Consider the following 176,451-nt stretch of genomic DNA (forward strand, 5'->3'; position numbering starts at 1 on the left):
CACGTCCGGGCGGGGCCGGGACTCCAAGGCACGCGCGAAGCCCGCTCGCATGTCCGTGCCCCCGCCGCCGAGCAGCTCGACGCCCTCCGTGCCGCCGCACAGGGGGCGGACCCGGTCGGCCGCCGCGTCGCACGGCAGCACACCGACCAGGTCGCGGCGGCCGCCCACGGCCCGTGAGATCGCCGCCACCTCCAGCAGCGCGCTGCCCAGCTCCGCGTCGCTGACCGAGCCCGAGGTGTCGATCACCACGACCACCCGTGTCGGCCTGCGCCGCAGACTCGGCAGGACCGCGCCGGGGACCGCCGCCGAGCGGCGTGCCGGCCTGCCGTACACGTAGTCCTCGCCCGTGCCCGGCGCGGAAGCCGCCGCCCGCACGGCAGCTCCCAGCAACTGCCGCCAGGGCTGCGGCGGGTGGAGCGCCTCCTCCGCCCACCGCCGCCATCCGGCGGGTGCGTTCCCCGGACGGCCGACGATGCCCTGTGCCACCCGGAACAGGACCGTGTCCCGCTCCTGCGTGCTGAGCCCGTGCGCCCCGTCCGGGCCGAGGTCCCACGGGCGCGGGAGGCCGTCCGCGCCGCTGCCGCACTCCAGCCACGCCAGGTGCGCGGTGTGCGGACCGAGGCGGAACCGGCGGAGGTAGTCCTCCATCAGCTCGCCGTCCTCCAGCCCCAGGGACCCCGGGCGTACGGCTCCCTCGGGTGCCACCAGACCGTCACCGAAGATGTCGTCGTTGATCTCGCAGTCCGCCGCGATGTTCATCCGCAACCGCTCGGCCGGACCGGTCAGTTCGTGCCGGTGCGCGTAGCGGTCGCCGCGCCCGTGGTGGTCCCGCAGCAGGTGCGACACCTCGTGCACCCAGACGCCTGCCAGCTCCTCCACAGGCGTACGGTCCACGAAGGCGGGCGACACGTAGCACCGCCAGTACGGATCGACCGCCATCGTCGGCACGCTGCGGGACTCCACCGGATGCAGGGCGAACAGCGCGGTCGCCAGGTACGGCCTCACGCGGGCCGCCTGGAGGCGGGCGGCGAAGAGCTTCCCGGTGTCCAGGGTGCTCTCAGGGAGGGCGCGGGGGCGTGCGGGCGCGCCGGGGGTGGATGCGCTCATCGGCCCACCCGTGTCACGTTCAGGGCCCGGGCCTTCGCCCGGTCGGCCCGCCGGGACACGGACACCACCCCGGTGAGCCCCTCGATCGACGCGGGCACCTCCCAGTCGTCCCGGCGCAGGGCTGCGAGCGTCGTCGCCGGAACGACCAGCAGGTCCGGAGCCCCGGTCTCGGCAGCCCTCACCAGGAGCGCCCAGGCCGCGTCCCACCTGGACCTCTCGGGACGGGCACGGACCGCGGCGACCACCGCGTCCAGCGCGGCCTGGCGCAGATCGCCCCGCTCGGGCAGCTCCGCGGTCCCGGGGTCCGCCAGCAGGTCCTCCGGGTCGGGCAGGTCCATCCTGTCCAGGTAGGCCAGGAACTCCAGCCCGGGGCCGTCGCCCACCGTCCCCCTCACCAGCATGGACAGGACGTCGCGCGACGCACCGGCGGCGGTCGCGAACGCGGTCAGAGACAGTGCCATGTCCCAGCTGCGCGGTGACGGCCAAGCCCCGCCCCGCATCGCCTCGCCCGAGGGCAGCCGGTGCACCAGGGTGGGCCGTGCGCCCAGCAGACCGCACACCGCGCGGCGTGCGAACGCCACGGCTTCCGGGAGCCGTTCGGCGTCGAGCGTCGGCAGCACGGCCCGGGGCCAGACACCGCCCAGGCCCCTGACCACCACGTCGGCGTCGTGCACCCACTGCAGATGGACGAACCGGTTGGCGAGCGGCGGGCTCAGCTCCCAGCCGTCGGCGGCGGAGGACCGGGGATTGGCGGCGGCCACGATCCGGACACCCGGCGGCAGGCGCAGCGCGCCGACCCGCCGCTCCAGTACGAGGCGCAGGAGCGCCGCCTGCACGGCGGGCGGGGCGGTGGACAGTTCGTCGAGGAACAGCAGTCCGCGGCCCGCCCGCACCAGCCTCACCGCCCAGTCCGGCGGCGCCATCGGGATGCCGTTGTCCGCAGGATCGTCCCCGATGACGGGGAGACCGGAGAAGTCCGACGGTTCGTGGACGCTGGCGATCACCGTGGTCAGCGGCAGGTCCAGGGTGGCTGCGAGCTGGGTGAGCGCGGCCGTCTTGCCGATGCCCGGCTCACCCCACAGCAGCACCGGCAGGTCGGCCGACACGGCCAGGGTCAGGGCCTCCAGCTGCGGGTCGGGACGTGGAGCGGTGGTCGAGTCGCGGAGCAGGGCCAGCAACGCGCCGGACACGTCGAGCCGGGACGCCCGCGCGGAGGGAGCCGGGGCACCGGACGGGGCCGACACGTCCGGGAGACCGGCGGCGGGGGTAGCGGCGAGCGGGGCGTACGTGGACAAGAGGCATCACCTGTGGATTCGTCGAAGGGGGCCGCGAGCCGGGTGACCGGCGTGCGGAGGGAACGAAGGCAGTACGGCAGGAAGGAGGGGCGGCAGGGGCGCCGGGCGTCGAGGGGCGGATCAGCACTCGGTGCGGTCAGTGGCAGGCGGCGTTCCGGGGACGGGAGCGGTGGACGCCATCGCGCAAACGCTCCCGCGCGGTCACGGGCTCCCTCGGGCCGGGATCGGCGAGACCTGCCCTGAACAGGCCATGCCGCACCCGCTGCCGGGCCGCGTCGGTGAGCAGGTCACGCAGGTCCCCGTCCCTGAGCAGCGCCCCGGCGCCGAGCATCTTCTCGACCCCGGCCAGCGCACCGGCCGAGTCCCCGTGCGCCAGCCGGTCACGGATGTCGTCGAGGCAGTCCGGCCGCCGGTGCGCCACGTCGATGACCCGCAGGCAGGGGAGGGGGGTGCCGGTCAGTGCGGCGAGCAGCTCCTCCCGCCGGATCTCGGCGGGGTCGTGGTCCAGGGGGACCAGCACCCCGCCGACCAGGCCGATCCGGTGCCGGGCGCCCCGGCAGTCCACCACGCGCGGTACGTCGTGGTGGTCAGCGCCGGGGCAGCCGGACTGCGGTGTTCCCGGAGCCAGAGCAGCCGCGACCAGGGGGTGCAGCCGTTCCGGCGCGACGAGACCGGAGCGCAGCAGCTCCAGATCGGGCAACACCCACGTCGCGGCGTCGGGGAGGACCGGTATCCCGGCGCAGGCACCCGCCCGTACGATCCGGGCGGACCGCACCTCGGATGTTCCGCCGCCTTCCCCCTGCCGGCCGGGGGAGACCCGCACGTCCAGCAGCAGCCGGTACCGGCCGCCGAGGCGCACCGTGACCTCGCCGCCGGCGGGGCGCCCCTCGGCCGCCAGGAGCAGCGCCGCCTCGTCTGCCCACCGGCCGAGCGCGAACCGCTCCGGTCCGGGAACCGGCGATGCCCAGCGAGGGAGCGGTCCTTCGGAGGGGCCGGCCCGGTCCGCCCCTGCGCGCAGGCGCAGTTCGTCGCTGCGGTCCGCGTCCCAGACATGCCGGTGCAGGTCCAGACGGAACCGCCGGTCGGGGGGCCGGTAGCCGCGGGGCCCGTACCCGGGGCCGTGCGGGGTGAGGCCGTCCCACACCGTGAGGCTGATCCGCTGCCCGGCCTCCGCCCACGCGGGCGCGGTACGCACGACGAGACGCACGGGACGGGAACGCCCCGGCTCGTCGTACCGCGCGAGCGTGACGGTCGTACCCGCACGCAGCAGGCCGTCGGGCGCGGTCCTGGGCATGTGCCACCGCAACAGGTCGGGCGCCAGCCTGCGCAGGTCGGCCCGGAGCCGGGCGGCCAGGCCGCTGCCATGGACACGTGTGACGGTACGCAGGTCGAGATCGACGTCGAATCCGGCGGCGGCGCACGCCCCAGCCCAGTCACCGGCGGTGCGCCGGGCCGTCGCGGTCTCGATCATGGATGGCGGCACGGCGATCTCACGCACGCGCGGCCAGAAGGAAGGGCGGGAATCCTCGAACGCGGTTCCGGTGAGCATCAGCACTCACCTTGCGCGGTCAGGACCCCCAATCCACGGGCATGTTGAGTAGTCATCGGCGGGAGCGTAGCCCGGACGGGCGCGGAGGGCCACACCTTTTTCGTTCCCGCCCCGCGCCCGCCGGGCTCCGTCACTCGAAGAACTTGAGGCTCCAGCCGGTGCTGGTGTTCGACCCGGGGACGTTGGCCCTGCTGTACGTGATGTCGCCCCACCAGGCGAACGTACCCGTGTACCAGTACCGGTTCGCCCACGAGTACGGAGTCCCCTTCGCGACCGCGTGGAACATGAGGGGGAACCGCGGGCCGGCCGGCGGACTCGTGTTGATGTCGCCGTCGAGCAGGACGAAGCTGTGGTGGCCGGGGCCGTCGACGTGCAGGGTGGGGTCCCAGCCGGGCATCATCGTCGCGCGGGAGGAGCCGAAGAGGCAGCCGTTCGACTTGTACCAGTCCCATACGTACGTGGGGTCGCCGCCGGCCCGGAGCCGCAGGTCGGCCAGGCAGTACTGGTTGCTCCAACTGCCGTTGGCGGAGTACACGATGTGCAGTTGCCCGTTCGGGTCCTTGATCGCCTCGGGTGCCTCGTTGATGAACGGGTTGCCGACCACCCGCTCCCAGCTCTCACGGGGCTGCGAGATGACGTACCGGGCGCCGGTCGGCGTGGTCGGACTGCTCATCCGGCTGATGTAGAGGTTCTGTTCGACGTCGGTGTCGCCCGCCCAGCCCGACCAGACGAACCAGCGCTGCCCGTTGAAGGTGAACAGCGTGCCGTCGATCGCCCACTTGTCGTCGGGCAGCGCCAGCTTCGTCTCGCCGGTGTATCCGCTGTCCGGTGCGGCCGAGCCGATGACGTACATCCGGTGGGCAGCGCCTCGTCCCGCCGAGAAGTAGATGTAGTAGCGGCCGCCGTCCCGCACGATCTCCGGAGCCCATACCTCGCCGAGGTCACGGGTGTCCGACCAGACCTGGCGGGCCGGCGCCGAGGCCAGAGCCGCCGTCGACGACGCCTGCCGAACCGCGATGCCGCCACCGGTCGACTGCACCGAGATGTACGTGCCGCCGACGCGGAGAACGCTGGGGTCCGCTGCCCGCAAGCCGGTCCGGTCCGCCCGCGCCGGTTCGGCGGAGGCGAGGCACATCGCGGCTGCGAGCAGGACGGAGAGAGCGAACGCGGCGATACCCGAAAGGTGACGAGGAAGCTTCATCATCCCGCTCCACGGTCGGCCTCCGCGCCGCGCCGCGGCAACCGGGGGAGCGGTTGCCGGCACGCGGGCGGGGGCTGGTCAGGACCATGCCGGAGAGGCACGCGGGGATGACGGGCAGCCAGGTTCCCCCGCCTCCGCACCGACATGTACATCGATGAAAAGAGCGCTCTCACAGCATCACGACTGGGTCTGCTCATGTCAATAACGCGGTGTGGTCGCCGACCACTTCGCGATTCCATGTGCTCGGCGGCTCACCTGCCACACACCATGGGCGCTGACGGGCCCGTAAATATCACCGACATCTCCGGAGGACGACATGGCCGAGAACGCAGCACCCACCGATGAACTGCCGCTGTCCGGCATCACGGTCGTGAGCATCGAACAAGCGGTGGCGGCTCCCTTCGCCACCCGGCAGCTCGCCGATCTCGGCGCGCGGGTGATCAAGGTGGAGCGTCCGGGCGGCGGCGACTTCGCCCGGGCGTACGACACCACGGTGCACGGTCAGTCCAGCTACTTCGTGTGGCTGAACCGCTCCAAGGAATCGGTGACCCTGGACCTGAAATCGGAACAGGGCCGGCAGATCCTCGAGGAACTCCTTTCGCAGGCCGACGTGTTCGTGCAGAACCTGGCGCCCGGTGCCGCCGCGCGCATGGGTCTGGGCCCCGGCGACCTGGCAGAGCGGTTCCCGACGCTCATCCCGTGTTCGGTCACCGGCTACGGATCGAGCGGCCCCTGGGCGGACCGGAAGGCCTACGACCTGCTGGTGCAGTGCCAGACCGGCCTCGTCTCGCTGACCGGCAGCGCGCGGGAGGCCGCCCGGGTCGGGGTTTCGGTCGCCGACATCGCCGCCGGCATGTACGCCTACAGCGGCATCCTCACCGCGCTGTTCACCCGGGCGACCCGCGGTTCCGTACGCGCCGTGGAGGTCTCGCTGTTCGAGGCCCTGGCCGAATGGATGAGTCAGCCCGCCTACTACACGGCGTACAGCGGCGCGCAGCCACCCAGGATCGGCACCCGGCACGCCACCATCGCCCCGTACGGCACCTACACCGCGGCCGACGGCAAGGACGTACTGCTGTCCGTGCAGAACGAACGCGAATGGGCGGCCCTGTGCGAGCGCTTCCTCAAGGCTCCCGGCCTCACCGACGACCCCCGCTTCGCGACCGGGTCCGCCCGGGTGAGCCACCGCGACGAGGTCGACGCCCTCCTGGCCGCCCGGATCGCCGCGTCCGGCAGCGGTGAGGTGATGGAACTGCTGGACGCCATCGGCATCGCCAACGCCCCGGTCAACGACGTCAAGCAGTTCCTCGCGCATCCCGTGCTCAGCGGCCGGGACCGGTGGCGGGAGGTGACCGTACCCGGCGGGGAGACGATGACGGCTCTGCTGCCGCCCGTCGACCTGGCCGGCACCACGCCGTGCATGGGCGCGGTCCCCGCCGTCGGCGAACACACCGGACCGGTCCTGGCCCAGCTGGGATACACGCCAGACCGGATCGCCGCCCTACGGGCCGACGGCGCCGTCTGACCACCCGGCACGCGAGCAGTACCCGCGGCAAGGAGGCCGCCTCGCATGAGCACCCTCGGCATCCTGTCCGAGGACGAACAGCTCATCGTCAGCACGGTGCACGACTTCGTCGACGAGGACACCAAGCCCGTCGCTCGGGAACTCGACCACACCGACACCCGTCCCGAAGCCCTCATCGAGCAGATGAGGAACTCGGCATCTTCGGCCTCGCCGTCCCGGAGGGGTGCGGCGGCACACCGGTTTCGGCGTCCTGCCACGTCCCGGCGGCGGAGCGCGCTGGTCCGCCACGCCTCTCGTCCTCCGCTCGGCGTCACCCTGCCGTATGCACTCATCGCTGAACTACGCCTGCGCGTAGAGGTGTTGCCGTCACCCGCCGCACGGCGGAGCAGGATTCCGCAAGTGTCATGAACCTTGTCAGTTCCACGACGGGCACTCTATTGTCGCGGACAGAAAGCGCTTTCCCCTCCTGTGTCCGGGCCGGTGGAAGCGTCCGCCGCGACGGCCGTCGTGACGGACGCGCATGAGCCGCCACCGGCCCGGCGCGGGGCTTCGATCTGCACAACCCGCCGACGTCAGCTGCACGGTGATGTTCCGTCAGCTCCGCCGGTTCGCCGTTGCGACCGCGGCATGGAGCAGCAACACCAGCACGTGAAGACGAATGGGGACACCAACATGAGACGACCAGTCGCGCTGCGACTCAACGCCGCTCTGGCCACGCTCGCCGTGGCGGCCGCGACCGGCGTGGTGCTGTCGATGCCCGAAGCGGCGTCGGCGGCCGCGACCGGGAGTGCCACCGGGTACGCGACCCAGAACGGCGGGACCACCGGCGGCGCCGGCGGGACGACGGTGCGGGCCACCACGGGTACCGCGATCCACACGGCCCTGTGCAACCGGGCCAGCAGCAGCACCCCGATCACCATCGAGGTCGAGGGCACGATCAACCACGGCAACACCACCAAGGTGTCGGGCGACAGCTGCAACACCGCTGCCGGTGTGATCGAGCTCAAGCAGATCAGCAACGTCACGCTCGTCGGCGTCGGCAGCGGTGCCGTCTTCGATCAGCTGGGCATCCACATCCGCCAGTCCAGCAACATCATCATCCAGAACGTCACCGTGAAGAACGTCAAGAAGTCGGGCTCTCCCACGTCCAACGGCGGTGACGCCATCGGTATGGAGAGCGACGTCCGCAACGTCTGGGTCGACCACACCACCCTCGAGGCGTCGGGCGGTGAGTCGGAGGGGTTCGACGGCCTCTTCGACATGAAGGACAACACCCAGTACGTCACGCTGTCCTACAGCACCCTGCGCAACTCCGGACGCGGCGGTCTGGTGGGGTCCAGCGAGACCGAGCTCTCGAACGGCTACATCACCTACCACCACAACCTGTACGAGAACATCGACTCGCGCGCACCCCTGCTGCGGGGCGGCATCGCCCACATCTACAACAACTACTACGTGAAGCTGAACGAGTCCGGGATCAACTCCCGGGCCGGCGCGCGTGCCAAGGTGGACAACAACTACTTCAAGGACTCCAAGGACGTCCTGGGCACGTTCTACACGGACGCGGCCGGGTACTGGCAGGTCGGCGGCAACACCTTCGACAACGTGACCTGGTCCGCCAAGGGCAGCGAGAACAACCCGGCCGGCCCCGACCCGAAGTCCAACACCACCGTCAGCATCCCCTACTCCTACACCCTGGACAACGCGAGCTGCGTCCCGGCGATCGTGGGTGCGACCGCGGGTGCCAACAAGGGCCTGAAGGTGTCGGACGGCAGCTGCTCGCCGACGACGCCCACCCCCACGCCGGACCCCACGGACCCGACGCCGGACCCCACGGACCCCACTCAGCCCGGCGGGACCAACCTCAGCATCGGCGCCGGCTCCGACGGCTCCAGCAAGGCCGCCGGTACGAGCTACGGCAACGTGCGGGACGGTGACATGAGCACCTCCTGGTCACCGGCCGGATCGACCGGTTCCATCTCGGTCAAGTGGGGAACCGCCACCTCCGTCGCGAAGATCAACATCCGTGAGGCGTCGGGCTCCACGGGCAGCATCGGCGCGTGGAGGGTCCTCAACGGCGACACCGGTGCCGTCCTGACCTCGGGCAGCGGGGCGGGCGTCATCACCGTCCCCAAGACCTCGCTGAAGAAGATCACCTTCGAGATCACCGGCTCCACCGGGACGCCGAAGATCGCCGAGTTCGAGACGTACGCCGGATAACGGCACGGTCCCGGCGTCTGCCCGGGTCCGGGCACCCGCGCTCCGAAAACCTCCGGAGCGCGGGAGACGGGGGCCGGCCACGCCGGAACCCGGTTCGCCGCTTCGCCCGTCACGGGGGCCGTCGAGTGCGACGGCCCCCGTTCGCGCGCAGTCCGCCACCCGGCCCTGCGTGCGGTTCGCTGCTCCCTCCCGTGCCTTCCCTCGCCCGGATGGTCCCCGGCGACGCCGGCCGAGGGTCTCTCGGCGGCCGTACGCCGGTACGGGATTCAGCGCCAGTCGGGTGCGCCGGACGCGGGGGGCAGGACGCTCTCGATCTTCGTCCGGATCTCTCGCATGACCGCCACGACCCGGGCCTCGTGCGCGTCGCCGAGCCGTACCACCGGCACCGAGCAGCTGATGGCGTCGACGGCCGGTGAGTCGTACCGCAGGGCGAAACCGAAGCCCGCGATGCCCGTCACCGTCTCCTCGCGGTCGATGGCGTAGCCGCGCTCGCGCACCCCGGCGAGGTCGGCGAGCAGTGTCGTGCGCTCGGTGTGCGTGTTTGCCGTGCGGGGCGTCAGGGGGCCCTCGGGGATCGGCAGTCGACCGTCCGGGCGCTCGGCGAGCAGGGCCTTGCCGAGCGCGCCGGCGTGGGCCGGGATGCGGCGGCCGACCCGGCTGATGGTGCGCAGGTACTCGTGGGACTCGCGCGTCGCGAGATAGACGACGTTGGGGCCGTCGAGCCGGGCCAGATGAATGGTCTCGCCGAGCGCCTCCGACGCCTCGTCGAGGAAGGGGCGGGCGGCGCGCACACGTGGATCGCTGTCCAGGTAGCTCGTCCCCGTGTGGAGGGCGCGGATGCCGATGCCGTAGAGGGATCCGGTCGTGTCGGTCCGCACCCAGCCGCAGTCGATGAGCGTACGCAGCAGCTGGTACATGCTGCTGCGCGGCACACCCAGCTCCTCGGCGAGCTCGTCCAGGCGGGTCGGGCGGTCGCCCCTGGCGGCGAGGAGTTCGAGCAGCGCGACGGTGCGGAACGCCGACTTCACCCCGCGTACCCCGCTGTTCTCCGGCATGTCCCCCATCGTAAATCCGCTCCGTCACCCCCATTGACCGCGTTGCGTTCACCCGCCTAACCTCCGTTCTCATACATATACGCCATCTGCATATGGAGATGAAGCTTGTGGAGCGGATCAGCGCGGACACCGAAGGCGTCGTTCAGCGGCTGCGGGACGGCATGGCGGGCGGGGTGCTGGCGTTTCCCCTCACCAGCTTCCGGGAGGACGGCGGCTTCGATCCGGAGTCGTACCGGGCGTATCTGACCGCCCAGGTGGCCGCCGCACCCGGCGCGCTGTTCCCGGCGTGCGGGACCGGGGAGTTCAGCGCACTGGACGAGGACGAGTACCGCGAGGTCGTGCGGGCCGCCGTCGAGGTCGCCGACGGCCGGCTGCCCGTGGTGGCGGGCACCGGTTACGGGTGGGCGCAGGCGCTGCGCTTCGCCCGCATCGCGGAGGAGGCCGGAGCCGACGCCCTCCTGGTCATGCCCCACTACCTCGTCGCGGCCCCGCAGGACGGTCTGGTCGAGCAGTTGCGCCGGATCGCGGCCGGCACCCGGCTGCCGCTGATCGCCTACCAGCGCGGCCAGGTCACCTTCACCGCCGGGAGCGTGCGCAGGATCGCCGAGATCCCCACGGTCATCGGCCTCAAGGACGGGCACAGCGACCTCGACCGGCTCCAGCGCCTCACCCTCGCCGCCCCCGACGGCTTCCTCTTCTTCAACGGCGCCGCCACGGCCGAGATCCAGGCGCGCGCCTACGCCACCGTGGGCGTCCCCGCCTACTCCTCGGCGGTCCACGCGTTCGCGCCCGAGATCGCGAACGCCTTCCTCACCGCGCTGAGGGGCGGTGAGGAGGCGGTGACACGGACACTGCTGCGGGACTTCTACGTCCCGCTGGTCGAGTTGCGCGACCGGGTCCCGGGCTACGCCGTGTCCCTGGTGAAGGCCGCCGCCCGGCTGCGCGGACTGCCGGTCGGCCCCGTGCGCGCCCCGCTCGTCGATCCCGACCCGGCCGACCTCGCCGACCTGGAGAAGATCCTCGACGCCGGGCTGGGCCTGGCCGGCGCCACCCGCCGCGGTACCGCCTGAGCCGCGCCCCCACCGGCCCGGTCCACCGCTCCCGCCGCGGAGCCGCCGCGGGCCGGCGGTCCGACAGACCGACAGACCGACAGACCGACAGTTCAAAGGGGAACTGACATGCCGCTCGTCGTAGTCGGGATCAGCGTTCTGGTGCTGCTGCTCCTGATGACCCGTATGAAGCTCAACGGCTTCGCCGCGCTGCTGCTCGTGGCCGTCGGCGTCGCACTCGTCCAGGGGATCCCGGCGATCGAGATCCCGGACGTCCTCTCGGCGGGCATCGGGGACCAGATCGGCGACACCATGCTCACCATCGGCCTCGGCGCCATGGTCGGCCGGGTCATGGGCGACTCCGGAGCCGCACAGCGGATCGCGGGCAAGCTGCTCGACGCCTTCGGGCCGCGCGGGGTCCAGTGGGCCATGGTGGTCACGTCCATGCTCATCGGCGTGACCATGTTCTACGAGGTCGCCTTCATCATCATCGTCCCCATCGCGTTCACGCTCGTCAGGGTCACCGGGGTGAACCTGCTGTGGGTGGGTCTGCCGATGTCGATATCCCTGTCCACGATGCACAGTTTCCTGCCGCCGCACCCCGGCCCCACCGCCGTGGCGGCGACCTTCCACGCCTCCGTCGGCCACACCCTCTTCTACGGCCTCTTCATCGCCGTGCCGGCCGGCGCGCTCGTGGCGCTCCTGTGGCCGCGGCTGCCGTTCGTCAGGGCGATGAACCCCTCCATACCCAACGGTCTGGTCAGTGAGCGGGAGTTCACCGACGAGGAGATGCCCGGCATGGGCTGGTCGCTGTTCGTGGCCCTCTTCCCGGTGGTCCTGATCGCCGGCGCCGCCGTGACCGACATGCTCACGTCCGGCGAGAGCCCCCTGCTGCACGGCGTCGCCTTCATCGGCTCGGCGCCGATCGCGCTCCTGCTGGCCCTTCTCCTGGCGGCCTGGGCGTTCGGACCGCGCATCGGCCGCAGCCTCGCCGACGTCAGTGCCTCCTGTACCTCGGCGGCCAGGGCGATGGCCATGATCCTCCTGGTCATCGGTGCGGGCGGGGCCTTCAAGAACGTCCTCGTCGAGGGCGGGATATCCGACTACATCAAGGACATCACGGAGCACTGGGCGGTCTCGCCGATCATCCTGGCCTGGCTCATCGCGGCCATCCTCCGCATCGCACTGGGTTCGGCGACCGTCGCCGTGGTCACCGCGTCCGGCGTGGTGCTGCCGCTCCTGGCGGGCAGCGGCGTCCACCCCGAGATGATGGTGCTCGCCGTCTCGTGCGGATCGATCGCCTTCTCCCACGTCAACGACCCGGGATTCTGGTTGTTCAAGGAGTACTTCAACCTCTCGGTCATCCAGGCGATCAAGGTCCGTACCGGCTATACGACGGTGCTCGCGGTCCTCGGCCTCGGCGGTGTCCTGGCGGCCGAATGGGCCCTCGACGTCATCGGCCTCTGAACCGCCCGTCCCGGCCGGGTCACCCTCTCGTACATAAGGAGCCGACCAGCATGAACCAGCCGACCATCACCCACTTCGCCGTCTATCCCGTCGCGGGCCGCGACTGCATGGAGCTGAACCTCTCCGGTGCCCACGGCCCCTTCTTCACCCGCAACATCGTCGTCCTGACGGACTCCGAGGGCCGTACGGGACTGGGTGAGGTGCCCGGGGGCGAGAAGATCACCCAGACCCTGCGGGATGCCGAGGCGCTGGTCGTCGGCGCGAAGGTGGGCGACCACAAGCGTGTCCTGCGCGAGATCGGGAGCCGGTTCGCGGACCGTGACTCGGGCGGGAGGGGCGCCCAGACCTTCGACCTGCGGACCACCGTCCACGCCGTCACGGCCGTCGAGTCGGCCCTGCTCGACCTGCTGGGCCAGCACCTCGACGTGCCGGTGGCGGCGCTCCTCGGCGACGGTCAGCAGCGGGACTCCGTACGGGTGCTGGGCTATCTCTTCTACGTCGGTGACCCCGACCGCACGGACCTGCCGTACGTCCGCGAACCCGGGTCCGACGTCGACTGGTACCGCATCCGGCACGAGGAGGCCCTCACCCCCGCGGCGATCGTGCGTCAGGCCGAGGCCGCCTACGACCTCTACGGCTTCAAGGACTTCAAGCTGAAGGGCGGAGTCCTCGCGGGCGCGGAGGAGGTCGAGGCAGTACGCGCGCTCAAGGACCGCTTCCCCTCGGCACGGATCACCCTGGACCCGAACGGCGCCTGGTCACTGCGCGAGGCCATCGAGCTCTGCTCCCCGCTGGTGGGCACACTCGCCTACGCCGAGGACCCCTGCGGGGCGGAGGACGGCTACTCGGGGCGCGAGGTCCTCGCCGAGTTCCGCCGTGCGACGGGCCTTCCCACCGCGACCAACATGATCGCCACCGACTGGCGGCAGCTGACCCACGCCCTGGCCCTGCAGTCGGTCTCCATCCCGCTCGCCGACCCGCACTTCTGGACCATGCAGGGCTCCGTGCGCGTGGCCCAGCTGTGCAACGCGATGGGCCTCACCTGGGGCTGTCACTCCAACAACCACTTCGACATCTCACTCGCCATGATCACGCACTGCGGTGCCGCCGCACCGGGTGAGTACAACGCCCTGGACACGCACTGGATCTGGCAGGAGGGCCTCGAGCGGCTGACCGTCGACCCGCCCCGCATCACCGACGGTGAGATCGCCGTTCCCGACGCCCCGGGCCTGGGCGTCGAGCTGGACATCGACCGCCTCCACGCCGCCCACGAGCTCTACCTGGAGAAGGCGTTGGGCGCGCGGGACGACGCCGACGCCATGCAGTACCTCGTACCCGGCTGGACCTTCGATGCCAAGCGGCCCTGCCTGGTGCGATAGGCGCTTCGGGTCGCGGGCGGCCAGGCTCTGTCCGGCGGAGGCAGAGCCTGGCGTGAACTGCCCAGGGCGGGTCGCGGCGTGGGACGAGCCGAGAACGGCGGCTCGTCCCGAACTCCCAGGAGCCGCAGGAGGGTTCACGCGGCCCCGCTCGTGGCAGGGACCGTACGCCCGGCACGAACGAACCGTGCACACGGTCTCATACGGCCCTCTGGTGTATGGCTGCTCCCTGCGCGGCCACGAACCAACTCGTCCCGATGCGACTCTCCTTGGGCGACGGCACGAACACGGGCCGCGCCGTCGAAGCGGTCGCGGTCCGGGTGAAGCGTATTGTCCTTTTCTGTTCACATATACCGCTATTAAATTAATACGTGTATTCGATTTTCTTGATACCGTCCGCTGGTATTCATTTCTGACCAGGGGGTTCTCTTGAAGACTCGTAAAGTAGTCACCGTGCTCGCCGCAGCCGCCGCGTTCTCGTTCCTCGGGGCCAACGCCGCCGTCGCCGCGGACTACAAGATGACCACGCTGGGACACTTCATCGTCCCGGGCGGGACGATGGAGTTCACCAAGTACGGCGACATCGTCAAGGTGTGCGACACCGATGCCGACGGCATGGCAGCCAAGGGCTGGGTCAAGGAGGCCGGTGGCGGCACGCGCTACAGCCTTCAGGCCGGCGGCAACGGTAAGTGCGTGACCAAGCGGGCGAGCATGGGCGGTGCGTACGACATCCCCGAGGGCGGGACGCACGAGTTCCTGGTGTGCCTGCACACCTCCTCGGACGACGGGTACTGCAACCGGCAGAACTGGAAGAACAACGGCTGACCGTCCGTCGGCCGACCAGGACGGCTCCCCGCGCCCCCGGGTGCGGGGAGCCGTCCTGCGTGCCAGTCCCCTCGAACCGTGTGCACCCTCCTGTGCGGTCGGTCCCGCGTTGAGGCCGGCCCGGACCGCACGTTCCCGCCGCCGCGAGCTCGCCGACGCCCCATCGCTGAAGCCCCTTTCCCCGGGGGCGAGTCCCGCTGCGGAGGCAGGCCCGTTCGTGCCCGTTCGTGCCGGCTGCCGACGACCGTAAGGGTCGGCGAAGCGGCACTACGGCATCCGGTTCGGAGGGGCTTGGTCGGCTGCGGCCCAAGTCGACGCGTGACGCGTGGCGTTGACTGCTCATCATCCGCGCTGCATCAGCTCGCGCGCGCCGTCGCGGGTCCGATCGGCCTGATCCCGGACCTCGTCGCCGACTGCCGGTCACCGGCGCCCCGACCCGTCGACGATCTGCACATCGACCTCCGGGGTCGGGGCCTCGTCGTGCCCTTCCGTCGCGGCAGCACCTGGACGACGGACAGGACGCGCGGCCGGGGTGCATCGAGGGCCGAGCGCGGGCCCGTCGGGTGAGGTCCTCGGGGTGGACGTCAGTGCCCGTGGCCTCCGTCCTCGTCCCTGTCCGACGGTCCGTCCCCATGTCCGTCCTCGGGTTCCGCCGAGGGGGCCGTCGGGTGGGGGGTCGTCGCCTCTCCGGACGGAACGGTGAAGGCCGCCGTCCGGACGGTGCCGTCGTGCTTGAAGTCCAGGAACAGCCGGTAGGTGGCGGGGCTGGGCGCGGTCGCGGTGAAGGAGACCTCCGGCCCCGGCTTCGTGGAGCCGTCGCCGGGTTCGCCGTCGGGGTGGACGTGGAGGTAGGCGAGGTCGCCTGCGCGCAGGGCGACGAGATGACCGTACGCGCCCAGATAGGGCTGCAGGTCGGTGACGGGCCGGCCGTCCTTCCGCACGCTGAAGGTGATGTGCTCCGGCGCCTCGGGGCGCAGGGTGCCGTTCAGGGAGACCGTGTACCCGTCGACCGAGGCGGTCCGGGACGGCTTCGGGGGTTCCGCCGCCTTGTAGGGCCCGGATACGGCCAGGTCCGCGCCCAGCGTCAGGTCGGCGGCGTTCTCGCCGGCCGGTGTGAAGTCGGCGAAGACCCGGTAGTCACCCGCCGCGGGCAACTTGACCGGGGTGCTCCACGTGCCGTCGTCCGCCCGGGTGGGATGCAGGTGGCGGTAGGTGGCCATATCGCGTGAGGCGAGGATCAGGTGCAGTTCCTTGTCGTGCTCGCGTTGAAACGCCGTGACCTGCCGACCCGCCCGGTCCCGGATGGTGAAGCGCAGCTCACCCGGCTGCGCTGCCTCCAGGCGAGGGGGCCTGAGGTCGAGCGTGTACCCGCCCTCGGTGATCTGGAGACCCCCGGCGGGGGAGTCGCCGGCGCCGGGGCCGGCGCTCTCCGCGTGAGCGGTGCTCTCGGCGGGCTCGGCGGAACCCGCCCCGGGGCCGACGGCAGCCCCGATGCCGTAGGCGGCTCCGAAGGAGGCCGCGAGTGCGGCGGTGAAAGCGGTGATCTTCGCGGCGGGGTTCATGACTGCTCCTGTGCTCTGTGCGCGGAGGGCCCGCGATGGCCCGACGCCTTCGATCGTATACCCGCTGGGGGTATGTGTAACCGAGTCGGGCGAGGCTTGCTGCATATACGGGTAGGGGGTATATGTTGGGCATCGCAGAGTATACCCATGAGGGGTATACTGGCCCCGTTCGGAGAGGAGTAGTCGATGACTCCCACGAAGCCCGGCGCCGCCCGGGTCGAGCTCGCCATCGGCGGGATGACCTGTGCCTCGTGCGCGGCCCGGATCGAGAAGAAGCTCAACCGCATGGAAGGGGTCGAGGCCACCGTCAACTACGCCACGGAGAAGGCCGGAGTCGCCTTCGCCGACGGCGTCTCGGTGGACGACCTCATCGCCACGGTCGAGGCCACCGGTTACACCGCCAGGCGCCCCGCCCCGCCCCGCCCCGCGAGCGCCGACGCACCCGCCGTCGGCCCGGGCGAGGAGGAGTCGGCCGGCGCCGAGCTGAGGTCCTTGCGTCAGCGGCTCCTCACCGCGGCGCTGCTCGCCGCGCCGGTCATCGCGATGGCGATGGTCCCGGCCCTCCAGTTCGAGTACTGGCAGTGGCTCTCACTCACGCTCGCCGCGCCGGTCGTCACGTACGCCGCCTGGCCCTTCCACCGTGCCGCCTGGACCAACGCCCGGCACGGCGCGGCCACCATGGACACCCTGATCTCGGTCGGTACGTCGGCCGCGTTCCTGTGGTCGTTGTGGGCGCTCTTCTTCGGAACGGCCGGCATGCCGGGCATGACGCATCCCTTCGAATTCACGATCAGCCGAAGCGACGGGGCGGGAAACATCTACCTGGAGGCCGCTGCCGGTGTCACGGCCTTCATCCTGGCCGGCCGGTACTTCGAGGCACGCTCGAAGCGCAAGGCGGGCGCGGCGCTCAGAGCGCTCATGGAGCTTGGGGCCAAGGAGGTCACCGTGCTGCGCGAGGGCCGGGAGACCACCCTGCCCACGGCGGATCTGAGTGTCGGGGACCGCTTCCTGGTCCGCCCCGGCGAGAAGATCGCCACGGACGGGACGGTGGTGGAGGGCTCCTCCGCCGTCGACGTCTCGATGCTCACCGGCGAGTCGGTACCCATCGAGGTCGCCACCGGTGACGCCGTCACGGGTGCGACCCTCAACGCCGGCGGCCGTCTGGTCGTCGAGGCCACCAGGGTCGGCGCCGACACCCAGCTGGCCCGGATGGCCGCGCTCGTGGAGGAGGCACAGAACGGCAAGGCCGCCGCACAGCGCCTCGCGGACCGGATCTCCGCCGTCTTCGTACCGGTCGTCATCGGGCTGGCCCTCGCGACGCTCGGATTCTGGCTCGGCTCGGGCGCCGGACTCACCGCCGCCTTCACCGCGGCCGTCGCCGTGCTGATCATCGCCTGCCCCTGCGCACTGGGCCTGGCCACGCCCACCGCCCTGCTCGTCGGCACCGGTCGCGGGGCCCAGCTCGGCATCCTGATCAAGGGACCGGAGGTCCTGGAGACCACCCGCAGAGCCGACACGATCCTCCTCGACAAGACGGGCACCGTCACCACAGGGCGCATGACGCTGCTGAGGGTGCACACCGCCGGGGCCACGGATGAGGCCGAAGTGCTGCGTCTCGCAGGTGCGTTGGAGCACTCCTCCGAACACCCGATCGCCCGGGCCGTCGCCGAGGGTGCCGCAGGGACGGTGGGCGCGCTGCCCGTTCCCGAGGACTTCGCCAACGTCCCCGGTCTCGGTGTCCAGGGCGTCGTCGAGGGCCGTGCCGTGCTCGTCGGCCGCGAGAAGCTGTTGGCAGAGTGGGCCGTCGAGCTTCCCCAGGAGCTCAGGAACGCCAAGGACGCGGCCGAGAAGGAGGGGAAGACCGTCGTCGCGGTCGCCTGGGACGGCGAGGCGCGTGCGGTCCTGGAGGTCGCCGACGCGGTCAAGGACACCAGCGCCGAAGCAGTCGAGCGGCTGCGCGGCCTGGGTCTGACACCAGTTCTGCTGACCGGTGACAACAAGGCGGTCGCCGAATCCGTCGCGGCCCAGGTGGGCATCGACGAGGTCATCGCCGAGGTCATGCCGCAGGACAAGGCCGAGGTCGTAAGGAAGCTCCAGGCCGAAGGCCGCAGCGTCGCCATGGTGGGCGACGGTGTCAACGACGCCGCCGCGCTCGCCCAGGCGGACCTGGGCCTGTCGATGGGGACCGGCACGGACGCCGCCATCGAGGCGGGGGACCTGACGCTCGTACGCGGGGACCTGCGGGTGGCGGCCGACGCGATCCGGCTCTCCCGCAGGACGCTGGGAACGATCCGCTCGAATCTGTTCTGGGCCTTCGCCTACAACGTGGCGGCCCTCCCGCTCGCCGCGGCCGGCCTGCTCAACCCGATGATCGCGGGAGCGGCCATGGCCTTCTCCTCGGTCTTCGTCGTCGGCAACAGCCTGCGCCTGCGGGGCTTCCGTGCCGGCGGCTGAGCCGGCACACACGGCCCGCGGCCTGCCCCTCCGCGCGCTGTCGGCGAATTCAGATGTCGAGCCCGGTGCGAGCTGAAGCACGTACCGGGCTCTCCCGTCCGAACTCCGACAGCACCGAGAGGTCCAAGCCCGGATCGGTCAGATCCGTTACGAGCGCGTACGCGAAGTCGATTCCCGCCCGCACCGCCCCCGCGGCCCACCGGTCAGCCAGGCCTTCCACGAACTGCGAACCAACACCATGGCGAGCGGGCCCGGCGACCGCTCGGGCCTACCGCGCGGGGAACAGGTCCGCGCACTCCTCATCGCGGAACGGCGTCCCCGGCCCGCCCCGGATCCGGATCGCCGGCCCCCCTTCGGGAAGGCGGCCCGAGCCAGCCGCAGAGAGCTCAGCGGGAACGTCTCCCGGCTCCGTCGGCCGCATCGGCACCGGCACCCACCCCGTACGACAGGTAGGTTCGGCACGTGGCCACTCTGCTGATCGTGCATCACACGCCCTCGCCCAACTGCCAGGCGCTGTTCGAAGCGGTGGTCGCCGGTGCGACGACGGAGGACATCGAGGGCGTACGGGTCGTGCGGCGGGCCGCGCTCTCCGCGACGGCGTCCGACGTGCTCGCCGCCGACGGCTATCTGCTCGGTACCCCCGCGAACCTCGGCTACATGTCCGGCGCCCTGAAGCACTTCTTCGACCAGGTCTACTACCCCTGCCTGGACACGACGAAGGGCCGGCCCTTCGGCTACTGGGTGCACGGCGGCAACGACGTCACCGGTGCCGTACGGGGCATCGAGACGATCACCACCGGCCTCGGCTGGCGCCGTGCGGCCGACGCGGTGACGGTCACCGGTGAGCCGGGCAGGACCGACACCGAGGCGTGCTGGGAACTGGGCGCCACAGTCGCCGCCGGACTGATGGTCTGACGGGTCCCCGGCCGGACGGCCGCCTCACGGTCGCTGCCGGACGGGTGGCTCGAGAGCCGCTGCCGGACCGGTGGCGGCCCGACGGCCCCTACCGGGGGACGAGGGTCGCCTCGGTCGCCTTCACACTGGTCCAGACCGACACCCCGTCGGCGAGGCCGAGTTCGGCGGCGGCCTGCGGGGTGATCTCCGCGACGAGGTCGGGAGCCTTCGGTGAGGAGACCAGGACACGCAGCCGGCTGCCGCTGGCGGTGATCTCGCGCACCGTACCCGGCCAGACGTTGCGCGGGCTGCCACTCGGCTTCTCGCGGTGCACGGAGACGGCTTCGGGACCGATGACGGCGAGGGCGGGGGTTCCGGCGGGCAGTGGCTCCGCGGCGACCAGGTGGCCCCCGCCGCGGAGCCCGAGGCCCTCCGCCGTGGCCGTCCCCGGCCAGGCGTTGCGCCCGAGCATCCTGGCGACCCAGGGGGAGCGCGGATGACGGGTGACCTCGCCGGGCGCCGCGTCCTGAAGGGCCCGGCCCTCGTCGAGCACGAGGACGCGGTCGGCCAGCGAGACGGCCTCGACCGGATCGTGCGTGACGATCAGGCAGACGCCTCCGAAGCCGTCGAGGTGGGTGCGCAGGGTATGGCGCACGTGGGCGCGGGTCGTCTGGTCGAGGGCGGCGAGCGGTTCGTCCAGGAGCAGCAGCCGGGGGCGCGCGGCGAGCGCGCGGGCGAGCGCGACGCGCTGTGCCTGGCCGCCGGAGAGCTGCGCGGGCCTGCGGGAGGCCAGGTGTCCTACGCCGAGGCGGTCGAGCCACTGACGGGCACTGTCCCTGGCCTCCGCGCGCGAAACCCCGTGGGCGCGGAGCCCGTAAGCGGTGTTGGCCAGTGCGGAGAGGTGCGGGAACAGGGCGCCGTCCTGCGGGACCCACGCGACGCCCCGCCGGTGCGGGGGCAGACTGCCGGTGTCGGTGTCCCCGAGGCGCAGCGCGGCGTGGGCACGCGGCGTCAGGCCGAGCAACGCGCGCAACAGGGTCGTCTTGCCCGCGCCGTTCGGGCCGACAACGGCGATCGTCGTACCCGGCTCCGCTTCGAGGGTGAGCTGGTTGAAACCGGTGACTTCGGCGCGCAGCGGCCAGCTCTCGCGGGGCCCCGGGGGAGCGGAGGGGGGAACCGGGTCGTTCGCGGACCGCCCCGGATCCGGCTCCACGGGGCGGTGCGGCGGCGCGGCGGCACGGGGTGTCCCGGCCCATCGTCCGCGCAGGGCGAAGAGCACCGCCATCGCGATGACCAGCAGGAGCAGCGAGACGGAGGTGGCCGCCTCCGGGGAGTCCTGGAGCAGCAGATACACCTGCAGCGGCAGGGTCTGCGTGGTGCCCGGCAGGTTGCCCGCGAAGGTGATGGTCGCGCCGAACTCCCCCAGCGCCCGTGCCCAGGTCAGTGCCGCCCCCGCGGCCAGGCCCGGAGCCACCATGGGCAGCGTCACCGTGAAGAACACCCGCACCGGTGAGGCGCCCAGGGACGCGGCCGTCTCCTCGTAGCGGGGATGCAGGCCGCTCAGGGCCCCTTCGAGGCTGATGACGAGGAACGGCATCGCGACGAAGGCCGCGGCGAGGACCGCCCCGGAAGTGTGGAACGGCAGCGTGAGGCCGAACGCGTCCTCCAGCCAGGGCCCGAGCAGCCCCCGTCGCCCGAACGCGAGCAGCAGGGCCACGCCGCCGACGGTCGGCGGGAGCACCATCGGCAGCAGGACGAGCGAGCGCACGAGGGCCTTGCCGGGGAAGTCGACGCGGGCCAGCAGCCAGGCCAGGGGCACGCCCAGCACGAGGGAGAGCCCGAGCGCCCAGCCCGAGACTAGGAGCGACAGTCTCAGGGCCTGGGTGGTGCCGGGACCGGTCAGATGCGTGCCGAGCTCTCCCCAGTTCGTGCGCGCCAGGATGCCGGCCAGCGGCAGCATCAGGAACACGACCGCGAGCAGTGCGGGAACCGCCAGGGCCAACGGGGTACGGGGGCCCGAGGGGCGGCTGCGGAACTGTTTCATCGCCTTGTCCCACGGGTCCGTCCTGGTCTTCACGGCTTCTGGAATCCCGCGCCCCGGAGGATCTTCTGCGCCTCGGGCGTGGACAGCCAGGACACGAACGCGGCCGCGGCCTTGCTGTTCTCGGACGACTTGAGTGTCGCGGCCGGATAGGAGGCGATTGCGTTCTGCGCGTCGGGGATGTCGATCGCGTCGACCTTGTCGGTGGCCGCGGCGGCGTCCGTCCGGTAGACGAGACCGGCGTCCGCCTCCCCGAGTTCGACCTTGCTGAGGACGGCGCGGACATTGGGTTCCTGGGAGACCGGCTTCACGTCGATCTTCTGGGCGTCGAGGATCTGCCGGCCGTAGCGGCCGACCGGTACCTCGGGTGCGGCCAGGACCACCTTCAGTGCGGGATCCGCGAGGTCCGCAAGACGCTCGACCTTGCCGGGGTTCCCTTCGGCGGTGGCGATGACCAGACGGTTCTTCGCGATGACCGTGGGTCTGCCGGTGTCCGCCGCCAGACCGTCCATCGTCCTGGTGTCGGCGGTGACCAGCGCGTCCGCGGGCGCGCCCTGCCCGACCTGGGCCGCGAGCTCCTGCGACCCCGCGAAGGAGAACGTCACCCTCGTGCCGGGGTGCTCCTTCTCGTACGCGGCGCCGGCGGTCGCGAAGACGTCGGTCAGGGACGAGGCGGCCAGCACGGTCAGCCGGGTCTTCGCCTCGCCGGAGGCGCTGTCGTCGCCGCCGCCGCACGCGGTCAGGGTGGCGAGCAGCACCGCGGGCAGGGCCACGGCGCCGCCCCGGCGGCCGGTGAGGGTGAAGGACATCGGGAGAACTCCTCGGTCAGGGGCCGCCGCGCGGCGGCTGGTGCCTCGTCAGGCGCGGTCGATGTGCACGCTGGTCGACTTCACGCGGGCCGTGGCCTGCATGCCGACCTCGAGTCCCAGCTCCTCCACGGCTTCCCGGGTCAGGAGCGAGACGAGACGGTGCGGACCGGCCTGGATCTCGACCTGGGCCGCGACGTCACCGAGCTTCACCGCGGTGACGATGCCGGGGAAGGCATTGCGCGCCGAGGTGTAGGGGACCTCTTCCTCGCCGGGGCCCGCCTGGGCGACCTCGACGGAGAACGCGGCCAGATCACGGCCGTCGACGAGACGACGCCCGCTCTCGTCCCGATGGGTCGCCACCCGGCCCGCGTCCGCCCAGCGGCGGGCGGTGTCCGGGCTCACGCCGAGAAGGCGTGCCGCCTGCCCGATGGTGTAGGACTGCATGTGCGACACAATAAGTTGAACATGCTCGCATTTACAATGTGCACGGCGTTCAGGCCTCGCAGATGCGTGGCCCTCGGGGTGGCGGAAGTCGCGTGGGTGCCCCAGTCGCTTTGCGCCAATCACGGGTCCCGCCGAGCTGTGCGCTCCCGGCCCGCGCAGACCACCGACTGCGCTCGGCTCGCCGGGTCCTGAAGCGGAACCACCCCCACCCGTACGCTCCTCGCCGCAGGCGGCGCCGGTGTCGAAGGCCGCCGCAGACCCTGCGGGGCCGGGCGCGTAACCATCTCGGCCATTCTTGAATCAGTCGCTTGACCGGTGAGGCGCTCCCGGATTGCCTGGATACCCCGAGACGCCCTCGACCGAGGAGACGGCGCATGGAACGCACGGTGCGGGCCGAGCAGGTCAGCGGGACCAGGGAGCGGATCCTGCACGCCGCGGAACGGCTGTTCGCCGAGCGCGGCGTACGCGGTGTCCGACCGCCGGGTCAGCGAAGCCGCGCAGCAGGGCAACAACGCCGCGGTCGGCTATCACTTCGGGACGAAGGCCGACCTGGTGCGGGCGATCACCCGGAAGCACAGCAGACAGATCGAGGAGGCCCGCGCCCGTCTGCTCGCCGGTATCGAGGACCCCACGGACATCGGGGGAGTGGGTGGCCTGTCCGGTGCGCCCCACCACCGAGCACCTCGCCGCGCCTGGGAGCCCCACCTGGTTCGCGCGGTTCTGCGCCCAGGCCATGGCCGATCCCGCCCGGCAGGACATCGTGACCGAGGAGTCGCTCGCCTGTCCGCCGACACTGAGAACCCTCGAAGGGCTGAACCGCTGCCTGCCGGACCTGCCGGCCGACGTCCACATCGAGCGGGCCGCCATGTCACGCATCCTGATCCTTCGCACCTGTGCCGAGCGTGAACGCGCTCTCGCCGGGAGCACCTCCACGCCCTGCGGCAACTGGCACGACACGGCCACCGGACTGATCGACGCCGTCGTCGGCCTCTGGACGGCGCCGGTCACGTAGGGCCGCTGACGGTGCCCGTCCCCCTCCGCTCCCGCGGCGCTGACGATTCGTGGCCTGCCCCCGGCGCGACCGCACAGCCATGGCCTCCGCCGGAGTGCTCCCGAACCGACGTAACCGAGCCGCCAATCGGCGGTCCGGGCACTCGAACCGTCCGCGCCGAGACAGCTGCCGACGGCAGGTCACCCGCACGACGAAGTGAGGAAGCGATGACCAGCACCGTACGTCCGGAAGAGGCGCACACGCCTCCGGTCCCTGAGTTCCCGATGGCCCGGGCGAAAGACTGCCCGTTCGACCCGCCGCCCGCGCTGAGGACCGAACAGGAGCAGGGGGCCCTGAGGAAGGTCGGCCTGTGGGACGGGAGCACCCCCTGGCTGGTGACCCGCTACGCCGAGCAGCGCGCACTCCTCGCCGACCCGAGGATCAGCGCCGACGTCACACGGGCCGGCTACCCCAGCCCCGCGCCCTTGAGGGGAACGAGCTTCAGCTTCATCCTCATGGACGACCCCGAACACGCCCGCCGGCGAAGGATGGTCACCGCCCCCTTCACGATCAAACGGGTCGAGGCGCTGCGCCCGGCCGTCCGGAGGATCGTGGACGGACTGATCGACGAGATGCTGGCCGGGCCCCCGCGGGCCGACCTCGTCCCGGCGTTCGCGCTCCCCGTCCCCTCGCTCGTGATCTGCGAACTGCTCGGAGTGCCGTACGCCGACCACGACTTCTTCCAGGAGAACAGCAAGATTCTGATCAGTCGCAGCGCGGCTCCCGAGGTACGCGCCGGGGCCCACGGCAATCTGATCGGGTATCTGGACGAGCTGATGGGCCACAAGATGGCCCGGCCCGCGGGCGACCTCCTTTCGGGGCTCGGCACCCGGGTCGAGGCGGGCGAGCTGTCCCGCCGGGAGGCCGCCGAGACCGGCGTGCTCCTGCTGCTCGCCGGGCACGAGACCACCGCGAACATGATCGCTCTGGGCACCCTCGCCCTGCTCGAACACCCCGACCAGCTCGCCCTCCTCCGCGGGACCGAGGACCCCAAGGCGGTCTCCGGCGCCGTCGAGGAGCTGTTGCGCTACCTGAACATCACCCACAGCGGGCGCCGTCGCGTCGCTCTTGAGGACATCGAGATCGCGGGCGAGGTCATCCGGGCGGGCGAGGGGATCATCGTGCCCAACGACATCGGCAACCGCGACCCAGCGGTCTTCGCCGACCCTGACCGGCTCGACCTCCGGCGCGACGCGCGGCGCCACGTCGCGTTCGGATTCGGCGTGCACCAGTGCCTCGGACAGCCGTTGGCACGTATGGAGCTGCAAGTCGTCTACAGCACCCTCTACCGCCGGATCCCGACCCTGCGGTTGGACGCGGCCCTGGAGGAGCTGTCGTTCAAGCACGACGGGGCCGTCTACGGCGTACACGGACTGCCCGTGGCCTGGTGATCGCTTCTGACGCGCCCGACCCACCGTGACACCACCGACGAAGGAGTGCATGTGAAGGTGATTCTCGACCAGGACAAGTGCGTGGCGTCCGGACAGTGTGTGGTCGCAGCCGACGATGTGTTCGACCAGGACGAAGACGGCATCGCCGTGCTGCTCGACCCGGCGCCGCCCGCGGCCCGGGCCGACGACGTCCAGCAGGCGGCGGCCGTCTGCCCGGCACTCGCCATCCGTATCCAGGACTGACGCGGAAGGGCCGCCCCGGACCGCGATACCGCTGCGGTCCGGGGCGCTCCGCACCTCGGCCCGCAGCGGTCCGCCGGACCGCTGCGGGGCGTCATGGGTTCAGGAGGAGCCGTCCCGTGGTGTTCGGGGATCGAATGCCGCGCTGCCCGGCCGGCCGCGGTCCGCTCAGTGCGGCTTCCACCTGAGTTTGCCGCCCCCGACCCATCGGACGGCGGCCGGGTCGTCGAGGTCGTGTACCGGAATGCCCGCCGTCGCGGCGGCGATCAGCACGTCCGTCATGGCGGTCGCGCTCCCGATGACCTCTCCGTCGATCTCGACGATGCGGAACGGCGGATCCCCGGGCTGGACGGGCAGGACCGTGATCCGTGGGGCCGAGGTGTGCGGACGTTCAGTCATGGGCGGATCGCTTCCACGCCGCCGCTCGAGGTATGCCCAGCGGCAACATCCATGAGCCATATGACCGATTTGCAATGTTTTTTGGAATTTAATCCCGTAATCCATAAAAGGCCATTTCGTGTGACCTGGACCCCTTCGCGTGGGAGCAAAACACCCGAATCGGACTCCGTGACCAGCGTCACTTCATGGGCTCCGGACGTGAGAGTCCGCCGGTCGGTTCCCTTGCGTGCCAAGAGGAGCGGGTGGCGTGATGTGCGGTGGATTACATGAATTCCGTTCAATGGATCTTGCGAATGAATTGTGATCACCGGATCAGGCTTGTTCCTTTCCCTATTTCTCGCCTACGGTCACCATCATTCCGGGCGGAACGCCGAATCCTGCCGCCGTCCGGTTACCCGACCACTTCTCGTACGGCAGGAGCGGGGGACCCAAGTAAGCGCCGACCCGTTTTCCGGGGCGGCTCGGGGTGAAGTCGCATTCGTGTGCGGCCGAGCATCTCCAGCTCGAACCCGACAGCTCACTTCGCAGGCGGCGGAGAGGAATTCAGCATGCCCGAAAACGGTAAGAACCGTCGTTTCAGGACCAGTTCACTCACCCGCGGCATCATCGCCGTGAGCACGGGCGGAGCCGCCCTGGCCCTCCCCGTCATCGGTGCGACCAGCGCCTTCGCCGCCCCGGCCCAGCCGGTCGCCGTCGAAAAGGCTGTGACATCGACTCCCGCTGCCGGCAAGGGAATTGCCGCGCAGAAGTCCGAGTCCGCGAGCTATTCCGTGGTCTTGGGTGACACCCTCGCCAAGATCGCACGCGAGCATTCCGTCAGCGGTGGCTGGAAGGCCCTGTACGAGGACAACCAGAAGGTCGTCGGTGGAAACCCGGACCTGATTCACCCCGGTCTGAAGCTGACGATCGGCGCCAAGGCCGAGAAGTCGGCGGACAAGGCTGAATCCAAGGCCTCCGCCTCGTCCGACCGTGCCGAGGAAGGCGCTGACCGCGCCGACCGTTCGGAGCGCACGAGCACCTCCGTCGCCTCGGAGGGTGCGCCTGCCGCCGAAGCCGCTCCGGCCGCCGAGCCGGCCGCGTACACGGACGACCTCGACGGCTGGATCAAGGAGTCGCTCGCCGTCATGGCCGAGAACGGCATCCCCGGCTCGTACGACGGCATCCACCGCAACATCATCCGCGAGTCCGGCGGTAACCCGCAGGCCATCAACAACTGGGACTCGAACGCCGCTGCGGGTATCCCGTCGAAGGGCCTGCTGCAGGTCATCGACCCGACCTTCGAGGCGTACCACGTGCCCGGTACCTCGACGGACAGCTACGACCCGGTCGCCAACATCACGGCCGCGTGCAACTACGCCGCCGACAAGTACGGCTCGATCGACAACGTCTTCAGTGCCTACTGAGTCCTTGCCGAGGCGGAACCGCTGACGCACGGACGTGTGGTGGAGGGACAGGACTGACGGGTGGTGCGGGTTCGGCGGAACCCGCACCACCCGTCGTTCGTGTTCGGGCGCACCGGTGCCCGACGGCCGGCGGCCCGCGTGTCACGTCGGCTGTCAGCCCGACGACAGGCCCGGTGGAGCCGGGGTGACTGGTCTCGTACAGGTTCGTCGTCCATACTGCCCGCCGTGGAGCAGCGCATAGATTCGAAGACCAAGCCAGAGTTCGCCGCGGGGACAGACCCGGCGTACATCCCCGGCCTGACGGCCCCTGCCCCCGCGCGGACGGGGGCGGAAGCGGAGAAGGAGGCGCCCGAGGAGCCCCCGGAGGCCGAGGTCGTGGACGCCGTCGCGGAGGAGGCGGCCGAGGAGGTCGTGGACGATCCGACCGCCGCCGGGGCGGCCCCTGACGGCGAAGCGCTGCCGGACGGCGGCGGAGCTCCTGACAGCGCGCGTGCCCGGGAGGGCCAGACGCCGGCCGAGGGCGCCGACAAGAAGGACGGCCCCGTCTTCGAGGTCAGCGACCGGCGCGGATCCATCAGCGTGGACGCCGAGGGCGTCCGCTTCCGGCTCGACGACCAGCAGGCGGACTTCGACTGGGCCGAGATCGGCGCGGTCGAGGTGAAGACCGGCCGCTTCGGACGCCGATTCACCGTGACGGTCCACCTGTCGAGCCGCCGGTGGTTCAACGCCGAGGTCGAGGCAGGCGCCCGAAGCGATCTGAAGACGTGGACGGCGGAGCTCGACGAGGCGCTGGACGCCTACTTCGAAGAGGCCTGACCCACGGTCGGAGGTGCGTACCGGGCTGCTCGCCGGCCCGGTACGCGGCATGCGCTGACGGCTTCAGGCCCCGGCCGCCGTGCCCAGCACCACCGACCGCGTCAGGTGGCGCGGCAGATCGGGGTCGAGGCCACGGACCGCCGCGCGGGCGATCGCCAGCCGCTGGACCCTGACCAGATCGGCCAGCGGGTCCAATCCGCTCTCCACCCAGCGGGCGCCGGTCTCCCGCACCTGCTCCAGCAGCCCCTCCGGAGCGGTGCCGAACATCCACGTCGCGGTGCCGGCCGTGGCGATACTGATGGGGCCGTGGCGGTACTCCATCGCCGGGTACGACTCCGTCCAGGACAGGGACGCCTCCTTCATCTTGAGCGCCGCCTCGTTGGCGACGCCCACCGTCCAGCCCCGCCCCAGGAAGCTGAACTGGGTGCATTCCAGGAGGCCTTCGGGCAGCGGCTCCGCCAGAGCGGTCTCGGCGTCCCGGACGACCTGCTCGGTGTGCAGACCGAGATGGGCGCGGAGCAGGGTCAGCGCGGTGGTCGCGAACCTCGTCTGGACCACGGACCGCTCGTCGGCGAAGTCGAGCACGACCACCTCGTCGGCGGCGGCCATCACCGGAGTCCGCGGGTCGGCGGTCACCGCGACCGTCCGGGTGGTACCCCGCAGCCGGGTCACCAGGTCGAGCACCTCGGTCGTCGTCCCCGAACGCGTCAGCGCGACGACGCGGTCGTAGGTGCGTCCGAAGGGGAACTCCGAGGCGGCGTACGCGTCCGACTCACCCTGCCCGGAGGCCTCGCGGAGCGAGGCGTACGCCTGGGCCATGTAATACGACGTCCCGCAGCCCACGACGGCGATGCGCTCACCGGTGGCGGGCAGAGCCGCCTTCCGGTCGGCGGCGACCTCCGCGGCGCGGCGCCAGCACTCCGGCTGGCTTGCTGTCTCGGTCTCGACATGGGACATGTCCGCACTCCGCTTCCGCTGCTGCTCGCACCCGGTGGGGTGGGGTGGGTGAAATCGATGCGGGCGTGGTCAATTCTGGCCCGCTTGCTCGATTCTGCATGTTACATGGGTCAAACGAGCAAGAACAAGCAATCGGCTAGCGTCTTCATGATCCGTTTAGCGGCTGTTTTCAGCCATACCCGGTGGGTAGTTGGCCCGATCCGGTTCCGTCGCCCCCGTGCGGGTATCGATGGTGCGACGCGAACTCGATGACCGGTATATCGCCCATGCCCCAAAAATCCCCCGTGCGGACGATCTACGGCAACCCCGGACGGTCACCGGCGCGCACCGTGCGCTTCGGAGCAGGGGCGATTTCACGTCATCACGCCGACACGTTGACCGAGTTCGAACGCGCGACCGGACCGTGGTCGGCATAATCACCACATGTCGATCACGGTTGGGGATGTCGTGGACCTCGGCAGGGGCCTGTACGCATGGCTCCCGCCGAAGCGGGGCTGGGGGCTGGCCAACTGCGGGCTGCTCGTCTCCTCGCGCGGCGCGCTGTGGATCGACACCCCCTACGATCCTTTCCTGGCCGGTCAGTTCCTGGCGGAGAGCCAGAAGCGGCTGCCCGACGGGGTGGACATCGACCGGGTGATCGTCACCCACGCCAACGGGGACCACTTCTGGGGTGCGGGAGTGCTTCCGGGCGCGGAGATCATCGCGACCCGGGAGGCGCGGGAGCACATCCACTACGACCCCACCCCGCAGCAGCAGCACGCCCTGGTGGCCGGAAGTGATCCGTCCACACCCCTCGGGGCCTATCTCGGCCGCCACTTCGGAGCCTTCGACTGGTCGACCACCGAGGAAGTGCGGCCGAGCACCTACTTCAGCGGTGAGCTCGAACTCACCCTGGGGGAGTACACGGTCCAGTTGTCGTCGCTGCCTCCCGCGCACACAGGGGGTGACCTGATCGTCCATCTCCCCGCTCAACGCGCGGTGTTCAGCGGGGACGTCATCTTCTCCTCCACCCCTCAGCAGCCCGGTGACCACCCGGTGCACTGGGCGGGCCCCCTGAGCAACGTCATCGAGGCATGCGAACGCGTCCTGGCCACCGGAGCCGAGGTGATCGTGCCAGGGCACGGACCGGTGCTCGACCCGGCCGGAGTGCGGGAGCACATGGGCTACCTCGCGTACGTACGCGAACGGGCCCACGCCCTGCACGCGGCGGGGGTACCCGCCGTCGAGGCGGCCCGCCGGGTGATCGGTGAGGCCCGTTACCCGGCTCTCGGCCTGCCGGAGCGGCTCGTGGTGACCATCGGAAGCGAATACCGACATCTCGACGGCTCCGGACTCCCCGGTGTCCTGGAGGTGATGGCCGACGTGGCCGCGGTCGCCCACGAGACCGACGCGTCTTGTGCCGGCGGGCCGGCGTGACAGCCCACCGAGGCGGCGGCCGGGCGTCCCGCCGGTGCCGGACATCCCGTCGCGCGGTGGGCCGACGACCGTTCCCGACAACAGAGACGCGGTGAATCGAGATGGCATGGATCGTGGCGCTGATCGCCGTCGTCGTGGCTGTGTGGTCGTCCGCCCGCACCTTTCAGGCCGAACGGGAGGCGTACGGCGCGTCCGCCCGCACCGAGCTGGCCGAACGTCAGGCCAAGGCGGCCAAGGCCCGCATGCTCGCCCTCACCGAGGAGATCCGCCAGCTCGCCCGGGTGCGGATACCCGCCGTGGCCACGGCACTCTCCCACCGGGCCGCACCGGTTCCCGGACTCAAGGAGGCCGCCGGGATCGACGGTGACGCGGCTCGCCTGCTGGCCGAGGCCGTGGAGGCCGCGCGCACGGCGGTCCTGGAGGAACGCGGACGTGTCGACGCGGCAGCGCGCTCGGCCATGCGCGGCAGCTCCGCGAAGATCCAGTCGCTGCTCAACCAGTCGCAGCACCTGCTGCACGAGCTCCAGCACGAGTACGACGACCCGCGGATCCTCCAGCTGGACTTCCGCAACGAACTCGCGATGCGCCGCACCCAGGCCACGGCCGTGCTCTGCGACGCCTGGCCGGGACTCGCCCGGCAGAACTCCTCGCTCGTCGAGGTCGTGCTCGGTGCCCAGTCCCGGGTCGCGGGCTACGAGCGGATCAAGGTGGCCAACCACCTGCGCCAGGAGCGGCTCGCGCTGGTCGCCCGGGCCGCCGAACCCCTCGCGATCGCGCTCGCCGAGCTGCTGGCCAACGCCACGGCGTACTCGCACCCGGACACCGAGGTACCCGTCACGGTCCAGCAGACCGCGGGGCGGGGGGCCATGATCCTGGTGGACGACGCCGGTATCGGCATGGACGACGACGCGCTGAAGCGGGCCCGCTCGCTGCTGTCAGGCCCCTCCGAGGTGCTGCTCACCGAGCTCGGTGACCCGCCGCAGACCGGCTTCGCCGTGGTGGGTCGGCTCATCGCGCGGTACGGCTTCAGCTGCCACATCGAGTCGTCGCCGTACGGGGGGATGCGCACGATGCTGCGCATCCCTGCCCACCTGCTGACGGTGATTCACGACGACCGCACCCTGTCCGTGCTCGCGCCGAAGCCGGTGCTCGGGCGGGGGTCCGGCGCCGCGGCCGAGGATTCCCCGCCCGGCGGGTCACCCGAGGCCGTGGGAGCCCCGCCCGGGCCGGATTCGTCCGAACCCGCTTCGTCCGAACCCGCTTCGTCCGAACCCGCTTCGTCCGAACCCGCGGCACCCGCCGTGTCCTCCGCACCCGCCGGAGCCGACGCGCCCTCGCCCGCATCCGAACCCGCGTCCGCCGACGAGGGGCCGGTGCGTCCGGCAGGACTGCCCACCCGGCGCCGCAAAGCACGCAGGTCGGGCTCCCCGACGGAGCCGACGGCAAAGCGGCAGGCGGTCGAAGAGCCCCCGCTCCGTACGCCCGAGCAGGCCGGATCGGCCTGGGCCGCCCTGCAGGCGGGCACCCTCAGCGGCAGGCAGGCGCCCGCACCCACGGCGCCGGCCCCCTCAGCATCCCCATCGGACGACCAAGGAGACGACGAGACGTGAGCACGACCCCCACCGCCGGTGATCTCGCCTGGGTGCTGACCCCCCTTCTGGAGCTGCCCGGAGTGCAGCACGCCGTGGTCGCCACCGGCGACGGGCTCGTCGAGGGCGCTTCGCCCGGGCTGGACCGTGCGTCCGCCGAACGCGTCGCCGCCATGACGGCAACCCTTCACGCGGCGTCCCGTGCCTTCACCACCGCCTTCACGGAGGCCGAGTCGCCGCGCCTGGCCCAGACGGTCGTGGAGTCCGACCTGGGCTTCGCAGTCGTCGTACCGGCCGGCCGGAACACCACTCTGGCCCTGTTCGCGGCCCCCGACGCGCACCTGGGGAACATCGCGTACCAGATGCAGGTGCAGGTCACCGCGCTGACCCGGGCCATGCACGCCCCCACCCGCCAACCGGACTCCGTCACCCGGCCATGACCTCCGGCCCAGGGCGCCGCCTGATTCCCGCCTACCTGGTCACCGGTGGCCGTTCCACTCCCACCGGCCCCGCGCTCGACCGGCTCGCCGTGCTCATCCGCACGGACTCGGCCCTGCCGCCGGAAAGCGGTTCCGAGCAGCGCAGACTGTGTGAGCTCCTGGAGCCGGGAGCCCTCACCGTCGTCGAATGCGCCGCCCATCTGGACCTGCCGGTCAGCGCCACTGTCTTCCTCACCACGGACCTCGTGGCCGCAGGACATCTGCACGCTCGACCACCGATCCCCAGCGCCGGTGAGATCGACCGGTCGCTCGTCGAGAGGCTCCTCGTTGGACTCCGCTCCCTCCACTGACCGGGGCGGCATCGGCTATCTGCCGAGTGCCGCCGAGACCCTGATGAAACTCGTCGTCACGGGTCCCTTCGGCGTGGGCAAGACGACCCTGATCCGCACCCTGTCGGAGATCCCGACCCTGCACACGGAAGAGGTGATGACGCAGTCCAGCGCCGGACTCGACGACACCGCCGGACTCCCGGAGAAGAACACGACCACGGTCGCCGTCGACTTCGGCAGGCTCACCGTCCAGGACGACCTGGTCCTCTACATGTTCGGGACCCCGGGCCAGGACCGGTTCCTCCCCCTCTGGGAGGACATAGCGCGCGGTGCGCTCGGCGCCCTCGTCATGATCGACACCCGTCGACTCGAGGACTCCTTCGCCGTCATGGACATGGTGGAGGAGCAGGGGCTCCCCTACGCCGTCGCCGTGAACCGCTTCCCCGACGCCCCCGCCCACGCGGACGAGGTCCTGCGCAAGCACCTCGACCTCGACCCCCGCACCCCGCTCGTGCAGTGCGACGCCCGCGAACGCCGTGGCGGCATCGACGCCCTGATCGCCCTCGCCGAGCACGCGCTGACCTCTCTGCCCACGTCCCAGGATTCGCCATGACCCCCTCCACGAAAGGCACTTCACCGGGCAACGCACCCTCGCCCCTGGAACCGCTCGCGCTGTACGGGGACGGCTTCGCCGCCGATCCGCACGGCCACTACCGCAGGCTGCGTGCCCAGGGCCCGCTTGCCAGGGTGCGCATCGCCCCGGACATCGACGCGATGCTGGTCACCGACTACCACGCGGCCGCCGACCTGCTGCGGGACACCGAGACCTTCACCAAGGATCCCCGCGCCTGGCAGGCGGGCGTACCGGCCGACTCACCGGTCCTGCCGGTGCTGGGCCACCGGCCCACCGCCCTCTTCACCGACGGTGCCGTCCACGCCCGCTACCGCGACGCCATCAACGACACCCTCGCCCTGATCGAACCCCATCTGCTGCGCGCGGAGGTCGTCCGGGTCTCCCAGCGGCTCATCGCCGAGTTCTCGGCCACCGGCACCGGTGACCTCATCGCCCAGTACGCCCGCAGGCTCCCCCTGCACGTCTTCACGGCCGCCTTCGGCGTGGCCACGGAGGACGTCCGGCGGGTGGTCCGAGGAACGGCCGGAATGATGGACTCCGGGGCGGACGCGACCGAGGCATACGAGGACCTCGTGGCAGTCGTCTCCGCTCTGGTCTCCGAACGGCGGCGCAGACCGGGCCGTGACCTCACCACGTATCTGCTCGCCCACCCGGCAGGTCTCGACGACAACGAGGCGGTGCGTCAGATCACGCTCATCATGAGCGTGGGCCACGACCCCACGACCAACCTGATCGGCAACGCGCTGCTGCGCATGCTCAGCGACACCGGGTACGGGGGCTCCCTGCACGGCGGCGCCACAACCGCGCGCGAAGCGGTCGACGACGTGCTCTGGCGCGACCCGCCCCTGGCCAACCTGGGGGCTCACTTCCCGCGGTACGACACCGAGTTCCACGGCGTCCCGCTGCGCGCCGGGCAGCTCGTACTGGTCTCGTTCGCCGCCGCCAACACGCAGTCGACGCCGGCCGTCCCGCGCACCGCGGTGCGGTCCGGTGACGGTGGTCACCTCGCGTGGTCGACGGGCCCGCACCGCTGCCCGGCCAAGCCGTCCGCCCTGCTGATGGCGACGACGGCGATCGAACAGATCACCAGCCAGCTCTGTGACCTGGAACTGGCGGTCGAACCCGGCGCGCTGGTCTGGCGGCCGGGCCCCTTCCACCGCGCGCTCGCCCATCTCCCCGTGCGATTCACCCCGCTCGACGCGTTCGTGGACCCGGAGGACGCGTTCGCGGGACCTGACGACGCGCTCGTCGAACGGGACGACGCTCGCGTCGAACCGGATGCTGCGGAAGCTCCGGACTCCGCCGATCACGCCCCGAACCGTGTCGGTGGTACGCCGAACGGGTGAGGGACGAGAGAATTGCCCGATGAACAGCGAGCGCAGCCGGCGCACAGCCAACCGGCACAGGGACGGGGTGGCTCTGTGAGCAGGTACGACAGGTACGACAGGTACGACGCCACCGACGAACAGTGGGAAGGGCTCGCCCAGGTCGTACCCCTGAGGGGCCGTAACGAATGGCCTTCGCGGGTCGATCACAGGACGGTCCCCGATCGGCAGGAGTCGGTCGAGCAGCGGCGTCTGGTCGTCCTGCGGGTGCAGGTGTTCGCGGACGCGCGTGAGGTGGCCGAATACCTCGTGGCACAGATCCCGGTCCTGCTGGACCTGACCGGCGCCGAGAACGACGTGGCCAAACGGATCCTCGACTTCAGCAGCGGCGTGGTCTTCGGGCTGGGCAGCGGGATGCACCGGGTGGACCGCAACGTCTTCCTGCTCGCTCCGGTCGGCATGGAGGTCGAGGGGGTCACCGCCGCGGGAGTACCTCAATCGTAGGAAGGTCGTGCGGGCGGAACGGTTCGCCGCTCACCGGCGTGCGTACGGTCCGCTCATGACTGTGATCTCCTCGGGGCGGACGGTTCCGTCGCCGTCAGGCGCGGCCCGGCCCGCACGCCCCTTCGTCGGCGAACTCCGGCTCGACGCCTTCGCCTCACACCGCCGGACCGTCATCCCGCTCGGTCCGCTCACGCTCCTCGCGGGGGCCAGCGGGAGTGGGAAGTCGACCGCCCTTCGTGCCTACGACGCCCTTGCGCGGCTGGCTGCGGGTGATCCGCTGGAGGAGGTCTTCCCCGACCCGGTGGCCTGGGTCCCGGAACGGGCCGGCGCCGACGAGCAGGGGCGGCGCGGATTCAGGCTCGGCTGCACGGTGGAGGGCCCGGCCGGCCCGGTGAGACTGGATCTCGCCGTGCAGGCCGATCCCGAGCTCCGTATCGTCGGGGAGCGGCTGGCCGACTGCGGCGAGACCCTGCTGAGCACGGCACTGCGGGATCCCCGGCGTTCCCACGTCCAGGCTGCCTGGCACACCGCCGGTTCGGTGCCGGTGACGCGCGCACCCTTCCCCGACGACCGACTCGGCACGGCGCTGCTGCCGTTGCGGGTGGCGGGGACGACCGACGGGCAGCTCCGGGTGCTGGCGGCCGCCGAACAGGTGGTGGTGGCACTGCGGTCGGCCTTCGTCTGCGATCCTCGACCGCGGCGGATGTGTGCCGCCGTGCCCGTCGGGGAGGGGAGGCTCACCTCGTCCTGCGACAACCTCGCCGATGTCCTCCACCGCACCCACAGCCGATGCGCCCAGCGGCACGCGCGGTTGGTCGCCGTTGCGGACGCCGGGTGCTCGGGCCGGGTGACGGGGCTGACCGTCGAGCGTCTGGCGGACGGGACCGTGCAGGCCCTGACCAGCCGGGGAGCGGACCGCAGCACCCCTGTCGGCCGCCTCGGGGACGGCGAACTGAGGTACCTGGCCTTCGCGCTCGTGCTGTTGACCGGGCCCCATGCCCTGGTGGTGGACCCGGCGGCTGAAGTGCCCTCGGCCATGCAGGCCCTCACCGTCCTCGCGGACGGACTCGACCGGAGCCTGGACGTGCGGCAGACCGCGCAGCTGCTGGCGCTGGCGGCGTCGGTCTGCGCGGACGGGCGCATGCGCCTGCTGGGGACGGTCGGGGAGGCTGCCGCGGCTGCGGCCCGCGGGGTCGAGGGCGCGGCGGTGGTAGACCTGACCCCGTGACGGATCTGGATGTAGCACAACTGCAGCGTCGGCTGGCCGACTTCGCGGCGTCCCGGGCATGGGAGCCTTACCACACCCCCAAGAACCTCTCGGCCGCGCTGAGCGTGGAGGCCTCCGAACTCCTGGAGATCTTCCAGTGGCTCACGCCGGAGCAGTCGGCGAGGGTGATGGAGGACACCGACACGGCGTTCCGCGTCACGGACGAGGTCGCGGACGTCCTGGCGTACCTGCTGCAGTTCTGTGAGGTCCTCGGCATCGACGTACTGGCCGCGCTGGCGGCGAAGATCGACCGGAATGAGAAGCGTTTTCCTGTGCCGAGCGGTGTTGAACCGACCGAACGTCACTCTTCGGAGTAATCGACTTATCCACAATCGGCTTCCTGTCCACAGATTTCCGATTTCCTCTGGCTTTCGTGTGCCACCACCCTCACTGTGGGTAATGAAGGGGTGAGCGGGTTTTTTCTACGGGCGGTCTCGGCGACGGGGGAATCGCATGGAAGCGGAGCGACTGATCGCGGCGGGCCGGAGCGCGCTGGCGGGCAGCCGGGGGGTGCCGGCCGTCATGGCGGAGGCGTGGCAGGCCCAGGCCCTCGCCCGGGCGGTCGGCGGACACCTGGCCAGGTATGGGCCGGCGGAGTTACGGACGGACGCGCGGGGGCTCAGCGAGACCTGCGCGCTGGGCAGCGCCGTGCTCGACCACCCGATGGTTCCGGCCGGGGGTGTGCGGGCGTCGCAGCTCACCGAAGTGACCCGGCTCTCAGGGGCGTTGGCCGCACTGGTGCTGCTGCTGGGCGAAGCGGGTATCGCTCTGGTGGGTGTCGCCTGCGGCACGGAGGAGGAAGGGCTCTACTGGCAGTGCATCGAGGCGATAGACGCCGTCGACGAGTCCGTGGACCGGGTCCACGGCATGCTGCGACGGCTCGCCGAGCAGGAGAGGGACCGGGAGAGCGGGCAGGAACCGGACCGTGAGCGCGACGGCCCGTTCGGACCCGGTCACGAACCGGTGGTTCATGGATCAGTGGTCCACGGACCGGCGGATTCGGTGGCCCACCAGCCGTGAGCGGGACGGCCGTGAGTCGGGCGGCCGGGGGCGTGCCGAGCGTGTTCGACGGGGCAGGAGGGTGTGGGGCCGAAGCGCAGGGGAGACGGGCGCGGCGGTTCGAAGGTGCAGGATGGAGACATGGATCTTCGAATCTTCACCGAGCCCCAGCAAGGGGCGAGCTACGACACCCTGCTGACCGTCGCCAAGGCCGCCGAGGACCTCGGCTTCGATGCCTTCTACCGGTCGGACCACTATCTGCGTATGGGCTCCGGGGACGGCCTGCCGGGCCCGACCGACGCCTGGATCACTCTGGCCGGGCTGGCCCGCGAGACCAAGCGGATCCGCCTCGGCACGCTGATGACGGCGGGCACCTTCCGCCTGCCAGGGGTGCTGGCCATCCAGGTAGCCCAGGTCGACCAGATGTCCGGTGGCCGCGTCGAGCTCGGTCTGGGGGCCGGCTGGTTCGAGGAGGAGCACAAGGCGTACGGGATCCCGTTCCCGAAGGAGAAGTTCGGCCGGCTCGAGGAGCAGCTGGCGATCGTCACGGGTCTGTGGGAGACGGAGACCGGCAAGACGTTCAGCTACGACGGGACGTATTACCAGCTCACCGACTCACCGGCGCTGCCGAAGCCCGCTCAGGCGAAGGTGCCGGTCCTGATCGGCGGTCACGGCGCGGTCCGCACGCCACGTCTGGCCGCGCGGTACGCGGACGAGTTCAACATCCCGTTCGCGTCGATCGAGGACAGCGAGAAGCAGTTCGGCCGGGTCAGGGAAGCGGCCGTGGCGGCCGGTCGGGCCCCGGACGACCTGGTGTATTCCAACGCCCTGGTGGTGTGCGTCGGGAAGAACGACGCGGAGGTGGCCAGGCGCGCTTCCGCCATCGGACGGGAGGTGGAGGAGATCAAGGCCAACGGGCTGGCGGGCTCGCCCGACGAGGTGGTCGACAAGATCGGCCGCTATGCCGCCATCGGCTCCTCACGTGTCTACCTCCAGGTTCTGGACCTGCACGACCTGGGGCATCTGGAGCTGATCTCGTCGCAGGTCCAGGCGCAGCTGGGCTGACGGGAAGAGACCGGCCGGCAGGTGTGGACCCCACGCGGCGCGGCTCCGGCAGGGCGGGACCGCGAGGACCGATGCGGGACCGGGTGTGACACCGGGCGGACCGTGAGGGTCCCTGCGTCCGGGCTGCGGCACCAGGTGCGACCGCGAGTCCCGCCGCGGACGGGACGTGGCACCGGGCGGGACCGCCGGGACCCGGCGGGGGCCGGGACCGGCCGGAATCGCCCGGCAACCGTATGCAGTCGACAGCAAGGAGTAATCGTGCACACCGCCCGGACCTCCGACCCATCGCCCGACCCATCGCCCGGCCGAACGCTCGGCGACGCGCTCGCCGAGGGGACCGTCCTGCTGGACGGTGGTCTCTCCAACCAGCTGGAGGCGCAGGGCTGCGATCTGTCCGACGCCCTGTGGTCGGCCCGACTGCTGAGCGATGCGCCCCAGCAGATCGAGGCCGCTCACGCCGCGTACGCGCGGGCGGGTGCGCAGGTCCTCATCACCGCGAGCTACCAGGCGACCTTCGAGGGGTTCGCGCGGCGCGGCATCGGGAAGGGCCGGGCCGCCGAGCTGATGGCCGGCAGTGTGGCGGCGGCGCGCAGGGCGGGCGCGGTGACGGGGCGCGAGAGCTGGGTCGCCGCCTCGGTCGGACCGTACGGGGCGATGCTCGCGGACGGCAGCGAGTACCGGGGCCGGTACGGGCTGACCGTCCGGGAGCTGATGCGCTTCCACCGGCCCAGGGCCGAGACACTGGCGGCGGCGGGCCCTGACGTACTGGCCCTGGAGACCGTGCCGGACATCGACGAGGCCGAGGCCCTGCTCCGGGTGGTCCAGGACCTCGGAGTGCCGGTCTGGCTCTCGTACAGCGTGGCGGGCGACCGGACCAGGGCCGGACAGCCCCTGACGGAGGCCTTCGGGCTCGTCGCCGGCATCGACCAGGTCGTGGCCGTCGGGGTCAACTGCTGTGACCCCGACGATGCGGACCGTGCGGTGGAGATGGCGTCCGCGGCCACCGGCAAGCCCGTCGTCGTGTACCCGAACAGTGGGGAGGAGTGGGACGCCGACAGCCGCGACTGGACCGGGAGAGCCACATTCGAACCGGGCAGGGTACGGGACTGGCAGCGGGCCGGCGCTCGGCTGGTCGGCGGCTGCTGCCGCGTCGGCCCGTCCGGCATCGCGGCGCTGGCAGACCGACTGCGGTCGTCCGGGGCGTGAAAATGCCTGGTGGGAGACAGATCACCGGACCATACTCGGACACGTGTTCCTGACTATCAGCACGACCGGCACCCCGGAGCGTCCCGCCACCGATCTCGGCTACCTGCTGCACAAGCATCCCGACAAGGCGCAGACGTTCTCGACCTCGCACGGCACCGCGCATGTCTTCTACCCCGAAGCGTCCGCGGAGCGCTGCACCGCAGCTCTGCTGCTGGAGGTGGATCCGGTGGCGTTGGTGAGGCGCGGCAAGGGCAAGGGCCGGGGTGGAGCCCCCGACGCGGCGCTCGCGCAGTACGTCAACGACCGGCCGTACGCGGCGTCGTCGCTGCTCTCCGTCGCGATGACGACGGTGTTCAAGTCGGCGCTGAACGGGGTGTGCCGGGCCATGCCCGAGCGGGCCCAGGAGACGATGCCGCTGCGGATCGAGGTGCCCGCGCTGCCCGCACGCGGTGGGGCGGAGCTGGTGCGTGCACTCTTCGCGCCGCTCGGCTGGACGCGGGTGGACGCCGTGGCCGTGCGGCTGGACGAGCAGTTCCCGGAGTGGGGCGACTCACGCTACGTACGGCTGGTGCTCGAGGGGGAGCTGAGGCTCGCGGACGCCTTGCGCGAGCTGTACGTGCTGCTGCCGGTGCTCGACGACGCCAAGCACTACTGGGTCGCACCCGACGAGGTGGACAAACTGCTCCGGGCGGGCGAGGGCTGGCTTGCGCGGCACCCCGAGCAGAAGCTGATCACCAGCCGCTATCTCTCCCGTCGCTGGAGTCTCACGCGACAGGCGATGGAACGGCTCGAGCTGGTGCGGCTGGCGGAGTCGGACGACCTCGAGGTGGAGAGCGTCGACAACGCGGTGGACGAGACCACCGACACGGAGGAGAAGCCGGTGCCGCTCGCGGAGCGGCGCCGCGCGGCGATCCTGGAGGCACTGGTGACGGCCGGTGCGAGCCGGGTCCTCGATCTCGGATGCGGACAGGGCCAGTTGGTACAGGCCCTGTTGAGAGACGTGCGGTTCACGGAGATCGTCGGGGTCGACGTGTCGATGCGCGCCCTGGCCGTCGCGGCTCGCCGGCTGAAGCTGGACCGGATGGGCGAGCGGCAGGCCGGGCGGGTCACCCTTCGCCAGGGCGCGCTCACCTATACCGACAAGCAGCTGAAGGGGTATGACGCCGCGGTGCTGAGCGAGGTGATCGAGCACCTCGACCTGCCGCGTCTACCGGCCCTGGAGTACGCGGTGTTCGGCTCCGCGCGACCGCGGACCGTGCTGGTGACGACGCCCAACGTCGAGTACAACGTCCGCTGGGAGACCCTCCCCGCCGGACAGGTGCGCCACGCGGACCACCGCTTCGAGTGGACCAGGGAGGAATTCCAGGACTGGGCGGGGCAGGTGGCCGAACGCCACGGCTACACGGTGCGGTTCGTGCCCGTGGGACCGGAGGACCCCGAGGTGGGGCCTCCCACACAGATGGCCGTGTTCACGATGACCACGGCCGACGGGACGACGTCCCGCGAGGCCACGAAAGGGGTGAAGGCCGCATGACCGGTACCTCTCGTACACTGCCCGTGACCGACCTGTCCCTCGTCGTGCTCATCGGAGCCAGCGGATCGGGCAAGTCCACCTTCGCCCGCAGGCACTTCAAGCCGACCGAGATCGTCTCCTCCGACTTCTGCCGGGGCCTCGTCGCCGACGACGAGAACGACCAGAGCGCCAGCCGGGACGCCTTCGACGTCCTCCACTACATCGCGGGCAAGCGCCTCGCCGCCGGCCGGCTCACCGTGGTCGACGCGACGAACGTGCAGCCGGAGAGCCGCAAGCAGCTCGTCCAGCTGGCCCGGCAGCACGACGTGCTGCCCATCGCCATCGTGCTGGACCTGCCGGAGGAGCTCTGTCAGGCGCGCAACGCCACCCGGCCCGACCGCGCCGGGATGCCCCGCCATGTCGTGGGGCGTCATCGCCGGGAGCTGCGCCGATCGCTGCGCGGGCTGGAGCGCGAGGGCTTCCGTAAGGTGCACATCCTGCGCACCGAGGAGGAGGCCGACACCGCAGAGGTCGTGCTGGAGCGCCGCTACAACGACCTCCGCCACCTCACCGGCCCCTTCGACATCATCGGCGACATCCACGGCTGCAGTGCCGAGCTGGACACCCTGCTCGGCAAGCTGGGGTACGAGGGCGGCGCCCACCCCGAAGGCCGTACCGCCGTGTTCGTGGGTGACCTCGTCGACCGCGGTCCCGACAGCCCCGGTGTGCTGCGCCGCGTCATGTCGATGGTGGCCTCGGGCGACGCGCTGTGCGTACCCGGCAACCACGAGAACAAGCTCGGCCGTTATCTCAAGGGACGCAAGGTCCAGCACAGCCACGGCCTCGCCGAGACCGTGGAGCAGCTGGAGCGGGAGGACGCGGAGCACCCCGAGTTCCGCAAGGAGGTCGCGGAGTTCATCGACGGACTGGTCAGCCACTACGTCCTGGACGAGGGCAGGCTGGTCGTCTGCCACGCGGGGCTGCCCGAGAAGTACCACGGGCGCACCTCGGGGCGGGTCCGTTCGCACGCGCTGTACGGGGACACGACCGGGGAGACCGACGAGTTCGGGCTGCCCGTCCGCTACCCGTGGGCCGAGGAGTACCGGGGCAGTGCCGCGGTGGTCTACGGCCACACGCCGGTACCCGTCGCCTCGTGGGTGAACAACACGCTCTGCCTGGACACCGGGGCCGTCTTCGGCGGGAAGATGACGGCGCTGCGCTGGCCGGAGCGCGAGATCGTCGACGTACCGGCCGAGCGTGTCTGGTACGAGCCGGTGAAGCCGCTGACCACCGAAGCCCCCGGGGGCCGGGAGGGCCGGCCGCTCGACCTCGCCGATGTCCAGGGCCGCCGCATCGTGGAGACCCGCCACATGGGCCGCATCGCGGTGCGCGAGGAGAACGCGGCGGCCGCGCTCGAAGTCATGAGCCGCTTCGCCGTCGACCCCAGGCTGCTGACCTACCTCCCGCCGACCATGGCTCCGACCGCGACCTCCCGGAGGGCGGGCTTCCTGGAGCATCCTGCCGAGGCCTTCGCGCAGTACCGCGCGGACGGCGTCGCCAGAGTCGTCTGCGAGGAGAAGCACATGGGCTCGCGCGCCGTGGCGCTGGTCTGCCGCGACGCCGGCACCGCCCGCGAGCGCTTCGGTGCCGGGGACACATTTGACGACTCCGGCCGTGGGGGAGGGCCCACCGGAGCCCTGTACACGCGCACCGGGCGGCCGTTCCTGGACGACGCGGCGCTCACCGAGCTCGTCCTCGGCCGGCTGCGCGCCGCCGTCACCGCCGCCGGGCTCTGGGAGGAGTGGAACACCGACTGGGTGGTGCTCGACGCCGAGCTGATGCCCTGGTCCCTCAAGGCCGCCGGTCTGCTGCGCTCGCAGTACGCGGCGGTGGGCGCGGCCGCCGGTGCGGTCCTGCCCGTGGCCGACGAGGCCCTGGCCGCCGCAGTGGCCCGCGGCGTCGACGTCGGCGCCCTGGCCGGCCGCCAGCGGGAACGCGCCGCCGACGCGGCCGCCTTCACGGAGGCGTACCGCCGGTACTGCTGGAGCACCGAAGGGCTCGACGGCGTCCGGATGGCACCGTTCCAGATCCTCGCGGTGCAGGGCCGCTCCCTCGTCTCCGTACCGCACGACGAGCAGCTGGCATGGCTCGACCGCCTCGTCGAGCACGACCCGACCGGGCTGCTCCAGGTCACCCGGCGCCTGGTCGTCGACACGGGTGACGAGGCCTCCGTGGGCGCCGGCACCGACTGGTGGCTGGAGATGACCGGCCGCGGTGGCGAGGGCATGGTCGTCAAGCCGCTGGACGCCCTCGTCAGGGACGGGAAGGGCGGGCTCGTCCAGCCGGGCATCAAGGTGCGCGGCCGGGAGTACCTGCGGATCATCTACGGTCCCGAGTACACGCGGCCGGACAATCTGGAGCGGCTGCGTTCCCGGTCCCTCGGCCACAAACGGTCGCTGGCCCTGAGGGAGTACGCCCTCGGCCTGGAGGCGCTGGACCGGCTGGCCGACGGGGAGCCGCTATGGCGGATCCACGAGGCGGTATTCGCGGTGCTGGCCCTGGAGTCGGAGCCGGTCGACCCCCGGCTGTAGGGGGGTTTGCGGGGCCCCGCCCGGCCCCGGCCCGAATCAGGTGGCGGTTCGCAGGGTGAACGGTGCTCCGCGTGGTGAGGATGAGGACATGGGATTCCATGTCGATTCCGAGGCCGGGCGGCTGCGCCGCGTCATCCTGCACCGCCCCGATCTGGAGCTGAAGCGGCTCACACCCAGCAACAAGGACGCGCTGCTGTTCGACGACGTCCTGTGGGTGCGCCGCGCGAGGGAGGAGCACGACGGTTTCGCCGACGTGCTCCGTGACCGCGGTGTGGAGGTGCACCTCTTCGGCGAGCTGCTCCGGGAGTCCCTCGACATCCCGGTGGCGAGGCGGCTCGTCCTCGACCGGGTCTTCGACGAGAAGGAGTACGGCCCCCTCGCCACCGAGCATCTGCGCGCCGCCTTCGAGGAGCTGCCCGCCGGGGAGCTCGCCGAGGCCCTGGTCGGCGGGATGACGAAGCGGGAGTTCCTGGAACGCCACGCCGAGCCGACCTCCGTCCGTTTCCATGTGATGGATCTGGACGACTTCCTGCTCAGCCCCCTGCCCAACCACATCTTCACCCGCGACACCTCCGCCTGGATCTACGACGGTGTGTCCATCAACGCGATGCGCTGGCCGGCCAGGCAGCGCGAGACCGTGCACTTCGAGGCGATCTACCGGCACCACCCGCTCTTCACCGGGCCCGAGGCGGGTGTCTTCCACCACTGGTCGGAGGGCCAGGACGACTATCCGTCCACCATCGAGGGGGGCGACGTCCTCGTCATCGGCCGGGGTGCCGTGCTGATCGGGATGAGTGAACGCACCACCCCTCAGGCCGTGGAGATGCTGGCCCGAGGGCTCTTCGACGCCGGGTCGGCCCGGACGATCGTGGCGCTCGACATGCCCAAGCGCCGGGCCTTCATGCACCTCGACACCGTGATGACGATGATCGACGGGGACACGTTCACCAAGTACGGCGGACTCGGAATGCTCCGCTCCTACACGATCGAGCCCGGTGCCGGCCCACGCGAGCTGAAGGTCACCGACCATCCGCCCGAGCACATGCACCGGGCCATCGCCGCCGCGCTCGGCCTCGACACGATCCGGGTGCTCACCGCCACCCAGGACGTGCACGCCGCCGAGCGGGAACAGTGGGACGACGGCTGCAACGTGCTGGCCGTGGAGCCCGGTGTGGTCGTCGCGTACGAGCGCAACGCCACGACCAACACATACCTGCGTGAAGAGGGCATCGAGGTCATCGAGATCAGGGGCAGCGAGCTGGGCCGGGGCCGGGGCGGTCCGCGCTGCATGAGCTGCCCCGTGGTGCGTGATGCGGTGTGAGGCGGGGAGGACGGCTGCCGGGAGAGACGAGACTGCGGTCTGCCGAGCCGCTCGTGCCACCTGAGAGCATGAGGGGGAAGTGATCGGAAAGGCCCTCGTATGTCCATCGAGCTGCACCGCCGCGCCCTCGTGGCCGACGCCCACAACGACCTCCTGATGGCGGTGGCCGCGCGGCCGCCCCGGCACTGGGGGGCCTTCTTCCGCGAGCGATGGCTTCCTCAGCTCCGCGAGGGCGGCGTCGGTCTCCAGGTGCTCCCGGTCTTCATCGACGACGAGTACCGTCCCGACGGCGCGCTGAGGCAGACACTCCGCATGATCGAGTGCGCCCACACACTCGCCGAACACAACAGTGATCAAGTGCGCCTCTGCCTCGACGGCACGGACATCGACGCGGCTCTGGGTGACGGGCGGATCGCGCTGGTCCTTGCCCTGGAGAGCGCGCCGGGGCTCGACGCGGACGTCGAACTCTCGCGACGGTGCACCGCCTCGGCGTGCGGATCGCGTCCATCGCCCACCTGGGCCGCACACAGCTGGCTGACGGCAGCGCCGAGGACGCCGCAGGCAGCCGGCTCACCGCGGCGGGAGTGGAGGCGCTGGCCGAGATGGAACGGCTCGGTGTCCTCTTCGACGTCTCCCACCTGGGTGCCGCGGGAGTGGCGCACGTACTGGAGATTGCCACCCGCCCGGTGCTTGCCACGCACTCCGGAGCGCGGGCCCTGTGCGACCACCACCGCAACCTCACCGACGACCAGCTCCGTGCGATCGCCGCGACCGGCGGCACGGTCTGTGTGAACTTCTATCCCGAGTTCCTGTCCGCCGACCCCGCCGAGCGCACCGTCGACCGCGTCGTCGACCACATCCTGCACATCGCCGACGTCATCGGCATCGACCGTGTGGGCCTCGGCCCCGACTTCATCAAGGAGGTCGACCAGGACCTCGTCCGTCGCTGCTGCGAGGGTCCGGCGGATGCGGACGAGCTCGCCCTGCCCGGACTCGAAGGCCCCGGCGGCCTGCCCCTGATCACCCGCTCCCTCACGGAGCGGGGCGTGCCCGAGGACGCGGTCCTCAAGATCCTGGGTCGCAACCTGCTGGACCTCCTCCGCGCGAATCTCGGCCGCTCCGGCTGAGCACAGAGCCCTCATCTGTTCTGACCTGCGCTCCCGTCCGCACATGCTCTGTATAGCAATACGGAGCCTCGTATAGACTTCCAGGATAATTGTCCGTACGCCCTCAGCTCGACCCAGGAGAAGTCACCATGGCCATAGACCTCACAGGCCGCCATTTCCTCAAGGAGCTGGACTTCACGGCCGAGGAGTTCCGCGGCCTGGTCGCCCTGTCCGCCGAGCTCAAGGCCGCCAAGAAGGCCGGTGCCGAGGTACAGCGGCTGCGCGGCAGGAACATCGCGCTGATCTTCGAGAAGACCTCGACGCGCACGCGTTGCGCCTTCGAGGTGGCCGCCGCCGACCAGGGCGCCTCCACGACGTACCTCGACCCCTCCGGCTCCCAGATCGGACACAAGGAGTCGGTGACGGACACCGCCCGGGTGCTCGGCCGCATGTTCGACGCCATCGAGTACCGGGGCGACAGTCAGCAGGCCGTCGAGGAGATGGCCGCGTGCGGTGGTGTGCCCGTCTACAACGGACTCACCGATGACTGGCACCCCACCCAGATGCTCGCCGACGTCCTCACGATGACCGAGCACAGTGCCAAGCCCCTGCCCGAGATCACCTTCGCCTACCTGGGCGACGCCCGCTTCAACATGGGCAACTCCTACCTGGTCACCGGAGCCCTGCTGGGCATGGACGTGCGGATCGTCGCGCCCACCGCCTACTGGCCGGCGCAGGAGGTCGTGGACCGGGCGCGGGAGCTCGCCGAGTCCAGCGGTGCCCGCATCACCCTCACCGAGGACGTGGCCGAAGGTGTGCGGGGCGCCGACTTCGTCGTCACCGACGTCTGGGTCTCGATGGGCGAGCCCAAGGAGGTGTGGGACGAGCGCATCGCCTCCCTCGCGCCGTACGCCGTGACCATGGACGTCCTGCGCGCCACCGGCAACGGCGACGTGAAGTTCCTTCACTGCCTCCCGGCCTTCCACGACCTCGGTACGAAGGTGGCCAGGGAGATCCACGAGCGGCACGGCCTGTCGTCGCTGGAGGTCACCGACGAGGTCTTCGAGTCCTCGCACTCCGTCGTCTTCGACGAGGCCGAGAACCGGATGCACACGATCAAGGCGGTCCTCGTCGCGACGCTGGCCGGCGACGCGTCGGCCGCATGAACATGCGCCCGATTGGGTGAACATACGACAATTCGCTACGATGGTGCGACTTGGTGGGGTTCGGGCTCGCACGCCCGAACCCCTTTTCATGTGCAGCGGTCCGCAGCGCATGACCGGATGCGAGCCCCCACAGGCTCATCCCCTCCGCACCGCCAGAGAAGAGAACCCGTCCCCCCATGAGTAGTACCGCCACCCCGCCGAGCCCCTCACGCAGGACCGGGGCGCGCATCAAGAGCCCCGACCTGCTGCTCGCCGAGTCCGGAGCCGACCTGGAGGGGCACGGCCTCAGGCGCACCATGGGGCTGTTCCAGCTCGTGTGCTTCGGAGTCGGGGCGATCGTCGGCACCGGAATCTTCGTCGGGCTGTCCGACAGCGTCGCCGAGGCGGGCCCCGCCGTGGTGGTCTCGTTCGTTCTGGCAGCCGTCACCTGCATCTTCACCGCCTTCTCCTTCGCCGAGCTCGGCGGTGCCATCCCGGTCTCCGGCAGCTCCTACTCCTTCGCCTACGCCACGCTGGGGGAGCGGGTCGCGTTCCTCGTCGGCTGGTGCCTGCTCCTCGAGTACGGCGTCTCGGTCTCCGCCGTCGCGGTCGGCTGGAGCCAGTACGTCAACGAACTCCTTGACAGCCTCGTCGGCTGGAGCCTGCCGACGGCGCTCTCCGCCGGACCTGGGGACGGCGGTGTGATCAACCTGCCCGCAGTCGTCGTGGTCATGATGGCGGCCACCCTGCTGGTGCGCGGCATCAGGGAGAGTGCGCGGGCCACCGCCGCGATGGCAGTGCTGAAGATCGGCATCCTCATCGCCTTCTGCGCGATCGCCTTCACCGCGTTCGAGGACGGGCGCCTCTCCCCGTTCGCCTCCCACGGCATGGCCGGGGTCACCGCCGGTGCGTCGGTGGCGTTCTTCTCGTACATCGGCTTCGACGCCATCACCACCGCGGGCGAGGAGGTCAAGAACCCCCGCCGGAACATCCCGATCGCCATCATGATCTGCATCGGCGTGGTCACGCTGCTCTACTGCGCGGTCGCTCTCGGCGCCATCGGCGCGCTGGGCGCGGACGCCGTGGGGGACAAGCCGGCCGCGCTCTCGCTCGTCGTCGACCAGGTCACCGGATCGAGCGTCGGCGGCGGGATCATCGCCTTCGGCGCGGTCGTCGCCATCGCGTCCGTCGTCCTCGCGGTGATGTACGGCCAGACCCGGATCCTGATGTCCATGTCCCGGGACGGGCTGATCCCCCGGGTCTTCGAGCGGGTTTCGCCGAAGACCCGGACGCCTGTCGCCAACACGTGGATCGTGGCCGTCGTCTTCGCCGTGCCCGCCGCGTTCTCGTCCCTGGACGTCGTCGTGAACCTGACGACCATCGGCACGCTCGCCATCATGGCGGTGGTCAACGTTGCGGTGATCGCACTGCGCCGCCGCAATCCGGAACTGAAGCGCTCCTTCCGGGTGCCGCTGTACCCCGTCAGCCCGCTCCTGGGCGTCGGCTTCTGCCTCTACCTGATGTACGGGACCGGGTGGACGACCTGGGTGCAGTTCCTGGTCTTCCTGGCGGTGGGAGCCCTGGTGTACGCGGGATACGGCCGCAGCCGCTCCCGGCTCGTCAGCCCGCGGGACCGGGCGTCGTCCGGTTCGACCGAAGGGTGAACCAGACCGCCTTGCCGTGAGCGGTGGGGCGGTGGCCGCAGGCGGAGCTGAGGGCGCGGATCAGGAGCAGCCCCCGGCCGTGTTCCTGCCAGGGGTCCGCCGCGCTGCCGGGGAGCAGGCGGGACAGATCGCCGGGCGGCCCCGGGTCGTGGTCGTGGACCTCCACCTGACAGCCCGACGCCAGAAGCTCGACCACCAGCTCGATGGGCCCCGCGCCGTCGGTGTGCTCCACGGCGTTGGCCACCAGTTCGGCGGTCAGCAACTCGGCGGTGTCGCTGTCCGCGGGGGCGTCGAGATCCGCCAGCGCCGTGCGGATGAGGGCGCGGGCGATCGGCACCGCGGCAGTCGAGTGCGGCAGGGCGACACGCCAGGGCGAGGGTGGGGGCGCGGGGACGTCGGACGGCAAGGCGGCGGTTTCCGTTCGGGAGCGAGACATCCTGCGGAGGGCCTTCGTCCCGGGCGGCTGCCCGGGACCGCTTCCTCCGTCACCGGAGGGTACGGGGTCCGTACCAGGACTTCCTGCGCTCAACCATACGAAGCGCGACGCCCCAGACATAGAGGCGACCGACCGGCACGAAGGGGACCTTCGCCACACGAGCCCGGCGCGCTGTAGCGTATTCATGACGGAAGTCACAGATCGGTGATAGCTTCGGAGTGCATCAGCAGCAGCCCGACGGCTGGAGGGGACCCTTCCATGAGCCCGTTCACCGGCTCCGCCCCGCGCACGGAGCGCTGGGAGCATCTGCGTCTGACCATCGACGAGGGCGTGGCGACCGTCACGCTCGCCCGCCCCGACAAGCTCAACGCACTCACCTTCGGCGCCTACGCCGACCTGCGCGACCTTCTCGCCGAGCTGTCCCGCGAACGCTCAGTGCGGGCGCTCGTGCTCGCCGGTGAGGGGCGGGGGTTCTGCTCCGGTGGCGATGTCGACGAGATCATCGGCGCCACGCTCGCGATGGACACCGCGCAGCTCCTGGACTTCAACCGGATGACCGGACAGGTCGTACGGGCCCTGCGGGAGTGCCCCTTCCCCGTGATCGCCGCCGTCCACGGAGTGGCCGCGGGCGCCGGGGCGGTCCTCGCGCTGGCCGCGGACTTCCGGGTCGCCGCCCCCTCCGCCCGCTTCGCCTTCCTCTTCACCGCGGTCGGCCTGTCCGGCGGTGACATGGGTGCCGCCTATCTCCTGCCCCGCGTCGTCGGCCTCGGCCACGCCACCCGCATCCTCATGCTCGGCGAACCCGTCCGTGCCCCCGAGGCCGAGCGCATCGGACTGATCAGCGAGCTGACCGGTGAGGGGGAGACCGGCACCCGCTCCGCCGCACTGGCCCAACGGCTCGCCGACGGACCCGCCCTCGCCCTCGCACAGACGAAGGCGCTGCTCACCGCCGAGCTCGACATGCCTCTCGCCGCGTCCGTGGAGATGGACGCCGCCACCCAGGCACTCCTGATGAACGGCGAGGACTACGCCGAGTTCCACGCCGCCTTCACCGAGAAGCGCCCGCCGAAGTGGCGGGGCAGGTAGCGCGATGCCTTCCGCGGACACGGGGCGGATCGCGGTCATCGGCGGAGGACCCGGCGGGCTGTACGCCGCCGCCCTCCTGAAGCGGCTGGGCCCCGGCCGCGAGATCACCGTGTGGGAGCGCAACGCCCCCGACGACACCTTCGGCTTCGGCGTGGTCCTCTCCGACGAGACGCTCGGCGGCATCGAGCACGCCGACCCCGTCGTGTACCGGGCCCTGAGCGACGCGTTCGTCCGATGGGACACCATCGACGTCGTGCACCGGGGGGCGACCCAGACCTCCGGCGGCCACGGCTTCGCCGCGCTGGGCCGCCGTACGCTGCTCCGGATCCTGCACGAACGCTGCGCATCCCTCGGCGTGCGGCTCAACTTCCGGGCCGAGGCGCCGCCGGCTGCGGAACTCGCCGCCCACCACGACCTGGTCATCGCCGCCGACGGAGTGCACAGCGCCACCCGCGAAGCCCACGCCCGACACTTCCGCCCCACGGTCACCGACCACCGCAACCGTTACATCTGGCTCGCCGCCGACTTCGCTTTCGACGCCTTCCGCTTCGAGATCGCCGAGACCGAGTACGGCGTGATGCAGTTGCACGCCTATCCCTACGCGGCCGGCGCCTCCACCGTCATCGTCGAGATGCGCGAAGAGGTCTGGCGGGCGGCCGGCCTCGATACCTGCGAGACCGCGGAGTCCGCCGAGCGCTGCGCCAAGGTCTTCACCGAGGCCCTGGGCGGCCGGCCGCTGCGCTCCAACAAGTCCTCCTGGCTCACCTTCGCCACCGTGAGCAACGCGCACTGGTCGCACGGCGGCACGGTCCTCATCGGCGACGCCGCCCACACCGCCCACTTCTCCATCGGCTCGGGCACCAAGCTCGCCGTCGAGGATGCCCTGGCGCTGGCGGCCTGCGTCGAGGAGCAGCCTGACCTGCACACCGCCCTCGCCGCCTACGAGGCCGAGCGCCGTCCCGTCGTCCTGTCCACCCAGCGCGCCGCCGCGGCCAGCCTGCGCTGGTTCGAGGAACTCCCGACCTACGTCGACCAGCCACCCCGGCGGTTCGCCTTCAACCTCCTCACCCGCAGCCGCCGCGTCACCCACGACAACCTGCGGATGCGCGATCCCGGCTTCACCGGGGCGGTCGAGGAGGAGTTCGGGTGCCCGCCCGGCACCCCGCCGATGTTCACCCCGCTGCGTCTGCGCGGCCTCGAACTCCGCAACCGTGTCGTCGTCTCGCCCATGGACATGTACTCCGCCGTCGACGGCGTGCCCGGCGACTTCCACCTCGTCCACCTCGGCGCCCGCGCGCTCGGCGGAGCCGGTCTCGTGATGACCGAGATGGTCTGCGTCAGCCCCGAGGGCCGCATCACCCCCGGCTGCACAGGACTGTGGACCGGTGGACAGGCCGAGGCGTGGACGAGGATCACGCGCTTCGTCCACGAGGCCGCCCCCGGCGCCGCGATCGGCGTCCAGCTCGGCCACTCCGGCCGCAAGGGCTCGACCCGGCTCATGTGGGAGGGCATCGACCAGCCGCTGGACGACGGCAACTGGCCGGTCAGCGCAGCCTCCCCCCTCCCTTACGCGCGCGGGGTCAACCAGATCCCGCAGGAGCTGGACAGAGCCGGGATGGACAGGGTCCGGGACCGGTTCACCGAGGCGGCCCGCCGGGCCGCACACTGCGGATTCGACCTCCTCGAACTGCACTGCGCCCACGGCTATCTGCTCTCCGGCTTCCTCTCCCCGCTCACCAACCTGCGCACGGACGACTACGGCGGGTCCTTGGAGAACCGGCTCCGCTTCCCCCTGGAGGTCTTCGACGCGGTCCGCGCCGCATGGCCCGAGGGCCGGCCCATGACCGTACGGATCTCCGCCACGGACTGGACACGGGGCGGCACGAGCGACGAGGACGCCGTGGCGGTCGCCCGTGCCTTCGCCGCCCACGGTGCGGACGCCATCGACGTCTCCACCGGTCAGGTCGTCGCGGAGGAACGCCCCGAGTACGGCCGCTCGTACCAGACCCCGTACGCCGACCGGATCCGCAACGCGCTGGACGTGCCCGTCATCGCCGTCGGCGCCATCTCCTCCTGGGACGACGTCAACTCGCTGCTGCTCGCAGGCCGTGCCGACCTCTGCGCACTGGCCCGCCCGCACCTCTACGACCCGCACTGGACGCTGCACGCGGCGGCCGAGCAGGGCTACGCGGGGCCCGGAGTCTCCTGGCCGCTTGCGTACCGCGCGGGCAGCCGCACTCCGCCGACGGGCCGCACCGACGGGCCGAAGCCCCGGCTCACCCTGGACTGAACGTCAGACAGTCGCGGCAGCGGGACCGGCACGGGATGGAGGAGGAGGCCGACTCAGGCGCCGGCCCGGACGAAGTCGGCCCCCACGTCCCGCAGCCGGCCGTGCAGCAGCCCGAACACCTCCGCCGAGCGCCCGCCCGGCCAGTCCTTCGGCAGCAGCTCGCCGGGCAGCCCCGGGTCGGCGTACGGCAGTTGCCGCCAGGAGTCGAGCGCGCGGAGGTAGTCCCGGTAGGCGTCCTCCGGGTCCGGCGCGCCCGCGCCCGCCCGTGCCTCCCAGGTCCGCAGGACCGGCTCCTGCTGATCCAGGAAATCGAGGTGGAGCCGGGCGATCGCGTCCAGGTCCCACCAGCGCGCCACGGCCTCCGCCGTCGCGGCGAAGCCGAGGTGCTCACCACGGAACAGGTCGACGTACGGGGCGAGTCCGAGGCGCTCCAGAGTGTGCCGCGTCTCCTCGTACAGCCCGGCGGGGGCGATCCACACACCGGGCGCCGCCGTGCCGAATCCGAGCCGGCCAAGGCGTGAGCGCAGCAGGTGACGCTTGTGGCGCTCGGCCTCGGGTACGGAGAAGACGGCGAGCACCCAGCCGTCGCCGATCCGGGGCGCCGGACGCCGGTAGATCCGCCGGTCGCCGTCGTCCAGCAGCTGACGGGCGTCGGACGACAGGGCGTACCCGGCCGCCCCGTCCGCGGTACGGGCGGGGACGAGCAGCCCACGGCGCTTGAGGCGGGAGACGGACGAGCGCACGGACGGGGCGTCGACCCCCACCGCGTGCAGCAGCCGGATCAGCTCGGAGACCGCCAGCGGGGCGTTGCCGGGCTGACGGCCGTAGGCGCCGTAGAGGCTGACGATCAGGGAACGCGGGGTGTGCTCGGCCACGTGATCACTCTAAGGCGCCGGGGTCCCGCAGCAGGAAGCGCTGGAGCTTTCCCGTCGCGGTCCTCGGGAGCGCGGGCAGGAACTCGAAGACGCGCGGGCACTTGTGCGGTGTCAGCTCCGCCTTCATGTGCGTCCGCAGGTCGTCGGCAGACGGCAGTGCGTCCTCGCGCGGCACGACGTACGCGACGACGATCTGTCCGCGCAGATCGTCCGCCCGGCCCACCACGGCGGCCTCGGCCACGTCGGGGTGGCGCAGAAGTGCCTCCTCGACCTCCGGGCCCGCGATGTTGTACCCGGCGGAGATGATCATGTCGTCGGCGCGGGCGACGTAGCGGAAGTAACCGTCGGGCTCACGGACGTAGGTGTCGCCGGTGATGTTCCAGCCGTGGCGTACGTACACCCGCTGCCGTTCGTCGGCGAGATACCGGCAGCCGACCGGGCCCCGCACGGCCAGCAGCCCGGGTTCGCCGTCGGGGAGTTCCTCGCCCTCCGCGTCCACCACACGCGCCTGCCAGCCGGGCACCGGGACGCCGGTGGTGCCGGGGCGGACGGCCTCGTCGGCGGCGGAGATGAAGATGTGCAGCAGTTCGGTGGCCCCGATGCCGTTGATGATGCGCAGCCCCGTCCGCTCGTACCAGGACCGCCAGGTCGCGGCGGGCAGGTTCTCCCCGGCCGAGACGCAGCGCCGCAGCGCGGACAGGTCGTGGCCGTCGAGCGCGTCGAGCATCACGCGGTACGCGGTCGGCGCGGTGAACAGGACGGAGACCCGGTGGGCGGCGAGTGCGGGCAGCAGTTGCTTGGGGCCGGCCTGTTCCAGCAGCAGGGCGGAGGCACCGGCCCGCAGTGGGAAGATCACCAGCCCGCCGAGCCCGAACGTGAATCCGAGCGGCGGACTGCCCGTGAACACGTCGTCGGGGCCCGGCCGCAGGACGTGCCGGGCGAAGGTGTCGGCGACGGCCAGCACATCCCGGTGGGCGTGCATGCAGCCCTTGGGCCGGCCGGTGGTGCCCGAGGTGAACGCGATCAGGGCGATGTCGTCGGCGGCGGTGTCCACCGTCGGGTAGGGACCCGGCCGGGCGGCTGCCCGTACCGTCAGGTCGTCGTCGGAGTCGCCCCCGTACGTCGTGACGCGCAGCCCGGGCACCTGGGCCCCGGCCAGGTCGTCGGCCGACCTGACGTCGCACAGGGCGTGGCCGACGCGGGCGATGGAACAGATCGTGGCGAGCTCCGACGCCCGCTGCCGGTCCAGGACCGTCACGGCGATCGCGCCGGCCTTCATGACGGCGAGCCAGCAGGCCGCGAGCCAGGGCGTGGTGGGGCCGCGCAGCAGCACGCGGTTGCCGGGGACGACGCCCAGATCGTGTGTCAGCACCTGGGCGATCCGGTCCACCCGGTCCCGGAGCTCCCCGTAGCTCCACACGCCGCCGTCGCCGCTGAGGAACGCGGGACGGTCCGGGCCGAGGCGGTCGGCGGTGCGGTCGAGCAGCTCGTATCCGCAGTTCAGCCGGTGCGGGTAGGCCAGTTCGGGGAGGTCGAAGACCAGCTCGGGCCGGTCCTCGGCGGGCGGGAGATGGTCGTGCGCGAAGGTGTCGGTGTGCGCGCTCGCGGTATCTGACGGCTTCATGAAGCATCGCCCCCTTGTCGCCCTTGGAGCGTATCGTTTGGGTGACGGTAGTCAACGGTCCGCGATAAGTCGTGACAAGAGAGGCGCCGGTATGACGGCATTCTCCCTCGATCCCGGTCGAACCGCCTGGTGCGACGAGCTGTACAACCTCGCCCGCGACGAGCTGCGCCCCCTCGCGGAGAAGGGCGAGCCCGGCCGCGTCAACCGCCCTCTCGTCGCCGCCCTCGGCGGGCTGGGGCTCCTGGACCGGCTCTTCGGATCGGGTGCGCTCGATCTCTGCCTGCTGCGCGAATCGCTGGCGCGCGGCTGCACCGAGGCGGAGACCGCACTCGCACTCCAGGGCCTCGGTGCCGGTCCGGTCCGCCGGGTCGGCACCGACGCCCAGCGCGCACGCTGGCTCCCCGAGGTGCGCGCGGGGCGGGCGGTCGCCGCCTTCGCGCTCAGCGAGCCGGGCGCCGGATCCGACGCGGCCGCGCTCGCCCTCGCCGCACGGCCCGCGCCCGACGGGGACGGCTGGCGGCTCTCGGGGGAGAAGTGCTGGATCTCCAACGCCCCGGAAGCCGACTTCTACACCGTCTTCGCCCGGACGGGCGAAGACGCCGGCGCCCGCGGCGTCACCGCGTTCCTCGTCCCCGCCGACCGTCCGGGGCTCACCGGAACGGCGCTGGAGATGCTCTCCCCGCACCCCGTCGGCGCGCTCGACTTCGACGAGGTGCCGGTGACCGCCGAGGACGTGCTCGGCGAACCCGGCCGGGGGTTCCGGGTCGCCATGGACACCCTGAACCTCTTCCGGCCCAGCGTCGGAGCGTTCGCCGTCGGCATGGCGCGCGCCGCGCTCGACGCCACCCTCGAGCACACGGCGCACCGCACCGCCTTCGGGTCCCCGCTCAAGGACCTGCAGGCCGTCTCGCACCAGGTGGCCGAGATGGCCACCCGCACCGAGGCCGCCCGGCTCCTCGTGTACGCGGCCGCCGCCGCCCACGACGCGGGTGAGCCGGGCGTGCCCCGGCGCGCCGCCATGGCCAAGCTGTACGCCACCGAGACCGCGCAGTACGTCGTCGACGCGGCCGTCCAGTTGCACGGCGCCCGGGCCCTGGAGCGGGGGCATCTGCTCGAACACCTCTACCGGGAGGTCCGCGCGCCCCGGATCTACGAGGGCGCCACCGAGGTGCAGCGCACCATCATCGCCAAGGAGCTGTACGCGACACAGGAGACGTCCGCATGAATCCGATCACCCGGATCAACCCCGCCGAACTCGCCCCGCCCACCGGCTTCTCGCACGCCGTCACGGCCGCCGGCGGCCGACTGGTCTTCCTCGCCGGCCAGACCGCGCTGGACGGCGACGGGAAAGTCGTCGGTGACACCCTGCCGGAGCAGTTCGAGACGGCCCTGGGCAACCTGCTCACGGCCCTGCGCGCGGCGGGAGGCGCCCCGACGGCCCTGGCAAGGGTCACCGTGTACGCCACCGATGTGGCCGACTACCGTGCGCACGCCTCCGAACTCGGCGCCGTCTGGCGGAGGATGGCGGGACGTGAGTACCCGGCCATGGCCGTCGTCGGGGCCGTCAGGCTCTGGGACGAACAGGCCATGGTCGAGCTCGACGGCATCGCCGTCCTGGACTGACACGGCCCCTCCGTCACACCCGGTGCGCACACCCGGCCGCCGAAGTGCCGGAGATGCCTGTCCTGCCCGGGTAGCGGCGTGCACGCTGCGGAGTGAGGCTGAAGGTGCAGGGATGTGTCCCGGCCCTGAGCATGGACCGCAGGCACGCACGCAGGGAGGCGAAAGCATGGCAGGTGGACCGCCTCCGCGCGTCGTGGACACCTCGCCCGACGGGGAGGGCTTCACGGTGCGTGATGAGGCGTGCGGTCACCCGCGCGCCGGCGAAGGCGTCCGCGGGCTGCCCGACGAACTGCCGGACGAACCGCTGCATCTGCCCCTGAACGCCGACCGGGTGCTGCGGAGGGGAGGGCGGCACGGGGCGGCCCCGCCGGAAAGCCCCCATGTCATGCCGTGTGACCGCGGGCGAACAGGGCAGGCGCCGTTCTGTGACCACAGCGGGACGAGTGCCGATCATGACCACCGCGAACCGGAACCAGCGGGCCGCCCACCGCGCGGCGCGCCGGACGGGTGAACCGAGTCAGGCGATATATCACTATTCGGTGGCCTTTGTTCCGGAACACCCGTCGTGATCGTACTCATCGTCTGCCATTTCGTGCTCGCGGCGTGCGCGGTGCCGCTGGTGCGGCGGCTCGGCAGGCACGCCTTCGTCGTCCTCGCGCTCCCTCCCGCGGCCACCACGGTGTGGGCGTTCACCGAGTGGAGCGGAACGGAGGCCGGCCGGGCGGTCACCTGGTCGTGGCAGTGGATCGCCACGTACGACGTGTCGGTCACCCTGCGCCTGGACGCGCTCGCCGAGTTGATGGTGCTGCTCGCGGCCGGTGTGGGCATGCTCGTCCTGCTGTACTGCGCCTCCTACTTCACCGACGACTCGCCTCGGCTGGCCCCCTTCGCCGGGAACCTGCTGGCCTTCGCCGGCGCCATGCTCGCCCTCGTCCTCGCCGACGACCTGATCTCCCTCTACGTGTTCTGGGAACTGACCACGGTCTTCTCCTACCTGCTGATCGGGCACGGCAGCGAACTCAAGAAGAACCGGCGCTCCGCGCTCCAGGCGCTCACGGTCACCACGCTCGGCGGCCTCGCCATGCTGGTCGGCTTCCTGATCCTCGGTGAGGCGGCGGGCACCTACCGGATCTCCGCGATCGTGGCCGACCCCCCGGAGACGACGCTCGCGGTGTCCGTGGCCGTCGTCCTCGTACTGTGCGGAGCCCTGTCCAAGTCGGCGATCTGGCCCTTCAGCCTCTGGCTGCCGAACGCCATGGCCGCGCCCACCCCCGTCAGCGCCTACCTGCACGCCGCGGCCATGGTCAAGGCCGGTGTCTACCTGGTGGCGCGGCTCGCTCCCGCCTTCGCCGACGTCCCGGTCTGGCGGCCGGTCGTCCTGGTGCTGGGGGGAGCGACCATGCTCCTCGGCGGCTGGCGCGCCCTGCGCCTGAACGACCTGAAGCTCGTCCTCGCCTACGGCACCGTCAGCCAGCTCGGCTTCCTCACCGTGCTCGCCGGAGCGGGCAACCGGAACGCCGCGCTCGCCGCCGTGGCGATGATCCTCGCGCACGCACTCTTCAAGGCCGCGCTGTTCCTCGTCACCGGCATCGTGGACCACGCGACGGGAACCCGTGACCTGCGCAAGCTGTCCGGCCTCGGCCGCTCCATGCCGTACGTCTGCACGACCGCGGTGCTCGCCGCCGCGTCCATGGCCGCCCTGCCGCCGTTCCTCGGATTCGCGGCCAAGGAGGCGGCCCTCGACGCGTTGCTCCGCGGTGACACGGCCGATCGCTGGACTCTTGCCGTCATCGTCGCGGGCTCGGCGCTGACCGTCGCCTACACCCTCCGCTTCGTGTGGGGAGCGTTCGCCCGCAAGCCGGACGTCGCCGACACTCCCGTCCACCGCGTTGGCGCCGCCCTCCTGGCCCCGCCCGCCGTGCTCGCCGTCGCCGGGCTGGTGCTCGGTCCCGGCGTCGGATGGACGGACCACCTCTTCGCCGCCTACGCCGACGTCTATCCGGCACCCGCCCACCCCTACCACCTCGCGCTGTGGCACGGCTTCGGCCTCGTCCTGCTGCTGTCCGCCCTCACGTGGGCGGGGGGCGCGGTGCTCTTCGCGGGACGGTCGAGGATCACCCGGTTCTCCAGGCGCGTCGCCTGGCCGACCGCGGACAGCGTCTTCGGGCACCTCCTGCTCGGCCTGGAACGGGTCGCCCTCCAGATCACCGGATTCGTCCAGCGCGGTTCCCTGTCCGGTTACCTGGCCATCACCCTGATGGTGATGCTGGCCGGCCAGCTGGCGGTCCTCGTCACGGACCGCCCCTGGGAGGGAGCGGTCGCCCCCCGGGTGTGGGATGCCCCGCTCCAGGGCGCGGTGGCCCTGCTGACCTGCGCTGCCGCGCTCTCCTGTCTGACCGTCAGCCGCCGGATGAAGGCCGTCGTCCTGGCCGGACTGACGGGTTACGGGGCGGCGCTGCTCTTCGTCGTGCAGGGCGCGCCCGATCTGGCGCTCACCCAGTTCTGCGTCGAGACCGTGTCGATGATCGTGTTCGTGCTCGTCCTGCGCCGGATGCCGGTGCGCTTCGAGGAGTCCATCGGCACCTGGCGGAGGGCGCTGCGGATCCCCGTGGCGCTGGGCGCCGCGGCGACGGTAGGCGTGGCCGTCTGGGTGGCGGGCGCCGCACGCGTGGCCGAGCCCGCGGGCGCCGCCATGGTCGAGGAGGTCGCCCACCACGGCCTCAAGGACGTGGTGGCCACCATCCTGGTCGACCTGCGGGCCTGGGACACGATGGGGGAGTCGGCCGTCCTCGCGGCTGCGGCGATCGGGGTGACCAGCCTCATCTACCTGCACCGCCGCGGCGAGACCTCGATGAACAGGGAGGAACTGCGGGGCGAGACCGCATGGACGCTGCAGCGCCGACAGCTGACCGGACTCCCGCGGGGCGACGACACGGCGCCCGAACGCAGTTGGCTGGCAGCCGGATCCACCCTGGCGCCCGAACACCGGTCCGTCGTCTTCGAGGTGGTGGGCCGACTGCTCTTCCACCCCATCCTGGTGCTCTCCCTGTACCTGCTGTTCTGCGCGGAGAACATGCCGGGCGGCGGCTTCGTCGCCGGACTCGTCGCGGGACTCGGACTCATCACCCGTTACCTCGCCGGCGGCAGGTTCGAGCTCGCCGAGGCCGCGCCGCTGCAGCCGGGCCTCTTCACCGGGCTCGGACTGTTCCTGTCGACGGCGGTCGCGCTGGGCGGCCTCGCGGAGGGGACCGTGCTGCACGCCTGGACCTACCACGGGCATCTGCCCGTGTTCGGGGACTACCACCTGAGCACGTCGCTCGTCTTCGACTTCGGTGTCTACCTGCTGGTGCTCGGCGTGGTCCTGGACATCGTGCGGGCTCTGGGTGCCAAGGTCGACCGGCAGATCGAGCGGGCGGCGGGCGCACTGACACCCGCGCCGGACACCGGGACGGGGGAGCCGAACCGATGACCATGAGCCTCTCGCTCCTCGCGACGGCCGTCGTCCTCTGCGCCGTCGGCGGCATCCTCATGCTCACCCGGCCGCTCACCCGCATCCTGCTCGGCGCGGTGATCGCGAGCAACGGCATCAACCTGCTGGTCCTCTCGTCGACCGGCTCGGCAGGCGCGGCTCCCCTGCTCTACGGCGTGCCGCTGCGCCGGGTCACCGACCCGCTGCCCCAGGCCGTTGCCCTCACCGCGATCGTCATCACGCTCGCCACCACGGCCTTCCTGCTCGCGATGGCCTACCGCAGCTACCAGCTGACCGGCACGGACGAGGTCCACGACGACCTGGAGGACCGGCGCATCTTCCTGCGCGCCGAGGTACTGGGGGAGCGCGCCGAACTCCGTCAGGAGTACCGGGCCGAGCCCGGACGATCGAGGAAGGACCGCACACGCTACCGCCAGGAACGCCACCGGCTGCGCGCCAGGCTGCGTGCCGACCGCGCCCTGCAGGCCCGGGGCCGGGACGCCGGTGGCGACCTGTGGCACGACGTGCTCGGAGCCGACCCGGAGGACTACGTGAACGACAAGGACGCCGACCGAGGAGCCGCCGGATGAACGCGCTCGTTCCGCTGCCGGTCCTGCTGCCGCTCTGCGCCACCGGGCTGAGCCTCGCCTTCGGCACCAGGCTCGCCCGCTTCCAGCGCTTCATCAGCGTCGCCGTGCTCAGCGCCGTGCTCTGCCTCTCGGTGACCCTGATGATCGCCGCCGACCGGCAGGGGCCGCTCTCCGTACACCTCGGCGACTTCGCCCCGCCGCTCGGCATCACGCTGGTCGCCGACCGGCTGTCCGGCCTGATGCTGACCGTCTCCTCGGCGGTCACCCTCGCCGTGCTGGTCTACTCGCTCGGCCAGGGCATGGCGGACCGGGACAAGGAGACCCCGGTCGCCGTCTTCCACCCCGCCTACCTCATCCTGGTCGCCGGGGTCTCCCTCACCTTCATCGCGGGCGACCTCGTCAACCTCTACGTCGGCTTCGAGATCATGCTGGTCGCCAGCTTCGTGCTGCTCACGCTCGGCGGAACCGGCCCCCGGATCCGGGCGGGCTCCACGTACGTGATCATTTCGCTGTTCTCCTCGATGCTGTTCCTCACGGCGATCGCCATGACCTATGCCGCCGCCGGCACGGCCAACTTCGCCCAGCTCGCCGTCCGGCTGCCCGATCTCCCCCTCGGCGTGCAGACCCTGGTCCAGGCCATGCTGCTCACCGTCTTCGCCATCAAGGCCGCCGTCTTCCCCCTCGCCGCCTGGCTCCCCGACTCCTACCCGACCGCGCCCGCGCCCGTCACCGCCGTGTTCGCGGGCCTGCTGACGAAGGTCGGCATCTACTGCATGCTGCGGGTGGAGACGCTCCTGTTCCCGGGGAACCGGCTCGGTGACCTGCTGATGGCCGTGGCCCTCGCCTCGATGATCGTGGGCATTCTCGGGGCGGTCGCCCAGACCGACCTGAAGCGGCTGTTCTCCTTCACCCTCATCAGCCACATCGGCTACATGGTCTTCGGAATCGGTCTCGCCACTCGTGAGGCGTACGGAGGCGCGATCTTCTACGTGGCCCACCACATCACCGTCCAGACGAGCCTCTTCCTCGTCGCGGGGCTCATCGAACGCCGGGGCGGCACCAACGAGCTCACCCGGCTCGGCGGAATGGCCAAGGCGGCTCCGCTGCTCGCGCTCCTCTTCTTCGTCCCCGCGATGAACTTCGCGGGGATCCCACCGCTCTCCGGCTTCATCGGGAAACTCGGACTCATGCGCGCGGGCGTCGCGGACGGCAGTGTCTGGGCCTGGGTGCTCGTCGCCGGCGCGACCGTGACGAGCCTGCTCACCCTGTACGTGATGGCCAAGATCTGGAACCTGGCCTTCTGGCGCACCGAGCCACCGGGCCAGGCCGCCTACGGCACCATCCTGGAGACCGCCGACGACAGCGACGACGACGACCCCGATGCCGGGCCCGACCGCATCCCCGGCACGGGCGACGAGGGGGTGGGGCCGGCCCCGGCCGGCCAGGTCGTGGCCGCCACCCTCCAGGGGCGGGCCGTCACCACCACGATCCGGCCGCCCCGGGCCATGACGGCCGCCACCGCGGGCACCGTCCTGCTCGGCCTCGCCTTCACCGTCCTGGCCGGTCCACTGACGGCCTTCACCGACCGCTCGGCAGCCGAACTCATCGCGCGCCGGCCCTATGTGGAGGAGGTGCTCGGCCGGTGAGGCGCCTGATCACCCTGTCGTACCGCAATCCCGACCTGCCGCCGTTCAGCGTCGAGTTCGCGGGCCGCCGACGCCGCGTCCTCGACCTCCCGCTGATCTCCTGGCTCACTCTGATCTGGGTCCTGTTGTGGTCCACCCTGACCTGGGCCAACGTCGTCACCGGAGTGGTCGTCGCGGTCGCCGTCTGCCTGGCGTTCCCACTGCCGCAGGTCGATCTGGGGCTGCGGCTGCACCCGTGGGGCATCGTGCGGCTCGCCGCCTATCTGCTCTACGACATGTACACCTCGGGTGTGAAGGTCACCCGGCAGATCTTCGCCGGCCACCCGCACCGCCCGGCCGTCATCGCCGTACCCCTGCGCTGCCGCAGCGACCTGATGCTCGCCGCGACCGCCGTCAGCGTGTCCAACATGCCGGGCGGCTCCGTTGTCGAGGTGCGCAGGGCCACGGCCACGCTCTTCCTGCACGTCCTGGACGCCGACCGGCCGGCGGAACTGGATGCGGCCCGCCGCTCCGTCTGGAAACTGGAGGAGCTGACGGTCCGGGCGTTCGGCACCCCCGACGAGATCAACCGGGTGTCCGAGCCACCATCACCCGTCCCCGGTGGCGACAGTGGAGAGGAGGAGGCATGAGTGGTCCCGAGACCGTCGACCGAGTACTGATCACCGCCGCCGTCGGATTCGTCGTCGTGGCCGGAGCACTGCTGCTCTTCCGGATCAGCCGCGGTCCCTCGATGCTGGACCGGGCCATCGCCCTCGACGTGCTCGCCGCTTTGATCATCGCGGGCCTGGGCGCCAAGTCGGCGTTCGCCCGTGACTCGTTCTACTTCCCGATCATGCTGGTGCTCGCGTTCCTCGGCTTCACCGGATCGGTGGGCATCGCCCGGTTCATCGCCGTACGCGACAAGCCGCTGCCGCGGCGCGGGCCCGCAGGGAAGAAGGGGCGGAAATGAACGTCTGGCTCCAGATCACGGACACCGCCGGCGCGGTGCTGGTCTTCCTCGGCGCGGCCATCTGCCTCCTCGGGGTGATCGGCATGGTGAAGCTGCCCGACGTCCTGTCGCGCAGTCACGCGGCGACCAAACCGCAGACACTCGGGCTGCTGCTGGTGCTGGCCGGGGTCGCGCTGCGGCTGCGCAGCGGGATGGACCTGGCGACGCTGGCCCTCATCGGCTTCTTCCAGCTCATGACGGGCCCGGTCGCGGCCCATCTGGTGGCGCGGTCGGCGTACCGGACGGGGCAGATCGAGCGCGGTGAGCTGTTGTTCGACGACCTGGACGCGCAGCTCACCGAGCCCGGGCAGGAGGCCGAGCGGCCGGACAGCGGTACGGGGCGGAGCTGACAGTCAGTCCTCGAGCAGCCGTGCGCGGAGTGCGCCGACCGCGGCGTCGGTGACACCGAGCCGCCCGGTGACGTACCCGTGCACCGAACCGTGCTCGGCCCTCAGGTCGGCGAGGAACAGCCGGATGACCTCCTCCGGTGCCCGCCCGTATCCGGGCCAGAGCGGCGTGCGGCCGCCGTGGAGCGCCGCCCAGTCGGCGATCAGCAGGTCGGTGGCCGCCTCGGTGAGGGCGAAGTCCTCGGCCACACCGTCCTCGTCGACTCCGAGCAGCGACAGGACCAGTGCGGCCAGCAGACCGGTGCGGTCCTTGCCCGACGCGCAGTGGAAGACGAGGGGCCCCGCGCTTCCGGCGACGGCCTCCAGTGCCTGCCGCAGTTCCACCGTCCCGTCCTCGGCGACCTCCGCGTAGCGGTCGGCGAGGTAGCGCCACGGATCGACCGCCGGGTCGATCGCCGCCTGGTCGTACGGGCGGTGCTCGATGCTCAGGTTGAGGTAGGTGAACTGCTCGCTGACGGGGACCCTGCCCCTGGCCGCGATCTCCCACGGGTAGCGCAGGTCGATGACGGTCCGCACACCGAGGGCGAGGAAGCGGTCCCAGTCGCGCCCTTCGAGCTTGGCGAGGGAGTCCGAGCGGTACAGCAGCCCGCGGCGGACCGGGCGGCCGTCCGCGGACCGGTGACCGCCCAGATCACGGAAGTTGTGCAGCCTGTCGAACGTGATGCGTCTGGGTATCTCCACGCCTCCCACACTATTTCTGCGATGATGCGGCGGGGAACCACCGGGCGCTGGGGGGCGTATGTCGAGCACGGGTACGGTGCTGCGTGAATTGCGCGGTGCACAGAAGTCGTCCAAGGGTGTCTCGCTCTACTCGCGGTACGTGAACAGGCCGGCCGGGCGCCTGCTCGCCGCGGGTGCGTACCGAGTGGGGCTGACGCCCAATCAAGTAACGGCGGCGAGCGCTTTTTTCACGTTCACCTCGATCGCGGCGGTCGCGCTCGTGGAGCCGTCGTGGTGGCTGGGTGCGGCCGTCTGCGCAGGTCTGGCCGTGGGCTTCGCCTTCGACTCGGCCGACGGGCAGCTCGCCCGGCTGACCGGGCGGGGCGGGCCGGACGGTGAGTGGCTCGACCACGTCGTGGACTGCGCGAAGATGATCCTGGTGCACACCGCAGTGCTGATCTCGTTCCACCGCTTCGACCAACTGCCCGGCGAGGGCTGGCTCCTGCTGCCGCTCGGCTTCCTCTTCGTCGCCGTGCTCACCTTCTGCGCGGGGCTGCTGCGGGAGCAGCTCGGCAAGGCGGCGGCCCGCACCGCACCGGCTGCCCCAGGCCCCGCCGCCACGGTTTCCCGGGTGCGGGCCGTGGCGCTGCTCCCCGCGGACTACGGGGTCTTCTGCCTGGTCTTCCTGCTGCTCGGCGCACCGTGGGCCTTCCGGGCCGGGTACGCCGCGCTCGCGGCGGTGCACGCCCTGTTCCTCGCGGCGTTCCTCGTCAAGTGGTTCAGGGAGCTGAAAGCGCTCCGTCCCGACTGACCAGCACGTCCAGCGCCCGGCGCAGCTGGGTGCTGGACGTGTGCACCGTGTACGGGAAGTAGACGACCTCCACCCCGACCGCGGCGAAGTCCCGCTCCAGGCGTTCACCCTTCTCCGTGCCCCGCCAGTCGTCGCCCTTGAAGATCACGTCGAAGCGGACCTGCTGCCAGGTCTCGACCTTGTCCGGAACGGTCTCCACGAACGCGGCGTCCACGTGACGCACACTGCGCACGATCTCCAGCCGCTCGGGCAGCGGGATGACGGGTGTGTGCCCCTTGGCCAGTGCGGCCATCTCGTCGGACACGACTCCGGCCACCAGGTAGTCGCACTGACTGCGGGCGTGCCGCAGGATGTTCAGGTGTCCGACGTGGAACAGGTCGTACACCCCCGGCGCGTAGCCGACCCTGTGCTGCACCATCCGTTCTCTCCCCCCACGGTGGAACTGGTGCAACGACCTTACTGTGAAGAACACTTGTGCATCCCGTGAACGGATAAGCTCGCAGGAGAGGCTGTTCCGGGGGGAAGGCGATCATCCGTTGTCCGCTGCTGAGCATCAGAGGCCGTTCGAAAACCGCAGACTTCTCGTGGTCTCCACCAACTACGCCCCCGAGCTGACGGGCATAGGCCCGTACGCCACGCAGCTCGCCGAGCACTGGGCCGCGTCCGGGGCCAGGACCGAGGTCCTGACCGGCATGCCGCACTACCCCGCCTGGAGCGTGGACGAGCGGTACCGCGGAGTGTGGCGTACGCGGGAGAGCCGGGAAGGGGTGCGCGTGCACCGGCGCCGACATTACGTACCCCCCCGCCAGACGGCTCTTCGCCGTGCCGCGTTCGAGGCGTCCTTCCTCGTCCACGGAATCCTCGCCCCGCCACCCGGCCGACCCGACGCGGTGATCTCCCAGATGCCGAGCCTCGCGGGCGGCGTGATCGCCGCCCGGCTGGCGCGCCGCCACCGCGTCCCCCACATACCCGTCGTCCAGGACCTGATGGGCGCCGCCGCCGCGCAGAGCGGCATCCGAGGGGGAGACAGGGCGGCGGTCGTCGCCGCGAAGGCCGAACGTCACGCGCTGCGTGGCGCGGCACTCGTCGGCGTCATCCACGAGAGCTTCGTGGAAGGCGTCACCGCGCTCGGTGTGGACCCTGGACGCATCCGGGTCGTGCCCAACTGGACCCACGTGCGGCCCCCTTCGGCCGACCGCGCCGCCACCCGTGCCAGGCTCGGCTGGGCCGAGGGCACCCCCGTGCTCCTGCACTCCGGGAACATGGGCCTCAAACAGGGGCTCGACGTCCTGGTCGCTCTGGCGCGGCTGGCCCCGGACGTCCGGGTCGTCCTGATGGGCGACGGCAACCAGCGCGAACGGCTGCGCGAGCGGGCCAGGGGCCTGCCCAATGTCGACTTCCTCCCGCCGGCGGGCGCCGACGACTTCACCGACGTGCTCGCCGCCGCCGATGTGCTCGCTGTCACCCAGCGGGCATCCGTGCTCGACATGAGCGTCCCGTCCAAACTCACCTCGTACTTCGTCTCCGGACGCCCCGTCGTCGCCTCCGTGGCCGACGAGGGCGGCACCGCCGACGAGGTGCGCCGCTCGGGCGCGGGGGTTCTCGTGCCACCCGAGGACCCCGCAGCGCTCCTCGCCTCCGTACGCCGGCTGGCCGCCGACCCCACGGCGGCAGAGGCCCTGGGCGCGCACGGCCCGCGGTACGTCGCACAGCACCTGAGCAGGGAGGCGGGCCTCGCCCGCTTCGACGCCCTGCTGTCCGAGGCACTCGCGGACGCACGAACCGGGGACACGCGAACCGGGCACACACGAGGGGGAGCACGCCGATGACGCACCAGATCCGACCCCTGGACGACCAGGACGAACCGGCCCTGCTGCGCGACCAGTTCCGCCAGCTCCTGCGCTACCGGGCGCTGCTCGCCGGAGGCGTCGTCGCGGGCCTTCTCGGCGGAGGGTTCCTCGCCCTGAGCGGCGACGACACCTACACGGCCACCGGGGAGGTGCAGGTGCGGTCCGCGACCGCCGACCCCTTCTCCACCGGAGCCTCCGCCGACAAGGGCATCAACATCGGCTCCGAACGGCAGACCGCGGTCAGTGACACCGTGGGCGACCTGGCCGCCGGGGCCCTGCTCAAGAAGGGCGACGACGTCACCGCCCGCAAGCTGCTCACCGGCCTCCAGGTCACCAACCCGCCCAACACCCTGACTCTCCGCTTCTCCTACACCGGTGCCTCCCCCGAGCAGGCCCGCGACCGCGCCGAAGCGCTGGCCAACGCCTACCTGGCGCACCGCAAGGCGCGCACCCAGGAGAGCATCGACAACATGGCGAACGGCTACCGCGCCCAGCTCGAACCGCTCGAGGAGAAGCGCGACCTGCTGGAGGAGCGCACCGGGGTCGACGCCGCGGACGACGTCAGCAGCGCACGCGCGAACATCATCGTCTCCATCTCCGAACTGAGCCGGAAGATCTCCGAACTCAAGGCCCTCGACACCACTCCCGGCTACCTCAACAAGAAGCCGGTCGCCCCCACCGAGCCCGCCGGAGCCGGTCTCCCGCTGCTCCTCGGGCTCGGTGCGGTCGTCGGTCTGGCCCTCGGACTGCTGCTGTCCTGGGTGCGTCTCGTCTTCGACCCCGCCGTGCGCTCCCCCCGCGAACTCGTACGCTCCCTCGGGGCCCCGCTGCTCGGGACCCTGCCCAGGGAACGCGCCGCCAACGGAACCCTGCTCGCGATCGGACGCAGCGGTTCGCGGCTCGCCGAGGAGTACCGCGCGGTCGCCTTCCGGCTCGCCTACGACCCGTCGTTCGCGGACAGCCGCCGGCTCCTGGTCACCGCGCCGCGGGGGGACAACGCCGCGGCGTCCGCCGCGGCGGTCAACCTGGCCGCCGCCTTCGCCGAGATGGGCCGCGACGTCCTGCTCGTCGAGGCCGACCTGCGCACCCCCTCGCTGGCCCGCGACCTGGGGCCGGCGGCCCATGAGGTCCGGCCGCCGAGGTGGGCAGCCGAGGAGGGCGACCGCAGCTGGCCGGCGGGCGGCCGCTGCAACGTGGACGTGCCGGGCTCCGGGGCGTTCGCCCTCGTGGCCGGGACCACCGCGGACAACGTGCCGCGCGCCCTGACCGCCGCGTCCGTCGCGCGGATCGTGGCCGAGGCCGACCGCCCCGGCGCCGTGGTCATCGTCCTCGCCCCACCGGTGCTGTCGTACGCCGACGCGGTCGCGCTCGTCGACCGGGTCGAGGGCGTCATGATCGTCTGCGACCCGCGCGAGACGCACCGCAGCGACCTGGAACGCATCCGGGAGATCATCGGAGCCTCCGGCGGCCAGGTGCTCGGCGCACTGCTCCACACCGGCCGGGGCGGGCCGGGCCGCGTGGAACGCCGGGCCAGGTCCGGCCGGCGCCGCGGTGGCGGTGGTCCGGGCGTCCCGGCCCTCGAGGCGGACGCGCCGGAGATCACCGGGAATCCGGACGAGACCATGGGGCTGCGCTCCTTCACCCTCCCGGGGGCGCGCCGGTGAGAGCCCGCACCGCGATCCTCTGCTCGGTCGCGGACCAGGGCGTGGCGGCGCTCACCAACATCCTGGTGCTCGTGGCCGCGGCCCGCCTCTCCACCGTGGCCGACTTCGCCCGCTTCTCCGCCGTCTACCTCGTCTTCACGGTGCTGCTGGGCGTCTCCGGCGCGTACACCGGGCAGCCCCTGGTCCTGCGGCGCGGCGCCGGTGAGGACGTCCGGGGTGCCTGCCGCTCTGCCGTCGTGTTCACCGTGGTGGCCGCGGCCGCTCTGGGCGGCCTGCTCGCCGCCGTCTGCCTGTTAGTCCCGGGGGACACCGCCCGCGCGTTGGTGATGCTGGGCCTCGTCCTGCCGGTGGTGCTGGGGCAGGACGCCCTGCGCTACGCCTTCTCCACCCTGCAGCAACCCCATCTCGCCCTGTGCGGGGACCTGCTGAGGCTCGCCTGTGTGCTGGGCGCGCTGTCCGTCCAGGGCTACGGGGCCACCCCTGCCCGGCTGGTCCTGGTCTGGGGACTGTCCGCCTTGCCGGCCCTCGTGCTGTCCGCCGCACTGCTGCACCGCTCGACCGCCGGGACCGGGCTGCTGCTGCGCCCGATGCTCATGCGGGGGCACCTCGGGCGGCGCTTCGTCGTCGAATTCGGTGTCGGCAACGCGACCAGCCAGCTCGCCGTCCTCGGTCTCGGGGCCGTCGGCAACCCACTCCTTGTCGGCGCCCTGCGTGGGGCCACCACCCTGTTCGGGCCGCTCAACGTGCTGTTCACCTCCGCCACGTCCTTCGGCCCGCCCCTGCTCGGCCGCATCGGTGACGAACGGCGCCTTGTCAGGGCCACCGCGGGACTCGCCGCCGTCCTCGCCGCCACCGCCGCCCTCTGGGCCACCGCGCTGGCCCTGCTGCCCGAGCGGGCGGGGCACGAACTCCTCGGTGACACCTGGCCGGCGGCCGCCGCCCTGCTTCCGGCGACCGGCAGCCAGTACGCGGCGATGGCGGCAGGCACCTGCGGACTGCTCGCCCTGCGCATGCTGGACCCGCGCACGACGCTGAGCATCCAGGTGGTCTTCTCGCTCACCGCCGTGGCCCTGATGGCCGGCGGATACGTCCTCGGCGGCGTCCCCGGGGCGGCCTGGGGGCTGTGCCTCGGATCGCTCTGCAAGGCCGCCGCCACCTGGACCAGGGTCGCCCGGCTGCGCCGCGGGGCACAGGGCGCGGAAAGGACCGTCAGCGCCGACGCGCTGCCCTCCGCTCCCTGAACGTGGTGATCAGCAGCAGGCACAGGGCGGCGATCGCCAGCTTCCCCGCCGCCTGGAGCAGCGGACCACGCAACAGGATGAAGGTGTACCCGGCGATGAGAGGTGCCGCGATCGCCAGCACACTGCCCGGGCCCGGACCCGCCCGGGTGACGGCCAGCGCGTACCTGCGGTCGGTACGGGCCGCGGCGTAACCGATCAGGGCCAGGCCGCCGATCATCCCGGTCGCGCCGAAATCGACCCAGAACTCGGTCCACAGAGGGGCCGAGAGGTTGGTCATACGCAGCCCCATCCACTGCCCGACCCTTACCCCGGTGTCCTCAGGCTTCCCGCTCCACACCGCGCGCGGCACGAAGAACAGTGCGGAGCCGGCGAGTTGGCGGCCGTAGGTGTGCTCCCTGGTGTCGACCCAAGAGATGGTGTTGGCGAACATCACCATCTGGTCGTAGTCCTTGGTCACCAGCGGCTCGAAGACCGAGGCCGACTGCGCGGACCGCTGTGCTTCGTCGTCGTACCGGAACTTGTCCGCGTACGGGAACACCACCAGTGCCCCCACCACCCCCGTCGCCAGCACGGTGCGGTAGACCGCCGCACTGCTCGGGAGCGCGGTGAACACGAACGCCATCAGCACCGTCAGGAACCAGTAACGGGCGTTGGATATCGGGTTGTTCACCACGAGGTTCAGTGCTCCGAGCGCCACCCACACCAGCACCGTGGACGGGGTGCGCCGGGCCCGGTAGGAGGTCGCCAGACGGCGGGTGTAGAGGAGCAGTGCCAGCAGCGCCGGGACCTGGCCGAAGCCCTTGAGGAACGCCGAGCCGACATTGGACCCCTCCGCCGCGACCCCGGTCGCCGCGACGGTCTCGTTGATCTCCTGCCGGCTGGAGAAGAAGACCGCGGGCCCGCCCAGCTTCAGCATGTAGAACGCGCTCGCCGCGAATGCCACCAGCACCAGCAGCCGCAGCCGCACGGGATGCGCGAGAGCGGGACCCCAGCTCCGCACCGAGACCGTACGGCGTCGCAGCGGGCGCCGCGAGGCCAGCAGCGCCCCCAGGTCGTAGGCGGCACACCCCACCAGAACCATCGCGATGGCCGTGACCAGGTCCTGGCGCGGTCCCACCATCGGCGTCGGCGTCTGCCCGATCACCACCTGGGCGAACGGGGCCACGCCCATCGCGATGTACACGAACATCCAGAAGACGCCCTGGAGCAGCCGCCGCCGGGTGGAGAGGATCATCGTCGCCAGCCGCGCCCCGGCGTAGCAGGTCAGGACAAGCTGGAGCCAGTACGCCGTGTCCCGGACCTCGCTGCCGGGCTGGGCGGCGATCACCGCGGGCAGGAAGCAGACCAGCCCCAGGATGAGCGGCACGGACAGGGCCCGCGACAGCATCGACCAGGCGATGGGCTGCTCGGGCGGCTCCGGGACGCCGCCCGGGGCCCATGCCCACTCCGGACGCGCGACCGCGCGGGCGGCCTGCTCCTGCGCCGACGTGTGCACCGACGTCATGCGCCCCCCCCGGGATCAGTGAACCGCTGAACACTCTAACGAATCAGCCCACTTGAGGGGGCGCGATGACTACCCTGTGAATTATTGGCCGCAGTCGAGGGGAACTCTGGTGAAAGTCCTGCACGTTGTCACGCTCCACACTCCGGACCATGCCTTCGGCGGGCCGACCCGGGTGGCGTTCAACCTCTCCAAGGTCCAGCGGGCGAACGGCCATGACGCGCGCGTCATGGCCCTCGGCGACGGCTTCCCCGACGGCGAACTGCCCAGCCACGTGGAGGGAGTTCCCGTCCACCTCTTCCAGGCACGGCACCTGCTCCCGATGTTCGAGGTCAGCGGCATCACCTCCGCCGCGCTGCTGCGCACCGCGCGCCGCATGATGCGTGGCGCCGACCTCGTGCACGTCCATCTGATGCGGGACCTGGTGACCCTGCCGGCGGCGCTCCTCGCGCTCGCGACCCGCACACCCCTGGTCGTCCAGACACACGGCATGATCGACCCCACCGAGAAGAAGGTCGCCCAGCTCACCGACGTCCTCGGGGTCCGCAAGGTGCTGCGCGAGGCCGACGCCGTCCTGCACCTCACCGAGATGGAGCGGGTCGATGTGAACGCCGTCGCGGCTCCCGTACCGCTCACCCGCACCGTGCGGCTGGTCAACGGCGTCCGCCCGCAGGAGCGCAAGCCCGCCCGCGACCCCGGCCGCCCGCCGACGGTGCTGTACCTCGCCCGCATCCAGGAGCGAAAGCGGCCCGAGGACTTCATCGCCGCGATGCCGCACGTCCTCGCCCGCCACCCGGACGCCCGCTTCGTGCTGGCCGGCCCGGACACCGGCGCGCTGGCCGGCACCCTGGCCCTCGCCCGGGAGCTGGGTGTCACGGACTCACTCGACCATGTGGGCCCGCTGGAGCACGACGAGGTCCTCGCCGCCGGACGCGAGGCCGATGTGTACGTGCTCCCGGCGATCGAGGAGCCGTTCCCGGTCTCGGTCCTGGAGGCGATGTCGGTCGGCACTCCGGTCGTCATCACCCGCACCTGCGGGCAGGGCCCCGATGTGTCGGGGGCCGGTGCGGGCCGGGTCATCGACAGCCGGGTCGGCGAGGACGCGGCCAACGCCCGCAAGGTCGCCGACGCGATCCTGGAGCTGCTGGAGCCGGAGGCCGCCGAGCAGGCGGGCAAGGCGGCCTGGCAGCTGGTCAACGACCGGTTCACCATCGAGGCCGTCACCGCCACCCTCCGGCGGACCTACGAGGATGTGGTCCGCCGGAGGCGGTGAGCCTCAACCTGTCTTTCCCTCGCGGGACTTGAGGGCGATCTGCCAGCGGTAGAAGCTCATCGCGAGGGCGAAGTCCAGGCCCGCACGCCCGTCGAGGAATCCCCGCCGGTAGACGTACATGTAGGCGAAGGACACCAGCGGCTTGAACGGCGCCTTGTGGAAGAGCTGCCCCTGACGGGACTTCACCTTCCGCACCTGCTCCTTGACCTCGGGGTGGTGCTCCAGCCACGCCTCCCAGTCCGAGTAGCGGTTGTGCCGTTCGAACCAGGCGGTGACCGGGTCCAGGTCCTGGTGCTCGATGGGGTTGCTCAGCGCCGAGGCCGTCGCCGCGACCGGCTGGTAGTGCCCCTCCACCTCACCGATGCCCGGTGCCGCGAGGTCGCCGACCTCCGGGTAGTGGCACCGGGTCCGGTCGGTCAGGGACCGCTTGCGGATCGTGTAGCCGTGCCGCAGCCGCTTCCCGGAGAACCAGTAGCCAAGCGGTATGTCGTACGCGGCCGGCTTCGGGCTGTCCGTGTCGGCGAAGATCCGCCGCAGCTCCGCCAGCAGCCCCGGACTGAGCCGCTCGTCCCCGTCGAGCAGCAGGATCCAGTCCAGATCCGTGCGGACGTTCTCCAGGCACCACTGCTTCTTGCGCGGATGTCCTCCGTCCCAGGTGTACGTGACCACTTCGGCCCCGCACTCCTCGGCGATCTTCGCTGTGTCGTCGGTGCTGTGGGAGTCCACCACGACGACCGCCTCGAAGTGGCCGAGGACCGACTTCACCGCCTCGGCGATGTTCAGTCCCTCGTTCTTGGTGGGGATCGCGACGGCGATGGGGAGCTTGCTCATCCATTGTCTCCTTGAGGCAGCCAGGCGTAGCAGCCTGTGGAGGTGAAGGCGCGGGCGGACTCCGGGACGGTGACCTCCACCCGCTTGCCGTCGGCGGAGGAACCCGAGTCGAGTTCCTTGCCGCCGGCTCCGGTCAGCTGCCAGTTGCACGCCTTGGTGGGGGAGGGGGCCGTGTACCGTCCCGGCCGGATCTTCGCGCCCTTGTGGGTGCCGTCGGCGTAGCCGAGTGCCGCCTCGTCGAGGAGGTCCTGGTGCCGGGGGCAGAGATGGGCCACGGCCGGCTTCGCGTCCGTGATCTCGCCGGAGACGATCGCGCCGACGGCGATGTCGCGGTCCGCCTTGACCAGGTAGCGGAGCCGGTCACAGGTCTCCTGCCCCGTCTGGAGTACCGCGGCCGGGTCCATCCCCTCGGGTACGCGGTCGGTCAGATACTCCTTCTGCTTCTTGGTGAGGGAGCCCGTGGCCGGGGTGATGTCCCCGGCGGGCGCCTTCGGTGTGCCGGTGGACTTCCGGGGGCTCGGCGTCGTCGTCCGGGCCGCCGGAGGTGCGACGGAGGGCGTGGGGGAGGCCGCGACGGACGGCTTGCCACCCGCCCCGGCCTCCCCGCCCCCGTCGCCGGACCCGCCGGACGAGCCGCAGGCGGCCAGCACCGCCGTCGCGAGGGCGACGGCGGCGCTGGCCAGGAACGGGTATCTCATGCACCGGTCCTCAGGGCGTAGTGAGCGCTGACCTGGGAAGCGCTCAGGGCGGTCGGGTACACGGCGGTCTCGTCGATCTGGCCGGCGAAGAAGTTGCTGGTCGGGCGGTTCGGCCAGCTGGCGAGGCTGTCCCCGCCCACCCTCCAGTAGCCGGGGTAGCTCTCGTTGCCCGTGTAGAAGAAGTTGGAGGCCCGGAGCTGCCCGTCCACGTACAGCGCCATGCCTCCGGTGCCCTGCGTGGCGACGACGTGGTGCCAGTTGCCGTCGTTGTAGGCCCCCGTCGTGGTGACGGTGCGGTAACCGCCGCTGTAGACACCGAACACGAGACGCCCGTTGTTGGCCATGTAGACCTGCTTGTCGTAGCGGGTGCTGTTCTGCATGGTCAGATTGCCGAACCCGATGACCTTGCCGCCACGGGTGGTGGTGGTCTTGATCCAGGTCTCCACGGAGAAGCGGGTGGGCGACGCGTGCAGCTTGTTGCTGTACGCGTATTCGGCGGCGCCGTCGAAACCGATGGCCGTCGAGTCGCCCGCGATCGCGGCGGGGGTCTGCCGGTAGGAGGGCGCGTTGCGCAGGAAGCCGTTGTTCGACGCGCTCGTGGTGTCCGCCGCGAAGGTGGAGGTGCCCTCGTCGTAACGCCAGTAGAGCGAGGCGCCGTCGGACAGCACCCGCGCCGGATAGGGCTGTGTGGAGGCCGCCACGGTCGCCGACTGCGCGGGGGACTTGGCGCTGGTGTTGGTGCCGTCGCTCGCGGTGATGCGGTACGAGTGCGTCTCGCCCACCGACACGTCGGTGTCGGTCCACTTCAGCTGCGGACGGTTCCAGAAGAGCGAGTAGCCCGTGACGGTGTGCACGGGCGTGCTCGCACCGTCCTTGTAGATCCGGTAGGTCAGCTCCCCGTCGTCGGTGTCGAAGCTGGTCTGCCAGTTGACGTCGATCCGCCCCGGGGCGACCGTGGACAGGCTGACGTTGGGCACCCACGGCGCCCCGGTGTCCGGGCCGTCGGCGAACCGGGTCAGCCCCTGCTGGCCGGAGCCGTTGACGGTGGTGAACTCGCCGCCGACCCACAGGTAGTGGCGGCCGCCCTTGTCGGTCTGCGTCATGACCCGCGGCCCGACCGGCTCTCCGATGCCGTCGTTCGTGTCGGGGAACCAGGGCAGGAGCGTCGGGTCTTCCACGGACTGGGCCAGCAGGTGCCTGCGCGGCTGGTCGGGGAACCCTCCCATGCTGGCGCAGTCGTGGGCGTGGCTACCGCTGTACAGCACGCCCGAGTGCACCAGGACGGCCTGGGTGGCGCCCAGGCAGGTGTCCCGCCAGCGCTGCTGGTAGTCGTCGAGGTCGATGGCGATCCGGCCGTCGAACACCCCGCCGCCGGTGCCCTCGTTGGCGGTGTACAGGCCGGTCGCGTCCGTCGTGAGGTCCTGCACCGTCGAGGTGTTGGGGATGAAGCCCGGGAAGCCCTTGGTGAGCGCGCCCGTGGTGGCGTCGACCACGGCCAGGGCGTGTGAGTTGGTGCCGTTGACGGTGAAGAAGTCCCCGCCGAGGGCCACGTGCCGCCCGTCCGGGGTCACCTGGACCGCCCGCGCCACCTCGTCCGCGTTCGCGGTCCACGGCAGCAGACCGGCGGCCGTGGTGACCGCCGCGAACTTGTTCCGGGTCTGGCCGCCCACGCTGTTGAAGTCGCCGGCCAGGTAGACGGTGTCCGCCGTGACGTCCAGGGCCCGTACCGTCGCCGAGACGGCGATCTTGAAGTCCTGGCGCGGCGTGCAGGTCGCCGTGTCGACGGCCACGATGTTGCTGACGCCCACCCCGTTCACCGCGCCGAACTGTCCGCCGGCGTAAAGGGTCCCGCCGTCCGGGGAGAGCGCGAGGGCCCGTACGGTCGCGGTCCCCGAGGACAGCGTGAACGCCAGGCTGCACCCCGTCGGCGCGCCCGTCGCCGCGTCGAAGGCCGCGAAGTTGGCCGCGGGCTGTTCCGAGGTGCCCGCCGGCGCGTCCGGCGGACGGACGGTGGAGAAGGTGCCGCCGGCGTAGACGACCCCGTCCGTCGCGGCCATGGACCAGACGATGCCGTTGGTCTGCCAGGTGGTGAGGTCGTCCGCTGTGATGGACACCGGCGGTGTGAGCGCCGCCGCCGGGGAGGTCCCGGCCGCTGTCGCGGTCAGGGCTCCGGCGAACAGGCAGAGCGCGGCGGACGCGGCCCGCACACGGCCGCTCCCCCCATGTCTCCGCCCCGTGCTTCCGTTCATCATTCATCTCCGAAGGTGAGGACGAGCTGCGGCCGGCAGGCCGCGGTTGCCTCGCTCGACCAGATGCGGAGACTGTCCGTTCCGCTGCTGGTCAGGGCGAGTGAGGTGACGGAGCCGAGGGCCCCGTCCAGAGCCGTCGCGGCGAGGTCCGCCGAGTGGTCGGTGGAGACCTCGGACGCGCCGGTGATGGTCCCCAGCACGGACGTGGAGAGCGTCGGCCGGGTGTTGTGGGTGACCGCCGACTCGGTCCTCTCGCCGGTGACCGGCACGCTGCTGTGGCTGTCGGCCGAACCCGCCGTCGAGTCCGACGAGGTACGGAAGGTGAGCCGCGCGTTCCTGAGCGCCCGGCCCACCGGAGCCGACGGCAGCGCGCGGGCGGTGCCGTCCGCCGCGACGTCGAGGGCGCGCACCGTCGCACCGGACCGCGGCGAGAAGCCCGTACGCGGCCGGCAGGCGGTCGCGTCGCTCCCGGCGGGCGATCCGGCAGGCCGGATGGCCGTGAAGGTGCCGCCGGCGTGGACCACCCCGTTCGCCCCGGCGAGCGCCCGGACGATGCCGTTGGCCCGGTACGTGGACAGGGCGTCGGCGGTGAAGCCGACCGGAGGGGTGAGCGCGGCGGCCGGGGGAGCGGTGACCGAGGCGGCGCCGAGCGTCCCCGCGGCCGGCGTGAGGACCGATGCGAATACGCCGCCCCGGGTGCGTCTGAGACGTCCTGGCCCGCTCACCGGTCCACCCGGACCGCGGATCCCGTGAGCTGGTCGCTCAGCAGCCTGATGTCCGCGTCCACCATGATCCGGGCGAGCTCCCGCGACTTCACCTCCGGCTTCCAGCCGAGGAGTTCCTCGGCCTTCGACGCGTCACCGATCAGCGCGTCGACCTCGCTGGGGCGCTCGTACTTCGGGTCGTAGCGGACGTGCTCCGCCCAGTCGAGGCCCGCGTGCTCGAAGGCGTACTCGAGGAACTGCCGCACGCTGACCCCTTCGCCCGTGGCCACCACGTAGTCGTCGGGGGTGTCGCACTGGAGCATCCGCCACATCGCCTCCACGTACTCGGGGGCGTACCCCCAGTCGCGTACGGCGTCGAGGTTGCCCAGGTGCAGCCGGTCCTGGAGGCCGGCCTTGATCCTCGCCACCCCGCGGGTGATCTTGCGGGTCACGAAGGTCTCGCCCCGGCGCGGGGACTCGTGGTTGAACAGGATGCCGTTGGTCGCGAACATCCCATATGCCTCACGGTAGTTGACCGTCGCCCAGTACGAGTAGACCTTGGCCACGCTGTACGGGCTGCGCGGGTGGAACGGGGTCTTCTCGTTCTGCGGGGGCGGGCTCGCGCCGAACATCTCGGAGGACGAGGCCTGGTAGACGCGGGTGTCGATCCCGCTGGCGCGGACCGCCTCCAGCAGCCGGACGGTGCCCAGGCCGGTGACGTCACCGGTGTACAGCGGTGCGTCGAAGGACACCCGGACATGGGACTGGGCGCCCAGGTTGTAGACCTCGTCCGGCTGTATGTCGCGCAGCAGGTTCACCAGCGCCACACCGTCGGAGAGATCGGCGTGGTGGAGGACGAAGGACCGGTTCGCCTCCTCGGGCCCCTGGTAGATGTGGTCGATCCGCTCCGTGTTGAAGCTCGACGAACGCCGGATCAGCCCGTGGACCGTGTACCCCTTCTCGAGCAGCAGCTCCGACAGGTACGAACCGTCCTGGCCGGTCACGCCGGTGATGAGTGCGGTCTTTGCCATGACTCCCCCCTTCTGTGGTCGCCCTTGGGGCGGTTTGTGTCACCGAAATTTCATGATCTGAGTGGAATGGGGCAAAGAGTCACCCGGGCACCGGGCGGCTGGCAGAATCCGAGCCATGACGACTGAAACCCCCGGCCCGGCCCGGGAATCCGCCCACCCCCTGCTGCGCCCGGGAGCCCGCATATTCGTCGCGGGCCACCGAGGTCTCGTCGGTTCGGCCCTGGTGCGCCGCCTCACCGCCGACGGGCACGAGGTGATCACCCGCGGCCGTGACGAACTCGATCTGCGCGAGGCGGCGCCGACCGAGGCGTTCCTGCGCGAAGCCCGCCCGGACGCCGTCGTGCTGGCCGCCGCCAAGGTGGGCGGGATCATGGCCAACAGCACGCGTCCGGTGGAGTTCCTGGAGGACAACCTCCGCATCCAGCTCTCCGTGATCGCCGGCGCGCACGCCGCCGGCGTCCAGCGACTGCTCTTCCTCGGCTCGTCGTGCATCTACCCCAAGCACGCCCCGCAGCCGATCCGTGAGGACGCCCTGCTCACGGGCCCGCTGGAGCCGACCAACGAGGCCTACGCGCTGGCCAAGATCGCCGGGATCGTACAGATCCAGTCCTACCGCCGGCAGTACGGCGCCGCGTACATCAGTGCCATGCCCACCAACCTCTACGGCCCCGGGGACAACTTCGACCTGGAGACCTCGCACGTGCTGCCCGCCCTGATCCGCCGCTTCCACGAGGCGAAGCTGGACGGGGCCCACGAGGTCACCCTGTGGGGATCCGGCAGCCCCCGCCGCGAGTTCCTCCACGTCGACGATCTCGCCGCCGCCTGTGTGCGGCTGCTGGAGACCTACGACGGGGACGAACCCGTCAACGTCGGGTGCGGCGAAGACCTGACGATCCGTGAACTGGCCGAGACCGTCAGGGACGTGACGGAGTACCAGGGATCCGTCGTCTGGGACACCTCGAAGCCCGACGGCACTCCGCGCAAGCTCCTCGACGTGTCCCGGCTCTCCTCCCTCGGCTTCAAGCCGCAGATCGCCCTGCGGGACGGCATCGCCCGCACGTACGCGTGGTGGCTCGGAAGCCGGACCTCCCGGAGCTGACCCTGCGGCCGGACGGCCGCGGTACGTCCTGAACCCGTGCACGCGACCCCCCACGTGTCCCCCCACCACGTCTCAGTACGCCCCGCGGCCGTCGGTGACCGCGCGCACCGTCCGGGCCAGCAGCCCCATGTCGCCGACCACCGACCAGTTGTCGACGTACCAGAGGTCCAGCGACACCGTCTCCTGCCAGGACAGGTCCGAGCGGCCGCTGACCTGCCACAGGCCGGTGAGGCCCGGCCGCACCGCCAGTCGCCGCAGCTCCCTCTCGTCGTAGCGCGAGACCTCCTCCGGAAGCGGTGGACGCGGTCCTACCAGGGACATGTCACCCCGCAGCACGTTGAGGAGTTGGGGGAGCTCGTCCACTGACGTCCGGCGCAGGGCGTGGCCGATCCGGGTCACCCGGGGATCGCGGCGCATCTTGAACATCGGGCCCTCGCTCTCGTTCGCCGCCACGAGCTGCTCCTTGAGGGACTCCGCGTCCGCCACCATCGTGCGGAACTTCCACATCACGAACGGCCTGTTGTGCCGGCCGTGACGGGTCTGGCGGTGGAACACCGGGCCGGGCGACGAGAGCCGCACCGCGAGGGCCACCCCGAAGAACAAGGGGGAGAGGGCCAGCAGCCCGAGAGCGGCACCGGCCCGGTCCACGACGGTCTTGAGCACGGCCTGCGGGCCGCGCCGCAGCGGTGGTGCGACGTGCAGCAGCGTCAGGCCGGCCGCGGAGACCGGCCGCACCCTGGGTGCGGCGACCCCCGACAGGTCCGAGAGCACGCAGAGGGCCAGCCCGCCGTCGTGCAGTCCCCACGCCAGCCGGCGCAGCCGGTCCTCGCCGAGCTGCGGGCCGGGCGCGACGAGGACCAGGTCCGCGTCGTGGGCGAAGGCGCCGCCGAGCACCGTGGTCACGTCGTCGTCGGCGGGTTCGGGCGCCAGCCGTCCCGGCACCGGCGTCCCGCAGTCAGGTGCCACCGGGCCCACCGGGACCACGGCCACGGCGGAGTATGGCTGGTCCTTACGGGAGTTGAGCAGCTTCACCGCCCGGTTCAGGCCCGCAGCCTCGCCGACCACGAGGACCCGGCGGGATCCCCGCCGCCCCGCGGTCCGCAGCAGCCGGCCCGCGGCTCCCGCGAGGACGGCCAGGGCCAGGCCGGGGAGCAGGGCTGTGACGGCGGTCGCCGGGTCGAGGCCCCCACCCGTCGCGGCCAGCAGCACCGCCAGCACTCCGACGAGGACGAGCCAGTCGCCGACGGGGGCATACGCCGCCGCCCCCGCGCCTTCCGCGGGCAGCTGACGCGCGTACCGTCCGCGTGCCGCGCGAACGCAGGTCCACACCAGCGCCGCGGACGCCGCGGCGGCCCACGGCCCCGGCTGAGCGCCGGCCCGTAGCACGAGCCAGGCGGGAACCCCCAGTCCCAGCAGGTCCGTCAGGACGAGGAACGGCACACGCGGATCGGGCTTGTTCCTCGCCCGCGGTCGCTCCGCGTGGTCGCGCTCAACGGTCGTCGGTGGTCTCCACACACGCTCCGGAGCCATCGTGCGGTTCCGGGACCCGGCGGTACGCGGTCGTGGTGCACCCGCGAGCCCGACAGGCCCGGATATATCCGATTCAGGTATTTCGACATGCCCCATGAACCCCCCAGCCACAGTTGCATCCCCACAAACGGGGCGCATCCGCCGATCCCATGGACTGACGGATGCGCCCTCGCTCGTGCACGATATCCACACACGTGCCATTTCGCTGGAGTTCTCGTGAAGTTCAGACACTGCGGACGCTGTGATCCGCGTCGCGCCGGACGGGTGCCCGCAGGGGGTGCCCTTAGCGGTCGGCTCCGGAAGTCCTTCGGGGGTTGATCACTCTGCCAGTGCGGCCGAGGATTCTTGGTGGTGATCGGTGGTGTGCCGGTCGGGCCTGGCCAGCAGATCGTCCAGGTCTGAGATGGTGAACCTCCACTGGAACGGCTGTGCCGTGGCGTTGTAGCGGTCTTCGAATGCTCGGAGCCGGTCCCCGACCTGGGCCGGGTCGGGGAAGTCGTTGGGCGAGACGACCTTGCGCTGCACGACGGAGAAGTAGATCTCCACCTGGTTCAACCAGGAGGCGTGCACCGGGGTGCGGACCGTGACCGCGTTCGGGTGGGCCTCGGCCAGCCGGTCGGCGGCCTTCTTGCCACGGTGGGAGGAGCCGTTGTCGACGATCCAGAACACGCGCTTGGCGCTGGCGTACGGCTCCTCGCTCATCACCTGGGTGACCAGGTTCATGAACGGGTCGATGCCGGTGGGCGCTTCGGTACGGCCGAACACGCGGGCGCGGTGGACGTCGTAGGCGGCGAGGATGGGGTGGCAGCGGCAGCGGGCCTGGATGGAGGTCTTCTCGTCGGCGCTGATGACGTACTCGTCCGCGCCGACCGGTGTGCCGTTCCAGGTGTCGGCGTACAGGTTCAGCACGCGCTCGGCCTTGGCCCGGAAGCCGGAGTCGGTGATGAAGATCCAGGAGCGGTGCTGCCGGGGCTTGAGGGCGTCCCGCGTCAGCCGGCGGCGCACGGTGGAGGCCGACAGGAAAGGCGCGATGCTGCGCTCGACCGCCTCGCGGGCCAGCTCCGGGCACGACCAGCGGGACAGCGGCACGCCGGTCTCGGCGGGCAACTGGCAGGCCATTGCCGCGACCTGAGCCGCCTGCAGTGCGGTGAAGGAGGGCGGGCGGCCGGTGCCTTGCGGTCCGCCGGACCGGGCAGCCTCTTCTCAGCGAAGCGGGCCCTGCCACCTGCGCACGGTGTCTACGTGCACACCGACCCGCTCCGCTATTCGAGCGTTGGCCGGCCCGCGTGCCGCGTGCAGGACGATTTGGGCGCGGAGGTGTAGCTGGTACTCGGTCCTGTGGCCCCAGGCCATCTTCTTCAGCCGGTGCCGCTCGCTGGCAGCCAGGGCTGTCGGGCATGCGGTGGCAACGGGCACGGACACCTCTCGACCGCTGGTCGTGGCCTGGCAGAACTGCTTATTTCTGCGAGGCATATGCGTCGACATGTGCGTGCAGGGCGCCGTGCGCCGGCGGAGCGGCCCGGTCCACGCAGTCGGTCCTCAAGAGGAGACCGGGGGACCGGGTGTCCGATGTTCGACTCAGGCGCCGCCTTCAGGCGTGCCCAGGGGCGGCGACGCGAAGATCGAGGAGCTGTCGGGTATGCACGGGCACATGGTCTTCGGCGAGGCCATCTATGAGGCTTGTCAGTGGAATCGGCTGGTCCAGCACGAGTGCGTCATTGGAAAGGAGGAGCGACGGCACCAGAACCGAGGCGGCTTCCTCGTTGAGTCGATCGGCGATGTCGCACAGGACGGTGGCCTGGCTCCGGACGTGATCAATCAGGTCCGCACGACCTGAGTGCTCGGTGATGATCCGGTCAAGATTCCAGGTGTCGAGGGAGATCCGGTTGTCGAAGGTGGGCCGTGAGCCGGCGACGACGCCCAGAGCAACCGCTGCGATCGAGGCGTCGACGCTGAGGAGATGGGCCAGTATCTGGTCGGCGTTCCATCCTCCATCGTCCGCGTCGCCGAGGTCGGGGATGGCCGCCGCATCGAGCAACCTGTCGTAGGCGCTTCGAAGTACTGTCGTGTCCATAGCATGCTTCCTTCATTCGGGGCGTGTCGAACTCGAATCCCGCTCTGCTGCCTCAGCGACGCGTTTGATGTTCGCCAACCGCCGGTCCCAGTAGGCCGCGAGCGAGGCCATCCACCGTGCCGTCGTGTCCGGCCTCCAGGACGGCGAGGCGCTTGACCGCCGACGGGAAGTCGTTCGGCGAGCGTCGTGGCAGTGGCCTCGCCCGGTGCGGCGAGCAGGTCGCGCAGTTGACGTCGCGTCGGGCCGGCCAGCGCACCGAGGACGCTGTCGACGACCTCGGCGGCGCCGGGACGTTCTTCCGTCACGTGGAGGGCTGTTCGGCGCGTGTCTTGAGCGCGTCGAGCTCCAGGGGCCAGCCTTCCGTGTGGTCCTTCAGGTTCTGACTGCGCAGCTCCTCGGACCCGGCCAGCGCCGCGAACCCGCTCTCGACGACGCGCAGCCGCGTCTGCTCGCCTTCCGGGGTCAACGTGAACTCCACGAGCGTGCTGTTGTCCTCGCGCAGCTCCTCTCCGGGGAACGCGCTGGTCCAGCGGTACGCCAGGTACGTGGGCGGCTCGGCCTTCTCCACACGCACCGGGAAGTCGCCGTGCTCGGCGTTCTTCGCCATCATCGACTCGCCTTCCTTGGCCACGGTGCCGGGCAGGCTCGCCTTGTCGGCCACCCAGAACCCGGGTTGGGCCACCAGCGACCAGACCCGCTCCAGGGGTGCTGTGATCAGGGTTTCGCGTTCGATCCGGTCCTCGCTCATGGGGGACTCCTTCGCCGTCACCATCGGATGCAACCCCAGGGTTGCACTTCGACCGCCTAGGCGCAACCCAAGGGTTGCACCTGGGTGGTGATCGTTGGTTGGTGATGGTGGAGAGGGACTGGGTGAGGGCCGTGAGGCTGCTCAAGGACCGTGATGATCGCGTCCCACCAGCGGTCGGCACGCCTGCGCACCTCGGCCACGAAGTCAACCGCAGCGTCAACCCCCGAAGGACTTCCGGAGCCAACCACTTAGCCTGAGGGCATGGAACCGCTTTCCGAGGAACAGACCCGCCGGCTCGTCGCGATCGTGATGGATCTGGCCAGGCAGGGCCGTACGCAGGAGCTGCTGGAGTTCTTCGACCACGGGCTGCCGGTCGACGTCCAGGACCAGGAGGGCAACACGGCCCTCATGCTCGCCGCATACCACGGGCGGACGGAGACGGTGCGGGCGCTCGTCGGACGCGGCGCCGATGTCGACCGGCGCAACGGCCGGGACCAGTCGCCTGTCGCGGGGGCCCTGTTCAAGGGCGAGGACGCGATCGTCGCGGTGCTGATCGCCGCGGGCGCGGACCTCGACGCTGGGACACCCAGTGCACGGGCCACGGCCGAGATGTTCGGGAGGACGGCGCTGCTGGAGTAGCTGCGCGGGTCTCATCGCAGCACAAGGGGCCCCGGGCGACGTCGCGTTGCCCGGAGCCCCTCACGTACGGCCTTCGGCCAGGACTACTTGGCGGCCTGCAGGGCCTCGATGGCCTTGCGCACACCCTCGCCGTAGGCCGGGTCGGCCTGCGTGCAGTGACCGATGTGACGCTCGATCGTGGCCTTCGAAGCGCCGTCGATGGCCCGGGCGGTGTTGCCGAACAGCGCGTCCTGCTCCTCCGGCGTCATCGCCCGGAACAGGTTCCCCGGCTGCTCGAAGTAGTTGTCGTCGTCCTCGCGGTAGTCGAACCGGTCGGCGGCGGCACCGTCGAGGGCCAGGCCCGGCTCGGCGAACTGCGGCTGCTCCGCCCAGCGGCCGTAGCTGTTCGGCGTGTAGCCGGGCACCGCACCCTGGTTGCCGTCCACGCGCAGCTGGCCGTCGCGGTGGTAGGTGTTGACGTTTTTCGCGCCGCGGGGCTGGTTCACCGGGATCTGGTGGTGGTTGACACCGACGCGGTAGCGCGCGGCGTCGCCGTACGAGAACAGCCGGCCCTGCAGCATGCGGTCGGGCGAAGCGCCCACGCCGGGAACGAGGTTGGCCGGGGTGAAGGCGGCCTGCTCCACGTCGGCGAAGTAGTTCTCCGGGTTGCGGTTGAGCTCGAACTCGCCGACCTCGATGAGCGGGTAGTCCTTCTTGGACCAGACCTTGGTGAGGTCGAACGGGTGGTAGCGGTACGTCGCGGCGTCCGCCTCCGGCATGACCTGGATGTAGAAGGTCCACTTCGGGTGGTCGCCGCGCTCGATGGCGTCGAACAGGTCCACCTGGGAGGACTCGCGGTCGGCGGCGACAACCGCGGCGGCCTCCTCGTCGGTCAGGTTCTTGATGCCCTGCTGCGTACGGAAGTGGAACTTCACCCAGAAGCGCTCGTTGCTCTCGTTGACGAACGAGTAGGTGTGCGAACCGAATCCGTGCATGTGGCGGTAGCCGTCGGGGATACCGCGGTCCGACATCACGATGGTGATCTGGTGCAGGGCCTCGGGGAGGTTGGTCCAGAAGTCCCAGTTGTTCTCCGCCGAGCGCAGGTTGGTGCGCGGGTCGCGCTTCACGGCGCGGTTGAGGTCGGGGAAGTGGTGGGGGTCGCGGTGGAAGAAGACCGGCGTGTTGTTGCCGACGACGTCCCAGTTGCCCTCCTCGGTGTAGAAGCGGAGGGCGAAACCGCGGATGTCGCGCTCCGCGTCGGCCGCGCCGCGCTCACCCGCGACGGTCGAGAACCGGGCGAAGAGCTCGGTCTCCTTGCCGACCTCGGAGAACAGTGCGGCCCTGGAGTACCGGGTGATGTCCTGCGTCACCTTGAAGGTGCCGAAGGCGCCCGACCCCTTGGCGTGCATACGACGCTCCGGGATGACCTCACGGCTGAAGTGGGCCAGCTTCTCGAGGAACCAGACGTCCTGGAGCAGCATCGGGCCGCGGGGGCCGGCCGTGACGGCGTTCTCGTTGTTCGCGACCGGTGCGCCGGCGGCGGTGGTCAGCGGCTTCGTGTTGTCAGTAATTTTCCTGCTCCTCTTTGTGGAAACTTCGGTGCACCGACTCCGGGTCCCGCTGACCGCGCTCGGTCCGACATCCGGGGCACAGGCCCCAGTACGTCACCTCTACGTGGTCGACGGTGAACCCGTGATCCTGGGGCGCCTCGAGACGCGGAGCGCCCGGCGGGACATCGACGTCGGCGATCGTGCCGCAGGCGCGGCAGACCACGTGCTGATGGTCGTCCCCGGACTGTCCCTCGTACCGTGCCGGGGAATTCGGCAGGTCGATCCGCCGGGCCAGTCCGGCGTCGACGAGCGTCTTGAGCACGTCGTAGACGGCTTGGGTCGAGACCGTGCCGATGCGTGTTCGTACCAGGGTGAGGAGGGTACTGACATCGGAGTGCGGGGCCTCGTGGACCGCCGAGAGCACGGCGACCCTGGGGCGGGTCACTCGCAATGACGCTCCGCGCAGGAGCGTCCTGGCCTCGGTTTCGATCACACACGCAGTCAACCACTTTTCTGGAATGATTCCAATCAAAGACACATAAGAGAACTGTGATCGATCAAATCTGCGCAGCGTGCTGTCCGATACCCGCCAGCACCGCTGGGCGCGATGCCGCACCCTGGAGGCATGACCAGCGACGACAGCAGGTACGAGGCGGTGACCAGCCGCGATGCCCGGTTCGACGGAGAGTTCTTCTTCGCCGTGTCCACGACTGGCATCTACTGCCGTCCGAGCTGCCCCGCCACCACGCCCCACCGACGGAACGTGACGTTCTTCCCGACCGCGGCCGCCGCCCAGAGCGGCGGATTCCGTGCCTGCCGGCGCTGCCGCCCCGACGCGGTCCCCGGCTCCGCCGGCTGGAACGTGCGCGCGGACCTGGTGGGCCGGGCGATGCGGCTGATCGGCGACGGGGTCGTCGACCGCGAAGGCGTCGCCGGGCTGGCCGCGCGTCTCGGATACAGCGCCCGTCAGGTGCAGCGCCAGCTGAACGCCGAGGTCGGCGCGGGGCCCATCGCGCTCGCCCGCGCCCAGCGGGCCCACACGGCGCGGGTCCTGCTGCAGACCACCACCCTGCGGGCCGCCGAGATCGCGTTCGCCGCCGGCTTCGCGAGCGTGCGGCAGTTCAACGACACGGTGCGGGAGATCTACGCGCTCACCCCCGGGGAGCTGCGCGCCACCCGCCCCGGCCGCGCCTCCCGCTTCGGCTCCGTCGGCATCGCGGACGGAGCCGGGGGAGTGCCGCTGCGGCTCGCCCACCGGGGGCCGTACGCCGCCGGCGAGGTCTTCGACCACCTGGCGGCCCGCGCCCTCGACGGCATCGAGGAGATGGCCGGCGAGAGGGGCGACCGCACCTACCGGCGGACCCTGCGCCTGCCCCACGGCACAGGCATCGCCGAGGTGCGCGAGAGCACCGGCGGGAGCACCGGCGGGGGCTGGCTGGAATGCAGGCTGCATCTGAGCGACCTGAGCGACCTGACGACCGCCACCCAGCGGATGCGCCGCCTCTTCGACCTCGACGCCGACCCCCACGCAGTCGCGGAGCGCCTCGGCGCCGATCCCGCACTGGCCCCGCTCGTCGCCCGTACGCCGGGGCTGAGGGCACCCGGTGCCGCCGACGTCCACGAACTGACCCTCAGGGCGGTCCTCGGCGGGCAGGTCTCCGTAGCGGCCGGGCGCCGGCTCGGCAGCGCGCTGGTGGCCGCGTACGGCGCACCGCTCCGGGTGCCCAGCGGCGGCCTCACCCGTACGTTCCCCGCAGCCGGCGCCCTGGCCGAGGCGGGGCTGGACGAACTGGGGATGCCGGATTCGCGGCGGGCCGTCCTGCGCGGCGTCGCCGCGGCCCTCGCCGAGGGCCGGATCCGCCTCGACCCGGGCGCGGACCGGGACCGGGCCGAGAAGGAGCTGCTCGGTCTGCGGGGCGTCGGGTCCTGGACGGCCGGATACGTCCGGATGCGGGCGCTCGGCGACCCGGACGTCCTGCTGACCGGCGATGCGGCGGTCCGCGCGGGGATGCGGCACGCGGGTGCCGAGGCGGTGGACGCCGAGGCATGGCGGCCCTGGCGCACCTACGCCATGCACTACTTCTGGAACGCGGCGGCCGACCGCCGTCGCACCGCTTCGGCGGGACGGATCTGAACGATGACGTCGGAAGGGACCGGAACGATGACGCTCCACACCACGATGGACAGTCCGCTGGGCGAACTCCTGCTGGTCGGCGAGGAGTCGGCCACCGCGCCGGGCGGCACCGCCCTGGCATCGCTGTCCGTGCCAGGCCAGAAGGGCGGCGCGACGGTCCGGGACGACTGGACGAAAAGCACGGACGCGTTCGCCGTGATCGCCGCCGAACTGCGCGCTTACTTCAACGGCAGCCGGACCGAGTTCGGCATCGAGTACGCCGCCGGGCGCGGCACCGACTTCCAGCGTCGGGTGTGGGCTGCCCTGGAGGCCGTTCCGTACGGCACCACGCTCAGCTACGGCGAGATCGCCGCGCGGATCGGCGCGTCGCGCGCCGCGGTGCGCTCGGTGGGCACCGCGATCGGTGCCAACCCGCTGCTGATCGTGCGCCCGTGCCACCGTGTGATCGGCGCGAGCGGTGCACTGTCCGGCTACGCGGGCGGTCTCGACCGCAAGCGGGAATTGCTGGAGTTGGAGAGACGCCGCCCGAAGGCCTGACCGCGCCGTGCGACGTGACCGCCGGGACGTCCGGCGACCCGCCCCGTCTCCCAGGAGAGCCACCCCATGACCACCTCAACCGACCACGCCTCGCGATGGACGCCCTGATCCCCCGCCCCGCCGTGGAAGTCGCCCCGGGAGCCTGGCACGTACCCGGCTGGCTCACCCCCGCCGAGCAGCGCGGGCTCGTGACCGCCTGCCGTGCCTGGGCCACCGGGCCCGTCCCGATCCGGCACACCCGCCTGCCGCGCGGCGGCGTCATGTCCGTACAGACCGTGTGCGTCGGATGGCACTGGCAGCCGTATGCGTACACCCGCACGGCGGACGACGTGAACGGCCGCAGGGTCGCCGCGTTCCCGGACTGGATGCTTCGGCTCGGACGCCGAGCCGTCCTGGAGGCGTACGGCGACGAGGAGGCCGCACGGGAGTACACCCCGGACACCGCGCTCATCAACTTCTACGACGGGCAGGCCCGGATGGGCATGCACCAGGACAAGGACGAGCGGTCGTCCGCCCCGGTGGTCTCCCTGTCCATCGGCGACGCCTGCGTCTTCCGTGTCGGCAACACGGAGACCCGAACCAGGCCGTACACCGACGTCGAACTGCTCTCGGGAGACCTGTTCGTCCTCGGCGGCCCCTCACGCTTCGCCTACCACGGGGTGCCCAAAGTCCGGGAGGGCACCGGTGATCCGGACACCGGGCTGAACTCCGGGCGGCTGAACATCACGATGCGGGTCACCGGGCTCGCGTAGCCGCGGCCGGCCGCCCCTCCACATTCCCGCTGCGCCCGGTTCGCTGTCAGTGCCGGCCAGTAGGTTCAGTCGTGTTCCGCCGATCCGGCGGGAACGACCACTTAGTTGTGCATGGGAGATGGCGCGTTGTCCGATTGGGAGAGGTCGAGCACGGCACGGGTGGTACCACCCGCGCGGCCGCGCAAGCTCGCCAAGGTTCCGTTCGTCGAGCTTGCGGACGGACGCCTGCAGGGTGTGGTGTCCAGCGGATCGGACATCGGACGTGTCTACGTGTCGTCCGTCGCCACGGGCAGCTTCGCGTTCGCCTGCAGCACCAACAACAACCGGCCCTGCGGCGGTGCTCGCGGATCGTTCTGCAACCACATAGGCGCCCTGATCAACGAGGCGGTCCTGCAGTACGGCGCCCGACGTGTCGTCCGGTATCTGAAGGCCGACGTCCCCGAGGGCGACACGGACGGTGCCGCACTGGCCTCGGCCATGAGGAGCACCCGTCCGCAGATGGACACGACGAAGGCCGCCGCGTCCGTCTTCAGCCGGTTCCTGCGTCACCTGGCCTATCTCGAACACGCCCCGGCCACAATGCCGTTGCCCGAGATGCAGTTCTTCCCGCCGACCCGGGCGGTGGCGTGATGCGCGCCGATCTCCTCGCCGGGCCCGTCGACGGTCTGGACGAAGCCCTGGCCGCCGTCGACGCCTTCGACCAGTCCCTCGTCGCCGGCCTGCTCCGACCCCGGCCCGCCGAAGCCGCCGGCCCGACACGGCTCGCCGACGCCGTGACGGGGACCCCCCTGGCAGCCAGGGTCTTTGAGGCGGCCGCGAAGGCGGCGGCCGGAGCAGCGGGCGAGGACCACTTCCTGGCCCTCGCCGCCGCACGGACGGCGCTGCTCGGCTCGGTCCACGACGCCCTGCTGGACCGTGTCGACGAAGCGGCCGGCCGTCGGCGCGGGGAGGGCCCCGTCCCCGTGGCCGCCGGACAGCCGACGGCCAATCTGCTGGCGGCCGCCCGAGCATGGCTGTCCGACCTGGCGCGCTGCGGATGGCAGGGACTCGACGTCGAGGTGGTGTCCGGGGCCGCCGAGGTCGTCTCCGCGATGCTCCCCGACCCGTCCCTGCGACGCCTCGCGGCCCTCCTCGACGGCTTCGCCGCCGAACTCGCCGCGTCCTGTCCCGGTGCGTCGCTGGAGCGTTTCCCACTGCGCCGCTGGGCCGATCTCTGGTCGCGCGGAATGCTGCTGACGGTGCCCGGTGCGGCAGCCACGCCGGCCGTCGGTACCGCCGACGGGCGTCTGCTGCCCCTCGGCATCGACGTGACCGAGCACGCGACCGCCGCACAGGCACAGGTCCACGCGGTGTTCGAGCCCGCGGACGGCTCAGCGTCCCGGATCGTGCGCGCCAGTGTGTCGGTGCCCAAGCCCGACACGGTCGTCGGGGCCGGGATCTGGCAGCTGATGCGCCCGCACATGTCGCTCCTCGCGGCAGCCGGTGAGGGCCGCTCCATGGAGCTCACCGGTATGCCGGTCACCGCCGAGGGCGACCTCGTCTGGAGCGACGAGCACGCACGAGCCGGAGAGCCGGCCGAGGCGTTCGCCACCGCCCGTGTGGCCCTGCCCACCGCGACCGCCCCGCTCACCGCACCCCTGGACCGGCATCCGGCGCGCATCGCCGTGCCCGTCTTCCTGGAGGGCTACACCGTCCGGACGGATGACGACGGCCGAGTGACCTTCACCGTCGCCGGCTTCGACCTGGCCGTGGACACCGACCGCATACCGGCTGCCGGGCCCCTCACCCCCGAGGCCGTCGCCAGGTCCGGCGCGTGCATCGCGCTGATCCGGTGGGACGCCGGTGCGTTCGGCGTGCAGCCCCTGGCCGTGGAGACCACGGTGCGGAAGAAGGTGACCTCCCTGCACGCCGGGGCGTGGGCAGGGGGGACGACGGACAAGGCCGGCGTCAAGGCGGAGAAGGCCGCGACCGACGCCGCCAAGGTGCTGAACGAGCGCGCGGGAAGGCTGCTGCGGAAATGACCGGACAGCAGAGTCCAGAGGTGACCGGAGAGACCTCGCACGACAACCGCCGCCAGGTCATGTACTGGCGCCTCCTCGCCCGGCTCTTCGACCACGAGGAGCAGGCGGCCCTGGAATCCGCGAGCCTCGCGGTGGTCGAGGACATCGGCCTGCCGGCCAAGCTGCTGGATCCGCAGGCGTCGGTCGACTCCGTGGTGCAGCGCCACCCCGAACTGGCCGCCGAGTTCGACGGTCTGATGGTGCCGGAGGACGACGCCGCCGAGGAGGGCGTGGCGGGCGACGCCCGCGACCGGGCCGCCGAGGTGCGGCGCGCCGCACTCGTGTCGAAGGTCCTGCTGAACGTCTTCCACTCCCCGCCCGGCACCGTCACCGCAGGGCAGCTGTCCCGGTGGCAGTCCGACGCGGGCTGGCTGGAGCGCGCGCTCGGCTGCCGGCCCGGCGAGCTGCGCGGCGGACGCGCCGGAGGCACGGGCGTCAGCCCGACCGGCACGGGCGGCGGCGGCAGGACCCCCGACCTCAGCCGTCTCATCCCGGAGATCGGGCTCGGCTCCATCGAGGCCGGCCTCGTCAAGCGGATGAGGCTGCGCGAAGTGCTCGCCGATCCCCAGCTGGCCGGCCGGCTGACCCCGAGCATGTCGTTGATCGAGCAGCTGCTGCGCGACAAGGACAACCTGTCCGGGGTGGCTCTGGCCAACGCCAAGTCCCTGATCCGCCGCTTCGTCGACGAGGTCGCCGAGGTACTGCGTACGCAGGTGGAGAAGTCGACCGTCGGCGCACTGGACCGTTCGGTCCCGCCGAAGCGGGTGTTCCGCAACCTGGACCTCGACCGCACGATCTGGAAGAACCTCACCAACTGGAGCCCAGAAGAGGAACGCCTCTACGTCGACCGGCTGTTCTACCGCCACACCGCGCGCAGGACGACGCCGCAGCGGCTGATCGTCGTCGTCGACCAGTCGGGCTCGATGGTGGACTCGATGGTCAACTGCACCATCCTCGCCTCGATCTTCGCGGGCCTGCCCAAGGTGGACGTCCACCTCATCGCGTACGACACCCAGGCCCTCGACCTCACCCCGTGGGTGCACGATCCGTTCGAGACCCTGCTGCGCACCAACCTGGGGGGCGGCACCGACGGCACCGTCGCCATGGCACTGGCCCAGCCGAAGATCGCCGAGCCGCGCAACACGGTCGTGGTGTGGATCTCGGACTTCTACGAATGGCAGACCGAGCCCCTGTTCGAGAGCATGGCCGCCATCCACCGCTCCGGCGCCAAGTTCATCCCGGTCGGCTCCGTGACCAGCTCCGGCCGCGCCAGCGTCAACCCGTGGTTCCGGGAGCGTTTCAAGGACCAGGGGACGCCGGTGCTGTCCGGCCACATCCGCAAGCTCGTCCACGAGCTCAAGACCTTCCTCACCTGAAGCCTCTCGGCCCCGGTGCAGTCGAACCCGAACCCTCAGAAAGGCCCCACACATGTCCGACCTGTTGCGCGCCCCCGCCGAGATCAAGTACGCCGAGGAGCTCGACTGGCTGGAGTCGGTCGACGACGGCCCCAAGCCGTTCTCCTGGCGGCTGTCGCCGAAGATGGTCCGCCTGTTCATCCTCGGATCCGAGCGCTCCGACGGCCTCGATCGGGAGATCTCCCAGAAGTGGTACGGCGACCGCAGCTTCGTCGAGCGCTCCATCGTCACACTGGCCTCCGACCGGGGCCTGCTGCTCATCGGGGACCCCGGCACGGGCAAGAGCTGGCTGGCGGAGCTGCTGTCCGCCGCCATCTCCCGTAACTCCACGCTCGTGGTGCAGGGCACGGCCGGCACCACCGAGGACCACATCAAGTACTCGTGGAACGTGTCCATGGTGATCTCCAAGGGCCAGTCGCGGGAGTCGATGATCCCCTCACCGATCATGACCGCGATGGAGACGGGGGCGATCGGCCGTTTCGAGGAGCTCACCCGTTCCACCAGCGACGTCCAGGACGCACTGATCTCGATCCTGTCGGAGAAGTACATCTCGGTCCCGGAGATGGACAGCGACAACATCGTCTTCGCCAAGCCCGGCTTCTCCGTCATCGCGACGGCCAACAGCCGCGACCGCGGTGTCAACGACCTGTCCTCCGCACTCAAGCGCCGCTTCAACTTCGTCCGCATCCCGGTCGTGACGAACAAGAAGAGCGAGGCGGAGATCGTCCGCTTCCGCACCGAGGAACTGCTGCGCCGCCATCAGATCGAGCTGGACGTGCCGCCGACCCTCCTCGACGTACTGCTGCAGAGCTTCGCCGACCTGCGGGCCTCCGCCGCCGCGGCGGGCAGCGACGACGAGAAGCTGGAGTCCGCGCTGTCGAGCGCCGAGCAGATCGGTGTACTGGAGGACGCGATCCTGCACAGCAACTTCTTCGGCGAGCGCGCGCTGACCGCCCGCACCCTCGCCTCCTCGCTCGTCGGATCTCTGGCGCGACGCGAACCCGAGGACCTCGCCATCCTCAACAAGTACCTGCACGGCGTCGTCGAGCCGCGCAGCAAGGAGGAGGGCGGCAGCTGGCCGGAGTTCCTGGAGGGCGGCCGCGACGCGATCGCCACCCTGTCATGAGTGCCCGGAGCGAGGGGACGCCCTTCGATGCCCTGCGGGGACAACTGCAGGACGCGGCAGCAGAGTTCGCCGACGGCCCGGACGCGCTGCAGGGCATCCTCCTCGGCATGGTCGACGATGTCGACCGCGCCGTACGCGAGCCCCTGGAGATCTTCCCCGTATGCCACCACTCGCCCGCGTCAGCGGTCGCCATGGCACGGCGGCTGCGGGAGAAGCAGCCGAAGGTGGTGTATCTGGAGCTGTGCGAGGACATGGCGCCCCTGCTGTCGGAGCTCCGCAACTGCCGGCTGCCGGTGGCCGTCCAGGCCTTCGCGAGCGAGGTCAAGGGCTTCCCGGCTGACTGGGCACCCCTGTCGGTCGTGGCCCCGATCACCGAGGCCTCCGCCGAATACCAGGCCATCTCCTACGCGTTGGACACCCCGGGCGTCGAACTGGTCCTCGTGGACCGGTCCTCCGACCACGTGTTCCAGTGGCAGGCGGGCGAGACGGATCCCGCCGGTGCGGACGACCGGCCCGCCGAGGAGGGGGCGGCGCTGCACGGCGACGCCGTCGGGGTGGAGATCGGCGACCTGCGGCCACGTTTCGCCGAACTCGAGGAGCACCTCCTGCACCACGGCCGCGTGCGGCACTGGTCGGAGTGGTGGCACCAGTACGTCGAGCTGCCCCTCGGTGACAGCGACCACGACACCTACCGCCAGGTCATGCTCCTCATCGGCAGCCTCTTCCGCCGCCTGGCCCCGGGGGACACGGGCCGGGTCCGGGTGGACGAGGACCGTGAGCGCTACATGTGGACCCGGATGCGTGAGCACCTCGCCGCGACCGGCACCGACCCCGAGGACTGCCTCTATGTCTGCGGCGCGTTCCACGCGTCGAGCCGGGTCGAGGAGTTCGGTGTCCACGGCAGCGACACCTTCGAGATCAGCCCGCCGAGCGAGAGCACCTGGCAGTACGGCCTGATCCCGTCCAGCCACGCGGCGATCGAGGCGCAGTTCGGACTGGCAGCCGGCTCCGTGTCGATCGCCGCCACGCAGTGGTCCAAGAACATCGAGCGCACCCGGGTGCGGCCGTTCCGGCTGGCGGGCCAGGATGGCGCGAAGAAGGCGGCGAAACCGAGGAAGGCCGCCGCGGCGGCCGCCCCCGTGGCCGCGATGGCCCCCTCCGACAAGCTTTCCGGCTTCCTGCAGAGCCCACCTGCACTGGACCGGCTGGACGAGGCCGAACTCCTCGGCTGGTCCGTGGAGATCGTGCGCTCCGCCCGCCGGAACGGCTACCTCGCCTCCACCGCCGACGCCATCGCCGTCTTCGAGACGTCGATCCTGCTGGCCGGTATGCGGGACCGGGCCAGGCCCACCCCGTACGACTTCCAGGACGCGGCGGTCACCTGCATCGAGAAGGAGACCGTGCCCGGCAGGCGCGACGTCCGCCGCCTCGTGGAGATCCTGATGGGGGGCGACCGGATCGGCCGGGTCGGTTACGACGCGCTGCCGCCCCTGGCCCGCGACGTGCACGACCGCCTGGCCCCGCTGAATCTCAAGCTGCAGCAGCGCGGTATGCAGCGGGCCCTGCTCGACATGACGTCCCAGCCTGAACTGCGGCAGTGCTCCGACGTGCTGTGGATGCTGCGCCACCTGATGCCGCACGGCGCCGCACGGCCGATCATGGGCGAGAGGGAGCTCGGCAAGCAGTCGGTGCAGGAGTCGTGGGACCTGGCGCTGGGCACGCATCAGCGCGCGCTCATCGAGCTCGGTTACGAGGGCGTCAGCATCGAGCAGGTCCTGGAGCAGCGCCTGCGGCGCGCCGCGTACGCCCCGAACGCCACCACCGCGCAGGTCCTCGCGGCCGTCGAGGACGCCGTGCTGCATCTGCGCAGCGGCCGCCTCGCCGACGAGCTCGGCATCCGCGCCCTCGAGGTGCTGGCCACCGAGCGCAGCGTCGACGGGGCGCCGGAGGTCCTGCGCAGGGTGCGCCGGCTCCTGGCGTACTACCGGATCAGCCGACCGGTGCTGCCGTCGTGGATCGAGTCCTTCGCCAAGACGGGGTACGCGCACTACTGCACTCTCCTGCCGACGGCCTTCACCGACGAGGACGCGACCGTACGCCAGGTCGCCGCGATGCTGGGATTCCTCTTCAGCATGGAGAGCCTGGCCCTGTCGCTCGGCTGCGACCGGACCCAGCTGGAGCTCGCCTTCGCCCAGTCGCACCCGCAGGAGCCGTCCAGGGTGGCCCTGCTGTGGGCGGCTCAGGTACATCTCGGACAGCTGTCCTGCGGCGAGTTGCGGCAGCGGTGCGACGAACTGCTGGCCGACCCGCTGGTGGTGCCCGCCTATCCGCGCTATCTCAGCGGATTCCTGCATGCGCTGGAACCGGTCCCGCAACTCGCCGACTTCGTCGTGGAGGCGGTCTCGAAGGCCTTCGCACGGCTGCCGGACCCGGTGCTGCTGCCCTGGCTGCCGACGCTGATCACCACTCTGCGCTCGGAGGGCGCCGACCTGGCTCCGCTGCTGATCCGTGAGGCCGGACGCGTCTTCCCCGGTCGCCTGGCGGCGCTGGACGCGTGGGTCGCACCGTGGCAGGCCGCCCCGGAAGAGCCCGTCACGGCGGCTGCCGGGGGCGACACGGCCGGTCGTGCCGCACTGCTCGCCGCTCACCCGGAGACGTGCGACAGCGTGGCGGAGCTGCTGGGCTGGGAGGGCACCTGGGAGACGGAGGTGTCCGCGCCGGCGGGCGCGGTCCTCGTCGGCCGCCACCCCGATACGGCGGTGGCACTGGAGGCGCTGCTGACGGGATCCTGATGGCTGCTGGATGAGATGAGGGGGCACGGGCGGCTCGACGGACGGTCCGACGAAGCTCCGTGTGGCGCCCGGCGGTGCGTGCACGAGGAGGCCGATGTGCCGCTGCCGACGATGACCGTGCCCCTTCGCGAGCAGGACCGTGCCACGGCGGTCGAGCTGCGGTGGCAGCCTGCCGGGCCGATGCCTGTGCGGCGGCCCAGCAGCCCGTGTAGCCGTCAGCCAGGTTGGCCCCTCCACCGAAGCTTTTCCTGGACACGGGAACGCGGACCCGCACGGACCGGAGGAGTCAGGTCCGCACGTGGAAGCGATCGACCTGCTGATCGAGAGCGCGCGTGGCACCGGTGCTCCGGCCCTGGAACGCTGCTTGCCCTGGTCCTGGGACTGTCCGCCAGGGGCGGGAAACTCAGGTGGCCTCAGCGCACGAGCTGGGTAGAGTCGCGCAATGCCCGAGCTGAAGCGGTTGCACGCCGACCACGCCCCTGCGGTCCTGGCCTTCGAGCTGGCGAACCGCGCCTACTTCGCTGCCGCGGTCTCCGACCGCGGCGACGACTTCTTCGACCGGTTCACCGCCCGGTACAGCGCCTCGTTGGCCGAGCAGGAGGCCGGCGTCTGCGCCTTCTACGTGCTCGTAGCCGAGGACGGCTCGGTACTCGGCAGGTTCAACCTGTACGACCTGGAGGACGGCACGGCCAGACTCGGCTACCGGGTCGCGGAGCGGGTCGCCGGCCGCGGCGTGGCGACCGCCACCGTCCGGGAGTTGTGCCGGACGGCTACATCGACGCACGGCCTGCGCACACTGCGGGCGGCCGCCTCCCACGACAACGCCGCGTCCCGGAAGGTCCTGACCAACACCGGGTTCGCCCCGGCCGGCCCGGCCGACCCGGCCGATCTCGGCGGCGAGCCGGGCACCTGGTACCAGCGAGACCTCCTGCTGTGAAACCCCTGCCCGCCGAAGGGAATCGTTCGAGGGCCCGAAGAGCCGCGAGCGGCCTTCGGACCTGACCGGGCCCGCCTCCTGGTCGACGCGAGTGGTCAGGTCCCTGTCGGTGGTGCGCTCATCGCTGCTGTCAGGAACGTGATCGCCCAGTGCCGGCCTGCCTCGCCGGCTACCGGGGACAGGCAGGCCGGGGCGTGCTGCTGGTAGACCTCGACTCGGTCCACGGCAGGCACGGCGAGGATTTCCCGCATCCGGAACCGCAACTCCACCGGGGAAAGGTCGCGCAGTGCGCGCCCGAAGGCCGCCAGGTAGCGCTCACGGACCGTGTCCTCGGCCGGACCGGTCCAGCCGCGCCCCTCCTCGGCCGGGTCGCTGAGGATCGTCAAGATGAGCCTGCATGTCCGGGCACCGCCCTCGTCACCGGCGGCATCTCGTCGAACAGCGGCCCCGCGACTGCCTCCACCAGTTCGGTGACCGCGGGGTCCGAGGTGCCGGCGAGCAGTCGGTCGAGCCCGGCGCACTGCGCGGCGTTGATGGGCTCGATCACGCGGCGGGCGACCGCGGCCAGGAGTTCCGCCTCGGAATGTTCTACAACGCCCATGGCTTGCGGACGACAGGGGCGCGTAACCGGCGCACGGGAGCTTGGCGTGACCTCCACAAAGTGCGAAGGCGCGCGGGCGCACGCCGGCGGCTATCCGAAAATGTCTGGTTCATATCAAGTTCTACCAGCACCATAAGGACATGGGGTGGCTGAATTTCTTCGAACAGCTGCGGTTGGCATATTCCGCAGGCCGGCGCACTCCGTGGCGCCCACTCGAGTGCTTGTAAGTAATCAGGCGAATACGCGCCGTTCGTGGCCGCGGGTCCTCTAATGTGATTGACGTGAACGGGTGACGTCGGGTTGACCCCGGATCAGGTACAGGTATGTCGGCGGTATGGAGACGTAACGTATCTCCGTTCCATGCGACCGGTTGACCGCGTCGCGGGGGCCGGGGCTGGGTGGTGTGCCGCGGAATGGACCGAAGCGGCGCGCCCGGACATGCCTGATGAACGTGTCGTGGAAAGAGTGAGAACAAGTGGGGGGACGGACGTGACCAATCCTTTCGATGACGAGTCGGGGCGGTTCGTGGCGTTGGTGAACGACGAGGGCCAGTACTCCTTGTGGCCCGCGCATATCGACGTTCCGGGCGGCTGGCGCGCCGACGGGCCGGAAGGGTCGCGTCAGGAGTGTCTCGACGTGATCGAGGGTGCCTGGACCGATATGCGGCCCGCCGGTCTGGTGCGGGCGATGGAGGCCGACGCCGGTTAGGCCGGCGGCGGGTCGTCGAGGACGCTTCCCAGGTCGAGCGCCGGACCGGCGCTCCCGCCTGATCGATTTCGTTCGGGTCCGAGCGGAATCGATCAGGTGTGCACGGTAACTGTCGTGGCTCGATCGACCTTGCTCATTCTGCTTTCCTGCGGAACTCATGAACCGTCGACGGGCTTACTCCTGGCCGCCTTTGATGTGCGAAGGCAATGCGGCTCCTGCCGAGAAGGCATGTTCCCGTACGGTGCCTGATCGCACCTGAACCCATGAGTGCCGTGAAGTTCCCCGCGCGGCTTTCGTCTGCCCCGGCACCGACGATCGGTGCACTGGTGTGGCCGGATTCACCCGGCCCTCTTCACCGTCCCCGAAATCTCTCCCCAAAGGTGTGGACCGGCATGCAGGAAAACCGTTCTCTTCCGCCCCTTCAGGCGCACGCGCCCGCGCAGGAGTTCCTCGAACTGAGTGCGGCCCAGCAGGGCGTCTGGTACGGGCAACTCGTCGACCCGGACAGTCCCAAATACAACATCGGGGAATGCTTCGAGATCCACGGCGGCCTCGACGAGGAATTGTTCGACGCGGCCCTGAACCGGGCCGTCGCGCTGTGCGACAGCCTCCGCCTCGAGTTCGTCACCCGCGGTGAGACGGTGTACCAGTACGTCGCTCACCGCCCGGCGGAAGAAACCAGCCGGCTCCGCCTGGCCGATCTGTCCGGCGCCGACGATCCCGCGGCCGCGGCCGAGCGTTACATGGCCGACGACATGTCGACCGTCGACCGGCTCGACGCCCCGCGCCACCACTTCGCCCTGCTGCGCCTGGGGCCGCGGCTGCACTACTGGTACGTCCGCTTCCACCACATCGCCGTCGACGGCCTCGGCGGCGCGGTGTTCGGCCGCACCGTGGCCGAACTCTACGGGCGCGCCGTGCGTGGCGAGGACCTCGCCACGGCCGCACTGCCCGCCGCGCCCCTGCGTGACCTCATGGCGGACGAGGCGGCCTATCGGGATTCGGACCGTTTCGAGGCCGACCGCGCCTACTGGAAGGACAGGTTCGCCGACCGGGCGTCCGAAGGTGCGGGGGCCTTTGCCGGGGCCGGGGACGACGCGTACGCGCGGGGCGGCGCGGCGCTCGTCCGCCGGCGCACCGACGCGGCGGCGCCGACCGTGCCTGCCGGCGCGGACGTCCGGATGCACAGCGGGGAGACCCTGCCCGTCTCCGTCCTCGACGATCTGCGCGGACTCGCCGCCGAGAACCGCACCAGGTGGACCGCCGTACTCGTGAGCGCGGTCGCCGCCTACGTCGGCCGGGTCACCGGGGCCCGGGACATCACGGTCGGCCTCGCCTCCAACGGCCGTCACGGCGGCCTGCGCCACATCGTCGGGATGACCGCCAACATCCTGCCGCTGCGCATCGGTGTCACCGCCGACATGACGGTCGGCGCCCTCGTGCGGGCCGTTGCCGCGGAGATGGGCGGCGCCCTGCGCCACCGCCGTTTCTCCCGTGAGCAGTTGGCCCGCGAACTGAACATGGCCGACGACGCGGCACATCTGACCGACGTCGTCGTCAACATCATGGGCTACGAATACGACCTCGACTTCGCCGGCAGTCCCGCCGCCTCCCGCGTGCTGTCCATCGGCCCGGTCGACGACGTCTCCCTCTTCGTCTCCGAACGGGCCGAGGAGAGTGGCCCCTTGATCGGATTCGACGCCAACCCGGAGCTCTACCACCCTGACGACGTACGGCTGCTCCAGCAGGCCCTCGTCCCCTTCCTGACGGCTCTGGCCGGTGCGGACGCGGGCACACCCCTCCGCGACCTGCCCTTCCTCGACGACACCGCCGCGCGGGCGCTGCTCGCCCGGGGGCGTGGAGCCGTCCTGCCGAAGCACACCACCGGCTCCGGCCTGCCGGAGGCGTTCGGTGCTCGGGCCCGCCAGACCCCCGGAGCCCCGGCGGTGGTGGAGGGTGCCGTCACGCTCTCGTACCGGGATCTGGAGCGGACGGCGGACGATCTCGCCGGTGCCCTGGCCGGCTGGGGGATCGGGGCCGAGGACGGCGTCGGTGTCCTCATGGGCCGCTCGGCGGCCCTGGTGTCCGCCACGCTCGGCACGGTCGGTTCGGGGGCCGCGTACGTACCCATGGACGCGGCCTGGCCCGTTGAGCGGCTCGACCGCGTCGCCGAAGTGGCCCGCGTCCGTGCCCTGGTGGTGGACGAGGCCGGCGCCGGCCGGCCCTGGGTGGAGGCGGCGGCCGCGGCGGCCCTGCCGGTGATCGTCCTGGACGGTCGCGGCACCGTCGTGCGCGGCGCTCCGCAACGGCGTGGACGGCCGACGGGTGTGACCCGCACCGACCGGCTCGCCTACGTGATGTTCACCTCCGGCTCCACCGGTCTGCCCAAGGGCGTCGGCGTCACGCACGCCGACGTCCTCGCACTCGCCGCCGACACCACCTGGTCCGACGGGGCGTGCGAGGCGGTGCTGCTCCACTCGGCCTACGTGTTCGACGCCGCCACCTTCGAGATCTGGGTGCCGCTCCTGAACGGAGGCCGGGTGGTCGTCGCGCCGGGCGGCGTACTGGAGGCGCCAACCCTTGGGTACGTGGTGGACCGGCACGGTGTGACGGCGCTGTTCCTGACGACGGCTCTGTTCAACGTGGTGGCCGAGGCCGACCCCGCCGCGTTCGCCGGGCTGCGCCTGGTCGCTGCGGGCGGCGAGTCCGCGACCCCGGACCTGATGCAGCGGGTGGCCGCGGCTGCGCCGCACGCCCGCGTCCTGCACGTGTACGGGCCGACGGAGACCACGACCTTCGCCACCCGCCACCGGGTCGTCGCCGGCAGGCCGGGCGTGCCGCCCATCGGCCGGGCCCTCGACGGGATGCGCCTCCACGTGCTCGACGCCGAACTCGCTCTGGTGCCGGCCGGCGTCGTGGGCGAGCTGTACGTGAGCGGGGACGGCGTCGCCCGCGGCTACCAGGGCCGGCCGGCGCTGACCGCCACCCGGTTCGTCGCAGACCCGTACGACGCCCGCGGTGGCCGCATGTACCGCACCGGTGACCTCGTGCGCTGGACCGCGCGCGGTGACGTCGAGTACGTCGGACGCGCGGACGGGCAGGTCAAGCTCCGCGGATTCCGCATCGAACCCGCCGAGATCGAGAACACCCTGCTCGCCGACCCGGACGTACGGGCCGCCTGCGTCCTGGTCCGTGAGGACATACCAGGCGACCGGCGTCTCGTCGCCTATGTCGTGGGGACACCCGGCGCCCGTCCGGACGGCGCCGCCCTGGCCCGCCGTACAGGGCGCGCTCTGCCCGCCTACATGGTGCCCTCCGTGTTCGTGCAGCTCGACGCGCTGCCACTGAACCCCAACGGCAAGGTCGACCGCCGCGCGCTGCCCGCCCCTCGCGCCGCCACCACCACCGGCCGGGCACCTCGCACGGCCTACGAAGAAGTCCTGGCCGGCCTGTTCGCCGACGTCCTGGGAGTCGCGGCCGTCGGTATCGACGACAACTTCTTCTCCCTGGGCGGCCATTCCCTGCTCGCCACCCGCCTCACCGGAAGGGTGCGGGCCGCCCTGGGCGCGGAGGTCGGCATGCGGACCCTCTTCGACCACCCCACGGTGGCCGCCCTCGCCGCCGCTCTCGACACCGCCGCCACGGCCCGGCCGGCCCTCACCCCGCAGCAACGGCCCGAGGCTGTACCGCTCTCCTACGCGCAGCAGCGCCTCTGGTTCCTCAATCGCGCCGAGGGCCCCGGCGACACCTACACGATCCCGTTCGTCCTCGAACTCGACGGCGTCCTGGACAAGGACGCCCTCCGTGGCGCTGTGGCCGACGTCGTCGTCCGGCACGAGAGCCTGCGCACCGTCTTCGCCGAGCAAGACGGGGTGGCCCGCCAGGACGTGCTCGACGCATCCGACGCCGAGGTCCTCGTCCCCCTCGGTGTGGAGCACCCGCCGGCCGGGGAGAGTGCCGAGGTCTGGGCCGAGGCGGCCGTGCGCCGCCTGTCCGCGGCGCCCTTCGACCTCACGGGCGACCTCGGTGTCCGCGCCCATCTGCTCAGCCTGGGCCCCGACCACCACGTCCTGCTGCTCGTCCTCCACCACGTCGTCGCCGACGGCTGGTCGCTCGCTCCGCTCAGCCGCGACCTCGGCGCCGCCTACCGCGCCAGGGTCTCCGGCACGGGCACGCCCGACTGGCCCGAACTGAGCGTTCAGTACGCCGACTACACGCTCTGGCAGCGCCGGCTGCTCGGCGACGCCGACGACCCGGACAGCCTGGCCGCACGCCAGCTCGCCTTCTGGCAGGAGGCGCTGCGCGGCGCCCCCGACCTGCTCGACCTGCCTCTCGACCGTCCCCGCCCGGCAGTGGCCGGTCACCGGGGCGACGCGGTGCCCTTCGAGTTGCCCGAGTCCGCCCACGCCGAGCTCGTCCGGCTCGCCCGTGCCACCGGATGCACCCCGTTCATGGTGCTCCAGGCCGCCCTGGCCGTGACGCTGCACGCCCATGGTGCCGGCACCGACATCACGCTGGGTGCCGCGGTGGCCGGGCGCGCCGACGAGGCGCTCGACGACCTGGTCGGGTTCTTCGTCAACACCGTCGTCCTGCGCACGGACGTGTCCGGCGACCCGACCTTCCGCGAACTGCTGCGAAGAGTCAGGGAGTTCGACATCGCCGCTTTCAGCCACGGCGACGTCCCCTTCGAACGGATCGTGGAGGCGGTCAACCCCGAGCGGTCCGGCGACCACCACCCGCTGTTCCAGACCATGCTGGTCCTCCAGAACCAGGAGCGGGCGGAGCTCGATCTCCCCGGCGTCATCGCACGCGACCGTTCCCGGCACACCGGGGTCAGCAAGTTCGACCTGACGTTCTCGCTGACCGAACGCACCGCATCCGCCGAAGCCCCCGGGAGCACCCCGGTCCGCGCGGGCCTCGAAGCCCCCGGCGGCATCGGGGGATACCTGGAGTACGCCACCGACCTCTTCGAGGCCGACACGGCCCGGGCCCTGTGCGCGCGCTTCGCGCGCGTCCTCACCCAGGCCGTGACCGACCCCGACCGCACGGTCGGCGACCTCGACCCCCTCACGCCGGCCGAGCGGGACCGCGTCCTTGGCCGGGGGCGCGGTGCCGAGCTCCCACTGCCCGCCCCCACCGTTCCCGGAGCGGTCCGGGAGTGGGCCGCGCGCACCCCCCGCGCCGTCGCCGTGCGGGACGCGCACACGAGCCTCACCTACGCCGAGCTCGACTCCCGCGCCGACGCCCTCGCCCAGGTCCTGCGCGACAGGGGCGTGGGCCGTGAGCACCGGGTGGCGCTCGCCGCGCCGCCGTCCGTGGACACGGTCGTCGCCATGCTGGCCGTACTGCGGGCCGGTGCCGCCTACCTGCCCGTGGACCCGCAGTATCCGCCCGCCCGCATCCGGCACATGCTCGACGACGCCCGGCCCGTGCTCCTCCTCACCACCACCGACGTCCACGCGGACCTGCCCGCTTGCGACGTACCGTGGCTCGCCCTCGACGGCCCGGCCGCCCGGCCCACGGGGGACACCACGGCCGTGCCGGACGCCCCGCACCCGGCTGACCCGGCCTACGCCATCCACACCTCCGGGTCCACCGGCCGCCCCAAGGGCGTGGTCGTGACGCACGGGGCGCTGGCCGGCCACATGGCCTGGATGGCGCGGTACCTGTCCGTCACACCGGACGACCGCGTCCTCGCCCGCACCTCGAGCAGCTTCGACGCCTCCGGGTGGGAGCTGTGGCTCCCGCTGATGAACGGCGCCGAAGTCTGTGTGCTGCCGCACGAAGCCAACCGGGAACCGGGCACCCTCGTCTCCTGGATGAGCCGATTCGGCGTCACCGTCTGCCAGTTCGTCCCCTCGCACCTTGCCCTCGTCCTCACCGAGGCGGCACAGGCCGCGCCGCTCCCCGCCCTGCGCGCCGTCCTGTGCGGTGGCGAACCGCTGCCGCGCGCCCTCGCCCGCGACGTCGCCGAGCTGTGGCAGGCCGACGTGCACAACCTCTACGGCCCCACCGAGGCCACCATCGACGCGACCGCCCACCGCGTCGTCGGCCCTCACGCCGACGGACGGGAAGACGGCCGTCCGCCGTCCGAGACCGTGCCGATCGGCCTTCCCGTCGACACGATGCGGGCCTACGTCCTCGACGGCCGACTGCGGCCCGTGCCTCCAGGCGTCACCGGGGAGCTGTACCTGTCGGGCCCCAACCTCGCCCGCGGCTACCTGAACCGCCCGGGCCCGACCGCCGCACGCTTCGTGGCCGACCCCTTCGACGCCACCGGCGCCCGCATGTACCGGACGGGCGACCTCGTGCGGTGGAACCGGCACGGTCTGCTCGACTACGTCGCCCGCGCCGACGACCAGGTCAAACTCCGCGGCTTCCGCATCGAGCTGGGGGAGGTCGAGGCCGCACTCCTGGCCGGACCCGGCATCACGGCCGCCTGCGCCGTGATCCGCGAGGACGTTCCCGGCCGGCGCCGGCTCGTCGCCTACGCGGTCTCCGGCGACCCGGCCACGCGCCCCGCAGTCCTGCGCGACGCCCTCGCCGAGACCCTTCCGCACTACATGGTGCCCGGTGCCGTGGTCCTGCTGGACGACCTCCCCCTCCTGCCCAACGGCAAGGTGGACCGGCGTGCCCTGCCCGAGCCCGGGCCGGGTGGCGACGCCCCGGCCGGACCGGGGCGTCGCACCCTCCCGGAGGATCTGCTCGCCGGAATCTTCGCCGACGTCCTGCAACGGCCCCACGTCGCCCCGCACGACAGTTTCTTCGACCTCGGGGGGCACTCGCTCCTCGCGATGCGAGTCGTCAGCCGTGTCCGCGCCGTCCTGGGCGCCGAGATCGCCGTACGCACCCTCTTCGAGCACCCGACCGTCGCGGGCCTGGCCCGGGTCGTCGACACGCAGGGAAGCGCCCGCCCGCCCGTGGTACCCGTGGCGCAGCGGCCCGATCCGCTGCCGCTGTCCTTCGCACAGCAGCGCCTGTGGTTCCTCAACCGGCTCGAAGGCCCCAGCTCCGCCTACAACATCCCGCTCGTCCTCGAACTCGACGGCCCCCTGGACACCGACGCCCTGCGGGCCGCCCTGCGCGACGTCGTGCGGCGTCACGAGGCGTTGCGCACGCTTTTCCCCGAACAGGACGGCGTACCACATCAGTTGATTCTCCCGGTCGACACAGCCGTGCCCGGCCTGCCCGTCGTGGCCATGGCCCCCGGGGACGTCGAGGAAGCCGTCCTGGCCGCGGTGCGCGAGCCGTTCGACGTCGTCGTGGACCCACCGCTGCGCGCCCGGCTGCTGCGCTCCGCGCCCGGCCACCACGTCCTCGTGCTCGTCCTGCACCACATCGCGGGCGACGGCTGGTCCCTCGCCCCGCTCGCCCGTCATCTCGGCGACGCCTACCGGGCCAGGCTCGAGGGCCGGGACCCCGGAACCTCGGACGGTGACCCGCTCCAGTACGCCGACTACGCCCTCTGGCAGCACGCGGTCCTCGGCGACGGTGACGCGCCGGAGAGCCTGCTGCGGCGGCAACTCGACCACTGGCACACCGCCCTGGCGGGTCTGCCCGGCCTGATCGACCTGCCGCTGGACCGGCCGCGGCCGGTCACCACCGACCCGAGAGGGGCCGTCCACACCTTCGAGGTGCCGCCGCCCGTACACGCTCGACTCCTGCGGCTGGCGGCCGAGTCGGGCAGCAGTCTGTTCATGGTGCTCCAGGCGGCGGTCGCCACCCTGCTGCACCGGCACGGCGCGGGAGACGACATCCCGCTCGGCTCGCCCGTCGCAGGCCGCACGGACGAGGCGCTCGAGGACCTGGTCGGGTTCTTCGTCAACACGCTCGTCCTGCGCACGGACCTGTCCGGCCACCCGACCTTCCGGGAACTCCTGGTGCGGGTACGCGAGTTCGACCTGGCCGCCTACGCACACCAGGACGTGCCCTTCGAGCGGCTCGTCGAGAGTGTCAACCCCGTCCGGGCGCGCAACCACCACCCGCTCTTCCAGACCATGCTGGTCCTTCAGAACCAGGAGACCGACCGCCCCGACCTGCCGGCACTCACCGTCGAGGACCGGCTCGTCCACAACGGCCTGAGCAAGTTCGACCTCACCTTCGCCTTCACCGAGGAACGGGCCGCGGGCGGCCTCGGCGCCGGGATCGAGTACGCCACCGCCCTCTTCGACCGGGCCACCGTCGAAACCCTCGCCACCCGCCTGGTCCGCCTCCTGGAACAGGTGGCCGCCGACCCCGGCCTGCCGCTCGCGGGCTACGGCCTGATGACGCCGGACGAGCAGGCCCGTGTCACGCGCTGGGGCACCGGCCTCGGCCTGCCCGCGGACACCGCGGACGCCACTCTGCCCGCACGCTTCGCCGCCCGGGCGCGCCGCACACCGGGCGCCGTCGCCGTGACGAGCGACGACGCCACTCTCACCTACGCCGAACTGGACGAGGTCTCCGACCGTCTCGCCCACGCCCTGGCGGGTCTCGGCGTGGGCCCCGAGGCCGGGATCGGCGTGCTACTCACCCGGGCACCAGCCGTCGTGGCGGTGTCCCTGGGAGCGGTCCGCGCGGCCGGCGCCTACGTCCCGCTGGACGCGCGCTGGCCCCGGGAACGGCTCGACCAGGCGGCCGGGGTGGCGGCCGTGCGCCTCCTCGTCGTCGACGAGGAGGCATTCTCCTCCCCCTGGGTGACCGAGAGGGCCCGACGGTTGCCCGTCGTGGTCGTGGACCGGGCCGGCCGCATACTGCGGGGCGCACCCGAGCGGCCGTGCCGCCCCGCCGCCGTGCCTGGCCCGGACGCGCTCGCCTACGTGATGTTCACCTCCGGCTCGACCGGTCTGCCCAAGGGCGTCGGCGTCACCCACGCCGACGTGGCCGCGCTCGCTGCCGACTCCGCCTGGAGCGGCGGCGCGGCCGACGCGGTCCTGATGCACTCGGCGTACGTCTTCGACGCCTCCACGTTCGAGATGTGGGCGCCGCTCCTGCACGGCGGCCGGATCGTCGTCGCACCCGAGGGCGTCCTCGAGGCCCGCGTCCTCGGCGACGTCGTCCAGGAGCACGGAGTGACCGCCGTGTTCCTCACGACGGCCCTGTTCAACGTGATCGCCGAGACCGACCCGGGCGCCTTCACCGGCCTCCGGCTCGTCTGCGCGGGCGGGGAACTGGCCTCGCCGGACGCGATGCAGAGGGTCGCCGGCACCGCGCCGGGCGTACGGGTCCTCCACGTGTACGGGCCCACCGAGACCACCACCTTCGCCACCCGGTACGACGTCACGGCCGGCCTGCCGTTGGGCCCCCCGCCCATCGGCCGCCCCCTGGACGGCATGCGCGGATACGTCCTCGACGGAGCCCTGGGCGCCGTACCACCGGGAGTCGTGGGCGAGCTGTATTTGGCCGGGCCCGGTGTGGCACGCGGGTACACCGGGCTGCCGGGCCTGACCGCCACGCGCTTCGTGGCCGACCCGTTCGACCCGGCGGGCGGGCGCATGTACCGCACCGGCGACCTCGTCCGATGGACCGGTGACGGGCGGATCGCCTATGTGAACCGGGCCGACGGGCAGGTGAAACTGCGCGGCTACCGCATCGAACTCGGCGAGATCGAGGGCGTACTCGCCTGCTGCGAGGGCGTGGCCGACTCCTTCGCCGTCGTCCGCGAGGACACCCCCGGCGACCGGCGGCTGGTCTCCTACGTGGTGCCCGCCGGCGGCACGCGCCCCGAACCCGGCGACCTCGCCCGCGCCGTCGGCCGGTCCCTGCCCGCCTACATGGTGCCCTCCGCGTTCGTCCTGCTCGACGCGCTGCCTCTGACCCTCAACGGCAAGGTGGACCGGGGCGCTCTCCCCGCCCCCGAGCACCAGGCCCCTGGCCGCGGACGGTCCGCGCGTTCCGTCCGTGAGGAGATCCTCCGCGGACTCTTCGCGGACGTGCTCGGTCTTGACGGGGCGGGCGCGGACGACGACTTCTTCGCTCTGGGCGGACACTCGCTGCTCGCCACCCGCCTCGCCGCGCGCATCCGCACCGCGCTCGGAGCGGAGGTACAGGTCAAGGCCCTCTTCGAACACCCCACGCCGGCGGGGCTGGCCGCCGCACTGGACAGCGCCGAAGCGGCCAGGAGCCCTCTGGAGCGCACCGGGACCCGCCCCGATCCGATGCCGCTGTCCTTCGCGCAGCAACGCCTCTGGTTCCTCAACCGGTTCGAGGGACCCAGTGCCACGTACAACGTGCCGCTCGTGCTCCGTCTGCACGGAGCACTCGACGCGGACGCCCTGGAGAGCGCCCTCGCGGACGTCGTCGGACGCCATGAGAGCCTGCGCACCGTCTTCCCCGAGACCGACGGCGTGGCGCGTCAGCTCGTCCTCGGCGCCGACGGCGCGGACCTCGACCTGACACCTCGCGTCACCCCTCCCGACCGTCTCGACGAGGTCCTCGGCACCGAGGTGGCGCACGCCTTCGACGTGAGCACGGACATGCCCGTACGGGCCCGGCTCCTGCGACTCGGCGCCGACGACCACGTCCTCGTGCTGGTCGTCCACCACATCGCGGGCGACGGCTGGTCCCTCGCCCCACTCGCCCGCGACCTGGGCACGGCGTACCGGGCCCGCACCGAGGGCGTGGAGCCCCCCTGGACGGAACTCGGCTTCCAGTACGCCGACTACACGCTCTGGCAGCGCGCGCTGCTCGGCGACGAGGACGACCCGGACGGGCAGGCGGCCCGCCAGCTGGACTTCTGGCGCACCGCGCTCGCGGGCGCCCCCGACCTGCTCGACCTGCCCTACGACCACCCCCGGCCCGCCGTGACGGCGCACCGCGGTGACGCGTTCGCCTTCCCCGTCGACGCGGACACCCACCAGGCGCTGGCGGGACTCGCCCGCGCCCGCGGCTGCAGCCTCTTCATGGTGCTCCAGGCGGCGCTGTCGGTACTCCTCTCCCGGCACGGTGCGGGTGAGGACGTCCCCCTCGGCACCGCCGTGGCCGGACGCACCGACGAAGCCCTCGACGACCTCGTGGGTTTCTTCGTCAACACCCTCGTCCTGCGCACCGACCTGAGCGGGGACCCTTCCTTCCACGAAGTGCTCGACCGGGTGCGGGAGTTCGACCTGGCGGCGTACGCCCACCAGGACGTGCCCTTCGAGCGGCTGGTGGATGCCCTCGACCCGGTCCGGGCCCAGAACCACCACCCGCTGTTCCAGACCATGCTCGTCCTCCAGAACCACGCGGACGCGGTGGTCGACCTGCCGGGTCTCACGGTCACGGGGCAGCCCGTGCGCACCGGCATCAGCAAGTTCGACCTGACCTTCACCTTCACCGAGAAGCACGACGGCACAGGGAGGCCGGCGGGTCTCGACGGCGTACTGGAGTTCTCCACCGAGCTCTTCGCCCACGCCACCGCGCACGCCCTGGCCGCCAGGCTCACCCGCCTGCTCGCCTCGCTCGCGGCCGACCCCGGCCGGCGCGTGCACACCGTCGACGTCCTGGACACGGCCGAGCGGCTGGGGCTCGACCGTGCCGCGCACGGCCGCGTACGTCCGGTGGCGGCACGTACGGCGCCCGAGGGATTCCGGGCCCAGTGCGCCCGGACCCCCGAGGCGACCGCCGTGCTGGACGGCACCCGCCGTCTCACGTTCGGCGAACTCGACGCGCTCTCCGACGATCTGGCGCACCATCTGCACGGCAGGGGTATCGGCCGCGGCGATCTCGTCGCCCTCGCCCTGGAAGGCACCGCCGACCAAGTCGTCGCGATGCTGGCGGTGGTCAAGGCCGGGGCCGCCTACCTGCCGGTCGACCTGGAGTACCCGGAGGCGCGTGTCGCCCACATGCTCGACGACGCCCGGCCGGCACTGCTCCTCACCCACGGCACCGCACGCGCCGCGCGGTACACCGCGTCCGTACCCTGCCTCGCCCTCGACGACCGAACCGTCCGGCCGACCGGGCACGCGGCCCCGCCGGCCGCCGCGCCGGATCCGCGCGACGCGGCCTACGTCATCTACACCTCGGGCTCCACCGGACGCCCCAAGGGCGTCGTCGTCACCCACGCCTCCCTGACCAACCACATGGCGTGGATGGCGGACCACCTCGGCCTCACCGACGAGGACAGGGTCATCGCCCGTACCTCGCCGAGCTTCGACGCCTCGGTCTGGGAGACCTGGCTGCCGCTCCTGCACGGCGGCTCCACCTGCCCCGTGCCGCCCCTCCTCAACCACGACCCGGCGGGGCTGCTGGCCCGCATGCGCGACGCGGGCGTGACCCTCGCCCAGTTCGTGCCGTCGCACCTGACGGCCGTCCTCACCGAGACCGACCCCGAAGAGGCCCCCGCCACGCTGCGGGCCGTGCTGTGCGGTGGTGAACCCCTGCCCCGGTCCCTGGCCGAGCGCGTCGCACGGGCCTGGCAGGCCGAGGTCCACAACCTGTACGGGCCCACCGAGGCGACGATCGACGCCACCGCCCACCACCACCGGCGCGGGGAGGCGGACCTCCCGGCGGGGGAGGGGACCGTGCCGCTCGGCCGTCCCGTCGACAACACCCGCGCGTACGTCCTGGACAGCGCTCTGCGGCCGGTGCCGCCGGGCGTGACCGGCGAGCTCCACGTCGCGGGCGACGGCCTCGCGCGCGGCTACCTCGGCCGCCCCGGCCTGACCGCCGCGCGTTTCGTCGCCGATCCGTACGGTCCCCGCGGCAGCCGTATGTACCGCACCGGTGACCTCGTCCGCAGAGACGCCGACGGTCTGCTCACCTACGTCTCCCGCGCGGACGACCAGGTCAAGCTGCACGGGTTCCGCATCGAACCCGGCGAGATCGAGGGCGCTCTCACCGCCCTGGACGGCATCGCCGCCGCCTGCGTCCTCGTACGCGAGGACCGGCCCGGCGAGCGGAGACTGGTCGCCTACACCGTCGCCGACACGGCCGGTGGTGCCGCGGCCCTCGCCGAGGGCGAGCTGCGCGCCCGGATGATGTCGGCCCTGCCGCCGTACATGGTCCCCGCGGTCTTCGTCACCCTCGACGCGCTGCCGCTGCTGCCCAACGGCAAGACCGACCGGAACGCCATGCCCGCCCCGGCGCGTCCCGCCGCGGCCCGGCCGGGGGGAGAGCCGCGCACCCCGCGGGAAGGCGTGCTGTGCGAGGTGTTCGCCTCCGTCCTGCGTACTCCCGCCGTACGGGCCGACGACGACTTCTTCGCGCTCGGCGGCGACAGCATCCTCTCCATCCAGCTCGTCAGCCGCGCCCGCGAGGCAGGGCTGGGCGTCACCCCGCGCGACGTGTTCGTCCACCGCACACCCGGGGCCATCGCGGCCGTCGCCACCGCGCTCGGCGGAAAGACCTCCGCGCCGGCCGGGCAGGGCACCGGCGAGATGCCGACGACGCCCATCGCCGCCTGGTTCCTCGAACGGCCCGGCACCACCGACGGGTACAACCAGTCCGGGGTGCTGCGCACGCCCGCGGGAGCCGACCGGGAGTCCCTGGTCGCCACTCTCCAACTCCTCATCGACCAGCACGACATGCTCCGCCTGCGGACCACCCGGTCGGCCGACGGCACACCCGCCCTCGAGGCCCTGCCGCCCGGTGCCGTGCCGGCGGGGCGCCGCTTCACCCGGATCGACGTCGCGGGGCTCGACGCCGACGCCGTACGCGCCGCCGTCACCGAGGCGGGCGAGCAGGCCCGCAGAAGGCTGCGGCCCGCGCGGGGGGAGGTGATCGAGGCCGTCTGGTGCGACGCCGGGCCCCGCACCCGAGGACGACTTCTGCTGGTCGTGCACCACCTGGCAGTGGACGCGGTCTCCTGGCGCATCCTCGCCACCGACGTGGCCACCGCCTGGCAGAGCGTCATCACGGCGGCGGCCTCCGGCGAACGGCCGACGGCTCCGCCTCCGGCCACCACGTCCTACCGGCAATGGGCACAGCTGCTGGCGGCCCAGGCGCAGGAGCCGGCACGTGAGGCGGAACTCCCGTCTTGGCAGGCGGTTTTGAGTACACCCGATCCTCAGCTGGGATACCGGCCGCTCGACGCCGACCTGGACACCGCCGACCGGACGCGGACCCTCGTCACCCACCTGCCCGCCACATGGACCAGGTCACTGCTCACCACCGCGCCCGCCGCCTACCGCGCCGGAGTGGACGACGTCCTGCTCACGGGTCTCGCCCTCGCCGTCTGCTCCTGGCGCGCGGAACGGTCCGCGGCCCTCGGCGGACCCCGGCAGGCCGGCACCGCAGTCCTCCTCGACCTGGAGGGCCACGGTCGCGAGCAGATCGCCGACCACCTCGACCTCTCCCGCACGGTCGGGTGGTTCACCAGCCTCTACCCGGTCCGGCTCGACCCCGGGCCGGTCGACGCCCGCGACCCCGGGCGCTTCGACGCCGCGCTGGTCGAACGCGCCCTCAAGCGCGTCAAGGAGCAGCTGCGTGCCGTCCGCGACCACGGAGTCGGCTACGGGATGCTGCGCCGTCTCAACCCGGCCACCCGTCCTCTGCTGGCCACCGCACCCGCCCCCCAGATCGGCTTCAACTACCTGGGCCGCTACGCCGCGTCCGGGACGGCGGACGGGGGCGACGGCGCCGACTGGGACGTCGTCCTCGACGGTGGCGGTCCGCGCAGCCAGGACCCCGACATGCCCGTCCACCACGTGCTCGACATCAACGCGCACACCGAGGACCTGCCGGACGGCCCGCGTCTGGTGACCCGCTGGACCTGGCCCAGCGACCTTCTCAAAGAGGAGGACATGGAGTCGCTGTCCGCCGCCTTCACCCGGGCACTGCGCGCCGTCGCCGAGCACGCCGAACGACCCGACGCGGGCGGCTGCACGCCGTCCGACCTTCCCCTGGTCTCACTCGACCAGGCCCAGATCGACCGACTTCAGAACAGATGGGGTGGACGCAAGTGACCGGCTTCCGACTGGAGGACGTACTGCCGCTGACGCCGTTGCAGGCAGGCATGCTCTTCCACGCGCTGTACGACTCCCGCGCCGTGGACGTCTACACCGCGCAGTTCGTCTTCGACCTCGAAGGCCCCGTCGGTCTCCCGGCCCTGCACGCCGCCGTCGGCGGCCTGCTGCGCCGGCACGCCAACCTCCGGGTGGGCTTCCTCCACGAGGACCTGGACGAACCCGTGCAGGCCGTCGCCGCCGAGGTGCCCGTGCCCCTGGAGGAGCTGGACCTGTCCGGGGCGGACGGTACGGGCACGGTACGGGAGCGCCTCGCCGCGTTCCTCGCCGCCGACCGGACCCGTCGCTTCGACCTCACCACCCCGCCGCTGATGCGGTTCACACTCGTGCGTACCGCTCCGGAGCGCCACCGGCTCGTCATGACGGCCCATCACATCCTGCTCGACGGATGGTCGATGCCCCTGCTCGTGCGTGAGCTGTTCGAGCTCTACGCACACGGGGGCGACGACAGCACCCTGCCGCGCGTCGTCCCCTACCGCACCTACCTCGCCTGGCTGGCCCGGCAGGACCGCGCTGCCGCCCTGGACGCCTGGCGCACCGCCCTGTCCGGGATCGAGGCGCCCACCCTGATCGCCGGACCCGGTGGTGCGGACGTGCCGGCCTCCGCCGAGCTGCCCGGCACCCTGGTCCTCGATCTGGACACGGCCACGACGCACCGGTTGCGCGAGACGGCCCGCACCCACCGGCTCACCCTCAACACCCTGGTCCAGGGTGCGTGGGGTCTGGTCCTCGCCTACCGCACCGGGCGCCGGGACGTCGTGTTCGGCACCACCGTGTCCGGCCGCCCGCCGGAGATCCCCGGTATCGAGTCGATGGTCGGCCTGTTCATCAACACCGTGCCGGTCCGGCTCCGCCCGGCACACGGCGAGACGCTCGCCGCGCTCCTGACCCGCCTCCAGGAGGAACAGAGCCGCCTCCTCGGCCACCAGTACGTGGGTCTGACCGAGATACGCGGCGTCACGGAACTGGACGAACTCTTCGACACACTCGCCGTGTTCGAGAACTACCCGATGGACGCCGAGGCCCTGCGCACCGCGCAGCAGGCGCTGCCCGGACTCGCCGTCACCGGCTTCAGCGGCACGGACGCGGCCCACTATCCCCTCACCCTCACCGTCGCTCCCGGCGACGCCCTGCGGATCACCTTCGGCTACCGGACCGCCGTCCTAGACCGTGACGAGGTGGCCCGCACGGTCGCCCGCGTCCGGCGTCTGCTGACCGCCATGGCGGAGGGTCTCGACCGCCCCGCCGATGCCGTGCCCGTCCTCCTGGACGGTGAGCGCGAGGCGCTGCTCGCCCACGCGTGCGGCGCCGAACTCCCGCCCGGGACAGGGGATACGGGTGTGGCGCAGGCGGTGGCCCGGCAGGCCGCCCGGCACCCGGACGCGGTTGCCGTGTCCGGCGTCGGCGAGCAGCTGACCTACGAGCGCCTCCAGGCACACGCGGACGCCCTGGCCGGGGCTCTGACGGGACTGGGAACCGGCCCCGAGGACGGGGTCGGCATCCTCCTGGGCCGCTCGGCCGCCACGGTCACCGCGTCCCTGGCCGTCCTGCGCGCGGGCGCCGCCTACGTGCCGCTCGATCCGGACTGGCCCGCCGAACGGCTCACCCGCGTCGCCGAGGTGGCCGCCCTGCGCGTCCTGGTAGTCGACGGGACCACCCGCGCGCACCCGTGGGTACGACGGCTCGGACCCGATGTGCGCGTGCTGGCCGTCGACGGCGCGGGACGCGTCAGGGAGGGAGGGCCCGCCGTCCCCGGAGGCATTCCCGCCGACCCGGGCGGCGCGGGACTCGCGTACGTGATGTTCACCTCCGGTTCCACCGGCCTGCCCAAGGGGGTCGGCGTCACCCACGCCGACATCACCGCCCTCGCGTCGGACCGGACGTGGGGCGACGGCGCGGCCGACGCCGTGCTGCTGCACTCCGCGTACGTCTTCGACGCCTCCACCTTCGAGATCTGGGCCCCTCTCCTCAACGGGGGGCGCGTCGTCGTGGCACCAGAGGGCGCCCTCCAGCCCGCCGTGCTCCGCGACCTCGTCGCCCGGTACGGCGCGACGGCGGCGTTCCTGACGACGGCCCTCCTCGACGTCGTCGCCGAGACCGACCCGGACGCCCTCGGCCTGCTCCGCCTGGTCGCCTCCGGAGGGGAGGCGGCCGCGCCCGGGGTCCTCCAGGGCCTCGCCGCCGCCCACCCCGGCACCACGTACCTGAACGTCTACGGGCCCACCGAGAGCACCACGTTCGCCACGCTCCATCGCGTACGTCCCGGCGACCCCAGCAGCGGTGTGCCCCCGATCGGCCGACCGCTCGACGGGATGCGCGGCTACGCCCTGGACGCGGCGATGCGGCCCGTACCGCCCGGCGCCGAGGGCGAGTTGTACGTCGCGGGCCCCGGGGTCGCCCGCGGCTACCTGGGACGCCCCGGCCTCACCGCCGGCCGGTTCGTCGCCGACCCGTTCGCCGGCACCGGGGCACGGATGTACCGCACCGGCGACCTCGTGCGCCGGGACACCGACGGCACCCTGCACTACGTGGCCCGCGCCGACCAGCAGATCAAGCTCCGCGGCCACCGCATCGAACCGGCCGAGATCGAGGCGGCGCTCCGCGCGGACGTGTCCGTGCGCGCCGCCTGCGTACTGGTCCGTGAGGACCTGCCCGGCGACCGCACCCTGACCGCGTACGTCGTCCCGTCACCCGGGCACACCCCGGACCCGGAGCTGCTGGCCGCGCACCTCGGACGCCGGCTTCCCGCCTACATGGTGCCGGCCGTCATCCAGCCGCTCGGCGAGCTGCCACTGACGACCAACGGCAAGCTCGACCGTGCCGCCCTGCCCGCTCCCGCCGCCCGGCCCGGCACCGGGACCCGCCCGCCACGGGGCGCCCACGAGGAGATCCTCGCCGGCCTGTTCGCCGATGTCCTGGGCGTCGCCCGCGTCGGCGTGGACGACGACTTCTTCGCTCTGGGCGGCCACAGCCTGCTCGCCACCCGCCTCGTCGGCCGCGTCCGCACCGCGCTGGAGACCGAGACCGAGATCCGCACGCTCTTCGAGAACCCCACCGTCGCCACGCTCGCCGCCGCCCTCCAGGGCGCGGACCGTCCCGCCCGCTCCGCCCTCGTGCCGCAGGAACGCCCACCCGTGCTCCCGCTGTCCTACGCCCAGCAGCGCCTGTGGTTCCTCCACCGCCTCGAAGGCCCCAGTGCCACCTACAACATCCCCTTCGCCCTCCGCATCGACGGACCGCTCGACACGGAAACCCTGTGCCGGGCACTCCGCGACGTCGTCGACCGGCACGCGGCCCTGCGCACCGTCTTCCCCGAGCACGACAGCCGGCCGCACCAGCACATCGTCGCCCCGGCCGACATCCGGCTCCCGTTCGCGGTCGAAGCCGTCGACGAGGACCGGCTCGCAGGCCGGATCAGGGCCGTCGCGGCCACGCCGATCGACGTCGAGCACCGGCTCCCGCTCCGTGCGACCCTGCTGCGCCTGGCCGACGACGCCCACGTCCTCGTCCTCGTGATCCACCACATCGCCGCCGACGGCTCGTCCCTGGCACCCCTCGCCCGTGACCTCGGTGTCGCCTACGGTGCCCGTCTCCGTGCCGAGGCACCGGCGTGGAGAGAGCTCCCCGTCGACTACGCCGACCACACCCTCTGGCAGCGCCGCCTGCTCGGTGACGAGCACGACCCCGAGAGCCTCGTCACGCGGCAACTGGCCTACTGGAGAGCCGCTCTGGACGGGCTGCCCGGGATGGTCGACCTGCCCTGGGACCGCTCGCGCCCCGCAGTGCCCCGGCACACCGGCGCCACCCACGACTTCGCGCTCGACCCCGCCACCGCCCGGCGGATCGCGGACCTCGCCCGCACCGGCGGATGCAGCGTCTTCATGGTGCTCCAGGCCGCCCTGTCGGCCGTCCTCTCCCGGCACGGCGCGGGCGACGACATCCCGCTGGGCACGGCCGTGGCCGGACGCACCGACGAGGCGGCCGCGGACCTGGTCGGCTTCTTCGTCAACACACTCGTGCTGCGCGCGGACCTGACGGGCGACCCCACGTTCCTCGAACTCCTGCACAGGGTGAAGGAGTTCGACCTCTCCGCGTACGCCCATCAGGACGTTCCCTTCGAGCGCCTGGTGGAACTGATCAACCCCGTACGCTCGCAGAACCACCACCCGCTGTTCCAGACGATGCTCGTCCTCCAGAACCACACCCCCGCGGCTCCCGTGGACCTGCCGGGCCTCACCACCGGCGGTGTGGCCGTCGACCCCGGTGTCAGCAAGTTCGACCTGTCCTTCACCTTCACCGAGACCTACGACGACAGCGGCGTGCCCAGCGGTATGCGGGCCGCCGTCGACTATGCGACGGAACTCTTCGACGAGGCCACGGTCGGCGCCCTCGCCGAACGGCTCGTCCTGCTGCTCGACGCCGTGACGACCGACCCCGAACGCCCCTTGAGCAGGTACGACGTGCTCACCGCCGCCGAGCGCACCCGCCTCGCCGCCTGGGGCACCGGGCCCGTGGAGGACCGGCCGGCGGCGACCGTCCCGGCGCTCTTCGCGCAGTGGGCCCGGCGGGACCCGGACGCCCCGGCGGTCCGCGACGCGGCCACCACCCTCACCTACGGCGAACTCGACGCCCGCGCCGGCCACCTCGCCCGGCACCTCGTGGCGCGCGGCATCGGCCCCGAGGACCGGGTGGCCGTCGCCCTGCCCCGCACCCACGACCTCGTCGTCGCCCTCCTCGGCGTCCTCAGGGCAGGGGCGGCGTACGTACCGCTCGACCCGGACTACCCGGCCCGACGCCTGTCCCACATGCTCGACGACTCCCGGCCGAGCCTGCTCCTCACCACACCCGCCATCCGCGGCCGCCTCCCGGAGTCCCCGGTGCCCTGCCTGTACACCGACGACCTCGGTCCCGACGCACCGGCGCCCCCACACACCGCGGGCCCCGCCCCGGTCCTGCTCCCGGCGCACCCGGCGTACGTCATCTACACGTCCGGCTCGACCGGCCGCCCCAAGGGAGTCGTGGTCACCCACCGCGGCGCCGGAGCCATGGCCAGGACCCAGCGCGAACGGCTGCGCGTCACCCCGGGAAGCCGGGTGCTGCACATGGCGTCCGTCAGCTTCGACGCCGCGTTCTGGGAACTCTGCATGGGGCTGCTCTCCGGTGCCTGCCTGGAGATCGACGAGCGCGACGCCCTGCTGCCCGGCCCCGCGCTCGCCGCCCTGGTCCGCGAGCGGGGAATCACCCACCTCACCCTGCCGCCCGCCGCCCTGGCGGTGATGCAGCCGGACTCCCTGCCCGCAGGGACGACGATGGTCCTCGCCGGCGAGGCGTGCACGCCGGCTCTGGTGCACGCCTGGGCGGGGGACCGGTTCCTCGTCAACGCCTACGGACCCACCGAGACCACCGTCTGCGCGACCATGAGCGCCTTCCAGCACGCGGACGGTCCGCTCGCCCCCGACCGTACGGTGCCCATCGGCGTACCCGTCGACGGCACCCGCGTCCACGTCCTGGACCACGGGCTGTCCCCCGTGCCGCCCGGCGTCGTGGGTGAACTCTACGTCTCCGGCGAGGGAGTGGCCCGTGGGTACCACGGCCGGGCCGCCCTGACCGCGTCCCGCTTCGTGGCCGACCCGTTCGACCGCGCGGGGGGCCGCATGTACCGCACCGGAGACCTGGTGCGCTGGACCGCAGACGGGGAGCTCGTCTACGTCTCCCGCGTCGACGACCAGGTCAAACTCCGCGGCTTCCGCATCGAACTCGGCGAGATCGAGGCCACGCTCACCGCCCTGCCCGGCGTCGCCGCCGCCTGCGTCGTCGTCCGCGAGGACCGGCCCGGTGACCGGCGGCTGGTCGCCTACACCGTGCCCGCCGACGGGGTGGAGGGCCCGGACGGGTCCGAGGTGCGCGCGCACCTCGCCGCCACACTGCCGGACCACATGGTCCCCTCGGCCCACGTACGGCTCGCCGCCCTGCCCGTCACCCCCAACGGCAAGACCGACCGGAGCGCCCTGCCCGCCCCCGGCCAGGCGGTGCCGGCCCGGGGCCGCGCGCCCGGCACCGCCCGCGAACGGGCCCTGTGCGAGGCCTTCGCGGAGACGCTCGGTGTACCCGACGTGGGCGTCACGGACGACTTCTTCGCCCTGGGCGGCCACTCGCTGCTCGCCGTCACCCTCGCCCGGCGGATCGAGGAGCGGTGCGGCCGACGGCCCTCCCTGCGTGCCCTGTTCGCGGCACCCACCGTCGAGGGCGTCGCGCGCTTCCTGGAGAGCGAGGAGGGGGAGGAGGACCAGGCGGAGGCCGCCGTCCCCGACCTCTGCGCCGAGGTCCGCCTGGCGGCGGACATCACGCGCCGGTCCGCGGCTCCGGTGCCCGCCCCCAGGGCCTCCCGCCCATCCGCCCGGCCCCTCCTGACCGGTGCATCCGGCTTTCTCGGCGCCTTCCTCCTGCGCGACCTCATGGAGACGACCGACGGCCCGGTCGACTGCCTCGTACGGGCCGAGGACGAGCGGCACGCCGCACACCGGCTGCGCGCCAACCTGGAGCACTACGGCCTGTGGCGCCCCCGGTACGCAGCACTGATCAGCCCTGTGCCCGGAGACCTCGCAGCCCCCGGCCTGGGTCTGTCACCCGAGGACCGTACCGCCCTGGTCCGCCGCCTCGGCCCCGTCATCCACAACGGCGCACGCGTCAACTTCGCCGCGGCGTACGACGATCTGCGCGCCCCCAACGTGGGCGGCACCGAGGAACTGCTGCGGCTGGTCGCCGACTCCGCCTCACCCGGCATGCACTACGTCTCGACCACCGGCGTCTACGCCCCGGTGCCCGGTCCGGGCGCCGCCGTCATCACGGAATCGACCCCGGCCGGCCCGCCGTCCGGCCTGCCCGACGGATACGCCCGGAGCAAGTGGGTCGCCGAGCAACTCGTCGGCCTGGCCCGCGAACGCGGCCTGCCGGTCACCGTCTACCGGCCCGGCCGCATCAGCGGCGACACCACCACGGGCGCCTGCCAGGACCGTGACCTGCTGTGGCAGCTCATCAAGGGGTGCCTCCAGGCGGGCGCCGTGCCGGACCTGGAGCACGGGTCGACCGACTGGGTGCCCGTGGACCACGTCAGCGCGGCGGTCGTGGCTCTCTCCGCGTCCGGCACGACCGGCGACGAGACCTATCACCTCACCAACCCGGACGCACCGGGACTGGACCGGGTCTTCGAAGCGGCCGCCCGGCTGGGCCACGAACTGCGCACCGTCCCGGCACCCCGGTGGCAGGCCCGCGTCGCGGCGCAGCACGACAACGCGGCGCAGCTGTTCCTCGGCGGCGAGGGGCGGCCCCGGCACGTGGCGACGGGCCACCGCGGCTTCGACTCCAGCCGGACCGCCAAGGCCGCGGCGGTCCTCGGAGTGCACCTGCCGCCCCTGACCGACGAGACGCTGGCCCGCTACCTGACCTACTTCCACGGAACGGGCTTCCTGCCCGCTCCGCGGGAGGCGCGGGCCATGCCGTAGCCGACCGTGCGCGGGCGTGCGGGCGGACGGTCAGACAACGGCAAGGCCTCCCGGGTCCCCGGGGCCCCGGGAGGCCGTGTCCCCGGTGGACACCGCGATCGCCGTCAGCACCAGCCCCCGGGCGGCCGCCCAGCGTCCCGTGAAGCCGTCCAGTCTGCGGCCCTCCAGCTCGGGGCCGGGCACGAGCAGCCGGGCGTCGAAGGTGCCCGAGCGGGCCGTGGCATAGGCGAAGGAGATCGAAGCCTCGGTGAAGTCCAGCTCCTGCCGTGTCAGCGGGTACCACGCCTTGAACACGGCCTCCTTCGCGCTGAACAGCAGCCTGTCCGCATGGACCGCGGTGCCTTCGCCGGCCCGGGCCTGCCGGTCAATGCGGTCCCGTTCCTCGGGGAGCGACACCACGGACAGTACGTCCGGGGGCAGTTGCTCGTCGGGTTCCGCGTCGATCCCCAGGGAGACGAACTCCGCCGACGGTGCGACGACCGCGCCCCGGTAACCGACGCAGTGCGTCATGCTTCCCACGATGCCCACGGGCCAGCGCGGCTCACCACGCCGGCCCGGCAGCAGAGGGGCGGAAGGGATCCCGAGCGTGGCCAGCGCCGCGCGGGCGCAGCGCCGGACCGTGCCGAACTCGGAACGGCGCTTCTGGACGGCACGAGCCACCAGCGCCTCCTCCTCGGGGAACAGCCCGGGATCCAGATCGTCGTCGAAGGCCTCGGCGAACCGCACCCCGGCAGGCAGTATGTGCTCGATCACTCTGTCTCCAGCTGTCTCATGGCGACGATCCGTGTCCGTCCACGTCCGGCACGCGGGCACACGCGCGGTCACCGTGGTGCGATCCGGAACGTCGATCCGTGACGTGAACCAGTTGGTCCCCCCGATGTCCTGAGAAGTTACCGGACCGGCTCCGCGACACGGGGAGGGGCGCCGGACATCCGGCCACAGGAACGCTGCCGCCCCCGTCCGGGCCCGGACGGGGGCCCTGGTGTCAGCCGTGCGGACTCACTGCTTTGCCCGCGCCAGGGCGATCGCGCCCTGGAGCCGCTCACCGGCTTCGTAGATCATGTACGGCACGCCGTTCTCCGTGCCGAAACTCGGCGACGCCGTACGCCCGTTGTCCGGGGCACCGCTCATCGAGTCGTGGAAGACGCCCAGGTGGTCGCGGCGGGAGAAGTCCTTGCCGACCTCGGTGATCAGCACGTCGCCGCCGCTTCCCCTGTCCGTGTTGTAGACGACGTACGCGCTGCCGCCACGGGTGAGCAGGTGCGGCCCGCCGACGTTCACCGCGCCCACGTCCGAGTGCTTGACCAGCGGCTTCTGGTCGAAGGTCCAGCTGCGGCCGTCGGCCGACCAGCCCCAGGCGATGTCACGGTGGTTGGTCGTGTTGTTGAGCATGAACAGCATCACGTACCTCGCACCGCGCGAGGGCAGGTCATGACGGAACACCCGGGCGTACGACGTCTCGGTCGTGCCGGTGGGCATCATCGAGGTGGAGAGCACCACCTTGTCGTACGTGAAGTGGATGCCGTCCTTGGAACGGGCCAGACGGGTGGTGGTGTTCTCGCCGTGGAAGTACAGCCACATCTCCTCGGCGTCCTCGTTCCACAGGACGTGCGGCGAGGAGACGTGACTGACCTTGTAGTGCGGCTGCCAGTCGTTGGCGACGACGGGATTGTCCGGGTACTCGGTGAACGGACCCTCCAGCGAGTCGCCGTACGCCAGGCAGATGCCGCCGGGCGCGTCGTGCGGCGCGTAGTAGAGGTGGAACCGTCCGAGTGCGCCGCTCACCCGGCCCACCGTGCCCCGGACACAGGGGAAGATGATCTCGCCGGTCGGGTTGTACGCGAGGTCCGACGGCTTCAGCAGCGTCCTGACGTACGCGTAGTCGGGGAAGCCGCCGGGCGCTGCCGCGGCGGCCCCCGCCGTGCCTGCGCCGACCGCGAGGACCGTGCCGGTGGCCGCCGCACCGCGGAGGAAGACGCGGCGCGAGAGGTGAGCGGAGTGGTCGGGACCGTGCTGGGGTGTGTCGTGCGGCTCGTTCATGTCTGTACTCCGTCCCGGAAGGTGGATGTCAGAGATGTGTGGCGGCGGTGACGCAGAACCCGCCGAGGGCGACCGCCCACACGTAGGGAAGGGTGCGCACCATGACCTGCTGCGGGCCGACGCCCGCGTACTGGGCGCTCCACACGGTCTGGGTGCTGGTCGGGTCGGACACGCCGAAGACCTGGTTGTACGAGGCGGCGAGGCCGAGCACGGCGACGGCGGGGTAGATGCCGGCCGCGATGAGGACTCCGGCGATGCCCGCGCCGAGGCCGTACACGTTGAGGGGACCGCGGTAGAGGCACAGCGGGACCAGCGCGGTGAAGACGAGCACGAACAGCACCGGGTTCTGCGGGCTGACGGCCTTCACCAGCGGTTCCAGTGCGGCGATCGCGCCGGGCAGTTTCACCGCGGCGAGCAGGATGCCGATGGCGACGAACAGCGCGATGGGCGGCGCCGCCACCTCGAACCCGCCGTACAGGGTGCGCAGCAGACGCTTGTTCATCTCGCGCGGCCGGGTCGTGGTGACCAGGGCGTAGAGCACGCCGGCCAGCAGGGAGGGGATGATGGCGACCTCGAGACCGAGGGCCAGGACCAGCGGCACGACCGGGGTGACCAGGGCGTACCAGGGGGCGTCGCCGAGCCGCGCACGCCGCGAACCCGGCCTCTCGCCTGCCGTCCTCAGCGACCAGGCGTGCTCGACGCCCCGACGGCGGGACTCGATCAGCACGAAGGCGACGGCAGCGACCAGAGCCAGGGGGAACAGCTTCACCATGAAGCCGCGCACGGTCTCCACCGGCAGGTCCAGGGCCGTGGAGAAGAACTGCCAGATGGGCAGTTCGAACGGGACGCCCACGGCGATGCCCATCAGGATGGTGCCCGCCGCCGTCACCTTCGGGATGCCCACGGCCACCATCGCCGGGATACCGATGATGCCGGCGAGCATCGCGGCCGGTGCCGAGCCCGTCACCGTGCCGATCAGCGCGGACACCGCGAGGACGCCGAGCGCCACGACCGTCGGCCGGTCGCCGCCGAACTCCACGATCTTCCGGACGATGGTGCCGGCGATGCCGGTCTCGTCGAGGAGTTTGCCGAGCCACGATCCGAGCAGCACCGCGATCATCGTGGAGGCGAGCATCGGAGCACCCTCCTGGAGGACCGTGTCCAGGACGCTCTCCTCGCCGGCCGGCGGCGCCCCGGCGACGAACGCGATGACGACGCCCAGCAGCACGAGGGCGAAGGCGGTGGGGAGTTTACGGGTGAGCATGGCGGCGACACCGGCCGCCATGACGATCAGGATGACAACGCCCATGGCGCTACTTCTCTCTCTGGGTCACGGCGTCGGCGAGCGCGGCCGTGAGGTGCAGGGGACTGCGGCCGAGCCCGCAGACGGTACGGGCGTAGGCGTGGGCGGCGATCTCCTCCGCGCCCGCCACGTGCCCGTGCAACCGGAACCGGCCGGCGCGCAGGACCACATGGCCCAGGGCGTGCTTCAGCGCGGCCTTCGCCGGACCGTGGTGGAGCTGTTCGTGCACGGCCTCGTGGGCGAGTGCCGCCTCGCGCACCGAACCGCGCGGGTACCAGTGACGCCAGCCCCGCGCGTCGATCAGCGCCTCGGCCGCCGCGAGCGTGTCGGTGTAGAGCTCCACGGCCGGTGCGGGCCGCGAGGTGTAGCGGGCCAGCAGGCCGCGTTCCAGTCCGTCGGCGCGCTCGGTGATCCTGGCCCGGCACGGCACGGGTGCCAGCGCCGCTCCGAACGCCTCGGCCGTACGCGCCCAGTGGCGCAGCAGTTCCGGATCGCGGCCCTCGTGGGTCGGGGTCGAGGCCAGCAGTCGCACCGCGAGGCCGAGGTCGTCGTCGGCCTCCCACGGGGCCGCCGCGGGCGGCGTCCTCGGGTCCGTGCTCCCGGCGCGGCTCACGCCCGTACCTCCAGCACGGCGACGACCGGCTCGTCGGCGCCGCGGGAGTTCAGCTCGCTGCGGGCGAGCGCGAGCAGCGGCTGCGGGTCGAGCACGCCCGACAGGTCCGCGATCCGGGAACCCAGCAGCAGCCGCACGGCCGGGGCCCGGACCCCGCCGTCGCCGTACGACGTGGTCTCGCGCACCAGCCGGGCCAGCACCTCGGGTGCCTCGGCGACCCGGGTGGTCTCCACCCGCGCGTCGGAGACGTGCAGACGGATCACCCCGTCGGCGTCGACGATCCGCACCGGGTGCCGGGTGGTGCGCAGGCGGCGCCGGACCTCGGTCCCGTACACCGTGTGGGCGGAGGTCCCGGCGAGGACCGTGACCCGCGACGGGTCGGTCCGGAGACTGGCCGCCGCGGTGCGCAACCGCTCCGCCCCGTCCGCCCGGTGCGCCCGGTCCCGGGTGCGCAGTTCGGTGGCACCGGTGGCCACGGCCCGTACGGTGCTCGTCTGCGGGTCGACGGTGACCTCGACCTCGACCCCGTCGGCCGCGGCTCCCTGCGCGAGGACGGCGGCCTCCGCCTCGGCCCGTACGGCGAGTATCTGTTCCTGCCCCGCGCCCGGGATGATCCGCTCGATCTGCTCCCGCACCAGGGCGAGCGCGACACCGATGGGACTGATCACCTCGCTGTGCCGGGCGATGCGCCCCTCCAGGCCGCTCACCTCGGCGAGGTGCGGGGTGACGGACGCGGCGCCGCCACCGCCACCGACGAGCAGGGCGGTGTCCTTGTCCAGGCGGTAGTCCCGGATCATCGCGTTGACGACCGTCCTGACCTGGGCCGTCCCGGCGTCGAGCAGCCGGGTCGCGGCAGTGGCGGTGTCCACGCCGAGGGCCGCGGCGAGCGGCGCGAGGGCCGCCGCGGCGACCTCCTGGTCACAGCGGGCGAAGTCGCCCTCGGGCACCCGGCCCAGGGCATTGGCCGCACACGTCATGGTGATCGCGAAGCGTCCGCCCGCCGCGTCGATGACCGCGTAGTCGTCCGGGTCGCCCGCCATCGGCCGGACCGTGGTGAGCGTCGCGTCCCGCAGCTCCTCCGCCGAGGCGAAACACGCGTAGGGCAGGCCGGCGATATGGGCGCTGCGCGGTCCGACCCCGGTGACCTTGCCACCGCCGATCCGCGCCATGGAACCGCCGCCGACACCGACCGTGCGCACGTCCAGCGCGTTGAGGTAGGACTTCCGGCCGAGGATCGTGGCGTGCCGGACGGCCACCTTGCCCCGTCGCACGACGCTGATGTCGGTGGACGTGCCGCCGGTCTCCAGGAACACCCCCTCGCTGATCCGTTCCTGCATCAGCGCGCCCGCGACACCGGCCGCCGGGCCCGACAGGACCGTCAGCAGGGGCCGGCGCCGCATCTCGTCCAGCGACATCACCCCGCCGTCGCAGCGCATCACCATCAGCGGGGAGCTGACGCCCGCCTTGGTGATGGAGGCGTCGACGAGATCGGCGGTGGCGAGCATGCGCGGCAGGATCGCCGCGTTGACCACGGCGGTACGGGTGCGCTTGTGCAGCCCGTACAGGGAGGTGATCTCGTGCGCGGCGGTCAACGGCAGCCCGGTGTGGCGGGCGGCCTCGACGACGGCCTGTTCGCCCTCCGGCCGGTCGACCCCGAACGGCTCGGTGGCGACGATCACCTCGGCGCCGTCCCTGGCCAGGGTGTCGGCGGCGCGCCGGACGGACACCCTGTCATCCGGGTCGACGACATGGGCGTAGACGAGGGGAAGCGTCTTGCTCGGGGTGAGTTCGAGCTTGCCGAGCGCGGCGAGCCGGCGGGTGAGGACGGCGGCCGGGCCGCCGCCGATCCCGATCAGCCCGACGGTGGCGACATCGCCCTCCAGCAGGGCGTTGGTAGCCTGGGTCGTGCCGTGCGCGAGGAAAGCGACGTCCTCGGGCGCGCGGCCGGTCTCTGCCAGCAGACGGTCGAGTGCTTCCACGATGCCGTGGGCCACACCGTCTTCGTGATGGTGGCTGGTGGGGACCTTCACCTGTCCCAGGAGTTCCAGGGTCGTGGCGTCGACCGCCACGGCGTCGGTGAAGGTTCCGCCCACGTCGATGCCGACGCGTATGCGGTGAGTGGTCATGGTTGGGCACCTCCTTGTGCGGATCGGCGGTGCGCGGGCGGGCCGGGTGGGGCAGTTGCAGCTGTCCCGCCCGGCATCTCCGCGAGATGGAGCGTGGTGGGGCGTGTGGGGCGTCGTGCACGGCTCGTCACGGGCGGCCCGCCCGTTCCCGAACCGCTCTCAGTAGCCGCGTACGTCAGGCCAGTGGCGCTGCACCCCGTCCCGGTCGAGCAGCAGGGCGAACTCCTCGAACCGCTTGTCCTCGGCCTGGACCTGGTGGGGTTCGACCTTCTCGGAGACGCAGTGCGCGGCCAGCGCTCCGGCGACCTCGCCGATGTTCCATTCCACCGGGTGGAGCCGGTAGCAGCCGTTGGTGATGTGCGTCGTGCCGATGTTCTTGCCCGCGGGGAGGAGATTGCGGACCCGGCGCGGCACGAGCGCGCCGAGAGGGATCTCGAACGGCACCGAGCCGATGTCGATGTAGTTGTCGCCACCCGTCGAGGGGTGCAGGTCGATGCGGTAGTTGCCGACCCCCACGGAGTCCCGGTACGCGGTCCGTCCGTAGGGGCCGACGACGTCGATCGCCACGTCCTGCTCGGTGACGGTGGTGACGGCCTTGATCCGCCGCGACTCCCGGACGTACGGCGCCTTGGCGAGGCCGTCGGCCGTGCCCGTGATGTCGGGGCGCAGCCGCAGACCGGGGAAGCCGGCCCCGCCGTCCTCGCGAGGCGCTTCGGTCTGGAGCCAGTGGAGGACCGAGAGCGACAGCTGCCGCGCCTCCGACAGTGCCTGTGCCGAGGTCTCCGGGCCGCCGCCGACAAGCGGCTTCAACCAGTAGTCGTTGAGCGGCCAGTTGACCAGGGTGACGTCGGAGTCGAAGGCACCGGGGCGGTGCAGCCCGCGGGCGAGGATGCGGCGGAAGCCCCACAGTTCCTTGTCACCCGCGTCGGCGCTCTGGTCGGCGTTGACGGCGAGCGGGTCGATCTCCGGGTTCGGCACGAACGTACGCGGCACGGCTTCGAGCGAACGCGGGTCCGGGGCGAGGAAACCGAGGAGCGGGCCCGGCCAGAAGTCCGGCCGGTAGGAGCGCCAGAAGCCGTAGTCGGCGGGCCGCTCGATGACATGGTTCTCGCCCTCGTGGTGGGAGAGCGCGAAGCAGACGGTGATGCCCTGCTGGTTGAGGGGCTGCGCCTCCTCGGGGGCGTGCGGCTCCCCGAACTCGGCGTGCGACTCGGCGCCGATCGCGTGTTCCACGCCGCCGAGTTCGAGGAGTTCACCGGTCTCCGTGGCGTCGATGACGTACTGCGCCCGGATCGTCGTCCGGGTGCCGTCGCGCAGGCTCTCCAGCGTGACCGGGCCGATGACATCGTTGTCCGGCTCGACGGATACCGCCCGGTGCTCGGTCAGCAGCGTCAGCCGGCCCGACGCCCGGTGGGGAGCGATCATGCCCTCCAGGACGGCGAGAGCGACACGCGGCTCGTGGCAGAGCTTGCTGACCCGGCCGGCCCCCGGGTTGAGACCCGTCAGCGCGAGCGCCTCCGAACGCATCGGGTACCACCGGCGGTAGTAGTCGCGGATGCCCTCGCGCAGCGCGCGGTAGGTGGCCGTCGTGCCGAACTGCTCCACCCAGGGGTGCTCGTCCGGCGGAACGGCCTGTGCGGTGAGCTGTCCACCGATCCAGTCGGTCTCCTCGGTGAGGACGACGGTCCGGCCGGCCCGGCAGGCGGCCAGCGCGGCGGCCACGCCGCCCAGGCCGGCGCCGACGATGAGGATGTCCGGTTCGGGGATCACGATTCTCCTTGTGCGGTACGGGGACGTGCTGTGCGGTGGTGCTGTGGACGGCCCGGTGGGCCGGGAGCGTGGTCGCCGCGGGACCACGCGGCCCGGTGGTGCGGTGCGCACGGCCCGGGAGGTCAGTCGGGGGCCGGAAGCCCGCCGGGCGGTGGCCCCGCCGTGGCGCCGGGCCGGTAGGAGCAGGCCACCAGGGTCACCGGCCGTTCGGGGACGTCCTCCCCGGCGACGAGTGCGGCGAGCAGTCGGACGGCCTCCGCGCCCAGTTGCGCCCGGGGGATGTCGAATCCCGTGGGTGCCGGAGCGGGGGAGAGGTCGGGCGGCGGACTGCCGAGGACCGCCAGCGACACGTCGCGGGGGCAGTCCAGGCCGGCCTCGTGGGCAGCCGTGCTCAACGCCCGCCAGGCGGCGCCGCTGTCGGTCTCCTCGGCCACGAACGCGGTGACGCCGTCGGCCACCCACCTCCGCAGACGCTCCGGGGTGAGCGCACGTGCGGGGTCCGCGCTGCGGAGCACCGCCTCGGCCCCCGCGGGCAGCCCCGCCGCCCGCAGCCCCTCCAGGAAGCCCTGTTCACGGTCGGTGGAGGCGGGAGCCTCGTCGTCCTCGCGCACCAGGACGATGCGGCGGTGCCCGAACGAGGCGAGTTGCCGGACGACCTCACGGCTGGCGCTGACGTAGTCGGCACCGACCCAGGCGAGGCCCTCCGGTTCGTCCCTGCGGCCCAGGTGCACCACGGGGAAGCCGTCGTCCACGAGCCTGCGCAGCTCGTCCACCGGCGCATGGCGTCCGAGCAGGAGACAGCCGTCGGCGAGCCGCGCACGGTTCAGCGCGTGGGGGCCGTCGGCTCCCGCGCCGCCGGTGCTGGACCCGGTGAAGAGCACCAGGTCGTATCCGCGCGCGGCGGCCTCCCGCTCCACGCCGACCAGGAAGGGGTAGTACGAGTGCTGCACGTCGGTGGGGAAGGTCGCCGTGAAGCTGAAGACCCCGAGGAGGTCGTTGCGGGCGGCGGCCAGCCGCCGCGCCGCGGGGTCCGGTACGTAACCGAGGCTGCGGGCCGCGTCGAGCACGTTCTGCCGGGTCTCCTGAGAGATGACGGGGCCCTGCTTCTTCCCGGCCAGCACCAGGGAGACCGTCGCCTGCGAGACCCCCGCGAGCCGGGCGACCTCTGCCTGACGCGGACGCCCGGTGCGACCGGCCGGTGCGGGTGCCCGGCCCCGCCTGACCCGATTCGTGGGTTCCTCCACCGCTGCCCCTCCAGGTGCTAATGCGTATTACTGATGCGCATTGACGAGTACTGTGCGCGCGTCGGGATCGCGGGTCAAGAGTGGTGACACGACTTTCCCGGCCGAACCGGCGCCGCGGGGTGCGGCGTTACTCGGGTCCGGCCGGGCAGACGACCGGGCGCGCCCGTCGGGACGCGCCCGGTCCGTCCCACGACGGGGAGAGCCTGCGGTACGCGGCGCTAGATTCCGCCGGCCACCCGGAGCACGGCCCCCGTGGTGAAGGAGGCCTTGTCGGAGAGGAGCCAGGCGATGGCCTCCGCGATCTCGTCGGGCCGGCCCGGGCGCTTCATCGGGACGCGGACCGCGGTGCGTCGAGGGCGGTCGGGGTCGCCCATGGCGGCGTGGATGCCGGTCGTCACCGTGCCGGGCTGCACCGAGTTGACCCGGATGCCGTTCGTGGCGAGTTCCTTGGACAGGCCGATCGTGAGGGCGTCCACGGCCGCCTTGCTGGCCGCGTAGTGCACGTACTCGCCGGCCGAGCCCAGGGTCGCCGCGGCGGACGACACGTTGACGATGGATCCGCCGCCGGTCATGGTCATCACCCGGGCCGCCTTTCGGCAGCACAGCAGGGTGCCGAGGACGTTGGTGTCCAGCACCTCGCGGAACGCGTCGACGGAGGTGGACTCGAATGGGCTCAACTTGCCGGTGATCCCTGCATTGTTGACGAGACCGGTCACGGATCCCAGTTCAGCGGCGACCTCATCGAAGAGCCGCTCCACATCGTCCTCGGACGTGATGTCCGCGCGCACCGCGAACCCGTCGGAACCCGCTTGCCGCACGCGTTCCAGAACCGCTTGCGCGGCATCACCCGATTCACGGAAAGCGACACCGATGAGGTGCCCTTCCTGTGCCAGGCGCTCGGAGACGGCCGCCCCGATCCCTCCGCCGGCCCCGGTCACCACAGTCACGTTTCGCATGGCTGTTCCTGCCCTCCTGGTCGTTGCAACGGGCACACTATCGACCAGGAATCATCGGGTTCACTCATCGAGGACGCGGGCGGGCGAGTGTGGTCCCCGAATCGGACGGCGATGACGTGGGGCCGATGCCGACGCCCCCGCCGGTGGCGAACCCGCCCGTTCCGGCGCCGAGTTCGTCACTGCGGCGGCCCGTTCGCCGGCGAAGCGGCCGCCGGCCCCTTGTGCGCCCGTCCCGGCGGCTGCCCGACCGTGACCTCGGCCAGGGCCGTAAGCGCTCCAGGTCGCCGGCCGGACGGGACGACGGCGCACCCAGGCCGTCGGCCTCCGCAGTTCCACCCGTCGGTCACGCGCGCTCCGGGCGATGCCTTGCAACGGAGCGGATGCCTCCATTGGTACCGGCCTTCCCTCCCTGCAAAGGGGTGGACAACCGGGCGGTCTCTGTGCGTCCGGGGACCAGGTCCGTGCATCCCCCTCCAACTCACGCACACACCGTCAACGAGCCTGAAATCAAAGCGTTTCGGATCAATATGGTGCTGGTGACGGGGCGTAGGACCAAGCACCGAGACAACTGTTAGTGATCTGTTGACGACGCCTGGGGTTGGTGTTTAGATCGTGACCACCGAGACAGCCGGAGGGGTCGGAATCCTGATAAGGAATCTCGGTGGGCACCCGCCGAAGGCGGTGCGAAAGGGGGGGTCATGTCTGGTTTGCCTGTCTCGTTCACCAGTAATGTTGCCGACGACGATGCTGTGAACTCCATCGCCCGCCTGGACGTCGGTCCGGTCGGATTCGACAAGACGCATTTCGATGCCGCCGAATCGGCGGTCCGCGAGCATGGATTGTGGGATTCCTGCCATGGTGCGGTGATGGCGGGAAGTCTTTCGGTCGGGCTGGGGACCTCGACATCGGACGTCGATGTGTACGTGTTCGTCGACGAGGTTTCCAAAGGCAGGTCCCACCCCGTGCGGGACGGCATCCGAGTGGATGTCGAGCAGATCGCGATCGGCGAAATCCGGCAACTGAGCGAGAAGTTCAAGGCTTTCACGTCAATCGGGGAAGAGCGCTCACAGACGCACATGGACGAGAGCGCACTGAAGCTCGCGGTGCGTACGCGTCTGGGCGCCGTCCTGAAACCGGACGCCTTCGTCCAGGAGATCAGGCAGAACCTCGACCCCGGGGTGCTGCGACAGGTGTTGATGGCCCGCTCGATGGCCCTGCTCGGCGCCTACGTCGAGGACGTCCTCGGTGCGATCGAGGTGGGGGATATACCCACCGCCGTCTGCGCTTCGGGGATCGCGCTCGACATGGCCGCCGACGCCCTGCTGGCCGCATGCGGTGACGTGTACGTCTCCGACAAGCTGCGCCTGCGCAAGCTCGTCCGGGAGCCGAGGCTCAGGGAGTTCACCCGTATCTACTGGGACCTCCAGTACAACGGCCTGCCGCCGGACATGGACCCCGACCGCATCGTCCGGACGGTCCACTCCCGCCTGTGGCTGATCAACGCGATCGGATGTGCCTGCTTCCTGGATTTCTGGGAGCACGAGCCGGCCGAAAAGGTCACGCTTTCCGGCATCGACGGCCACGGCCCGGTGCGCAGCCCTTTCCACGTCCCGGTCCGCTATGCGGACGGATGTGGTCTGACGATTCAGAACTCGGCTTTCGACGTATCGGAAGACGCCCTGCGGCTGTGGTTCCTGCTCGACGGAAGGAGCCCCGACGCCGTGGTGAACGCGTTCGCCAAAGCGGTCGGCTCACCCGTCGACGAGGAAACTTCGCAGCAGATCCTCGACGCCATCGAGCAGTTCGACGGCCAGGGCCTCATTCATCATTAGCGGCTGCCTGCACAGGTTTCCGTCGTGATGTGTCGCAAGGCGCATTCGACGGGATTTCCGAGTAACCCGTCGCACATGGGAGGGGGGTGCTGAAAATGTTCAAGATCATCGTCAAGTCGTCCACGGTCAAGACCGTGAAGGCCGGCTGAAGCAGCTGCACCAAGTAACGGTGTGCCCGGCCGCAGTTCTCTGCAGGCCGGGCACCACCGCCTTTTGTTCACGATGGTCGTGGCGGAAGGCAGGAGAGCGATTCGAATGGAGGTATTGTGGCCGCAGTAGAGGTGGAAGACCTCACACGCACCTATACCACCGGCGCCTCGAAATTTCGTTTCCGGCGGAACGGAAGAACCGACCGTCAGGCTGTGAAAGGCGTTTCGTTCGACATCGGCGAGGGTGAGCTCTTCGGACTGCTGGGTCCCAACGGGGCCGGGAAGTCCACGACGATCAAGATCCTCTCGACTCTGCTGCTCCCGACCAGCGGGCGGGCCACCGTCCTGGGCCACGACGTCGTCAGCCACCCCACGGAGATCCGCCGACGGATCGGCTACGTGGCCGGCGGGGACAAGGGTCTGTACGAACGGCTCTCCGCCCGCGACAACCTGCGCTACTTCGCCGAACTCCACGGCATCACCGGGCGTGCCCAACGCCTCCGCCTCGCCCAGCTCCTGGAGACCGTCGACCTGGCCGACCGGGCAGATGACCGCGTGGAAGGGTTCTCGCGCGGCATGCGCCAGCGGCTGCACATCGCCCGGGGCCTGCTGAACGAACCGAGCGTGCTCTTCCTGGACGAACCGACCATCGGGCTGGATCCCGAGGCGTCCAGGGATCTGCGCAGCACCATCGGGACTCTGACCGGCCAGGGCACGACCGTCCTGCTCACCACGCACTACATGTACGAGGCCGACGAGTTGTGCGACCGCATCGCGGTCATCGCGCAGGGGCGGCTCGTCGCACTCGACACCCCGGGCGCCCTCAAGAAGGGCGTCGGCGACCGCACGGTGGCGACCGTCGAGGTCCGTGACGTCCCCGCGGCCGCACTCGACGAGGTACGGGCCCGGCCCGGCGTGCTCGACCTCACCGTGACGTCCACGCCCACCTCGCACGTCCTCGAGGTCCAGTGCGAGGACACCGCCTCCCTGGTCCCGGATCTCCTGCGCATCCTCGGCCCCGGGTTCATCACGCGGGTCGACACCCGCGAGCCGACCCTCGAGGACGCCTACGTCGCACTCGTGTCCCAGCCGTCGGACACCGCCGGAGCCCCCCGGTGACAGGGACCGGGACACGCGCCCGCACTCTGTACCTGCGAACTCTGCTGGTCTGCGGAGTCTTTCAGCTGCGCATGCTCCTCCAGTACAAGTTCTACGTCATCGCGGTGTTCGTCCAGCCGCTGGCCTTCGCCCTGATCCAGTTCGTCATGGTCGGGCACCGCCAGGACGCGGACGCCCTGGCCGGCGTGGCCGTGCAGGCCGGTCTGATGGGGATGTGGACGTCCACTCTCTTCGGCTCCGGCGGTGGGCTGAGCCGGGAACGCCGCTTCGGCACCCTGGAGCCCGTGGTGGTCGCGCCGACACCGCTGGCCGTCAACATCCTGGCCATCAGCCTGGCCACCGCCCTCATGGGTGTCATCTCCATGGCGGTGACGCTCCTCCTGGGCGGGCTCGTGTTCGACACCCCGATGGTGCCCGCGCGGCCCGGCGTCTTCGCCGCCGCCCTGGTCGTGGCCGTACTGGCCAACGCATGTCTCGGCTTCCTCATGGCCAACGCGTTCATCCTGTACCGCAACTCACTGGTCCTGACGAACCTGCTCGAGTACCCCGTCTGGGTCCTCTCCGGCCTGATGGTTCCCGTGGCCTTCCTGCCGCAGTGGTGCCGGCCGCTCAGCGAGGGCCTGTCGTTGACATGGGCGGGCCGGGCCCTCGGGCACGCGATGTCGGGGACCGGAGCGCCGGGCCGGGAGATCCTGTGGTGCGCGGTGACCGGCCTGGCCTGCCTGGGGCTCGCCCTGTTCTTCCTGCGTACGGTGCACGACGCCGTGCGCCGACGCGCCACCCTGAACCTGATATGAGGAGCGTCCGCATGAGCGCCGCGCGCAGGCTCGTCGCCGGCCTGCGGGTCACAGTGGTGGGGGGTGCCCTCTCCTACCGTGCCCTGATCACCTTCCTGTCGCCCCCGTTGTTCTTCGTGATGATGATCGCGTCACCCTTCTTCCAGATCGTGACGTTCTCCCTGCTCGGCCGCTACAGCGGCGCCCAGGACCCGGACTTCTACGTCGTGGGCACGGCGATCCAGGCATCCGCGATGGCCGGTATCTACGGCGCATCGCAGGCGGTCGCCAACGAGCGGGCCTTCGGGACGCTGGCCCATCTCCTGATCACCCCCGCGGGCCGCTTCTGGATCATGCTGGGACGGCTGATCCCCACCTCGCTCAACGGAGTCCTGGTCGCGGTCCTCGGCGTGTTCGGCGGCTGGGCTTTCCTGGGCCTGTCGCTCACTCCCTCGATCCTGTTGCCCATCGGTGTGGCGGCCGTGTGCGCGTCGACGTCCTGCGCGGGTCTGGGGCTGATCATCGGCGCCCTCGGACTCCGCTTCCGCGACATGTACTTCGTCACCAACGCCGCGCACCTGGTCCTGCTCATCGCCACCGGTGCGGCGATCCCGCTCACCCTGCTGCCCGGCTGGGTGCAGGGCCTGTCCCAGGTGGTCCCGATGGCACACGCCATCGCCATGGCACAGGACGCCGTGGCCGGGCGCCCGTACTCGCCGGTGCAGTCGGCGGGCGCCGAACTCGTGCTGGCTGCCGTGTACTTCGGCATCGCCCTGGTGGTGCTCACCCGCTCCGAACGGCTGAGCCGACGGCTCGGCACGCTGGAACTGGTATGACCCCCGCCGACCGGACCCCCGTGCAAGCCCCGAAGGGGAAGGAACATCTCTTGACGCGCACCGCCCAGCCTCCCGGCAGCCTCGTACTGAAGATCGGCGGCAGCCTCTTCTCGGACAAGAGCCGCCCCGGCAGCCTCGACGAGAAGGTCTTCGCCTCGTACGCCGCGCTCGTCGCCGACCTGGCCCGTGCCTACCCCGGCCGGATCGTCCTGGTCACCGGTGGAGGAGCGTTCGGCCACGGGGCGCTGCGCGGACTCGACCCGGATGACCCCTTCGCGCCGCTGCCGTTCGTGCAGGCCACCGCGGGCGTCCGCTGGCGGTGGGTGAGCGCGCTGACCGACATGGGGGTGCGCGCACTGCCGCTGCAACTCGGGGCGTTCAGCACGGTCGACCCCACGCACCCGCACGGCGTCGCGGTCGCCGAGGAGCCCCTCAAGGCGCTGCTGGCCGCCGGTGTGCTGCCGGTCCTGTCCGGTGACTGCCTGCTGCGTCCGGACGGGTCGCTGGAGGCGTTCTCCAGCGACCGGACCCCGGAGGTACTGGTCCGGGCGCTCGGCACCGCTCCCCGCGTCGTCACGCTCACCGACGTCCCGGGGGTGCTGACCGGCGGCCCCGGCAGCGACGACGTACTGGAACTCATCGACGCGCACCACCCGGAAGACGCCTACCGGTACGTGTGGAAGGAGAGCGAGTGGGACGCCTCCGGCGCGATGCAGGGCAAGCTCGACGCGCTCGTCGCGTGCGCCCGCCAGGGAGCCGAGTGCTTCATCATGCGCGGTGACCCCGGACTGGCCGACCTGAGACATCTGACGCGCCCCGAGGGCGAGTGGCCGGGTGCCCTGAAGCGCACCCGGATCGCCCTGCGCAAGGAGGCCTGATGGGCACGCCCACGGTCACGGTCGCCGAATCGGTCGTGCCGGCCGACGCGTTCGCGGGCCGGGACGTCACCGTCCGCTCGTCGGCCGTACTGGACCTCAACGCGGTCCGGGTCCGTCTGATGAGCAACATGGAGGACTTCCCTGGCTTCTCGTACTTCGCCGACTTCGCGGAGGCGGACGCCGCGGCCGACTACGAGATCGTCTGCGTGGATCTGGACCGGGACGCCTACGACGTGTCCCTCCTCGCGGCCGAGGCCGACCGGACCTTCCGGTCTAAGCGGTTCAAAACCGGGTTCTACCTCGTGCACTTCTTCGGGGACCCCGCCTACCTGATCACGCGCGGCAACCGCTTCCACGTGTTCGGCCGTCGCCTGGAGAAGACCGTCTGGCCGTACTTCGTGAAGCACATCCTCACGATGCACGCCGCCGACCACGGTTTCGTGCACCTCAAGGCAGCCGGTTTCGCCCACGAGGACGGCACGGGAACCCTGCTGCTGGGCCGTCAGGGAGGCGGCAAGACGGTCTTCCTGGCACAGGCGTGCGCCGGCGGCGCGAGCTTCCTCGCGAACACCCACACCCTCGTCAAGGACGGTGTCGCCCACGGCGTGCACTCCGCGATGCGGGTCCGCTCCGACGACTGCTTCCGCGACGTCATCGAGCGGCGGAACCTGACGCCGCACATCGAGAGCGGTGACTACGTCGCCAGTCCCTACGAGCTCTTCGACGGCCGCACGGTGAAGCGGGCCACGATCCGCAACATCGTGATCGCGGACTTCGACCCCCGGCGCCCGCAGGGCCTGGAACCCGTCTCGGATGCGGCCGCGACCGCGTTCCTGGAACAGTTCTCCTCCGCGGTCACGATGTACGGCCTCAAGGACGACCTGTACACGCACTGCGGCAACGACCTGGACCGCTACACCCGCACCTACGAGCACATGCGCGGACAGGCCACGAGCCTGGTGGGCGGTGCCCGATGCTTCCGCGCCAACGTCGACATGCTCGATGAATCCGTGCGCGACACGGTGCTGTCCACCCTGGCCGCCGAGTGAGTCCTCGCCAGGCCGGCCCGACCGGCCCGACTCCTCGAGGCCGATGATGAAGGGAAGACCCCGTTGCGCCCGTTCGACCGCGTGAAGATCGAGCTGAGTGAAGAATCCGTCCGTCTGCTCGCCCGCCCCGAGGACCGGGGTCCGAACCACCTCTCCGACGAGCTGCGCGAAGAGGTGGCGGAGGCCGTCGTCCGCGATGTGCGCGACGGTCCCGGCATCCTGGTGCTCGGTGGCTTCGAGTGCCTCGCGGACGACGAGGAGGCCCTGCGCCGCGCCTTCCTGACCGGATCCCGCCTGTTCGGTGAGCTCATGCCGCAGAACGCCTCGGGCGAACTGCTCCGCGAGGTGCGGGACCGGGGCACACGCATCGGTGAGGGCCGCACGACCCGCTACTCCGACTCCCGCTTCGGGGGCAGCCTCCACACGGACGGCGCCGAGGCGCCCCTCCCCGTGCCGGACTACTTCACGCTCCTGTGCGTGCACCAGGCCGCTCTGGGCGGGGCGCTCCAGCTCGTTCACGTACGCGATGTCGTACGCGAGCTGAAGGACCGGCCCGAGGTGCTGGACGTGCTGCGGCAGCCCTTCCACTTCGACCGCCGCGGGGACGAGGCGCCGGGCGAGCCGCCCACCACACTCAAGCCCGTCCTGTTCGCGGACGGGGACATGCCGGGAGACCCGCTCGGTGTCACCTACCTCCGGCAGTACATCGAGGTCGGTCACGCCCGCCCCGATGTCCCCGACCTCACCGCGGCTCAGGTCGCCGCCCTCGACGCGCTCGACGCGTTGCTCGCAGACCCGGCCCTGATCAGCCAGGACCGTCAACAGCCCGGTGAACTGGCCGTGTTCAACAACAAGCGGCTTCTGCACGGCCGCACCGAGTTCACCGACCACGGCGACGGCGACCGGTCCCGTCTGCTGTTCCGCACCTGGATCCGCCGACCGGCCTGAGCACCCCCGTCACCTTCCGGCGAATCTGAAAGAGCGAGACCGTGCGCGTTCTCATCGTCCCCAACTGTCTGCGTGGCAGCCTCACGGCCGCCACGGTCGCCGACGCACTGGCGCGCGGCGTGCGTGCCGCCCACCCGTCCGCGACGCTCGACGTCCTGCCCGCGGCCGACGGTGGCGACGGCAGCCTCGGGCACTGGCTGCGGCACTCCGTGAGCCGGGAGGTCCCTGTCGACGTCGCAGGACCGCTGGGTGGCACGGTTCGTGCCACCTACGCACTGGGCGCGGACGGCACCGCGTTCATCGAGATGGCCGAGGCCAGCGGGTTGCGCCACGTCCCCGACGCACGACGTGACCCGCTGCGGGCCACCACCCGCGGTACGGGCCAGCTGATCCGCCATGCACTGCACGCCGGAGCCCGTACGGTGATCGTCGGTGCGGGCGGCAGCGCCACCCTCGACATGGGGGCCGGGGCGCTCAGCGCGCTCGGGGTGGAATTCCACGCCGACGACGGCCGTGTGCTCGACGCGTACCCCGATGCGCTGCGGCACGTCGTCGGCGCCGACACCCGCCACGCCGATCCGCTGCTGCGCGGCGCGCGGCTGCGGGTGCTGAGCGATGTGCACACCCCGTTGCGGGAGAACGTGGTGCGCTTCGGCCCGCAGAAGGGCATCGCCGCCCAGGAGGTCGGTGCGTTCGGCGAGATGCTCGGCCGCTTGGCCCGAGCCGTCCGCCCCGACCGGCCGGAGCTGCTGGACCTGCCGTGGTACGGAGCCGGGGGCGGTACCCCGGCCGGGCTCAGCGTCTTCGGGGCCCGCGCGGAGTCCGGCAGCGACCGGCTGCTCGAGCTGGCCGGCGTACCGGAACTGATCGCGGATGCGGACTTCGTCATCACGGCCGAGGGCCGGGTCGACGCCGGATCGCTGGACGGCAAGCTGCCGTTGGCCGTCTCCCGGCTCGCGGCCCGGCACGGCGTCCCGTGCGTGGTGGTCACCGGCAGCACCCTGCTCGCCCCCGAAGAACTCCCGGCCGGCACGCGCTGCCTGGTGCTGCCCCCTGAATGCGCGCCGGACCGGCCCGAAACCACCGCACTCGCGCTCGCAGACGCCGGCCGAGCCGCGATCCCGCACCAGACGCGAAGCCGTGAGGTGAATTGATGAGGACAAGCCACGAGAGTCTGCACGATTTCGTCCGTGAGGCGATGTGCCGTGCCGGGGCCCGCCCCGAGGACGCCGACCAGGTCGCGCGCGTGCTGGTCGCCGCCGACCTGAACGGGGTCGACAGTCACGGCGTGGCCCGGCTGCGCCGGTACGTCGAGGGCATCCGCAAGGGCACCATCGCGGCGGACGCGACACCCACAGTGGTGTCCGACTTCCCGGCCGGAGCGGTCGTCGACGCGGGCAACGGGCTGGGACAGCCCGCGATGCTGCACGCCCTCGACCTCGCGGTGCGCAAGGCACAGGACACCGCCATAGCGATGGTCACGGTCCGGCGCTCCAACCACTTCGGCATCGCGGGCCACTACGCGGCGCAGGGGGCCCGGCAGGGCATGCTCACCATCGTCACGACCAACGCCTCCCCGCAGGTCGCGCCGACGCACGGCGCGGAGCCCATGTTCGGGACGAATCCGCTCGCCTTCGCGCTGCCCACGCACCCGACCCGGCCGTACCTGTACGACGCGGCGACCAGCGCGGTCCCGCGGGGAAAGCTGGAACGTCTGGAGCGCGAGGAGCGGCCGATGCTGCCGGGGTGGGCCGTCGACCCCCAGGGCCGTACCGAGACGGACATCCCCAGCCTGGTCAAGGGGCTCAAGGCACGGGAGGGATACGCCCTGCTGCCGCTGGGCGGCGCCGGGGAGGACCACGGCGGGCACAAGGGCTACGGCCTGGGTCTCCTCGCCGACCTCCTGTGCGGCCCCCTGGCCGGGGCCAGTTGGGGCCGGCACGTGTACGGGCCCGACGGGGCGGGTCTCGGCCACATGGTGATCTGCGCCCGGGCCGCGGCCTTCATCGACCTCGACTCCTTCCGCGCCGAGACCGCAGCCATGTTCGACGAACTGCGCGACGCGAAGAAGGCAGAGGGCCAGGACCGCATCTTCATCCCGGGCGAGAAGGAATACGAGCGGGCCGACGAGCGGCGGGCCCACGGCATTCCGCTGCGCCCCGCCGTCGTGGCGGACCTCGGCGACATCGCCGCGTCCCTGGATATGCCGCCCCTGGAGTCCATCGGAGGACTGGAATGACCACAACATCCGCACGCCTGAGGGAACTCCTGGCAGCGCCGCAGGCGGCGAGGGCCGCCGGCGCGCACGACGGGCTGACCGCCCGGCTGGTGGAGGAGGCCGGGTACGACGTCGTCTGGGCGTCGAGCTTCGAGACCTCGGCCAGCCGGGCGCTGCCCGACATGAGCCTGCTGACGATGACCGACTACCTCCAGGCAGCCGCCTGGATGGTGCAGTCGACGTCACTGCCCGTGCTGGCCGACTGCGACACCGGGTTCGGCAACCGGCTGAACATCGCGTACACGGTGCAGCGGTACGAGGCTGCCGGTGTCGCCGGTATCTGCCTGGAGGACAAGGTCTTCCCCAAGAAGAACAGCTTCCTGGCAGTCGGCCAGACGCTCGAGGACCCGGCGGAGTTCGCCGCCCGCATCCGTGTCGCCAAGGAGGCACAGCGCGACCCGGAGTTCGTGATCGTGGCGCGGGTCGAGGCCCTCATCGCCGGTACGGGCATGGAGGACGCGCTGACCCGCGCCCACCTGTACGCGGACGCGGGTGCCGACGCGATCCTGATCCACTCCAAGTCCCAGGAGCCGCACGAGATAAAGGAGTTCCTGGAGCACTGGCAGCGGCGGACACCGGTGGTCGTGGTGCCCACGACGTATTTCCGGTGGAAGACGGAGGAGGCTTCGCGGGCCGGTGCGTCGCTGGTCATCTACGCCAACCAGGGGCTGCGGGCCGCGGTCCAGGCGGTCCGGGACGTACTGCTGGAGATCCGGCTGACGGGGGACTCGGCGTCGAGCGAGGACGTCATCGCCCCGGTGAAGGAGATCTTCCGGCTCACGGACGTCGACACGTGGAACGCGCTCGAATCATGATCGAACCGACCTTCTTCTGCGACGAACTGGCGCGCCGGTCCGTGGAGTTCTACACGGGTGTGCCGTGCTCCTTCTTCCAGGGGCCCATCAGCCTGCTGGGGCAGGGCGGCCGCGGCCGTTACGTGGCCGCCGCCAACGAGGGGGCCGCGCTCGCCATGGCCACCGGCGCCGAGCTGGCGGGCACGCGGTCGGCCGTCATGTTGCAGAACTCCGGGTTCGGTAATCTGCTCAACCCGCTCACCTCCCTCGTCATGACCTTCCGCGTGCCCGCGCTGGTCTTCATGAGCCTGCGCGGGTGGCCCGATCCGGCGGCCGACGAGCCGCAGCACGCCGTGATGGGGGCGTCCCAGCACGGCCTGCTCGATGCCCTCGGCATCGACCGGTGGACGCTCCCGCCCAGCCCCGACGGTCTCGTGGACGTCCTCGACCAGGTGGAGCACAGCCGTGCCGAGGGGCGTCCGGCCTTCGTCCTCGTGCCCAAGAACACCGTGGGGGTGGACGACGGCACGGTGCCCCCGACCGCCGCCTCGTTCGGCCGCAGGCAGGCGCTCGCGACGCTCGCCCCGCACCTCGGTGACGCGGCCGTGTACGCGACGACCGGGTTCATCAGCCGCGAGTTGTACGCGGTCGCGCACCGGCCGGACAACTTCTACATGCAGGGTTCGATGGGGCACGCGCTGAGCCTCGGCGTCGGCAGCGCCCTGGCCGACCCGAAGCTGCGTACCGTCGTCGTCGACGGGGACGGGGCGGCCCTCATGCACCTGGGCTCCTCCGCCGTGGCGGGCGCGGCCGCACCGCCCAATCTGACGCACGTCGTCCTCGACAACGGGGCGTACGAGTCCACCGGCGCCCAGAGAACCATGGCGACGGTGGACTGGGACGCCTTCGGCCGCTCCGTGGGTTACCGCACGGCGCGCACCGTGAACACGGCCGACGGGCTCGACGTCGCGATGCGGGACATCGCGGACACCGCCGGCCCCCACCTGGTGGTGGCGCGCATCGGCCTGGACGGTCCGGGCCAGACCCCGCCCCGGGTGACGTCCGGACACTCTCCCTTCGAGCTGCGTTGCACGTTCAGCGAATCACTCACCCTCAAGCGGAGCTCGTATGGCCGTTGACCTGCTGACCCTCGACAAGGAATGCGACACCCCGCCCACCCGGCTGGTCACGGGGCCGGGTTCCGCCGATGCCTTCGAACGTGAACTGAGGGCGTTCGGTGCTCGCCGGGTGCTCGTCGTCGCGAGCGCCGGAGCCCTGCGCCGCACGTCGTTCCTCAGCCGCGTCGACGCGCCGGACGTGCGTGTGTTCACCGGGTTCAGCCCGAACCCGAACCTCGACGACGTGCTCGAGGGGTGTGCGGTGCGTGATGCGCAGCAGCCGGGGCTGATCGTCGGGATCGGCGGCGGTTCGGCCATGGACGTCGCCAAGATGGTCCGGCTGCTGCCCGCCGACCCCGCCCGGGCACGGTCCGTGCTGGCCGCCCCCGCGCCCGGCCGGGCCGCGGCCCGCACGCCGCTGGTGCTCATCCCCACGACGGCGGGCACCGGCAGCGAGGTCACCCAGTTCGCGACGGTCTTCGTCGACGGTCTCAAGCAATCGCTCGACCTGGCGGCCGCGCGCGCGACGGTCGCCCTCGTCGACCCGGTGCTCTCGCACTCCTGCCCGTGGGAGGTGAGCGCGAGCTGTGCGTTCGATGCCCTCGCGCATGCGCTGGAGTCGTACTGGTCGATCCGGTCGACACCGCGGTCACGTGAGCTGGCCGCGACCGCGGCCGTGGGCATCGCCGAGGTGCTGAGCCGTGCCGAGGGCGGCTTCAGCGAATCCGACCGGCAGGTACTGAGCAGTCTGTCGACCAGGGCGGGGCAGGCCATCGACCTCACGCGCACCACCGTGGGGCATGCTTTCGCCTACCCGCTGACGGTCCGCTTCGGCGTCCCCCACGGGCTTGCCTGTGTGCTGAGCCTGTCGTGGCTGTTCCCGCTGAGCGAGTCCGCGCTGGCCGATCCGCCGGCGTGCCAGGACCCGCGAGGCGCTCCGTTCGTGCGCGCACGACTGCGGAGGATGGCCGGTTTCCTCGGGGTCGACTCACCTGACCGGTTGGGGCAGGCACTGCGGTCGCTGATCACCGCCGCGGGCTTCCCCGACACGCTCGGGGCCTACGGCGTCCGGCGGGCCGACGTCCCCGTCCTGTTCCAGGAGGCCATGTCGTCCTCCAGGTCCTCCAACACGCCCGTCCAGGTCCCTGCCGACGCTCCCGACTACTTGGCCGCCCACCTGTGAACCGCGCGGAAGCGGAGTCTGCCGCTGTGAACAACGTACGCACGAGTGGCCCCCTGCCGGTGCCGCCGCAAGTCACCGAGGCCTCGGCCCACGGGGTCATCAGCCATCGCTCCGACGCGTTCCGGGCGCTGCTGCCCGAAGTACTGGACGGGCTGCGCCCGTTCTTCGGCACCGGTGCGCCCATTCTGCCGTTCACCTGCTCGGGCACCGGGGGGATGGAGGCGGCCGTCGTCAACTGCGTGGCCCCCGGCGACCGCGTGCTGGCCGTGTCGGCCGGCCACTTCGGGGACCGGTTCGCCGAGATCGCCCGGTGCTACGGCGCCGACGTCATCGTTCACCAGGTCCCCTGGGGCACCGCTCCGACGGCGGCGGACGTCGTGGGAGCGCTGCGCGCGGCCGGCCCGGTGCGGGCGGTCCTGCTCACCCACAACGAGACGTCGACCGGAGTTCTCGCTCCCCTGCGTGAACTGTGCCTCGCCGTAAGGGAGTCGAGCGACGCGCTGATTCTCGTCGACGGCGTCTCCAGTGTCGGCGCGGCGCGCTTCGACATGGACGACTGGGGTGTCGACGTCGCTGTCACCGTCACCCAGAAGGCGCTGATGGCGCAGCCCGGCCTCAGCCTGATCGCGACGAGCCACAGGGCGCTGCGAGTCGCCCACGGGGGCGGACAGCCACGCTACTACTTCGACTTCCCGCGCATGGCGGCGGCCGTGGAGGAGGGTACGACCACCTACACACCGGCGGTGACGGTGCTTCAGGGCCTCCGGGCGGCGGTCGGCATGCTGAGCGCGGAAGGCCCGGAGCGCGTCTTCGACCGGCACCGTGCCGCAGCCGTTACCTTGCGGCAGTCGCTCCTCGAGCGCGGAATGACACCGGCCGCCGATGCCTGGTGCGCGTCCCCCACGGTCACGGCCGTGCACCTGCCCGACGGCGTACGGGCGTCCTGCGTGCGGCGGGCGTTGGAGCGGGACCACGGGATCCTCGTCGCCTCGGGGCGCAGCGAGTGGAAGGAGAGCACGGTGCGCATCGGCCACATGGGCGCGTTCCACGCGGCGGAGATCGAGGCCACGGTGGACGCGCTCGGGCGTGTTCTGGGTTCCTGAGGCCGGCGCGAAAGTGTCCCCGCGAGGGGAATGACCTTCGACTGGACCGGACGCCGGGTAGGTTCTACCCGGACACGCCCGCTGACCCTGATGCCGCACCACGAATCTTCCGATGCCCGACAGAGTCGCGCTGTAGAGGTCGGGGGCTGTAGACGGAGCGTCAGCTACCGCGCCGGCCCCCGACCGTACCGAGTCCGGTCAGCCGCCGAGAGCACTGACCCGCTGCGCGAGGGTGATCAAGCTGGTAGCGATCCCCTCGACATCGGTTGTGTGCTTGCTCTGTAGAGCGGTCAGCTGTTGCTGCATGCCCGATATCTGCTGCTGGAGACCAGATACTGCCTGCTGGAGGCCTGCCATTTGATGCAGGGTGTCGAGTACATCCGTCCCGGCGACGTTCAGCTTGCCGTTGACTTCGACGTGACCGTCGAGCAGTGCAGCTCGTCCGTTGTCCGCGTGCGCGTACAAGCCGGTACCCTTCTTGACCGTTGCGACTACCCCGGTCCCGTCGTCGCAGGTACCATAAACGCCGTGGCCTCCAACGGAAAAGCTGACACCCACCACTCCACCGTGGTTGGAATTCAGGGACTCGCCACGAACTCCCTCGTCCGCCTCCGATCGGCCGTACACGCCGGTGCTGGTCTTGCTCAGTCCGACGACGCCTCGCCCCTTGTCGGCAACCCCCCATACGCCGTGACCTCCTTGCCCTGTGTGAGTACCGGCAATGCCGGATTTTCCGGTCTCGGACGACCAGCCCCTGACGCCATCGTTGTGGTCACTTACGCCGGTGACCCCGACGGCGTCCACACCCGCTTCACCGTGCCCCCAGACACCTGTGCCTGTCGACCGACCGTAGATGCCATTACCCAGTTGGCTGTTCACGCCCGCGACACCTGCCTGGCCCGGGGCTCTGCTTTCCCCGAGAACACCATTCCACTGTTCGCTGTCGCCTCTGACGCCGGGCGTTCCTGCGTCTGTCGCGGTGCCATTGATTGAAGCCATCACGCACTTCCTTTCCAGAGTTCTCGGAGATTGAAATCCTCATGGGAAACACTTCGAATGTCTAAGCGTTGAAGCGTGATGGGCAAGGGTGAGGAGAAGTCGGCCCCATCCATGAGGAGTTCGATGCCAGAAGCGATGACTGCTAGCGCTTGGCTAATTCAAGTAGAGCGCTAAGCGCTACGACTCGCATCCCCAGAACATCATGCCGAGGCTGACGATGATGAGGTGCCGGGCGGCTGTAGTTGATTTCCATCCGTGACAGCCGCGTGAGGCCGTGTTCACCAAGGCGGGCGTCTTGACCGGACTACGGTCGATGGCTTTCGCAGGCGGCTCCCGGTCGCGCACCTCGGCCTCGCTGAGGGCGAAATGACGTCCGATTCCGCCCAGAGAGTTCGACCGGGCCCTGGGCGCCGTCGGTGTCGACCACACATCCGAGATCTACCCCGGCACCGTCCATGGGTACACCATGTCGGACACAGGGACGGGGAGGGTCCGGCGACCGTAGCCGCTGCGGCGGTGCGGCTGACTGCGCCGCACCGCCGCAGCGGGTCAAGACAGCTACGCCGTCACGGTGCCGTCGCCATGTCGAAGACGTGGATGTGGGCGTTCGCCGGCAGGACCACGAAGTCGACCGTCCTGTCCGGATCCAGCGGGATCGAGTTCGCGAAGACCCGGTACTTCACCGTGGCGTTGCCGTATCCGTCCGGGCGGTTGCGCCCGTCGGTCGACTTCACCAGCGTCGCTCCGTGTGCGTCCGCCGGGTCGAAGGACCAGTTGGGAAAGCCGAACGTCCCGGTGCTGGACGACCCGTCGGTGTAGTAGACGCTGGCGTTGCCCGTCGCACCGCTCGTGACGCCCGAGCCGAGGAAGACGAGTGAGCTGCCCTTCCCCGCGAGCTTCACCGCCTGTCCCGAGGCTGCCACGTTGTCCTTGGTGCCGGCCGCCACGTCGGGCCAGGTCAGCTCGGCTCCCAGGGCTTCGACCTTCGTCCCGCGGGCCAGGCCGACCGCCGCCAGCTTCTGCGCCGAGAAGCTGTTGCCCTCACCGTCGTAGTCGCCCGGCCCGGTGTCGGATTCATCGGTGACGGCCACGTTGTTGTACGCCGCCGCCAGGCTCGCCTGCGGTGCCCCGGCGCGTTCGGTGCGGGTGCCGGTTGCCGTGCCCCGGCCGTCCCCGCCCTTGTAGGTCGCGGTGGCCGTGAACGTACGGAGGACGAAGCCGGGGCGCTTCTCCGGGACCTGGATCCGGAACGACACGTCGGCCGAGGCGCCGCTCGCGAATGAGCCGTCCACGCTGAGCACGGCCGGCTGGACGGCCCAGCCCGTCGGCCCGGCGAACGCGACCTGGAGTGAACGGAGCCGCTGGGGACCGGCGTTCTTGACGGTGACCTTCACGGTGGAGATGGCGGGCCCGTCGAGGTCCACGGGGGAGATGCTCACCTCGGGTGCGGCGGCCTCGGTCGTGGTCGCGGCGGGGGCGGCCGTCGCCTGGACGGGGAGGAGGGCGGTCGCCCCGGCCGCCGTGACCGCCACCGCCAGGGATCTGAGCCGGCCGATGCGTCGTGCTGGTCTCATTGGTTGCTCCTTCGGGTGACAAAGCGACTGAGTGACTGAGCGACCGGCGGTCCGGGCCGCCGGGTCAGGAGACCGGCGGCATGTCCGTGCTGCGGGAGTCGAGGCCGGAGCGGAGGTTGACCCAGCTGCCCCGGGTGAAGTCCGGGACGGAGACCGGACGGCCTTCCTTTTTCAGGGACATGACACTCAGGGGGACCGGTGCGCACCAGGAGGCCGAGTCGTACACGTCGATGTCGGGGACCAGCCCCGCGCGCATCAGCTGCACCGTCCGCCACTGCAGGATGTAGTCCATGCCGCCGTGGCCGCCGTTCTCGGCTTCGTCGCCGAGCTCCTTCCACAGCCAGTGGTCGAACTCCTTGCGGTACGCGTCGAAGTCCCGCCAGGAGTGGCCACCGTGGTCGGGCTCGACGTATATGCGTCCACCGGTCGCCGACGTACCCGCGTAGTCCTCGAAGATGCCGCGGCTGCCGGCGAGCGAGTTGATGCGGCTGTAGGGGCGGGGCGAGCTCACGTCGTGCTCGGCCCTGATGGTCCTGCCCTTGGCCGTCTCTATCGCGCAGCTGACCAGGTCGCCGTTGATGTAGGTCTCGCGCCACGAGGGGTGCGACTTGGGGACGAAGCGTTCCCGGTAGTCGGCGAGCCCCTTGGGCGCGGTCGCGGTGGCCTTCAGCGTCGTCATGCGGTCGCCGCGGTTGATGTCCATGGCGGCGGCGATCGGCGCGAGGCCGTGCATGGCGTAGAAGGAGGCGGTGCTGCGGGTGTGCCAGCGCCGGCGCCACGCGTCGGTGTAGTACGTGTCGGAGAAGAGCAGTTCACGCAGGTCGTGCAGATAGCCGCCGTGTCCGTTGGTGACGTCACCGAACAGGCCCTCGTGCGCCATCTTGAGCATGGCCAGCTCGTTACGGCCGTAGCTGCAGTTCTCCGACAGCATCAGGTTCCTGCGGGTGCGCTCCGAGGTGTCCACGAGATCCCACAGTTCGCCGACCTCGGTCGCGATGGGCAGCTCGACGACGACGTGCTTCCCGGACAGGAGTGCGGCCTTGCCCTGTTCGTAGTGGAACTCCCAGGGCGTGGCGATGTAGACGAGGTCGATGTCGTCGCGTCGCAGCATCTTGGCGTACGCGTCCGCCGATCCGCCGTACTCCGCGGGGCGGGGTTTGCCGTCGCCCACCAGGCCGTCTGCCGTGCGCTTGGCGCGGTCGGCGCGGATGTCGCAGACGGCAGTGACGACGCAGCCGGGGATGACGGACCAGCCCGTTGTCATGCCGGAACCCCGGTTGCCGAGCCCGATCACACCGACCCGGACGGTCCTGTACTCCTCGAACGGCACGTTGATCATCGACTTCTGGCCGGGACGGCGGCCCGGGGCCGCGGTTTCCGCCCCCGCTGCCGACGGTGAGCCGCTCGTGGCCGCGGCCGCACCGGTGGCCGAGCCGAGGCCGGCCGCGACGGCTCCTGTGGCCAGCGTCCCTCCGAGCATCGAACGGCGTGAGAGGGCAGGAATTTCGGGCATGGCGAGACACTCCTCGATACGTGACCGGCAGCACTGGCGGGGACGACTCTGGCCGTGACGCCAGTTGCATGTCAATAGATGCTCGAAAGAACGGTGTTACGAACAAAATCAAGCATTCGGCTGCGGTGCGGCAGTGCCGTCCATCGCGGGGGCGGAACTCGTGCACTACGTGGTGAATTGCGTGAGTCCGTTCGCCTCTGGTGCACCCTTTCGGCGTGCTCGCGCGCATCGCGGAACCGCACCGACTGCGGCGTCGGTGATGGTCACGATCGGCGCCTCCGCACTACCGGGACCCGGCCACTCCAGCGGACCCGACACTGTTCCTCGTGACAGCGGGTGGTGCGCAGGCCGGACGCCGGGGGCGGGGACCGGCTCCGACGCACCCGTAGCCGCGGAGGGCCGGGGAAGGGACCGGCGGGCGGCGCAGTTGGGCCGTGCCCGCGCCGGCCACGGGCCCTGCGCGTTCTCGGCTTCGGCGCTGACGTATGTGGCGAAACGGCCGAGGGCGGTGCCGTGGCATCGGATCCGAGCCTCGTGGAGCGCCGATTTTCAGTGGCCGGGGGTCACCACTCCAACGGCGATCCGGTGCCTGCCGCGACGGACGTCGCAGGCGCCCGGCCCCGGTAGAGGGCGCGTCCGTCCAGGACGTGCGGCTCCGTGGGGCATGGTGTTCCGGTCGGCGGGGCGGGAGTACGCGCTGCGCGCGGATCGAACCCTCCGGGGTGGTCATCCACGACGCGAGCAATATCGCGGGTCCGCTTCGCGAGGGAGCCCGGCGCACTTTTCGCCGCGGCCCGCCCCGCGGCTGCCGTCGACGTCGTGTCGACCGCGCCCGCCCCGCCCGGCCCGCACGCACGGTCGGCCCCGGGACGGCATGGGGCCGACCGTCAGCGCGTCCGACCTCCTTGATCTCCTCTCCTGCGGACCGGTCGGCTCAGGCCGCTGTGTACCGGTGGGCCGCGGTGCCTTCCCAGGTGATGAGGGCCCGGCTGTCGAGGACCCGCTCGGGGTCCTCGAGTCCGGCGTCGGCGAGGAAGGCGATGAGTTCCTGGTCGCTGTGCGCGATCCCGAGGCGTTCTTCGCGACCGTTGATGTGCACCGTGACGAGCCGTCCCCCGGACGGGCTCGGTGAGTGGATGACTATCGGGGCGTTTGCCATGGTCCAATTTTTTCCCAGCTCGACGGGGCGCGCTCCGTGTTCTGCTCCATACGCGTTACGGCGCCCGACCTCCGTGGACGAATCCGCCGCCCGGAGGCCGACGGGCTCCCGGGGTCTTTCATTTCGCGCCCGGACCTCGTGACGAGGTGTGTGCCGTGGTGTGCCCGGCCTCGTTCGGAGGCTCTCCGCGGCGGACCGAGCCGGGGGCACGGGCGATGGGCCGACGAGTGCCGGTTGCGGAGGAGAGCTGCCAGGGGACGCTGGTCACGGTGACACCTGGAGTGAAGAGCAGACGGCTCTTGAGCCAGAAGGCGGTCTGGTTGTGGAGGAGGTTCTCCCACCAGTGGCCGGCGACGTACTCCGGGATGAAGACGGCGATCACGTCATGAGGTCCGTCACGGCGGACCGAGCGCACGTACTCGACCGCCGGTCTGGTGATCTCCCGGTACGGCGAGCGAAGCACCCGGAGAGGCACCTGGATGTCGAACTCGTTCCACTGCCTGCGCAGAGCGGCCAGGGACTCCTGGTCGACCGCGACGGTGAGCGCTTCGAGGTGGTCGGGCCGGAAGGCGCGGGCGTAGGCGAGGGCTCTGAGGGTCGGCCGGTCGAGCCTGACGACGAGCACGACGGCCAGGACCCGCGTGGGCGGGACGCTGTCCTGCCGCGGATCGGTCACGGCGAGTTCCGCGGAGGTCCTGTCGTACTGCCGGCGGATGCCCCGCATCATCAGCCACAGGACGGTCGCGGCGACGACGGCCAGCCACGCCCCCTCGGTGAACTTGGTGGCCAGCACGATGACCAGAACCAGCCCGGTGACGAGGGCCCCGGTGGAGTTGACCGCCCGCGCCAGGTGATGCCGACGGCGCTGCACGTGGTCGGTCTCGGTGAGCAGTCCGCGGTTCCAGTGCCGGACCATCCCGGTCTGGGAGAGGGTGAAGGAGGTGAAGACGCCGAGGATGTAGAGGTGGATCAGGCTGGAGACGTCGGCCCGGAAGCCGTACAGCAGGAGCCCGGCGACGACTGCCAGGGCGATGATGCCGTTGGAGAAGACGAGCCGGTCGCCGCGGTTGTGCAGCTGACGCGGAAGATAACTGTCCTGGGCGAGGATCGAGGCGAGCAGGGGGAAGCCGTTGAAGGCGGTGTTCGCCGCGAGGATCAGGATCAGGGCCGTGACCGCCTGGATGTAGTAGAAACCGAAGGTGGTCGAACCGCCGAACACGGCCGCGGCGAGCTGTGCGATGACGGTGCGCTGGGTGTGGCCGGCGCAGTCGGTCAGTCCGGTCAGCCGGCACGCGTCGTCGGCGATGTGCACGTCGGTGATGATCGCGAGTGTGGTCACGCCCGCGAACAGGACCACAGCGATGACACCCATGGCGGCGAGCGTGTTGGCGGCGTTGCGCGCCTTGGGCTTCCGGAACGCGGACACCCCGTTGGAGATCGCCTCCACGCCCGTCAGCGCCGTGCAGCCGCTGGAGAAGGCGCGGAGCACCAGCATCACCAGCGCGAGCCCCGCCAAACCCTGGTCGCCCGCCTGCGGGGTGATGCCGTACCGCGCGCTCTCAGCGACCGGGGCGTCCCCCAGGACGTAACGCAGCAGCCCGGTGCCGATCATGATCAGCACACCGCCGATGAAAAGGTAGGTGGGAGCGGCGAACAGCCGGCCCGACTCCCGCAGGCCCCGAAGGTTCAGCGCGGTGAGCAGGGCCACGAAGCCGAGCGCCATCAGCACGCGGTACTCCGCCAGGGAAGGCAGCGCGGAGATGATGTTGTCCACCCCGGAGGCGACGGAGACCGCCACGGTCATCACGTAGTCGACCAGCAGCGAGGCCCCGACGACCAGACCGGCGGAGGGGCCCAGGTTGGCCGAGGCGACCGCGTACGATCCGCCCCCGCTCGGGTAGGCGTGGACGACCTGCCGGTAGGAGAGCACCACCACCGTCATCAGCGCGACGACGGCGGCCCCGATCCACGGGGTGAAATGCAGGTAGGCCAGTCCACCCAGGGTGAGGACCAACAGGATCTCCTGGGTGGCGTAGGCCACGGAGGACAGCGGGTCGGACGCGAAGATCGGCAGGGCGAGCCGCTTGGGCAGCAGCGTCTCACCCAGTTCCTCACTCCGCCGGGCACGCCCGATGACCAGACGCTTGACGATCTCGATAGCCGTCGGCACGCCGCGATCGTAGACCGGCTCCGCGCGGCAGCAGGGCTGGCGCGCAGCCGATGTGGGAGAACCCTCGAACCGAGGACCCGGTTCGCGACGCGTCGGCGCCGTTCGCGTGGTGACCCACGTCCTGCCGTCGGACCCGGTGGGGGCGAGGAGCGGGGCACGATGGGCGGGTGTCGTGCAGACCTACGGCTCGGCGACCGCCGGCGGCGGTGTCACGGACGGCTCGATGGTCGACCGGATGTATAGCCGTGTCGTGCCGGGCTCGAACTCGTGCATGAACAGGTCGATGCAGCGCTGAAGCTGTGCGCCTTCGGGGGTGTCGAGCCCCTCGGGGCAGAGGCCGGTCTTCCGCAGATCGTGGGAGAACGTCTCCGGCTCCGGCAGCCCGAGATGGGTGAACGTGGCAGCCGGACGGTAGTCCTTCTCCTCGACGAGGGTGTTTCCCAACATTTCTATGCCGTCCGGGACGAGTCGGTCCGCATAGGTCTGAGCTTCTTCGCTCGGCAGGACGAAGGAGAGCAGTCCCGTGTCGTAGCGCTGCCCGACCTTGTAGCCCGCGCGCCGGTCCGAGGCGTGTTCCGGGAAGCGGATACCCATCTGTCCGCCCATCCAGGCCGGGGTCGCTCCCTCTTCCCAGCAGCAGTTCATCTCCTGGTCGAGCAGATCCGACTCCGCGCGGTCGGCCATCCACCATACCGCGCCGACCACCGCGGCGGCGGCGCTGCAGAACACCAGAGCGACTATGCCGAGGGCGACGGCCAGCGGAAGTGGTGGCTTGGGCTGTTCACCCTCGTTTTCATGAACGAGACTGTTCATTCGAGTCCTCACCGCCTTTCCCGCTGCTCAGGAGCCGAATCTGCGCGATCGCCGTCACGCGCCGGCTCGTCCGGCTGCGGCAGAGGTGGATGATGAGGGGCGGACACGCCACAGATCGTAGCGGGGGACACCCGCGCACGACGAGGCGTCAGGTCGCGCCGCTTCCGTTGATCGATGGTGCGGCGCAGGCAGGCGAGGACAGGTGCCGATTCTTTCCACGGCCGAAGAAGTGGACGCGTGGCTGGCGGAAGCCGGGTGGTGCCCGGGCCGCGATGTCGGGGAAGGGGCGTCAGCAAGGGTGATTTCCACCGTTGTTGAGCGCTATCGTTCCTGTGGTGTGGAAATCGAACCTTCTGTGTCTGCTCTCGCCTTCATCCGGGAGCACGCGTTCCTCCGCGCCGTCATTGACACCGCACCGGAAAACCTCGTGATCTTCACGCCGCATCTCGTATTCAAGGGGGATGCCGAGGAAATCTCCGAACTCGCCGTAAGCCTCGGTGGGCGGCTTTTCCCAGTGGGGTATGACACGTATGACGGGTCCACCGTACTCGTGGACGACAACGGGCGATTCTTCTTTTCGCACCACACGGGGGCGTACTACCTCGGGCGTGAGAAACATGAGGCATTGATGAGCCTGATGAGCAGTGAGATGGAAGACGCGGAGGACCACTTCGTCCGACAGCGGGGCTGACCCTCTCCCTGACGGCAGGTGCTTCGGTCGAGGTGCGGACCGCGGCCCAGGCTTGCCCTGAGCGCCTGGCGCGACGAGCCCGCTCCGTAGGAAGCAGTGCCCGCTGTCTGTTCCGTACGAAGCCGTGTCCCTCTGCAAAGGGACGTTGACCGCGCCGCGAAGGGACGCTGACCGCGCCGCGCACGGTCGCCCGGTGGGCCACATCCCCATCGGGACGACTACCGCTACCGCCGAGGAGCCCAACTGCCCCCGATGCTGTCAGGGCGTGCTGCGTGCTCGCCCTCCTGCCCCGAGGAATTTGTGACGGCCCACGGCTTCGAAGAGCTGGTAGGCGAGCACGGCTCCTTGGTCGAGCAGGGCCTGCTGCGGTTGACGATCGGCGACTACGTCGCAGTCGGCCGCATGTACCCGTCGACCCCGCCGTCCTGTTCGTCAAGGGCAGCGCCGACCTCTCCTCCCCGGGCCGAAGTGAGGTGAATGGCGTCCTCGGTGATCGTCGCCCGAGGTGGGAGTGGCAGCGTCGGGTGGCGTCGTCGTGGAACCCTCGGAGGGAGGGGGTGCGGCATCGCGCTCTGCGCGCCGGCTCTGGTTCAGAGTCCTGACGCGTCCGGTCGCCTCGTCTCGGCGACCATACGTAGCCATGAGGGGTGAGTGGTGATGGCTCCAACTGGTCGTACGACGGGCCCCTGGGCCAGCCGAAGCCGCCAACGCGAGCCGACGATTGCGGCGATGGAGATCGCCTCGGTCACCGCGAATCTGTCACCCATGCACATTCGTTTACCGGCGCCAAAGGGGATGAAGGCGTTCGGCGGCGGTTGGACGCGCTCCGGAAGCCACCGGTCGGGGTCGAAGAGCTGCGGGTCGGGATACAGGGAGGGATCCCGGTGCAGTGTGTAGGGGCTGAAAATCAAGTCCGTTCCTGCGGGCAGGTCGAAGCCGCCCAGCTCCACATCCGAGGTGGTCCGCCGAGTCACGAGCCATGCGGGGGAGTACAGACGCAGAGTCTCCGTGACGAGTCGCCCGGTGAAGGCGAGTCGGGGTATGTGCTCGGCTGTGAGTGGAGCACCGTTGAGTACGGAGTCGATCTCGCTGTGCATCCGTTTCTCGAGGTCGGGGTTGCGCGCCAGTTCGTAGAACAGCCACGCCATGACGACGGCAGTCGTCTCGGATCCCGCAGCCAGCAACCCGGTGATCTCGGACAGGACGTCGTCTTCCTCCAGGGGCGCTCCATTTTCATCAGTGAGGTTCAGGAGCAGTGACACGACGTCGTCGAAGGCGTCAGGCCTGCTCCTGTGTGCACTGATGATGTCTTCTACCGTCCGCCGCAGAATGTCGCCGGCCTCCTTGAGCCGGCGGTTGCCGGGTGTCGGTAGGCGTTCCAGCAGTCGCAGAGGAAGGAAAGCACGCTGGAGGGCGGCCATGAAGACCGTGTCGACGCTCCTGAGGATCTTGCCCGCCGCGTCGCGTGGCGGGTGCGAGGAAAACAGCGTCTCAGTGATCACCGACTGCGTGATCAACTGCATCTCTGTTTTGAGGTCCAGTGTCGCGCCATCACGCCAGGGCGCAATGGTCTGCTCGATGGTCTTCACCATCGAGTCGACATAGCCGCTGACCTGCTTGTGATGCAAGGAGGGTTGCACCAGCCGCCGCCGCTGCAGATGTCTTGCGCCTTCCGCCACGGGCAGGGCATCCTTGCCGAAGAGTTTCAGTTTCGCAAAGAGGATGCCCTTGTCGAGGTGTTTCGGCAGGTGCCCGGTGAGCAATTCATGAATGAGGTCTGGGTCGTTGATCACCATCAAGGGCCTCGGTCCCACAGATATCCGCACCATGGGTCCGATATGGCGCAGCCCTTGTAGGAAGTGGAGGCGGGAGCTTCCGCCCGCGAGGGACAGAGCGTGTCCGAGGAACGGTAGCCCCCCGGGGGCCACTGGCGGAAGTTGGGGCTGAGCAGTCACGGGAAGTTGTTCCCTTCTGCGCCGTGGATGGTGTTTGCTGGACGAGGCTGAGGACGTGGGTGCGATCGATCTCCGCGTCAGTGCAGCGCTGCAGTCTTTCCGACTCGGAAGGCCCAGCGCGATCGCAGGGGCACTGGTGCTACGCCTCCAGAATGAAGAAATGGGCGCTGTTCAGGTGTGGGCGTTCGCGGGGGCCTTTCATGCCCTTTCCGTTTCCTTGAAGAACGTTCGCGGTGGCTCTGGTCCACTTGCTGCGCCTGTGATTCCAGGATGCGGAGCGGAGGATTCCTGATGGGGTGCCATGTCGCTCATCCCTGGTTATCTTTGCGGTTATGGGTTTTCCACGCACATGTCGGGCATGTGCGTGTACATGTCGCAGGTATTCACGGAGTGGAGTGTAACGATCTCCGAGCCTGACTAAGGGCTTTCCCGTAAATGATCTACGAATGGGAACAGGGCCGCCCACTGGGGCTTTCGGGTCGTCGTCGGGTGGTGACGGTTTATGATTTCTGCGGTACGCCAGTGGGGTGAGCTATTCGGAGGGCGGGGGCCTGACCGTTGAGCGTCGGGCGTTTCGTGACGAGGTCCGGCTTCAGGCCGGTCAGCGGTTCTCTGCGGGTGCGAAGGCCTCGGCGATCGCTGAGGGCTCGCGAGTGGGTGTGCGGTCGGTGGAACGCTGGCGCCGTGCCTGGCGTGAGGGCGGCATGAAGGGCCTGCGTCTACTCAAGGGCGGCCGCAAGAGCTGCTCCTGGCAGGACTGCCGAGACCTCCTGGTGCGGGGCGCACATTCAGCTCGACGAACCGATCGTGGTGGTCTGGGAGAACCTCAACACCCGTATGCCGGCGGGCTGAAGCGGCACGAGGACGAACACGGCTGGCTCACCACCGCCGGCTTCCGCCGCAGCACCCGACCTGAATCCCGTCGAAGCTGTCTGGTCACTCGTGCGCAGAGCCATGGCCGACAACCTCCTCACCACACCCGACGACCTCGACCGCAAGTTCCGCAGTGAGCTGAGCAGAAGTCAGCTCCGGCCCCGTCTCATCGATGGCTGCCCCACCGCAACAGAACTGGCCATCACCCCATCGACCCCGCCTCGCGAACCTCAGTAGCCGGACTCGGATGCGCGGTGATCCCGAGGCGCTGAAAGACCGCAGTGAACCTCTTCGAGTCGGCCACGACCGAGTGATGGGCCGTGAAGCGCAACAAGTGAGGCCCCGGGGCTGGTGATCGAGATGTCTGACGTCTCGATCACATGGCTCGGGGGCCTCGTTGGTCATCCATCCTGCCGCACTCGACCTGCCGATCGCCGGTCTCCCTCACGGGTGATGATCAGCATGGTGACCCACTCCACGAGTGCAGGCCGGTCGGCCGAGATCCTTCGGCGGTACGAGGGCTTCAGGCCCCTTCCTCCTGTGCGCGGGCGGTGCTGCCGGCCGGAGTGAGGCAGCGGCGCACGAGTGCGAGGGTGCGCTGCGTGACCGTATCGAGGGGGGTGCCGTTCTCGACGGCGGCCAAGGCGGTGTGCAGCATTCCGGCGATCAGGTCAGCCGTGAGCGCGGGCTCAGGAGCGCCGAGCTCCCGGACAGCGGCGCGGAACGGTTCGACCTGCTCCAGGTGGAGTTCCATCAGCCGCTGCCGGCAGGCCGGAGGAAGGCCGGCGTTCATGAGGGCGACGGCGGGCCGGTGTGCGCCTTCGGCGCCCAGGCGGAGGCTTTCCCCGAAGAACGCCTCGACGCGTTCCAGTGGGCCGCTCGCGGCGGCTACGGCGCGGGTGAGTGCCTCGTTCGAGCGCCGGAAGGCTTCCTCCGTGATGGTGGCCAGGAGGGCTGCCGAGGAGTCGAAGTACTGGTAGACGCTGGAGCGGGCCAGGCCCGCGCGGGCGCCGACCGCCGCCGGTGTGACGGCGGCGGCGCCCTCGTTGACCAGGATGTCGATCGCCGCCCCGATCAGCGCCTCGCGTTGCTGGGCGCGGTGCTCGGCGACGGTGGAGGCGTTGATCTTCGGCATGCGGGGCGGACTCCTGAAGGGGTGGACAGGGCCGGGAACGCGGTGCCGGTTGGCGGCCCCCGTCAGGACAGGCGGCCGTCGACCATCTCCTGGACCCGGTCGGCAGCGTCCATTATCGCCGTATCGTGGGTGACCATGACCGTGGCCGTTCCGCGCTCGTGAGTCTGTTCGGCGATCAGCCGCACCGCCTCGGCGGACCGTACCCGGTCCAGTGCCGAGGTGGGTTCGTCCACCAGCAGGACGGCGGGGGAGGTCATCAGAGCGCGGGCCAGCCCCGCGCGCTGACGCTCGCCGCCCGACAGCTGGTGCGGACGGGACCCGGCGCGGTGGGTCAGTCCGACGGCTTCGATGAGTTCGTCCGCGCGGGCCCGGGCAGTGGTGTCGAGGCGGCCGTCGATGTGCACGGGCAGCAGGAGCTGTTCCCTCACGGTGAGGGAGGCCAGCAGGTTCGACTGCTGGAAGACGAAGCCGATGTGCCGAAGACGGGCTGCGGTGCGTGCCTTGTCCGACAGAGCGGTCAGCTCGGTGCCGGCGATGTGCACGGTGCCCGAGGTGGGCCGCTGGAGGCCGCCGGCGACGGCGAGGAGGCTGGACTTGCCGGACCCGGAGGGGCCGACGACGGCGACGAACTCGCCAGGGGCGACGGTCAGGCCGACGTGATCGAGGGCGGTGACGGCAGTATCGCCGTCACCGAGGGTGAGGGTGACGTCGTCCAGGCGCAGCCCACCGGAGCCCGCGGTGTTCGCGGCGGCCTGGTGGTCGGTGGCGGGTGTGGTCATCGGGTGGCTCCCAGAGCGGTCAGGGGGTCGACGGCGGTGATGCGGCGGACGGCAACGACGGCGCCCACGGTCCCTAGGCCGATGAGGAGGCCCGAGGAGGTGGCGATGGCCGGGGCGGAGAGGGAGAAGGGGGCCTTGCCGATCATCGCGCTGCCCAGGGCCAGGCCGACGGCGGTGCCGAGGGCCGTGGCTCCGACGAGCACGGCGACGACCTGGGCGAGCGCGTCGCGCAGGATGTATCCGGTGGGGGCGCCCAGTGCCTTCATCAGAGCGATCTCGGGCTTGCGCTGGACGGTCCAGACGGTGAAGAACGCGCCGACGACCAAGGCGGAGATGACGTACAGGAATCCCTTGATCAGGGCCATGGTGCTCGACTCGGCCTCGTAGCCGGGGGACGCGTCGAACGTGGCCTCCTTGGTCTCGGCGAGGGTCCCGGTTGCCTTTTCCACCGCCACGACGTCGGCGCCCGGCGTCAGGGTCAAGGCGACGGCTGTGGCCTGCCGGCTCGCGGCCTCGGGCAGGTCGCCGGGCAGGCCGAAGTGCAGATGCCGCCACGTGCCGAGGTCCGCGTAGACGACGCCGATGTGGCCGTAGGAGACGGTCTCATCGACCAGTCCCACGACCGTCAGCCGCACCCCGCTCCGGTCCGCGATGAGCACATCGCCGATCTCCACGCCCAGGTCGGCGATCTCCCGGGTGATCACGATGCCTGCGCCGCCCTCCTTCAGGCCCTCACCCTTGCTGGGGCTGGGTGCCAGGGGGGATTCCGGTGCCATGCCGAAGACGGCGAGGTTGACCTGCTCGCCCTTCTTGGCACCCTGGGTCACCTGGGCATTGGCCAGGGTGTTCCCGAACGGCTCTGCCTGCTCCACTCCTGGGGCCTCGGACCACGCCTGCCAGTCCTCCTGCTCCACGGTCGAGCGGGAGAACTGCTCGCTGGTCGCCTTCTCGTCGAAGGCCATGTGGGTCACGGGCAGCGCGCGCAGCCCGGATATGCCGGCGTCCGCCAGACCGGAGGCAAGCCCGGACAGAAGGACACCGAGCACGGCGATGAGCGCGACCACCGCACCCATCAGGGCGAAGCGACCGCGGGCGAAGCGCAGATCGCGTAGGGCAAGGAACACGGAGCTCTCCGAGCGATGAAGGGGATGAGGACACGACGAGCCGGACACGCCGTAGCTTTGCTTAAACTTGACGACGTGAGCGTCGGTATCTTATCCGATGTTGCCGACACACCTGTCGGTACGTTGTGCCGCGTACGCCGGCCGGACCCTCCAGCCGGACCGCCCCCGTGCGGGTGCGGCCCGGCTTCGCCTGAGGTTTGTGCCGGTCTCACCGACCGACCGAATCGCTCACGAGGCTTGGTCACCGAGCTGTTGATCTTGAGGCCGGAAGCGGGCTCGCGGGTGAAGGCGGCTGCCGGCCAGTGGTCTTCCTGCTCACTCCCGGCCGGTGGGGTGATGCACCGCAGATGGTCGAGGTCCTCGGCAGGGTCCGCGTTCCCCGCCCCCAGGGCGGACGCCCCCGCACCCGGCCGGACCACTTGGGCGACGACAAGGCATACAGCTCGCGTCGGAACCGGCGCCACCTGCGAAGACGCCCGATCGAACACACCGCCCCCGAGCCGAAGGACCAGCGGGCCAACCGCAAACGTCGCGGTAGTGGGGGCGGCCGGCCCACTGGCTTCGAAAACGAGATCTGCAAACGCCGCAACGAAGTCGGGCGAACGATCAACCGGCTCAAGAACTCCCGGGCCGTCGCCACCCGCTAAGACAAGCGGGCCTAGGTCTCCCACAGCACCGTCACCACCGCGGCTGTCCGGCTATGGCTCCTGGGGCTGAGCCGGCTGACTCTCAGTCCCCCAGGAACCACAGGTACAGGCCCCGGCCGTCGAGAACCATCCGCCCCAGCTCGACCAACTCGCGCACGACCGCATCAGTCACCACGCCCGCAGGCAGTCGCGGTACCTCCGCCAACAGGGTCGACACCTGCCGGTGGTTGAAAACGGTGTCCGCGTACGGCAGCAGGTGCCCCAGCATCGGAAACGCTGACTGATCAAGACCAGCCAGCTCAGAACCCCAGACCACACCGTGCTCCGCGCGGGCCTCTATCGTGCCTTTCTCGCCTCGGACCTGGAGGTTAATCATGGTCAGACCCTATGGCCTCATGATCCGCCGCACGGGGCCCAATGCCGGGCGGGCACGGTCTCGGGCGTCCCGAGGCCAGCTTCGATGCCTCCGGGCCGCCCGCTCCTCATGGCCTCGGAGCCCCAACTCGAAGTACCCCGTGCGCCTTGTTCACGCGCGGCTGGGAAGCCGGAACTCACCTCGCGACAGCCTGTCCCAGCAGTCACCCACGCGCGCGCGACATCAGGGCGCGCCGCTGCCTCGGATGGTCCCGACGACGTCAAGGGCGTGGCGGGTGGACGGCCCGGAGATGATCCCAACGACAAGCACGACACTGCCGCCGATGATGGATCCCTCGATGGACGACGGGAGGTTGAGCAGGGTGATACCCACGGTTGCGGCAGTGCCCAACACCACGGCGGCAATCCAGCGCAACAGGCCACGGTCCCGTTGTGGGTTGATGTCCTTGATGACCCGGTCAGCCGCTGCCCGCTGCTGATCATCGACGACCTCGGCGCGGCCAAGGCGAGCGAGTGGGTCGAGGAAGTGACGTACCGGCTGATCAACCGGCGGTACAACTACGAACCGGTCGAGGGTCGGTTCCCCAGCGTCGTGCAAGGTCGGTGAGTAGGCCGGTCAGGACGTCCGCCGTGCGCAAGGCTCCCTCGACCTCGCCCTGGACGGCGTCGGCCCGAGCCGCTTGGTGGAGACGGATCGCGTGCTGGGCGACGGTGCGGTGAATCGCCCCCTCCAGCACCATGCGTCCGTACACCGGAGCATGTTCGGTTCGGGGACACGCCTGGATCAGGGTGTGGGCGTACGCCGCGGTCAGCCCGCGCACGTGCTGTCCGGCCTCCTCGACCGCGTCGGTCACCCACGACAGCGGCAACGGACCAGCGGCCGAGAGCGCGGGATGCCCGTCGTTGCGCAGCTTGCGGAGGGCGGCGAACAGTGCCTGGTGGACGGGCCGATAGAAGTGGTCCGCAGCGAGCCACTCCAGGTGCGTGAGCTGCTCGGGGTCGAGGAGTGCGGCGCCGAGGACCGCCTGCTCGGCACTCATCAGCGGGTTCACCGTCGGCCGCCGGGATCAGCGGAGGGCGTCTCGTCCTGCCGGATATGGAGGTTGGCGACTGCCTGGTCGGCAGCGGCCATCGACAGGGCGAAGTCGTCCAGGGCGGCGGTGAAGGCAGGGTCGGAGGCGGGGATCGAGCCGGCCCCGCCGTCAAGCCACCACCGGCCACCGCGCAGAACGACCGGAGTGTGGGCCAACCGCCCCTGCTGTGGTGTGGGCGCGCTCATGCTGACAGTCCAAGATCGTCCTGGCCGATGTTCTTCGCGAGGGCACGCTCGGTGATCGCCTTCGTGGCGCGAGCGGAAGCCGGGCCGACCACCTTGGCGGAGGGCTCCTTGTACCAGGGCTTGAGGTTGAGCATGGCGACCCGGATGCCGGTGGCCAGTAGCAGCACCTTGCCCTTGGGCAGGCGGATGGCGTCCGGCGGCAGGATCCGCTCCGTGCGCATGCTCACCGAGGTGGACTTGCCGCCCTCGCTGGTCGACACCGAGGTGGTCTGGACGTCGTGGTCGCCCACCTGACGGCTGAGTCGGTCGGCGAAGTCGGCGTCGTCGATGCCAGATCCGATGATCTTGATGGTGGCGGCGGAGTACAGGGCGTCCATACCGGCCTCGCCCCAGCACCGCTGGCCCTGACGGTAGGACTGCAGGATCGTCATCGGGATGACGCCTCGGCTGCCCAGGTGGCTGTAGAGATCAGGGAGGTCCGAGATGCGGCACACGTTCGCCGCCTCGTCGAGGACGCACAGGGCGGGCGGGTCGAGTCGCCCGCCGGAGCGAGCCGGATGTTGTGCTGCATGGCCGCACCGACGGCCTCGCCGATGCTGGAGTAGTACTCGGGCACGTTTGCCTCTTCGGGTGAGTGGTCTTTGACAGGTGAGTCGAGCGGGGACGCGCGACGTACTGGTGGCCGACGGCGAAGAGAGCCGCCGGGGTCACCGTCGGGGCGTCGCGGCGCGCGGCGGGTCGTAGTGAGCGGCGCCGTCTGGGAACTGGACGCCGAGGAGACCTTGGCCTGGTTCGCCGCAGGAGAAGTGGCCAGAGCGGCATCACGGTGATCACGGACGGTCCGTGCTGCGGAGTAGCTCGTCGAAGCGGCGCCGACGCGGCGTAGCTCGGCCTCGGAATCGACGAGTTCGGACTGGGTCGAGCTGATGAACTCCGAGGCGAAGCCGAACCGGTCGGCGAGCGCATACGCGTCCTCGTCCAGGTCGTTGGCCTGTTCTCCCGCTGCTTCCAGTGCCTCCCTGACACGCTCCAGCGCACCGTGCTCGGGGTGAAGGAGGTGGTCGACTGCCCGCTGAAGGCTGGCTCCGTCTTCGGCCGCACGGATCTGGTCCGTGATGCTGAGAAGTTCGGCTCCGGCGGCGTAGGGCCCCAGCGCATGCACCGGAGGGCTCAGCCGGGCCGTATCGAGAGACGGCGGGAGGGTGACGTCATAGCGAGCGGCTCGAAGCATCTCGGCCGCATGGCTGGCGATGGCGACCTGGTCGGCGAGCGGAGTGGTGGTGGGCAGGCGATGGCGTCGGCCGTGCCAGTCGTCGATCTGCTTGAAACCGGCGTGACGGAGGAGCTGCGCGGAGAGGTCATCAGTAGCGCCCTTGGCAACGACGCTGCCGCTGAACTCGGACGTGATGGTGATCGAGGTAGGCACGGAAGTCTCCGGGGCAGAGGGAGCGAAGGACCCGTTGGAGGTGGGCCAGTGGGCAGAGCATCCGGCAATTCCGGGGTTTGGTCCGGCCGAGAATCGCTGGTAGAGGCCGCACGGTGGCGGTCAGCCGGGTGCCCCGCCGCAGCAGGGCACCCGGTCGGTCAGAAGAAGGGATTCTCTGTCGGCCGGTCGGCCCCGGTGGCGGCTCGGAGCAGTTCGGTGAGGTCTTCGGGCTCGGACGACCTCTGGTCTATCCACCACCCGGCGCGGGTCACCGTACGAGCGTTCTCCTCGATCTCCGCCCAGTCCGCTTCGCTGGTCGTTGCGTCGAAGGGGGTGCTGCCGAAGAGCACCCCGGGGGTTGGGCAGCAGACCGCAAGGGAAGTCTCTGCCCCGCGGAGCTCCACTGCAGTGGGGCCCCTGCGCCGTAGGCAACGCTGCCCGAATGCAGGGAAAGCTTCAGGGACGGAGTCGATGCATGGTGGAACGACGCATGTCGGTTGCGACCCACTGGGGCAGTTTTGTCGCGGTGGTCGACTCCGGGCGGCTGGTGCGCATCGAGCCGAGGGGCGATGACCCGGCGCCGTCGCCCATCGGCCCCGGAATGGTGACAGCCGCCGATGACCACGCTCGCGTGTTGCGCCCCGCGGTGCGCAAAGGCTGGTTGAACGGCCTGCCGCGCGCCCACGACACGGCCAGAGGCGCGGACGGCTTCGTGGAGGTGAGCTGGGACGACGCTCTCACCTTGGTCAGTGATGAACTGTCTCGGGTGCGTTCGCAGCACGGGGACAGCGCGGTGTTCGGCGGGTCCTACGGCTGGGCCAGCGCGGGCGCCTTCCACAACGCGCAGGGGCAACTCCACCGGTTCCTGGCGTTGGGCGGTGGATACACCGACTCCCGCAACACGTACAGCACTGCGGCTTTGGAGGTCATCCTCCCGCATGTGATCGGCGGGCATCCGTGGAGCTACCAGTCGCGGATGCCGATGTGGGACGAGATCGCCGAGAACTGCGAGCTCGTGGTCGCGTTCGGCGGGCTGGCCCTGAAGAACAGCCAGATCAACCCTGGTGGGCTGGCCAGGCACCAGACGCAGGACCTGCAGCGCCGGTGCCGTGAGGCAGGGGTGCGGTTCGTGAACGTCAGTCCCATCCGCAGCGATGTCGCCGGCTTCCTCGACGCCGAGTGGCTGCCCGTCGTCCCCAACACCGACACCGCAGCGATGCTCGGCATCGCCCACACGATGCTGGTCAACGGCTGGCACGACGAGGACTTCCTCCGCCGGTGCTGCACCGGGTTCGACCGCTTCGCCTCCTACCTGCTCGGCGAGCTCGACGGCACCCCCAAGGACGCGGCCTGGGCGGCGGAGATCACGGGCATCAGCCGTGACGCGATCATCGACCTCGCTCGGCGTCTGACCACCCAGCGCTCGCTCATCATGGTCAACTACGCGGTGCAGCGGGCAGACCACGGCGAACAACCGATCTGGATGTCCGTCGTGCTGGCCGCCATGGCGGGCTCGATGGGCCAGCCTGGCGGCGGCTGGGGCGCGGGTTACGCGACGATGGACGCGACCGGCGTCGCCCCTGGCCGCCCCTCGGTGGCGACGATACCGGCGGTGTCCAACCCCGTTGCGGACTTCATCCCGGTCGCGAGGATCGCCGACACCCTGCTGCATCCGGGGAAGACCATCGACTACGACGGACAGCGGCTCACCTTGCCCGAGCTGCGCCTCGTGTATTGGTGTGGAGGAAACCCGTTCCACCACCACCAGGACCTGCACCGGTTGACCCGCGCCTGGCAGAGGCCCGACACGGTGGTCGTTCACGAAGCCTGGTGGAACACCACGGCTAAGTTCGCGGACATCGTCCTACCTGTCGCTACCGGCCTGGAACGCGACGACTTCGCAGCCGGCTTCTCTGACCCCCACCTCGTCGCGATGCCGAAGGTCCGTGAACCGGAAGGCGAGTCGCGCACCGACCACCACATCTTCGCCGCCTTGGCCGCCCGGCTCGGATACGAGGAGGAGTTCACCCAGTCGCGTTCCGAGATCGAATGGGTTCGTCACCTTTACGAGCAGACGAAGACAGGGCTCGGCGACGAGGCCGCCTTGCCAAGCTTCGAGGACTTCTGGCGCAGCTCCACTGCTGAGCTGCCGGCGCTGGCGGGACCATTTCCCGGGAGCTTCGAGGCGCTCCGCTCAGATCCACAGCGTTTCCCTTTGCCGACGCCGTCGGGCCGGATCGAGATCTTCTCCGAGGAGATCGACTCGTTTGGCTACGACGACTGCGCCGGGCATCCGACGTGGGTCGAACCGACGGAGTGGCTTCACGCTGATCTGGCGGACCGATTCCCGCTGCACTTGATCTCGAATCAGCCCGCCTCACGCCTGCACAGTCAGTACGACAACGGCGGCCGCAGCCTCAGCTCAAAAATTCGAGGGCGTGAGCCCGTGACGCTCAATGCGGCGGACGCGGCGTCGCGCGGCATCGAAAACGGCATGATCGTACGGGTCTACAACGACCGGGGGAGCTGTCTCGCGGGCGCGGTGATATCGGACGACGTCATGCCAGGCGTCGTACAACTGTCCACCGGAGCGTGGTGGGATCCGGTCCAGCCGGGCCTGAGCGGAACCTTGGACCGCCACGGCAATCCGAACGTCCTCACGGCGGATCGACCGTGCTCGCGCCTGTCCCAAGGGCCGAGTGCCCTCAGCGCACTGGTCGACGTCGAGCTGTACGGCGATCCCCCTCCCGAGGTGCTCGCCTTCACACCCCCCGATCTCGAACACTGACACGAAACCTTTCGGCCTCTCTTCGGGCTGGTTTCGTCCCTGCATCGTGGCGTGTGCAGCACAGGCTGCCCGTGTCCCGTCGAGAGGCTCTCGGCTTGCCGTTTGCGCTTGCGTAACGGCATGAATACTGTGCGCATTTGTGACTGCACTTCAAGACCTCAAGTACGGCCAGTGGTTCAGGGGCGCCGACGTCGACGGCGACGGATTTATCACTCAGCAGGACGTCCGCATGATGAGCGAACGCTACGTCGCCGCCCGTCGCACCACGCCGGACTCTCCGGCCGCCCACCTGCTCACCCAGGGGATGGACGGGTTCTGGACGAAGGTGATCGCCCCCATGGACCAGGACGGTGACGGGAAGGTCGATCTGCGGGAAATGACCGAAGGGTTCAAGCGGGTCCTGACCGACCCCGCCCTCTACCCGGAACAGATCGAGCCGGTCACCAACTGCTTCTTCGACCTCGTCGACCTCAACGGAGACGGCAAGATCGACCAGGCGGAGTTCCGGCAGATGTTCGACGCGGTCGCCGGCGTGCCCGGCGAGGACTGCGCCGCGGTCTTCGCCGCCTTGGACCGAGACGGCTCCGGCGCACTGGACCGGGCGGAATTCCACCAGGCGCTCACCGAGTTCTTCTACGGCAACAACCCGAACGCCCCTGCCAACCACCTGTTCGGGAAAGTCGCCGCCTGACGGCTATGAGTACGGCCTGGGACCTGCACGCCCACAGCAATACCGGTGTGGGCGTGCAGCGTGAATACCTCTGGCCAGGACAGCTCCACTGGAATCGATCTTCAGCGAGCTCGCGTCGAGCAGGGGGAGACGGCCGGGCACCTGGTGGCGGGCCGACGGATGAGGGGTGGACGATCCTTGCCCGCCGCTACCTCTGACCCACCCCGAGACTCCGCCGCGGCATTGTTGCCGCGCTTCCCGGTTGCCGGATCGTCACCGTGGTTGGGCCCCGATCCGGCAGCCCCCACCACTCCCGGCCGACACCCCCACAGCGCCATGAGTACGAAGGGCCCCGACCGCTCGGGAGGCCAGGGGCCTTCGCCTCGGGGGAAATGGCGCGTCTCCGACGCCGCGCAGGAATCGGAGCCGCGAACCGCACAGGACCCAACGTGGGGGTCCAGCCCTGTGCGTGCGTCACGCCCTCAACGCGTACAGGCGCGGCAAGGACACGGCTCAGATGCGCTCGTGGAGGTGGGCTTCGAGGAGCGCCTGTCGGGTACCCGGCGTCCGGCTCAGCGAGCGGGCCCGGGGAGGGCCGAGCCACGACGGCGGCCCGTACCACCGGTCACCTGAACCAATCGAGGTCCCCGCCGGCGTCTACTGCCTACCGAGCTCGTCGAGCATCTGCTGTTGGTGGCGGTGGCCGATCGTCTCGTAGCCGATCACGGTGACGAAGGGCGCGAGCATTTACCACGAGCAGGCACACCGCGATGGCCACGCCAGCGGCGGCCAGGAGGACGGCCGTGAGCAGTTCGGCGATGGTGAGGGCGATCAGAAGGATGTGGAAGCGGTCGGCCGTGGACAGCAGCAGGGTGTGCAGGAGGTAGATCATCAGCATGTAGAGGCCGACGGGGAGAGCGAGGGCGAGGACGACGGCGGTGCCGGAGATCTTGGCGTGGTGTTCCATGTACAGGCCTGCCACGTGCAGCCCGGCGCCGGCTCCGGCGACGCCGATGAACAGGGGGATGTGGCCGTAGCCGAAGAGGTATCCGCGGCCGCGGCGGTGCGCCAGGATGTCGCCTAACGGCGTCAGGAAGTACATCCACCACATTCCGAAGGTCAGGCCCACACCGGCAATGACGACGGCGATGGCGTTCCAGGTCCAGTGCGTGCCGCCCCGCCGCCCAGGAGGTCGCCGGAGGAAGCGACGGTACCGACGACGCCCTCGCCCAAGACGATGATCGCGAAGAGTCCGTACCGTTCGGCGACGTGGTGCGGGTGCCAGGGCGTGTCACCCGCGGAGCCCTGCGCAAGCACCGGCAGGGCGATTTCGAGGGCGCCCAGGACGGCAAACGCAACGAAGACGACGGCGATCGGCATGTGGACGAAGGCCACTATGATCCACCCTGCCTGGACGATCAGCGTCCAGCGGATGTTGGCCATGCAGGCACCGTGGAATGATGGTGCCTCCCGGGCGGCGCGCCACCACTGGAACACTATCGGGATCCGCATCACGACGTAGCCGATGACCATGGCCCGCAGTTCGAGGTGGCCGCCCTCCTCGACGGAGTGGAACATCGCGGGCAGGCCGAGCGAGAACACGACGACGCCGGCCATCTGCAGCATCGTCACGACCCGGTAGAGCCAGTCGTCGGTGGCGAACGCGGAAGCGAACCAGTTGAAGCTGATCCAGGCGACGCTGATCGCGAACATCGCCAGGACGAACGCGATGACCGCCTGACCTGCATGCCCTTCAGCGACCATCTCAGCGAACTGGAACGCCGCCGTGCCGACGGCGACCACGAAGGTCAGGTCGAAAAGTAGCTCCAACGGCGAGGCCGTCCGTCCGTGCTCTTCCGGGTCACGGCCGGTCATTGGGACCAGCCGTCGCGACAGACCGAGCTTGCCGGACGTGCTGGTGGGTCAGGGTTCATTCATGTGCAGCAGTATTTCTGACGCTTCTCGTGCCCGTTCGACCGCACTGCCGGGGCAGCGGCGAAGTTATGTCCCGGCCGGGCCCACCATGATGGGGCCTTGGAGGAATCCTGCCCGCCGATAGCCGGGGCAGAGAGGCGCACGTTGCATGAAGAGCTGACGGTAGGGGGGGCTTGACGGTGGGCACGGTCGATGAGGTGCTGCGGAGCGCAGGCGATGCTTGCGAGAGGCAGCTGCGGGGGTGGGTGGGGTCACTTCAGGGGCCCGCTGCTGAGGTGGCTGCCTATCAGTTCGGCTGGTCGGGGGAGGGTGCACGTCAAGGCGGTAAGTACGTGCGTGCTGCCCTGACTCTGGCGTGTGCGCGTGCGGTCGGAGGTGCGGACCGGCAGGCGGTGCCGGCGGCAGCGGCGGTGGAGATGGTGCACAACCTGTCGCTTCTCTACGACGATGTGTTGGACGGTGACACGGTGCGGCGCCACCGGGCGGCCGCGTGGCAGGTTTTCGGCCCGTCATCCACAGCCCGGTCAGCGGACGCGATGATGCTGACCGCGTTCGACGTCCTGTCGGAAGCCGACGGGCCGGACGGGCCGTTGGCTGGTGAGGCGTCGGCCGCCCTAGTGGATGTACTGATCCAACTGGCGGTCGGCGAGAGCCTGGACCTGGTCTTCGAAGGCCGGAGTGAGGTGACCTTGGCGGAGTGTCTGGAGATGGTCTCGGGCAAGACCGCCTCGCTGTTCGCCTGCGCTTGCCGGCTGGGTGCCCTCTACGGAGGCGCCGACCCGGCCGTCTGCGCCCAGTGGGCAGAGTTCGGGCATGACCTCGGCATGGCCTTCCAGCTCGTGGACGACCTGCTCGGTATTTGGGGCGACCCGGCGGTGACCGGAAAGCCCGTCTTCAACGACCTGAAGAACCGCAAGATGTCGGTGCCCGTGGTTGCGGCGCTGATGTCCAAGACCCCTGCCGGCGACGAACTCGCCCGCCTCTACTCGCAGCCCGGGGGCGATACCGCCGGCCTCGCCCGCCTGGTCGAGGAGGCGGGTGGCCGGGCCTGGACCAGCGACCGCGCCGCCCAGCACGCGACAGCCGCACGCGACCGGCTGCACCGCCTCACAGCACTACCCGAGGCTCTCGAAGACCTCGGAGCGCTCTGCACGGTCGTGATCAGACGCGTGCACTGACCTTCCAGGGCGACGGTCCGTCCATGATGTGCGCGCGGCCCTGACCGAACAGCTCGGCGTCCACCTCCTTGAGCCTGCGCAGTTCCGCGGGCTGGTGCAGGGCGTGCACGGCCGCGGGAACCCCGGTGACACCGGCTGCCTCCAGCAGGGCGTTCACGGCGAGGCGGGCGGCCTGGTTCGCGCCCTCCATCGTCGCCAGGTTCACGGGGGAGCGCACGTAGTCCCCGGCCATGAACAGGTTCGCTGCCGCCGTAACCGCTCGCGGGCGCGCCGCCCAGGAACCGGTGGTGTTGATCAGCAGCGGCTCGTCGTTGACCGCCAGCCCCGGCCCGTTCAGGTTCCGCACCGCCGGATCCAGCTCCCACGAGTGCAGCAACCCCTCGTGCAGGCGGGTTCGACCAGCTCCGTTGAGCCCGTCGCACAGTTGCGCCCAGACCTCGGCCGCGATCTCCGCCCGGCTGCACTCCCGGGCCGGCCTGCCGTACAGGATGCCCGGGGTGTCCCAGGAGGAGATGTCCACCGACAGGCAGTCGGCCACAGTCCCGTCGCCATAGGTGGCCGGGAAGTCGCAGTCCCAGAACTGGGCCTGGCTGATCGAAGTGAGCGCCCAGGGAGAGTCCAGGAACAGGACATGGCCGTGAGTGACGGGCACCGGCTGGGTCAGGTAGAACTGCATGCCGACCATCCAGTCCGTGTGCAGGCCCGTCACACTCTTGAGCTCAACGTCGGCCTCCGCAAGCCCGCGGTCCAGCAGCGCGCCGACGCGATGGACCGGCAGCGCGCAGACAAACCAGTCAGCTTCCAGCTCCCGCAGCCGGCCGGCCGGACCACGCAGTTGGACCCCGGTGACACGGCGACCGCTCAGGGCCAGCTGCTCGACCGCCCATCCGAGTTCCAGCCGCACCCCCAGGGAAGCCAGATGACGGATCCACGGGTCGATCCAGGCAGTGCTGGTGGGGCCGTTGAGCACCCGGTCCGCCGGCTGCAGTTCCTCGCCCCGGCCGAGGAACCCGTAACTGAAAGCCTCCAGGAACCCACCGACCGTATGCGCACTGCAGACCTCGGCCCGTGCCGCGACCACCGTACGGGTCGCCCCCACCACACACGCCTTGACGTACTCCTCGGAGGCGCCCTCGGCCGCGGCGAAGTCCCACCACGAGGTCGACTCCCACTGGCCCAGCCGCCGCTCATCACTGCTCGTCATGTAGACGAGCATTCGGTTCGCGAAGTACAGCAGTTCCTCGCTCGTCAGCCCCCTGCCACCCGCCTCCAACCCGACAGCACGCAGGAACTCCATCGGAGTCCGAGACCCCGCAGCCACGGACACATCCGTGACCCGCTCACCCACCCGGCCCGAGCGCGCGGAAAGCATCTGTGTCGCCTCCCGCAGATTCCCCGCCACCCCCTCCGTGCTGCCGTCGACCGGGATACGGCGCAAAGTGTCCGGCAGACTCCGGTAGAACCCGGGGAAGAACCTAAACCCGTGCTCACTGGGCAGGTCCAACCGCCCGCCTCGGCCGGTCCCCGGCACCCACGCACTGCGGGCTTTGCCACCCCAACCGGCCAGCTCCACCACCGTCACCTCGAAGCCGCGCTCCGCCAGCTCCATCGCCGCCGTCAACCCGGCCACGCCACCACCCAGCACCGCGACTCGCAAGCCCCGCCCCACTGAAATCACCACACCCTCTACAGGGGCCACCAGCGAAGCCCCTTCCACCCAGTCACGACGAGTAGATCATTAATCTGTTTTGCGTCACGGACGAGACCTTCCCCCTCAGTCCCCGGCGGCTCAGCGGCCGGCCTCGGCTCGTCCTGCTTGACATCACCGCCACCGACGAAGAGACCGCCCACGCCCCGGTGGGCGAGCCGCAACAACTCTGGACTACCTTCGGCATCACCCCCGTTCCGACCGAAGGTCGGCTCCGCCCGAACTTACGGGCCCGTGCGTTGGGCCTGTCGCAACAGCGGCCTCGTCGCTTCTGCGACTTAGCTACGTGGCGAAGGGGGACCGCCTCGGCTGGAGCAGGGGCTTGCACCTCGGGACGACAATCGGGCCATCGGCCTGTGCAGCCTCGGCCCACAGCACGAAATCGGTCCACCGACCCTGTCGGTGGACCGTCACGAAACTTCGAGGTCAGGACCCATTTCCACGTGCCGCCGGCGGCTCACATCCGGCAGCCGATCACCGTGCCGCTCCGCCACCAGCTTCCCGCGCAGGACCCTGCCGTAGGGCGGGACGGAGCCCTGCGCGGAACGCAGCACCGAAGGACAGCGCAATCACTGCCGGGTGAAGTGCCACATCTGCGAAGTAGTCGGAGAGTTCGGGTTGGGCAGTTCACGCAGCGGTGCGTAGTTGTCGTCCCCGAACAGGCCGGTTACAGCGACGTCCTCGTTCAGGAAGGGCGACAGAACCCACCGTGCAGGGCTCTCGTCGGTGGACCGGAGGATCCACCATTGGGACTTGTTCGTCGTGCACGCAGCCAGGTACACCGAGCCCCCCGGCTCTCCGGCCCTGGCATCGGCGCAGTTCCCGGTTCGGGCGCTCTTCCAGTGGAAGATTCCGGGACGCCCGTTCACCTGCTCGAACTGGAATGTGCGCGGGAAGGGATGGTCTTGCCGGTAGTAGACCTGAAGGAAGGTGCCGGCGTTGCCGACCGTGTCGTCAGGGACCAGGTAGTTGGTGTGGGCGTCGTTGGTGATGACGACAGGCCCCGAGGGGACGGGGGCGGCGGTAGGTGCGGCTTGCGCGGACCCTGTCAGGACTGCGACGGAAAAGATGGCGGCCGCGGCAGCGGCCCAGCGACGGATAGTCATACGGGCGATCTTGGCGGGCCAGATTTGTGACAAACCGTTTTTTCGGGAGATGACCACCCGATCGAGGAGTGCCAGCTACCCGGGGTGGACCGGAGCCGCTGTCCGGCTCGGAACTCTCCACGACGGACGGAGTGCTGATACTCGCCCAACCTGACAAGCAGGATGCCACCGCGGCCTGGAAGAAGACATATGGACGCCACCAGATGAAGGGGCTTCGTCAACCCGGCAGTCGCCCGGCTGCGGCCTATTAACACGGGCAGCACAACACGCCACCGACCGAAGCGACAGTCTCCGCGCACTCTCTGATTCACGCGGGGCGCACGCCCCCTTACTCCTTTTGGGTGACCAGTTCGCGGTGACGATTGCGGCAAGATCGAAGTGAAGTGATCTTGCCGCACGAGTTCTTCTCATTCATGCCCATCGAGCAGCCCGCACGATGGGCCTCCCTCTGCGAGAGCGGCAGTCCAGGGTCTTCTCGCGCAGCACGAAGGGGCGCCCCCTGGGCGGGAGCGCGTCTGTGCGCAGGTCACCCATTGCATGGTCAATTGGCCGAATACCGTGGAGTATTGATATGGCGTTGACATCGGCAGCGGTTGCGGCTGAGTTGGAGGCTGCGAGCAAGGTCGGGGATCCCGCGGCTGACACGCTGGTGACCGACCTCCTCGAGAACAGGGAGGTCGACGGGATCAACGCCCTGTTCCGGACGATCGGAACGCTCAAGCCCGACACGGATATGTCACGGCTTCCCGATCGGCTGGCCCAGTTCCTGCGGGAGGCAGCTACCCCGCCGCCGGATTGGAGCGAGGCAGACGTCAAGGCCGCCGAGGGCTTCTTCGGCCACCACCACGGCACCGCCTCGATGCTGCAGGGCATCGTCGGCCTCATCGGCACCTACCTCGCACCCACTGGGGCATTCACCCTGCGCTCCACCGGCCGCCTCGGAGGTGTCGAGGGACCGGGCCGAAGGCTGTCGCAGTCCTCTCGCCTGTTCATCGACATGGGCAACAAGAACGCCATGCGCGACGGAACCCTGGCAGCCATGGCCACGAAGGTGCGCCTCGTGCACGCCTCGGTACGGCAACTGCACAAGCAGAGCGGCCAGTGGGACTACGACAAGTGGGGCGAGCCGGTCTCCCAGAAGTACACCACCGGCGCAGCCTGTATCTTCAGCACCCAGATCCTGCAGGGCATGAGGAACCTCGGCATCGATGTCTCCGCCGACGACGCCCGCGGCTTCATGTGCGCCTGGCACTACGTCAACCACTACCTCGGCACGCCGGAGAAGTGGCAGCTGCCCAAGGACGCCGACGAGGCCGAGCGGCTGTGGAACCAGGAGCGGGAGACGGAGTGGAAGAAGACCGACGACGGTGTCTTCATGACCGCCCAGGCCATCAAGTTCTACCGCGATCTCCTGAAGCCCGGAGCCAGTGACGCCTACATTGCGCTGACCCGCGTTGCGCTCACCGACAAGTACGCGGACATGGCCGACTTGCCCAAGAGCCCCCTCGACCTCGCGGGCAAGCCGCTCGCTGCGGGCCACGGCCTCGTCAGCGGAACGGCCGGCGGCCTCTTCGGAGGAGCCGCCCAGCGGACCGTCGGCGTCAACCCATACAAGGACCTCCTGGGAGTCGCCTCGAAGGCGTTCAACGAGATCGAGCAGTACGCACTCACCCACGACCAGGACGACCAGCCTCAGATGCACCAAGAACTCGACGACGACCGCTGACCACCGGTCATACGGCCTAATGGAGCCGCCAAGCGCACTGGAGTATCGCGCTTGGCGGCTGCGGCTTCTCACACAGGCTCAAGGCGGAGGCAACTGAACCCTCTGCCCCAGTTCAGCTCAACACGCTGAACTTGACAGAGAAGCCTTCGGTGACCAGTGCGGTGTAGGCGTTGGTCAGGATCTGGTGACGACAGCGCACGCCCCAGGGAACGGCCTGCTCGGTCCCCTCCAGGGGAGGCATCCGGTACTGCTCGGACCAGGCTTCGGACGCCGTCTGCTCCTCGGCGCGCTTCGCCTTGAGCCAGGCGGCCTTGTCCTGCTCGTCGCCTTCGTTCGAGGCGCGCCAGCAGTCGGTGCTTATCTGCACTTCACCTGAACGAGTGCCTCGCTCGCCGCTTGCGTACGCGCTCACTCGCGCGGTGCGGCGGCTCGGGGCCGCTGTCCATCGGCCCTTACGGCATGTGGACGGTTCCACATGGGCAAGTAGCCGTTGTCAGGAGCGCTACCAGAGCCTGGCTAAGGCTCCTCCTCGGGTGGAACATGGGGCATGGACTTTTTCGATGCCGAAGGCACGTGGTGGCTGCCCGGACGGCAGGCAGAAGCCGTCGCTGGCAAGCTGATCTTTGATCCGGATGGGCTGAAACTCACCACCTACGGATCACTTCACGCCGTCAAAGCGCTGGAGCCCGGTGGACTGACACCGCTGGAGCTCGTCCGGGTAACGGGACTGCTGCACGAATAGGTGACACCTGACCTGGCTTGCTGAGAGGCGGCCTGGAAGGATGTCGCAGTGCCCAAGCCGTATCCCAAGGAGTTCC

The 176,451-nt window shown here is 71.0% G+C and carries 135 protein-coding genes, 7 pseudogenes and 1 riboswitch (1 of these 143 only partly in view); of the genes and pseudogenes, 83 read left to right on the forward strand and 59 right to left on the reverse strand.

The genetic code is table 11. From position 1 onward, the window contains the following. The 4 genes from JOC24_RS19720 to JOC24_RS19735 form a co-directional block, all read right to left on the reverse strand. A protein-coding gene (locus JOC24_RS19720) for a vWA domain-containing protein (protein WP_205021658.1) crosses the window boundary here: on the reverse strand, nt 1-1,107 show its 5' portion. 165 nt of this gene lie to the left of the window's left edge; only the first 1,107 of its 1,272 coding nucleotides appear in the window; the start codon lies at nt 1,105-1,107; the stop codon falls past the left edge of the window. Continuing rightward, nucleotides 1,104-2,402: an AAA family ATPase gene (locus JOC24_RS19725; RefSeq protein ID WP_374104511.1), complete on the reverse strand. Its 1,299-nt coding sequence runs from the start codon at nt 2,400-2,402 to the stop codon at nt 1,104-1,106. Before JOC24_RS19725 ends, JOC24_RS19720 begins: the two co-directional genes overlap by 4 nt. Before the next feature lie 136 nt (nt 2,403-2,538). Next, nucleotides 2,539-3,951, reverse strand: a complete 1,413-nt coding sequence (locus JOC24_RS19730; RefSeq protein ID WP_205021659.1) for a hypothetical protein — start codon at nt 3,949-3,951, stop codon at nt 2,539-2,541. 130 nt (nt 3,952-4,081) lie between these two features. Further along, a complete protein-coding gene (locus JOC24_RS19735; RefSeq protein WP_205021660.1) occupies nt 4,082-5,152 on the reverse strand; it encodes a glycoside hydrolase family 43 protein in 1,071 nt (356 codons plus the stop codon). Between the two features lie 316 nt (nt 5,153-5,468). Here JOC24_RS19735 and JOC24_RS19740 point away from each other — a divergent pair, with 316 nt between their 5' ends. The 3 genes and pseudogenes from JOC24_RS19740 (at nt 5,469) to JOC24_RS19750 (ending at nt 8,897) form a co-directional block, all read left to right on the forward strand. Further along, nucleotides 5,469-6,677: a CaiB/BaiF CoA transferase family protein gene (locus tag JOC24_RS19740; RefSeq protein ID WP_205021661.1), complete on the forward strand. Its 1,209-nt coding sequence runs from the start codon at nt 5,469-5,471 to the stop codon at nt 6,675-6,677. A 45-nt stretch (nt 6,678-6,722) separates the two neighbouring features. Next, nucleotides 6,723-6,949, forward strand: a pseudogene (locus tag JOC24_RS19745) (acyl-CoA dehydrogenase family protein); the annotation flags it as partial. Nucleotides 6,950-7,349: 400 nt separating this feature from the next. Then, nucleotides 7,350-8,897 carry a pectate lyase family protein gene (locus tag JOC24_RS19750; protein ID WP_205021662.1) on the forward strand — a complete coding sequence of 516 codons (1,548 nt, stop codon included), beginning with the start codon at nt 7,350-7,352 and terminating at the stop codon, nt 8,895-8,897. 266 nt (nt 8,898-9,163) lie between these two features. Here JOC24_RS19750 and JOC24_RS19755 read toward each other — a convergent pair whose 3' ends face one another. Further along, nucleotides 9,164-9,952 carry an IclR family transcriptional regulator gene (locus JOC24_RS19755; RefSeq protein WP_205021663.1) on the reverse strand — a complete coding sequence of 263 codons (789 nt, stop codon included), beginning with the start codon at nt 9,950-9,952 and terminating at the stop codon, nt 9,164-9,166. Between the two features lie 92 nt (nt 9,953-10,044). Between JOC24_RS19755 and JOC24_RS19760 the strand changes: the two genes are divergently transcribed. From JOC24_RS19760 to JOC24_RS19775, 4 genes are all read left to right on the forward strand, one after another. Then, on the forward strand, nt 10,045-11,022 hold the full coding sequence (locus tag JOC24_RS19760) for a 5-dehydro-4-deoxyglucarate dehydratase (protein WP_205021664.1): 978 nt from the start codon (nt 10,045-10,047) through the stop codon (nt 11,020-11,022). Nucleotides 11,023-11,130: 108 nt separating this feature from the next. Beyond that, nucleotides 11,131-12,468, forward strand: a complete 1,338-nt coding sequence (locus tag JOC24_RS19765) for a gluconate:H+ symporter (protein ID WP_205021665.1) — start codon at nt 11,131-11,133, stop codon at nt 12,466-12,468. Between the two features lie 50 nt (nt 12,469-12,518). Then, on the forward strand, nt 12,519-13,847 hold the full coding sequence (locus JOC24_RS19770) for an enolase C-terminal domain-like protein (RefSeq protein ID WP_205021666.1): 1,329 nt from the start codon (nt 12,519-12,521) through the stop codon (nt 13,845-13,847). 450 nt (nt 13,848-14,297) lie between these two features. Beyond that, complete coding sequence (locus JOC24_RS19775; RefSeq protein WP_205021667.1) at nt 14,298-14,669, forward strand: hypothetical protein; 372 nt, start codon at nt 14,298-14,300, stop codon at nt 14,667-14,669. A 584-nt stretch (nt 14,670-15,253) separates the two neighbouring features. On the opposite strand, the gene JOC24_RS19780 is transcribed toward JOC24_RS19775, so the two are convergent. Continuing rightward, the gene (locus tag JOC24_RS19780; protein ID WP_205021668.1) at nt 15,254-16,231 is read right to left on the reverse strand and encodes a hypothetical protein; all 978 of its coding nucleotides are present in this window, start codon (nt 16,229-16,231) and stop codon (nt 15,254-15,256) included. A 186-nt stretch (nt 16,232-16,417) separates the two neighbouring features. Between JOC24_RS19780 and JOC24_RS19785 the strand changes: the two genes are divergently transcribed. Together JOC24_RS19785 and JOC24_RS19790 are read left to right on the forward strand one after the other, a co-directional pair. Next, nucleotides 16,418-18,685, forward strand: a complete 2,268-nt coding sequence (locus JOC24_RS19785) for a heavy metal translocating P-type ATPase (protein WP_205021669.1) — start codon at nt 16,418-16,420, stop codon at nt 18,683-18,685. A 462-nt stretch (nt 18,686-19,147) separates the two neighbouring features. Next, on the forward strand, nt 19,148-19,600 hold the full coding sequence (locus JOC24_RS19790; protein WP_205021670.1) for a flavodoxin family protein: 453 nt from the start codon (nt 19,148-19,150) through the stop codon (nt 19,598-19,600). An 88-nt stretch (nt 19,601-19,688) separates the two neighbouring features. Here the strand turns inward: JOC24_RS19790 and JOC24_RS19795 are convergent, their stop codons facing one another. Genes JOC24_RS19795 through JOC24_RS19805 form a run of 3 tightly spaced genes read right to left on the reverse strand, consistent with a single transcriptional unit; the run spans nt 19,689 to nt 22,873 of the window. After that, entirely contained in the window at nt 19,689-21,623 is a 1,935-nt protein-coding gene (locus JOC24_RS19795; RefSeq protein WP_205021783.1) for an ABC transporter permease, read from the reverse strand. 29 nt (nt 21,624-21,652) lie between these two features. Continuing rightward, complete coding sequence (gene modA / locus JOC24_RS19800; RefSeq protein ID WP_205021671.1) at nt 21,653-22,429, reverse strand: molybdate ABC transporter substrate-binding protein; 777 nt, start codon at nt 22,427-22,429, stop codon at nt 21,653-21,655. 48 nt (nt 22,430-22,477) lie between these two features. Then, complete coding sequence (locus JOC24_RS19805; protein WP_205021672.1) at nt 22,478-22,873, reverse strand: TOBE domain-containing protein; 396 nt, start codon at nt 22,871-22,873, stop codon at nt 22,478-22,480. Nucleotides 22,874-23,247: 374 nt separating this feature from the next. On the opposite strand from JOC24_RS19805, the pseudogene JOC24_RS19810 reads away from it, so the two are divergent. From JOC24_RS19810 to JOC24_RS19820, 3 genes and pseudogenes are all read left to right on the forward strand, one after another. Continuing rightward, nucleotides 23,248-23,885 (forward strand): annotated as a pseudogene (locus tag JOC24_RS19810) (TetR/AcrR family transcriptional regulator). A 206-nt stretch (nt 23,886-24,091) separates the two neighbouring features. Continuing rightward, entirely contained in the window at nt 24,092-25,315 is a 1,224-nt protein-coding gene (locus tag JOC24_RS19815) for a cytochrome P450 (RefSeq protein WP_205021673.1), read from the forward strand. A gap of 51 nt (nt 25,316-25,366) precedes the next feature. Beyond that, nucleotides 25,367-25,558 carry a ferredoxin gene (locus JOC24_RS19820; protein ID WP_205021674.1) on the forward strand — a complete coding sequence of 64 codons (192 nt, stop codon included), beginning with the start codon at nt 25,367-25,369 and terminating at the stop codon, nt 25,556-25,558. Nucleotides 25,559-25,723: 165 nt separating this feature from the next. On the opposite strand, the gene JOC24_RS19825 is transcribed toward JOC24_RS19820, so the two are convergent. Further along, the gene (locus tag JOC24_RS19825) at nt 25,724-25,954 is read right to left on the reverse strand and encodes a hypothetical protein (protein WP_205021675.1); all 231 of its coding nucleotides are present in this window, start codon (nt 25,952-25,954) and stop codon (nt 25,724-25,726) included. A 358-nt stretch (nt 25,955-26,312) separates the two neighbouring features. Next, a riboswitch (cyclic di-AMP (ydaO/yuaA leader) is annotated at nt 26,313-26,498 on the forward strand. Nucleotides 26,499-26,502: 4 nt separating this feature from the next. On the opposite strand from JOC24_RS19825, the gene JOC24_RS19830 reads away from it, so the two are divergent. Both JOC24_RS19830 and JOC24_RS19835 read left to right on the forward strand, forming a co-directional pair. Further along, nucleotides 26,503-27,357, forward strand: a complete 855-nt coding sequence (locus JOC24_RS19830) for a transglycosylase SLT domain-containing protein (protein WP_205021676.1) — start codon at nt 26,503-26,505, stop codon at nt 27,355-27,357. A gap of 225 nt (nt 27,358-27,582) precedes the next feature. After that, complete coding sequence (locus tag JOC24_RS19835) at nt 27,583-28,173, forward strand: hypothetical protein (protein ID WP_205021677.1); 591 nt, start codon at nt 27,583-27,585, stop codon at nt 28,171-28,173. Between the two features lie 63 nt (nt 28,174-28,236). Here JOC24_RS19835 and JOC24_RS19840 read toward each other — a convergent pair whose 3' ends face one another. Further along, nucleotides 28,237-29,130, reverse strand: a complete 894-nt coding sequence (locus JOC24_RS19840) for an SIS domain-containing protein (RefSeq protein WP_205021678.1) — start codon at nt 29,128-29,130, stop codon at nt 28,237-28,239. A 423-nt stretch (nt 29,131-29,553) separates the two neighbouring features. Here JOC24_RS19840 and JOC24_RS19845 point away from each other — a divergent pair, with 423 nt between their 5' ends. The 18 genes and pseudogenes from JOC24_RS19845 (at nt 29,554) to JOC24_RS19930 (ending at nt 49,244) form a co-directional block, all read left to right on the forward strand. Further along, nucleotides 29,554-30,546: an MBL fold metallo-hydrolase gene (locus JOC24_RS19845; protein WP_205021679.1), complete on the forward strand. Its 993-nt coding sequence runs from the start codon at nt 29,554-29,556 to the stop codon at nt 30,544-30,546. Between the two features lie 101 nt (nt 30,547-30,647). Continuing rightward, nucleotides 30,648-32,156: an ATP-binding protein gene (locus JOC24_RS19850; protein ID WP_205021680.1), complete on the forward strand. Its 1,509-nt coding sequence runs from the start codon at nt 30,648-30,650 to the stop codon at nt 32,154-32,156. After that, complete coding sequence (locus JOC24_RS19855) at nt 32,153-32,575, forward strand: roadblock/LC7 domain-containing protein (protein WP_205021681.1); 423 nt, start codon at nt 32,153-32,155, stop codon at nt 32,573-32,575. Before JOC24_RS19850 ends, JOC24_RS19855 begins: the two co-directional genes overlap by 4 nt. Then, nucleotides 32,572-32,925, forward strand: coding sequence for a DUF742 domain-containing protein (locus JOC24_RS19860; protein WP_205021682.1), 354 nt, complete (start codon nt 32,572-32,574; stop codon nt 32,923-32,925). The genes JOC24_RS19855 and JOC24_RS19860 overlap by 4 nt, the downstream gene beginning before the upstream one ends. Further along, entirely contained in the window at nt 32,903-33,517 is a 615-nt protein-coding gene (locus JOC24_RS19865; protein ID WP_205021683.1) for a GTP-binding protein, read from the forward strand. The genes JOC24_RS19860 and JOC24_RS19865 overlap by 23 nt, the downstream gene beginning before the upstream one ends. Further along, a complete protein-coding gene (locus JOC24_RS19870; protein ID WP_239580690.1) occupies nt 33,514-34,884 on the forward strand; it encodes a cytochrome P450 in 1,371 nt (456 codons plus the stop codon). The genes JOC24_RS19865 and JOC24_RS19870 overlap by 4 nt, the downstream gene beginning before the upstream one ends. 75 nt (nt 34,885-34,959) lie before the next feature. After that, entirely contained in the window at nt 34,960-35,367 is a 408-nt protein-coding gene (locus tag JOC24_RS19875; protein ID WP_205021684.1) for a cell division protein SepF, read from the forward strand. 7 nt (nt 35,368-35,374) lie between these two features. Then, nucleotides 35,375-36,595: an AAA family ATPase gene (locus JOC24_RS19880; RefSeq protein ID WP_205021685.1), complete on the forward strand. Its 1,221-nt coding sequence runs from the start codon at nt 35,375-35,377 to the stop codon at nt 36,593-36,595. Further along, nucleotides 36,592-36,951, forward strand: coding sequence for a nucleotide pyrophosphohydrolase (locus JOC24_RS19885; RefSeq protein ID WP_205021686.1), 360 nt, complete (start codon nt 36,592-36,594; stop codon nt 36,949-36,951). Before JOC24_RS19880 ends, JOC24_RS19885 begins: the two co-directional genes overlap by 4 nt. A gap of 136 nt (nt 36,952-37,087) precedes the next feature. Further along, the gene (locus JOC24_RS19890; protein WP_205021687.1) at nt 37,088-37,654 is read left to right on the forward strand and encodes a DUF6099 family protein; all 567 of its coding nucleotides are present in this window, start codon (nt 37,088-37,090) and stop codon (nt 37,652-37,654) included. 120 nt (nt 37,655-37,774) lie between these two features. Then, entirely contained in the window at nt 37,775-38,698 is a 924-nt protein-coding gene (locus tag JOC24_RS19895) for an LLM class F420-dependent oxidoreductase (protein ID WP_205021688.1), read from the forward strand. A gap of 258 nt (nt 38,699-38,956) precedes the next feature. After that, nucleotides 38,957-39,904 carry a homocysteine S-methyltransferase gene (mmuM, locus tag JOC24_RS19900; RefSeq protein ID WP_205021689.1) on the forward strand — a complete coding sequence of 316 codons (948 nt, stop codon included), beginning with the start codon at nt 38,957-38,959 and terminating at the stop codon, nt 39,902-39,904. Nucleotides 39,905-39,947: 43 nt separating this feature from the next. Continuing rightward, complete coding sequence (locus JOC24_RS19905) at nt 39,948-41,438, forward strand: 3' terminal RNA ribose 2'-O-methyltransferase Hen1 (protein ID WP_205021690.1); 1,491 nt, start codon at nt 39,948-39,950, stop codon at nt 41,436-41,438. After that, complete coding sequence (locus JOC24_RS19910) at nt 41,435-44,008, forward strand: polynucleotide kinase-phosphatase (protein ID WP_205021691.1); 2,574 nt, start codon at nt 41,435-41,437, stop codon at nt 44,006-44,008. The genes JOC24_RS19905 and JOC24_RS19910 overlap by 4 nt, the downstream gene beginning before the upstream one ends. Before the next feature lie 88 nt (nt 44,009-44,096). Further along, nucleotides 44,097-45,329: an arginine deiminase gene (locus JOC24_RS19915; RefSeq protein WP_205021692.1), complete on the forward strand. Its 1,233-nt coding sequence runs from the start codon at nt 44,097-44,099 to the stop codon at nt 45,327-45,329. Between the two features lie 99 nt (nt 45,330-45,428). Next, nucleotides 45,429-46,456, forward strand: a pseudogene (locus JOC24_RS19920) (dipeptidase). A gap of 128 nt (nt 46,457-46,584) precedes the next feature. After that, a complete protein-coding gene (gene argF, locus JOC24_RS19925) occupies nt 46,585-47,601 on the forward strand; it encodes an ornithine carbamoyltransferase (protein WP_205021693.1) in 1,017 nt (338 codons plus the stop codon). A 176-nt stretch (nt 47,602-47,777) separates the two neighbouring features. Further along, a complete protein-coding gene (locus JOC24_RS19930; protein ID WP_205021694.1) occupies nt 47,778-49,244 on the forward strand; it encodes an amino acid permease in 1,467 nt (488 codons plus the stop codon). Here the strand turns inward: JOC24_RS19930 and JOC24_RS19935 are convergent. Further along, complete coding sequence (locus tag JOC24_RS19935; RefSeq protein ID WP_205021695.1) at nt 49,201-49,650, reverse strand: ATP-binding protein; 450 nt, start codon at nt 49,648-49,650, stop codon at nt 49,201-49,203. The genes JOC24_RS19930 and JOC24_RS19935 overlap by 44 nt on opposite strands. A 288-nt stretch (nt 49,651-49,938) precedes the next feature. On the opposite strand from JOC24_RS19935, the gene JOC24_RS19940 reads away from it, so the two are divergent. Next, nucleotides 49,939-50,766 (forward strand): enoyl-CoA hydratase family protein, encoded by an 828-nt coding sequence (locus JOC24_RS19940; protein WP_205021696.1) that lies wholly within the window; start codon nt 49,939-49,941, stop codon nt 50,764-50,766. A gap of 4 nt (nt 50,767-50,770) precedes the next feature. Then, a complete protein-coding gene (locus JOC24_RS19945; protein WP_205021697.1) occupies nt 50,771-53,056 on the forward strand; it encodes a bifunctional salicylyl-CoA 5-hydroxylase/oxidoreductase in 2,286 nt (761 codons plus the stop codon). 53 nt (nt 53,057-53,109) lie between these two features. Here the strand turns inward: JOC24_RS19945 and JOC24_RS19950 are convergent, their stop codons facing one another. Then, nucleotides 53,110-53,931 carry a PaaX family transcriptional regulator gene (locus JOC24_RS19950; protein WP_205021698.1) on the reverse strand — a complete coding sequence of 274 codons (822 nt, stop codon included), beginning with the start codon at nt 53,929-53,931 and terminating at the stop codon, nt 53,110-53,112. Between the two features lie 4 nt (nt 53,932-53,935). Continuing rightward, a complete protein-coding gene (locus JOC24_RS19955) occupies nt 53,936-55,555 on the reverse strand; it encodes an AMP-binding protein (protein WP_205021699.1) in 1,620 nt (539 codons plus the stop codon). A 91-nt stretch (nt 55,556-55,646) separates the two neighbouring features. Between JOC24_RS19955 and JOC24_RS19960 the strand changes: the two genes are divergently transcribed. The 8 genes from JOC24_RS19960 (at nt 55,647) to mnhG (ending at nt 64,221) form a co-directional block, all read left to right on the forward strand. Beyond that, a complete protein-coding gene (locus tag JOC24_RS19960; protein WP_205021700.1) occupies nt 55,647-56,780 on the forward strand; it encodes an acyl-CoA dehydrogenase family protein in 1,134 nt (377 codons plus the stop codon). Beyond that, nucleotides 56,777-57,178 carry a RidA family protein gene (locus tag JOC24_RS19965; protein ID WP_205021701.1) on the forward strand — a complete coding sequence of 134 codons (402 nt, stop codon included), beginning with the start codon at nt 56,777-56,779 and terminating at the stop codon, nt 57,176-57,178. The genes JOC24_RS19960 and JOC24_RS19965 overlap by 4 nt, the downstream gene beginning before the upstream one ends. 565 nt (nt 57,179-57,743) lie before the next feature. Further along, the gene (locus JOC24_RS19970; protein WP_205021702.1) at nt 57,744-60,647 is read left to right on the forward strand and encodes a Na+/H+ antiporter subunit A; all 2,904 of its coding nucleotides are present in this window, start codon (nt 57,744-57,746) and stop codon (nt 60,645-60,647) included. Beyond that, a complete protein-coding gene (locus JOC24_RS19975; protein WP_205021703.1) occupies nt 60,644-61,237 on the forward strand; it encodes a Na(+)/H(+) antiporter subunit C in 594 nt (197 codons plus the stop codon). The genes JOC24_RS19970 and JOC24_RS19975 overlap by 4 nt, the downstream gene beginning before the upstream one ends. After that, nucleotides 61,234-62,883 (forward strand): Na+/H+ antiporter subunit D, encoded by a 1,650-nt coding sequence (locus JOC24_RS19980; protein ID WP_205021704.1) that lies wholly within the window; start codon nt 61,234-61,236, stop codon nt 62,881-62,883. Before JOC24_RS19975 ends, JOC24_RS19980 begins: the two co-directional genes overlap by 4 nt. Further along, nucleotides 62,880-63,512 (forward strand): Na+/H+ antiporter subunit E, encoded by a 633-nt coding sequence (locus JOC24_RS19985; RefSeq protein WP_205021705.1) that lies wholly within the window; start codon nt 62,880-62,882, stop codon nt 63,510-63,512. Before JOC24_RS19980 ends, JOC24_RS19985 begins: the two co-directional genes overlap by 4 nt. Next, nucleotides 63,509-63,832: a monovalent cation/H+ antiporter complex subunit F gene (locus JOC24_RS19990; protein ID WP_205021706.1), complete on the forward strand. Its 324-nt coding sequence runs from the start codon at nt 63,509-63,511 to the stop codon at nt 63,830-63,832. The genes JOC24_RS19985 and JOC24_RS19990 overlap by 4 nt, the downstream gene beginning before the upstream one ends. Further along, a complete protein-coding gene (gene mnhG / locus JOC24_RS19995) occupies nt 63,829-64,221 on the forward strand; it encodes a monovalent cation/H(+) antiporter subunit G (protein WP_205021707.1) in 393 nt (130 codons plus the stop codon). The genes JOC24_RS19990 and mnhG overlap by 4 nt, the downstream gene beginning before the upstream one ends. A gap of 3 nt (nt 64,222-64,224) precedes the next feature. Here the strand turns inward: mnhG and JOC24_RS20000 are convergent, their stop codons facing one another. Continuing rightward, nucleotides 64,225-64,959 (reverse strand): tyrosine-protein phosphatase, encoded by a 735-nt coding sequence (locus JOC24_RS20000; protein ID WP_307792734.1) that lies wholly within the window; start codon nt 64,957-64,959, stop codon nt 64,225-64,227. A gap of 58 nt (nt 64,960-65,017) precedes the next feature. On the opposite strand from JOC24_RS20000, the gene JOC24_RS20005 reads away from it, so the two are divergent. Next, entirely contained in the window at nt 65,018-65,749 is a 732-nt protein-coding gene (locus JOC24_RS20005) for a CDP-alcohol phosphatidyltransferase family protein (RefSeq protein ID WP_205021708.1), read from the forward strand. Here the strand turns inward: JOC24_RS20005 and JOC24_RS20010 are convergent. Beyond that, nucleotides 65,718-66,167, reverse strand: coding sequence for an adenylyltransferase/cytidyltransferase family protein (locus JOC24_RS20010; protein ID WP_205021709.1), 450 nt, complete (start codon nt 66,165-66,167; stop codon nt 65,718-65,720). The two genes, JOC24_RS20005 and JOC24_RS20010, sit on opposite strands and share 32 nt — an antisense overlap. Before the next feature lie 118 nt (nt 66,168-66,285). Here JOC24_RS20010 and JOC24_RS20015 point away from each other — a divergent pair, with 118 nt between their 5' ends. The 3 genes from JOC24_RS20015 to JOC24_RS20025 are packed head-to-tail and all read left to right on the forward strand — an operon-like array spanning nt 66,286 to nt 70,504. Beyond that, nucleotides 66,286-67,578, forward strand: a complete 1,293-nt coding sequence (locus JOC24_RS20015) for a glycosyltransferase (protein WP_239580692.1) — start codon at nt 66,286-66,288, stop codon at nt 67,576-67,578. Beyond that, nucleotides 67,575-69,263 carry a lipopolysaccharide biosynthesis protein gene (locus JOC24_RS20020; protein ID WP_205021710.1) on the forward strand — a complete coding sequence of 563 codons (1,689 nt, stop codon included), beginning with the start codon at nt 67,575-67,577 and terminating at the stop codon, nt 69,261-69,263. Before JOC24_RS20015 ends, JOC24_RS20020 begins: the two co-directional genes overlap by 4 nt. Then, a complete protein-coding gene (locus JOC24_RS20025) occupies nt 69,260-70,504 on the forward strand; it encodes an MATE family efflux transporter (protein ID WP_205021711.1) in 1,245 nt (414 codons plus the stop codon). The genes JOC24_RS20020 and JOC24_RS20025 overlap by 4 nt, the downstream gene beginning before the upstream one ends. Here the strand turns inward: JOC24_RS20025 and JOC24_RS20030 are convergent. Continuing rightward, nucleotides 70,473-72,008, reverse strand: coding sequence for a hypothetical protein (locus JOC24_RS20030; protein ID WP_205021712.1), 1,536 nt, complete (start codon nt 72,006-72,008; stop codon nt 70,473-70,475). The two genes, JOC24_RS20025 and JOC24_RS20030, sit on opposite strands and share 32 nt — an antisense overlap. Before the next feature lie 109 nt (nt 72,009-72,117). Between JOC24_RS20030 and JOC24_RS20035 the strand changes: the two genes are divergently transcribed. Then, nucleotides 72,118-73,278, forward strand: a complete 1,161-nt coding sequence (locus tag JOC24_RS20035) for a glycosyltransferase (RefSeq protein WP_205021713.1) — start codon at nt 72,118-72,120, stop codon at nt 73,276-73,278. A gap of 3 nt (nt 73,279-73,281) precedes the next feature. On the opposite strand, the gene JOC24_RS20040 is transcribed toward JOC24_RS20035, so the two are convergent. From JOC24_RS20040 to gmd, 5 genes are read right to left on the reverse strand one after another with little or no spacing between them, the layout of a single operon-like run. Further along, nucleotides 73,282-74,109, reverse strand: coding sequence for a glycosyltransferase family 2 protein (locus JOC24_RS20040; RefSeq protein ID WP_205021714.1), 828 nt, complete (start codon nt 74,107-74,109; stop codon nt 73,282-73,284). Beyond that, complete coding sequence (locus JOC24_RS20045; RefSeq protein ID WP_205021715.1) at nt 74,106-74,807, reverse strand: hypothetical protein; 702 nt, start codon at nt 74,805-74,807, stop codon at nt 74,106-74,108. The genes JOC24_RS20040 and JOC24_RS20045 overlap by 4 nt, the downstream gene beginning before the upstream one ends. Next, a complete protein-coding gene (locus tag JOC24_RS20050) occupies nt 74,804-77,059 on the reverse strand; it encodes a LamG-like jellyroll fold domain-containing protein (protein WP_205021716.1) in 2,256 nt (751 codons plus the stop codon). Before JOC24_RS20050 ends, JOC24_RS20045 begins: the two co-directional genes overlap by 4 nt. Then, nucleotides 77,056-77,781, reverse strand: coding sequence for a CBM96 family carbohydrate-binding protein (locus tag JOC24_RS33400; RefSeq protein WP_239580693.1), 726 nt, complete (start codon nt 77,779-77,781; stop codon nt 77,056-77,058). The genes JOC24_RS20050 and JOC24_RS33400 overlap by 4 nt, the downstream gene beginning before the upstream one ends. Next, complete coding sequence (gene gmd, locus JOC24_RS20060) at nt 77,778-78,791, reverse strand: GDP-mannose 4,6-dehydratase (protein ID WP_031098066.1); 1,014 nt, start codon at nt 78,789-78,791, stop codon at nt 77,778-77,780. The genes JOC24_RS33400 and gmd overlap by 4 nt, the downstream gene beginning before the upstream one ends. Nucleotides 78,792-78,906: 115 nt before the next feature. Here gmd and JOC24_RS20065 point away from each other — a divergent pair, with 115 nt between their 5' ends. Then, nucleotides 78,907-79,890 carry a GDP-L-fucose synthase family protein gene (locus JOC24_RS20065; RefSeq protein WP_205021717.1) on the forward strand — a complete coding sequence of 328 codons (984 nt, stop codon included), beginning with the start codon at nt 78,907-78,909 and terminating at the stop codon, nt 79,888-79,890. 72 nt (nt 79,891-79,962) lie between these two features. On the opposite strand, the gene JOC24_RS20070 is transcribed toward JOC24_RS20065, so the two are convergent. The 5 genes from JOC24_RS20070 to JOC24_RS20085 all read right to left on the reverse strand — a co-directional run bounded on the left by JOC24_RS20070 (nt 79,963) and on the right by JOC24_RS20085 (nt 84,242). Beyond that, nucleotides 79,963-81,516, reverse strand: coding sequence for a sugar transferase (locus tag JOC24_RS20070; protein WP_374104512.1), 1,554 nt, complete (start codon nt 81,514-81,516; stop codon nt 79,963-79,965). A 222-nt stretch (nt 81,517-81,738) separates the two neighbouring features. After that, nucleotides 81,739-82,539, reverse strand: coding sequence for a transposase (locus JOC24_RS20075; RefSeq protein WP_205021719.1), 801 nt, complete (start codon nt 82,537-82,539; stop codon nt 81,739-81,741). Between the two features lie 84 nt (nt 82,540-82,623). Further along, entirely contained in the window at nt 82,624-82,905 is a 282-nt protein-coding gene (locus JOC24_RS34240; protein WP_374104513.1) for a helix-turn-helix domain-containing protein, read from the reverse strand. 106 nt (nt 82,906-83,011) lie between these two features. Further along, the gene (locus JOC24_RS20080; RefSeq protein WP_205021720.1) at nt 83,012-83,494 is read right to left on the reverse strand and encodes a hypothetical protein; all 483 of its coding nucleotides are present in this window, start codon (nt 83,492-83,494) and stop codon (nt 83,012-83,014) included. Between the two features lie 301 nt (nt 83,495-83,795). Beyond that, a complete protein-coding gene (locus JOC24_RS20085; protein ID WP_205021721.1) occupies nt 83,796-84,242 on the reverse strand; it encodes an SRPBCC domain-containing protein in 447 nt (148 codons plus the stop codon). A 261-nt stretch (nt 84,243-84,503) separates the two neighbouring features. Here JOC24_RS20085 and JOC24_RS20090 point away from each other — a divergent pair, with 261 nt between their 5' ends. Next, entirely contained in the window at nt 84,504-84,881 is a 378-nt protein-coding gene (locus tag JOC24_RS20090) for an ankyrin repeat domain-containing protein (protein WP_205021722.1), read from the forward strand. A gap of 83 nt (nt 84,882-84,964) precedes the next feature. Here JOC24_RS20090 and JOC24_RS20095 read toward each other — a convergent pair whose 3' ends face one another. Both JOC24_RS20095 and JOC24_RS20100 read right to left on the reverse strand, forming a co-directional pair. Further along, entirely contained in the window at nt 84,965-86,431 is a 1,467-nt protein-coding gene (locus tag JOC24_RS20095; protein ID WP_205021786.1) for a catalase, read from the reverse strand. Next, nucleotides 86,424-86,903: a Fur family transcriptional regulator gene (locus tag JOC24_RS20100; RefSeq protein ID WP_205021723.1), complete on the reverse strand. Its 480-nt coding sequence runs from the start codon at nt 86,901-86,903 to the stop codon at nt 86,424-86,426. Before JOC24_RS20100 ends, JOC24_RS20095 begins: the two co-directional genes overlap by 8 nt. Nucleotides 86,904-87,035: 132 nt before the next feature. Between JOC24_RS20100 and JOC24_RS20105 the strand changes: the two genes are divergently transcribed. The 9 genes from JOC24_RS20105 (at nt 87,036) to JOC24_RS20145 (ending at nt 98,163) form a co-directional block, all read left to right on the forward strand. Then, nucleotides 87,036-88,544, forward strand: coding sequence for an AlkA N-terminal domain-containing protein (locus tag JOC24_RS20105; RefSeq protein ID WP_205021724.1), 1,509 nt, complete (start codon nt 87,036-87,038; stop codon nt 88,542-88,544). A gap of 27 nt (nt 88,545-88,571) precedes the next feature. After that, nucleotides 88,572-89,081 carry a methylated-DNA--[protein]-cysteine S-methyltransferase gene (locus JOC24_RS20110; protein WP_205021725.1) on the forward strand — a complete coding sequence of 170 codons (510 nt, stop codon included), beginning with the start codon at nt 88,572-88,574 and terminating at the stop codon, nt 89,079-89,081. 95 nt (nt 89,082-89,176) lie between these two features. Then, on the forward strand, nt 89,177-89,833 hold the full coding sequence (locus JOC24_RS20115) for an alpha-ketoglutarate-dependent dioxygenase AlkB family protein (RefSeq protein WP_205021726.1): 657 nt from the start codon (nt 89,177-89,179) through the stop codon (nt 89,831-89,833). Between the two features lie 111 nt (nt 89,834-89,944). Next, nucleotides 89,945-90,463: a hypothetical protein gene (locus tag JOC24_RS20120; RefSeq protein WP_205021727.1), complete on the forward strand. Its 519-nt coding sequence runs from the start codon at nt 89,945-89,947 to the stop codon at nt 90,461-90,463. Continuing rightward, nucleotides 90,463-91,854 (forward strand): hypothetical protein, encoded by a 1,392-nt coding sequence (locus tag JOC24_RS20125; RefSeq protein ID WP_205021728.1) that lies wholly within the window; start codon nt 90,463-90,465, stop codon nt 91,852-91,854. The genes JOC24_RS20120 and JOC24_RS20125 overlap by 1 nt, the downstream gene beginning before the upstream one ends. Continuing rightward, a complete protein-coding gene (locus JOC24_RS20130) occupies nt 91,851-93,269 on the forward strand; it encodes a vWA domain-containing protein (RefSeq protein ID WP_205021729.1) in 1,419 nt (472 codons plus the stop codon). The genes JOC24_RS20125 and JOC24_RS20130 overlap by 4 nt, the downstream gene beginning before the upstream one ends. Nucleotides 93,270-93,321: 52 nt before the next feature. Continuing rightward, nucleotides 93,322-94,434 (forward strand): ATP-binding protein, encoded by a 1,113-nt coding sequence (locus tag JOC24_RS20135; protein ID WP_033302095.1) that lies wholly within the window; start codon nt 93,322-93,324, stop codon nt 94,432-94,434. Then, nucleotides 94,431-97,226 carry a DUF5682 family protein gene (locus tag JOC24_RS20140; protein ID WP_205021730.1) on the forward strand — a complete coding sequence of 932 codons (2,796 nt, stop codon included), beginning with the start codon at nt 94,431-94,433 and terminating at the stop codon, nt 97,224-97,226. Before JOC24_RS20135 ends, JOC24_RS20140 begins: the two co-directional genes overlap by 4 nt. A 442-nt stretch (nt 97,227-97,668) precedes the next feature. After that, complete coding sequence (locus JOC24_RS20145; protein ID WP_205021731.1) at nt 97,669-98,163, forward strand: GNAT family N-acetyltransferase; 495 nt, start codon at nt 97,669-97,671, stop codon at nt 98,161-98,163. A gap of 95 nt (nt 98,164-98,258) precedes the next feature. Here the strand turns inward: JOC24_RS20145 and JOC24_RS33410 are convergent, their stop codons facing one another. Both JOC24_RS33410 and JOC24_RS33415 read right to left on the reverse strand, forming a co-directional pair. Then, entirely contained in the window at nt 98,259-98,549 is a 291-nt protein-coding gene (locus tag JOC24_RS33410) for a hypothetical protein (RefSeq protein WP_239580694.1), read from the reverse strand. Continuing rightward, nucleotides 98,546-98,764: a hypothetical protein gene (locus JOC24_RS33415; protein WP_239580695.1), complete on the reverse strand. Its 219-nt coding sequence runs from the start codon at nt 98,762-98,764 to the stop codon at nt 98,546-98,548. Before JOC24_RS33415 ends, JOC24_RS33410 begins: the two co-directional genes overlap by 4 nt. Before the next feature lie 489 nt (nt 98,765-99,253). On the opposite strand from JOC24_RS33415, the gene JOC24_RS20155 reads away from it, so the two are divergent. From JOC24_RS20155 to JOC24_RS20165, 3 genes are all read left to right on the forward strand, one after another. Next, nucleotides 99,254-99,472 (forward strand): MbtH family protein, encoded by a 219-nt coding sequence (locus JOC24_RS20155; protein WP_307792735.1) that lies wholly within the window; start codon nt 99,254-99,256, stop codon nt 99,470-99,472. A gap of 392 nt (nt 99,473-99,864) precedes the next feature. Beyond that, complete coding sequence (locus JOC24_RS20160; RefSeq protein WP_205021733.1) at nt 99,865-114,333, forward strand: non-ribosomal peptide synthetase; 14,469 nt, start codon at nt 99,865-99,867, stop codon at nt 114,331-114,333. After that, a complete protein-coding gene (locus tag JOC24_RS20165; RefSeq protein WP_205021734.1) occupies nt 114,330-121,895 on the forward strand; it encodes a non-ribosomal peptide synthetase in 7,566 nt (2,521 codons plus the stop codon). Before JOC24_RS20160 ends, JOC24_RS20165 begins: the two co-directional genes overlap by 4 nt. Nucleotides 121,896-121,925: 30 nt before the next feature. Here JOC24_RS20165 and JOC24_RS20170 read toward each other — a convergent pair whose 3' ends face one another. From JOC24_RS20170 to JOC24_RS20205, 8 genes are all read right to left on the reverse strand, one after another. Continuing rightward, nucleotides 121,926-122,648: a 4'-phosphopantetheinyl transferase family protein gene (locus JOC24_RS20170; RefSeq protein WP_205021735.1), complete on the reverse strand. Its 723-nt coding sequence runs from the start codon at nt 122,646-122,648 to the stop codon at nt 121,926-121,928. A 246-nt stretch (nt 122,649-122,894) separates the two neighbouring features. Next, a complete protein-coding gene (locus JOC24_RS20175) occupies nt 122,895-123,935 on the reverse strand; it encodes a glycoside hydrolase family protein (protein WP_205021736.1) in 1,041 nt (346 codons plus the stop codon). 28 nt (nt 123,936-123,963) lie between these two features. Beyond that, complete coding sequence (locus JOC24_RS20180; protein ID WP_205021737.1) at nt 123,964-125,244, reverse strand: TRAP transporter large permease subunit; 1,281 nt, start codon at nt 125,242-125,244, stop codon at nt 123,964-123,966. Between the two features lie 4 nt (nt 125,245-125,248). Then, the gene (locus JOC24_RS20185) at nt 125,249-125,851 is read right to left on the reverse strand and encodes a hypothetical protein (RefSeq protein ID WP_205021738.1); all 603 of its coding nucleotides are present in this window, start codon (nt 125,849-125,851) and stop codon (nt 125,249-125,251) included. Next, nucleotides 125,848-127,977, reverse strand: coding sequence for a hydantoinase/oxoprolinase family protein (locus JOC24_RS20190; RefSeq protein ID WP_205021739.1), 2,130 nt, complete (start codon nt 127,975-127,977; stop codon nt 125,848-125,850). The genes JOC24_RS20185 and JOC24_RS20190 overlap by 4 nt, the downstream gene beginning before the upstream one ends. Nucleotides 127,978-128,136: 159 nt before the next feature. Beyond that, nucleotides 128,137-129,747 (reverse strand): FAD-dependent oxidoreductase, encoded by a 1,611-nt coding sequence (locus JOC24_RS20195; protein ID WP_205021740.1) that lies wholly within the window; start codon nt 129,745-129,747, stop codon nt 128,137-128,139. 122 nt (nt 129,748-129,869) lie between these two features. After that, complete coding sequence (locus tag JOC24_RS20200; RefSeq protein WP_205021741.1) at nt 129,870-130,991, reverse strand: LacI family DNA-binding transcriptional regulator; 1,122 nt, start codon at nt 130,989-130,991, stop codon at nt 129,870-129,872. Between the two features lie 218 nt (nt 130,992-131,209). Continuing rightward, on the reverse strand, nt 131,210-131,947 hold the full coding sequence (locus tag JOC24_RS20205) for an SDR family oxidoreductase (RefSeq protein WP_205021742.1): 738 nt from the start codon (nt 131,945-131,947) through the stop codon (nt 131,210-131,212). A 707-nt stretch (nt 131,948-132,654) separates the two neighbouring features. On the opposite strand from JOC24_RS20205, the gene JOC24_RS20210 reads away from it, so the two are divergent. From JOC24_RS20210 to JOC24_RS20270, 13 genes are all read left to right on the forward strand, one after another. Beyond that, the gene (locus JOC24_RS20210; RefSeq protein ID WP_205021743.1) at nt 132,655-133,779 is read left to right on the forward strand and encodes a hypothetical protein; all 1,125 of its coding nucleotides are present in this window, start codon (nt 132,655-132,657) and stop codon (nt 133,777-133,779) included. Nucleotides 133,780-134,141: 362 nt separating this feature from the next. After that, on the forward strand, nt 134,142-135,047 hold the full coding sequence (locus JOC24_RS20215; protein WP_307792736.1) for an ABC transporter ATP-binding protein: 906 nt from the start codon (nt 134,142-134,144) through the stop codon (nt 135,045-135,047). Further along, the gene (locus tag JOC24_RS20220) at nt 135,044-135,844 is read left to right on the forward strand and encodes an ABC transporter permease (RefSeq protein WP_205021744.1); all 801 of its coding nucleotides are present in this window, start codon (nt 135,044-135,046) and stop codon (nt 135,842-135,844) included. The genes JOC24_RS20215 and JOC24_RS20220 overlap by 4 nt, the downstream gene beginning before the upstream one ends. An 11-nt stretch (nt 135,845-135,855) precedes the next feature. Next, nucleotides 135,856-136,659, forward strand: coding sequence for an ABC transporter permease (locus JOC24_RS20225; RefSeq protein WP_205021745.1), 804 nt, complete (start codon nt 135,856-135,858; stop codon nt 136,657-136,659). Between the two features lie 50 nt (nt 136,660-136,709). Further along, nucleotides 136,710-137,537, forward strand: coding sequence for an amino acid kinase family protein (locus JOC24_RS20230; protein WP_205021746.1), 828 nt, complete (start codon nt 136,710-136,712; stop codon nt 137,535-137,537). Beyond that, on the forward strand, nt 137,537-138,586 hold the full coding sequence (locus JOC24_RS20235; protein WP_205021747.1) for a FomB family phosphonate monophosphate kinase: 1,050 nt from the start codon (nt 137,537-137,539) through the stop codon (nt 138,584-138,586). Before JOC24_RS20230 ends, JOC24_RS20235 begins: the two co-directional genes overlap by 1 nt. Nucleotides 138,587-138,649: 63 nt before the next feature. Further along, nucleotides 138,650-139,534 carry a TauD/TfdA family dioxygenase gene (locus JOC24_RS20240; protein ID WP_205021748.1) on the forward strand — a complete coding sequence of 295 codons (885 nt, stop codon included), beginning with the start codon at nt 138,650-138,652 and terminating at the stop codon, nt 139,532-139,534. Between the two features lie 41 nt (nt 139,535-139,575). Next, nucleotides 139,576-140,688 (forward strand): glycerate kinase, encoded by a 1,113-nt coding sequence (locus JOC24_RS20245; RefSeq protein WP_205021749.1) that lies wholly within the window; start codon nt 139,576-139,578, stop codon nt 140,686-140,688. Then, nucleotides 140,688-141,773 (forward strand): Ldh family oxidoreductase, encoded by a 1,086-nt coding sequence (locus tag JOC24_RS20250; protein ID WP_205021750.1) that lies wholly within the window; start codon nt 140,688-140,690, stop codon nt 141,771-141,773. The genes JOC24_RS20245 and JOC24_RS20250 overlap by 1 nt, the downstream gene beginning before the upstream one ends. Continuing rightward, on the forward strand, nt 141,770-142,627 hold the full coding sequence (locus tag JOC24_RS20255; protein WP_205021751.1) for an isocitrate lyase/phosphoenolpyruvate mutase family protein: 858 nt from the start codon (nt 141,770-141,772) through the stop codon (nt 142,625-142,627). Before JOC24_RS20250 ends, JOC24_RS20255 begins: the two co-directional genes overlap by 4 nt. Continuing rightward, nucleotides 142,624-143,745, forward strand: coding sequence for a phosphonopyruvate decarboxylase (aepY, locus tag JOC24_RS20260; RefSeq protein WP_205021752.1), 1,122 nt, complete (start codon nt 142,624-142,626; stop codon nt 143,743-143,745). The genes JOC24_RS20255 and aepY overlap by 4 nt, the downstream gene beginning before the upstream one ends. After that, entirely contained in the window at nt 143,735-144,907 is a 1,173-nt protein-coding gene (locus JOC24_RS20265; RefSeq protein WP_205021753.1) for a phosphonoacetaldehyde reductase, read from the forward strand. The genes aepY and JOC24_RS20265 overlap by 11 nt, the downstream gene beginning before the upstream one ends. A gap of 26 nt (nt 144,908-144,933) precedes the next feature. Continuing rightward, nucleotides 144,934-146,010, forward strand: coding sequence for a pyridoxal-phosphate-dependent aminotransferase family protein (locus tag JOC24_RS20270; protein ID WP_205021754.1), 1,077 nt, complete (start codon nt 144,934-144,936; stop codon nt 146,008-146,010). A 198-nt stretch (nt 146,011-146,208) separates the two neighbouring features. Here the strand turns inward: JOC24_RS20270 and JOC24_RS20275 are convergent, their stop codons facing one another. The 6 genes from JOC24_RS20275 to JOC24_RS20300 all read right to left on the reverse strand — a co-directional run bounded on the left by JOC24_RS20275 (nt 146,209) and on the right by JOC24_RS20300 (nt 154,238). After that, nucleotides 146,209-147,009: a hypothetical protein gene (locus JOC24_RS20275; RefSeq protein ID WP_205021755.1), complete on the reverse strand. Its 801-nt coding sequence runs from the start codon at nt 147,007-147,009 to the stop codon at nt 146,209-146,211. 566 nt (nt 147,010-147,575) lie between these two features. Continuing rightward, the gene (locus tag JOC24_RS20280; RefSeq protein WP_205021756.1) at nt 147,576-148,583 is read right to left on the reverse strand and encodes an NEW3 domain-containing protein; all 1,008 of its coding nucleotides are present in this window, start codon (nt 148,581-148,583) and stop codon (nt 147,576-147,578) included. A gap of 64 nt (nt 148,584-148,647) precedes the next feature. Beyond that, nucleotides 148,648-150,096 (reverse strand): Gfo/Idh/MocA family protein, encoded by a 1,449-nt coding sequence (locus JOC24_RS20285; protein ID WP_205021757.1) that lies wholly within the window; start codon nt 150,094-150,096, stop codon nt 148,648-148,650. A 934-nt stretch (nt 150,097-151,030) separates the two neighbouring features. Then, nucleotides 151,031-151,255, reverse strand: a complete 225-nt coding sequence (locus JOC24_RS20290; RefSeq protein ID WP_205021758.1) for a hypothetical protein — start codon at nt 151,253-151,255, stop codon at nt 151,031-151,033. A gap of 118 nt (nt 151,256-151,373) precedes the next feature. Next, complete coding sequence (locus JOC24_RS20295) at nt 151,374-153,425, reverse strand: APC family permease (RefSeq protein WP_307792737.1); 2,052 nt, start codon at nt 153,423-153,425, stop codon at nt 151,374-151,376. Between the two features lie 180 nt (nt 153,426-153,605). After that, on the reverse strand, nt 153,606-154,238 hold the full coding sequence (locus JOC24_RS20300) for a hypothetical protein (RefSeq protein WP_205021759.1): 633 nt from the start codon (nt 154,236-154,238) through the stop codon (nt 153,606-153,608). 202 nt (nt 154,239-154,440) lie between these two features. On the opposite strand from JOC24_RS20300, the gene JOC24_RS20305 reads away from it, so the two are divergent. Continuing rightward, complete coding sequence (locus JOC24_RS20305; RefSeq protein ID WP_205021760.1) at nt 154,441-154,929, forward strand: SUKH-3 domain-containing protein; 489 nt, start codon at nt 154,441-154,443, stop codon at nt 154,927-154,929. 590 nt (nt 154,930-155,519) lie between these two features. On the opposite strand, the gene JOC24_RS20310 is transcribed toward JOC24_RS20305, so the two are convergent. Further along, complete coding sequence (locus JOC24_RS20310; protein WP_205021761.1) at nt 155,520-156,884, reverse strand: cytochrome P450; 1,365 nt, start codon at nt 156,882-156,884, stop codon at nt 155,520-155,522. Nucleotides 156,885-157,411: 527 nt separating this feature from the next. On the opposite strand from JOC24_RS20310, the gene JOC24_RS34245 reads away from it, so the two are divergent. Beyond that, a complete protein-coding gene (locus JOC24_RS34245) occupies nt 157,412-157,894 on the forward strand; it encodes a helix-turn-helix domain-containing protein (protein WP_374104514.1) in 483 nt (160 codons plus the stop codon). 386 nt (nt 157,895-158,280) lie between these two features. Here the strand turns inward: JOC24_RS34245 and JOC24_RS20315 are convergent, their stop codons facing one another. The 3 genes from JOC24_RS20315 to JOC24_RS20325 form a co-directional block, all read right to left on the reverse strand. Continuing rightward, a complete protein-coding gene (locus JOC24_RS20315; protein ID WP_205021762.1) occupies nt 158,281-158,892 on the reverse strand; it encodes a TetR/AcrR family transcriptional regulator in 612 nt (203 codons plus the stop codon). 62 nt (nt 158,893-158,954) lie between these two features. Continuing rightward, a complete protein-coding gene (locus JOC24_RS20320) occupies nt 158,955-159,671 on the reverse strand; it encodes an ABC transporter ATP-binding protein (protein ID WP_205021763.1) in 717 nt (238 codons plus the stop codon). Beyond that, a complete protein-coding gene (locus JOC24_RS20325) occupies nt 159,668-160,795 on the reverse strand; it encodes an ABC transporter permease (RefSeq protein WP_205021764.1) in 1,128 nt (375 codons plus the stop codon). Before JOC24_RS20325 ends, JOC24_RS20320 begins: the two co-directional genes overlap by 4 nt. A gap of 209 nt (nt 160,796-161,004) precedes the next feature. On the opposite strand from JOC24_RS20325, the pseudogene JOC24_RS20330 reads away from it, so the two are divergent. Beyond that, nucleotides 161,005-161,457, forward strand: a pseudogene (locus tag JOC24_RS20330) (IS5/IS1182 family transposase); the annotation flags it as partial. Nucleotides 161,458-161,524: 67 nt separating this feature from the next. Here JOC24_RS20330 and JOC24_RS20335 read toward each other — a convergent pair. Continuing rightward, a complete protein-coding gene (locus JOC24_RS20335) occupies nt 161,525-161,818 on the reverse strand; it encodes a hypothetical protein (RefSeq protein ID WP_205021765.1) in 294 nt (97 codons plus the stop codon). 456 nt (nt 161,819-162,274) lie between these two features. Between JOC24_RS20335 and JOC24_RS33425 the strand changes: the two are divergent. Further along, a pseudogene (locus tag JOC24_RS33425) lies at nt 162,275-162,376 on the forward strand (ATP-binding protein); the annotation flags it as partial. Here the strand turns inward: JOC24_RS33425 and JOC24_RS20345 are convergent. The 4 genes and pseudogenes from JOC24_RS20345 to JOC24_RS20365 all read right to left on the reverse strand — a co-directional run. Continuing rightward, a pseudogene (locus tag JOC24_RS20345) lies at nt 162,366-162,869 on the reverse strand (DnaB-like helicase N-terminal domain-containing protein); the annotation flags it as partial. The pseudogenes JOC24_RS33425 and JOC24_RS20345 sit on opposite strands and share 11 nt — an antisense overlap. After that, complete coding sequence (locus tag JOC24_RS20350; protein WP_205021767.1) at nt 162,866-163,096, reverse strand: hypothetical protein; 231 nt, start codon at nt 163,094-163,096, stop codon at nt 162,866-162,868. The gene JOC24_RS20350 and the pseudogene JOC24_RS20345, both read right to left, overlap by 4 nt. Beyond that, a pseudogene (locus JOC24_RS20355) lies at nt 163,093-163,647 on the reverse strand (TraG/TraD/VirD4 family protein); the annotation flags it as partial. The gene JOC24_RS20350 and the pseudogene JOC24_RS20355, both read right to left, overlap by 4 nt. A gap of 1,033 nt (nt 163,648-164,680) precedes the next feature. Then, nucleotides 164,681-164,872 carry a protein kinase family protein gene (locus JOC24_RS20365; protein ID WP_205021790.1) on the reverse strand — a complete coding sequence of 64 codons (192 nt, stop codon included), beginning with the start codon at nt 164,870-164,872 and terminating at the stop codon, nt 164,681-164,683. A 125-nt stretch (nt 164,873-164,997) separates the two neighbouring features. On the opposite strand from JOC24_RS20365, the gene JOC24_RS20370 reads away from it, so the two are divergent. Both JOC24_RS20370 and JOC24_RS34040 read left to right on the forward strand, forming a co-directional pair. Further along, on the forward strand, nt 164,998-167,310 hold the full coding sequence (locus JOC24_RS20370) for a molybdopterin-dependent oxidoreductase (RefSeq protein ID WP_037659766.1): 2,313 nt from the start codon (nt 164,998-165,000) through the stop codon (nt 167,308-167,310). A gap of 139 nt (nt 167,311-167,449) precedes the next feature. After that, nucleotides 167,450-168,001: an EF-hand domain-containing protein gene (locus JOC24_RS34040; RefSeq protein ID WP_030125649.1), complete on the forward strand. Its 552-nt coding sequence runs from the start codon at nt 167,450-167,452 to the stop codon at nt 167,999-168,001. A gap of 643 nt (nt 168,002-168,644) precedes the next feature. On the opposite strand, the gene JOC24_RS33435 is transcribed toward JOC24_RS34040, so the two are convergent. Then, nucleotides 168,645-169,109 (reverse strand): low temperature requirement protein A, encoded by a 465-nt coding sequence (locus JOC24_RS33435; protein WP_307792738.1) that lies wholly within the window; start codon nt 169,107-169,109, stop codon nt 168,645-168,647. After that, on the reverse strand, nt 169,100-169,855 hold the full coding sequence (locus JOC24_RS33440; protein ID WP_239580696.1) for a low temperature requirement protein A: 756 nt from the start codon (nt 169,853-169,855) through the stop codon (nt 169,100-169,102). Before JOC24_RS33440 ends, JOC24_RS33435 begins: the two co-directional genes overlap by 10 nt. 257 nt (nt 169,856-170,112) lie before the next feature. Here JOC24_RS33440 and JOC24_RS20385 point away from each other — a divergent pair, with 257 nt between their 5' ends. Next, nucleotides 170,113-171,093 (forward strand): polyprenyl synthetase family protein, encoded by a 981-nt coding sequence (locus JOC24_RS20385; protein WP_374104515.1) that lies wholly within the window; start codon nt 170,113-170,115, stop codon nt 171,091-171,093. On the opposite strand, the gene JOC24_RS20390 is transcribed toward JOC24_RS20385, so the two are convergent. Beyond that, nucleotides 171,077-172,810: a hydroxysqualene dehydroxylase gene (locus JOC24_RS20390; RefSeq protein WP_205021769.1), complete on the reverse strand. Its 1,734-nt coding sequence runs from the start codon at nt 172,808-172,810 to the stop codon at nt 171,077-171,079. The genes JOC24_RS20385 and JOC24_RS20390 overlap by 17 nt on opposite strands. A gap of 560 nt (nt 172,811-173,370) precedes the next feature. Beyond that, nucleotides 173,371-173,907, reverse strand: coding sequence for a hypothetical protein (locus tag JOC24_RS20395; protein WP_205021770.1), 537 nt, complete (start codon nt 173,905-173,907; stop codon nt 173,371-173,373). A gap of 571 nt (nt 173,908-174,478) precedes the next feature. Here JOC24_RS20395 and JOC24_RS20400 point away from each other — a divergent pair. Beyond that, entirely contained in the window at nt 174,479-175,633 is a 1,155-nt protein-coding gene (locus tag JOC24_RS20400) for an oxygenase MpaB family protein (protein WP_239580698.1), read from the forward strand. A 112-nt stretch (nt 175,634-175,745) separates the two neighbouring features. On the opposite strand, the gene JOC24_RS20405 is transcribed toward JOC24_RS20400, so the two are convergent. Continuing rightward, complete coding sequence (locus JOC24_RS20405; RefSeq protein WP_239580699.1) at nt 175,746-176,000, reverse strand: ATP-binding protein; 255 nt, start codon at nt 175,998-176,000, stop codon at nt 175,746-175,748. 180 nt (nt 176,001-176,180) lie between these two features. Here JOC24_RS20405 and JOC24_RS20410 point away from each other — a divergent pair, with 180 nt between their 5' ends. Next, nucleotides 176,181-176,375 (forward strand): ApeA N-terminal domain 1-containing protein, encoded by a 195-nt coding sequence (locus JOC24_RS20410; protein ID WP_205021771.1) that lies wholly within the window; start codon nt 176,181-176,183, stop codon nt 176,373-176,375. The last annotated feature ends 76 nt before the right edge of the window (nt 176,376-176,451 follow it).

Source organism: Streptomyces sp. HB132 (assembly GCF_016909575.1).
Taxonomy (GTDB): Bacteria; Actinomycetota; Actinomycetes; order Streptomycetales; family Streptomycetaceae; genus Streptomyces.

What these genes read in the sequence shown, in the direction of transcription:
- JOC24_RS19730 (WP_205021659.1), bottom strand. Translation starts at nt 3,951, where the DNA reads ATGCTCACCGGAACCGCGTTCGAGGATTCCCGCCCTTCCTTCTGGCCG.
- JOC24_RS19735 (WP_205021660.1), bottom strand. Translation starts at nt 5,152, where the DNA reads ATGAAGCTTCCTCGTCACCTTTCGGGTATCGCCGCGTTCGCTCTCTCC.
- JOC24_RS19740 (WP_205021661.1), top strand. Translation starts at nt 5,469, where the DNA reads ATGGCCGAGAACGCAGCACCCACCGATGAACTGCCGCTGTCCGGCATC.
- JOC24_RS19750 (WP_205021662.1), top strand. Translation starts at nt 7,350, where the DNA reads ATGAGACGACCAGTCGCGCTGCGACTCAACGCCGCTCTGGCCACGCTC.
- JOC24_RS19755 (WP_205021663.1), bottom strand. Translation starts at nt 9,952, where the DNA reads ATGCCGGAGAACAGCGGGGTACGCGGGGTGAAGTCGGCGTTCCGCACC.
- JOC24_RS19760 (WP_205021664.1), top strand. Translation starts at nt 10,045, where the DNA reads ATGGAGATGAAGCTTGTGGAGCGGATCAGCGCGGACACCGAAGGCGTC.
- JOC24_RS19765 (WP_205021665.1), top strand. Translation starts at nt 11,131, where the DNA reads ATGCCGCTCGTCGTAGTCGGGATCAGCGTTCTGGTGCTGCTGCTCCTG.
- JOC24_RS19770 (WP_205021666.1), top strand. Translation starts at nt 12,519, where the DNA reads ATGAACCAGCCGACCATCACCCACTTCGCCGTCTATCCCGTCGCGGGC.
- JOC24_RS19780 (WP_205021668.1), bottom strand. Translation starts at nt 16,231, where the DNA reads ATGAACCCCGCCGCGAAGATCACCGCTTTCACCGCCGCACTCGCGGCC.
- JOC24_RS19785 (WP_205021669.1), top strand. Translation starts at nt 16,418, where the DNA reads ATGACTCCCACGAAGCCCGGCGCCGCCCGGGTCGAGCTCGCCATCGGC.
- JOC24_RS19795 (WP_205021783.1), bottom strand. Translation starts at nt 21,623, where the DNA reads ATGAAACAGTTCCGCAGCCGCCCCTCGGGCCCCCGTACCCCGTTGGCC.
- modA (WP_205021671.1), bottom strand. Translation starts at nt 22,429, where the DNA reads ATGTCCTTCACCCTCACCGGCCGCCGGGGCGGCGCCGTGGCCCTGCCC.
- JOC24_RS19805 (WP_205021672.1), bottom strand. Translation starts at nt 22,873, where the DNA reads ATGCAGTCCTACACCATCGGGCAGGCGGCACGCCTTCTCGGCGTGAGC.
- JOC24_RS19815 (WP_205021673.1), top strand. Translation starts at nt 24,092, where the DNA reads ATGACCAGCACCGTACGTCCGGAAGAGGCGCACACGCCTCCGGTCCCT.
- JOC24_RS19825 (WP_205021675.1), bottom strand. Translation starts at nt 25,954, where the DNA reads ATGACTGAACGTCCGCACACCTCGGCCCCACGGATCACGGTCCTGCCC.
- JOC24_RS19830 (WP_205021676.1), top strand. Translation starts at nt 26,503, where the DNA reads ATGCCCGAAAACGGTAAGAACCGTCGTTTCAGGACCAGTTCACTCACC.
- JOC24_RS19840 (WP_205021678.1), bottom strand. Translation starts at nt 29,130, where the DNA reads ATGTCCCATGTCGAGACCGAGACAGCAAGCCAGCCGGAGTGCTGGCGC.
- JOC24_RS19845 (WP_205021679.1), top strand. Translation starts at nt 29,554, where the DNA reads ATGTCGATCACGGTTGGGGATGTCGTGGACCTCGGCAGGGGCCTGTAC.
- JOC24_RS19850 (WP_205021680.1), top strand. Translation starts at nt 30,648, where the DNA reads ATGGCATGGATCGTGGCGCTGATCGCCGTCGTCGTGGCTGTGTGGTCG.
- JOC24_RS19860 (WP_205021682.1), top strand. Translation starts at nt 32,572, where the DNA reads ATGACCTCCGGCCCAGGGCGCCGCCTGATTCCCGCCTACCTGGTCACC.
- JOC24_RS19870 (WP_239580690.1), top strand. Translation starts at nt 33,514, where the DNA reads ATGACCCCCTCCACGAAAGGCACTTCACCGGGCAACGCACCCTCGCCC.
- JOC24_RS19890 (WP_205021687.1), top strand. Translation starts at nt 37,088, where the DNA reads ATGGAAGCGGAGCGACTGATCGCGGCGGGCCGGAGCGCGCTGGCGGGC.
- JOC24_RS19895 (WP_205021688.1), top strand. Translation starts at nt 37,775, where the DNA reads ATGGATCTTCGAATCTTCACCGAGCCCCAGCAAGGGGCGAGCTACGAC.
- JOC24_RS19910 (WP_205021691.1), top strand. Translation starts at nt 41,435, where the DNA reads ATGACCGGTACCTCTCGTACACTGCCCGTGACCGACCTGTCCCTCGTC.
- JOC24_RS19915 (WP_205021692.1), top strand. Translation starts at nt 44,097, where the DNA reads ATGGGATTCCATGTCGATTCCGAGGCCGGGCGGCTGCGCCGCGTCATC.
- argF (WP_205021693.1), top strand. Translation starts at nt 46,585, where the DNA reads ATGGCCATAGACCTCACAGGCCGCCATTTCCTCAAGGAGCTGGACTTC.
- JOC24_RS19930 (WP_205021694.1), top strand. Translation starts at nt 47,778, where the DNA reads ATGAGTAGTACCGCCACCCCGCCGAGCCCCTCACGCAGGACCGGGGCG.
- JOC24_RS19940 (WP_205021696.1), top strand. Translation starts at nt 49,939, where the DNA reads ATGAGCCCGTTCACCGGCTCCGCCCCGCGCACGGAGCGCTGGGAGCAT.
- JOC24_RS19945 (WP_205021697.1), top strand. Translation starts at nt 50,771, where the DNA reads ATGCCTTCCGCGGACACGGGGCGGATCGCGGTCATCGGCGGAGGACCC.
- JOC24_RS19955 (WP_205021699.1), bottom strand. Translation starts at nt 55,555, where the DNA reads ATGAAGCCGTCAGATACCGCGAGCGCGCACACCGACACCTTCGCGCAC.
- JOC24_RS19960 (WP_205021700.1), top strand. Translation starts at nt 55,647, where the DNA reads ATGACGGCATTCTCCCTCGATCCCGGTCGAACCGCCTGGTGCGACGAG.
- JOC24_RS19965 (WP_205021701.1), top strand. Translation starts at nt 56,777, where the DNA reads ATGAATCCGATCACCCGGATCAACCCCGCCGAACTCGCCCCGCCCACC.
- JOC24_RS19975 (WP_205021703.1), top strand. Translation starts at nt 60,644, where the DNA reads ATGACCATGAGCCTCTCGCTCCTCGCGACGGCCGTCGTCCTCTGCGCC.
- JOC24_RS19980 (WP_205021704.1), top strand. Translation starts at nt 61,234, where the DNA reads ATGAACGCGCTCGTTCCGCTGCCGGTCCTGCTGCCGCTCTGCGCCACC.
- JOC24_RS19990 (WP_205021706.1), top strand. Translation starts at nt 63,509, where the DNA reads ATGAGTGGTCCCGAGACCGTCGACCGAGTACTGATCACCGCCGCCGTC.
- mnhG (WP_205021707.1), top strand. Translation starts at nt 63,829, where the DNA reads ATGAACGTCTGGCTCCAGATCACGGACACCGCCGGCGCGGTGCTGGTC.
- JOC24_RS20005 (WP_205021708.1), top strand. Translation starts at nt 65,018, where the DNA reads ATGTCGAGCACGGGTACGGTGCTGCGTGAATTGCGCGGTGCACAGAAG.
- JOC24_RS20010 (WP_205021709.1), bottom strand. Translation starts at nt 66,167, where the DNA reads ATGGTGCAGCACAGGGTCGGCTACGCGCCGGGGGTGTACGACCTGTTC.
- JOC24_RS20020 (WP_205021710.1), top strand. Translation starts at nt 67,575, where the DNA reads ATGACGCACCAGATCCGACCCCTGGACGACCAGGACGAACCGGCCCTG.
- JOC24_RS20030 (WP_205021712.1), bottom strand. Translation starts at nt 72,008, where the DNA reads ATGACGTCGGTGCACACGTCGGCGCAGGAGCAGGCCGCCCGCGCGGTC.
- JOC24_RS20040 (WP_205021714.1), bottom strand. Translation starts at nt 74,109, where the DNA reads ATGAGCAAGCTCCCCATCGCCGTCGCGATCCCCACCAAGAACGAGGGA.
- JOC24_RS20045 (WP_205021715.1), bottom strand. Translation starts at nt 74,807, where the DNA reads ATGAGATACCCGTTCCTGGCCAGCGCCGCCGTCGCCCTCGCGACGGCG.
- JOC24_RS20050 (WP_205021716.1), bottom strand. Translation starts at nt 77,059, where the DNA reads ATGATGAACGGAAGCACGGGGCGGAGACATGGGGGGAGCGGCCGTGTG.
- gmd (WP_031098066.1), bottom strand. Translation starts at nt 78,791, where the DNA reads ATGGCAAAGACCGCACTCATCACCGGCGTGACCGGCCAGGACGGTTCG.
- JOC24_RS20065 (WP_205021717.1), top strand. Translation starts at nt 78,907, where the DNA reads ATGACGACTGAAACCCCCGGCCCGGCCCGGGAATCCGCCCACCCCCTG.
- JOC24_RS20070 (WP_374104512.1), bottom strand. Translation starts at nt 81,516, where the DNA reads ATGGGGCATGTCGAAATACCTGAATCGGATATATCCGGGCCTGTCGGG.
- JOC24_RS20075 (WP_205021719.1), bottom strand. Translation starts at nt 82,539, where the DNA reads ATGGCCTGCCAGTTGCCCGCCGAGACCGGCGTGCCGCTGTCCCGCTGG.
- JOC24_RS34240 (WP_374104513.1), bottom strand. Translation starts at nt 82,905, where the DNA reads ATGTCGACGCATATGCCTCGCAGAAATAAGCAGTTCTGCCAGGCCACG.
- JOC24_RS20080 (WP_205021720.1), bottom strand. Translation starts at nt 83,494, where the DNA reads ATGGACACGACAGTACTTCGAAGCGCCTACGACAGGTTGCTCGATGCG.
- JOC24_RS20085 (WP_205021721.1), bottom strand. Translation starts at nt 84,242, where the DNA reads ATGAGCGAGGACCGGATCGAACGCGAAACCCTGATCACAGCACCCCTG.
- JOC24_RS20090 (WP_205021722.1), top strand. Translation starts at nt 84,504, where the DNA reads ATGGAACCGCTTTCCGAGGAACAGACCCGCCGGCTCGTCGCGATCGTG.
- JOC24_RS20105 (WP_205021724.1), top strand. Translation starts at nt 87,036, where the DNA reads ATGACCAGCGACGACAGCAGGTACGAGGCGGTGACCAGCCGCGATGCC.
- JOC24_RS20110 (WP_205021725.1), top strand. Translation starts at nt 88,572, where the DNA reads ATGACGCTCCACACCACGATGGACAGTCCGCTGGGCGAACTCCTGCTG.
- JOC24_RS20115 (WP_205021726.1), top strand. Translation starts at nt 89,177, where the DNA reads ATGGACGCCCTGATCCCCCGCCCCGCCGTGGAAGTCGCCCCGGGAGCC.
- JOC24_RS20120 (WP_205021727.1), top strand. Translation starts at nt 89,945, where the DNA reads ATGGGAGATGGCGCGTTGTCCGATTGGGAGAGGTCGAGCACGGCACGG.
- JOC24_RS20125 (WP_205021728.1), top strand. Translation starts at nt 90,463, where the DNA reads ATGCGCGCCGATCTCCTCGCCGGGCCCGTCGACGGTCTGGACGAAGCC.
- JOC24_RS20130 (WP_205021729.1), top strand. Translation starts at nt 91,851, where the DNA reads ATGACCGGACAGCAGAGTCCAGAGGTGACCGGAGAGACCTCGCACGAC.
- JOC24_RS20135 (WP_033302095.1), top strand. Translation starts at nt 93,322, where the DNA reads ATGTCCGACCTGTTGCGCGCCCCCGCCGAGATCAAGTACGCCGAGGAG.
- JOC24_RS20140 (WP_205021730.1), top strand. Translation starts at nt 94,431, where the DNA reads ATGAGTGCCCGGAGCGAGGGGACGCCCTTCGATGCCCTGCGGGGACAA.
- JOC24_RS20145 (WP_205021731.1), top strand. Translation starts at nt 97,669, where the DNA reads ATGCCCGAGCTGAAGCGGTTGCACGCCGACCACGCCCCTGCGGTCCTG.
- JOC24_RS33415 (WP_239580695.1), bottom strand. Translation starts at nt 98,764, where the DNA reads ATGGGCGTTGTAGAACATTCCGAGGCGGAACTCCTGGCCGCGGTCGCC.
- JOC24_RS20160 (WP_205021733.1), top strand. Translation starts at nt 99,865, where the DNA reads ATGCAGGAAAACCGTTCTCTTCCGCCCCTTCAGGCGCACGCGCCCGCG.
- JOC24_RS20175 (WP_205021736.1), bottom strand. Translation starts at nt 123,935, where the DNA reads ATGAACGAGCCGCACGACACACCCCAGCACGGTCCCGACCACTCCGCT.
- JOC24_RS20180 (WP_205021737.1), bottom strand. Translation starts at nt 125,244, where the DNA reads ATGGGCGTTGTCATCCTGATCGTCATGGCGGCCGGTGTCGCCGCCATG.
- JOC24_RS20190 (WP_205021739.1), bottom strand. Translation starts at nt 127,977, where the DNA reads ATGACCACTCACCGCATACGCGTCGGCATCGACGTGGGCGGAACCTTC.
- JOC24_RS20205 (WP_205021742.1), bottom strand. Translation starts at nt 131,947, where the DNA reads ATGCGAAACGTGACTGTGGTGACCGGGGCCGGCGGAGGGATCGGGGCG.
- JOC24_RS20225 (WP_205021745.1), top strand. Translation starts at nt 135,856, where the DNA reads ATGAGCGCCGCGCGCAGGCTCGTCGCCGGCCTGCGGGTCACAGTGGTG.
- JOC24_RS20235 (WP_205021747.1), top strand. Translation starts at nt 137,537, where the DNA reads ATGGGCACGCCCACGGTCACGGTCGCCGAATCGGTCGTGCCGGCCGAC.
- JOC24_RS20250 (WP_205021750.1), top strand. Translation starts at nt 140,688, where the DNA reads ATGAGGACAAGCCACGAGAGTCTGCACGATTTCGTCCGTGAGGCGATG.
- JOC24_RS20255 (WP_205021751.1), top strand. Translation starts at nt 141,770, where the DNA reads ATGACCACAACATCCGCACGCCTGAGGGAACTCCTGGCAGCGCCGCAG.
- aepY (WP_205021752.1), top strand. Translation starts at nt 142,624, where the DNA reads ATGATCGAACCGACCTTCTTCTGCGACGAACTGGCGCGCCGGTCCGTG.
- JOC24_RS20265 (WP_205021753.1), top strand. Translation starts at nt 143,735, where the DNA reads ATGGCCGTTGACCTGCTGACCCTCGACAAGGAATGCGACACCCCGCCC.
- JOC24_RS20275 (WP_205021755.1), bottom strand. Translation starts at nt 147,009, where the DNA reads ATGGCTTCAATCAATGGCACCGCGACAGACGCAGGAACGCCCGGCGTC.
- JOC24_RS20280 (WP_205021756.1), bottom strand. Translation starts at nt 148,583, where the DNA reads ATGAGACCAGCACGACGCATCGGCCGGCTCAGATCCCTGGCGGTGGCG.
- JOC24_RS20285 (WP_205021757.1), bottom strand. Translation starts at nt 150,096, where the DNA reads ATGCCCGAAATTCCTGCCCTCTCACGCCGTTCGATGCTCGGAGGGACG.
- JOC24_RS20290 (WP_205021758.1), bottom strand. Translation starts at nt 151,255, where the DNA reads ATGGCAAACGCCCCGATAGTCATCCACTCACCGAGCCCGTCCGGGGGA.
- JOC24_RS20300 (WP_205021759.1), bottom strand. Translation starts at nt 154,238, where the DNA reads ATGAACAGTCTCGTTCATGAAAACGAGGGTGAACAGCCCAAGCCACCA.
- JOC24_RS20315 (WP_205021762.1), bottom strand. Translation starts at nt 158,892, where the DNA reads ATGCCGAAGATCAACGCCTCCACCGTCGCCGAGCACCGCGCCCAGCAA.
- JOC24_RS20320 (WP_205021763.1), bottom strand. Translation starts at nt 159,671, where the DNA reads ATGACCACACCCGCCACCGACCACCAGGCCGCCGCGAACACCGCGGGC.
- JOC24_RS20335 (WP_205021765.1), bottom strand. Translation starts at nt 161,818, where the DNA reads ATGATTAACCTCCAGGTCCGAGGCGAGAAAGGCACGATAGAGGCCCGC.
- JOC24_RS20350 (WP_205021767.1), bottom strand. Translation starts at nt 163,096, where the DNA reads ATGAGCGCGCCCACACCACAGCAGGGGCGGTTGGCCCACACTCCGGTC.
- JOC24_RS20370 (WP_037659766.1), top strand. Translation starts at nt 164,998, where the DNA reads ATGGTGGAACGACGCATGTCGGTTGCGACCCACTGGGGCAGTTTTGTC.
- JOC24_RS33440 (WP_239580696.1), bottom strand. Translation starts at nt 169,855, where the DNA reads ATGACCGGCCGTGACCCGGAAGAGCACGGACGGACGGCCTCGCCGTTG.
- JOC24_RS20395 (WP_205021770.1), bottom strand. Translation starts at nt 173,907, where the DNA reads ATGACTATCCGTCGCTGGGCCGCTGCCGCGGCCGCCATCTTTTCCGTC.
- JOC24_RS20400 (WP_239580698.1), top strand. Translation starts at nt 174,479, where the DNA reads ATGGCGTTGACATCGGCAGCGGTTGCGGCTGAGTTGGAGGCTGCGAGC.
- JOC24_RS20410 (WP_205021771.1), top strand. Translation starts at nt 176,181, where the DNA reads ATGGACTTTTTCGATGCCGAAGGCACGTGGTGGCTGCCCGGACGGCAG.